This window comes from Acidicapsa dinghuensis, assembly GCF_025685685.1.
GTDB classification, from domain to species: Bacteria; Acidobacteriota; Terriglobia; order Terriglobales; family Acidobacteriaceae; genus Acidicapsa; species Acidicapsa dinghuensis.
Map to the genome: position 1 here is coordinate 173015 of NZ_JAGSYH010000006.1, position 176541 is coordinate 349555.

General features: G+C 56.5%; 148 protein-coding genes (1 of these 148 running past the window's edge). 102 read left to right on the forward strand and 46 right to left on the reverse strand.

Features of this window, described 5'->3' with window-relative positions:
* The 3 genes from OHL22_RS18905 to OHL22_RS18915 all read left to right on the forward strand — a co-directional run.
* Positions 1-679 carry the 3' portion of an ABC transporter permease gene (locus OHL22_RS18905; RefSeq protein ID WP_263340900.1) on the forward strand. 2021 nt of this gene lie to the left of the window's left edge, so only the last 679 of its 2700 coding nucleotides appear in the window; its start codon lies beyond the left edge, outside the window; its stop codon occupies positions 677-679.
* 56 nt (positions 680-735) lie between these two features.
* Positions 736-3378, forward strand: coding sequence for an ADOP family duplicated permease (locus tag OHL22_RS18910; RefSeq protein ID WP_263340926.1), 2643 nt, complete (start codon positions 736-738; stop codon positions 3376-3378).
* 125 nt (positions 3379-3503) lie between these two features.
* Positions 3504-5213 (forward strand): hypothetical protein, encoded by a 1710-nt coding sequence (locus OHL22_RS18915; RefSeq protein ID WP_263340929.1) that lies wholly within the window; start codon positions 3504-3506, stop codon positions 5211-5213.
* 409 nt (positions 5214-5622) lie between these two features.
* On the opposite strand, the gene OHL22_RS18920 is transcribed toward OHL22_RS18915, so the two are convergent.
* Entirely contained in the window at positions 5623-6372 is a 750-nt protein-coding gene (locus OHL22_RS18920) for an MIP/aquaporin family protein (RefSeq protein ID WP_263340931.1), read from the reverse strand.
* Positions 6373-6756: 384 nt separating this feature from the next.
* Between OHL22_RS18920 and OHL22_RS18925 the strand changes: the two genes are divergently transcribed.
* Positions 6757-7356, forward strand: a complete 600-nt coding sequence (locus OHL22_RS18925; protein WP_263340932.1) for an outer membrane protein — start codon at positions 6757-6759, stop codon at positions 7354-7356.
* An 85-nt stretch (positions 7357-7441) separates the two neighbouring features.
* Here the strand turns inward: OHL22_RS18925 and OHL22_RS18930 are convergent, their stop codons facing one another.
* Positions 7442-7996: an SRPBCC family protein gene (locus OHL22_RS18930; RefSeq protein WP_263340934.1), complete on the reverse strand. Its 555-nt coding sequence runs from the start codon at positions 7994-7996 to the stop codon at positions 7442-7444.
* Between the two features lie 192 nt (positions 7997-8188).
* Between OHL22_RS18930 and OHL22_RS18935 the strand changes: the two genes are divergently transcribed.
* The 11 genes from OHL22_RS18935 to murG all read left to right on the forward strand — a co-directional run bounded on the left by OHL22_RS18935 (position 8189) and on the right by murG (position 21237).
* Positions 8189-8674, forward strand: coding sequence for a DUF2127 domain-containing protein (locus OHL22_RS18935; RefSeq protein WP_263340936.1), 486 nt, complete (start codon positions 8189-8191; stop codon positions 8672-8674).
* 302 nt (positions 8675-8976) lie between these two features.
* Entirely contained in the window at positions 8977-9471 is a 495-nt protein-coding gene (locus OHL22_RS18940) for a division/cell wall cluster transcriptional repressor MraZ (protein ID WP_263340938.1), read from the forward strand.
* A 29-nt stretch (positions 9472-9500) separates the two neighbouring features.
* On the forward strand, positions 9501-10427 hold the full coding sequence (gene rsmH / locus OHL22_RS18945) for a 16S rRNA (cytosine(1402)-N(4))-methyltransferase RsmH (protein WP_263340940.1): 927 nt from the start codon (positions 9501-9503) through the stop codon (positions 10425-10427).
* Positions 10428-10441: 14 nt separating this feature from the next.
* Positions 10442-10954, forward strand: a complete 513-nt coding sequence (locus tag OHL22_RS18950) for a cell division protein FtsL (RefSeq protein ID WP_263340942.1) — start codon at positions 10442-10444, stop codon at positions 10952-10954.
* Positions 10955-11039: 85 nt separating this feature from the next.
* Positions 11040-13322 (forward strand): penicillin-binding protein, encoded by a 2283-nt coding sequence (locus OHL22_RS18955; protein WP_263340945.1) that lies wholly within the window; start codon positions 11040-11042, stop codon positions 13320-13322.
* Between the two features lie 97 nt (positions 13323-13419).
* Complete coding sequence (locus OHL22_RS18960; protein WP_263340947.1) at positions 13420-14955, forward strand: UDP-N-acetylmuramoyl-L-alanyl-D-glutamate--2,6-diaminopimelate ligase; 1536 nt, start codon at positions 13420-13422, stop codon at positions 14953-14955.
* Positions 14952-16361 (forward strand): UDP-N-acetylmuramoyl-tripeptide--D-alanyl-D-alanine ligase, encoded by a 1410-nt coding sequence (locus OHL22_RS18965; RefSeq protein ID WP_263340949.1) that lies wholly within the window; start codon positions 14952-14954, stop codon positions 16359-16361. Before OHL22_RS18960 ends, OHL22_RS18965 begins: the two co-directional genes overlap by 4 nt.
* 78 nt (positions 16362-16439) lie before the next feature.
* Entirely contained in the window at positions 16440-17576 is a 1137-nt protein-coding gene (gene mraY / locus OHL22_RS18970) for a phospho-N-acetylmuramoyl-pentapeptide-transferase (protein ID WP_263340951.1), read from the forward strand.
* A 69-nt stretch (positions 17577-17645) separates the two neighbouring features.
* Positions 17646-19019, forward strand: coding sequence for a UDP-N-acetylmuramoyl-L-alanine--D-glutamate ligase (murD, locus tag OHL22_RS18975; RefSeq protein ID WP_263340952.1), 1374 nt, complete (start codon positions 17646-17648; stop codon positions 19017-19019).
* A 3-nt stretch (positions 19020-19022) separates the two neighbouring features.
* A complete protein-coding gene (gene ftsW, locus OHL22_RS18980) occupies positions 19023-20117 on the forward strand; it encodes a putative lipid II flippase FtsW (RefSeq protein ID WP_263340955.1) in 1095 nt (364 codons plus the stop codon).
* 1 nt (position 20118) lies between these two features.
* On the forward strand, positions 20119-21237 hold the full coding sequence (murG, locus tag OHL22_RS18985; RefSeq protein ID WP_263340958.1) for an undecaprenyldiphospho-muramoylpentapeptide beta-N-acetylglucosaminyltransferase: 1119 nt from the start codon (positions 20119-20121) through the stop codon (positions 21235-21237).
* Positions 21238-21322: 85 nt separating this feature from the next.
* Here murG and OHL22_RS18990 read toward each other — a convergent pair whose 3' ends face one another.
* Together OHL22_RS18990 and OHL22_RS18995 are read right to left on the reverse strand one after the other, a co-directional pair.
* Complete coding sequence (locus tag OHL22_RS18990; protein WP_263340960.1) at positions 21323-21880, reverse strand: hypothetical protein; 558 nt, start codon at positions 21878-21880, stop codon at positions 21323-21325.
* Positions 21881-22153: 273 nt separating this feature from the next.
* The gene (locus OHL22_RS18995; RefSeq protein WP_263340962.1) at positions 22154-22540 is read right to left on the reverse strand and encodes a hypothetical protein; all 387 of its coding nucleotides are present in this window, start codon (positions 22538-22540) and stop codon (positions 22154-22156) included.
* 280 nt (positions 22541-22820) lie between these two features.
* Between OHL22_RS18995 and murC the strand changes: the two genes are divergently transcribed.
* Positions 22821-24251 carry a UDP-N-acetylmuramate--L-alanine ligase gene (gene murC / locus OHL22_RS19000; protein ID WP_263341200.1) on the forward strand — a complete coding sequence of 477 codons (1431 nt, stop codon included), beginning with the start codon at positions 22821-22823 and terminating at the stop codon, positions 24249-24251.
* A 9-nt stretch (positions 24252-24260) separates the two neighbouring features.
* Here murC and OHL22_RS19005 read toward each other — a convergent pair whose 3' ends face one another.
* Positions 24261-25283 (reverse strand): cyanophycinase, encoded by a 1023-nt coding sequence (locus OHL22_RS19005; RefSeq protein ID WP_263340964.1) that lies wholly within the window; start codon positions 25281-25283, stop codon positions 24261-24263.
* A 145-nt stretch (positions 25284-25428) separates the two neighbouring features.
* Here OHL22_RS19005 and OHL22_RS19010 point away from each other — a divergent pair, with 145 nt between their 5' ends.
* The 5 genes from OHL22_RS19010 (at position 25429) to OHL22_RS19030 (ending at position 31737) form a co-directional block, all read left to right on the forward strand.
* Positions 25429-25941 (forward strand): hypothetical protein, encoded by a 513-nt coding sequence (locus OHL22_RS19010; RefSeq protein WP_263340967.1) that lies wholly within the window; start codon positions 25429-25431, stop codon positions 25939-25941.
* A 111-nt stretch (positions 25942-26052) separates the two neighbouring features.
* The gene (locus OHL22_RS19015) at positions 26053-27273 is read left to right on the forward strand and encodes a cell division protein FtsQ/DivIB (protein WP_263340970.1); all 1221 of its coding nucleotides are present in this window, start codon (positions 26053-26055) and stop codon (positions 27271-27273) included.
* A gap of 70 nt (positions 27274-27343) precedes the next feature.
* Positions 27344-28552 carry a cell division protein FtsA gene (gene ftsA / locus OHL22_RS19020; RefSeq protein ID WP_263340973.1) on the forward strand — a complete coding sequence of 403 codons (1209 nt, stop codon included), beginning with the start codon at positions 27344-27346 and terminating at the stop codon, positions 28550-28552.
* A 54-nt stretch (positions 28553-28606) separates the two neighbouring features.
* On the forward strand, positions 28607-30154 hold the full coding sequence (ftsZ, locus tag OHL22_RS19025; protein ID WP_263341201.1) for a cell division protein FtsZ: 1548 nt from the start codon (positions 28607-28609) through the stop codon (positions 30152-30154).
* A 338-nt stretch (positions 30155-30492) separates the two neighbouring features.
* The gene (locus OHL22_RS19030) at positions 30493-31737 is read left to right on the forward strand and encodes a penicillin-binding transpeptidase domain-containing protein (protein WP_263340976.1); all 1245 of its coding nucleotides are present in this window, start codon (positions 30493-30495) and stop codon (positions 31735-31737) included.
* Between the two features lie 14 nt (positions 31738-31751).
* Here OHL22_RS19030 and OHL22_RS19035 read toward each other — a convergent pair whose 3' ends face one another.
* Positions 31752-32735 carry a LysR family transcriptional regulator gene (locus tag OHL22_RS19035; RefSeq protein WP_263340979.1) on the reverse strand — a complete coding sequence of 328 codons (984 nt, stop codon included), beginning with the start codon at positions 32733-32735 and terminating at the stop codon, positions 31752-31754.
* Between the two features lie 110 nt (positions 32736-32845).
* Here OHL22_RS19035 and OHL22_RS19040 point away from each other — a divergent pair, with 110 nt between their 5' ends.
* The 6 genes from OHL22_RS19040 to OHL22_RS19065 all read left to right on the forward strand — a co-directional run bounded on the left by OHL22_RS19040 (position 32846) and on the right by OHL22_RS19065 (position 39461).
* The gene (locus OHL22_RS19040) at positions 32846-33313 is read left to right on the forward strand and encodes an SDR family oxidoreductase (protein ID WP_263340981.1); all 468 of its coding nucleotides are present in this window, start codon (positions 32846-32848) and stop codon (positions 33311-33313) included.
* A gap of 4 nt (positions 33314-33317) precedes the next feature.
* The gene (locus OHL22_RS19045; protein WP_263340983.1) at positions 33318-33698 is read left to right on the forward strand and encodes a Rossmann-fold NAD(P)-binding domain-containing protein; all 381 of its coding nucleotides are present in this window, start codon (positions 33318-33320) and stop codon (positions 33696-33698) included.
* Between the two features lie 106 nt (positions 33699-33804).
* Positions 33805-34761, forward strand: a complete 957-nt coding sequence (locus OHL22_RS19050) for a VTT domain-containing protein (protein ID WP_263340985.1) — start codon at positions 33805-33807, stop codon at positions 34759-34761.
* 130 nt (positions 34762-34891) lie between these two features.
* Positions 34892-36535, forward strand: coding sequence for a UbiD family decarboxylase (locus OHL22_RS19055; RefSeq protein WP_263340987.1), 1644 nt, complete (start codon positions 34892-34894; stop codon positions 36533-36535).
* A gap of 141 nt (positions 36536-36676) precedes the next feature.
* Positions 36677-37204: a redoxin family protein gene (locus OHL22_RS19060; RefSeq protein WP_263340991.1), complete on the forward strand. Its 528-nt coding sequence runs from the start codon at positions 36677-36679 to the stop codon at positions 37202-37204.
* Positions 37205-37238: 34 nt separating this feature from the next.
* Positions 37239-39461 (forward strand): tetratricopeptide repeat protein, encoded by a 2223-nt coding sequence (locus OHL22_RS19065; RefSeq protein WP_263340994.1) that lies wholly within the window; start codon positions 37239-37241, stop codon positions 39459-39461.
* Positions 39462-39528: 67 nt separating this feature from the next.
* Here OHL22_RS19065 and rph read toward each other — a convergent pair whose 3' ends face one another.
* Positions 39529-40284: a ribonuclease PH gene (rph, locus tag OHL22_RS19070; RefSeq protein WP_263340996.1), complete on the reverse strand. Its 756-nt coding sequence runs from the start codon at positions 40282-40284 to the stop codon at positions 39529-39531.
* A 566-nt stretch (positions 40285-40850) separates the two neighbouring features.
* On the opposite strand from rph, the gene OHL22_RS19075 reads away from it, so the two are divergent.
* The 9 genes from OHL22_RS19075 to OHL22_RS19115 all read left to right on the forward strand — a co-directional run bounded on the left by OHL22_RS19075 (position 40851) and on the right by OHL22_RS19115 (position 53378).
* Positions 40851-41858: an ATP-binding protein gene (locus tag OHL22_RS19075; protein WP_263340998.1), complete on the forward strand. Its 1008-nt coding sequence runs from the start codon at positions 40851-40853 to the stop codon at positions 41856-41858.
* A gap of 88 nt (positions 41859-41946) precedes the next feature.
* A complete protein-coding gene (locus OHL22_RS19080; protein ID WP_263341000.1) occupies positions 41947-43428 on the forward strand; it encodes a sigma-54-dependent transcriptional regulator in 1482 nt (493 codons plus the stop codon).
* Positions 43429-43597: 169 nt separating this feature from the next.
* Positions 43598-44119, forward strand: a complete 522-nt coding sequence (locus tag OHL22_RS19085; RefSeq protein ID WP_263341002.1) for a response regulator transcription factor family protein — start codon at positions 43598-43600, stop codon at positions 44117-44119.
* 114 nt (positions 44120-44233) lie between these two features.
* Complete coding sequence (locus tag OHL22_RS19090) at positions 44234-44590, forward strand: PadR family transcriptional regulator (protein ID WP_263341004.1); 357 nt, start codon at positions 44234-44236, stop codon at positions 44588-44590.
* On the forward strand, positions 44590-47283 hold the full coding sequence (locus OHL22_RS19095) for an ABC transporter permease (protein WP_263341006.1): 2694 nt from the start codon (positions 44590-44592) through the stop codon (positions 47281-47283). Before OHL22_RS19090 ends, OHL22_RS19095 begins: the two co-directional genes overlap by 1 nt.
* 13 nt (positions 47284-47296) lie before the next feature.
* A complete protein-coding gene (locus OHL22_RS19100; RefSeq protein ID WP_263341008.1) occupies positions 47297-49933 on the forward strand; it encodes an ABC transporter permease in 2637 nt (878 codons plus the stop codon).
* Between the two features lie 35 nt (positions 49934-49968).
* Positions 49969-50898 carry a formyltetrahydrofolate deformylase gene (gene purU, locus OHL22_RS19105; RefSeq protein ID WP_263341010.1) on the forward strand — a complete coding sequence of 310 codons (930 nt, stop codon included), beginning with the start codon at positions 49969-49971 and terminating at the stop codon, positions 50896-50898.
* Between the two features lie 140 nt (positions 50899-51038).
* Positions 51039-52085: an LLM class flavin-dependent oxidoreductase gene (locus OHL22_RS19110; protein ID WP_263341015.1), complete on the forward strand. Its 1047-nt coding sequence runs from the start codon at positions 51039-51041 to the stop codon at positions 52083-52085.
* Between the two features lie 513 nt (positions 52086-52598).
* Positions 52599-53378: an AAA family ATPase gene (locus OHL22_RS19115; RefSeq protein ID WP_263341018.1), complete on the forward strand. Its 780-nt coding sequence runs from the start codon at positions 52599-52601 to the stop codon at positions 53376-53378.
* A 33-nt stretch (positions 53379-53411) separates the two neighbouring features.
* On the opposite strand, the gene OHL22_RS19120 is transcribed toward OHL22_RS19115, so the two are convergent.
* Positions 53412-54362 carry a TrmH family RNA methyltransferase gene (locus OHL22_RS19120; protein ID WP_263341021.1) on the reverse strand — a complete coding sequence of 317 codons (951 nt, stop codon included), beginning with the start codon at positions 54360-54362 and terminating at the stop codon, positions 53412-53414.
* 94 nt (positions 54363-54456) lie between these two features.
* On the opposite strand from OHL22_RS19120, the gene OHL22_RS19125 reads away from it, so the two are divergent.
* The 8 genes from OHL22_RS19125 (at position 54457) to OHL22_RS19160 (ending at position 59262) form a co-directional block, all read left to right on the forward strand.
* Positions 54457-55293 (forward strand): SPFH domain-containing protein, encoded by an 837-nt coding sequence (locus tag OHL22_RS19125; RefSeq protein ID WP_263341024.1) that lies wholly within the window; start codon positions 54457-54459, stop codon positions 55291-55293.
* Complete coding sequence (locus OHL22_RS19130) at positions 55293-55844, forward strand: hypothetical protein (RefSeq protein WP_263341027.1); 552 nt, start codon at positions 55293-55295, stop codon at positions 55842-55844. Before OHL22_RS19125 ends, OHL22_RS19130 begins: the two co-directional genes overlap by 1 nt.
* A gap of 66 nt (positions 55845-55910) precedes the next feature.
* A complete protein-coding gene (locus OHL22_RS19135) occupies positions 55911-56969 on the forward strand; it encodes a phytoene/squalene synthase family protein (RefSeq protein WP_263341030.1) in 1059 nt (352 codons plus the stop codon).
* Positions 56970-57084: 115 nt separating this feature from the next.
* Positions 57085-57486, forward strand: coding sequence for an ArsR/SmtB family transcription factor (locus tag OHL22_RS19140; protein WP_263341033.1), 402 nt, complete (start codon positions 57085-57087; stop codon positions 57484-57486).
* Positions 57487-57525: 39 nt separating this feature from the next.
* Complete coding sequence (locus OHL22_RS19145) at positions 57526-57924, forward strand: VOC family protein (RefSeq protein ID WP_263341034.1); 399 nt, start codon at positions 57526-57528, stop codon at positions 57922-57924.
* Positions 57925-57955: 31 nt separating this feature from the next.
* Positions 57956-58513 carry an SRPBCC domain-containing protein gene (locus OHL22_RS19150; protein ID WP_263341037.1) on the forward strand — a complete coding sequence of 186 codons (558 nt, stop codon included), beginning with the start codon at positions 57956-57958 and terminating at the stop codon, positions 58511-58513.
* A gap of 32 nt (positions 58514-58545) precedes the next feature.
* Positions 58546-58755 carry a hypothetical protein gene (locus tag OHL22_RS19155; protein ID WP_263341040.1) on the forward strand — a complete coding sequence of 70 codons (210 nt, stop codon included), beginning with the start codon at positions 58546-58548 and terminating at the stop codon, positions 58753-58755.
* A gap of 84 nt (positions 58756-58839) precedes the next feature.
* Positions 58840-59262, forward strand: coding sequence for a DUF1801 domain-containing protein (locus OHL22_RS19160; RefSeq protein WP_263341041.1), 423 nt, complete (start codon positions 58840-58842; stop codon positions 59260-59262).
* Between the two features lie 17 nt (positions 59263-59279).
* Here OHL22_RS19160 and OHL22_RS19165 read toward each other — a convergent pair whose 3' ends face one another.
* Together OHL22_RS19165 and OHL22_RS19170 are read right to left on the reverse strand one after the other, a co-directional pair.
* Positions 59280-60569: a vWA domain-containing protein gene (locus OHL22_RS19165; RefSeq protein ID WP_263341044.1), complete on the reverse strand. Its 1290-nt coding sequence runs from the start codon at positions 60567-60569 to the stop codon at positions 59280-59282.
* A 19-nt stretch (positions 60570-60588) separates the two neighbouring features.
* A complete protein-coding gene (locus tag OHL22_RS19170; protein ID WP_263341047.1) occupies positions 60589-62163 on the reverse strand; it encodes a sigma 54-interacting transcriptional regulator in 1575 nt (524 codons plus the stop codon).
* 248 nt (positions 62164-62411) lie between these two features.
* On the opposite strand from OHL22_RS19170, the gene OHL22_RS19175 reads away from it, so the two are divergent.
* The gene (locus OHL22_RS19175; RefSeq protein ID WP_263341050.1) at positions 62412-65528 is read left to right on the forward strand and encodes a VWA domain-containing protein; all 3117 of its coding nucleotides are present in this window, start codon (positions 62412-62414) and stop codon (positions 65526-65528) included.
* Between the two features lie 9 nt (positions 65529-65537).
* Here the strand turns inward: OHL22_RS19175 and OHL22_RS19180 are convergent, their stop codons facing one another.
* Positions 65538-65849 (reverse strand): hypothetical protein, encoded by a 312-nt coding sequence (locus OHL22_RS19180; RefSeq protein ID WP_263341052.1) that lies wholly within the window; start codon positions 65847-65849, stop codon positions 65538-65540.
* A 539-nt stretch (positions 65850-66388) separates the two neighbouring features.
* Here OHL22_RS19180 and OHL22_RS19185 point away from each other — a divergent pair.
* Positions 66389-66949 carry an acyl-CoA thioesterase gene (locus OHL22_RS19185; protein ID WP_263341054.1) on the forward strand — a complete coding sequence of 187 codons (561 nt, stop codon included), beginning with the start codon at positions 66389-66391 and terminating at the stop codon, positions 66947-66949.
* A 42-nt stretch (positions 66950-66991) separates the two neighbouring features.
* Positions 66992-67831: an Mrp/NBP35 family ATP-binding protein gene (locus tag OHL22_RS19190; RefSeq protein ID WP_263341056.1), complete on the forward strand. Its 840-nt coding sequence runs from the start codon at positions 66992-66994 to the stop codon at positions 67829-67831.
* Positions 67832-67905: 74 nt separating this feature from the next.
* Here OHL22_RS19190 and OHL22_RS19195 read toward each other — a convergent pair whose 3' ends face one another.
* The 3 genes from OHL22_RS19195 to OHL22_RS19205 form a co-directional block, all read right to left on the reverse strand.
* A complete protein-coding gene (locus OHL22_RS19195) occupies positions 67906-68418 on the reverse strand; it encodes a nuclear transport factor 2 family protein (RefSeq protein ID WP_263341059.1) in 513 nt (170 codons plus the stop codon).
* Between the two features lie 163 nt (positions 68419-68581).
* Positions 68582-69556, reverse strand: coding sequence for a DUF1684 domain-containing protein (locus tag OHL22_RS19200; protein ID WP_263341061.1), 975 nt, complete (start codon positions 69554-69556; stop codon positions 68582-68584).
* Between the two features lie 168 nt (positions 69557-69724).
* Positions 69725-70030: an RcnB family protein gene (locus OHL22_RS19205; protein ID WP_263341064.1), complete on the reverse strand. Its 306-nt coding sequence runs from the start codon at positions 70028-70030 to the stop codon at positions 69725-69727.
* Positions 70031-70281: 251 nt separating this feature from the next.
* On the opposite strand from OHL22_RS19205, the gene hrcA reads away from it, so the two are divergent.
* The 3 genes from hrcA to dnaJ all read left to right on the forward strand — a co-directional run bounded on the left by hrcA (position 70282) and on the right by dnaJ (position 73429).
* Positions 70282-71412 (forward strand): heat-inducible transcriptional repressor HrcA, encoded by a 1131-nt coding sequence (gene hrcA / locus OHL22_RS19210; protein ID WP_263341065.1) that lies wholly within the window; start codon positions 70282-70284, stop codon positions 71410-71412.
* Positions 71413-71549: 137 nt separating this feature from the next.
* Positions 71550-72161, forward strand: a complete 612-nt coding sequence (gene grpE, locus OHL22_RS19215; protein ID WP_263341066.1) for a nucleotide exchange factor GrpE — start codon at positions 71550-71552, stop codon at positions 72159-72161.
* A gap of 140 nt (positions 72162-72301) precedes the next feature.
* Complete coding sequence (gene dnaJ, locus OHL22_RS19220) at positions 72302-73429, forward strand: molecular chaperone DnaJ (protein WP_396127118.1); 1128 nt, start codon at positions 72302-72304, stop codon at positions 73427-73429.
* A 98-nt stretch (positions 73430-73527) separates the two neighbouring features.
* On the opposite strand, the gene OHL22_RS19225 is transcribed toward dnaJ, so the two are convergent.
* The 4 genes from OHL22_RS19225 to OHL22_RS19240 all read right to left on the reverse strand — a co-directional run bounded on the left by OHL22_RS19225 (position 73528) and on the right by OHL22_RS19240 (position 81237).
* Positions 73528-77184 (reverse strand): TonB-dependent receptor, encoded by a 3657-nt coding sequence (locus tag OHL22_RS19225; protein WP_263341068.1) that lies wholly within the window; start codon positions 77182-77184, stop codon positions 73528-73530.
* Positions 77185-77561: 377 nt separating this feature from the next.
* On the reverse strand, positions 77562-78866 hold the full coding sequence (locus tag OHL22_RS19230) for an aminotransferase class V-fold PLP-dependent enzyme (protein ID WP_263341070.1): 1305 nt from the start codon (positions 78864-78866) through the stop codon (positions 77562-77564).
* Positions 78867-78973: 107 nt separating this feature from the next.
* Positions 78974-80389, reverse strand: a complete 1416-nt coding sequence (locus OHL22_RS19235) for a porin (RefSeq protein ID WP_263341072.1) — start codon at positions 80387-80389, stop codon at positions 78974-78976.
* Between the two features lie 191 nt (positions 80390-80580).
* On the reverse strand, positions 80581-81237 hold the full coding sequence (locus tag OHL22_RS19240) for a YceI family protein (RefSeq protein ID WP_263341074.1): 657 nt from the start codon (positions 81235-81237) through the stop codon (positions 80581-80583).
* Positions 81238-81388: 151 nt separating this feature from the next.
* On the opposite strand from OHL22_RS19240, the gene OHL22_RS19245 reads away from it, so the two are divergent.
* The 3 genes from OHL22_RS19245 to OHL22_RS19255 all read left to right on the forward strand — a co-directional run bounded on the left by OHL22_RS19245 (position 81389) and on the right by OHL22_RS19255 (position 85392).
* A complete protein-coding gene (locus tag OHL22_RS19245) occupies positions 81389-82321 on the forward strand; it encodes a winged helix-turn-helix domain-containing protein (protein WP_263341076.1) in 933 nt (310 codons plus the stop codon).
* Between the two features lie 136 nt (positions 82322-82457).
* A complete protein-coding gene (locus OHL22_RS19250; protein WP_263341078.1) occupies positions 82458-83528 on the forward strand; it encodes a YncE family protein in 1071 nt (356 codons plus the stop codon).
* Between the two features lie 205 nt (positions 83529-83733).
* Positions 83734-85392 carry an amidohydrolase family protein gene (locus OHL22_RS19255; protein ID WP_263341080.1) on the forward strand — a complete coding sequence of 553 codons (1659 nt, stop codon included), beginning with the start codon at positions 83734-83736 and terminating at the stop codon, positions 85390-85392.
* A gap of 28 nt (positions 85393-85420) precedes the next feature.
* Here the strand turns inward: OHL22_RS19255 and OHL22_RS19260 are convergent, their stop codons facing one another.
* Genes OHL22_RS19260 through OHL22_RS19270 form a run of 3 tightly spaced genes read right to left on the reverse strand, consistent with a single transcriptional unit; the run spans position 85421 to position 86903 of the window.
* Positions 85421-85678 (reverse strand): DUF2442 domain-containing protein, encoded by a 258-nt coding sequence (locus OHL22_RS19260; RefSeq protein WP_263341082.1) that lies wholly within the window; start codon positions 85676-85678, stop codon positions 85421-85423.
* Positions 85662-85904 carry a DUF4160 domain-containing protein gene (locus OHL22_RS19265; protein WP_317890911.1) on the reverse strand — a complete coding sequence of 81 codons (243 nt, stop codon included), beginning with the start codon at positions 85902-85904 and terminating at the stop codon, positions 85662-85664. Before OHL22_RS19265 ends, OHL22_RS19260 begins: the two co-directional genes overlap by 17 nt.
* Before the next feature lie 48 nt (positions 85905-85952).
* Positions 85953-86903 carry an ABC transporter ATP-binding protein gene (locus OHL22_RS19270; RefSeq protein ID WP_263341085.1) on the reverse strand — a complete coding sequence of 317 codons (951 nt, stop codon included), beginning with the start codon at positions 86901-86903 and terminating at the stop codon, positions 85953-85955.
* Between the two features lie 107 nt (positions 86904-87010).
* On the opposite strand from OHL22_RS19270, the gene argJ reads away from it, so the two are divergent.
* The 4 genes from argJ to OHL22_RS19290 all read left to right on the forward strand — a co-directional run bounded on the left by argJ (position 87011) and on the right by OHL22_RS19290 (position 92778).
* Positions 87011-88231: a bifunctional glutamate N-acetyltransferase/amino-acid acetyltransferase ArgJ gene (argJ, locus tag OHL22_RS19275; RefSeq protein ID WP_263341087.1), complete on the forward strand. Its 1221-nt coding sequence runs from the start codon at positions 87011-87013 to the stop codon at positions 88229-88231.
* 566 nt (positions 88232-88797) lie between these two features.
* Complete coding sequence (locus OHL22_RS19280; protein WP_263341089.1) at positions 88798-89871, forward strand: thiamine pyrophosphate-dependent dehydrogenase E1 component subunit alpha; 1074 nt, start codon at positions 88798-88800, stop codon at positions 89869-89871.
* Between the two features lie 59 nt (positions 89872-89930).
* Positions 89931-90920 carry an alpha-ketoacid dehydrogenase subunit beta gene (locus OHL22_RS19285; protein ID WP_263341091.1) on the forward strand — a complete coding sequence of 330 codons (990 nt, stop codon included), beginning with the start codon at positions 89931-89933 and terminating at the stop codon, positions 90918-90920.
* Between the two features lie 124 nt (positions 90921-91044).
* A complete protein-coding gene (locus tag OHL22_RS19290; RefSeq protein WP_263341093.1) occupies positions 91045-92778 on the forward strand; it encodes a capsule assembly Wzi family protein in 1734 nt (577 codons plus the stop codon).
* Between the two features lie 156 nt (positions 92779-92934).
* On the opposite strand, the gene OHL22_RS19295 is transcribed toward OHL22_RS19290, so the two are convergent.
* Entirely contained in the window at positions 92935-94071 is a 1137-nt protein-coding gene (locus OHL22_RS19295; RefSeq protein ID WP_263341095.1) for a Gfo/Idh/MocA family protein, read from the reverse strand.
* 263 nt (positions 94072-94334) lie between these two features.
* Here OHL22_RS19295 and ruvC point away from each other — a divergent pair, with 263 nt between their 5' ends.
* From ruvC to OHL22_RS19310, 3 genes are all read left to right on the forward strand, one after another.
* On the forward strand, positions 94335-94844 hold the full coding sequence (ruvC, locus tag OHL22_RS19300) for a crossover junction endodeoxyribonuclease RuvC (protein ID WP_263341097.1): 510 nt from the start codon (positions 94335-94337) through the stop codon (positions 94842-94844).
* A complete protein-coding gene (locus tag OHL22_RS19305; RefSeq protein ID WP_263341099.1) occupies positions 94841-95530 on the forward strand; it encodes a hypothetical protein in 690 nt (229 codons plus the stop codon). Before ruvC ends, OHL22_RS19305 begins: the two co-directional genes overlap by 4 nt.
* Before the next feature lie 512 nt (positions 95531-96042).
* Positions 96043-97551 (forward strand): DUF6600 domain-containing protein, encoded by a 1509-nt coding sequence (locus OHL22_RS19310; RefSeq protein ID WP_263341100.1) that lies wholly within the window; start codon positions 96043-96045, stop codon positions 97549-97551.
* 57 nt (positions 97552-97608) lie between these two features.
* Here the strand turns inward: OHL22_RS19310 and rsmA are convergent, their stop codons facing one another.
* On the reverse strand, positions 97609-98421 hold the full coding sequence (gene rsmA / locus OHL22_RS19315) for a 16S rRNA (adenine(1518)-N(6)/adenine(1519)-N(6))-dimethyltransferase RsmA (RefSeq protein WP_263341101.1): 813 nt from the start codon (positions 98419-98421) through the stop codon (positions 97609-97611).
* A gap of 155 nt (positions 98422-98576) precedes the next feature.
* Here rsmA and glgA point away from each other — a divergent pair, with 155 nt between their 5' ends.
* From glgA to secA, 5 genes are all read left to right on the forward strand, one after another.
* A complete protein-coding gene (glgA, locus tag OHL22_RS19320; RefSeq protein WP_263341102.1) occupies positions 98577-100040 on the forward strand; it encodes a glycogen synthase GlgA in 1464 nt (487 codons plus the stop codon).
* The gene (locus tag OHL22_RS19325; protein ID WP_263341103.1) at positions 100012-100794 is read left to right on the forward strand and encodes a DUF695 domain-containing protein; all 783 of its coding nucleotides are present in this window, start codon (positions 100012-100014) and stop codon (positions 100792-100794) included. The genes glgA and OHL22_RS19325 overlap by 29 nt, the downstream gene beginning before the upstream one ends.
* A gap of 97 nt (positions 100795-100891) precedes the next feature.
* Complete coding sequence (locus OHL22_RS19330) at positions 100892-101089, forward strand: hypothetical protein (protein WP_263341104.1); 198 nt, start codon at positions 100892-100894, stop codon at positions 101087-101089.
* A 129-nt stretch (positions 101090-101218) separates the two neighbouring features.
* Positions 101219-101629 carry a hypothetical protein gene (locus OHL22_RS19335; protein ID WP_263341106.1) on the forward strand — a complete coding sequence of 137 codons (411 nt, stop codon included), beginning with the start codon at positions 101219-101221 and terminating at the stop codon, positions 101627-101629.
* Between the two features lie 141 nt (positions 101630-101770).
* Positions 101771-104797 (forward strand): preprotein translocase subunit SecA, encoded by a 3027-nt coding sequence (gene secA, locus OHL22_RS19340; protein ID WP_263341203.1) that lies wholly within the window; start codon positions 101771-101773, stop codon positions 104795-104797.
* 151 nt (positions 104798-104948) lie between these two features.
* On the opposite strand, the gene OHL22_RS19345 is transcribed toward secA, so the two are convergent.
* Together OHL22_RS19345 and OHL22_RS19350 are read right to left on the reverse strand one after the other, a co-directional pair.
* The gene (locus tag OHL22_RS19345) at positions 104949-105422 is read right to left on the reverse strand and encodes an energy transducer TonB (protein WP_263341108.1); all 474 of its coding nucleotides are present in this window, start codon (positions 105420-105422) and stop codon (positions 104949-104951) included.
* An 18-nt stretch (positions 105423-105440) separates the two neighbouring features.
* Complete coding sequence (locus OHL22_RS19350; RefSeq protein WP_263341110.1) at positions 105441-106073, reverse strand: class IV adenylate cyclase; 633 nt, start codon at positions 106071-106073, stop codon at positions 105441-105443.
* A 148-nt stretch (positions 106074-106221) separates the two neighbouring features.
* Here OHL22_RS19350 and OHL22_RS19355 point away from each other — a divergent pair, with 148 nt between their 5' ends.
* Complete coding sequence (locus tag OHL22_RS19355) at positions 106222-107307, forward strand: L-threonylcarbamoyladenylate synthase (protein ID WP_263341112.1); 1086 nt, start codon at positions 106222-106224, stop codon at positions 107305-107307.
* Between the two features lie 11 nt (positions 107308-107318).
* Here the strand turns inward: OHL22_RS19355 and OHL22_RS19360 are convergent, their stop codons facing one another.
* Together OHL22_RS19360 and OHL22_RS19365 are read right to left on the reverse strand one after the other, a co-directional pair.
* On the reverse strand, positions 107319-107720 hold the full coding sequence (locus OHL22_RS19360) for an Hfq-like protein (protein ID WP_263341114.1): 402 nt from the start codon (positions 107718-107720) through the stop codon (positions 107319-107321).
* Between the two features lie 369 nt (positions 107721-108089).
* The gene (locus OHL22_RS19365) at positions 108090-109214 is read right to left on the reverse strand and encodes a DNA polymerase III subunit (protein WP_263341116.1); all 1125 of its coding nucleotides are present in this window, start codon (positions 109212-109214) and stop codon (positions 108090-108092) included.
* A gap of 99 nt (positions 109215-109313) precedes the next feature.
* On the opposite strand from OHL22_RS19365, the gene OHL22_RS19370 reads away from it, so the two are divergent.
* Positions 109314-110048, forward strand: a complete 735-nt coding sequence (locus tag OHL22_RS19370) for a carboxypeptidase-like regulatory domain-containing protein (RefSeq protein ID WP_263341118.1) — start codon at positions 109314-109316, stop codon at positions 110046-110048.
* A gap of 2 nt (positions 110049-110050) precedes the next feature.
* On the opposite strand, the gene OHL22_RS19375 is transcribed toward OHL22_RS19370, so the two are convergent.
* The 4 genes from OHL22_RS19375 to tmk form a co-directional block, all read right to left on the reverse strand.
* Positions 110051-111373, reverse strand: coding sequence for an FAD-binding protein (locus OHL22_RS19375; protein WP_263341120.1), 1323 nt, complete (start codon positions 111371-111373; stop codon positions 110051-110053).
* 282 nt (positions 111374-111655) lie between these two features.
* A complete protein-coding gene (locus OHL22_RS19380; RefSeq protein ID WP_263341122.1) occupies positions 111656-112219 on the reverse strand; it encodes a general stress protein in 564 nt (187 codons plus the stop codon).
* Positions 112220-112452: 233 nt separating this feature from the next.
* The gene (locus OHL22_RS19385) at positions 112453-113904 is read right to left on the reverse strand and encodes a cytochrome P450 (protein ID WP_263341123.1); all 1452 of its coding nucleotides are present in this window, start codon (positions 113902-113904) and stop codon (positions 112453-112455) included.
* Positions 113874-114578, reverse strand: a complete 705-nt coding sequence (tmk, locus tag OHL22_RS19390; protein ID WP_263341124.1) for a dTMP kinase — start codon at positions 114576-114578, stop codon at positions 113874-113876. Before tmk ends, OHL22_RS19385 begins: the two co-directional genes overlap by 31 nt.
* A 123-nt stretch (positions 114579-114701) precedes the next feature.
* Between tmk and OHL22_RS19395 the strand changes: the two genes are divergently transcribed.
* The 4 genes from OHL22_RS19395 to OHL22_RS19410 all read left to right on the forward strand — a co-directional run bounded on the left by OHL22_RS19395 (position 114702) and on the right by OHL22_RS19410 (position 119084).
* Entirely contained in the window at positions 114702-115634 is a 933-nt protein-coding gene (locus OHL22_RS19395) for a DUF3034 family protein (RefSeq protein ID WP_263341125.1), read from the forward strand.
* A gap of 324 nt (positions 115635-115958) precedes the next feature.
* Positions 115959-117434: a dihydrolipoyl dehydrogenase family protein gene (locus tag OHL22_RS19400; protein ID WP_263341126.1), complete on the forward strand. Its 1476-nt coding sequence runs from the start codon at positions 115959-115961 to the stop codon at positions 117432-117434.
* A gap of 2 nt (positions 117435-117436) precedes the next feature.
* Entirely contained in the window at positions 117437-118048 is a 612-nt protein-coding gene (locus OHL22_RS19405) for a protoglobin domain-containing protein (protein ID WP_263341128.1), read from the forward strand.
* Positions 118049-118100: 52 nt separating this feature from the next.
* Entirely contained in the window at positions 118101-119084 is a 984-nt protein-coding gene (locus OHL22_RS19410; RefSeq protein WP_263341130.1) for a zinc-dependent alcohol dehydrogenase family protein, read from the forward strand.
* Here the strand turns inward: OHL22_RS19410 and OHL22_RS19415 are convergent.
* Positions 119081-120181 (reverse strand): LacI family DNA-binding transcriptional regulator, encoded by a 1101-nt coding sequence (locus OHL22_RS19415; RefSeq protein WP_377819781.1) that lies wholly within the window; start codon positions 120179-120181, stop codon positions 119081-119083. The genes OHL22_RS19410 and OHL22_RS19415 overlap by 4 nt on opposite strands.
* A 147-nt stretch (positions 120182-120328) precedes the next feature.
* Here OHL22_RS19415 and OHL22_RS19420 point away from each other — a divergent pair, with 147 nt between their 5' ends.
* Positions 120329-121354: a vWA domain-containing protein gene (locus OHL22_RS19420; protein ID WP_263341132.1), complete on the forward strand. Its 1026-nt coding sequence runs from the start codon at positions 120329-120331 to the stop codon at positions 121352-121354.
* 29 nt (positions 121355-121383) lie between these two features.
* Here the strand turns inward: OHL22_RS19420 and OHL22_RS19425 are convergent, their stop codons facing one another.
* Positions 121384-124137, reverse strand: a complete 2754-nt coding sequence (locus tag OHL22_RS19425) for a glycoside hydrolase family 3 C-terminal domain-containing protein (protein ID WP_263341133.1) — start codon at positions 124135-124137, stop codon at positions 121384-121386.
* 347 nt (positions 124138-124484) lie between these two features.
* On the opposite strand from OHL22_RS19425, the gene OHL22_RS19430 reads away from it, so the two are divergent.
* Positions 124485-126440, forward strand: a complete 1956-nt coding sequence (locus OHL22_RS19430; protein ID WP_263341134.1) for an ArnT family glycosyltransferase — start codon at positions 124485-124487, stop codon at positions 126438-126440.
* A gap of 71 nt (positions 126441-126511) precedes the next feature.
* Here OHL22_RS19430 and OHL22_RS19435 read toward each other — a convergent pair whose 3' ends face one another.
* Complete coding sequence (locus OHL22_RS19435) at positions 126512-127717, reverse strand: DUF481 domain-containing protein (protein WP_263341137.1); 1206 nt, start codon at positions 127715-127717, stop codon at positions 126512-126514.
* A gap of 265 nt (positions 127718-127982) precedes the next feature.
* On the opposite strand from OHL22_RS19435, the gene OHL22_RS19440 reads away from it, so the two are divergent.
* The 8 genes from OHL22_RS19440 to OHL22_RS19475 all read left to right on the forward strand — a co-directional run bounded on the left by OHL22_RS19440 (position 127983) and on the right by OHL22_RS19475 (position 136221).
* Entirely contained in the window at positions 127983-129311 is a 1329-nt protein-coding gene (locus OHL22_RS19440; RefSeq protein WP_263341139.1) for a sugar porter family MFS transporter, read from the forward strand.
* A gap of 281 nt (positions 129312-129592) precedes the next feature.
* Positions 129593-131110, forward strand: a complete 1518-nt coding sequence (locus OHL22_RS19445) for a GGDEF domain-containing protein (RefSeq protein ID WP_263341140.1) — start codon at positions 129593-129595, stop codon at positions 131108-131110.
* A 164-nt stretch (positions 131111-131274) separates the two neighbouring features.
* Positions 131275-131889, forward strand: coding sequence for a hypothetical protein (locus tag OHL22_RS19450; protein WP_263341141.1), 615 nt, complete (start codon positions 131275-131277; stop codon positions 131887-131889).
* Positions 131890-132545: 656 nt separating this feature from the next.
* Complete coding sequence (rplM, locus tag OHL22_RS19455) at positions 132546-132980, forward strand: 50S ribosomal protein L13 (protein ID WP_263341142.1); 435 nt, start codon at positions 132546-132548, stop codon at positions 132978-132980.
* 105 nt (positions 132981-133085) lie between these two features.
* Positions 133086-133481: a 30S ribosomal protein S9 gene (gene rpsI, locus OHL22_RS19460; RefSeq protein ID WP_263341144.1), complete on the forward strand. Its 396-nt coding sequence runs from the start codon at positions 133086-133088 to the stop codon at positions 133479-133481.
* 155 nt (positions 133482-133636) lie between these two features.
* Positions 133637-134509: a 30S ribosomal protein S2 gene (gene rpsB, locus OHL22_RS19465; protein ID WP_263341145.1), complete on the forward strand. Its 873-nt coding sequence runs from the start codon at positions 133637-133639 to the stop codon at positions 134507-134509.
* A gap of 233 nt (positions 134510-134742) precedes the next feature.
* Positions 134743-135399 carry a translation elongation factor Ts gene (gene tsf, locus OHL22_RS19470; protein ID WP_263341146.1) on the forward strand — a complete coding sequence of 219 codons (657 nt, stop codon included), beginning with the start codon at positions 134743-134745 and terminating at the stop codon, positions 135397-135399.
* A gap of 336 nt (positions 135400-135735) precedes the next feature.
* Positions 135736-136221 carry a hypothetical protein gene (locus OHL22_RS19475; protein ID WP_263341147.1) on the forward strand — a complete coding sequence of 162 codons (486 nt, stop codon included), beginning with the start codon at positions 135736-135738 and terminating at the stop codon, positions 136219-136221.
* Between the two features lie 4 nt (positions 136222-136225).
* On the opposite strand, the gene OHL22_RS19480 is transcribed toward OHL22_RS19475, so the two are convergent.
* On the reverse strand, positions 136226-137722 hold the full coding sequence (locus tag OHL22_RS19480) for an oligosaccharide flippase family protein (protein ID WP_263341149.1): 1497 nt from the start codon (positions 137720-137722) through the stop codon (positions 136226-136228).
* 202 nt (positions 137723-137924) lie between these two features.
* Here OHL22_RS19480 and OHL22_RS19485 point away from each other — a divergent pair, with 202 nt between their 5' ends.
* A complete protein-coding gene (locus OHL22_RS19485) occupies positions 137925-138506 on the forward strand; it encodes a KdsC family phosphatase (protein ID WP_263341150.1) in 582 nt (193 codons plus the stop codon).
* 16 nt (positions 138507-138522) lie between these two features.
* Here OHL22_RS19485 and OHL22_RS19490 read toward each other — a convergent pair whose 3' ends face one another.
* The 3 genes from OHL22_RS19490 to OHL22_RS19500 are packed head-to-tail and all read right to left on the reverse strand — an operon-like array spanning position 138523 to position 141683.
* On the reverse strand, positions 138523-139905 hold the full coding sequence (locus OHL22_RS19490) for a lipopolysaccharide biosynthesis protein (RefSeq protein WP_263341151.1): 1383 nt from the start codon (positions 139903-139905) through the stop codon (positions 138523-138525).
* Complete coding sequence (locus tag OHL22_RS19495) at positions 139902-140897, reverse strand: alpha-1,2-fucosyltransferase (protein WP_263341152.1); 996 nt, start codon at positions 140895-140897, stop codon at positions 139902-139904. Before OHL22_RS19495 ends, OHL22_RS19490 begins: the two co-directional genes overlap by 4 nt.
* 9 nt (positions 140898-140906) lie before the next feature.
* Positions 140907-141683, reverse strand: coding sequence for a DUF268 domain-containing protein (locus tag OHL22_RS19500; RefSeq protein WP_263341153.1), 777 nt, complete (start codon positions 141681-141683; stop codon positions 140907-140909).
* 50 nt (positions 141684-141733) lie between these two features.
* Here OHL22_RS19500 and OHL22_RS19505 point away from each other — a divergent pair, with 50 nt between their 5' ends.
* The 14 genes from OHL22_RS19505 (at position 141734) to OHL22_RS19570 (ending at position 154958) form a co-directional block, all read left to right on the forward strand.
* On the forward strand, positions 141734-142798 hold the full coding sequence (locus OHL22_RS19505; RefSeq protein ID WP_263341154.1) for a glycosyltransferase family 2 protein: 1065 nt from the start codon (positions 141734-141736) through the stop codon (positions 142796-142798).
* Positions 142799-142815: 17 nt separating this feature from the next.
* Complete coding sequence (locus tag OHL22_RS19510) at positions 142816-145275, forward strand: ABC transporter permease (protein WP_263341155.1); 2460 nt, start codon at positions 142816-142818, stop codon at positions 145273-145275.
* A 245-nt stretch (positions 145276-145520) separates the two neighbouring features.
* The gene (locus tag OHL22_RS19515) at positions 145521-146093 is read left to right on the forward strand and encodes a dihydrofolate reductase family protein (RefSeq protein ID WP_263341156.1); all 573 of its coding nucleotides are present in this window, start codon (positions 145521-145523) and stop codon (positions 146091-146093) included.
* 157 nt (positions 146094-146250) lie between these two features.
* Entirely contained in the window at positions 146251-147051 is an 801-nt protein-coding gene (locus OHL22_RS19520; protein ID WP_263341158.1) for a hypothetical protein, read from the forward strand.
* Positions 147052-147362: 311 nt separating this feature from the next.
* Positions 147363-147653, forward strand: coding sequence for a ribbon-helix-helix protein, CopG family (locus OHL22_RS19525; RefSeq protein WP_263341159.1), 291 nt, complete (start codon positions 147363-147365; stop codon positions 147651-147653).
* On the forward strand, positions 147650-148048 hold the full coding sequence (locus OHL22_RS19530) for a putative toxin-antitoxin system toxin component, PIN family (RefSeq protein WP_263341161.1): 399 nt from the start codon (positions 147650-147652) through the stop codon (positions 148046-148048). Before OHL22_RS19525 ends, OHL22_RS19530 begins: the two co-directional genes overlap by 4 nt.
* 312 nt (positions 148049-148360) lie before the next feature.
* On the forward strand, positions 148361-148735 hold the full coding sequence (locus OHL22_RS19535; protein ID WP_263341163.1) for an ArsR/SmtB family transcription factor: 375 nt from the start codon (positions 148361-148363) through the stop codon (positions 148733-148735).
* A gap of 18 nt (positions 148736-148753) precedes the next feature.
* Positions 148754-149743 (forward strand): zinc-dependent alcohol dehydrogenase family protein, encoded by a 990-nt coding sequence (locus OHL22_RS19540; protein ID WP_263341165.1) that lies wholly within the window; start codon positions 148754-148756, stop codon positions 149741-149743.
* A gap of 126 nt (positions 149744-149869) precedes the next feature.
* Complete coding sequence (locus OHL22_RS19545) at positions 149870-150199, forward strand: PadR family transcriptional regulator (protein WP_263341167.1); 330 nt, start codon at positions 149870-149872, stop codon at positions 150197-150199.
* A gap of 1 nt (position 150200) precedes the next feature.
* Positions 150201-152858 carry an ADOP family duplicated permease gene (locus tag OHL22_RS19550; RefSeq protein WP_263341169.1) on the forward strand — a complete coding sequence of 886 codons (2658 nt, stop codon included), beginning with the start codon at positions 150201-150203 and terminating at the stop codon, positions 152856-152858.
* Positions 152859-153243: 385 nt separating this feature from the next.
* Complete coding sequence (locus OHL22_RS19555; protein ID WP_263341171.1) at positions 153244-153573, forward strand: ArsR/SmtB family transcription factor; 330 nt, start codon at positions 153244-153246, stop codon at positions 153571-153573.
* A 1-nt stretch (position 153574) separates the two neighbouring features.
* Positions 153575-154054: an SRPBCC family protein gene (locus OHL22_RS19560; protein WP_263341173.1), complete on the forward strand. Its 480-nt coding sequence runs from the start codon at positions 153575-153577 to the stop codon at positions 154052-154054.
* An 11-nt stretch (positions 154055-154065) separates the two neighbouring features.
* The gene (locus tag OHL22_RS19565; RefSeq protein WP_263341174.1) at positions 154066-154374 is read left to right on the forward strand and encodes a carboxymuconolactone decarboxylase family protein; all 309 of its coding nucleotides are present in this window, start codon (positions 154066-154068) and stop codon (positions 154372-154374) included.
* Between the two features lie 2 nt (positions 154375-154376).
* A complete protein-coding gene (locus OHL22_RS19570) occupies positions 154377-154958 on the forward strand; it encodes a carboxymuconolactone decarboxylase family protein (RefSeq protein WP_263341175.1) in 582 nt (193 codons plus the stop codon).
* A gap of 98 nt (positions 154959-155056) precedes the next feature.
* Here the strand turns inward: OHL22_RS19570 and OHL22_RS19575 are convergent, their stop codons facing one another.
* The 5 genes from OHL22_RS19575 to OHL22_RS19595 all read right to left on the reverse strand — a co-directional run bounded on the left by OHL22_RS19575 (position 155057) and on the right by OHL22_RS19595 (position 161835).
* The gene (locus OHL22_RS19575; protein ID WP_263341177.1) at positions 155057-157561 is read right to left on the reverse strand and encodes an ABC transporter permease; all 2505 of its coding nucleotides are present in this window, start codon (positions 157559-157561) and stop codon (positions 155057-155059) included.
* 456 nt (positions 157562-158017) lie between these two features.
* On the reverse strand, positions 158018-158353 hold the full coding sequence (locus tag OHL22_RS19580) for a hypothetical protein (protein ID WP_263341179.1): 336 nt from the start codon (positions 158351-158353) through the stop codon (positions 158018-158020).
* Positions 158354-158603: 250 nt separating this feature from the next.
* Entirely contained in the window at positions 158604-159497 is an 894-nt protein-coding gene (locus tag OHL22_RS19585; protein WP_263341181.1) for an ETX/MTX2 family pore-forming toxin, read from the reverse strand.
* A 111-nt stretch (positions 159498-159608) separates the two neighbouring features.
* The gene (locus OHL22_RS19590) at positions 159609-159944 is read right to left on the reverse strand and encodes a hypothetical protein (protein ID WP_263341183.1); all 336 of its coding nucleotides are present in this window, start codon (positions 159942-159944) and stop codon (positions 159609-159611) included.
* Between the two features lie 163 nt (positions 159945-160107).
* Entirely contained in the window at positions 160108-161835 is a 1728-nt protein-coding gene (locus OHL22_RS19595) for a hypothetical protein (protein ID WP_263341185.1), read from the reverse strand.
* 264 nt (positions 161836-162099) lie between these two features.
* On the opposite strand from OHL22_RS19595, the gene OHL22_RS19600 reads away from it, so the two are divergent.
* From OHL22_RS19600 to OHL22_RS19610, 3 genes are all read left to right on the forward strand, one after another.
* Positions 162100-164331, forward strand: a complete 2232-nt coding sequence (locus tag OHL22_RS19600; RefSeq protein ID WP_263341187.1) for an MMPL family transporter — start codon at positions 162100-162102, stop codon at positions 164329-164331.
* 897 nt (positions 164332-165228) lie between these two features.
* Entirely contained in the window at positions 165229-166308 is a 1080-nt protein-coding gene (locus OHL22_RS19605; protein WP_263341189.1) for a hypothetical protein, read from the forward strand.
* Between the two features lie 616 nt (positions 166309-166924).
* The gene (locus tag OHL22_RS19610; RefSeq protein WP_263341190.1) at positions 166925-168184 is read left to right on the forward strand and encodes a hypothetical protein; all 1260 of its coding nucleotides are present in this window, start codon (positions 166925-166927) and stop codon (positions 168182-168184) included.
* A 480-nt stretch (positions 168185-168664) separates the two neighbouring features.
* On the opposite strand, the gene OHL22_RS19615 is transcribed toward OHL22_RS19610, so the two are convergent.
* Positions 168665-169315: an FkbM family methyltransferase gene (locus OHL22_RS19615; protein ID WP_263341192.1), complete on the reverse strand. Its 651-nt coding sequence runs from the start codon at positions 169313-169315 to the stop codon at positions 168665-168667.
* An 831-nt stretch (positions 169316-170146) separates the two neighbouring features.
* Between OHL22_RS19615 and OHL22_RS19620 the strand changes: the two genes are divergently transcribed.
* Complete coding sequence (locus OHL22_RS19620; protein WP_263341193.1) at positions 170147-171235, forward strand: carboxypeptidase-like regulatory domain-containing protein; 1089 nt, start codon at positions 170147-170149, stop codon at positions 171233-171235.
* A 169-nt stretch (positions 171236-171404) separates the two neighbouring features.
* Here the strand turns inward: OHL22_RS19620 and OHL22_RS19625 are convergent, their stop codons facing one another.
* Positions 171405-174131 carry an ABC transporter permease gene (locus tag OHL22_RS19625; protein ID WP_263341194.1) on the reverse strand — a complete coding sequence of 909 codons (2727 nt, stop codon included), beginning with the start codon at positions 174129-174131 and terminating at the stop codon, positions 171405-171407.
* 9 nt (positions 174132-174140) lie between these two features.
* Positions 174141-174506 carry a PadR family transcriptional regulator gene (locus OHL22_RS19630; RefSeq protein ID WP_263341195.1) on the reverse strand — a complete coding sequence of 122 codons (366 nt, stop codon included), beginning with the start codon at positions 174504-174506 and terminating at the stop codon, positions 174141-174143.
* A 363-nt stretch (positions 174507-174869) separates the two neighbouring features.
* Between OHL22_RS19630 and OHL22_RS19635 the strand changes: the two genes are divergently transcribed.
* Positions 174870-175754: an RHS repeat protein gene (locus OHL22_RS19635; RefSeq protein ID WP_263341204.1), complete on the forward strand. Its 885-nt coding sequence runs from the start codon at positions 174870-174872 to the stop codon at positions 175752-175754.
* Positions 175755-175801: 47 nt separating this feature from the next.
* Positions 175802-176218: a hypothetical protein gene (locus OHL22_RS19640; protein WP_263341196.1), complete on the forward strand. Its 417-nt coding sequence runs from the start codon at positions 175802-175804 to the stop codon at positions 176216-176218.
* The last annotated feature ends 323 nt before the right edge of the window (positions 176219-176541 follow it).

Consider the following 176541-nt stretch of genomic DNA (forward strand, 5'->3'; position numbering starts at 1 on the left):
AGGCGATGTGGTGTATCGCGATCTCCGCGAGAAAATATTGCCGCAGGCCTATGTGCCACTCCATCGCGCCGCTAATCTTCGAGCGGACACGCCGATCTCAGCGCAAACTTTGTCAGCCGCGACATTACAACCGATGCAGGGGGTGACTATCGTTGTGCGAACGGCAAGCGATGACTCGATCCTCTTGTCGGAAACACTACGGAAAGCTATGACGAGGATCGATCCCGAGTTTCGCGTAAGCACGATCCAAACCCAGACCGAGTTGGTGAATGCGCAAACCATTCGCGAGCGTCTATTAGCATCGCTGGCGCTCTTTTTTGCCAGTCTGGCTTTGTTGCTGGCTGCTATCGGATTGTACGGAGTGTTGAACTACGCGGTGTTGCAACGGGAGCGTGAGATTGGCGTGCGAATTGCGCTGGGCGCGCGGCTGGGGCATGTTGTGCGGATAGTGACGGCACAAGTCCTGGTGATGGTGGTGGCAGGAGGAATCGCGGGCTGGGCGCTCGGATTGATGCTCGTGCGATACGTGCAGTCTCTGCTGTATCAGGTCAAGGGCAATGATCCGGCGATGCTGGCTGTTCCTGCCTTGGTGCTCCTGATGGCTGTGGTGCTTTCTGCGATGCCTGCGGTGATTAGGGCAGCGCGCATCGATCCGGCGACGATGCTGCGGGCTGAATAATAAAACATAAGCCGGAAGTTGTCTCTTTGTTTTATCCCGTGGATGGGAGCGTGAATATGTCATGGTGGTCACGAGTTGCGAATGTCTTTCGCGGCGATCGCTTGAATCGCGAGATTGCCGAAGAGTTCGAATTGCATGTCGAAGAAGCTATAGCTACAGGGCGCGATGAAAGCGAAGCGCGGCGCGCATTGGGCACACATGTGCGGCACCGCGAAGAAGGCCATCAGACGCGAGTGATTGGCTGGCTTGATTCGTTGCGTGCGGATGTGATCTTCGGCTGGCGGCAGTTGAAGCGCAACAGAGTGACATCGGCTGCCGCGATTCTCTCGCTGGCGCTTGCGATTGGCGCCTGTACATCTGCCTTCCGGCTGATGGATGCACTGTTGTGGCGGCCATTGCCTGTGGCCCATGCAGATCGGTTATACGATATCTGGCGTGAAACTGCGATCAATGGTGCTCCTTACAGATACGATTCGTGGGCTTATCCCTCGTATCAGCTGATGCGGGATGCGGTGAAAGATCATGCGCAACTCCTTGCGGTGTCTCCCGCGGAGCGCACCGATCTTACTTACGGTTCAGATGACGACATGGAGAAGGCGCATGTGCAGTACGTCTCCGGCTCAATGTTTGGGGCATTCGGCCTGCGGCCTGCTCTTGGACGGCTATTGGACGAAAACGACGATCGCGTACCGAAAGCAAGCCCCTATGCCGTGCTTTCCTATGACTATTGGCAGCGCCGGTTTGGCCGCGATCCGAAAGTGATTGGTCGCAGTCTGCGTATAGGTTCCGATCTCTATCAGATCGTGGGAGTAGTGGATCTCCCATTTACCGGTACCGATCCGGGAACTCTTACAGATGTTTTTCTGCCAATAATGATGAATCCATTGGTAACGCGGAAAGACGCAGCCTGGATGAGAACACTAGCAATTGTGCATCCGGGCGTGGCGCTCGGTCCTTTGACGGCAAAGATGAGCGCGATTAGCCTCGCCTTTGAAACGGAACGAGCAAAAAGTTTCAAGGATCTGCCGAACAGCATTATGACGGCCATTCTCAGCGAGAAACTGACGATGATACCTGCCGGCGCTGGGGTTTCGGAGTTGCAAGACCAGTATCGCCGCGCGCTCGGTGTGATTGGTGTTCTGGTAGCTCTGGTGCTGCTGATTGCATGCGCCAACGTGGCGAATCTAATGACGGCACAAGCTGCGACTCGCGCGCAGGAGATGGCATTACGTGTCTCGATCGGCGCGGGCCGCTTGCGGCTTGTGCGGATGGTGCTCACCGAGAGTGTGATGATGGCAGTGCTCGCTTCACTGCTGGCAGCGGCGTTTGCCTGGTGGTCGGCTCCGCTTGTTGTCAGTATGATTAATCCGCCAGATGACCCGGCACGCCTGATGCTGCCTGGAGACTGGCGCGTTCTCGGATTCGGGCTCTTGCTGGTCGTTGTAGTTGTTCTGCTCTTTGGCTTGGCTCCTGCGTTGCGAGCTTCGGCAGTCAAGCCCGTGAACGCGCTCAAAGGTGGCGAGGACCCGCATGGCAGGCGCAGAGGCATGTACGTCATGATCGGCGCGCAGGTGGCCTTCTGCTTTGTCGTCGTCTTCATTGCCGGGTTATTTGTGACGACGTTCCAAAGGCTGGCGCACAAGCCGCTTGGTTTCGAGCCGGAAAATCTATTGTTGCTCGATACTGTCGCGCAGCGGGAGCAGCCAGCGTCAGTCTGGGATCAGGCGGTCGAAGGCCTGCGTGGAGTTTCAGGCGTCGAAGATGCCGCTCTATGCGCCGCACCACTACTGGGAGGCAATTCGTGGAATAACTTCATCTCCATCAATGGCGCACCTCCTGGGCCGATCGTCTCGCATTTTCTGGAGGTTTCTCCGGACTGGATTCGTACAATGCGTATGCCATTGATCGATGGAAGGGACTTTCGCAATGGAGATACGACACCGGGCGCAGCGATCGTGAATGAAACCTTCGCAAAGACGTTTTTTCACGGCGAAAACCCGGTAGGCAAAACCTTCGCGAGAGAATCACGGACTGTGCACTATCAGATTGTGGGGATGGTCCGCGATGCACCATATCGCAGCCTGCGAGAGCCAACGTTACCGGTAGCCTTTATCCCGAGGCATGAAATCGATGCATCGGGAGTCGTGCAGGGCTCAACGGAAGGTACATTCGTTGTGCGTACGGAGGGCGCAGCGCCAACGGCACTAGCGTCTCTGCTGAGACAGAGAATCCATCAGGAGCATCCAGAACTACGGGTAAGCAATATCCGCACGCAGATGGAACTGGTGCGCGATCAGACGATCCGCGAACGGCTGCTTGCGATGCTGGCGGTGTTCTTTGCCGGAGTAGCTCTGCTGCTGGCAGGTATCGGTCTGTATGGTGTGTTGCATTACTCTGTGCTGCAGCGCCAGCGTGAATTTGGCATTCGCATCGCTCTCGGAGCAAGGATTGCCAATATCGCCCGGCTGGTTACGTCTGAGGTCTTCGCCATGGTGATTGCTGGTGGAGCAGTGGGCTTGGTGCTCGGACTCCTGGCCGCGAAGTACATCCAGTCGCTGCTTTATGGAGTGAAGGGGAACGATCCGGCGACGTTGATTATGCCTGTTCTAGTGCTATTAGCGGCAGCCGCATTCTCAGCACTTCCGGCCGTTCTGCGCGCGGCGCGAGTTGATCCAGCAAAAATGCTGCGTGCGGAGTGATCGTGTTGAACATCTTCTTAAAAAATCATAAGGATCGCATTCTGTAACCTTGGATTCACAGGCCGTTGTTAGCATCCTTTGCGCGACAAAGTTCCCCGCTTGCGTTCGCATAAAGGAGACGATCCATGACAGCAGTGAAGTGGAACCGGCAAATTCGCCAGTTCTGGTTGAACGGAAGCGTTCTTACATTAGCCGTGGCATCGCTGGCAGGCAGCACCGCGGTGCAGGCTCAGCAGCGTCACGATGATGATTCTCATTTCCGTCTTTACCCAAACAATCTCGTGGTGAGCCGCAGTGTGTATGACAACAAGGCTTCCAATGTAACGGTGGGCGAAATTTTGCCGCCCAACTGCGCCAACACGCAAGGGGGATGTTCGGCCAGTACAGGCGCCACAAACAACGGGCTGTATCCGTATGTCTTCAACAATGACTCGTATGACGGCAGCTTCGGGATTACCTCCCGGTTGTATCTCGACCAGATCACTCCGGAAGGCTGGTCAATCAGTACGCTCGAGCTTCCAAACAGCCTGCAGCATGGCGTTACCTCGTCCAGCGATCAGCTTGTGACCAGCTTCAGCTCGAAGTCCGAAGGCGCGCTGAATCTCTCCACAAGCGGCAAGTACCTGACCTTCATCGATTACGTCGCTCCGGTAAATACGATTGACGCTTCGAATTCGAATACGCCGCTGGCGGTCGATCCCACAAATCCCGTAGGCGAAGCCTATTATCGCGCCGTAGCAACTCTGGATGCGAAGGGCCACTTACACTTCACTGAGACAAACGCCTACAGCGGCAACAATGGACGCGCTGCCATCCTGAACGATAAGGATGGTCTCGATCTGGTTTACACCGCTGGCAATGCAGGCAACGGCAGCAATCCTCAGCCGGAGGGTGTGGTGCTTGGAGCAGGCGCGCAGTTGATTCCAGCGCTGAAGGCTCCGGAGGATGCGCAGGATCCCGGCCTGCCGACTCCGGTGGCCAGCTTTAACGTTACTCAGCTTAGCGATAAGAAGGACAAGATCGGTAAGGACGACAACTTCCGCGGCATGACCATTTTCAACAATGTGCTGTATTACACCAAGGGCAGCGGCAGCAACGGCGTTAACACGGTCTACTTCGTGGATACAACCGGCACTGCCTGCCCGAAGGGAACTGGCGTTCCAGTAGCCGGAGCGGCGCTGCCAACCTCGTCCATCGTTTACGATCCTTCGACCGTAACGACAGACGGGCTCTCCAGCAATATGTGTATCCTTAATGGATTTCCAACCCTGTTGGCCAAGAGCACGACAGGTCTGAATTATCCATTTGGCATTTGGTTTGCCGATGCCAACACCCTCTATGTGGCAGACGAAGGCGACGGCTACAACGGCGGAACAGATCTGTACACGCATGCGAGCGGGTCCACCGGTGGGTTACAGAAGTGGGTCTTCAATGCTTCAACTGGAAGCTGGAGCCTGGCTTATACGCTTACCAATGGGCTCAACATCGGAACACCTTACACGGTAAAGGGATATCCGACGGGAACCAACAGCGGTGCAGGTGGAAGTGGGCTGCCATGGGCGCCAGCAACCGACGGTTTGCGCAATATCACCGGCCGGGTCAACTGGGATGGAACGGTAACCATCTGGGCGATCACTTCCACTGTAAGCGGAAGCGGTGATCAAGGTGCCGATCCAAACAAACTGGTGGCCATCACCGACAAACTGAGCAACACCACCTCAGCACAGACGGCGAAGGAGAAGTTCGTTACCGTGCGGTCAGCTGGCTGGGGTGAGGTCCTGCGCGGCGTTTCCTTTACGCCGACTGAAGAGGCTCATGAAGGCCACGGCTGGTAAAAACCTGCCGGTTTCCAAAGATGAATCACGAATGCGGATGGCTCAACCATCCGCATTTTTTTCGAGATCTCTATTCTGGGAGCGAATCGTTTGATTCCTGTGACGGAACATCTCTGTGCGGAAAAAGGAACGGAGACTTCGTCAACAAATGAGCAAAGATGTGATGGGCAATTGTTATGGACTGCTCAATTTCGTGTTCTATATCGTGTGAGCAAGCACCATCGAGCTGGATGCGCGGCCAGCGGGCTGTGCGAATCGCCAGAATCAGACTGCTGGCTACGAGCAATATCGGCCTATTTGCGAGAGATCCACTTCGCGCCTGCAGCCGGCAGTCGTCATAGCAACATTATAGGCGAATAAAAAGCGAAATATCCTCAGCGACAGGTTTCGCACATATCCCATTTGCACATCATGCGGAGAAATGAGCCCACCGCAGTAGCAAACCGCAGAGCACGGCGCCAGTGAAATCCCCTACGATCGGTATCCATGAGTATCGCCAGTTCGATGGCCCCTTGCCTGCGATGGGCAGCAGGAAGTGAATGAGCCTGGGACCGAAGTCGCGCGCGGGGTTGATGGCGTACCCAGTGGTGGAACCAAGCGAAAGACCGATGCCCCAGACCAGGCTGCCCACGAGCCACGGTCCTATTCCAGCAGCCGGACCGGTCGGGGAGACGCCGTGGGAACCGATTGCACTGGCCACCAGCACCAAAACAAAGGTGCCAGTCGCCTCTCCGAGAAGGTTGGAGGGCAGGTGCGGGATAGCCGGGCTAGTGCAAAAGACACCCAGCTTGGCTCCATGGCTCTCGGTAATTTCCCAGTGCGGATAAAAGAACAGCCAAACGAGCGTCGCCCCCGTCATAGCTCCCAGAATCTGGGCCGACCAGTAGACAGGAATCTGCGAGAAGTCGCCGCTGAAAATCGCGCCTGCCAGCGTAATGGCCGGGTTAAGGTGTGCGCCTGCACTCCCGAAAGCCTGAGCGGTGAGCACGCCACAGAGCACGGCGATCGCCCACCCGGTCGTGACCACCATCCAGCCCGCGTTTTCGGCATAGGTCTTGCGCAGGCTTACGCTGGCATTAACGCCGTTGCCCAGCAGAAGAAGGATAAAGGTGCCCATAAACTCGCCGAGCCAGATGGAGTGTGGTGCTGCCAGTTGCATGCCATGTCCTTGTCACGCGCAGAATCGGCCTCACCCTTCGGACACTACTCGGACCGCAGGTCAGCCGCTTGCGGCGATGCTGATTTAATCGACTCCAGAATTCTCTACATTTGGGCTCGATTGCGAAAGAGCCCAGTCAATAAACGATACCTGTCCATGCTCGCTTTCATCATGCTCCCGGCTGCGTCTATTGGCACAGACGTCAATTTCGCCAACAACCGTTCCGGATCGTCCGGTAAGCCCGTTCCGGCCAGTTACAATGCTGAAAGCAGCGCAAACAAGCACCAGCGCCATTTGAAGACGCGATCGACGAGATCGAAACGATAGACATGCTCCGTTTTGGCCGAGAGGCTTTTGCCGGGCAGTCGCGAGGTTCACGACCGAATGAAGAAATTTGCTCTACTTGCACTCCTGCTGACTGTATTCACAATCGCAGGCCGCGCCCAGGAAAGCCGTCAGGATGTCAGCATCAGCGGATCCGGTATGCTGGAGCCGTATGTCAACAGCTCTACCGATGTGAAGGTAGCTGCTAAACGTGGCCTCGGTGGCTTAATTAGCTACCGTTTCCAACTCACGCCGCGCGGAGCCGTAGAAGCCAACTATGCGTTTACGCAGAATTCTCTGCACTATGTAGCCCCAACCTATAACTACCAGGTCAATGCCCGGACACAGGAAGTTTCTGTCGCGTATGTTTTTAGCTTCAACTTCCGTAATTGGAACCCCTTTGTTGAAGCTGGCGGCGGCGGACTTTTCTGGGGCAACATCCGCAATCTGGCCACGACAACCCTCGATGTGAAGTCGCAGACAACGATTGGGGCTGTCTATGGTGGCGGTATTGCCTATGAGATTAGCCCGAGTTTCGATATTCGCGCGGAATATCGTGGCTTCGTCACAAAAGTTCCGGATTTTGGCTACAGCCCGCTTGCGACCAATCGCTATTACAACATCAACAATCCGGTAGTCGGCGTAGCCTATCACTTCTAATCGCGTAGTTGTTTGACCGATACGCCAAAGGGCCCTCCTCGAAGGAAGGCCCTTTTACTTTGTGGATATGCCTGGCAATGGCGAATCAACGCCGGCGCACCGACTGGGCGGCAGCTATCGGCAAAATCTCTTCAAGCCGCTTCCTCCGATGTGCAAACAGAGTTGCAAGCTGTGGTCGTATATACGAGTTGTGGGCAAACTCGCCTAAAGGTCCCATTGGCGGCTCATACTCCACGTCGTCGGTTACCAGCGTTCCATCGATGCTTTCTCTGACTTCCCTTGTGATCCCGTGGCGATGATGCCAGTACGCGAACGGTCCCGAGAGTTGCTCATCGCAGAAATGGCTCATCCATATAAACTCGGTGATGCGCGCCAGCCAGCGGGAGCGTAGAAACAGGCCTCGCATGAGGCGAAAGCTGAGAACGATCTCCGATCCCACTCCGGCTGCGGGGCTTTGAAAGCGCAATGCTGGGTCGGTGGCGACTGGCCGCGTCGGAGGGGCGATCAGACGTGAGCTCTCGACGCGAGCGCGCTGCCAGGCAGGCAGCAGGTGTGGCAGATTCGCAGGATTGGCAAAGAAAGCGAAGACCAGTTCCACCGGAAAGGGAACCCATTGCTCTGAGCTGAAAGTATGTCGCACTTTGCCTGTCGCTCCGTGTATCGCTTGTTCTAGCGTACCCGGCCAGAGCCGTGCCACATGCTGAATTCGCAGAAACCAGCCCGGTTAAATTAACGTAGACAAAAGCAAATCCTGAATTTCAGCCAATCGCCGCGGTGACTTGGCAGGCGGAGTTCCAGGAGTCGATGCAAGTGTTGTAGGAGCAAATTTCTGGTGCCTCGGTCCGGAGTCCGCAAAAAACGCAATCGCTGGCTTGAGTTGATTGCTACATACAAGCTGTTGCAGTCAATTTTGCTGATTGCCGTGGCAGTGGGTGCTCTGAAGCTGGTGCATAAAGACGTGGCTGACGTGCTGGGCAACCTGGCGACAGCGATGCGGATGAATACGGATGGCCGGGTTCTCAGTTTCCTCCTCGAAAAAGCGTCGCTTCTGACGGACCATCGATTGCGGCAGATTTCTTTCTTTCTTTTCTTTTATGCAGGCTTGGGTTTTCTCGAAGGTCTTGGGCTCATGCTGGAGAAGGTCTGGGCCGAATATCTAACGGCAATTCTCACTGCATCGTTCCTTCCGCTTGAGATTTTCGAGTTGATGCACAGAGTCACCTCGATCCGCGTGGCCCTTCTCTTCGTAAACCTGGCCGTACTGGCCTACCTCGTCGCTCACCTGATTGATCGGAAGCGGACAGTTCGGCGCTGGTAGAGCAGAAAATCTGACCCAACACAGTAAACACTACATCTTGTGGTGCTTTTCTTTTCTGGCCATCGTGTAGCGTCCCGGTTGGGGATTCCGGTAAAACTGTTGCGGACGAGGGGCAAATTTTAGAAATCGGCAGGGGTTAAAAGGGGAAAGTTAGGCTACTCTGGTGGAAATTTTTGGAGTGCCATGGAATATTCTCTCCAAAACTCGGGTACTATGAATCGTGATCTCCGATGTTGGGGTAATTCCCAAACGGATATACGAAGTTTTGCAGGCCGGGTACAAGGCCAGATCCGAGAGAAGCAATGTTTCGCGGTTCGCAGGAAGCAAAAGTCGATGAAAAAGGCAGACTGAAGCTTCCTGCGGACTTCATGAAGGTGATTGCGGACAAGCAGTACGGTCCGGTGTTTTTTATTACTTCCCGCGACGGGCGCAAGGCTGAAATCTGGCCGATGCAGGAGTGGGAGATCGAGGAAGCAAAGAAGGCGGAGCTGCCCGAAGACGATCCAGCCAAGATTGCCTGGATGCAGATCGTGAATTACTTCGGCAGCGTGGTCGAGATCGACAAGCAGGACCGCCTGATGCTCTCGAAGAAGGTGCGGGAGAAGTTTCAGTTAGTGAATGTGGAAGTGGTCGTCATCGGTTCACAGCGGTTTTTGACAGTGCAAACCGAGTCGGAAGCAGATCAGGATCTGGCAAGCCTGGTGGGACCGGGTGAAGGCAGCGGCAAGCTAATGACGATTGCGGAAGCAAGATCAATTCTGGCGCAACGGGAAGCCAGCAAACAGCAGGGCTCCTGAAGCGCAGGCAAGCCCCCAAGGGGGAGAACATGACGCAGAGTAATCCACGCCATGTTCCAGTTCTTTCTCAGGATGTGATCCGATACCTCGATGTACGCGAGGGTGGTACTTACCTCGATTGCACCATCGGACTTGCAGGTCACTCGAGCCTGATCGCTCGTAAGCTCGGGCCGGAAGGGCATCTGATCGGTTTCGATCGTGATCCCAAGGCGCTGGAGCTTGCCGAGCAGCGATTGAACGCGCTCAGGGAAGAGTTGGGCAGCGGGATGCCGAGGGTGACGCTGATTGGCGAAGCTTTCAGTCAGGCGGCAGAACATGTAGAGCCGGAAAGTCTCGATGGATTGCTAGCAGATTTCGGCGTGAGCAGCATGCAGCTCGATGAGCCAGAGCGAGGATTCAGTTTTCAGGCAGACGGACCCCTGGATATGCGCCAGGACACGCGCAAGGGACCAACTGCCGCACAAGTGGTGAATGAGATGGACGAGAGAGATCTTGCCAATCTCATTTACGAATACGGAGAAGAGAGGAGGTCGCGGAGAATCGCCAGAGCCATTGTCAGGGCGCGGCCGCTAACGACTACGGGACAGTTAGCCCGTATCGTTAGCGGCAGCGCCCCGATGATGAAATCCGAGCGAATCCATCCAGCGACAAGAACCTTTCAGGCGCTTCGTATTCACGTTAACCGCGAACTAGATGAGATACGCGATCTGCTGGAAGCCGCACCCCTCCTGCTTAAGAGAGGGGCGCTTAAGCCTTCTGGACGTCTCGTAGTCATCAGCTTTCATTCGCTAGAAGACCGCATCGCTAAAGATGTATTCCGCGAAAAAGCGGCAGAGGGCATCCTGAACATCATCACACGCAAGCCAGTAACGGCCGATGAAGAGGAAACGGGTCGCAATCCGAGAGCACGCAGTGCCAAGCTCAGAGCGGCAGAGAGAACTGACAAGAAGATTTAAGGAAGAGAGAGATCATGGCAGCGCAGGCAGCAACATATTTCGAAAGTGGACGCAGCTCAAGCCGTCGTATTGAAGAGCGCAACGCGCGGCTCTTTGCAGAGCAGCAGCGTCTGCGCCGTGGTCCCACGCTCGAGGTCTTCTTTCCCAAGCGCATCGATAACTCACGTCTCGTGAAGGCTCCGGACACGGTACGCGTCCGTGAGATGCGTATCTTTGCCGCAGCTGTCACGATGCTGTTCTCCCTGGTCATGTTTTATGGATGGCAGCATTTCAGCTCGATCGAAATCGGCTACAACGTGGAAGCAAAGAAACAACAGGTTGAACTTCTGCGTGAGCAGAACCGCCAGTTGAAACTTACCGAAGCCGAGCTTTCGCAACCTAATCGTATTGACAGCATGGCGCGGCAGATGGGTTTAACCGAGGTGCAGCCACAGCAGGTGGTGCATACAGCAGATCAGGTGACCACCAGCGCTCCAGCCCTTGCACAGATGAATCCCGCAGCAGGCAAACTTGCACCAACCCCCTAGCTGCGGGTCTTGCCATCCAGCACGCGTCTAGCGCGCAGGAACCGGCGATAGCAGCAATCGAAAGACCCAATCTGGAGTGCACGGCGTGAACCAGACAGCTCCATTTCAACTTCGCGCCAACCGCCCTCGCGGTTCTAACGCGGCGTCGTTGTTGCCGCTGCGCTTCTGGCTAATCTGTCTGGCTATGCTCATCTGGGTCTCGCTGATCGCAGTCAAGCTTTTCTGGTTGCAGATCATGCGGCATCAGGAGTTCGTCGAAAAAGCCCAAAAGCAGCAGCAGCATACTTTTGAAGTAGCGCCGCGCCGCGGCGTTCTCTACGACCGCAACCTGCGTGAACTGGCCATGACGGTCCAGGCGGATTCAATTTTTGCCGTTCCTTCTGAAATCGATGACAAGACAGCAACCGTTCATCAACTTGCGCAGATCGTGCATGCCAATCCAGAAGATAGCTGGACCACCGAGGCGCAGATCAACGAACGCGTTGATGCCTCGCGCGGCTTTGCCTGGATCGCTCGACGCGTGAAGCCGGAAGTCGCAGCCAAGGTGAAGGCGCTCAATCTGAAGGGCATTTATTTCCAGAAAGAATTCGAACGCTTCTACCCGGATAATCAGATCGCCGCACAAGTGCTTGGCTATGTAGGAGTAGACGATAACGGTCTCGGTGGCATGGAGCAGAAGTTCGATGCGCCGCTCCACGGCAAGCCGGGCCGCATGTATGCCGCCGTAGACGCACGCCGCCGCGTGATGGGCTCCACTGAGCGCGAGCCTGAGCCGGGAGCAAATCTCGAACTCACGATCGACGAAAATATCCAGTTCATAGCAGAGAAGGCTCTCGACGCCGCGATGCAGCGGACCAAGGCTGACAATGGCACAGTCGTGATTCAGGATGTGCACACCGGGCAGATTCTTGCACTTGCAATCCGGCCCACCTTCAACCCCAACGACTTTCGTCACGCAACACCTGCGCTGCTGCGCGATCATGCCGTGAGCGATGTCTACGAGCCGGGTTCAACATTCAAGCTGGTGACGTACGCTTCGGCCATCGATCAGCACATTGTGAAACCCGATGACATGATCGATTGCCAGGGCGGCGCCATCACATTTAACGGCCGCACCATTCACGACGATCAACACGATCATCTTGGCGTTATCACAGTGGAGCAGGCGCTGGAACACTCCAGCGACGTGGCAGCGGTAAAGCTGGCTCTACGCATGGGCAGGGACAATTTCTATAACTACATTCGCGATTTCGGGTTTGGTGCGCGTTCCGGACTGGAGTTGCCAGGCGAAACACGCGGGTTGCTGCGGCGCCCAGACCGTTGGGGTGCCACATCCATCGGATCTATCGCCATCGGTCAGGAGATTGGTGTAACACCGATTCAGCTTGTTTCGATGGTGTCGACAATCGCCAATGGCGGCGTATATCTGCCGCCGCACATTCTCATGGCCGAGCAGGGCAAGGATGGTAAGGTCGTTGGCCAGCCAACAACCCAGCTTGCTGCTGAACCTCTTCATGGTGGCGAGGAGCTGCCAGATCCATTACCTCCAGGAGCGCATCGCGTCATCAGCACGATGTCCGCCGCGGAGATGCGCAAGATGATGGAAGCGGTGGTACTCTACGGCACGGGCAAGAGTGCGCAGCTCAATGGCTATTCTTCAGGCGGCAAAACCGGTACCGCGCAAAAGATCGATCCGGCGACACATACCTATTCGAAGACCATGCACATTGCGTCGTTTGCGGGTATCGCTCCCGTGAACTCGCCAGTGATCGCTGTCGCCGTCGTTCTCGATAATCCTAAGGGCGGCGGCGTTTCCTACTATGGTGGCGCCGCATCGGCTCCTGTCTTTACGCAGGTAGCACAGGAAACGCTGGAGTATCTCGGTATTCCGCACGATATCGATCTACGCCCACTCTCAGCGTCGAAGAATCTCACGGCAAAGGATGTGGAGCCGGCTCAGGAAGAGACCGGCGATGCAAGTGAGCTGGTCGCCGCCATGAACGATCTGCCCGCCGACGATCCGTTGCGCGAGTCCATCAGCAATGCAAAGGCCAGCGCAAAGGCCGCGAAGGCGCAGAAGCAGGCAGATGCAAAGAGCGACACATTGCATCAGCCAACAGTAGCTGAAGCACAGAGCAGCGCAACGACGGCTCAGCCGCAGGTGGTGGCTGTTTCTCTGCCGGTGGGAACCGATGGCGTCAAAGTCCCATCTCTAGTCGGGTTGCCAATCCGCCAGGTAGTGCAGCAGGCAGCGCTGGCAGGACTGAATTTGCAGGTGACGGGCCGCGGCCTGGTCCGCTCACAAGAGCCCGCCGCAGGCTCAGTTGTCGCGCCCGGTTCACAGCTCACCGTGCACTGCGCGCGTTGATTTCTCCAGCTTCTGACAATGCAATCTGTCGATTGCGTAGGATGATTGCGCAGAATGTTCGCGCCCGCCGAGCCGTCAGAATAGAATCGAATGCGGCATGCAATGGCAAGAGCTTATTCGCGACGTAAAATCTCTGGAGCAGCGCAACTCCAGCGCGCAAGCGGACATAATCAGCATCGAGTACGATTCGCGCAGGGTCAGTGCTGACTCAGTTTTTGTCGCGATGCGCGGCGGCGCCACCGATGGCAATCGTTACATTGCGACTGCGGTAGCACAGCGCACTGCAGGCATCGTTACCGATTCGCAAGAGAGCTTTAGGCAGCTTGCCGTGACGAATCCGGCGCTGCCCCTGTTGCTCGTAGAGCATGGCCGCACAGCACTGGCGCAGCTATCCGCCGCATTCTTCAATCATCCAGAGCGCAAACTACGATCCACCGGCGTTACAGGCACCAACGGCAAGACAACGACCGCATTTTTGACGGAATCGCTGTTGAATCACGCCGGCAGGATAGCACTGCTGGTTGGAACCATCGAGAACCATATCGCGGGTGAAGTGCGCGAAGCGATCCACACTACACCTGAGTCGCGCGATCTGTTCGCGCTGATAGCCGAGGGTGTTGATCGTGGCGCAACCGAACTAGTGATGGAAGTATCGAGCCACGCACTCGATCAAGGGCGAGTCGCGGAAATCGGCTATGACGTGGCTATCTTCACCAATCTCACTCGCGACCATCTCGATTATCACCAGACGATGGAGGCCTACTTCGCCGCCAAGCGTCTACTCTTTGATGGCTCGCGCTACAAGGCCCCGCGTGTTGCTGTACTAAACGCTGATGACCAATACAGCAACGAGTTGGCCGCCGTCGCGAGCGCGGCTGGAGCTACCGTCGTCACCTACGGCATGAGTACGCATGCAAACTGGCGAGCCGAAGGACTGGAGCTTACGCCAAGTGGGGCTGAGTTTCAGTTGATTGCTCCAGCAGGCGAAGCTCAGATCAAGTCGCATCTTGCCGGAGAAGTGAACGTGCTTAATCTGCTTGGCGCTCTCGCTGCTGCCCATTCACGTGGTGTTGACTTCGCAGCTCTTGTGAAGACTGCCCCGTTGCTGCGTCCGGTGCCGGGACGTTTTCAGCCGGTGAATGCGGGTCAGCCCTTCACCGTGATCGTAGACTACGCGCATACAGACGATGCCCTGCGCAATCTCACGAGGCTAGCGCGACAACTGCTGGCAGCCCCATCGTCGCAACCCGCCACGAATCGTCGCGTGATTACGCTCTTCGGCTGCGGTGGCGACCGCGACCGCACCAAGCGTCCAAAAATGGGACAAGCGGCTGGCGAAGGTAGCGATCTGGTCATCGTCACCAGCGATAATCCGCGGTCCGAAGAGCCTGACGCCATCATCGTGGAGATTCTTCCGGGACTGATCGCGACCGGTACGGATTATCTGGTCGAGCCAGATCGTGCAGCAGCCATCGCGCTGGCTCTTTCCCATGCTCATACCGGCGATGTCGTTCTGATCGCAGGCAAAGGACACGAGACACAGCAGGTACTTCGCAATGAAGTAATCTTTTTCTCCGATGCAAAGGTTGCTCTTTCCGCATTGCAAGCAATGGGCTATGGTGGAGAGCAATGATACTTACATTGGCAGAGGCGGCCCTGGGCGCGGGCGCTAGGCTTGAGGCTCCCGCAAGCGCACAGGGTGTAGGCGCTCTTGTCGCGTCCGGATACTCCATTGATTCGCGCACCGTTGCTGCTGGAGAGCTTTTCTTCGCCGTGCGCGGAGAGCGGCTCGATGGACATGACTTTGTCGTCGCTGCTCTGGAGCACGGCGCAATTGGCGCTGTGGTCTCGGTGCATCGCGTAGTAAGCCTGCCGAACGCAGCTCTGGCGGCCCCACTGCTTATCGTGGAAGATCCACTGATCGCATTGCAGACGCTTGCCGCGCACGTTCGCCGCCAGTGGGGCAAGCGTGTGGTGGGCGTTACGGGCAGCGCGGGCAAGACCTCGACCAAGGAAGCTGTAGCTGCAGTTCTGGCTGCGGAGTTTCCAGTGCTTAAATCGCTTGGCAATCTCAACAACGGATTTGGCCTGCCGCTGCAATTGCTGCGTCTTGAGCCGGAGCACGAATACGCCGTCATTGAGATGGGTATGAACCACTCAGGCGAGATAGCCCAACTATGTCGCATCGCCGCTCCGGACTGGGGCGTTGTTACAAACGTCGGCATGGCGCATGTCGAAAATTTCCCCGACGGTCAGGCCGGTATCGCGCGTGCCAAATATGAGCTGATTGAGTCGCTGCCGCCGAATGGGGTGGCTTTCCTGAATTGTGATGACCGTTACGTGAGCCAGTTCGGCCGTGATTTTCCGGGCAAAACAGTCTACTTCGGAGCCGGTCCGTGCTCTGATCCGCTGATCGCTGCGGTTCGCGAAGGCGATCAGCTCGAAATCGATCTTGTTTCAGAAGGCCGCGAAGCCACGCTGAAGCTGTCTTTGCTGGGGCGGCACAATGCCGTCAATGCGGCGGCAGCCATCGCCGTGGGGCAAGAGGCCGGCGTTCCACTCGATGCTGCGATTCATGCGCTGGAGCAGCTTACGCCCGGCGACAAACGCGGGCAGATCCTTCACCTACACGGCGCAACCATCATCAACGACGCCTACAACTCGAACCCCGAAGCTCTGAAAGCGATGATTCTCACTCTCACGGCGCGGCCTGCCACGCGGCGCATCCTTGTAGCTGGCGAGATGCTGGAGCTCGGCGATTTTGCTGCGGAGCTGCATGCCGACTGCGGGCGGGCTGCCGCTGAGGCTCGCGTTGATGTGATCGTTGGTGTGCGTGGCCATGCCGCCGATCTGGTTCGCGGAGTGACCGAGGCTGCAGTGCCTGGCGTGGCAACGATTTTCCTGCACGATGCGGACGCGGCAGGCGAGTGGCTCAAAGAAAATCTGCGTACCGGGGATGTAGTGCTGGTAAAGGGTTCGCGAGGTGTTCGTCTGGAGCGGGCGATCGATGCCCTCATGTCGCATGACGACGCTAATTAGTCATCATCTGGCGCCGTTCGCATACAGCGTCGCGCCTGTAAAATCGGGTAGGACCCCCAACTGGTTTCCGGAGGCCACTTGCTTTACTGGCTGCTCTATCAAAAACTCTTCCCATATTTTCATCCCTTTCGAATCTTCCGGTTCATTACGTTCCGCACGGCGTTCGCGTCGCTCACTGCATTGCTGATCGGCCTGGGGATCGGGCCATTCGTTATCGAGAAACTGCGGCAGTTTCAGATCAGCCAATACGTTCGCGAAGACGGTCCCGAATCACACAAGAAGAAGACCGGTACGCCCACGATGGGCGGCGTGCTCATCGCGATCGCCGTATTGCTGCCGACACTGCTCTGGTCTGATCTCACAAACCCATTCGTATGGGTAGTGGTGCTTTCCACTTCGGCCTTTGGCGCGATTGGATTTGCCGACGATTACATCAAGGTCGTCAAACGCCGCAATCTTGGCCTGACGGCGCGTGCCAAACTGGCGTGGCAAGGTCTTGCGGCGGTTGGCGTTGCCTCTGCATTAGCGGTGCTGGAACAGTTCCGCATGTTTTCCACGCAGCTCACCGTGCCGTTTGTGAAGCAGTTCCGGCCCGATCTGCAATGGCACTGGTGGCCTGCAACGCTGCCGCATCTGCATTTTCTCGTCTTTGTGCCATTTGTTATCTGGGTAGTGTTGGTGCTGGTCGGTTCGTCCAACGCGGTCAATCTGACCGACGGTCTCGATGGCCTCGCCATCGGCTGCACCATCATCGCTGCTGGCGCGCTCACAGTGCTGACCTACGTCAGCGGCCACATTGTCTTTTCCAACTATCTCGAACTGCAGCGCATGCCGCTGGTCTCGGAAGTCACCATCTTCTGTGGAGCGATGGTGGGCGCGTCGATCGGATTTCTCTGGTACAACGCCCATCCTGCGGAAGTCTTCATGGGCGATGTGGGCTCGCTGGCCATCGGCGGAGCAATCGCAACGGTCGCCATAATTATCCGGCAAGAACTACTACTGCCTTTCATCGGCGGTATTTTCCTCATCGAGGCGGTTTCCGTCATGCTGCAGGTCGGCAGTTACAAGCTGCGGAAAAAGCGTATCTTCAAGATGGCTCCACTGCATCACCATTTCGAGCTGCTGGGCTGGCGGGAGTCCAAAGTCATCGCGCGGTTCTGGATAGCTGCGCTGGTGTTTGCACTGTTTGCACTCACTACGTTGAAACTGCGTTAAACAGGCAAGCCGCGGCGCCTCCGAGTGACACAATGAATCTTGGCGTACAGGCAGAATTTTGGAGCGGGAATGGAGTTGAAAGGAAAGAAAGTACTGGTCGTCGGACTGGGTAAATCCGGTCTCTCAGCGGCTCTGTTTCTACGCCGTCAGGGAGCGCAGGTGACTGTCTCGGATATGCGCAGCGCCGCCGCTCTCGCGAAAGAGATTCCCGCATTGCTCGAGCACGGCATCATGGTGGAGTCCGGCGGTCATGGATTGCTCACCTTCCGCCGTCAGGATCTGATCGTAGTCAGTCCCGGAGTACCGCTCGATACGCCGGAGATTGTGCAGGTCAAAGCCTTCGGGCTTCCTGTAATCGGCGAGCTCGAACTGGCCTCGCAATATCTCAGGGGCAAAGTGCTCGCCATCACTGGTTCCAATGGCAAAACCACAACGACTGCGCTCACGGGCGAACTGCTGATTGCAGCGGGCCTTAAGACGCTGGTAGGCGGCAACATCGGCGTGCCGGTCGTGGACCTCATCGACAAGAGCGCAGACGATAGCTGGTCGGTTCTCGAAGTTTCCAGCTTCCAGTTGGAGAGCACGCAGCTTTTTCATCCGCAGATTGCGGTGATTCTCAATATCACTCCAGACCATCTCGATCGCCACGGCAGTTTTGAAAACTACGCAATGGCCAAGGAGCGCATCTTCAGCGCTCAGACAAAAGAAGATTGCCTCGTTTTGAATGCCGACAATGCCCGCGCCGCATCATCAGCTGCCCGTACAGTCGCACATGTCTACTGGTTCTCCATGGAAGAGCCGGTTGCGCAGGGGGCATGGGTTCAGAATGGTTGGATTTGCTTCCGTTCTGCACCAGACGCTGTCTCCGAACAAATCATCGCGATGAATCGGATTCCGTTGAAAGGCGCGCACAACGTGGAGAATGTGCTCGCCGCTGTCTGCGCTGCGCGTCTCGCTGGAGCCGATGCGGTATCCGTTGCAAACGCCATAGCAAGCTTCCAGGCCGTTGAACATCGGCTGGAGTTTGTTGCAGTCGATAATGGCGTCGAGTATTACAACGACTCAAAGGCCACCAATGTGGATGCAGCGGCGAAGGCCATCGCAGCCTTCCCCGGCTGCATTCACCTGATCCTGGGCGGCAAGGATAAGAATTCCAACTACGCTGATCTTTCCGATCTGCTGCGTCGCCGGGTCAAGACTGTTTACACCATCGGTTCCGCCGCGCAGAAGATCGAGTCACAGATTCGCGGTATGGTGCCGATAGTCTCCTGCGAGACGCTTGATCGGGCTGTTGCCGCGGGGCGCGCGGCCGCGCATCCCGGCGACGTCGTATTGTTGTCTCCCGCCTGCTCCAGTTTCGATCAGTTTGAAAACTACGAGCATCGCGGTCGGGTCTTCAAGGAACTGGTGCTTGAACACGTAGGGGCGAAGGGAGTGCGATAGCGTATGGCGAAGCGTGTCGGTGTCGATAAGTGGCTCTTTTTTACGACGCTGTCGCTCGTCACGCTCGGCTTGGCTTCGGTGTTTTCCGCATCTGCGGTAATGGCAGAAGCACGCTTCGGCTCGCCCTATACGTTCCTTGGCCGCCAGGCACTGTGGGCGCTTCTCGGTGTCATCGCCATGGTCGTGCTCATGCGTGTCGACTACCGGCATTACAACTCAAAGCGGTTCATTTATACCGCGATGGGCATTACCTTTCTTCTGCTGGTAGGGGTCTTTGCCGTTCACGGATCGCACGCCACGCATCGCTGGATTCGCTTCGGCCCTTTCTTCACCTTCCAGCCATCTGAAATCGCCAAGCCTGTGCTCGCAATGTACCTGGCTTGGTTTCTGCACACGCGGCTCAATGCCATGCGCGACTGGAAGCATACGCTGCTCCCTGCGGCGGGTCCGGCATTCGTATTCCTCGCGCTCATCGTCAAAGAACCCGATCTTGGTACAGCGCTGGTCATCTTCGGCATGCTGGTGATGGTATTGCTGCTCGCAGGCATGGAGTGGCGCTATGTTCTCGGCATCTTCGCCGCGGTAACTCCGGTCGTGGTCGCGCTTCTCATCTTCGTGCCATGGCGTCTCGCGCGCATGAAAGTGTTTCTGCATCCCGAAGCAGATCCACAGGGCGCAGGCTTTCACATCAATCAATCCCTCATCGCCGTGGGTACAGGCGGCTGGACGGGCCGCGGCTACATGGAAGGCGTGCAGAAGCTTTTTTATCTTCCCGAGCCACACACTGACTTCATCTTTGCCAATATCTCTGAAGAGTTGGGTTTCATCGGTGCAATGTTCCTGATCCTGCTCTTCGTCGTACTCGGTATTCGCGGATTGCGGACTGTATTTCTGCTCCGCGATCCCTTCGCGCGGCTGCTGGCCTTCGGTATTACCATCACCATCCTCATTCAGGCCTTCTTCAATATGAGCGTCGTAGTCGCTCTCTTGCCGACTAAGGGCATCACTCTACCCTTCGTCTCTGATGGAGGAACCTCGCTCTGCATCATGCTGGCGTGCATCGGCATTCTGCTCAACCTGACACGCGAGATAGAGTAGCTTGCCGGACCGTATTCCATTGCAAAGCTCCACAGCAAGAATCGTGATCGCCGGCGGTGGCACCGGTGGGCACATTATTCCCGCGCTCGCAGTGGCTCGTGAGCTAGTCGCAAAATATCAGGCCGAAATTCTCTTCATCGGCACAGCGCGGGGATTGGAATCCCGGCTCGTCCCGCAGGCCGGATTCAAGCTGGAGCTGATCGAGATCGGTCCGCTCAATCGTGTTTCGCTCGCAACCCGCCTTAGAACGGTAGCGCAGCTTCCCATGAGCGTCCTCGCCTGCATGCGCATCCTGCGTGCGTTTCGCGCTGATGCCGTTCTCGGTGTTGGCGGCTATGCCTCTGGCCCTGCCATGGCAGCTGCCCTGCTTAAACGCATACCGGCGATGGCTTTCGAACCGAATGCGGTTCCCGGCATGGTTAATCGGATGGTCGGCAGATACGTACAGGCCGCAGCGGTTAATTTCCCGCCCGCCGCAAAATGGTTTCGCAATGCCGAGGTGACGGGAATTCCAGTGCGCCCTGAGTTCTTCGCTATCAGTGCGCCACCGGCAAACGCTGCACCCCATTTGCTGATCTTCGGTGGATCGCAGGGAGCAAAAATCTTCAACACTATCCTGCCACCGCTCGCACCGGCACTGCTCGAAGCCGTGCCCGGACTTACGTTGCTGCATCAGGCAGGGGCAAACAGCGCCGACGCCACGCGAGCGGCTTATCAAGGCTCAGGAGCCGATCCGTCACGCTGGCAAGTTGAGCCGTTTCTGGATGATATGGCCGCGCAATTTGTCGCGGCGCACCTGATTCTTGCGCGAAGTGGCGCATCCACCGTTGCTGAGCTGGCTGCCGCCGGCAAACCCTCTCTTCTCGTCCCTTTCGCCGCTGCTGCTGACGATCATCAACGCCGTAATGCAGAAGTGATGGTCGAGGCCGGAGCCGCCATCATGATTCAGGAGCACGAACTCAATCAGCCTGCGCGAATCGTCGACGCTGTTCGCAACCTGTTAAGCGATCCGGCTACATTGCACCGTATGTCAGCCCAGGCGCGCACGCTGGCGCACCCATCCGCAGCCGCCCGCATCGCCAAGATTCTGATAGGGTTGCCCCGGCGATTCCGCCGCTAACTTTTTCTCCCCGATCCCTTAAAAATTTCAACACAAAACAAAAGGGACGAGCCAAAGCTCGTCCCTCTCGCAACCACTATCGCGATTATCTGTGGCCACCACCGCCATGGCCGCCACCACCGCCATGGAATCCGCCGCCGCCACCACCATGGAAGCCTCCGCCTCCACTGAAGCCGCCACGAACCGCGCCACCGCCACGGTATGCGCCGCCTACGCTACCACGATAGGCGCCACCGTAGCCCGGCCGTGCACCGACGTACCCACGACCACCATAGACGCCGCGTCCACCGTAATACCCGGCTCTACCGCCGTAGAATCCACGTCCACCGTAGCCATAACCGCGGCCATACCATCCACCACGGCCATACCATCCATGGCCCCAACCCCAGCCATACCAAGGACCTACGCCGATAAACAGACCGTCGTTGAACCAGCTGGGACCGTAATAGCCGTAAGGAGCGCAGGAATACGGGTAGTAGTTATAGTAGCCATACGCGCAGTCCGGAGGATCATAAGCGTAAGGAACAGGGGCAACCACAGGGCCGATCCCGACGCCTACAAAAACGCGGGCTTGCGCCTGGGTTGAAAACGAAAGAGCCACGGCCAAGGCAGCGGCAATAAAAGCGAAGCGAAGATATCGCATGTTAAACCTCCTTAGGCCCTCCGGCCTCATCCAACCAGTTTCCGGTTGGTGATGGCTCTTTCCCGGTAAGCCTTGTGCCGCCGTTGCGGCACCGTCATTCTATTCAACGCAGCTTCACGCGAGAAGTTGCGATATTTCTTATTGGTTGGCGGATATCGCACTGAAGTTGCGCGATTCTTTTACCGGCACTGTAAGTGCCGTAAATACAACATGGCCTCCTTCCAGGTTTAGAAGGAGGCCATGTTGTGAGAACGAAGCAACTAAAGCCGGTCGTTAGCGCCGGTAAAAACCGCGACCCGCGCCGCGGTCAAATCCACGAACAGGGTGGTCGAAGCGGGCAACGCCATATCCGCCACGGAAAGTCCAGCGTCCCGGAATCCAGACACCGGCATTGTAGTAGCCAGCTGTCCAGAAGTAGCCGTCACCTGGGCAAGGCGGAATGTAAGTATCCGCTACTACCGGAGCGCCGACCGTCACCCCGACCCCAAATCCAGGCCGTACAAACTCACCGGGGTGCTGGTATACCCGCTCCCGGTAAACCGGAGCCACGACCGGACGATGAAAATCGCGAACCTGTGCTTGGGCGCCGGCCGCGCCCGCGGCAAACAAACCAGTCATCAAAGCAGTTCCGAACATCCAGTTCCGCATCGTATTCCGCATAACAACCTGCCTTTCGTTCCCGGACTTAAAAAGCCTCACAACCGGAAACCGTCGAGCCGTGAGAGGGAAGCTTGTCTACTGCTGCAGCCCTTCGACTCACCTTTCATGTACTGTGCAAACACGGCATTTTGCAGGAGTTGCGAGACTTTCGTGTTATCCGCGAAAAATAAAAATGCGCAACTTCCACGTAGCTGCGGGGTTGCGCGATGGCTGTCGTGAACGCTTTCCGATGTCCGCACTAAGCTTCCACATGCCTGAGTGTTAACCTTTGCTTTACAGGATGTTCATTCAGAAGCAGCACGTTCACTTCATCGGAATCGGTGGTATCGGAATGAGCGGTATCGCCGAGATTCTCCTTACGCTCGGCATGCGCGTCTCAGGCTCCGATCTGCGTCGCAGCTCCATCACCGACCGCCTCTCCGTCATGGGCGCAACTATCTACGAGGGACATAAGACAGGCAACCTGGGCGATGCTTCCGTTGTGGTGACCAGCTCTGCCGTGAACCCCCAGAATCCCGAAGTGAAAGAAGCACGCGAGCGCAAGATTCCTGTCATCCAGCGTGCGGAAATGCTCGCCGAGCTGATGCGCCTGAAATACGGCATCGCCATCGCCGGCATGCACGGCAAAACCACCACCACATCGCTGGTCGCGTGTGTTCTCGCCGCTGGTGGGCTCGATCCAACCGTCGTTGTCGGAGGTCGAGTCGATGCCCTCGGCTCGAATGCGCGCCTTGGCAGCTCGCAATACCTGGTGGCCGAAGCCGACGAAAGCGACCGTTCATTCCTCAAGTTGTCACCGATCCTCGCAGTCGTCACCAACCTCGACCGCGAACACATGGATTGCTACCGCGACATGGAAGACGTCGAGTCAGCGTTCCTCGCCTTCATGGATAAGGTGCCGTTTTACGGCGCTGTTATTGCGTGTATAGATAATCCGCAGTTGGCCAGCATTCTGTCGCGCGTCAAGCGGCGAATCTTCACCTATGGCGTCGCCGCCGATGCCGATTACCGGCTCGAAATTCTCGACGGCGAAACCAGCACATCCGAGGGGCCGGCGTGTGCGGCCAGCGGTTTCCGGCGTTTTCGCGTATTGACCGCCAAGGGCATTCTTGGGCCATTCGAATTGCGTGTACCCGGCCGTCACAACATTCTCAATGCCACGGCGGCAGTCGCCATCGCCTGCCAGCTTGAAGTGCCAACAGCAAAAATCGCCGAGGGCTTCGCGAGCTTCAACGGCGTCGATCGCCGTTTTCAGCTACGCGGACGCGCCAATGGCATCAGCGTGGTCGATGATTACGGCCATCATCCCACCGAGATTACAGCTACTCTCGCCGCTGCTCGCGAATGCGGCTACGGCAAAATCCATGTCATCTTCCAGCCGCACCGCTACACGCGGACTCGTGATCTGCTGCACGAGTTCGGCGGCGCTTTCGTCCGGGCCGATTCTGTCACGGTGCTGCCGATCTATGCAGCCAGCGAGGAGCCCATTCCAGGCGTGACCGCCGAGCTGCTCGCTGCCGGCATTCAGGGAACGGAAGCCGCGTATGTAGAGGATTTTGCCGCAGCCGAGAGCCGGGCACTTGCGCTCGCAAAATCAGGCGATCTTATCCTGACACTCGGCGCTGGCAGCGTCAGCCAGCTTGGGCCGCAGTTGCTCATCGCGTTGGAGAGCCGTCCATCAGAGCCAGCCGCGCAGCCCACTCCCGCTTGAACCTCAGCTTTATGGGCGAAGCTCGCCTGCTTCAATCCCGATGCTCCGAGCAGTATTCGCCTCGGCGCAGCACCAATTCGAGAAATCGAAAGAGCCGCCCGTAGGGACTGTCTGCAGATCAAAGCTTGCGCGATTCAGTGGCTTGCCAGTTTCTATCTTCGGCGCCGGCGGGAGCGGCGAAAGAAAGGCTGCAGTGCCTTTACCGACGACCATCGCCTTCCCGGTCGGCTCAAGAAGCACTGCGGTCTGCTCATCCACGCCTACGCCACGAATCTGCGGATCGTCGGCACCTTGTATCAGTGCCATAAAGACCAGCAGCCGCCCCATCCGCTTACGCCTCACAAAATGCGTATCCGTGATGACATGCTTGAGAATCGGAATGTCCAGAAATTCGTGAGCCAGCGTAATCCTCAGCCCCATCGGATTCATCATCGCCGTTGCGCTGTCCAGATTCGGATCACCCGGCTTATCTCCCTCCGCTGAATAAACCCATTCCCCCATCACCGCGAGCCCAGCGCTCGTCCCACCTAACGGAACGCCTCGCTTAATTGCCGCATTCAGCTGTTCCTGCACAGGCGTTCCGGTCCAGTAGCGAATGTAATTCGCCTGATCACCGCCTGCGATAAAGATGGCCTCTGCATGAGCAATCGTCTCCGCGACAAGCGGATCTTGCGCCGCAGCCCGGCTCGGCAAAATCAACGTAGCCACCGAATTAAGCGGGCATAGCTTTTGCACATAGGGGTTGTAATCGTCATCACCCGAAGCACGCAGAATCAGGAAATCGCCACCATCGGCACGTGTGCAGAGCCAGCGAAAGGCCTCATCCAGATCGGTCCCACCGCCCATCAGCGCAAAACCCGCCATTGGCCTGGGCGCAACATCTGTCGCTGCTCCGGTTCTAAAGTATTGATAAGGATGTTCGCTACGAGTCTGCGCGTTCCCGGACAGCGGCAAAGCCGCGCCAAGGCAACCCACTGCGATCCCACCGAAGAAGATAGGCTTCATCGTCAGCTTCATTAATTTGAGCAGCATTGCTCCAGCTTAACGCCTTGAAAATTGAATCCCTCTTTGCTGAAGAGTTTCCCCCTGCTTCCAAAGGTTATTGTTGCGCTGACCCGCGGTTCAGTCTCGGTTATGATGACCGGGCGGCAGAGGAATAGGAGCCGATATACGTCGTATGAGAAATGTCGCCATTTTCATCCTTGCCGCTCTGGCTTTCACTGCCGTCGCCGCGCCTCAGCAGGACTCATCCATCCTGCGCCAGGCCGGCCATTGCCTGGTGGAAGGTCGGGATGCGAAAAAGTTGCTGCATCACGACCGCAAGGAACTGAACCTCGGCTACTACATCGACACCACGGCTTATCCCGGCGAGCGCACGCTCTATGTCATTGATTACGAAGATCCAAATCCTTCCAAATCCCAGATGAAGGGGTTGGCCTTCGTCTTTTTTCTCGGTGACCGCGACAATCGCACCGTCTTTCGTCTGGAAAACAACGCCACCTTTGTTCGCCGCAGACGTGGTAACGGCATCGATTTCGTCGAGCCTCCGCTCGGAGGCGTATGGACCGAGGAGCATCTGGAGGCCGCCATCGAACACATCAATGAACAAGGCGTAACCGCCTTCCGCGTCAAGGACCTCAAGGAGAAATTCCCTGACGTCCGTTGCGAGTCTTACTCCGACGCCCGCTGAGTCGAACCCATCCAGCCGTAACCCGTCGGGTTCCCCGCTCCGATTGCCGCCGGAATCCGCACATGCCACCGCTATAGTGAGAGTTGGCGATTCTCACGACCTTGCTCAGGCGTGACCTCGAAGAGCTATCCAACTCGAACCACCCTCTGGGACGACCAGGACCCGGCAGACGGGGCTGCGCCGCAGCCTATCCCGAACCGGACGGCGTGGCGTGCTCCCTCCGCTGTCCTTTCCGGAGAGCGGGCAAGCCGTCGTGTCGTCAACACCATGCCTCCTGTCGCCGATCTCGATGATGGCGGTCCCATTCCGCGGCGGAGCCGGTTTGCTTCGGCGCGGACCCCATGGTGGCGCCCCCGAAGCACCTTTGGCCGTATCCTGCTCGGCACCGGCACTCTGCTGGTGCTCGGCGCACTGATCACCACCGGAGTCATTACCCGCCACTTCCTGATGCACAATGCGCATTTCCGCATTCAAAGCACAGCCAGCATCGAGTCCAGCGGACTCGGCGAGGTAAATCGCTCCGATGTCCTCCCGGTCTTCGGCGAAGACATCGGCCGCAACGTCTTCTTTGTGCCGCTGGCCGAGCGGCGTAAGGAGCTCGAAACAATCCCCTGGGTACGCCAGGCCACCGTCATGCGCTTCCTGCCCAACCGGCTCAGCGTCAGCGTAGTCGAGCGCACCCCGGTTGCCTTTGTTCGCGAAGGCTCGCGCGTTCAGCTAGCCGATGCCGATGGCGTCATCCTCGATATGCCGCCGGCCATGATGGCGCGCCATCACTACTCATTTCCTGTGCTGACCGGCATCAACGCGCACGATTCGCTGGCAGCGCGCAGCGCACGGATGGCCCTGTACCTCAAGTTCATCTCCGAGCTTGACGAAGGCGGTCAACATCAGAGTGCACAGATATCCGAAATCGATCTCTCCGATCCGGAAGATCTGCGGGCCACCATGCCTGAACAGGGCGCGGATATTCTCGCTCACTTTGGCCAGGATCATTTCGCGCAGCGCCTCGCTGTCTACAAATCGCATATCGCCGGATGGAGGCAGCAATATCCTCGTCTGACGGGTGTCGATCTGCGCTATGACAACGAAATACCGTTGGAAATGGCGCCGGCAAATCCTGCTGAGCAGGCACAGGCAGCCGCGTCCCAGACGAATCCGACTGGCAACTCTCCGACAGCAACAAAACCGGCGACAAAGAAAGCAGCGCCCGTGTCGCACAAAGCTGAGGAAGCAAAACGCCGCGCCGCGCGATTGCGTGCCGAGCGGGCAAAAGCTGCTAAAGCTAGGGCAGCACACGCGCATACAGCAACAGTGAATCAAGGGCAATAGCAACACCACCATGTACAGGGGTTCTAGGGAGCAGAATACGCACTGAATCGGTGAACGGGAACGAACGACGATGAGCCAGAAGCAGGAAAACCTGATCGTGGTGCTCGATGTAGGCTCGGCTTACACTCGTGTGCTTGCCGCTGACTTAAACGAAGGCGCGCTGCGCTATCGCACGCACGCAGTCGTAGAGTCGGCGGGTATGCGCAAGGGACTCATCGCGGAGCTTGGACCGGCAGCACGTGCAGTAAAAGCAGCTTTCGACCGCGCCGAGCAATCTGTTCGCGTCAACATCGATGAGTGTACAGTCGGCGTCGGCGGCGCCAACATTATGGGCGTCAACACCACGGCTGGCCTCAACTTCGGCACACGTATGCGCGAGATCAGCAAAGACGATGTCTCCATCGCCGTCGAGCGCGCACGCGGCGTAACACTGCCGCACGACCGCGAAATTTTGCACCTGCTTACGCGCCAGTTTGTGCTCGATGACCAACCCGGCATTCACGATCCGGTCGGTATGGTCGGTAGTCGACTCGAAGTCGATCTCCACATGTCGACCTGTTCGGCCAGCGTGCAGCAAAGCATCGTCACCTGCGCCAACCGCGCTGGTCTCGAAGTCAGCGACACAGTCTTCGAAGCGCTTGCATCGGCAGAGGCCACGCTCACGGCCGATGAGCGCGAGTTGGGTGTCTGCGTCCTCGATATCGGCGCGCATTCGACAGAGCTGATCGTCTACTTTGAAGGCGCAGTCGCGCATACCGGCAGCATCCCCTTCGGTGGACAGCACTTCACCAACGATCTCGCGGTAGTGCTGCAGATACCTGTCGCTCAAGCCGAACAGTTAAAGCTGCGTTACGGCCATGCAGTCGTGACAGCCGTGCCGCAGTTGGATGAGATCGAGATTCGCACCCCGCATCCAACCATGATTCGTCATCGCATGGTAGCTGAGATTCTGGAACCGCGGGCTCGTGAGCTCTTCGACATGGTGCGCCGCAGCCTTCGCGACGGCGGCGTGCTGGGAGCGCTCGGTGAAGGTTGCGTTCTCACTGGCGGTGGAGCAACATTGCCGGGCTTGCTCGATGTAACCGAAAGCATTCTGCATTGCCCTGCGCGCATCGGTCAGCCGGTACAGCTCTCGCGTATGCCAGGTGAGTTGACACATCCTTCTTACTCCACACTCGTTGGCATGCTGCTCTACGCGCACAGAAAACGCGTGACACGTACCGCAGAGAACAACAGTTTGCGCGCCAAACTACGCGCTATTTTCGCAGCAAGTTTGTAGTATCGAATTTGAAATGCCAGGCCAGGCCTGGGGAGGCAACATACGATGGAGCAGATGGGAACGCCGCAGCCCAACAATCATCCCGTAACCTTGCACACGCCGACATCCGACGCGATGCGTATCCAGTTCCATGATGAAATTCCGCACGGCGCGCGTATCAAGGTCATCGGCGTCGGTGGCGGCGGAGGCAACGCTGTCAACCGAATGATCTCCGCCAGGCTCGAAGGCGTCGAGTTCATCACCGCAAACACAGATGTGCAGGCACTGCGTCTCTCTCAGGCTCCTATTAAACTGCAACTCGGCGTGCGGTTGACCTCGGGTCTCGGAGCCGGAGCAAACCCTGACGTAGGCCGTCGTGCAGCACTCGAAGATTCCGACAAGATCATTGAAGCTCTTGAGGGCGCAGACATGGTGTTCGTCACTGCGGGCCTGGGCGGCGGCACAGGCACGGGTGCGGCGCCGGTGATTGCCTCGCTGGCCAGCGAAATGGGCATTCTGACAGTTGCCGTGGTGACGCGGCCTTTCGCTTTTGAAGGCAAGCGCCGTCTGCAGCAGGCCGAGCGCGGCATGGCCGAACTCCTCGAATCCGTTGACACCATGATTGTCATCCCCAACGAAAAGCTGCTCGCGGTCGCGAAGGACGCAGGCTTCTTCGAGTCCTTCCGTGTCGCCGACGACGTGCTGCGCCAAGGCGTTCAGGGGATCTCCGACATCATCACCATCCCCGGCATCATCAACAGGGATTTCGCTGACGTGAAAACCACCATGGCAGGCATGGGCCACGCCGTTATGGGCACTGCGATCCGCTCCGGCGAAAATCGCGCCGTTGAAGCAGCACAGGCCGCGATGGCCTCTCCACTGTTGGAAGAAGGAGCGATCGACGGAGCACGCGGCATTCTCATCAACATCACTGGTTCAAGCACGCTCAAGCTCTCTGAAGTCAATGCGGCTTCCTCGCTCATCCAGACATCAGCCCACGAAGACGCCAACATCATCTTTGGTGCGGTGCTCGACGAGAGCATGGGCGACGACGTGAAGATCACCGTCATCGCTACCGGCTTCCGCGACCAGATGCCCGAGCGTCGCGCTCGCATGCTCGATGTGGCTGGAACCCCAATCGTTTCCGTACCCGTAGTCGCTCCCGACTCATGGATGAAGGAGCCCGCTGTCGCACCTTTGCGCTTCATGAGTGAAGTCGAGGAAGAAGAGGCGCAGCCGGCCACCCTGCAGGCCTGGCGGCCAAGTGGGCCGATTGCCGCTTCCGAACCAGAACCGGTGGGCGTAATGGCTGCCGCCGCAGTTGCCGTTGCTCCAGCCATTGAAACGGTCGCGGAGACTCCATCACCAGTATCTGTAAGCGAACCGTCCCCGTTGCATGAGTTCGCTGGACGTTTCTCGGAAACCGCTGAGGTGGTCGCCGCTCCGTCGCGGCCGAGATTTGCGGAACTCTCCGAAGCGCCCACCTATACTCCTCTGCCTCGCGACTACGCCACGGAAATGCCTCCGGCTGGTTCTGACCGCAGCGCATTTTTCCGTGAGCCCGCCCAGACAGAAGAGCCGGATCTGGATATTCCGGCGTTTTTGCGACGGGGGCAGTTTTAAGCAGTTCTTTGGAATTGGGGCCGCAAGTTTCATATCAGCAACCCGGCCTCAATTTTCCATAAAAGTGATTGTTTTTCTACTCTGCGATCTGTACATTGCATGTAAGCTCATCGCAGAAGAAAAGCGGTTTACCGCTCTCCGTTCTCTGGAAGTGCTTTGGCGGCCGGAGAGAGCGGTTATTTAATTTTGTTAACCTAAATTGGGTGTGCCAGTCGTCTCCGCGTGCCGATAAAGGCTGTGGGGAGAATGAGCAAGTTGGATTGGTTGCTGTTTCTGCGACGGAGAAAAGACCTTAAAAGCTCCCGTCGACGTGATTCCACATCGAGGACGCTTCTCTGATGGGCAAATTTGTATCCACTGCTGTTGTGTTTGCCTTGGCATCCTTGGTGGCGTGTGCAAACTCCGCTTTCGCCGCCAACACCGCTCATTCCGTTAGGCACAAAAAGACCAGCGTTCAGGAAGTACATCACCCTGTTCGGCATACTGCACATCCAGGCTCCAAATCAGTTGCAACCGCCTCCCATCATGCCGTCGTCCATGGACGGGTACGTCGGGCAAGTGTCGTATCGCGCCGCCATCGCTATTACGAACGCTTTACCGCCGATTCCTTCGTGACATCTCAGGGGGATGGCGACGTCACCACAGGTGAAGATCCGACCATTCGCGCAGCATTGATCGACGCGCTCGGCAATATGAATGGCACGGCCTTGGTTATTAACCCATCTACTGGCCGCATCCTGGCCATGGTCAACCAGAAGCTCGCGCTTTCGCCCGGAGCCGAGCCCTGCTCGACTATCAAGCTTTCAGTCGCCATGGCAGCCCTCTCCGAGGGTCTTGTCACCCGCGATACTCCTGTAAACCTCGGCGGCTTCCGCATGAACCTGACGGAAGCTCTAGCTCACTCAAACAATCTTTATTTTGAAGAGCTTGGCCGCGAACTGGGCTTTGAGCGTGTCCGCCATTACGCCACCCAGTTCGGCCTCGGGGAATTAGCCGGCTATGACATCCCCGGCGAGCAGCTCGGAACCTACCCGGCAGAAGAGATCCCAGCCTCCGAAGGCGGCGTAGGCCGCATGTGCAGTTTCGGCCAGGGCGTATCGATGACGCCGCTTCAACTCGGCGCTTTCGTCGCTGCCATTGCCAACGGAGGTACCCTCTACTACCTCCAGCACCCAACCACTCCTGAAGAAATCGCGAGCTTCCAACCGCGTATCAAGCGCACCCTCAACATTTCCCGCTATATTCCCGATCTTGAAGACGGCATGGCCGGAGCCGTTGAGTACGGCACCGCCCGTTCACTGCGAGTGAACTTCCACGAGTTTCCCGTCTTCGGTAAGACCGGAACCTGCTCGAATAACGGAACCCGCTTCGGCTGGTTCGGCTCCTTCTCCGATTCTCCGCAGGGCAGTCTGGTAACGGTCTTCTTCCTTGAAGGCGGGCGGCCGGTCTTCGGACCTCGCGCAGCAGAGTTGACCGGCATCTTCTACAAAAGCCTTTGGGATCGCAACTACTTCGGCGACAAACCGGTGACTGCGAGCAACGCTTCGGCTTTATCCCCTATTGGTGAGGGATCAGCTCACTGATCCAACAGCATTCGCTAAGTCAATTTGACGGCTCTTCGGTTTTGAACCGGGTGCCGTTTGGCTAGTATGGGGCTTGAACCAGTTTCTCCCAGCCATGCTTTCTGGCCGTAAGTCTCGCGGAAAAACTGCAAGAATGCCTGTACCTTCGGTGAAGCGCTTAGCCGCGGCGGATAGAGCGCGTACAACTCAACCGGATCAGGTTCCCACTCCGGCAAAACGCGCACCAGACGGCCCTCCTCGGTTTCTCGCGCTGCCATGGATTGCGACAACAGTGCAATTCCGACTCCCGCTTCGGCCAGCAGGTGATTGACTGTCGGATCCGGAACAGAAACCTTAGCTGACACTCTGACCTCACATAATTCACCGCTTCGCCGCAATCGCAAAATCGTGTATCCAGCCGGTAGCCCAAACTGGCTGCAACTTGTCGTCACGCAACTATGCTGCGCAAGATCGCCAGGGGTTTGCGGCATCGAACATCGTTCGAGGTAATCCGGGCTGGCATATGCTCCTAGCCGGATGCGCATCAGCGGTTTCACCAGCATTCCTGAGTCTTCCAGCGGCCCCGCTTTCACAAGCATGTCGAGATCTTCCTGATCAGGATTCTCCGCACCGTGAAGCAGATGCAGATCCACCTGCAGATCAGGGTGCGCAGCTAGGAACTCTCCCAACATCGGTCCGATGACTGACCGGGCAAAGGCTACTGGTGCGCCAATGCTCAGTCTTCCGCGCGGCGTTGCCAGCAGCGCTCCGACCGCCTGTTCCGCCTCTTCCGCCTGATCCATAATCCGCTGGCAATGGCTTCGGTAGAGCTCACCAGCCTCCGTCAGCGCCACGCTGCGGGTCGTGCGATCGATCAGCCGGACACCGAGCCTGTCTTCCAATCGGCGTATCGCCCGGCTCACACTCGATTTTGGAACTCCCAGCTTTCGAGCAGCCTGCGTAAAGCTCTGCGTCCGCGACACCTGCACGAAGAACTGTAGCTCATTCAGATCGTTCACTACTGTTCCCCCATAGAAACAGTGTATTGCAAACAGCGATGATTGTTGCTGCATCCAAAACCTGTCGCGTCGAGAAGCATGGACAATACCGGCGCAGAGAGAGGCAAACAATGTTTCTGATCGTAGGAGCAACAGGCAACGTAGGCAGCCAGGTAGCTGATGGGCTTTTGGCACGTGGGGAACAGGTTCGGGTTTTCACCCGCGACCAGAGCAAGCTAGCGGATGTAGCGAAGCGCTGGGGAGATCCGGTCGAGGTGGTGCAAGGGGATCTGACCCAGCCGGAAAGCTTCGAGGCAGCGGTCAAGGGCGTCAGGGCGGTCTTTCTAATGAACGCGGCACTCGACGCCGAATCCTTCCGCATGGTTCTGGAAGGCGCAAAGCGGCAGGGCGTGCGCCGCATCATCTTTTTGTCATCTGTACTGGCAGCCAGGCCCGATCTGCAGATTGGCCTGATGCACAAGGTCAAGGAAGATGCAATCCGCGACGCCGGATTCGAATTCACATCCGTCCGCGCCACCGGTTTCATGTCCAATGTGCGTGTGGACGAGTTCCATTCGCGCGGAAGGCGTCGTTTATAACGCCATGGGTACAGGAAAATCGGCACTCATTGCCCCGGAAGATATTGCTGCCGTGGCCGTTGCTGCATTGGTTTCACCCAATCCGTTAGGCCCAATCCTCGAAGTGACAGGCGGCGAGCTGCTTACCGTTCCGGAAGAAGTAGAAATCCTGTCCAAAGCGCTTGGGCGCACCCTGCGCGTTATAGACGTGACGACCGAGCAAGCCGCAGATGGATTGGTGGCGAATGGCTTGCCGCGTCCGGTAGCAAACGCTGTTGCAGCGTCGTTCCAGGCGATCCGCGAGGGCCGGGTGACCGAGCTAACCACCACGGTCCGGGACATAACCGGCAAAGAGCCAATCCGGTTCGCCGAATGGATAGTCGGGCGCGCGAATACCACCGCGTAGCCAAAGAACAGATGCGCATCGGAACGGCAACTCTGGCATCCTATGAATACGGGCAGCATTTGCGAGGGTGGTGCATGTTGTCCGTAGTTCGAGTCCAGGTCCGGTCATGTCCCTTCCGACAGCAATTCTCATCACTTACGGCTATCTACTAATCTTCGGTTGGGTTTTCCTGGAGCAGATCGGGCTACCCCTCCCTGCAACGCCAGTTCTATTGGCCGCCGGCGCGCTTTCCGCTACCGAACACATCAGCTTCGCTCTAGCGCTAGCAGCCGGATCGCTGGCCTGCGTGGTCGCGGATGTGAGCTGGTTCTTCTTCGGCCGCCGCTGGGGACACATCGTTCTTCGGATCATCTGCCGCTTCTCGCTGGAATCCAGCACCTGCGTCCGTAAAACCCACGACTCGTTCGGCCGGCGGGGCGCTTATACCCTCTTGTTCGCCAAGTTCATTCCCGGACTCTCGGTCGTCGCTCCTCCGGTTGCGGGGCAGACCGGAATGAGCCTGCGCCGCTTCCTCACCTTCGATCTCGCAGGATCGATCATCTGGACCGGTACGCTCCTGCTGGCAGGGCGGCTCTTCGGCGACCTGATCGAGAAGAACCCGCACCTGCTTGATACCATGGGGCATTTCAGCGGCCTGCTTCTGCTGCTCGGAGTCCTCGGATTCCTGGCCTATCGCATCTATCGCCAGCAGGCCTATCTACGTAAGTTCCGCACTGCCCGTCTTGAGCCAGTGGAGCTGAAGCGGATGTTGGACGAAGGCCTGCCAGTTTATATCGTCGATCTGCGTCACCCCCTTGAGCTGGTGCCCGATCCCTTCACGCTCCCTGGTGCACTTCACGTCTCGCCTGATGCCCTGGCCAGGCGTAGCGGTGAGATTCCGCACGACCGCGACGTCGTACTCTACTGCACTTGTCCCAGCGAAGCCACGGCTGCCAAAACAGCCATGACGCTGCACAAACTCGGCATCGATCGCGTGCGTCCATTGCGCGGGGGCTTCGACGAGTGGAAACGCCTGGGCTACCCCATGGACGAAGTGCATCCTGCCAGCCTCGCCGAGATTTAATCTTCCTTCTGGTTCAAATCAGTCCTGAATCGCCTGCCAGCTACGCGGCCACTCGCAATGTGGCGCATGCTTGAGCAAAGATTATTAAACTAACTCTTGGCGTGGAGTAATGTTGCGCCAGGAGCCGCACTTGGCCTATCAAGACCTTCGCGAATGGATTGCAGCACTCGATAAAGCAGGCGAGCTGAAACGCATCAAGGAGCCGGTCTCGCCCCGGCTCGAAATCGCCGAAATCACCGACCGCGCCTGCAAGCTCGGCAAGACCAGCGGCCAAGGCTCCAAGTCCGACCACAAAGGCAAGATGTCCTCCGACGGCGGCCCGGCTTTGCTGTTTGAGAACATTGTCGGCCACCCCGGCCACAAGGTTCTAATGAACCAGTTCGGCTCCACACGCCGCATGGCCAAGTCCCTCGGCGTCGAGCGCCTCGACGAGATAGCCGAGCGCATCCAGAGCCTGCTGCACATGAAAGCCCCCGAAGGCTTCCTCGACAAGCTCAAGATGCTTCCCCAGCTAGGCGATCTGGCAAAGGTGTTTCCGAAGACTGTTTCTGCCAAAGATGCACCCTGCAAGCAGGTCATTCTCCGCGAAAACTTCAATCTTCTCGACTTCCCAGTGCTTACCTGTTGGCCGCACGACGGCGGCCCATTCATCACCCTGCCCTGCGTCCACACACGCGACCCCAAAACAGGCAAGCGCAACATCGGCATGTACCGAATGCAAATCTACGATGGGCAGACCACCGGCATGCACTGGCAGCGTCAAAAAGTGGCAGCCGAGCACTACCGCGAAGCCTTGCGCGCCGCAGCCCAAACGAACGCCGACTCCGATCCACTTGCCGCCCGCGTAGCAGCCATGGCCGAAACCTCCGGCGGAGCCTATGCAGTTCCCGATGGCCCAGTAGGCGGCCTGCCACAGGTAAAATTCGGCGAGCTAAAAGGATCACGCATGGAAGTAGCCGTTTCAATCGGTTCCGACCCTGCAACAACCTTCTCCGCCATCGTCCCTGCGCCACCCGACATTGAGGAGTACCTCATTGCTGGCTTCCTGCGCGGCAAGCCCGTCGAGATCGTCAAATGCGAAACCGTCGATCTCGAAGTCCCCGCCCAATCGGAAATCGTTCTCGAAGGCTACGTCGAGCTGGGCGAGCTACGCACTGAAGGTCCCTTCGGCGATCACACCGGCTTCTACACCATGCAGGATGAATACCCCGTCTTCCACATCACCTGCATCACGCATCGCAAAGATCCCATCTATGCCGCTACCATCGTCGGCAAGCCGCCCATGGAAGACGCATGGATGGGCAAAGCCGTCGAGCGCATCTTCCTGCCCATGATGCGCATGACCATCCCCGAGATCGTCGACATCAACCTGCCACCCGAAGGCGTTTTCCACAACCTGATGCTCGTGTCGATCAAGAAGAGCTACCCCGGCCAGGCACGTAAAGTCATGTCAGCCATCTGGTCGCTCGGCCAGGCCATGTTCACAAAGTGCATCATCGTGGTCGATGAGGACTGCGATGTGCAGGACATCGGCGAAGTCGTCCTGCGCGTCACCAACAACATCGATCCCGAGCGCGACATCCAGTTCACCCTCGGCCCCATCGATTCGCTCGACCACGCCAGCCGCCTACCCAACTACGGCTCCAAGATGGGCATCGACGCCACTCGCAAATGGCGCGCCGAAGGCTTCAACCGCCCCTGGCCGGCCATGCTCGAAATGGACCGCGAAACCAAGTCCAAAGTCGACGCCATCTGGAGCAAGCTCGGTATCTGAATCCGAGACTCAGCAAAGCCTGAGATGAAAGCAGCACGTCGCATTTGATACGCTTCCAGCAAGCCAGATTCGCACTGGAAACGTATGCGGCTTCGCTCCTATCTTCTCGGGCTTTGTTGTGCGCTGTCAGCGAGCGCACTCATGGCTTCGGTGCAGCCAGTTGCATTTGATCTCGACGGAAAACCCGTAAACGATCTCGCCGCTCCCGGCGCCCACGTAGTAGTGCTAGTCTTCGCCGCCATCGACTGCCCCATCTCCAACCGCTACATCCCCACAATCGAACATCTCCGCACCGAGTGGAAATCCAAAGGTGTGCGCGTCTGGTGGGTCTTCCCCAACCCCAACGACACAGCCAGCACGGTAAAAAAGCATGACGAAGAATTCTCCATGGCAACCCCCGTCCTGCTCGATACCCACCAGAACCTCGTTCATCTAGCTCATGCCGGAGTAACCCCCGAAGCCGCAGTCTTCTCCGTCCACAACGGCCAACTCCACGAGATCTACCATGGCCGCATCGATAACCGTTATCGCGCCTTCGGAGTCGAGCGCCCACAGCCCACCACGCACGAGCTCGCAGACGCCATCGAAGCCGCGCTGACAGAACACGCAGCACCCAAGCCCGAGGCCAACCCCGTCGGCTGCGCCATCGTCCCGCTCGGCGAGAAGTGAATCACAATTCATGAGCGCCGGCAGCGATCAACCCATGATTCGTTCCTTGCTGTCTCTACTCTTGTTCGCTGTCATACCCACCGCAGCCCTCGCAAAGCCTCCAAAAAACACAACGGCAACTGAAACAAAAAACCTCACCTGGTCCCACGACATCGCCCCCATCCTCTATGGCCACTGCACCACCTGCCATCATCCCGGAGGCGCAGGCCCCTTCAGCCTGCTAACCTACGCCGACGCAAAGCGCCGCGCATCTCAAATTGTCGAAGTAACGCAATCGCACTTCATGCCTCCCTGGCTTCCTGAGCCGGGCTACGGCGACTTCGCAGACAATCGCCGACTAAGCAACGGCGATGTGGCAAAGCTAAAGCAGTGGTTCCAGGCTGGCATGCCGCAGGGCGATCTGAGCGAGGCTCCTACCGCGCCCGCCTACGATGCAAAATGGCAGCTCGGCAAGCCTGACCTCGTGCTCAAGCAGGGCGAGCCCTTCACGCTTCCCGCCGGAGGCACCGATGTCTTCCGCAACTTTGTCTTCCCTTATCCACTGAAAACCAGCCACTACATCCGCGCCATGGAGATTCGCCCCGGCGCACCACAAGTCGTGCACCACGCCAACATCCTCATCGACCGCATGGAGAGCTTCCGCGAGCAGCATCCCGACGAGTGGCGCGCCGGGGTTCCTGGCATGGAGATTCTTCTCGACTCCGGCAATACCTTCGACCCCGACAGCCACTTCCTCTTCTGGAAGCCCGACACGCCAGCGATCATCGAGCCGCAGGGCATGCCATGGCGCCTCGATCCCGGCAACGACCTCATCCTTAATACGCACCTCAAGCCATCCGGCAAGTCCGAAACCATCGACAGCGAGATCGGCCTTTACTTCACCGATATCCCGCCGGACAAGCAGCCCATGCTCCTGCAACTCGACGCCGACGACAAGCTCGACATTCCCGCAGGCGACAACCACTTCGTCGTAGAAGATTCCCTGCGGCTGCCCGTCGACGTCGAAGTGCTCGGCATCTATCCGCACGCGCATTACCTCGGCAAGGATATGCAAGGATGGGCCATCCTGCCCGACGGCCGCAAAGAGTGGCTCATCTGGATTCGTGACTGGGACATCGACCGCCAGTCCGTCTATCGCTACAAACAACCGCTCGAGTTGCCGCGCGGCACCGTGCTCCACATGAAGTACCTCTACGACAACTCGGCATCCAATCCGCGCAATCCCCACGACCCTCCCATTCGTGTCCGCGAAGGCAACCGCTCTGAAGACGAGATGGCGCACATGTGGCTGCAGGTCCTTCTCGTGCACACCAAGCCCGGCGATCCCGACCCGCGTCTGCAACTCGAAGAAGCATGGATGCGCGATAGGCTCACTCGCACGCCCAATGACCGCGTCAGCCTCTACAACCTCGGCGCAGCACTCGCCGGACAGGGCAAATACAAAGAGGCTGCGGCGATTTATGAGCAAGACAGCAAGCTTCATCCCAATGACGCTCGCGTGCTCACCGCATTTGGAGCAGCACTCGACGGAGAAGGGAATTGGCAGCAGGCCCGCGCGCTCCTGCAACAAGCCGCAAGCGCAACCGAAGCAAGCCGCGCCCAGCACTGCGACGCGGCCTTCGATCTCGCCGATCTCGATGCCCGTCGCAGTCAGGCAAACGCCGAGCAGGAATTCCGCGAAGAGCTAGCCAGTTGCCCCGATGACGCCGAAGGCCACGCAAGCCTCGGCTCATTGCTGCTAGCCGGTGGACAAACACAAGAAGCAGAAAGCGAACTGCAACGCAGCCTCGCCATCAACGCTAACAATCTCGACGCGCAGCTTGCTCTGGCCGATGCGCAACTCAGCGCTGGTGATGCCACACACGCCATGCGACTGCTGCAGACCGCCATCCAGGCCCATCCAAGCTCCGCCGACGCCCACACGCAGCTAGCTCGCGCCTACGGCATCTCTGGTGATCTCAACAATGCGGAAACCGAACTCAACCGCGCCGCAGTCCTCAAGCCCGATGACGCCTCTATCCACTCCGCGCTAAGCCAAGTCATGGCGCAAAACGGCAACCTCGACGGCGCAATCACCGAGCAGCAACAGGCTCTGAAACTTTTCGCACAAGACGCCGACGGCTGGAACAACCTCGGCGTCCTCGAAGCCCGCAAAGGCGACTCAGCTTCAGCCCGCAAAGACTTCGAACGAGCTCTCGCCATCCAACCCGACCACGCACAGGCTCGAGCGAACCTCGCCCATCTCGCAGCGCAGTAGCTTTTGTTTTTGCAGTCGCTTTTCTTGTCAGCATCCCCGAAGGGGATCTGCTTTTAACCCGTGCATCCTACGCCAGAATCGCCCGCTGCGCAGCAAAGATCGTCTTCAGCCCACCCTCCGCCAGATCGAGCAGTTGCGCAAGCTGCGCCCGCGAATACGTACCCCGCTCCGCCGTAGCCTGTGTCTCCACCAGCCCGCCGTCAGCAGCCATCACCACATTCATATCCACCTCAGCCTGCGAATCCTCTTCATAGCAGAGATCGAGAAGTGAAGTACCGCCGACGATACCGACCGAAGTAGCTGCCACAAGCTGCCGCAGCGGAGATTTCACCAGCGCTCCAGCCTTCACCAGCGCGTTCAGCGCCAGCGCCAGCGCCACACACGCGCCGCTGATCGCCGCTGTGCGCGTGCCGCCGTCCGCTTGAATCACATCGCAGTCCAGAATCACCGTACGCTCGCCCAGCGCCTGCATATCCACCACCGAGCGCAGGCTGCGCCCGATCAATCGCTGAATCTCATGCGTCCTTCCGCCGATCTTGCCTCGCTCGCTCTCCCGCGGAGTGCGCGTCACCGTCGAGCGTGGCAGCATCGCATACTCAGCCGTTACCCATCCACGCCCTGAGTTACGCAGCCATGACGGCACGCCGTTTTCGATCGTTGCATTGCACAGCACTCGCGTATGTCCCAGCGAGATCAACACCGATCCTTCAGCAGTTCGAACAAAACCCGGCGTAAGCGTAAGCGGTCGCAGTTGATCCACCGCTCTGCTGTCCGAGCGGTAAAAACCCGCCTCTGCGGCGGTCTCTTTTGCATGATTGGTCATAGTCCGATTGTATGAGGTCGAGAACATCAAAAAGAAACTTCCACCAATTACGGCACTCGCAAACCACCTTTGGAATCTGTCCCAAATGCAAATCATCAGACCCAAAACGGGAAAATATCGATCTCATTGATAAGAAATGAGATAAATGTTTGTCGCCCGTATCAGCATTCCTCAATCGGGAACGCCCGCTTTCCCGCCAGATTTCCCATCTTTGGCCCAAACACCGCCTTTCCTTTCCTTATCAGGAACTTAGAGAGCCTGTCCTGCTTTGGCACACCGAGTGCTTATTAGAGGGTCAACACGGCACTCCCGAAGAGGCCGCTTCCTTGAGGGAGCGGGAAACACTCTCAAAGGCCAAAGCACCCGAATCGGGAAGGCCACGAAGAACAAAAGAAGATCAAGCAGCCAGCGAATGCGGCATTTCCTTAGAGAACGCTCATTCGCGAAGCGCAAAAAATGCAGTACTTGAAGTCCTCCATACCTCCGATCCTTGGACCCTGCGTTGGCCGGCCACTATTCCGCCGGCAACAACCCCGTGCATACGCACGAGAAGAGCAGGGAAGAAGATGCCGCAACTGGACAGGGAAGAAGGACCGGCGATTCGTAATGAGCAGGCATTCGTTCAGCCTGCCTCGGCAAGCATCGCCAACAGCCTCGCGGGCCTCGTGCATGACGCCCGCAACATAGTCGCGGCAATGGATCTCTACTGCGATCTGCTCGCAGAGCCTGAAGTCCTCTCCAATCAGTGGCGTCACTACGCCGCAGACCTTCGCCTGGTAAGCGGCGCGGGCCGCCGCCTGCTGGACAAGCTGGCAGCCACCGCCGCTCAAACCTCGTATCTCCCTGGAACCACCGCAGCCGCCGATGCACAGCGCATCCCCGAAGCAGCCCGCTCAAAGTCATCTCACCCCAGCAACCGCCCTGCGCCAACACCCTTCTGGCCCGATGGCTTCCACCCCAATTTTCCCGCCATCGATCACGAATCCACAAAAATTGAGCGTGTTTGCGATGAACTGCGCAGAATCCTCCCGCTGCTTTCCGCCATTGCCGGTCCAGGCGTTTCCATCGAGATCGCCGACAGCACCCAGGACTGGCCCTTGCCGCTCGACAGCGAAGACCTCACGCGCATCATGGTTAACCTCGTCCGCAACGCCTCCGAGGCCATGAGCGGCTCAGGCCACATCCGCATCGCAGTCGAAGAAACTGCCGGCTTCGTCGTCCTCTCCATCGCCGACGACGGCCCCGGCATTCCCCGCGAGCTGATGGAGCGTATCTTTCAAGCTGGCTTCAGCACCCGCGAGTCGCAATCCTTCATCGCAGCTGCGGACAGCACCTCTGAACCACCGCCGTCCACAGCCTGGCCTGTCAAGCATCGCGGCCTCGGTCTCTCCATCGTCCGCTCCATCGTTTCCGCCGCCCGAGGCACCGTCTGGGCTGCAAACGGCACAGCCCCGCAATCAGCATCAGTTTCAGCCGATCCAACGGACACCCATGCTGGTGGCGCAGTGATCTTTCTCGAATTCCCTTTACCGAATAAAACCCCAGAGCACTCCCCACTCCACCCCGCGAATTAGGCAAATTCATCAAAGAACTCATTAATTTTTCAACTTCTTCCACCGGAAACCATCCAGTCAACCCCAAACCATAGAGAAGGCGGATACAATGCTCGATACAGTTCTCCAACAACCAGCCATGGACTTTGTCCCGCAATCAACGGAACACTTGCAGGGCCAGGAAGCACCCAGGCAAAGGGCGCGGGTCCACCTGCTCGTCGTCGACACCGATGCGGCCGTTCGTTCGGCCTGCGCAGAGATCGCTTCTTCACTCGGTTATGCTGTGCAATCCACAGCCGACCTCAACCAGGCACGCAGCCTTATTCGCGGCCACGCGGCAGATGTTCTTCTTGTCAATCTGCCCTACGGCGGCTATCAGGCGCTCGAGCTTGTCTCCGAAGTGAAATTGCTCTATCCCGGAACGGCGGTCATCGCCATGACCGCGTCCAGCTCGGTCAACGCAGCCGTCGAAGCTATGCGCCGCGGAGCCGCCGACTATCTCACCAAACCCTTCGCCGTCGACGAGCTCTCTGCCGTGCTGGAGCGCGCAGCCTCCACGCTCTCCATCGACGCCGAAAGCCGGCAGCTCCGCGAGCGCCTGCGTCTCAGCCAGGGCCTCGGTTCCATGATCGGCCGCTCAGCTGAGATGGAAAAGCTGTATCGCATCCTCTCCAAGGTCGCGCAGAGCACCCATCCCGTCCTCGTCCTTGGCGAAAGCGGCACTGGCAAGGAGCTCGTGGCCCGGACCATTCACGCCTACGGCCCCAACGCCTTCAAGCCCTTCCTTCCCGTCGATTGCGGATCGCTTGTTCCCACGCTCATCGAAAGCGAGCTCTTCGGCTATGTCAAGGGAGCCTTCACCGGTGCAAATAAATCCAAGGACGGTCTCTTCGTCACCGCCGAGGGCGGCACCGTGTTTCTCGATGAGGTCGGCGAGCTCACCCTCGACCTACAGGCCAAGCTCCTGCGCGCATTGCAGGAAAAAGAAGTCCGTCCCGTAGGCGCAACGCATCGCGTCCCCATCAAGGCTCGCATCGTCGCCGCCACCAACCGCGACCTCGCTGCCATGGTTGAAAAAGGCAGCTTCCGCAAAGACCTCTTCTATCGCCTCAACGTCGTCAACCTGCGCCTTCCTCCTCTGCGCGAGCGTCGCGAAGACATTCCGCTGCTGACCGCGCACTTTCTCGACCGCATCTCCAAAGGCAAGGCGCGCAAATACACCCTCAGCGACGATGCCCTGCGCACCATGATCAAGTACGACTGGCCTGGCAATGTGCGCGAGCTTGAGAACTGCATCGAGCGCGCCTGCGCCTTGTCATCAGGTCCAGTGCTTGAGCTGGGCGATATGCCCACGCAACTCCAGCAGCAGGGTCTTGAAGCCCATCGCGTTGCTGCCGCCGAGCCTCAGCAGGCCGAGCATCCAGCCGACGTAATACCGCTCGCAGAGATGGAAAAGCAAGCTATCCTCGGAGCCATCCGCAAGCTCAACGGCGATAAGCTCATGGCCGCGCGCCTACTTGGCATCGGCAAAACCACCCTCTATCGCAAGCTCAAGGAATACGGCATCCAGGACCCTATGCTCGACGAATAGCGGATAGCCATAGCCTCAGCGCGACGTTACTTTTCCACGAACATCGGACATGGCTCCGTTTCCATGACGCCGTGCGCCATCACCGGCCACGCGCAACAGCCAGCCGTGTTTACGGGACTCGCTCGATCCTTGCAACCGCCCAGATCCTGTGCCCCTAGGGAGGGCAGGAATGAAGATACTCATCATCACAGGAATGGAGGGTGCGGAGAACTGTGCCGCAGCCCTGAGCCGCTTACTCACCACCGAGTGCGACGTCGCGCAAGGCCGCCGCTCCGCCATCACCATGCTCAACCGCGGTGAATACGCCGCCGTTATCCTCGACGAAGCACTGATCGACTCCGACCCCCAGGGAGCCGACCTCATCTGGGAGCGCACCGGCCTCGCCATCCCTATGCAGATCAACTTCGCCCTCACCGGCGTGCAGCGTCTCGCGCGCGAAATCCGAATGGCCCTCAGCCGCGCAGAACGCGAGCGCGCCATCGCTCGTGCCGCAGCCGCAGCCGCCATAGAAAACGAGCTCAAAACCACCGTTGCGGGCCTGCTCCTGCACTCGCAACTCGCACTCGCCGACCTGCAGGTCTCATCGCCCGCAGCCGAAAAACTCCGCCTAGTAGCCGATCTGGCAGGCAGTCTCCGCGAACAACTCACTCCCGCAATGCAGTCGCACCCGCAAACCGCATTACACGCCTGACCAGCGAAACCCAGTGCATGTTTTTGTTTTTCACACTTCACACCCACACTCGTTTCCTCCCCTTGACATTCGACAAGAGTCAGGCGTACGCTCTTGTCGAATATCGAGAGGAATATGCCGCGAGCCGAATCAAACCAGTCTTCCGATCTTCTACAAGGCACCCTGGATCTGCTGGTCCTGCAGACGCTGGCGCTTGAACCCATGCACGGCTGGGGCGTGGCCCAGCGCATTCAACAGCATTCCGGTGAAGTCCTACAAGTCGGTCAGGGATCGCTCTACCCCGCGCTCCATCGCCTCGAATACAAAGGCTGGATCAAGGCCGACTGGCAAAGCTCCGAAAACAACCGCCGCGCCAAGTTCTACTCGCTTACTGCTGCCGGCCGCCGACGCCTCGCCACCGAGCTCAAAGAGTGGGATCGTCTTTCCTCAGCCATCGCGCTCGTCCTCAAGGCAGGGGAGGCCAAAGTCTGATGCTGCGTCTCCTCGATCGTTTCCGCGCCGCCTGGCGCAACTCCCGCTCCGGCCTCGACGACGAGCTGCGCTTCCACATGCAACAGTCCATCGAGCAGAAGATCGCCTCAGGCATGAGCCCGGCAGAAGCTCGCCGTAGCGCTCTCATCGAATTTGGCGGCATCGAAGCCGCACGTGAAACCACATATCGCCTCCGCCCCGGCTGGCTCCTCGAATGCTTCGCCGACGACTTGCGTTACGCACTCCGCGGATTCCGCCGCGCTCCCGGCTTCGCCATCACCACAATCGCAATCCTCACCCTTGGCATCGGAGCCACCACCGCTGTCTTCAGTGTTGTTGACCCAATCCTTTTCCGTCCGCTTCCCTACAGCCATGGCGATCGCCTCGTCTCGCTCGGTATTTCGCAGTCGCTCGAGCGCCAGGAGTTTGCACTCGGCGGCTTCTTCTTCGATTGGCAAGCTGCGCAGCGTCCCTTCGTCAGCCTTACCTACGATCGCGCCTATGATCGCAACCCCAACGAGTGCGGCCTCACCGAAGCCACCCCCATCCAACTGCACTGTGATCCCGTGCCGCAGAGCTTTCTGCCCACGCTAGGCGTCAATCCCATTCTCGGCCGCAACTTCCTGCCGGAAGAGGACCTGCCGCGCGGCCCGCACGTCGCCATCCTCTCCTATGCGCTTTGGAACAGTCGCTTTCATCGCGATCCCAACATACTTCAGCGCACCATCGATCTCGACGAAACCCCCACGCGCATCGTCGGTGTTCTGCCCGCCAACTTCGAAATGCCGCGTCTCCAGCCCTTCGATCTCCTCGTGCCCGCGCAGCTGGATCCCGCAGCGCAGCACACCGTCAACAGCGGCATTGGAGTGCCCATGTGGCTCACCGCCCGCCTGCGCCCCGGTGTCAGCATCGAGCAGGCCCGCGCCGAAATGCAGCCGCTATTCCTGCATACACAGCAATGGATCCCAGCTCCGATCCGCAGCGATTTTCATCTGGTCGTCCGCCCCCTTCGCGACCGCCAGATGCAGGATTCGTATCGCGCCGCATGGATCCTCCTCGTCGCTGTTCTCTTCGTGTTGCTGATCGCCGGAGCCAACGCTGCCAGTCTTTTTTCTGCGCGCGGTGCCGCCCGTCAGAGAGAGCTGGCCGTTCGCGCCGCGCTCGGAGCAAGCCGTCGCCGCATCCTTATGCAGTCGCTCACTGAAGCACTGTTGCTCGTCTTGGCTGCAGCCCTCGCCGGATGCGCGCTCGCCTTCGCCCTCCTACGCATCTTCCTCTATATCGCGCCCACCAGCATTCCGTTTTTAGCTCAGGCGCGCATCGATCTCCGTGTAGCCACCGTTGCGATCCTCACCGCTCTACTCTGTGCATCGTTCTTTGCAGTTGTATCTACGCTTGAGCCGCCGCGCCTGGCCGCTCTCACCGCGCACAAGTCGGCTGGCTCGTCGCGTCTGCGCATTCGTCACATACTCGTCGTTGCGCAAATCGCGGTAAGCCTCGTTCTCGCTTCAGGCGCGGTACTGCTCGTCAAGAGCTTCCGCAATCTCGAAGCGCAGAAGCTGGGCATGACCACGCACGGGGTCATTTCGGTTCAGGTCGATCTCAACTGGTACCGCTATCGCACCAGCCAGGCCTATCGCGATTTCTATTTACGCGCGGAGGCCGCATTGCGTAGCCTGCCCGGCATTACCAACGTGGCCCTCACCGATTCGCTGCCGCCCGATGACAATAGCTGGCATCAGGGCACACGTTACGACGCGATGCATGTTATGGGTCAGCCACCGTCGCGACAAACTTCCCAAGATGCAGTAATTGTCCGGAACGTTACGCCTGACTACTTCCTCATCCTGCAGATTCCTATCATTGCAGGCAACAATTTCACCGACACCGAGAGCAACGCCAACGCCAGGCACTTCATCCTTAATGCGCTGCTCGCCAAACGTCTCTTTCCCAACGGCAATGCGGTCGGGCAGCGCATTCAGTTTGTCACTGATAATCCCAAGGCCGCGCCAGAGCCAGATCCCACCATCGATATCATCGATGGAGTTGCTGCCGACGTGAAAAACGCGGGCCTCAGTGGGCAGGAGAGTCCCGAATACTACAACCTGCGCGGACGTGGAGATACCGGCAGCCCCGACAATGGGAGCTCATGGAACGGCCACTTTCTCTTCGTTCTTTCCTCGCAGGTTCCAGCATCCTCAATCGCAGCCGCTATCGAAACCCGCATCGCCGCCATCGACCCCATGACCCCCGTGACAATTCAGCCACTCGATGAGATGGTCTATCGCCTCGCCGACCGTCCTCGCTTTGAGGCGTCTCTGCTCAGCTTCTTTGCGCTTATGGGCATCATCATGGCCATCGTCGGTCTTTACGGCCTCACGGCATATCTCACCACACAGCGCACGCAGGAGATAGGCATTCGCATGGCTCTCGGTGCAGGCCGCGTCCGCATCCTGCGCCTCATCACATGGCAAGGTGCGCGGCTCATTCTTCTCGGCGTAGGTATCGGCACCTGTGCTTCGTTATCTCTAACGCACATGCTGCGCAGCCTGCTCTTCGAGGTCGCGCCACGCGATCCGGAAACCTTGATAGCGGTTACACTCCTGCTCGTCTGTGTAGCATTTCTTGCGATGGTGATTCCAGTTCGTGCAGCGATACTGGTGGAGCCGGTAACCGCGCTTCGTTGCGAGTAGGAGAGTATCGATAATGTACGGCTTGAGAGCGCGTCTTCGAGCACTATTCCATGGAAAGTCCGAGCTGGACGAAGAACTGCAGTTTCATCTCGAGCAGGCTGTGCAAGCCATGCGCGAAGCCGGCATGGACGAAGCGGAGGCGCGGCGTAAGGCCATGATAGAGTTTGGCGGTGTAGAACGGACGCGCGAAGAGACCTATCGCCAGTGGCCCGGCTGGATCTTAGACAACTGCATGCAGGATCTTCGCTATGCCCTTCGCGGTTTTCGTCGTAGTCCCGTCTTTGCCGTTACAGCGATTGCCACACTGACACTCGGCATCGGCGCCACAACCGCTGTACTCAGCGTGATCGATCCAATTCTGTTTCGCAGCCTGCCCTATGCTCATGCAGATCAGCTCGTTTCGGTCGGGCTGACAGCGCCCATTATTCCTGATGAGTTCATGCTGGGTGGTTCTTATTACGTCTGGCGTGACAATCAGAGACCGTTTACAAGTTTCACATCAGAAACAGGCGTAGACGAGTGCGATCTGACGGAGCACAACCCCGCGCGGTTGAACTGCGCTCACGTCGAAGGAAATTTTCTATCTGTGCTGGGCATCGTTCCATCCTTGGGACGCAACTTTCTGCCGGAAGAAGACAAGCCAAACGGGCCAAAGGTTGCTCTCATTTCGTATCGATTGTGGCGCAGCCGTTATGCCTCTAATCCCGCAGTCATCGATAAGCTGATCGACATCGACGGAACGGCAACGCGCATCGTAGGTGTTCTGCCGCAGGGTTTTGAAATGCCGGCGCTCGAACCCGCCGATATTCTTTTGCCACAAGTATTGAACGAGGCAGAGCAGCGAAAGGCTGACCCGGGAAGGGTGATGTATGCCTACGCGCGGCTAAAGCCCGGCATCACGATGGAACAGGCTGCTCAATCGTTGCAGCCACTGTTTCAATATTCGCTGAAGCTCGTTCCTCCAGCTTTTCAAAAAGAGGTTCATCTTCGTGTGCGCTCAGTGCGCGACCGGCAGATGCAGCATGTGCGATTAACCGCATGGATATTGTTTGGTGCAGTGTTGGCCGTGTTCATGATTGCCTGTGCCAACGTGGCTGGACTGATGCTTGCCCGCGCCGCCGCACGAGAGCGGGAACTCGCCGTGCGTTCGGCCCTTGGCGCAAGCCGGGGACAGCTGGTGCAGCAGACAATGATTGAGGCTGCGCTCCTGTCGTTGATTGCAGCCATTGCTGGCTGGGCGCTAGCGGCAATACTGCTTCACCTCTTTGTCGCGATCTCGCCGGCAGCGATGCCATTTCTCGATAAAGCCCACTTGGACATTCGTATAGCGGCGGCCACGTTAATACTGACCGCATGTTGTGCGATAGGGCTAGGTGTTCTCGCTAGCCTTCATCGCCCTCGTGCACTGTCGCTAATGATGCGCGGTTCTCCCTTCGGAGCTCAGGCACTGCTGCGTCGCATGATGATGGTTGCACAGATTGCGATAAGCATGGTCTTGCTCACTGCTTCTGCGCTGTTGGTCCGCAGCTTCTGGAATCTGCAGAACCAGAATCTCGGCTTGACCCCAACAGGAGTAGTCACGGCCAGCATCGAGCTCGGCCAGCAGGGTTACAACACTGGACAAAAGCAGATGCAGTTCTTTCTTCAGGCAGAGACCGCACTGCGCCGTCTGCCCGGAGTAACCGCAGTCGGCATGAGCGATACGCTTCCACCCGCTGGAGGGCATCACGAGTCGATCCTGCACGTCATGGCTGTCCAGGGCAAACCATCGGCTGGCATCTCTGAGGGAACAGGCGGCATGGTCGCATGGCGTTGGGTCACACCCGACTACTTCAAGGTGCTCTCGATTCCTTTTGTAGCCGGACGCAACTTCACTGAGGCCGAGCGGACAGGTACAGAGCACGAGATGATTGTGAGTCAGCTCTTGGCGGATCTTCTCTTTCCTGGCTCAGACTCTGTACAGAAAGCCCTTGGGCAGCAAGTACGGCCCAGTCCCAACGAACCCTGGTACACAATCGTCGGTGTGGTCGGCAACGTACGGAACTCAGGATTGGCCAACGCCGATGAGCCGGAATATTATCGCTTGAGTCGCAGCGCACCCGATGACTGGCGGCGTTCCGGCGTTTTGATTCTCGCTACATCTACTCCACCACACGCTCTTGTGCCATGGGTACGCTCTGAGATCGCGCGTATCGATCCTGTGACTCCAGTAGAGATCGAAGCGTTGAGTGAACGTGTAGGCAAACTGGCGGATAGACCGCGTTTTGAAGCGGCGCTGTTGAGCTTCTTTGCTCTCGCCGGATTAGGCATGGCTCTGATTGGTTTGTACGGATTAGTCGCATACATTGCCGAGCGGCGGACATCTGAGATCGGAGTGCGCATGGCCCTCGGCGCAGATCGAGGTGACGTGCTGAGACTGATAGCGTGGGAAGGGATGCGATTAGTTGTCTTAGGCGGTGCGCTGGGGCTCGCAGCGTCGCTTGCTTCTGCGATACTGTTGCGGCATCTGCTCTTCCAGGTAGGTCCATACGATCCGGCTGTCTTTATTGGTGTGTCGGTGCTCCTGTGTCTTGTAGCGTTCGCGGCAATCCTCGCTCCAGCGCGGAAGGCAATGCGGGTAGAGCCCGTCGTGGCGTTGCGCTGCGAGTAGCAGCGAGCTGAAGCAGTTCCGGTAAGCTGGATGCGATGCCTGATACCGATCGCAAACCTGAATTGACATCGAAAGCGAAGACTGAACCCGAAACGGCCGTTCTGCTCATCGACTGCCCAGATCGCAAAGGCCTTGTTGCTCGCGTCTCAGGCCTGCTCTACGGGCAAGGCGCCAACATCCTCCATGCCGATCAGCACCAGGACCACGAACTAGGCCTCTTCTTCATGCGTGTCGAGTGGTCTCCCGACAGCAGCGCCAATGCAGTATCTTCCACAGCTAATAACGACGTCATCTTCGCCTTCAAGCAATCCTTCCAGTCACTCGCGTCCGAACTGCAAATGCGTTGGCAACTCCATCGCTTCAGCCACAAGCCACGCGTCGCCATCTTCTGCTCGCAATATCTGCATTGCCTGGCCGATTTGCTCCACCGTCACAGCTCTGGAGAGTTGCCATGCGAGATCGCCATCATCGTCTCCAACCATCGTGAAGCCGAGCTCCTCGCCGCCTTCTACGGTATCCGCTTCGAACACATCCCCGTCACCCCAACGACTCGCGTAGACGCCGAACAGCAGCAGCGTGATTTGCTCGCCTCGCTCCAAATCGAGCTCGTCATCCTCGCCCGCTACATGCAGATTCTCACCGAGGATTTTGTCGCACGCTACCCGGCAGCCATCATCAATGTGCACCACTCATTCCTGCCCGCATTCATCGGCGCACGTCCCTATCATGCAGCCCACACCCGCGGCGTCAAGCTCATCGGAGCCACCAGTCATTACGTCACCACCGCGCTGGACGATGGCCCCATCATTGAGCAGGACGTAGCCCGCATTTCTCACCGCGACCAGGTTCCCGATCTAATCGCCCGTGGACGCGACCTGGAGCGCATCGTGCTCTCCCGCGCCGTTCGCTGGCATCTTGAACACCGCATCCTCTGCTACGGCAACAAAACAGTAGTCTTCGACTAACTAGGAGAGCGGGCATCACAAACGTGCGGATCTACGGTTTTCCGTCCACCGTTCATCTGTCCACTGTTTGCTCCACCTGAATCATTTTCCGGTCGTCGGCATCGAATTAGTTGTTGTAACAAGTATTTTGAGGATTCATCATGCAAATCGGTATCGACAGCTTCGCCGCCTCCATCCAAAACCCCGAAACCGGCGCGACAATCGCACCCACCGAGCGCTTGCGCAACCTCATCGAAGAGATCGAGTTAGCCGATCAGGTCGGCCTCGATATCTTCGGCGTCGGCGAGCATCACCGCGAAGAATTCCTCGATTCCGCGCCAACCATGATCTTGGCGGCCGCTGCGTCACGGACCAAGAACATTCGTCTTTCCAGCGCCGTCACAGTGCTCAGCGCCGCAGACCCTGTGCGCGTCTTCCAGGAGTTCGCAACGCTGGATCTCATCTCTAACGGCCGTGCCGAGATGGTCGTTGGCCGCGGCTCGTTCGTTGAGGCCTATCCACTCTTCGGTCTTAAGCTCGAAGACTACGAATCACTCTTCGTGGAAAAACTCGACTTGCTACTCAAGATCCGCGACAACCTCAAAATCGACTGGAGCGGCAAGCATCGTCCTGCACTGCACGACCAAGCCGTTTATCCTCGCCCTGTGCAGCAGGAGTTGCCGATCTGGATCGGCGTCGGTGGTACGCCGCAATCTTTTGCTCGCGCCGGCTATCTGGGCATGCCGTTGATGGTGGCGATTATCGGCGGACAGCAGCATCGCTTCCGTCCGCTGATTGACTTGTACCGTGAGGCAGGTGAGCGCTCCGGTTATGGGCCGGAAAAGCTCAAGGTTGGTCTGCACATGTTCGGCTTTGTCGGCGAAAGCACGCAGCAGGCAGCCGATGATTTCTATCCCGGCTACGCGACGATGATGAGTCAGATCGGCAAAGAGCGCGGCTGGCCCCCGATTACCCGTGCACAGTACGATGCTACTCGCTCGCCACATGGGGCTTTCCTTATCGGAGATCCGGAGGCTGTAGTTGAAAAGGTGCTCTATACCAATGAAGCGCTGGGAGGTGTTACCCGTCTGGATTTCCAGATGACTTCGGCGCATCTCGACCACAGCAAAATGCTCAAGGCCATCGAACTGCTGGGAACCAAGGTCGCACCAGCGGTACGCAAGGAACTGGCGACGGCATCGGTCTGAAATTGCTCCACGTGGAGCAATTTCAGGCTTTCGTTCTGTGCTGCAAATTGCTCCTCGTAGAACACTTTTGGCTGAACTGCGAAGGCTTTGGCGAGGTTTGTTGGAAGTCGCGTCTTTTCAGGCACTTCCAATTGCGTAAAATTTTGCCATTTTGTGCCTTGTTACAGCGAATGGGAATCGCGGCATTGTTCCACACGGAACGCAGTGGAGCAAATTTTCGTGTGACGCCAATCCGGGGCCGAGATAGGTGAAACCAAAGTATCAAAGGCAGGCATTGTGCTTAGTGGTTTCTCGGGCCTATCTCTTGAGACATTGGCCGTCTGTCGAGAGAATCAACCATTATTATGCGATCCCAATTTCGTAGAATGACTCGAACCATGAGCGGTTCAGCAGCCATACTGCGAGATCCAGGAAGTGACTAGCTCATTTTGCTGCCGCGAATGATTTGGAATGCACCGATAACTGAGGCCAAAGTTTCCCTGTCATGAGAAACTTTCGGGCAGGGACACGTCTTTGCTTAAGAAAATCTCATTGCTACGGGATCGGGTCGTTGATTGGAATCGTTACCCATTCACCGTACCAGCGATTCGTAACCTTACTGAAGTGAATCTTCACTCCCGTGTCTGTCTCTTTACCGGCGAAAACGGCACTGGCAAGTCGACCCTCATTGAGGCGATTGCCGCGCACTATGGTTTTGGCCGCGAAGGCGGAACTCGAAATTTCTGGAATAACAGTACGAGCAGCAATCACGTGATCGATCCGCTCGTCACAGCCTTAAGACTATCGTTCGACAAGCGTACTGGCGCTGGATTTTTTCTGAGGGCCGAGAGTTTCTTTAACACTGCTACCTGGATTGATGAAGACTCTGAGTCTGGCGGTCTCGGAACGCCGATTGTGTCATATTACGGCGGTAAGAGTTTGCATACGAGGTCGCACGGGGAGACGTTCTTTACTATCCTTGACCTAAAAATGAGGCGAAATGGCCTCTTTCTTCTGGACGAACCTGAAGCGGCTCTCTCTCCCCAAAGGCAGTTAGCCTTCCTAGTCCTTATAAGCGACACGATTAAGCGATGCTCGGATGCGCAATTCATCATCTCGAGTCATTCGCCTATTTTGCTGGGCTTTCCAGAAGCTCAAATCATTTCCTTTGATCGCGGTCGCGTTGAGGAGATTCCTTACGAACAAACAGATCCTTATCGCATCGTTCAGCGCTTTGTGAATGACCGCGAACAATGCATTCACGAGTTGCTTGCCGATCAGGAGCCTCAAAGAGAGCTGTTCGACGATCTTTGAGACTCCCAAGTTCACCGATTTTTGGTGACGAAATTAGTTCATTCGCAGTTGCACGGAAAGCTCAAAGAGCAACACGCCCGTGGCTACTGCGGCATTGATCGAGTCGGCACGTCCACACATCGGAATGCGAGTCAAAAAGTTAGATGCGCCCATGAGTACTTCAGAAAGTCTGTGCCGTTCGCTGCCGACCAACAGGACCGCTGGCCATCGGCTCCGAAGTGTTTTGTAGTCGAGCAGTCCGTGCGGAGAGGAACCGATCATCGAGACATGATGGGAGCGCGCCCAGTTCACCAACTCACGGCTTGTGCATTGTATTAGCCTCTGTGCGAATAGGGAACCCATCGTCGCGCGGACGCATCCTGGGTCCCAAGGGTCGATGCTTGGACCAAGCAGAAAAATTCCTTCGACTCCAGCTGCTTCTGCAGTGCGAATAATCGTTCCCAAATTGCCTGGCTGATCTACCGATTCGACAGCAAGCCAGAGTGCCTCCTGTCTGATCGGAGTGATATCAATAGAACTCCAGTGTTGTCTCAGAACCGCTCCAACGCCCTGTGGTTCAGCAGCGAGCGTGAGATCGCGATAGAGGGTTGGAGCAAGACGAATGCCTGGCGTACCTGCGCGCCTTAGTTTGCGCACCAGCTTTTGCCCGAAACGGTTGGAAAAGATGGAAGGATCGACGAAGAGTTGTTCGATTGGTGCGCTTTCTTCTACAGCGCGAGCCAAATGCCTTATACCTTCGATTAGATAGTTGCCTGTACGTTGTCGACCTTGGAAGGTTTGCAAGGAGCGAAGCCTGAGGTACTGGCGATCGCGGAGATCTGTTACTAGAGGGTATTCCTTTTCATGCATTTCCTCTTTGGTGGATAGGTCCACCGGCCATGTGTGTTTTCTTGCTAGTCGATTTTGACAAATGTCTTTAAGCAGCGCAAGAACATGATTCAAGATCCAAAAGATATACACTTCCTCAAAATGTACGAGTGCCATAGACTTGCACACTATCTGAATTCGGCATCGAGCTTGGCACACGCGCTGCGGCAAGGTATCCTTGCTGACGAAATCACACGTTTGAGGAGACTGCATGGCAATCACTCGCCAGGTTATTACTTCACTGCAAAACGGCACGGATTTGTTGGGTACCAGGAATCTCGCTGTCATCCTCGTGGATGAAAGCATCGTCTCCGGGTCGCTGCTTACTGTTGAAAGCAATCACTTCTGCGTGCTCAAGTCGCGCGGCGCAGTATTAAACGTGTATGAAACCGGGCAATATGCGCTTTCTACCCCCGACAAGCCGCTGCTCGGCTCAATTGCCCAGGGATTTTTCGGTGGTAATTCCCCTTGGGTCTTTGAGGTGATCTATATCAACCGATCCAAGTTGCTGGTGCGCAGCGAAGGCGTAGCCACCAGCGAAGAGATGGCTGAGATGGCCTATCAGGTTGATTACTACATTCATGTCGATACCCCGCAGGCGGCGCTTGATCTGATCACGCACATGCCATTCAACGGTGCGTTCATCGACGTGCGCCAGGTTGCGGAGTATGCGGGGCCGGCCATCGAGCAGTCCATCAATCAGATTGTCCAGGTTACAAAGATGGAGGACATCAACGAGCACATCAATGATGTGCGGGAGCTCGTTAAGAATCATCTGACCGACTTTTTGAAGGCTTATGGAATCACGCTCAACGATCTGAAGATTCTGATCATGCCCAAGGACGAGCGCATGCGCGAATTGATTTCGCTGCAGGCCATCGGCCTTACGCCAATCGAGGCAGTGCGCTACTATCTCGCGCTCAAGATGGCTGACAAGGGGTTGATTTCAGCGCCCAATGCAGCGGCTGGTGTTCCGTTCACTATCGGAGGCGGGACGACCGGAGTTTATTCTTTGGGCGACGACGTCAAACTGAGTGGTGAAAAATAGTGGCGGGCGAGGGATTTTACGACGCAGGCGCATTGCGGCAGATTGCGACCAATCTGTTTTATGGCTGGGGCTATAACTTCTACCGTGCCGAGAACCAGTTGCGCGCCGACGATCAGTTGGTACGCAGCCAGGCCGCAGCTCTGCTTGGCAATGCAATGGCAAGTGTGGAATCAGCGGAAAGTAACTACAGGCGCGAGTTTCTGCCGCCGCCTTCGCGCTCCAAACCATTTCCCGATGCTGTCGCGGTTGCTTCCGCGCAGAGCTTGGAGCGTCTCGGGCGATCGATCGGTGCGATCAAAGCAGCGTTGACGCACCAACCTGTACCGGAAAACGATCGCATGACGCAACGGTATCGAGAAGAGGCACCAACGCTGCAGCGGCTGATCGCAATTGATGAGCGTCTGGCGGGGCAGTGCGAACTGCTGCGCACGATGGTCAACCAAAAAGATGCCGATACATTGCTAACTCGTATGAAAGATCTTGAAGCAGGCATGGAAGCGATTCGGAGCACACTGCAAGATCGCGAAGCCGTTCTACTCGGCCGCTTATAGCACGGTTGGATTAGCAGGCCCCATCAAATGCGCTGTTTACAATAGCTTGTGGCTACCGCTCACCACATGACGTCAGCGCCTGACCGGTCTGAGCTTTTGGGACCGCTCTTAAAGGGCGTCTCACGCTCGTTTTATCTGACGATTCGCATTTTGCCGGTTGGCATGCGGGCTCCGGTTGGTCTGGCTTATCTTCTGGCACGCTCCGCCGACACCATTGCAGACACTTCTTTGATTTCTCCACAGAAGCGCATGCAGTTATTGCTTTCTTTACGCGAGCAGGTGAATGGTGTACCAGATGAAATTGCTTTACGCGCGATTCGAGAGGAAGTAGCCACGCAGCAGAGTGACTCCAAGGAGAAAGCGCTGCTGGAGTCATTAAGCTCTGCACTCACTCTGCTTAATGATCTCAATGCAGCCGATCGGGAATCTGTGCGAACGATCGTGAATACTCTCACGGAAGGCATGGAGTTCGATCTGAGGAATTTTCCGGATGAGTCCGCAGGACGGGTTGTCGCTCTTCAAGAATTAGCGGAGTTGGATCGTTACACATATCTGGTTGCCGGCTGCGTCGGCGAATTCTGGACCATCATGACGGCCCGGCATGTAGTCCGCGCGCTGAGGGATTCTGCGGAAAAGATGATCGATCGCGGTATCCGGTTCGGAAAGGCGCTGCAATATACAAACGTGTTGCGAGATTGCGGTAAAGATCTGCGCATCGGGCGTTGCTACTTACCGGAGACAATGCTTTCGTCTCACGGCCTGACGGTAAACGATCTACTTTCGCCCGGTGGTTCGCAATTGGCGCGACCGGTGCTATTGGAATTGATCAGAGAAGCGATGGAGCACTACAGACATGCCATCGACTACATCACTGCTTTGTCGCCGTGGTCGATACGTCTGCGTCTGGCATGTCTTTGGCCAGTGGCCATTGGACTGAACACCCTGGTGTTGCTCGCAGGCAATAATCGCTGGCTGGAGCCGGGGCACGCTTCCAAAATAAGAAGGAAAGACGTGTATCGCATCATGGCTGCATCGCTTCCTGTAGTGGCGTCCAATTCTGCGGTACGTACGTGGCTTGGGCGCTCCGTGCGGGCGCTTGAGTCCGCCATGGTTTCCAACCGCTAGTTATTACCGTTTCTCATTCAGGGCGAAATCTCAACGGCATGTAGATGATCACTATCGCTCAAATAGTTTAATTTATGCCTTGACGTGTATATGCGTTTACAGGTATATAAGAAGCGTGGAATCTATATTTGAAATTATCGCGGAGCCAAACCGTCGCGCGATCCTGAGTCTGCTGCTCTCGTCGGAGCAGTCAGTGGGTGAGATTGAGCGTCAGCTACGGATGCCGCAGACGACAGTGTCGAAGCATCTGCGTGTGCTGCGCGAGGCGGGGTTTGTGGATGCTACGGTGGATGCGCAGCGCCGCTTGTACCGGCTAAGGCCTGAGCCGTTGCAGGAACTAGATGACTGGATCGCTCCATTTCGCCGATTCTGGTCTGCGCATGTCGATGCTCTGGAACGCCATTTGGACCGTATGGATGCCATGGAAGCGATCGTACAAACGAAGCGTGCAACACCGGCTCACGTAACATCTGCGAAACGAACAAAACGATCTCTACTGCAAAAAAAGAAGAAGTAATGCGGGAGCGCCCGCAAATCTCACACTGAGGGGAAACCGATGAAGATCAAGTTGCTCACGATATACGTCAACGATCAGGAAAAAGCTCTGCACTTCTATACCGAAGTTCTTGGCTTTGTGAAGAAGGCCGACTACAGTAATGGACCGTATCGATGGCTCACGGTGGCCTCGGCAGAGGAGCCGGAGGGAACGGAGCTGCAACTGGCGCTCATCAACAATCCAGCAGCAGCTACTTTTCAGCAAGCTTTGTTCCAGCAAAACCAGCCCGCGGTGATGTTCTTCAGCGATAATCTGCAGGCAGATTTTGAGCGCATGAAAGCTGCTGGCGCTGAGTTCACCATGGCGCCGACCGACGTACAGTATGCCTGGAATGCCACAGTCAATGACACTTGCGGGAATCTTATTCAGTTAACACAGTTGAAACGCTGGCAGGGTTGAGACTGGCAACTGCTATCTGGAGGGAGAAAAGGTGAGCGATCACGAGCGGTATGTGCCTGGTCCGGCCAATGGAGCGCGTGTATTGAAGGACGGTGAGAAGTGGACGCTCGTTCTTGTGAGAGACCTGCGTCATTCGCCTGAGAAGGTGTGGACGGCATTGACCGATCCGGCGCATCTGCGTGAGTGGGCTCCCTTTGATGCGGATACGCACCTTGATCGGGAAGGTGCGGTGAATCTCACGTGGACTGGCACATCGCGAGTGACGGCTGCGCGTGTGACGCGAGTTGAGGCTCCGGCGGTGCTGGAGTTTCACGATATTCGATGGGAACTGGAGCCGCTTGGCCGTGGCACGCGCCTCACGCTGTGGCATAGCATTGACCACCGCTACGTTGTGTGGGGAGCCGCGGGTTGGCACATCTGTTTCGATGTTTTGGATCGTCTGCTTACGGATGATCCGTTAGGCCGCATTGTTGGCGCGGACGCGATGAAGTATGAGGGCTGGCAGCAATTAACTCGACAATATGCAGATCAGTTCGGAGCTACGTTGCCTGGTGATTCCTCTCGCGCAGCGCAAGGCAACAAACAATGACTCAGCAGTAAGACGCATTGGAGAGAGAAAGCATGAAGAGCTCTACAGTCCGATGGATTCTTCGCTGGATCCACATCATCTTTGCTATTCCGATCGTGGGTTACATTTACAGTCCGTTCGACATGGTACATTTCTACGCTGTGCCTACTCGATATTTCTTTGTGCCAGTAATTGTGCTTTCAGGGCTTTGGATGTGGAAGGGATATCTGGTGGTGAGGCTGTTTTCAAAGAAGCCCGCTTAATTGATTGCGCTAAGCCGATCAGAGCCGCAGACGGATGCATCTTGATCGGAGACAACGGTCATACAGATCGAGAGGGAGTTTGACATGAAAGAGACTGCTTCATCGGTATCAGCCTCGGTGCTCATTGATGAGCGAATCAAAGAGCTGGGTGACTGGCGAGGAAAGATGTTTGCGCGAGTGCGTTCGATCATTCATGAGGCCGACCCTGAAATCGTCGAAGAATGGAAGTGGATGGGCACTCCTGTTTTCTCGCACAGCGGGATTGTCTGCACGGGTGAAACGTATAAGAGCGTCGTCAAGCTCACGTTTGCCAAAGGTGCTTCGCTGCCCGATCCATCGAGGCTTTTCAACTCAAGCCTCGATGGAAACGCGAGGCGCGCTATCGATATTCACGAGGGCGAGAGGATTGACGAGAAGGCGCTGAAGGCTTTGATCCGCGCAGCGGTGGCGCTCAATCTTGAAAGCAAATCCAAGGCGAAGCGAACGAGTGCCAAAGCCGGCAAATAGAAAAGTTGCCGGCGTTGTTAGTGGACGGTCTTCATCTTGCGGTTGAGGAAGTCCATCATCAGGTAATTGCCCAGGGTTTGTGGTGTAGTGAAGTAGGCTTTGCCGCGGCACATAGCGCTGACTCGCTGCACAAACTGCACGAGGCCGGGATCGCTCGCGAGCATGAATGTGTTGATGAGGATGCCGGAGCGGCGGCAACGTGCGACTTCTTCGAGTGTTTCCGAGAGTACAAGCGGATCGAGGCCGAACGCGTTCTTGTAGATGCGTCCGTCGGGAAGAGTGAGCGCCGAGGGTTTGCCGTCGGTGATCATCACTATCTGGCGCATCTCTTTGCGCTGGCGGTTGAGAATGCTGCGCGCCATGCGCAGGCCTTCGCGGGTGTTGGTGTAATGCGGGCCGACTTTGACGCGTGCTAACTGCGAGACTGGAACTTCTTCAGCAGAGTCGTGAAAAAGAACGAGGTTCAAAGTGTCGCCGGGATACTGTGTGCGGATGAGGTGCGACAACGCCATGGCTACACGTTTGGCTGGTGTGAAGCGGTCTTCGCCGTACAGGATCATGGAGTGCGAGCAGTCGAGCATGACAACTGTGGCGCAGCTGGATTGATAGTCCGACTGCTGCACATGCAGATGCGGGTAGTCGACCTCGATGGGCCATACGCCGTGATGCTCGGAGGGTTCACCGGCACGCTCTTCATCCACCCACTTCTCGGCCTGCGCAGTGATGGCTGCAGCCAGTGTTGCATTTGCATCGAGATTAAGCGTGTCGCCGAATTCATAGGGGCGAATCGATCCGTTCGTTTCCACACCAGTGGCCTGATGTCGGGTGTCGTGACGGCCCGCGCTTGACCGGCCGAGTGAGCCGAGCAGATCGCGTAGAGTCTTGTAACCCAGAAAATCGAGCGACTTGTCGGTGACTTCAAATCGCGCTTGCCCTTGTCCTTCGCCATCGCTGACGGAGCCTGGCGTGTTCGACATACGCGCCGAATCCTGCGGTGCATCGATGCGAATGTAGTCCTGCTGCTCCATGCGGTGCATGAGCTGTTCTATGAGCTGATCGAGTTCGCCATCGGCATTCATCTGATCGATGCGGTCGCGCAGGTCCTGCTCGAAGTCGCCCATCTCCAGCGCCTGGCGCATGGCCTCGCGGAGATTCTCGAGTGTGTGCTCGTTCATCTCGGAGAACTGCATCCATGGGTTTTGAAAGCCCGAGTCGAGCATGTAGTCGGAGAGCTGCTGCATGAGATCTTCGAGGCTGATCTCGTCGGCCAACTCGCCGTTGTACTTGGTGTACCGGATTCGCTTCATCGGGATCTCCTGACAGGCGTTAATTAAAGCTGCCGCGGCGTCCGGAGCGGCGCTTCTGCCAATCCTCGTACTCTGGTTCGTCGTCGCTTGTGGCCTGACGCTGCTCGCGGCGTTGCGCGCGGTCGGGAGCAGTAAATCCGCGCTCTTCGCTGCGGCTCAGCTTCTTGTGCGCGTAGAGGCCTTCGAGCAGAAATTCAGCAGCAGCTACGATTTGCGCGGCGTACTCATTACCCTTGATGCGAACCGCGGATAGCTTATCCATCAGGCCCTGAATCTCGCGCAACTTTTCAAGGATGGCCGCTGAAGAGTCGGAATCGTCGATCTGCAATGCTCCGCCGATGTGGAACCATTGCTCAATCTGCTGCGTGTTTACCTCTGAAAAATATTTGTCGTAGACACGCGCAATGGCACTGCGGATGATTTCGCGAACGATGGTATCGGCGCCGCGTAACTCGCCTTCGTATTCGAGCTCGATCTTACCTGTGATACCGGGCAGTGCCGCGTAAAGATCGGTGATGCGTGGCACGATGAGCCGTTCACCATGAACGAGAGCACGGCGCTCTGCGTTGGAGATTACGAGTTCCAAAGTAGAAATGGGTAATCTCTGGCTCACGCCGGAACGCTTGTCTACGCGGCGGTCTTCACGAGCTAGAAAAGCGACCTGCTCTATGATCTCGCGCAGGAAGGGCTGCACATCCAGAGAGCCGGTGCTGCCCGGCACGCTGCCCCAGCCGCGATCGGTCCAGGCTTCCTGCTGTGTGATGGCGATGCCTTCTTCGACTGTCGCCGCGTAGTGCGTGCGGATTTCTGAGCCAATGCGGTCTTTGAGCGGCGTTACGATCTTGCCGCGCGCCGTGTAGTCTTCTGGGTTGGCGCTGAAGACGAGTGCCACGTCGAGAGCGAGGCGCACCGGATAGCCTTTGATCTGAATGTCGCCTTCCTGCAGGATGTTGAAGAGTGCGACCTGGATCTTGCCGGCGAGATCGGGAAGCTCATTGACCGCAAAGATGCCGCGATTGGCACGAGGCAATAGGCCATAGTGCATGGTCAAGTCGCTGGCAAGATCATGACCGCCACGCGCGGCTTTGATAGGGTCGAGATCGCCGATGAGATCGGCTACGGTTACATCGGGCGTGGCGAGCTTTTCAACGTAGCGATCATCGGGTGTCATCCACGCGATTGGTGTTGCTTCTTCCTGCTCGGCGATCAATCTACGGCAACGGCTGCAGAGCGGCGCGTAAGGGTTATCGCGGATCTCGCAACCGGCCACGTATGGCGTCAACGGATCGAGCAGTGTCGTGAGCGAACGCAGGATACGGCTCTTTGCCTGTCCGCGGAGGCCGAGCAGGATGAAATTCTGACGCGAAAGAATGGCGTTGGCTACTTGCGGGACGACAGTATCCTCGTACCCGACGAGCCCTTCGAAGATCGTTTCCTTGTCGCGCAGGCGGGTAATCAGGTTTTCGCGCAACTCGTCCTTTACGCTGCGATGCGCTAGCCTTGCCTCGGAATAGCGTTTGCTGGCGCGCAGCTCGCCCAATGTTTTCGGCAACGAATCGGAAGTACGGGATGAATGCGGGACGGTCTGGCTCATCTGGCCTCCGTTAGGAATGTTCTTAGAGTAGACGAAATGGGTCCCAGCGGGGTGAGGGCGGGACGAGCCTTGCCATTTGGTGAAAAACCACGCACTGCTTCTAGCAGATGCTCGCCAGTTGCAAACGCTACAAAGTTTCTCGGCTAAAACATCCCTGAAAAATCGTTTTTCCCCGATGGTAAAAGAGTTTGTCTCCCCTCAATGCGTGGATGTAGAGTGGCTGTGCGTTGAAAACGATGATCTTTTCTATGAGAAATAAGCTGGCGGTGCTGGGTTTGCTCGCGTTGACTGCGTCAGCGGCTTGTGCGGAAAAGAGATTGACGGTGCAGCAGCTCCAGGAGACGCTGCGTGCCGCACAACTGGCCCATCGCCCGGATGCTGAGGTTACACGCGACCTCGCTGCAATAGCGATGACTGAACGTATCAGTCCGGCCACGCTGACGACGCTCATTGCAGACAGTACGGGGGAAAAATCAACGGAAGCCCTGCGAGTTCTGGCGGATGGTTCTACCTTTCTTCCGCTTCCTGCCAGCGAGATTCCCACGCGGCCAACTCCTGATTTTTCTGCGCAGAAGGTGATCATGGGCCGCGTTGTGAACTATGTCGTCCATACGATTCCGCTCTTGCCGAATTTGATGGCGACACGCACTACAGAGCACTTCGCCGATATTCCGGACGCAAGGGCTCAGCAGGGTGAGGCCGTTTCCGGAGGTTTTTACAAGCTTGGCGCGATGCACACTACGATCGCATACCGCGATGGACGGGAAACTGACGATCCAACGGCGCAAGCCGAGGGCAGGCGTAAACCTTACGTTACGACGGGTCTTACGTCGTGGGGTGAATTCGGGTCTATCCTCAGCGTCGTGCTTCTGGATGCGGCGAAGGGTAAGCTGGGCTGGGACGGCTGGGTGACATGGAACGGCAAAAGTGCGGCCGTCTTTCGGTTCTCGGTGGACAGGGCAGCATCGCACTATACCTTGCAGTACCACAAGAGTGATCCCGGAGAACTGGTGAACAGCCACTATGCGTCGGATACCGGAGGAAGATCGGAGGGCGTTTCCACCGGTATCGTGAGCGATAACAACCCATTGGTAGTGCGTGAGACCGCCGGTTATCACGGCTCCTTTACGGTTGATCCTGAAACCGGCGTCATTCTGGAGATCAAGCTGCAGGCGGATCCCACGCCAGAAGACATGCTGCGGCGTGCCGATATCGCAGTGCAATACGGTTCGGTGGTGATTGGCGAGAAGACGTATTTCTGCCCTATTCACAGCATTGCTGTTTCGGCGGCGCTGGAGCCTCGCCAGACCAGCCCAATTTCTCCGATTGAAACAGTCAAAGAGTTGCAGCTCAACGATGTTACTTTCACCAGCTATCGACGTTTTGGTTCAGAGACCACTCTGGTTCTGAATGATGCAGATCAAGACAAGGCAGATCAAGGCAAACCCGACACGAGTACCGCGGCAACCGTCACAGAGCCAGCATCTGCGGAATCAGCATCTGAGAGCGCTTCTTCCACCTCAGCGCCGCCTTTGCCGAATTCGAGTGTAGCTGCTTCACCTGCACCGAGACCTGCGTCGGCCCAGCCTGTTGAAGCTCAAGAGATGTCGGTTAGCACTGCCGATTCGCTACCCTTGTCCTTTACTTCGGACACAACGCAGGCAGGCGCTACTACTCCATCTACAGACAGCGGTTTTAAGCTCCAGGTTACGACGCGGCTCGTCAACATAGGCCTGATCGCCACAGACAAACATGGAAAACCAGTTACTGACCTGAAACCAGATCAGATCGAGCTCTACGATAACGGACGCCCGCAGCAGATTGCGACCTTCGGTCATCTTCAAGACGATTCCTCAAAGCCGACGGCGTCTGCGACTCCACCAACTGACACATTTACCAACACCGGCTCCGCTTCTCCTTCGCTTGCGAATTCATCCGATCTGCTGATTCTCATGATTGATGAAAGCCATCTGCCTTTCCTCGACATCAACCGTGCACGCAGTGAAATGCTGCAGTTCCTCAAGATGGCGCACCCGAATACAAGACTCGCGATCTATTCCGTTAACGAGCATGGCTTTCGTGTCTTGCAGGATGTGACAACCGATCACGAATTCGCTGAGACTGCGCTGGCGAAATGGATGCCCTCTGCGGCGGGTCTTTCGCAAGCTGCAGAGATGGATCAGCGGAATCGTCAGCAGTTCGACACTGTCCGCAATCCGGAAGACCTGAATATGGTCAATGGCAATCACATCGATGTGCCGGATGCCATGCATTCTGCAGATCCGCAATTGCGGCAGCTTGGAGATAATCCTCTCGGACTGTCGCTGATTTCGATGATTGCGCTTGCGCAGCACTTCGGCTCGATGCAGGGACACAAGACATTGGTTTGGATCTCTGGAGACAGCGCACTGTACGATTGGCGCGACCAACAGCCAAACATAGAACGCACGGTAAGCACACTTGATGCAGCGATACAGCACGCACGGGACGCGCTGAACGAGGCGCACATCTCACTCTATGCAGTAGATGCTTCGATTTTGGACACGGGTGGCGCCGCTGTCGATCCTTCTCTTGCTAATGCTCAGGTGCAATTGAATCCTGTGGCTTCGGCAAATTCAGCGCCCGGCGGTAGTAACAATCGCGGAGTGACACCTGGAGGCCGAGTCGCGGAGCAGATGCAGGTGAATACACACGATATCCAGCCTTCGGTGCGGCTCCTGGCTGAGTCAACTGGAGGGCGGGCGATCAACAAAGGCAGCGATCTTGAGAAGACTCTCGACAGCATCATGCAGGAGAGCGTAGCGCTGTATGAGATAAGCTTCAGGCCTGATATGCCTGCTGATAATAAGTTCCACACGCTGCAGCTCAAAGTGAAAGGAAGGAAAGACGTCCGCCTGCGTTACCGCACCGGATACATGTACGGCGAAGAGGCCACGACGGCGAAAGAGCGTTTTCAGGAGGCGGTGTGGAGGCCGCAAGACTTAAACGGCATTCAGCTTTCGGCTGAGCCGGTAAAAGCTGCGGATGCGCCGGGCGGCAAACCAACGATCCGGCTGCGTATTGCGTTATCCGGATTAGGTTTGAAGCAGGAGCAACAAGGTGCAGACGTGGCTCGCTGGACCGACAAGCTCTATATCTTCTTGGCGCAGCGTGATGACGGCGTGCGCAAGGCGCAGGTTTCGGGAGACACGCTGCAGCTTGCGCTTAAGCAAGCCACTTACGACAGCGGTATGCCCGCCGGCATTCCTTATCAGCGCGAAGTGGATTCGCTGTCGAAGCTTGGCTCGATCCGGGTGGTCGTCATTGACGCCAACACAGGCCGGATTGGATCGGTCACAATGCCGTCGTCCGCACTGCAGCCTTAAGTGGAAGCGCTAACGGTCCAGTTCGTCGAGCATGGCCTGCATCTCGCTCTGCGCGTGCGTATTGCCGGTTTTCTTTGCGCTGGCGATGCCTTCCCTGAGCCGGGCTATCGCTTCGGGAGTGCGCTCGGCCTTGGCAAGCGTCTGCGCCGCCATGAAGTAGCCGGCGGTGTACTCGGGGTGGTCGGTGAGCAGGGTATTGAACTCGGCAACCGAGGTTTCAATCTCGCCGCGATTTGAGTATTCGAGCGCGAGTCCGTAGCGGGCAAAAGCGTTGCCCGGCTCCATCTCAAGAATTTCTTTCAGTGCTGCAACTTTGTCCATATCCCTCAACGTAATTGCAAAGATAAGCTTTCAAGAATAAACAGGCTCTACGCTCTCTATTGCAGCTGACCTGCAGTAGAAGGAGATCGCCTCATTTTCGTAATCAAACACTTCGAGCCCGATGTTTTCTAATTGCCTATCGGAAACATCAGCGATATCGAGACCACAAAGATACCTGTAACCAAACTCACTGACCTTGAGTTGTACGACATTCTCGAACCTGATCGAAATACGGTAGTTGTCGCTTGACTTCTGCGATTCCAAGACCAATGTCAACGAGTAAGTAGGGAAATCGAATGACGACTCATCCTCTGCATGGATAAATGAACATACCTTCGTGAACTCCAATAAGGACTCGCGGCCGGTTAAGTCACGCAGCTTTGCAATTCCACTTACAACGGCAGGCAACATGTTGTACCAAATAGCAAGAATTTGCGTAATCGAGCGCGACCGCCGAAACTGGAATCAGCCCTCCCGGCAATCGCACTGCTCTCAGTGTAGATGGTTCGCGGGCGGCATACGGAAGAGGCAAGAGAAGCATGATCGAATCTCAGACCAAGACAGCGGTGCAGGTCACGCCGCACTCTCGCACAGTCTCTGAGTCGCAATCGGAGATGACGGAGATCATTCTGCCCAACGATACGAACACGCTGGGTAATCTGCTTGGCGGCCGCCTGATGCACTTTATCGACTTGGTGGGAGCGATGGCAGCGTATCGCCACGCGCGCACGCATGTCGTCACCGCTGCCATGGACCACATCGATTTCATTCAGCCCGTGCACGTCGGCGATCTGCTCATTCTCAAGTCAAGCGTCAACCGCGCGTTTTCCAAATCGCTTGAAGTCGGTGTCAAGGTCTGGGCTGAGAGCTTTCAGCAGGGTACGCACCGGCATGTGGCCAGCGCTTATTTAGTTTTCGTCGCAATTGATGCCAATGGCTACCCGGTGCGCGTTCCCGAGCTTATGCCTGAGACAGCGGATGAACTACGCCGTTACGAGGGCGCACTGCGACGCCGCGAAAATCGCGAGCGCGAATCGGAGCGGCGCAAACACGAGAAGCTCGCGCCTCCGGTCGAGGGAAGCGTTCGGCCTGGCAGGTAGCCACGAAACCACATCAACACTTTTACAAGAGAAAGAATCGTCATGGCTCACGGACCTACACACGGAATTCCCCAGGCGCCGCTTCCACTTCCTGGCGTCAGCAAAATCATTGCAATCGGCTCAGGCAAAGGCGGAGTCGGTAAAACCACCGTTTCGGTCAATCTCGCTATTGCGCTTGCCCGCGCGGGACAGAAGGTTGGTCTGATCGACGCCGACATCTACGGCCCCAACATTCCGCTGATGATGGGCTCAAGCGCGCAACCCCGAGTGGGACCGCAGAACCAGATCATCCCCAACTTTACGCATGGCGTGAAGACCATCTCCATCGGTTACATCTCGCCCGGTGACAAGCCGATGGTTATGCGTGGGCCGATGCTGCACCAGATCATCCGGCAATTTCTGCAGCAGGTGGAGTGGGGCGAACTCGACTATCTGCTGGTCGATCTGCCGCCTGGCACAGGCGACGTGGTCATTTCGCTGGTGCAGACGGTTCCGCTCACGGGCGCGGTTGTTGTTTCCACGCCCAGCGACGTGGCGCTGCAGGATGGGCGCAAGGCGCTGGAGATGTTCTCGTCGGTTAATGTCGAAGTGCTTGGCATGGTTGAGAACATGAGCCACTTCACCTGCCCGCATTGTCATCACGAGATCGACATCTTTGCCAAGGGTGGCGCGGAACGTACTGCGCTGCAGTTTAATGTGCCGTTTCTCGGCTCGGTGGAGCTGGCTTCGTCGATTCGCGAAGGCGGCGACCGCGGCATGCCGATCGCTCTCGCCGGGCCGGAATCACCATTGGCTGCGGAGTTTTACGAGATCGCGCGCAAGCTGCAGGAGAACGCCGAAGAGGCAGCGGAACGCGGCGGCGATGTGATCGAGATCAGCTAGGGAATCGGGCACACGCGCCGAGCAACACGTGCCGGGTTTCCTTGCTGCTTAAACAAGGGCCATCTCGCGATGGCTTATTTCCCTGCCTCGGTATGCTGCGAATACAGCGCACGCCAGCGGCCATCCCGATACACAAACACGTCACAGGACATGACCGGTTTCGGGACGGCGGGCTTGTCCAGCGAGAATGTCAGGATCGCAGTGTCTCCCGTGATCTTGACATTGATCAACTGCGGATGGGCAGTGCGCCACTTCTCGATGGCGGCTGCCCGTTCCGGCGAATTAACGTTCCTACGTGCGTTGGCAATGATAGCGGCCTTGTCATGTGTGCTGCCGTCTGAACTGATCGAGCGATACTCAGGCAGCAGCAACGCATCGATAAACGCCGTATCGCCAGACTCCTCAGCCTTGTCCCATCTTTTATCATCCGCAATTACCGCTGCCTCGGTGTGAGGTTCAACCGTATTCGATCCCTCGGCTCGAACGACTTTAGCGTTCGCTGTCCACAGCCAGAAGAGCATTACTGCCGCGGACAGGATCGAAACAGGTATCGATAACTTTGGCAGAGTTCGTTCAAGTCTTGGCATAGCAGATATCTACCTCACGATGGGTATATTGTAAATTTTGATTTAATTCGCGATGAATCGTTTGCCGACGACATGGCATTAGGGTGCTACGATACTTCGGTCTGCAACTGCGAATTTCCGATACACAGGGCTCAGCTCACCAGCGAAAAGTCTGGAGTCTCTTCTAATGCGTATAACGCTCTTCGCCCGCGGGAATCGCAATCGCCAGCCGGTTTATATATGGCGGTAGCGGGCAGGTTGCATACGGCGTGTAAGCGCACGGCGGGTTCTGCAGGCGGTTAAAGTCCAGCACAATTGTTCCCGGCTTATCAAGGCCGTTGGAGGGGAACTCGGCGTACAGGAAGCGCGAGGCCTGATATGTCGTGGTGTGGCTCGTTGCGTCGCGAAGGATGAAGAACAACTCCTTCGAGTTTGGCGACTCGAGCACCGGCTCAACCTGGACTGTTTTGCCGTTCAGCGTGAACTCGGCCAGCCCGGGTGCTTGCAGATTCAGTACAGTGCCGATGACCGTTGGAATCTGCTCGGTATGTGGTGGGTTGAACGGAAGCCACTTCGCCGTGATGCGGTATTTGGCTTCAATTGGATACCAGTGCAATCCGCGGAAGTTGGTGCGCGTAGGCGAATCCGAATCCTTGATGCGCAGCGCAAACCGTTCGCCGCGATGCAGCACTACCAGGTGCAGATTGTTCGTAGCCAGCGACGATGGCCTGCCGTCGTCGGATGCGAGCGGGGACTCATGCGCGGGAGCACCGTCCAGCGTGAGCTCTTTCGGAAATCCTCCGGTTGGAGGCAGCAGTTTGAGCTGGCTTCCATCCACTTGAATGATTCCCAAATGTTCCGGCGCGTGACCCTTGAGCCGGATCGTGTTATCGGCAGCGCCTCCGAGTGAATTTGCTCCCGGCTTCAGCCACTCCAGACCAACCAGCGTCAGCCATCCATCGGGAGCGGAAAGATTCTTAGCTCGATCGACACGCCATTGCTGATCGGCGCGCAGATCAGCCGAGTCAGTTGCGGAAGCAGCGTGCGCGATGATCGTTCCACAACACACCAGACCCGTCAGTAAACCCGAAAAGAGGCGTTTTACCAAATTGCGCCCTTGTAAAGGCGCCGGGAGTGTTGTGGAATCGATAGGCGTCATGAGACCTATCGTAAATCCTGTTCACCGTCCTAAGAGCTGTGACGAAGAGATGTTGACTATGGGTTATGGGGTCATCGGAGGAGCTTTTGAGTCCTGAGTGCGAAAAGCCGCTGGAACAGGAAGTTCCAGCGGCTCGACTGACTCTCAAACGTCAGCCCAGGGCGTCCTCTAGTGAACAGTTGAAGCGACGACGGTTGACACGATTACTCCTGTGGCGACTGCGGCGAGCACATAGTTGCCATCCACCAGCCGCCATTCATAACCGCGACGTGGGGGTGATAGATGGTACTGCCGGTAGTCGATTTTGTCCCCACGGTTCCAGTCTTCCTTCTTGATGTGTTCGCCTTTTCTCCATTCATCATGCCGCACGTACTGATGATTGTCGTGATGGTCCTGAGCGAACGCAAAAGAGGTTCCGGTACTCAGCGTTACCGCCAACAGGGAAAGACCTACTGCCTTTCGAAAGTTGCCCATACATTCTCCTCATCTTCTGGTTGGGATCTTCCAGTAAAACGTTAGGGTTGGATTCAAGGTGGCGGCGCAATGTTGTTTCACGATGCTTGCGTCGGTGTTAACAAATGCACATCTCTGGAGAGCGAAACTCCGAACTGACAGACGGAGGCCAAGAACGGAAAGACCCGCATTCTTGACACTCAAATTTCTCGTTTTACAATGAATATGGGTAGCTAGACGTTGCAATTGTAGATAAGCGCAATGAAAACAGCATGTTACCGGCAGGTATCGGAATGCAGGAGTACCGCGTCAGCCCGCGCGAGCGGCTGGTGCTCAGCACCATCATCGATCTCTACGTCGCGACCGGGGAGCCGGTTTCGTCGCAGGCCGTCGCGCGCCTTTTCGAGAATCGAGAGGGTTTGAGTTCCGCGACAGTTCGTAATGTGATGGCGGCTCTTGGTGAGGCCGGTCTGCTTGATCAGCCGCATACCTCGGCTGGCCGCGTGCCCACTCCGCTGGCCTTTCGCTATCACGTCGCGCAGTTGCAGCAATCTGCACACAGCGGCAGCCCGGCTGCGGCAAACCTGAGCGACGAGCGGCGAGAGCAGATCGAGGACAGCTTCTCGGGCATCACCTCGCCATTGCAATATCTGGAGCGCACCTCGCACGTCCTTGCTGCCCTTTCCAGTGGTCTTGGAATCGCCGCAGCGACGTCTCCAATCCAGCAGTTTCTGGAGCACATTCATTTTTCCCGGCTATCGGCAGGGCGGGTGCTGGCAGTGCTGGTCACACGAGCCGGCGCGGTGCAGGATCGTTTGCTGGCGCTTGACCGCGACCTGAGCTACGACGACCTCGAACTTGCTGCTCGCTATCTCAACGAAAACTTCCGCGGCTGGCCGATGGAGCGGATTCGCACAGAAGTGACGCGCAGGATTGAAGCAGAGCGTGCGGAATACCAGCAGCGATTGCGCGCTCTTGAAGATCTCTGCCGTCAAGGTGCGCTGGCTTCTGATCCGGCTACGCCAACCATTTATGTGGAGGGGATGGCCAATCTGCTCGCTGGAGAGCTGGATCGCGAGCGCCTGCGCCAGATGCTGATCGCACTCGAAGCTAAGCAGCAGCTTGTAGAGCTGCTCAACGCCTATGTCGATGCCCGTCAACACGATGTGCGCGTAATTGTCGGTCTGGAGGGGCAGTCCATACCCTCCATGCCCGAGTTGGTTCTAATTGGCGCCCCGGCCCGAATCGGCGCGGAAAACATGGGTACGGTTGCGGTTATCGCCCCTACACGCATGCAGTACCGTGAGATGATGCAGGCCGTCAGCTACATCGCCCGGCTTTCGGATCGCGTCTTCTCCGAACGTCTTGCGGCAGACCGGATCACCGACGTGCCCCCTCAGTAAGTATCAGTTTTGTAAAAAGCTTCCTCAGTCCTCGTCTTTGCGCGCTCAAAAGGCGACAGAGGCCTCAGACTGAATACAACATGGCGCAATTATTTGACATGATCCGCAACCGAGCGGAACGCATCAGATGGAGTAGCATGGCAAAGCACAAAGAAGAATCAACGATTGACCAAACCGCAGAGCCCAATGAGCTTACGGTTGTCGATTACCCCGAAGAAGCAAAAGAGGCAGCCGAAGCACAAAAGGCAGAGGCCGCACAGAATGGTGACGCCGCCGCGACCGTCAGCGCTGATGAATTTGCCGCGTTGAAAACGGAGCGCGACAACCTGCTTGATCGCCTGGCGCGCCTGCAGGCTGAGTTTGACAACGCCCGCAAGCGTCAGGAGCGCGAAAAGCAGGAGTTCCGCGACTACGCCACTGGCAACGTCGTCGAGCAGTTTTTGCCCGTTCTCGATAATTTTTCGCTCGCGCTCAAGGCTGAGGGCTCAGCCGAGCAACTTCGCACCGGCGTCGAGCTCATCGTGAAGCAGATGGACGAGGTGCTCCGAGGTCTCCAGGTGCAGGCCATTCCGACGGTCGGGCAAGAGTTCGATCCCCGCGTTCACGAGGCGCTTGGATCGGTGGAACGGAATGACCTTCCGGATCACTCTGTAGCCGAGGAGATTCGCAGAGGCTACAAGATCCGCGAGCGCCTGCTCCGCCCGGCGATGGTGCGTGTTGTCTCCAATCCGCAGCAAACCGAGGCGTAGGACCGAACCTGTGGACAGCAGGCAGGAACGCGAACGGCAAAATTCACGTAAGAACGAAAGCAGGCGCTTGATTCCTGGCGACCTGCTTCAGCATTCGCCCTTTACCGGGACCGCAGGAATCAGCGAGTGACCGACATACAATGGCAACCAGGAACACTGTGAGCAAAGCAGATTACTACGAGGTACTAGGGGTATCCCGCAGCGTCACTGAGGTAGAGCTGAAAACCGCCTACCGCAAGCTGGCTATGAAATACCACCCCGACCGTAACCCCGGCGACAAGGAAGCAGAAGAGCGATTCAAAGAGGCCAGTGAGGCTTACGGCGTGTTGTCGGATGCCGACAAGCGCGCCGCCTACGATCGTTTCGGTCACGCCTCCACGAGCGCAGGCTTCGGTCAGGGGCCGTTCGCGGGTGCTGCCGATCTTGGCGACATCTTTGGCGACCTCTTTGGAGAGATGTTCGGAGGTGGTGGCCAGCGACGGGGCTCCCGCGTTCAGCGCGGCGAAGACCTGCGCTACGACATCACCATCGAGTTTGAAGACGCCGTCTTCGGCAAGGAAACCGAGATCAAGGTTCGCCGCCGCGAAAGCTGCGAAACCTGCCATGGTACCGGCACCACCTCGGGTCGTGGTCCCTCGGTCTGCTCACAATGCCAAGGGCGCGGCCAAATTCGCTATCAGCAGGGCTTCTTCTCAGTGGCCCGTACCTGCAGCGCTTGCAATGGCTCGGGCACGGTCATCACTGATCCCTGCTCCGTTTGCCGCGGCGAGACGCGCGTGCTGCGCGATTTTCCGATGAAGGTGAAGATTCCCGCCGGCGTCGAAGATGGCACACGCATTCGCTACTCCGGCGAAGGAGAAGCTGGACGCTTCGGCGGACCGCACGGCGACCTCTACGTTGTCCTGGGCGTGCGTGGGCACGATTTCTTCGAGCGCGACGGCTACGACCTGCATTGTGTCGTGCCAATCTCATTCCCGCAGGCCGCTCTTGGCGCGGAGATTCCAATTCCGGCGCTCGAAGGTGAAGTCACTCTGCGTGTTCCCGAAGGCACGCAGACTGGAAAAGAGTTTCGCATTCGCAATCAGGGTGTACCGCATTTGAACGAAAGCGGCCGCGGCGACCTGATCGTGCAGGTGATGGTGCAGACACCTAAGAAGCTCTCCCGCACGCAGCGTGAGCTCGTGCGCCAACTCGCGGACAGCATGGAGATCGAGAACAAACCTGCCTCGCGCAACATGATCAGCAAGATGAAGGATCTCTTCACTTAGAGCAGAGCCTGGTCCCAGCTGCATATTCCAGCCTTGAAAACAAAAAAGCCCTGGCAACCACGGTTGCCAGGGCTTTTGCATTGAATGATCCTGACTTACTACCAGGTGATCTTTGCCGAGACCTGCATTTGACGCGGCAGGTTGCTTTGTCCTGATGGGCCTCGTGTAATTTCTCCGAAGGAAGTGTCATTTGTGCTGCCGTCGGGGGATTCCGACCACAGCGGGTGGTTGAGCACGTTGAATGCTTCAAGGCGAACCTGCAGGTGGAAGTTCTCCCACAGTGCGAAGTTCTTCGACAGGTTGGCGTCGAACTGGTGATAGCGCGGGATACGAATACCTGTGTATACGTTCTGCGGCGTTTCGCCGTAGGTGGGTACCTGCTGGAAGTCGGCGCCGTTCGGGCAGCTGCCATCATAGTCGTACGCCAGGTTTTTCAAGACGTATGTCCCATTCACCTCCGTATACTGCTGGGCGCATGCCGCTGCCAGCCGGATATATCCGTTGTCTGTTTGGATGTGTGGCTTGACGTACGCGCTGTGCAGATACACTTCGTTGGGATTTGTCGGCAGAATCCACGGTGCGCCGGTCTGGTAGATGTATAGGCTTCCCAGTTCCCATCCGCCGATAACGCCATCGACAACTCGATTTGCATTTGGCAGGAAGCTGCGGCCTCTGCCTACCGGAAGGAGATAGACGCCCGAGAGCGTGACGCGGTGGGTGTAATCGTTGGCGTCGATCGAGCGGTAAGGGATGCGGTAGGTTGAATCAGCCCATCCACCCGCATCCATGAGCTTCGACCAGGTCCACGTTCCGTGCACGGTGAGAGAGTTGCTCCACTTGTGCATAGCGGTGACCTGCAGCGAGTTATACCAGGTGCGGTAGTAGTTGGTCTGATACTCGGTGATGTCGCCAAACTCAGGAAACGGCCGGGTAAAGTTGAGAGCGTTCAGGGTCGCGTCATTGTAGTAACTCGATCCGTTGAATGCGCTGATCCCAACAAAGGGATTGGTGAGGTTGTTGTTGCTGCAGGTCTCGATTCTGCCGCCGAACTGCGGGTTGCAGGGAATCATGGCCTGATAGTTTTCACGATTGACATTGTCACTGCTGTCGCCGTTGTAGAGACGCGATCCAACATATTGGATGTTGAGCACATCGTTGCGGAAGAACTGATGCTCAAGGCCAACCGAGTAATTCCAGAAGCTGGGAAGCTGATACGTGGGGTTGAGGTACCACGGTCCTTGGCCAAGGTCTTCGAGCAATCCCAGCGTTGAGCCGGTAGGCTGAATCACCGCGCTGTAAGGATTGTCGATTTGATTGGCAAGGTTTGGATAAGTTGTTGCGGGACGCGAAGGATCGTCAGACTGATAGTTGGTGGTTGAGCTGAAACCAAGGGTATTTGGTGCGTTCTCGGGGGTGCGGAAGGACTCGCCGAAGCCGCCACGGAAAACGGTGCGGTCATCCCAGGCCCAGGCAAAACCTACGCGCGGCTGAATGTTATGCCAGCCGGTTTTGTACGTTCCGCGAGGATTTCCATTTGCGCCCAGAAAGGTTACGCCGCCAAGGATCTGGCTGTATCCAGGTACTGAAACAGAAGAGTTGATGGGATTGACTGCAGTTGTACTGAAGGCATAGTCGCCCTGGTTATGCCGCTCTGTTTCGGCTGGCATAATATCCCAGCGAACGCCGAGGTTTAGGGTGAGTTTCGGCGTGATCTTCCAGTCATCTTGCACGAAAGGTGCCCAGTAGTGGCCGGACCAGAAGGTCTTCACGTTGATGGCATCGCTGCCCGAGGTCGGATTACCCAGAAGGAACGATGCAATCGAGTTACCGCTGGCTTGATCCCACGATCCGCAATCGCCACAGTTGGTCTGCGTCCAGGTACGGTCAATCCAGAAGTTGTTACCGCCGCCTACGACATCATTCACGGATTGCATGAAGCGACCGTCGAGCCCAAAATGCAGCGTGTGCTTGTTCTTAATCCATGTAGCAGAGGGAAAGAGCGATAGCGAGTTACTGATCGTCTGTCCGTTGCTGTTGGTGCCCATGCTGGCAAATTCGCTGATATCGAGGTAGGGAAATTCGGAAGCTGCCGCAGGCCCCATGGCAGCGGTCTGTGCAGCCGTCCAGCCAAGCTGCGTCGGATCGAATGGAGGTCCATTGTAGCTGTAGTCGGCGCGTACTGAGACGTTGGCGCGGAAGTCGAAAAGCAGGTTAGGCGAGAAGGTGTGTGTCTCCTGTAACGTGAACGTGTTGCTTCGTTCACCGTGGGGCAACTGGCCTTCTTGTTCCGGGCCGGTGAAGCCGTCGTAGCTGCGGTGCTCGATGCGCTCCCAGTATCCGTAGTGGATGCTGAAACGGTCTTTGGACGACCAGTTCTGATCCCACTTGCCGAGCACGTTGCGGTAGTGATCCGTGTCATTGCCGGGAGCCGTATAGTTGCTTGCGAAGGGATTGGAACCGTTCGCGGTCGCTGTATTCGGCGCAGGGTATAGCTTCATGATGGCCTGAGCCATCGGGTTAATGCGATTCGCTGGAATGACGTTGGCTGGAGTGTTGGGATTAACGGGATCATTGGGTCCGAACTGCTGGCGCACCCAGGATCCATCGGGTTGCTGGACAATGCTCTCGGGGTCTTTGATTTCAATCGGAGCATAGGCGGAACCAGTCCAGTAAACGAGATTGCTGAAGTCACCGTTGATCCACTGCGGACTGGGAACCGCTTCTGTGATGACGTTGGGCTCGATCTCGTTGAAGTTCTCATACTGCATCGTGAAGAAGGATTTGTCGCGGCCGTTGTAGAGCTTTGGAATCCGGACCGGACCATCCAACTCGGCTCCATACTGATCCCATTTCATTTCCGGAGTCGCATACGGAGTGATGTCTGTTCCGGGCGTCGCATTGGCGATGTCCCACTTGTCCTGCCACGTATTCGCATCGAGCCAGGTACGGCGAGCGTACTCGTATACGTCGCCATGCAACTGATTCGTACCGGATTTCAGCGTTACGTCCTCGACGCCGCCAGCCAGCAGACCGTACTGTGCATCGTAAGGATTGGTGATGATTTTGAATTCCTGCACCGAGTCGACCGGGGGCACATAGGAAATCTTGGCTTGGCCGGTGTTGTTGATGGTCGAAGCTGTATTGGAGACACCGTCAAGCATGAGCGCTGTGTTGCCTGCGCCGCCGCCATTGACGGAAAGATTGGCCTGGGTATCGTCAAATGGTCTCTGGTATTGAGGGCTTCCGGTCCAGATGGCTCCTGCGTTGAGAATGGCCAGCATTCCTGGGTCGCGGCCATTCAGTGGAAGTTCCGTGACACGGGTGTTTTCAACCACCTCGCCGTTGTCGGCTTTGCCGAAATCAAGCAAGGTATCGGCATTCACCGTAACGGTCTCGGACGCTGTACCAACCTTGAGTGCAAAATTGACCGTCGAGGTCTGCCCCACCTGCAGAACAATACCGGTGTGTAGCCCAGTGTCGAAGCCTTTGGCCTCGGCTGAGACGCTATAGTTGCCAGGAATCAGATAGGGAATTGTGTAGTTGCCGGAATCGGTAGTTGTGGTTTTCGTATCTACGTTCGTATCTAAATTGTGAGCGGTAATCTGAGCTTTAGAGACCACAGCACCGGATGAGTCCGTCACGCGACCTGTGAATTCCTGTGCGGTTAGCGTGCTTGCTGGGCCAAATATGCACAGCAGCATGATCAAGAAGGCGAACTTGCTCCTCCTCGCTTGAGCGAGAGCAATTTTCTGCATCTACGGCTTCCTCCTGTAAATTCTGCGAGCCTTTTCTGTAACTGTTTTCTTTCAGAAATTCGAATCGTCATCTCGCCCTTTCGCCTTTTGTTATGCGATTGAATTTATTGGATGTAAACGTATTCGAAGACGCCCACAACAATACCGGGAGAAGTTAAAAATTGTCAATGTTCAAATGAAATTTTGAGAAAACGAGGAAACGTATTCTCTCCATTATGCATATAACCTGCACTGGTGGAATAACATGCGCGACGAACGGAAAACCTGCCGGTCCCGCCCAGAAGACGTCATCGCAGGAGCTTGCTGCGAATCAAACCGCGCTCACTGGCGGAATCAATAGGGGGCTGCTTCTTTTCACACGAGCGGAAGCTATCTCTTCAGGCTTTGGCTGACGAGGCGAGCTCACTGACGGCAGCTACAAATCGGTCCAGATCTGGGATTGTCGTGTAGACATGAGGCGTTACGCGTACACAGCTGATGTTTTCCCAGACGATGCCCACGGTGTGGATCTTGTATTTGTTGAAGAGCGCCGACGACAGATCGCCCGGCGTCATTCCCTTCACGCTGACGCCGCAGATGGCGCATGAATACTTGGGATTTAGCGACGTGTGCAGTTCGACTCCAGGAATCTCTCGTACCCGGGTCGCCCAGTAGTCCTTCAGATAGCGGATGCGTTCTTCCTTCCGCTTGCTGCCGATAGCTTCGTGGAAGTTGATCGCTTCGCCAATGCCTTGCTCTAGTGGAAAGCTGCGCGTGCCCAGCGTCTCGAATTTGCGTATATCTGTGCTGTGCGGAACGGAGTTGCAGGTCAGCGGCCACAGCTTTTCGATCTTGTCTTCCTTCACCCACATCATGCCCGTGCCGATAGGTGCCGAAAGAAACTTGTGCAGGCTGGTTCCGAAGTAGTCGGCGTGCAGATCAGGCACTTGGAAATCGATCAGCCCGAACGAGTGCGCGCCATCCGCAATGACTTCGATACCGTGCGCGTGCGCCATGTCAGCAATCTTCGCCACCGGCATCGTTTGCCCAACCCAGTTCACCATGTGCGTTACGTGAATGATTTTTGTCTTTGGCGTGATCGCCTGCTCATATCCGCGCACGATCACGTCATCGTCTTCTATTGGAAAGTCGAAGCTGATTTGCTTATAGACAATGCCATCCCGCTCGGCGCGCTGCTTATAAGCCTGAATCATATTGGGATAATCCTGCTTGGTGCCGATCACCTCGTCGCCAGCCTTGAGCGGCAATCCATAGATGACGGTATTCAACGACTCCGTTGCATTGCGATTGATCGCGATCTCTGCCGGCTTTGCACCGGCCAACTGGGCAAGCTTCTGCCGCAGCGGCTCGCGGCCCTGGTCCAGAATCTGCCACATATAATACGATGGCCCCTCATTGCTGAGCTGGTTGTAGCGCTCGACAGCCTCCTGCACAACGATCGGAGCCGGCGACACACCTCCGTTGTTCAGATTCATCAGGTTCGGATTGACCGAATATGCCCGCTGAATTGGCGCCCAGAAGTCCTCGTTCTGCGCAGCCTCAAGCGCATTCAGGTGGCTTACCGAGCGCGTTGCCGCAGCAAAATCGGCAGCATGAGCCTGCTGAAAGAGTGAGGTCAACGAAAAGGCTCCAGTAAGAGCCGCAGACTGCTTCAGGAAGATGCGCCGGCTGTTCGGAATCATACCCAGCAATTTAGGCGTTCAGCCGCCTGTACGCAACGAAAAATTGCTGCTATCGAAAGCGGGCGTAATCGTGGACTTACGCAAGAGCGCGCGAAAGGCGACTTTGCCTAAAAATGAAAGATCAGATCACTCGCCGCCGTGAACTGAAACTGTGCGCGGCCGTCATCATAAGCGGCCCGATCCCAGGCGCGGTCAAATCGTATCTCGGGTCGAAGCTGCACTGTTGTGCCCCAGGCGTGATTCCACATCAACGTTAGTTCGGAATATCGCGTTGCTGTTCCAGTGCGCTGCCCTTTCTTGTCGTCTAGAAAATCCGCGCGGGCAGCGAGAAAGTCGTGAGCTGTAAGCTCTTTCTGCAATGAACTTTCCACCGCATATTCGGGCGCGGTGCAGCGAAGCTCGCTTCCATAACAATAGGCAGGATTCGTACCCTGCTCGGGCTTTATCGGCGTGGTGTCTACCGGATCGGCAGCCGGCACATCGCGCTCATACATATACCAGGCTTCGCTTGCCAGATGTACAGTCTTAGAGAAGCGGTGATACCAGGTAGCGTCGTATTGCTGTTCGTTGTTGAAAGCATATTTGGCGTCATTGATTCCATTGGCGCACAGATACAGATTGTCGTTGACTGAGGCTGTTGTGTAATCGACGCAGACAGTGAGCGATGGCTTTGCGTCGGGTGTCCAAAGGGCAACATCATGACCGCCTGCGACGCCTGCCTGAACTAGCCACTGATCGTTGAGCTTGGTTGTCAGCAGAATGCCGGTGTCGGTAAAGGGGTCGATCGAGTAGAGCAGCGAGTGGCTGAATACATAATTGTTTGGGGCAAGTTGAGCCTCAATGCCGGGAACAGAGATGTAGCGGCCAATGCGAAGATCCGATCCGCCTTTGCCTAAATGTGGAAGGTAGAGATCCAGATACTCAAGCGCTGGATCAAATCCATACTGGCGGTGCAGATCGATCCATTGATGACTGAAATATCCCTTAGCCGTGGTGAAGCGGTAGTCCGTTCCGTACAGACCCGTGATGTGAAAACCCCAATCGATGTGATCCTGTTGCACTGTATCTGGAAGCCGCTCGATGTATAAGACAACCTGGTTCATTTCAAGCCGGTTTGAGTAGACATCATTCGCCTCGGGAATGTTGGATTGCGAAGAGGTGCTTCCATTGACCGTCGGCTCAAACCATCCGTACCACTTGGTGCGAGGCAGGTTGCCGTTGGGGTGCAGGGCTGTCATCAGTGGATAACTGGCAGTGTCCGGCTCGCCGATGACAGGTGAGCCGCCATAAGACCAATCGGATGCGGGAAAGGGCGGCGAATCGAGCGGTGATGGTAATCCACGGCGTGCCGGTGCAGATGTGGCCGGCCCTGTAGCCGGAGCGGGAAACCAGTCATCGTGATAAAAACGGCTGAGCCGGGAAAAGAAACCTTCAGTATGTTGCGGCTGAGGCGCATCGATGGAAGCTGGCTGTGAAGATGTTGCGTCAGGAACCGGCTGTTGCGATTGAGCCGGAGAATTCATAAGAACGAAGGCACACACGACAAGAACCAATAAGCCCAGAGAACGTAAAGCGGATATAACGTGCATCTCCAGAAAAAAGAAGTCAACCGAGTATAGATGGTTGACCTCTGGTGGAGATAGGGCAGAGCAGGAATGTGCGCTGATTTAACGTGTAGGCATAGATCGGCTTCAGCAGAACCCGCGTTGCCTGTCTAGTGCTTTGCCACCATCTCATCTGCTTCCACATCAATCTCAATCGCCACATCCGGCTTCATTGGTGATGTTCCAAGCTCCATCAGGTTGTCGCGCACCATGCCGAAATCTCCGCGCTTCGTTTCCGCGGTTGCGTGAAAGGAGATCCGTTCCGGTTTGCCTGCAGGGGTATCCGGGAATGCGCCCTTGAATGAGAAAACAATCGGCACTGTCTTCGTTATTCCGCGAATCGTCAGCTCACCGTCCATTACCCATCGTCCTTGCATGTCGTGGTGAATGCCTCGTCCGCGATAAGTCATTGCGGGATAATGCTTCGTGTCGAAAAAATCTGCCCCGCGTAGATCCTCGTCACGTTCAGAGTTCTGAGTGTTAATCGTCGCCGTGTCGATGGAGATATCCACAGCACATTCGGCCGGATCGCGTCCCACGATGATCGTGCCGGTTGTCTTGTCAAACCGTCCGCGTACCACGCCGACGATGTGGTGCCAGGCGCTGAAGTAAACAAAACTATGATCCGGATCGATCTTGTAAGTGCCGGAGGAGGGCAGTTCCGGGTGCCTTGCCGCTTGCGCGATACCGGCAAACAACAAAAGGGATGCTCCGAAGGCCAGGGACGTGAAGCGAATCAAACAAATGCGGCGTGAAAAAGCGGGCATGGTCTAAACCTCAACTGGATATGCGCGATGGTCCGCGGCAGCTGCTACGCTATCCATCAAAGGAGTAGAAAGTCCTGAATCCGGTCTGAAACACTCTGAAAAAGCTCTGAAAGATGCTTCGGAAAGCTCGATAGAAAGCCAGATAGATCGAATGGACCCTGTCAATACAGCAAATCTCCGGATCGGCGAGTGGACTGTAGACCCAGCCGCTAACCAGATCCGCTGCAACGGCAACATCGTTCGCCTCGAAGAACGGCCGATGCGGCTGCTGCTTGCTCTCGCCGACCATGCAGGCGAAGTTGTCAGCATCGACGATCTGCTTGAAACCGCCTGGGCAGGTGTCGCCGTCTCCTCCGATTCCGTCTATCAGGCCATAGCATCCCTGCGGCGTGCGCTCGGCGACGACCCCAAACAGCCCGCTTACATTGCGACCGTTCCCCGCCTCGGCTACCGCTTGGTTGCCCGTGTCGAACGGTTAGCCGCGTCCGATCAGGATGGTCAACCGACATTCACGGCACCTGAAACCTCAAGCGGAGCCAGACAACCGCAAACTTCGCGCCGGTTTGATCTCCAGTGGATTCTCGTAGCTGCCATTACCGCCGCTCTCATGACCGCATTTTTCGTCTACGGCCGTCCGACTTCGATCCCACAAACCGCTTCAGCCGCAATCACGCCAGCGCCGCCTGAGCGATCCATTGCAGTTCTTCCATTGCTCGATCTCACGCCAGGTATGCAGCAGGAAGAGTTCGCCGACGGCATGACCGAGGAGCTGATCGACAAGCTCAGCAATATCGCCGGTCTGCGCGTTCCCGCTGCCACCGCATCCTTTTATTTCAAGGGCAAACAGCTTCCGCTTCCTGAAATTGCCCGCGCGCTCAACGTTACCTATATCCTCGACGGCAGCGTTCGCAAAGATGGCACATGGGTACGCATCGCCGCGCGTCTCGTCCGAGCCGACACCGGCTATGTCATTTGGACCGATACTTACGATCGCCCTTTCAAAGAACGCATCATGATCCAGGACGATATCGCCAGCGAAGTTGCTAAAGCATTGCAGGGAACAATCAGTCGCGACGCGCGTTGAACGCAGATTTTGGCCCAACCTTAAGCGTGGCTTAAGGAATCGGAGTGTATGCTCCTTGCGGAGAATAAACAAGACCACTTAGTCACTTGAATTGACAGGTTTTGCGGTTTCCAGATCACTTCCAGGAGCGGAATCTATGCTGTCGAAGTCGTTGGTTCTCATCGCGTTCGCTGCTGCTCTTCCGGTCGTAGTTCCTGCTCACGCGCAGGAGAGCGGCCCATACAAAGTCCTCAAAATCCAGCTCACCGGCGGCGAAGGCGGCTTCGATTACGTCACTGCTGATCCGGACGGACGCAATCTCTATGTGGCGCGCTCAGGCCCCTCCGGCCACATTGGTGTCTTCAATCTCGACACGTTGGCGCAGGTTGGTGATATTCCCGGAACCAGCGGTCACGGTGGCGCGGTCGATACAGCAACCGGCCATGGGTTCGCCACGTCAAAACCCGTCACCATGTTTGACGCTAAGACCTTCGCTGTCATCAAGAAGATCGACGTACAAGGCAATCCTGACGGCTATCTGAACGATACCTACAACCACCACTTTTATGTTCTCAGCCATCAGGCGCCCAACATTACCGTGCTCGACGACAAGGACGGCTCCATCCTCGGAACCATCGACATTGGCGGTGCCCCCGAGCAGGCAGTCACCGACGGCCACGGCAAAATCTACGTCGACATCGAAGACAAAGCCGCTATCGCCGTCATCGACGCCAGCACCATGAAGATGACCGGAAAATATGACGTCTCCAGCAAAGGCTCCGGTTGCGCTGGCCTCGCTCTTGACGCAAAGAATAATATCCTCTTCGCCGCCTGCCGCGAGAACAAAAACATGGTTATCCTTTCCGCCACGGACGGTCATATCATCACCGATCTGCCCATTGGCAATGGCTGCGATGGAGCTACCTTCAATCCCGAGACAATGGAAGCCTTCAGTTCACAAGGCGATGGCACGCTCACCGTCATCAAAGAGGAATCGCCGACCAGCTTCAGTGTGGAGCAGACCATTCCGACGCCCGCTCGCGCCAAGGTGCTTACGCTCGATACCAAGACCGGTCACATCTTTACCATCACCGCTGAATATGGCCCCGTCCCCGCTGCACCGCCAGCCAATGCGCCCCAACCGCCACCCGGTGCGCCAGCGTGGATGCGTGGCCCGCGTGCACCCATGATTCCAGGCTCGTTCCAGATTCTTGAAATTGGCAAATAGCTGCCGAGGGCTGCGGTTCTCACCCACAGCCCAATTTTTTGTCCAGATAATTCCTGCACGAAAACATCCCCAACTCCGCTTGCACCGGGTTAGTCTAAGCAGGAAGTTTCCGCACTTAATTCCCAATCAGCAAGATCGAATTCCAGGCGTGCCAGTGCATGTCCCGGCTGGCCCCCATTTCAAAAAGAGGAGTGGACAAGTTAGGATGAAAACTACCCGTCGCGGTGCTATTGCGTGTTTCGTTGGAACTCTATGCGTTGTTGCGGGCCCCGTTCTGGTCGCACAAAAAGCCGTCAAGCCTGAACTGGTTGCCGCTCCCGACCGTAAGCCCGGCGAAGGAATGGGCCCGTACGACCGTCTGGTCATCCGCGGCGTAACCGTCATCGATGGCACAGGAGGCGTACCGATCGGCCCCGTTGATGTTGTCGTCGAACACGACCGCATCACAGATGTGCAGATCGTCGGCGCCGACAAGGTTCCCATCGATCCCAAGCATCGCCCCGCCAAAGGTACCTATGAGATCGACGGCACCGGCATGTACCTCATGCCCGGCTTCGTCGATACCCACGTCCACTATGGCGACGCGAAGAAAGCTCCCGAAGCCGAGTACGTTAACAAGCTCTGGCTGGCCCACGGAGTCACTACAGTTCGCGGCGTTCCCGCCGGTCCGCTCGACTGGTCTCTCCACGAGCGCGAGCGTTCCAATAAAGACGAAACCGTCGCCCCACATATCTTCGTCTATCAGCCCGCGTTTTCTGGCGACGGTTGGAAGCCGCAATCCGTTCTAACTCCCGAACTTGCTCGTCAGTGGGTCGATTATCTGGCGGATAAAGGTGCAGATGGCGTCAAGATCTTCGGCGAAGATCCCGAGATCGCCGCCGCTCTGTTCGACGAAGCCAAGAAGAAGCATCTCGGCACCATCGCCCATCTCGGCCAGAACTTCGAGTCACGCCTGAACGCACGCGAGGCAGTCGACCTCGGCCTCGGCACCGTCACGCACAACTACGGCCTCTTCGAGTCGCTCCTCGACAACTCCACCGTTCAGGACTATCCCACGGGTCAGAACTACGGCGATGAACAGATGCGCTTCGCCCAGGTCGCTCGCAACTGGAACAAGATCTATCCGCCAGGCTCGAAGCAGTGGAACGACTTCCTCGAAGACCTTAAGGCGCACGACACGGTGATGAATCCGACGATGGTCATCTACTCGGCCAATCGCGACCTCATGCGCGCCTACACCGCCGAGTGGCACAACAAATACACACTGCCCTCGCTCATGGACTATTACCAACCCAACCGCACCAACCATGGCTCCTATTTCTACTACTGGACCACCGAAGATGAAGTCGCTTTCCGCAACTTCTATCGTGTATGGGAAGAGATGATTAAGGACTATAACCAGATGGGCGGCCATGTCACTGTCGGCACTGATGCGGGGTTTATCTTCCAGACCTACGGCTTCGCGTACGTTGAGGAACTTGAACTGCTGCGCGAAGCAGGTCTAACCCCGCTCGAAGTCATCCGTTCCGCCACGCTTTACGGCGCAGAAGAGCTTTCAAAGCCCAAAGGCATCGATCCTGACTTCGGCATCATCCGCGCGGGCAAGCGTGCAGATTTAGTGCTCGTCGATCAGAACCCGCTCGCCAACCTCAAAGTCCTCTACGGCACCGGCTGGATGAAGCTCAACGACCAGACCGGTAAAGTGGAGCGTGTCGGCGGTATCAAGTATGTGGTGAAAGACGGTATTGTGTACGAGCCTAGCAAGCTCTTAGCCGACGTAGCCGCTATGGTGCAGAAGCAGAAAGGTGAGAGGAAAGGCCAGATGGTAAGCCGTCAAGGTGTGGAGGTCCCTGCGGTGGAATAAACGTTGGTTATTTGAAATTTACTGAGATTCAGGCTGCTGCGTCTTTGTGAGGATGAGATTGATCTCCGAGCCCTCGCAGCAGCCCATCAATCGAAATATCTTCATCGAGTGCTTCCCAGTGAAGGCCGCGACGGCTGACACGGAACTCCTCGCGCTGTTCGGCAGATGCAGACAATAGGCGCGGAAACCAGGCTAACGGCACACCAAGAACACGGCCATCGGCCAGCGTTACCCACATGCTGTCCGCATCAAAGTGAACACCGGTTGCCTCAGCCGAAGTGCTCATGCCATGCCCTTTCTATGCGCTCGCGATTGGCTTCGACGATACTGTGGAGCAGACGAAGCGCCCGCGCGTCGTAGCCATCATTGTATGCGACTCTCACTTCCGGACGAAGCCAGAATTTTGCCTCACAGCGATCTTTCTCGACGTGAATGTGTACTGGCTCTCGTGGCGATCCTTCGTTTGAATAGAAGAAAAATCGAAATCCGCGCTCGCGAAAGACTTCAGGTATGAACTGAGACTATCGTATTATCTGGTTGCGATCCTTGATGAAGAACCACTACCAGCTATGCAGCCAAACATCATCCATCCCAATCCGGACCTCAGTCTGAAACAACTCACTCAGCACCGGCCCGGTCAATAACTCCGCCCTCGGACCATCCGCGATAATCCGCCCCTGCTTCATCAGCAGCACGCGATCGATCTCCGGCGGAATATCCGCCAGATGATGTGTCACCAGAATCAATCCCACGCCATCGCGCATCAGCGTCCGCATCGACTCGCGCAGGTTCCGCTGCGCTGCCAGATCCAGCGCATTTGAGGGCTCGTCCAGCAGCAATTGCCGTGGCCTGTGTACCAGTGCTCGAGCAATCTGAATCCGTCGTTTCTCTCCAGCCGACATCTCACCGATCCGCTGCCCAGCTAGCTTCGTCGCATGAATCCGCGCCAGCGCCTCATCGGCCCGCTCACGCATCTCGTCCGTCACATGCAGATTCGGCCACAGCGTCGAGGCCGAAAAGAATCCGGCAAGCACGGCGTCACGGCCCGTCGTCTTCGCGGCAGTGCTGCCCGCCGAATCCGGCGCGCGGTTCGACACTGCTCCGGCGAGCGAATCAGAAACAATGCCGAAGCGCTTCCGCAGTTCCGTCAGATCCCATCGATTGCGCCCAAAGATCGAGATATGCGGAGCAGGCTGTGTAGGCTGGCTCAAATCTCCCGACGGCGGAATTAGCGGATACAGCTCGCAGTTCATCGTCCGGATCAGCGTCGATTTGCCGCACCCATTCGGTCCCAGAATTGCCACATGCTCGCCGGCACGAATGCTGAGATTCAAGTCCTGCAGAACCACGCGGTCGCCCAACGCGACGTATACGTTGCGTATTTCGAGGAAGTGATCTTCGCTGCTGGAAGAGGAAGCAGAAGTACCAGAGGGAAAAGGGAACTGATTCGGAGTCACACTCATATCTTTTGTTAGAGTAAACGGGTTGACCATTGGATCCAGAGTCTCCATTCCGACTTGCGGCAGCCCTCGTTACTGCTGAAAGCACATCTCCGCCCGACGTGAAAAACTAAGACGTCTGGCATGAAAAACTAGAGTTGATTGGTACTTCAACAACCATGAGTGATATTTCACAATTCCTGATTCCAGCGGGCTTCCGCTTCGCAGCCACAACAGCGGGTCTCAAGCCCAGCGGTCGTCCAGATTTTGCCATGATTGTCGCCGATGAAGCAGCCAGTGCGGCTGCGATGTACACGGCCAACCGTATTACTGCGGCTCCGCTTACAGTGGATAAAGCAAACATGGCTGCAACCGGCGGCCGCGTGCGCGTCGTCGCCATCAACGCGGGCAATGCCAACTGCGCCGCAGGACAGGCTGGCCTCGACGCCGCATACGCCACCTGCAACGCAGCCGCTATCGAGTTCGGCTGCACCCCTGATGAGGTTTTTCCGTCCTCTACCGGCATCATCGGCGTTCCGCTGCCAGCCGAAAAACTCATTTCCGCTCTTCCACGCATTAAGGCCGCGCTGGGCGCAGAGTCCGATCACTTCCAGCAGGTAGCACAGGCCATTCTCACTACGGACCTTGTCGAAAAAACGGCCTTCGCTCGCCTCAGCATTGAGGGTAAGGAAGTGCGTATCGCAGCCGTAGGTAAAGGCTCCGGCATGATTCACCCGCGTCTCGTTACGGCAGTTCCGCACGCGACGATGCTGGTCTATATTCTCACCGATGCGGAGATCGAGCCTGCAGTTCTTCAAAGCATGCTCGACTCAGCCGTCAACGTCGGTTTCAACCGCATCTCTGTTGATGGAGATACTTCGACCAACGATACAGTGCTGCTCCTCGCCTCCGGCGCAAGCGGCGTCAAGATTGATGCTGACCATCGCGAATTCGCGGCCGCGCTCAAGCTGGTGGCCACTTCCCTCGCGCGCCAGATCGTAGCCGACGGGGAAGGTGTCAAGCATGTTGTCGAGCTTCAGATTCAAGGCGCAACCAGCGACGCCGACGCACTCAAGGTTGCGAAATACATCGCGCATTCGCCGCTGGTAAAGACAGCCTGGGCAGGCTCCGATCCCAACTGGGGACGCCTGATGGCCGCCATCGGCAACTCCGGCGCGGAAATCGACCCGGAGCGCATCGACATCTGGTTCGGCGATCTGCGTATTTGCCGCGACGGAGGCCGCGCCGTGGAGCTTGATCAGGCCGCAGCTCACGCGTATCTGCTGCAGTCTGAGTTCTCCATTCGCATCGAATTGAATCAAGGCGACGGTTCCTGCATCTTCTGGACCACAGACCTTACGGCGGAATACGTTCGCATCAACGCCGACTACTCCACGTAGCCGGGCAGTGCGCATCAGGTCGTATTTGATTCGGAAAAAAGCAGGCAGTCTCATGGGAGGGAGATGAGACTGCCATCGACAGGAGCATGCGGAAAATGGAGGAGCAATGGTAGCGTGAGATCTGAAATTCCCGCGGCCAGATGGTTTCCTCTGACCGCAAGCGTGTTACGTTGCGTTCTTTAAGAATCGGATGAATCGGTATGACAGGGGCCCGTATAAAGCCGGTTGGTGTATGAAGCAAAACAGAGTTAGAAGAGGTTTCCAACCGGATGCTTATGTATTCGGCAGCCATCCGCCAAATGACGAGATAAGCTTCGCACTCAAAGTAAAAATCTGCGGCTTTTGACGTGACTTTAGTTTTCCCCAGGCTACATCTCACTTCGGCATGCACGGCGTGGCCGGATAGCTTATGCTTTGCTCAAACGACGATTTGCAATAGAAACATCACTCCACTGCGCGCAGGAGCACGGAAGACGCCTGCTGAGACGGCTAGATAGGTTTGTCCGGCCATTGGGAGTAGCGAAAAGCATCATACAATCGAGATTGTTTGAAGGGTTGAGGGGATTATGGCAACCAAGGCAAAGGAGCCTGCCGAGGCTCAGGCGGCGAACAGCGGATCGGAAGGCGGCGGCCTCATCAGCAACGACAAGCTGCGTCAAATGTATGCCACCATGCTCAAATGCCGCACTTTGGAAGAGCGCGCCCGCGTGCTCTTCAAACAGGGCAAGTTCACCGGCAATTACTACGCAGCTGTCGGCCAGGAGGCAACAGTCGTGGCCACTGCCGTCGATCTGCGCGCCGAAGACACCATCGGTCCCTCGCATCGCGATTTCATCACTGGTTTCGTCAAGGGCGCGCCGCTGGACAAGATGTTCTGCCATCTCTTCGCACGCGCCAACTCACCCGACAAAGGCCGCAGTTCCCCAGCGCATTTCGGCTACGCTCCACTCAACATCATCACTCCGTCCTCGACCATCGCGGCGCAGCTCAACATCGCCACCGGCGTTGCTCTGGCCAACAAAATGAAGAAGAACGACAACATCGCCGTGGCCTACTTCGGCGATGGATCGACCTCGCTCGGCTTCTGGCACGAGGCGCTGAACTTCGCGGGAGTGCATGATCTTCCCATCATTTTCGTCTGCCAGAACAATCTCTGGGCGGAGTCGGTCAACCTCAAGTTCCAAACTAGAGTGGAAGACCTCAGCGTCAAGGCGCATTCCTACGGGTTCCCCGGCATCACGGTCGACGGCAACGACGTCGTGGCCGTTTATCGCGTTGCTCAGGAAGCCATCAATCGCGCCCGCCGCGGCCATGGTCCTACTCTGATTGAGTGCAAGACCTATCGCTGGTATGGCCACTCGGAGATTGATCCGGCCAAATATCGCGATCCGGAAGAAGTGGAACACTGGAAGGCCAAGGACCCCATTGCGAACATGGAAAAGTATCTGACGGCCAAGAAGCTTTTCACGCCTGAGTGGAAGCAGGAGATACTCGACAGTTTCAATAGCGAGCTCGACGCCGCAATAGAAACAGCCGACAAGTCCGCGCCACCCGAGGGAGTCGAAGCGCTCGATCACGTCTATTCCTTCGAAGTGCGCGATCGCTGGCTCAACCCAAAGACTTATTCTCCGTCTTATTGACCTGCCGCCTCTTGTTATTGCATGTAACGCTCTTGATTTGAATTCAGACAGGGAATGTCATGGCACTTGTAACCTACATCGGTGCAATCACCGAAGCGCTCCAGGAAGAGATGCGGCGCGATGAGCGTGTTTTCATCATCGGCGAAGATGTCGGCGTCGAAGGCGGCGTCTTCAGAGCCACCAAGGGACTCTACGAAGAGTTCGGCGCCGCTCGCGTCATCGATTCGCCTTTAGCCGAGGGCATCATCGTTTCTTCAGCAATTGGCGCGGCTCTTGGTGGCTTGCGCCCTGTGCCTGAGATTCAGTTTTCTGACTTCATCACGCCCGCCATGGACGCTCTCACGCAGCAGGCTGCCAAGCTGCGCTATCGCTCCGGCGGCTCGCAGACCTGCCCTCTCACTCTGCGCGTCTGCTACGGTGGCGGCGTAGGCGGTGGTCTGTATCACTCGCAGACCAACACCACCTGGTTCGCGCATGAGCCTGGTCTCATCGTGGTAGCGCCCGGCACGGTCGCCGATGCGAAAAGCATGCTCAAAGCCGCTATCCGTCAGGACGATCCTGTCGTCTACTTCGAACACAAAAAACTCTATCGCTCTATCAAGGAAGAGTTGCCCGACGAGGGCGATTTCGTCACCGATCTCTTCCATGCTGCAGTGCGCCGCCCCGGCAAAGACATGACACTCGTCACCTACGGCTGGACACTGCAACTCTCCCTGCAGGTCGCAGAAAAGATCCACGCTGAAACCGGTGCGGAGATCGAGGTCATCGACCTGCGCATTCTCAATCCTCTCGATCACGACACGTATCTGGAATCGCTCTCAAAAACAGGCCGCCTGTTAATCGTCCATGAAGATCACAAGACCCTCGGCATCGGCGCTGAGATTGCCGCAACGGCAGCTGAACAGGCATTCGACTGCCTGGCCGCGCCTATCGTACGCGTCACCGCGCCCGATGTGCCTTCGATTCCATTCTCCTCATCGCTTGAGAAGTTCTATCTTCCATCAGTGGACAAGATCGTTGATTCAGCTACCAAACTGCTGAATTATTAATCGGTTACGAATGAGTTCACTAATGCTCACTCAGGGCTAAAGCGTGCCTGTTTCGTTGACCCTCCTCTACTTTCTTCAGTAAAGTTAGTTTATGAGTCGAGCCGCACGCCTTAGGCGCGCCCCCTTGTTTCGCTCTTTGGTCGTATCAGCATTTGCTTCCATAGCTTTTCAGGGATATTCCCTTGCAGCGCCTCCTGCGGAGGGAGCTGCGCAGGCCGCTTCACCCGTGGCTCCGTGCCAGTCGGCAGCCCTGGGTTCGCCATACATCCCGATGGATAGCTGGATGTATGTGTCGCTCTCCCGTCTTTACTCCCTGGGCTATCTTGACCTTTCTTTTCAGGGCATGCGTCCGTGGACCAGATCCAATGTGATCCACATGCTTGAGGAGACTGACGCGCAACTGGAAGATGCGCCCGACAGTGATGCAACAAATGAAGCGCGCGAATTATATGAGGCGCTCTGGAACGAATTGAATGTCGATGCGCAGGGCCCATGTTTCCAGCATCGCGGCCAGTTCCGTGTCGAGTCGGCTTACGAAACGGCGCGCGGCATCAGTGGTACTCCGTTGCACGACAGCTATCACCTTGGCGAGACCATCACCAACGATTACGGTCGCCCGGTTGAGAATGGATTCAACAACTATGGCGGCACGAGCGGCTATGCAACTGCGGGCATCTTCACGCTCTACGCGCGCGCCGAGTTTCAGTATGCTCCGTCGGCTGCAGGCTACTCGCAGTCGCTCTTCGATGAGCTTTCGGCAATCGATACTATCCCCGTTGCAACCAATCCCATTCAGGAAACAATACCTCTCGGACCAATAGGAACAGCAACGAATGGCCGCTTGGTCGAGGGCTATCTCTCGGCGCATCTCTGGGGTCATGATGTCTCCTTCGGTAAGAATGACCAATGGCTTGGCCCCGCTTATGGCGGAGCGTACGCCTATTCCACCAATGCGGAAAATATCTATTCGTTTGAAATCAACCGTACCGAGCCGTTACATGTTCCGGGGCTCTCCCGGATTACAGGCCCCTTCCGTTATGAATTCCTGGTTGGCTCGCTGAAGGGACATACTTTGTGGAATGATCCCTGGGTTCACGCAGAGAAGATCAGCTTCAAACCAACCCGCAATCTTGAAATCGGTTTTGAAAGAACTGTCATCTGGGGCGGTAAAGGGCACGTTCCCATCACTATCCACTCCTTCCTCAAGAGCTTCTTCAGCTTCCAGAACGTAAGTAGCGCCGAGAAAACATCGCGCTATGACCCAGGTGCTCGCTTCGGTGCATTCGATATCAGCTACCGCTTGCCTTACCTGCGCAACTGGCTCACCTTCTACACCGATTCAGAAGCGCACGACGACGTATCGCCTATCTCGGCGCCGCGCCGCGCAGACTTTCGCACCGGGCTCTATCTTTCGCATGTCCCCGGCGTGCCTAAACTCGATCTCAGAGTCGAAGCTGCGATGGACGATCAATCAACCTCCCGTAGCAATGGAGGCCAGTTTACGTATTTCGAGGGAGAACAACCGCAAGGCTACACCAACGCAGGCCAGATCTTCGGCGACTGGATGGGCCGCGAGGCCAAGGGCGGACAGGCCTGGCTTACATGGCATCTGAGTGGCAACGAATGGATCCAGGTAAACTGGCGCGGTCAGAAGGCGGCGAAAGACTTCATTCCCGGTGGAACCACCATCAATGACTTCGGCGTGCAGGTCGTTAAGCGTCTGGGCGACGAGTTCGAAGTCAAGGGCAACTACACGCACGAGGGTTATCTGATACCGACCTATCTCACAGGCAAACACTCGGTGAATAACACCACCATTCAGCTCACCTGGTATCCGCTCAATAAAACAAGCTACTAGTATTCCGAGTCTCTAATTCGCAGCAAATGTTTGTCGTCCTGAACGAAGCGGGGTTCCCGCGGACAGGTCTTCGTCCGTGGGGTGGAGAAGTGAAGAATCTGCTTTTCCTACGATTTGCGCAGATTCACGGCGGCTCGGGATAGAGCAGATGCGCCTCTATCCCGTGTACCCCTTGTTCATCGTGATTCCCGCCGAGCGATAGATTTCCCTGATGTACGTCATATCGCGCAACCCTTCTTCGCCTGGGGAAGTGGATTCTTTATTCTGCAAAATACATTCCGAGAAGTGATTCGCCTCACGCGTGAAGTGAATCGCGCCCGTATCCGTGCTTGGTTCATCGAGTATCTGCGGCTTCTCACCTGGCTTGAAGATGCCCGCCGTCAGGTGCAGCCCGTCGTAGTTGAATGCCGGCTTCATCTCGACCCATCCATGAGAGCCAACCACGTGATAATACCCATCCATCATGCCACCGTAGGTCGTGTTGCAACTCGCCAGAACTCCCGATGGGAATTTCATCACCCAGTTCAGATTCTCCTCCACGGTCTTGAACCGCGGATCGTCAGGGTCGCTGTACGCATATGCTGAAAACTCCACAGGCTCCTCGCCAGTCAGGTAACGGGTAGCGTTCAAGCTGTAGATGCCAACATCCATCAGCGGACCGCCGCCAGCCATTGCCTTGTCCAATCGCCATTCGCCAGCCTTGCAATTGAACCCATAAGTGCTCTGAATCGACTGAATCCTGCCGATGGAGCTATCGCGTATCAATTGCACAGCGCGCAGATTGCTTGGCTCGTAATGCAGACGATACGCAATCATCAGCTTCACATTCGCTTCCTTGCACGCCGCAATCATTGCTTCGCATTCGGATACGCTCACGGCCATCGGTTTTTCGCACAACACGTTCTTGCCTATCTTCGCCGAACGAATCGTGTACTCCGCGTGCATTGAGTTCGGCAGTCCGATATAAACCGCCTGCACCTCCTTGTTATGCTTCAACTCATCCATGTTCTCGTAGTTGTAAATAGACGATTTAGGAATGCCATATTGCTCGGCGTACATCTCCGCCTTTGCAGGATGCCCGCTCACCAGGGCAGTAATCTTTGAATTGCTGCTGTTCTGCACCCCGGCCATAAACAGCTTCGAGATGCGCCCGAGCCCAATTGCTGCGTACCCAATCTTGCCCTCCGATGATGCGGAGGCTTGTGCATGCAAACGAGGCAGAAAACTTCCAGAGAGTTGTGCGGCAACACCAAGCGCGCTGAGCCGGGAAAATTCGCGGCGAGACAGGTTCATGATGCAATGCTCCTGTAAATCGATTTTTCAGGGACTTATGAGGTCTGGCAGGAAGTGCGCTTCGAGTATAAGCTCTCTATCGCAGGTGAGGGAAGCAACAGGTGAATCTCTGGTTCAGCGAAGCGATAAAAGTCAGCAGGGATGAGGATCTGTCTGTTAAAGGCAGGTTGCATCGTCGGCCATCAAAGCCATCTCACTCTCAGACAAGCTTCATCGTGTGAAATTACCTGTCTATTGCAGGCCGTGCGTTACACTCTGGGGTGATGCGGGTTTTAGGAATCGACTGCGGAACGGAGATTACGGGCTATGGCATCGTGGATGCAGACGAAACGAGCCGTATTCCGCAGCTTATTTGCATAGGCTTTGGAGCCATTCGTCTCCCAAAGCATAAAACCCTGCCCGAGCGCCTGCTGCAGGTCCGCGAAGAACTGCATGCCGCGCTGGAAGCCTGGCATCCCGACGTCGTTGCGATCGAAGAGGTCTTCTATTCGGTCAATGCTAAGTCTGCTCTCAAGCTTGGGCAGGTGCGCGGCGTGGCGCTGCTTGCAGTCGCTGAAATGGGTTTGCCCGTTGCCGAGTATGCTCCGCTCAAAATCAAGTCTTCCGTCGTTGGCTATGGCCTTGCAGCAAAGGAGCAGGTGCAGTTCATGGTTGCTCGCCTGCTCGGCCTCGCCGATCCGCCGCAGCCTGCCGATGCCGCCGATGCCCTCGCCATCTCCATCTGCCATATCCACACAGCGCAGACATTGTCGATTCAGGAGCGGGGAAGATGAAATCAGTTCTCCGGGCTCTTTCTGGCAAGTTTCAAAAGTTCACGACAATCGCATGTATATCGTTAGTTTTTTCCGCCGGACATGTATCCGCGCAACAGCAGCCTGAGTTCCAGGTAGATTTCACTGATGCGGGCCTCGTGCCTTCGCATTGGAGTCTGCGTGTATCCCCGGATGGAAGCGGCCACTTCGACTCCGACGGGGGCAACGTCACCGCACAACAGACCGGCCACATGACCGTCAGCGAACTCCACCGGAATATCCAGCTCAGCTCATCGCTCGCCAACCAGATATTTTCTGTTGCGCATTCCCGTCATTTCTTCAATGTCCCCTGCGAAAGCCATATGAAGGTGGCATTTCAGGGCACCAAGCGCTTCACTTACACCGGCCCTGACGGTAGCGGAAGCTGTACATTTAACTATTCCAAAGACAAGCAGATTCAGGAGCTTGGCAGCACTCTCATGGGGGTTGAATATACCATCCTGACCGGCGGCAGACTGGAGATGCTGCTTCTCCACGACAGGCTGGGTCTTGACCAGGAGTTGGAGAGTTTTGCCGACGCTCTGCATAACGGCAATGCTGCTGATCCTGAGGTCATTCGCGATACGCTCATGCGCATTGCCGATGACGACCAGGTGATGGATCGTGCCCGAAAGCGCGCACACGCGCTTCTTGCCGAGCCTCGCTAGCCGAATAAGTTAGCCGGATCACGATAGTCCAACTTCGCGACAGATTTCTGTCACCCTTCTGTAAGTTGCCTGTAATGTATGCAATGTGGTGATTTGCATGCAACCGAAATAAGTAGATTTTCTGCGTCTTTTGTGTAAATTATGGGTCTATAGCTGCAGGAAAGTCGGCCGCCGCCTTCGGTATACGAAAGCGGTGGTGCAGCATCCAGTGAGTTAGTCGTATATCGGGCTGCATTTGCAGTCAAAATCGGCATATCATGAGACAGCCTCAGGTTATGCCGGTAGGTTGCTTTCCGAATTGAGACCCGGCCTCAGGCAAGTGTGCTGAGACAGGGCCTGTATGAAGGTTGCAGGCGGTCAGGGCTGAAGTAGGAAAGGGGGCTCTCATGCGATGTATTCAACACATTGAAGATCCGGGGTTTAGAAAGAGAACGTTCCGTTCCATTTCTCGTTGGACTTGTGCAAGCGCGCTTGCTGCTGTGGCTGGCGTATTTTTGATGTCGTCTTCTACGATGTCTCTTGCAGGTTCGCTCTCTGACGACGCACCTTCCAAACCACAGGTGAATCCCGACGCCCGTGCCGTCCGATTGAGCAGCGTCGATGGCAAAGTCAGGGTAGTGCAGGACGGTCAGGTGGTTGCCGATCCAGCCTATGCAAACATGCCGATCTTTGAAGGGTCGCAGATTTCAACCGCCGATGATGGCAATGCCGAGATCCAGTTCGAAGACGGCAGTGTTGTTCGTCTGTCACCGAACTCATCCATCACATTGCCCGTTCTGCAGAAGCAGGGAAGCGGAACCCGCTCTGAGATTACCGTCAATGGCGGTCTCTGCTACTTTGAACTGCAGCCCTCCAACGACACCAACGGCATACTTGTGCGGCTCGGTCCTGCCTCATTCTCTCCAAGCAGCTTTTCCGTGATTCGCGTAACGCTCGATCAACCTCCGGGCAACATCGCTGTCTTCTCCGGCAATGTTCATGTCGAACAGGGCAACGCCGTGCAGGTCGAAGTACATGGCGGCGAAAGCCTTGCTCTCAATGCTTCGGATCCATCCAACTATAAGCTCGACGAGACAATCGCCTCCGATTCCTGGGATAGCTGGAATGCCGATCGCGATCAGGCGCTGAATGCGCAGGCCAGCGAGAAAACGGCCGCCTCCAGCAAGTACGGCAACTCCGCCGCGGGCTTCAGCGATCTCGACGCCAACGGCAACTGGTATGACGTTCCCGGCCAGGGATACGTCTGGTCTCCGTATGACGCGCAGGCCACCGGCTCAGCTTGGGATCCCTATGGTTACGGCAACTGGGTCAACTATCCCGGTTATGGGTATCTCTTCGTCTCCGGGTACGACTGGGGTTATGCGCCCTTTGCCTGTGGCGCGTGGAATTTCTACGACGGCCTCGGCTGGGGATGGTATCCCGGCGCCGCTTGCAATCCGTGGTGGGGCAACTACGGCTATGGACCGTATGGCGGCTGGGGCTACAACGTTGGGCGTCCCCCGCACGGCTATCTGCCGCCGCGCCGTCCGGGGCGTGGTCCGGGTACTCCGCATCCAGTCGGCGGTGGCATGCATCCTGTAGTGGCTGGCAGAAGCAACGTGATTCACGTGGATCATCGCCCTGCCGGTGACGGAGAACTCTCTCTCAACGGCGGAACACATCCGGTAACAATTGACGGCCATACCATTGAGCCAATGCATCCGATTGTGCCGCGACAGGCGTATAGCAGCACTGCTGCTGGCTTTGCGAATCGTCCCGAAGGTCCCGGTGGCATGCATCCCGGCACGACCTATGGGTACGGCGCAGGCGGATCAAACACCTTCCGCCCATCAGCTCCTGGTTACGTTCCCCGTGCTCCGAGCTACGCTCCGCCACGCAGCTCCAGCTTTTCACCTAGTTCTGGCAGCCACTTCAGCGCTCCGGCTCCGGCGCCGCATTTCTCTGCTCCCTCAGGTGGCGGAATGTCCGGTGGCGGCGGAGGTGGACATCCATCCGGCGGCGGTGGTGGATCGCATCATTGATCTCTCTGTAACCACAAACCTCAAAGCGGCGTCATCTCATTGCGGATGACGCCGTTTCTATCTGGGGCTTTCAGCACTGATTTCGCGGAACAGGCTTGCCAGTGTCTCCAATCGAAGCTCCTCCGCACGCGCCATCGCCTTAATCCCCGCTCGCTCCATTGTCGCGGCAGCGTCGCCCGTCGCATATCCAGCAGCGCGCAGATTATTCGCAAGAGTCTTTCGCTTTTGCGCGAATACCTGCTTCAGGAAGCCAATAAATGAGCCTTTGTCCACTTCCAGCTCAACGAAGCGCGGTGCAAAACGCCATCGAAAGACGGTTGAGTGCACCTGAGGCGGCGGCACGAATGCTCCAGGCGGCAGAGTAAACAGTGGCTCGGTCGAGCCATACAGTTGCATCGTTACCGTCAGCAGCCCATAATCACGGCTTCCCGGTTCTGCCGTTACCCGATCCGCCACCTCGCGCTGCACCATGAGCACCGCAGCTTCCAACGCTTCAGCATGCTCGGCCAGATGCAGCAGAATCGGCGAAGTGATGTAGTACGGCAGATTGCCGACAACCACCAGCCGCTGTCCGGCTTTCTGAGCAAGCGCCGAGAAGTCGAACTCCAGTACATCCTGATGCACGACTTCGACGCGTCCTTCCGCGATCTGCCCGCGAAATCTCTCCTGCAACTCCACAACGAGCCGAGGATCGAACTCCAGCGCCACCAGCTTGGTCGCGCTGGCCGCTAAACCCTCCGTAATCGCTCCGGCTCCCGGCCCAATCTCGACAACCGTCCTGCCTTCCAACGGGCTAGCCGCGCGAATGATCTGTTGTACCGCGGCCTGATCTCGCAAGAAGTTTTGTCCCAGTCTCGATTTAGCCGTCATGAAAGGTCTTTCCGTGCAGGAATTGCAACTGTAAGCCGTAGTAGACTTGGCGGGTTAGCTGTTTTTTGAGCCTCTTCGGCAAGCTGTTTCCCATCCAATGATTGTCCCGCAACGCTGTGCTCTCAGGCCGGCACATAGCAAAGGAGAGTTTCCGAATGCATATTGTATTTGCTGCCTCAGAGTGCGTGCCGTTTGCCAAGACCGGCGGCCTCGCCGATGTCGTCGGCGCGCTGCCGCCTGAGCTCGTCAAGCTCGGCCATCAGGTCACCGTTTATCTGCCGCTCTATAAGGTTGTCCGTCCGCATCTGCCAGAGGAACTTACCTTCGCCATCCGCTCCATCACCATTCCATTCACGTACTACAACCGCTTCGCCGGAATCGTCGATGGCGGCATCCGCGATGGCGTGCAGTTCTACTTTGTCGATTGCCCGGAGCTCTTCGACCGCGACGGCATCTATGGCCCCAAAACCTCCGCCGGCGACTTCGGTGACAATGCCGAGCGCTTCGGCCTCTTCAACCGCGTCGTCCTCGAAGCTACCAAGCAGCTTGGCGTGCCCGACATCTTTCATGTTCACGACTGGCAGACTGCGCTGCTGGCTGTTTATCTGCACACCATCTACTTCTTCGATCCCGCGCTGCGCAAGGCTGGAATTGTTCTCTCTATCCACAACGCCGGCTACCAGGGCTGGTTCCCGCCCAACACCGTGCCGCAATTGCTCTTTCCATGGGATATCTTCACCGTCGAAAAAGTCGAGCAGAACGACACTTTCAATTTTCTAAAGGGCGGCATCGTTTACTCCGACTACATGACGACCGTCAGCCCTACCTACGCCCGCGAGATTCAGACACCGGAATTCGGTTCCGGCCTCGAAGGACTGCTCAGCCGCCGCCATTGGGATCTGCGCGGCATCCTTAACGGCGTCGACTACTCCCAGTGGGACCCCTCGCGCGATCCCAATCTTGCGGCCCACTACACGCCTGCGAAGCTCGACGGCAAAGTCGAGTGTCGCCGCGACCTGCTCCACGCCTTTGGCCTTGAGGCAGTTGCGGATGCCACGCCCGTCATCGGCATCGTCTCCCGTTTCGCCACGCAAAAGGGCCTCGACTTCGTCGCCCAGATCGCCGACCGCATGATGGAGCGCGATCTTGCCATGGTCGTCCTCGGTTCCGGTGAGCTCTATTATGAAAATCTCTTCCGCAACCTCGCTGCCCGTTATCCCCACAAGATCTCTGTCCAGATCAAATACGACGACGCCCTCGCGCACAAGATCGAAGCCGGCTCCGACATGTTCCTCATGCCCTCGCGCTACGAGCCCTCAGGCCTGAACCAGATGTATTCGCTCAAGTACGGCACTGTCCCGATCGCACGCGCCACCGGCGGCCTCGAAGATACCGTCGAGGAGTGGAATGCTGAAACAGGCACCGGCACTGGCTTCAAGTTCTACGGCTACAATCCCTCGGATCTGCTCACCGCCATCGACCGCGCCCTCGCAGCCTTCCAGGACAAGATTGGCTGGAAAAAGCTGATGCTGAACGGCATGGCCAAGGACTATTCCTGGCAACATCCCGCCCGCGAATATATCGAAGTCTATGAAGAAGTACTGCGGCGTCGAGGATGAGGAAATAGTGGCTGATCAATGGAACTTCTATTTTTGCACTGTCAACGACTTGCTGGCGTCGATCTTCCTGAACCTCGGGCTCAGAGACCAGGTGCCAATAGCGGCAAAACCTTGGCTTCTATGGGTTTGGGTTTATTTTCTATCGCCGAGAGAAGATGGGCTGTCGAGCTCTGAAGAGAGTCCGGTTCTATCGAAGATCGAAGATTTACTGTCTCCTGAGCTCACCGAGGCTTGTGGTGCAATCTTGAGTGGCAGGATTACCACTGCGGGGCGCCGCGAGTTCTACTTCTACGGCGAAAGCAGCAATCGTTTTGAATCTACTGTTCGCAAGTGCCTCGCTGTGTTTCCGGAATATAAATTCGACCTGCAAGCTGATCCAGATCCTGAGTGGAAGCAGTACTTGGACGTTCTTTACCCCAACCTTCGACAGTTTGAATCCATGGCGAATCGAGATGTCCTTGACGCGCTTGAACGCAACGGCGACCGCCACGAGTTAGAAAGGGAAGTTGATTATTTCCTGTATTTTTCTAGCGATACTGGGCGATCCCTGTTCTGCGATGCAGCGGAAAAGTTAGGCTATCGTGTTGAACTACTAGGTAAATCAGAAGGAGAAAGACCGTTCGGGGTGCAACTTCACCGTTTCCAATCGGTCGATCAAAACACAATTGATTCCATCGTGTTCGAATTGATGACCTTAGGGGAGAAGTATGGCGGCGACTACGACGGATGGGGGACCGAAGCCACAGCCGAATAGATGCAGTATCGCCACACAGTTCACGAATATGTGGAAGTTTACGAAGATCTCCTCCTCCGCAGAGCGTAATTGACGATGAACCTGGGCAGGGAGTTCCATGACGATGGACGAAAAAGTGGCAAGTTTCTCCGAATCTCAGGACACCGACGGAAGTGGCGTACACCGAAAGCACTTGCAAACGATTCTGGAATTGCGTCTGATTGGCAAAGAGTTGGCGGATGGTGTCGACCCCGATGAGTATGTTCGCCGGCTTCGCGAGGGCTGGGACGACCAAGACGATCAACTCGAACGATAGCGGCGCGGCGAAGTCTAGACTGGCAATCCGGGCCGCTCCACGCGCGGTTGGGGCGGTGGGTGGGGAGCTAGACCTGATTTGTGGGAGTCAATAGAAGACTCATGACCATTTCCGGTTCATAATAGACATATGAAGCGATTTGACCGCGCCGTGTACGCAATGTTTCTGCTGGTTCTGCTGGCAGACCTGGCGCGCGCTCACGCTTCGGTTCCGGTGGCTGGCGATCCGGCCGGCAGCCTGATTCTCACGACGGTTCAGCAGCTTCGCGCCGGCACGTCTGGAAATGCGGTTCTGGCTATACGGCGATCCGACGGCTCGCTTGCCCCTGTCGTGCACTTACGCAGCTCCGAACAGGCCTTATCTGCCTGGACGCATTACCTTTCCGGCCGCGCCAATCCGGCAACCTCGCCGCACCTGGTGTTGCTTTCAGCGGCGAAGCTCGGCGTAGCTGCCGATTCCGTCACATTTTTTATTCCCCAGCGGCAAACATCCGCCGCGTCTTCTGCGGTCTTCGACCACACCTGCAGCCCCGCTCCCTAGTCGTTCTGGCCAAACCCCGCGAGCTTTCCGCTTGACGTTTCGCTCCGGGGCAATGAATGAAGGATGGCCGGCAGCACCCGCCCGGCCGCGCGTGACGACAAGCAGGCAAGAGCCCGCACCTACCGAGATGGAGAAACCACCGTGTTCTCGAAGATCCTAACTAAGATTTTTGGCACCAACAACGAGCGCGAAGTAAAACGCATGTTGCCGAGGGTCCGCGAAATCAACGCCCTTGAGCCGCAGATCCAGGTCATGACCGACGAGCAGCTTCGCGCCAAGACTGTCGAGTTTCGCGCCCGTATCGCCGAGCGCCTCAACGGCATCACCGATGAAGAGGAGATCAAGACTGCCGAAAAAGCAGTTCTCGATGAGATCCTCCCCGAAGCCTTTGCCGTTGTTCGTGAAGCCGGCAAGCGCATCCTGAAGATGCGTCATTTTGATGTGCAGCTCATCGGCGGCATGGTTCTTCATCAGGGCAAGATCGCCGAAATGCGCACCGGTGAAGGCAAGACCCTCGTCGCCACTCTTTCCTGCTATCTCAATGCGCTCGCAGGCAAAGGCGTACACGTCGTCACGGTCAATGACTACCTTGCCAAGCGCGACGCCGAGTGGATGGGCAAAATCTATGGCTTCCTCGGCATGTCCGTCGGTGTCATCGTGCATGATCTCTCGGACGACCAGCGCCGCGAAGCCTACGGCGCCGACATCACCTACGGCACCAACAACGAGTTCGGCTTCGACTACCTGCGCGACAACATGAAGTTTGAACTGAAGGATTGCGTCCAGCGCGGTCACTATTACTCCATCGTCGACGAAGTCGACTCCATCCTCATCGACGAATCGCGCACGCCGCTCATCATCTCCGGCCCCACCGATCAGACCACCGACAAATACGATCGCGTCAAGAAGATCATCCCCAAGCTGGAACTGGGTGAGGAAGTCGAGTCTCACGACCACAAGCGCCAAAAGGAGCTGGGTATTCAGCTCGGCGAGGGCGAGAAGTATTTCTCCGGCGACTACGTTGTGGATGAAAAGCACCGCACCATCGGCGTCACCGACGAAGGCTGGTTCAAGATAGAAGAGTTGCTCGGCATCGACAACATCGCCGACACAGAAAACTGGGACCTCAAGCATTACGTCGAAACCGCCATCAAGGCTCATGCGCTCTACAAGCGGGACGTTGACTATGTAGTGAAAGATGGCGAGGTCATCATTGTCGACACCTTCACCGGTCGCCTCATGCCGGGGCGCCGCTGGTCCGACGGCCTGCATCAGTCCATCGAAGCGAAGGAAAACGTCACTGTTCGCAAAGAGGACCAGACGCTCGCTACCATCACCTTCCAGAACTACTTCCGCCTGTACCAGAAGCTTTCCGGCATGACCGGCACCGCCGAAACGGAAGCCGCTGAGTTCAACAGCATCTACAAGCTCGATATCACCGTCATCCCCACCAACAAGCCGATGCTTCGTGCGGACAACTCCGACATCGTCTACCGTACTGTCAAGGAAAAGTACAAGGCTGTTGCGGAAGACATCGCCGCGATCCACGAGACCGGCCAACCCATCCTCGTCGGCACTACGTCCATCGAGAAGAGCGAACTGCTCTCGAACACCCTGCAGCGCAAGGGCGTAAAGCACGTCGTCCTCAACGCCAAATTCCATGAGCGTGAAGCCGAAATCGTCGCCCAGGCCGGCCGTCTCAACATGGTTACCATCGCGACCAACATGGCAGGTCGTGGCACCGACATCATCCTCGGCGGCAACCCTGAATTCATGTCTCGCCAGGAGCTGGTGAAGAAGGGCGTTGCCCGCGCCATTAGCGTCGCCGAGGGCGCCATCAACCCAACTGCTCCGGCTGGATTCATGCGCTTCTACTACCAGGGACAGGAGTTCGAGGTTCCCGAAAGCGAGTGGGAGGCCGTGAGCGCCGTCCACAACGCCACGGTTGCGACCGAACACGAACAGGTCATCGACGCCGGCGGTCTCTTCATCCTCGGCACCGAGCGCCATGAATCACGCCGCATCGATAACCAGCTTCGTGGCCGCGCAGGCCGTCAGGGCGATCCCGGTGCATCGCGCTTTTATCTCTCGCTCGAAGACGACCTGATGCGCATCTTCGCCAAGGCGTGGGTCTCAACCCTGCTCGAACGCCTCGGCATGGAAGAGGGCGTGCCGATCGAGTCGAAGATGATCTCCAAGCGCATCGAAGGTGCGCAGAAGGCCGTCGAAGCGCAGAACTTTGAAAGCCGCAAACACCTGCTCGAATACGACGACGTTATGAACAAGCAGCGCGAAGCCGTCTATGGACTGCGCAAGTCGCTGCTCATGGCGAAGGAGCAGAAGGAAATCATCGTCGAAGACTATCTGGGCAACATTCTCAGCAACGTCCTAGACGAGTACACCCCCGAGGACCAGAATCCCGAGAAATGGAACCTCAAGGGCCTCAAGGATGCGCTCATCGGTCAGTTTGGCTTCGATATCGACAGGCAGGAGATCAAGCCGCTGGAAATTACTCGTCACGAGCTCGGCGAAACCATCTACGAACGGCTCAAGGCTGAGTATGAGGTCAAGGAAGAGATTCTCGGCGTCGATGCGATGCGTTATCACGAGCGCATGGTGATGCTCTCCGTGCTCGACGGCCTCTGGAAAGATCATCTTCTCTCCATGGATCACCTCAAGGAAGGCATCGGCATGCGCGGCTACGCGCAGTTGGACCCCCTCGTTGAATACAAGAGAGAGTCCTTTGAGATGTTCGAGACGATGATGAATCGCTTCCAGGAAGACACCGCGCGTTTCCTTTTCCGCATGCAGATTGTCGGTCCTGATGGCCAGCCAGTCACCGAAGCTCCAAAGCTCAATCGCACTGTGCCTGCAGCTCCTCCGGTCGCCAGCGCTGCGCATGCTCCTTCGCAACTACCGCCACCACCCGCCCAGCCGCGGGAAATTGCAGTGCAAACACGCTCCGCCGCTACCACGATCGATGCTCTCGAAAAGGAGTTCGAACGCAAAAAGCAGCGTGAGCTGGCGGCGGCAAGAATGGCCGGCAGCTCCAGTGCGAGTGAACCAGCGCAGCGCGTCGTTGGGAATAAGGTGGGCCGTAACGATCCCTGCCCCTGCGGTTCAGGCAAGAAGTTCAAAAAGTGCCACGGCGCCGAGGCAACGGTGTAACGCCGCATCGGTGTAACGGCTTTGCTCGACTCAAAAAAAGCGGGCGGGAAGATGACCTTCCCGCCCGTTTCTGCTTCGCCGCAGAGGGAAAACCGATTTTCGCAAGATCCGGGAAAAGGAAACCTGGTGGATGTCTTTGCTTTTTCTACGGCTAATCGGTTGTTTTGAAATCAATCGCGACTTCGACGGTGCTCTCTTCACTCCCGGGAACAAACTTCCATTTGTGAACCGCATCCTCGGCGGCTCCTGAGAGCATGTGATTACCGCTCAATGTCTTGGTTGCCGACACGCTGCCGTCCGGCGCAACCGTGGCCTCGATCCGCACCACGCCGCCAATGTGCATGCGTCTCGCCAGCTCGGGGTAAACGGGGGAAACTCGCTGTTTGACCGCGCGGTCTTCGGCATGAAGCAGCGCGGCGCATGAAACGATACCTGCGACAACCGCAACCTGGAGCAGCCGCATTGCTGCGCGACTCACCCCGGAGAGAGATTGCCGTTTGTCCTGAATCATTGGAATCACCTGAGGCGAAGCGTCGCCTGTGAGACCTATCGGCGAACATGCCGCCAACATTAGCTTGATTCCATGAAGAATTTTTAAGGATGCAGCGGTCCGCTTCGTGTGCACCCCGCGTCTCGTCTTGACTTAGATGAGCGCCTCGGCGCCTGTAACCGCCGCAAACGTAAGACTCTCAGCAGTGCTGCCTGTCTCCAGACGCCACGCCTCAAAGAGCCGCCCGTAACTCATCGTCGTGCGATCCCGCTGCGCCACGTCTAATAAACCGGCCACGCGCTCAATCCACTCCGGTGAGCCTTCGAGTTCGGCGTAGAGGCCAATCGGCGTCTCGTCGACCACACAGTGCCCCACGCCATCGGACCACTCCGCACGCCATTTTTCATAGCGAAAGGCGGGCGCCAAGCCGATTGCTTTGAAGACGTCAGCCAGCGCTTCGCCGTCGGCTATCTCTGTTTCTGTCTCCACGCGATGCTTGTGCACATCTTCGCCAATGCCTGAGTCGGGCACGCGTTTGTGCGTCAGCACCCAGCGTCCGTTGTACTGGCGAATCCGCACCAGCTCACGCTTCTGCCGCAGTTGCCGGTCTGGCGTGTCATACAAGACATTTGCCTCGAAACTGCGCGGTGTTTCCAGATGAAAACCAATCGAGGCCAGCTTTCGTTCCAGCCCGGGGCCATCCGTCACGCGAAACTTGATCTCCGTCTCAATCGCCTTCATGGCCCAAGTGTAAAACACCACACATTGTCGGCGACAACCCGGCATTAAAGCAGTTCTCCTTCAGATATGCGGCGAGCAATTGCTGTTTTCGCGGTTTTCCCCCAAGAAAAACCGCATATCGTTGAATTAACAGGTGCACGATTGAAGGAGAACTGCCTTAGCCATTCCGCGCGCGTTCTTGGATAATGGAACGATGCAAACCCAGCGGCTGCGCGTTGATCCTGACCATCTTGATCTTCCCGAGTCGATCAAAGCGCTCAACTGTGCGGCCGGTATTCTTCGCAATGGCGGCACCGTTGCTCTTCCCACGGAGACCGTATACGGTCTTGGCGCCAATGCACTCAATGACAACGCCGTTGCTAGGATATTTTCCGCGAAGCAACGCCCCTCCTGGGATCCCCTCATAGTCCATATCTCCAGCAAGGCGATGCTCGACACAGTCACATTGCCTAGATCGCAAACTGCACAGGCCCTTATCGACACCTTCTGGCCAGGCCCGCTGACGCTCCTGGTTCCACGCACCGCGGCCGTTCCCGATGCCGTGACCGCGGGCCGCCCGCTCGTAGGCGTTCGCATGCCTGCGCATTCTGTCGCTCGTGAGCTCATCCGCCGCGCCGGTGTTCCCATCGCCGCGCCAAGCGCCAACAGGTTCGGACACGTCAGCCCGACAACCGCCGATCACGTGCTTGCCGATCTCGATGGCCGCATCGACGCTGTCATCGACGCCGGGCCCACAAAGGTTGGTCTTGAGTCCACCGTACTCGATACCACAACGCTGCCGATGCTCATTTACCGGCCAGGAGCCGTTACGCTCGCGCAGATACGCGCCGTGGTGGGCCAGGCCGAGCTTTATCGAGAAAGCAAGCTCACCAGCCGCCACACTCCTGAAGCTCTCCCATCTCCCGGTGTAGGTCTCCGCCACTATGCCCCGCGCGCAAGACTCATTCTCGTGGAGCTCAGCGGCTGCGAGGAGCGATGGAATACGCGATGCGCCAGGGCTCTGCTCGCATATAGCAGCAGCTTTCCCGGCCAGCGTATCGGCGTTCTGATGCCAGACGCTTCGGGCCTTACGTTGGTCCCACCCGCTGAGTTAGAGATTTTTCCCTGGGGAAACTGGGAGCAGCTGGACACCTTGGCTCAAAGACTCTTCGCCGGTCTTCGCGCCCTCGACGCCGCGGGTTGTGATGTCATCCTCTGTCCGCTTCCGCCCGCCAGCGGCGTAGGCCTCGCCTTGCGCGACCGCCTGCACAAGGCAGCCGTTAGTACGGATGCGGAATAGCGCGCGTCCTGCTACTCCGACGGAGCCATACCCACTTCGCCGGCCTTATACAGATATTTGATTGCCGACTTGAAAATCAGCGTGCGCGACCGTCCGCGTACCTTGATGGAGTGCCGGTCATACCACTCGACTACACCCTGTATGCGCGAGCCATCCTCAAGCACAAACACCATCTGCGTCTGCTGTTGAATCTGCTTCTGTAAATAAAACTGCTCTGCCTGCCGGTTTGGCCCTGGATCTTCCATAGGAGATGCGGCGAAGTGACGAACGGTCATTGATCTGCCTCGCCGCGGAGCATTGCGAATCGATCGCGTGGGCTTCGTTTCAGCCGCTTCCGCTGGTGGATCCAACACACCTGTAACCGCGTCCGAAGCCAATCTCATGTTCTTATCGCTCAGATCTCGCTCTTTCATATCTCTATTCCTCACATGCAATAAAACCACCACGCAAGAGCCGTATCCCGCCTTCTGTTGGTGAATAAAAGGCCGCCGGACTGAGCTTCCAGTTCGTGAGGCACGCAGAAGAAGACGATGAAACAAGGCGAACCGATACAGGGCGGAACGCTAGACCTCTCTCGCAAGCGTCCGCTTCAGAAATCGCGTGGAACGGAATGACTTAATTCTAAAGATGCCGGAGGTGAGTAGCTGGTTGCATTCGCATCAGATCACGTTCCATTGGTAACGCAACTGCGCTATTCAGACTGTGCTCTTTCGGCCCTTCTTCCCATTGACTCGATTTCCTCATGCCACCCCGGCATAGCAAGCGTCCCGTCGGTTTGTCTCTCAACCCCGTTCCATCGCCAACGCCATCGCATCCAGCGAAACATTACGCAACAGATTGCGCCGCATACCCCGTTCCACTTCATTTAGCGCGTAAGCTGCATTTTCAATCCACTCTAGCGCCTGCCGCAGCTCATGATTCTGACGAATTCCTGACGCAAGCTGTGCAAGTTCCGTAGTTATATCTACGTTGCGCACCAGCTGCGGAGTTCCCGAAACGATCATCAGCAGATCTTCGAGCAACCGATTCGCTGCGTGCAGCAGATTCAGAGTCTTCTCCTGGCCATCGGCGCCCCCTCGATATGTCTCCGTCGTGCGAAACAGCGACGAATAATCCGGCTCGCGCAGCGCTGAGCGAATCATCATCAGCGCATCCTGCCGGCTTGCTACATACGCCTCCACATCGAACCCCAGCGCGCGTCCCACAGCGCCCTCGGATAATCGAGCTACCAGCGTCCTTCGGTTGCCCTTCAAATCCGGCCTTCGTTCAGCCAGCAACTGCTCAAGCTCCTCCGTCGGCACCGCACCTAGCTGGTACAGCATCGCACGCGAACGAATCGTCGGCAGCATCTCCGCCGGATTCTCCGAAAGCAGAATCAGCGTGCACCGCCGCGGCGGCTCTTCCAGCACCTTCAGCAGGCTGTTCGCGGCTTCTTTCATGAATGCCGACGAAGTAAACAGGAAAATCGCTCGTTTCGCATCCACCGGCGGCCGGTAATACGCGTTATGAATCACCTGCCGCACCTGGCCGATCTTGATCAGGTTCTGCGGTGGATCGGGCGGCACAATCAGCACATCCGGATGCGGCTGGATAAAGATGCGCGTCTCTTTCTTATCCACCTCGCGTAATCCCTCGCGCGCCTCCACTGCCTCGGCTACCTTTGCATCGAGTACTTCCGCCTCGCCAATGCGCTCGCAGTTGCGGCAAACGCCGCAGTAATCCGGCAACCCGTCGCGCTCCACGGGAGCAAGGCAGTTCACTAGCCTGGCAAACTTCAGCGCCAGTGTGTACTTGCCCGCGCCTTTCGGCCCGGCTAGGATCACAGCCTGGGGTACGCGCTCATGCAACACGCTCTCGCGCAGCCGGTCCGCCGTCGCCCGATTCCCCAGAAAATCCCGGAAGCTCATGCTTCGAGGCTAGCAGGTTGTTCTTTTACGCCGCAGTTGATCCGTGACGGCCACTGTGGAAATTGCTACACTCGCTCCAGACTTTCCGAGGGCCCCTGCATGAGCCAGAAAAAACTGCTGGCAAGCCTGACCGTCTCCAACCCATGCACGGAATCGTGGGATGCCATGCAGGGCGACGCACGATCACGTCATTGCGCCCATTGTGACAAGGATGTGCATAACCTCGCCACGATGAGTCCAAAGGCCATTGAAGACCTCGTGATTCAAACGGGCGGCAAATTCTGCGGACGCGTTACTCGCCGCTTCGATGAGTCACTTGTCACACTGGAAGGTATCCATCCCAAAACTGAGAAGACCGCAAAGTTGGCGGGATTCGCAGCGTCACTCTTAATCGCTGTTGGTTCCACCACTGCGTTGGCGAAAACAGCCGAAGAGGGAAATCAAACAAATCAGGCGATTCTCACCGGTACCGTTCTTGCACCGAATGGATCTGTGCCAGTTGGCAAAGCACAGGTTATGCTTACTACCAATTCGGGCGTCGTCGTAACCACGACCGCGGACGAAAACGGGGCATTTCGTCTGTCTGCGAATCCGGGAACATACACCATTGCCATTCGTCAGAATTTAGTCGTAGGGCGCAGAATTCTCGCTGTGACGTTGCACGAAGGATTGCAGATCCTACAGCCAACACGAACGCATGTTGGAGAGATGGTTGGGTCGAATGGTGAGACTTACGCTCTCATGGGAATCATGGACGCCAAGATAGGCTTCAGTTTTCGTGGAGCAATCCGCCACCCCGTGAGCTACCTCAAGTACCTAGCCCGCAAGATTTAGTCTTACGCCCCAATCACATTCCGATTCACAAACTCATTCCGGAATTTCCCCTGCGGATCATGCTTCTCAGCAAGCTCGCGAAACGCCGCCATCTTCGGATACCGCGCCGCCAGTTCTGCATGCGGCACAGTGAACAGCTTCGCCCAGTGCGGACGTGCTCCAAATGGAGCCAGCTTCGCCTCGATCTTCGGCAATAGCCCCATCACCTCCGGGGTCTGCATCTTCCATGTAAAGTGAATCGCCATCGACTTGCGCTCATACGCCATGCTCATCCACAGATCGTCGGCGGCAATCGCGCGTAGTTCAGTAATGAAGAGATGCGGCGTAATCTCATTCTTCAGCGACTCCACCGCGCGAATCGCCTCATAACCCCTCGCGCGCGGCACAAAATATTCCGTCTGCAACTCTGCACCATTCGAAGGTGTGAAGTTCATCTTAAAGTGCGGCATCCGCTCATACCACGGCCCCGGAACTCCCATCTGTTCCGTGCAGTTCTCCGCTGAGTTCGCCTCAATCGGATGCATGTTGCGATCCGCAGGTTTCGCACCATAAAAGTCCGGCAATATCGCAGCCTTCTCGCCATCCTTCACACGGCTCTTCACCCAAACCTGCGCAATGCGGTTGTTCTGCCAGTCGGTGAACATGCTCACGCTGTAACCGGCACTAAAGACCGCTTCAAGATGGTGCTCCAACTGATCCATCGACAGATTGCGGTACACCACCTGCGCCATGTCGAATCGCGGCTGCACCGCCAGCGTCACTTTCGTGACGATGCCCATCATGCCCAGCCCAACGACAGCCGCTTTCAGGTGCTCATCGTCAAGCCCAAGATGCACCACGTTTCCATCGGCGGTCACAATCTCCAGCCCACGCACTGCGGTTGAGAGATTGCCGTTCTTTACGCCCGACCCGTGCGTAGCCGTCGCAATCGCCCCAGCAATCGTGATGTGCGGAAGGGAAGCGAGATTGTGCAGCGCAAATCCCTTCGCATCCAGCCACGGAGCCACCGTGCCATAACGCACGCCGGCACCCACCGTAAGAGTCTTTGCCGCTGCATCCACTTCCATTGAATCCAGATGCACCAGCGAGATCTGGTTCGCCATGCTGTCGGCAATGGTATTGAACGAGTGCCGCGAGCCAAGCGCACGGAGGCTCTTGCACTCCTTCACCACTTTCTGCACTTCCTCAACGCTGTGCGGAGCATACAGATGATCGGCATGATAACGCAGGTTGCCGGACCAGTTGGTCTGATGCGGCGCAGGTTCATCCGCACGCGCAAAGCGAGACAGCAGCGCCGTCGTTACCACTGCACCTGATTTCTTCAAGAAATCCCTCTTGTCCATCATCCTAAAGCCACCGTCTCCTCAAGCATTTCGCATGGAAACATCGCCAAAGCGCTCACCGAGTGTAGCGATTGCGGCGGACATCGAGCAAGAGAAGATGCTGGGTGCGCAGATTTCAGCGCCTGCGTGAGGGCTGAAGAATGGACATAGCAGAGGAAAGTAGCTCCGAAGCGAGAAAGGCGGCTGCTCTATCGAACAGCCGCCTTCAGGATACAAGCCAATGCACCCTGACCAAGATCATCTGGAAATAAGAGCGAGACGAATCTAAAGCGATTGCAACTCCCGTTGCTGCGTGCTGACGTAAGGTTCTTTCTCCATGGATTGCCATCGCACAGGGGCCTCACTCAACACCGCAACCTCGTCGCCGTGGGACGCTATTAATATCATCTCTGCCCGGCGCGCTTCGGCCTGACTTGCGCAGCGCAGGCTTAGGAATACATCGCCCTCTTTCAGGCGACCCTCATAGTGCTGTGCATCGGACTCCGACATTCCCATGCTTGCCAGCGCGTCCGTGATGCTACTCGCATCATTGAGTTCAAGCAGCTTCATCATGCGGCCCGCCGCAATTACAGGTCCCGCATCAGGTATCACCACGGAACCGATTCCATCCAGCGAACCCAGCGTGCCGCCGATCATGCTGCTTGTTATTGCGTCATACCGGTGTCGCATACTCGCATTCGTTGCCGCTTGGCGTGTCGAATACGCGTCCATCATCAACAGCGATACTTCGTCGCATGTGTATCCTGCCGAAATCAGCCGATTCAGGGCAATTTCGGCGCCGGTGGCAGTTGCGTACAGGCCAATAACCTCCAACCCGGTCTTCCCCATAGATCCTCCACTCTTGCTCACTTTTAAGCGTATCCAGCGAGCAGTCTGCTTTCAATAAAGTGGATGCTGCATTAAATCAACGGGTTGGTCTGCCGTAGTGTAAGCAGTTGCGCAGAATTCGCCAGTCGTAGTCGGCGCAATAGATCTGAGCAATTGAATGCAGGGTCAGTTTAGGCATCGTTTTTCGCGTGCACAATTTTCGATGCACTCGCAACTCAAAGATCAACAAGAGATTATTTCTGCCTCATGTGCGGAATCACTCGAATTCCATGCTTCGGCCGGAGCGTAATCTTCGGCTGCAGCGCGATCTTCTGCTCTTTCACAACATCAAGCTGCCATCGCTGCGCCAGCGTTGCCAGCACCAGCACACCTTCCATCCATGCGAACGATTCACCGATGCACTGCCTGCCCCCGCCCCCAAAAGGGAAGTAAGCAAACCGCGGCCGCTGCGCCTTCGCCTCCGGCGTAAACCGCTCCGTACGAAACTCCAGCGGCTCGTCGTAAAACCGCTGATCCCGATGCACAATGTACTGGCTGAAGAAGAGAAACGTCCCCTTGGGAAAGTGATACGGTCCAATCTCCACATCGCATATTGCCTGTCGTCCCATGGCCCATGCCGGCGGATACAGCCGCATCGCCTCGGCAAACACCATCTCCGTATACGTCAGCTTCGCAACGTCGTCCAGCGTCGGCAGCCGGCCGCCCAGCACACGCCGCAGCTCCGCAATGAGCTCTGCTTCCACTTCAGGATTTTGCCCCAGCAGCAACCACGTCCACGCCAGCGCATTCGCTACCGTCTCGTAGCCCGCGAGAAAAATCGTCATCACTTCATCGCGCAGTTCCAGGTCAGATAAGCCACCACTACGTGCTTCTTCATCACGTGCCGCGATCAGCATCGACAGCAGATCGGTTCGCGCCGATTCCGCTTCGCGTCCCACTCGCACCATCTCCTCTCGTTTGCGGGCGATCATGCGGTCTACTACAGAATCGAGCCGATCTTTCGACCTCTGAAATCTCTTGAGCACTGGAATCGGCACACGCCACCGCAGCAGATCCTCCGCGCGAGGCATCGCAATCAGGTCGTTGTAAATATCCATCACCGCATTGGCTTCGTCGTTGATCGCGTGAATCTCCTCTGTCACTTCGGTGTCGAAGAGCGTGCGGGCGGTAATACGCAGCGCCAGCCGCATCATTTCGGCAGCAACATCCATCTGCTTGCCAGGCTTCCATTCATCCGCCATTGCCGCTGCATATTCCACGATGGTCGAGGCATATGCCTGAATGCGTTGCCGATGAAACGCCGGTGCCGCAATTCGTCGATGGCGCTTGTGTACCTCGCCGTCCGCGGTAATCAGCCCATCGCCCAGCAGAATCTTCATGCGCTTCTGCGTGCGCTCTTTAATGAAGCACTGCGCCTTGTCGACCAGCACTTCACGAATGTCCGATGGATCGTTGAGCAGCACAATGTGATGCCACAGCAGCCGGTAATGCGCCGCGCGTCCATAGCGCTGCAGATACTCGAAGAGCAGTATCGGGTTTGTGCGATCGAAAAAGCTGCGCCCGGTATACAGCGGCAGATTCAATCGCAATCCAGGCGGAAAGCGATATTTCCCTTTGTGAATGATTGGGTCGGAAGCTACGGCAGCTTCTCCATTTACGCGGACGTTTTGTGCTGTGACTGCCATGCTTCGAGCCGAGCCGATACTGCAGTTATAACCCGCTCATGCACCGCCTCGATATCGAGATCGCCATCAACTACAATCACACGCAAGGGCTCCCGCACAGCAATCTCCTCATACTTTGCATGCACCCGCTCAAAGAAAGCGTCCTGTTCGCGCTCGAACCGGCTCTCATCCGTACCCGTCTTGGCGGTGTGTTTGTCATTGCGCCGTCGTGCCCGCTTGAGCGATGCCGCAAGATCGGGTAACAGCAGCAGCGTGAGATCCGGTATCAAATCACCGCAGATCAGCCGGTGCAACTCCAGCACCAGATCCGATCCCAGCTCACGCCCACCGCCCTGATACGCCTCCGTTGAATCGGTAAACCGGTCACAGACCACAACCTTGCCTGCTTCAAGCGCCGGTTCAATCACTTCACGGATCGCCTGTGCGCGGTCGGCAAACATCATCGCGAGCTCTGCCCGCGGCGCAAGACCCACCGATTTCGAATCCAGCAGCAGCTTGCGAATGCGATCACCCGTCTCGGTCCCGCCGGGCTGCCGGGTCACCACGAACTCCACGCCTCGCTGCTCCAGCCACGCACTCAGCTTGCGGATCTGCGTCGTCTTTCCCGATCCATCCAGCCCCTCAAACGTGACAAACAACCCGCGTTTCTGCCCAGCCAAACCGTCCACAGCCATTGCTGGAGTCTACCATCCGGTCCTTATCTTCAAGCTCAGACCAGAAGCGTGAAACGTTACAGCAATTTGACAAACTATCCCTCAGTCAAGGCAAAATCCTTGGGTTCGTCAGGAGTATCTGTAGTGAACAAACAACCCTCCCCCATCCTTTTCTCAGCGATGTTCGTTTTCGCATCTGCTTTCACAGTCCACAACGCACGGGCTCAAAACCTCACCCTGGAAGGTCAGACCGGCGGCTTCATCACGCCCACCGCCTATGTCGTCCAGTCCAATAAGGGACAAGTCTTCTCTCATCCCGCCGTCGGTTTCCACTACGTACACGCTGGCAGCGTCATCGGCGACATCATGACTGGCAGCGTCACCGAGGGCATCGCCAACCGTGTCGAGTTCGGTTACACCCGCAGCGCTCACACCAACGGAGATAACCCCTATTTCAGCAGCCTCTGGGAATACCCCGGCATGAACGTCTTCCACGGTAAAGCCGTCGTGCTCAAGGAAGACGCCTTCGGCAGTAACTGGACGCCCGGCGTCGCCGCTGGCTTCGTCGTCCGCACCGGAGACCACTTCGTTTCAGGCTCCATTGCAGACACCAGTTACACCAACGGCGATATCTACGTTGCCGTCACCAAGACGGCTCTGAATATCCGTCCGCCACTGCTCGTCAACATCGGCTGGAAGGCGACCAACGCCTCCATTTACGGTATCGGCGGCCAGGCCACACGCTTCGGAGGCCGCTTCTTCGGCGGCGTCGGCATCCCGCTGCCCGGCCCATGGCATACCGCCATTGTTCCCGCCGCTGGATTCACGCAGGAGCCTTACCACGTCAAGAATCTCGCCGCAGTCGTTCCCGGCGGAGGAAACATCCCCACCACGCTGGACTACGCAGTCCGCATCACCCAGCGTGAGAACCCGCGCTTCTCCTTCGATATTGGCGCGGGCCAGGTAGCAGGCCAGATCGGCTACACCGAATTGCCCACACCGGCGGGTCTTGCGATCGTGCCGGTCAATCTAGAAGCCCGCGATGTCTTCGGCATTGGACTCAGCTACAAGTTCTAGTGCGGATCGGCAGGCATCATATGTAGTGCTCGCGCAAACATGTGTTCGCGAGATGCACGTCATGCCTGTCTTCGACTGTTGCATCTTCCGGATCAAAAGCTCACCATCACGCGATGGACCATAGATCAAGTCATCGATCGAGCATAGTACAACCTGTATCCTGACATAGCGGCCTATGCGCCTGTCCCAACGTAATCCGTCAAGTTGAAACTTTTCCCCAGGTTGCAACATCCTACTCGACGGTCTTCGCAATCATTAGATCCGAAAACCTCACGCAAATGCGCCCTGCAGGGCCCTTGTCCTCAATCCGATATGGAGAACTCAATGTCAGCATCCGCTAGCAATACCGCTTCGTCCTCTCACACTATTGAAGACTATGATCTCGTCGTTCTCGGCTGCGGCGAAGGCACCAAATACCTGGCCTGGACGCTCGCGCGTCAGGGCAAACGCGTCGCTGTTATTGAGCGCAAGTGGATCGGCGGAGCCTGCCCCAACATGGCCTGTCTGCCGAGCAAGAACATCATCCACAGCGCCAAAGTCGCCTCATATTTCCGCCGTGGTAATGAATTCGGCATGCATCTGGAGGCAGAGGACGATGTAGTCGGCGCGGAATTGCGAGTCGACATGCGCACGGTTCAGGGTCGTAAACGCCGCATGGTCGAGGGACTGGTGCAGATGCACCTCGACAACTTCAGCTCGAGTGGAGCGGAACTCATCATGGGGACAGGCACCTTCATCGCCCCACGCACCATTCGCGTCGATCTAAACGAGGGCGGAACGCGGATCTTGCGCGGCACAGATGTGGTGATCGGAACTGGCACGCGCGCATCGATTCCTGACGTAGAAGGTTTGGCAGCAGCGCGTCCACTCACGCACATCGAGGCTCTCGATCTCGACGAGCTTCCAGAACACCTCATCATTCTTGGCGCCGGATACATTGGTCTGGAACTGGCCCAAGCCATGCGGCGGCTTGGCAGTGAAGTCACCCTTATCGAACGATTCGCGCGGCTACTGCCTTCCGTTGATGAAGACGTCTCCGCCGGAATCGCAGAGCTTTTTTCGGAAGAAAAGATCGCCGTCCTGACCGACGCCTACCCACTCAGCGTAAGCGGAGAATCCGGCAAGTCGGTCACGGTCGAAGTCTGCGCATATGAACGGGAGAAAGGCGTCGATCACATATTCAAGCTTGAAGGAACTCATATCCTGGTTGCTGCCGGACGCGCACCAAACACCAACGGTCTTGGCCTTGACTTAGCAGGCGTGGAACTATCCGGCGGCTATGTCCGCGTCAACGAGCGGCTTGAAACCACTGCGCCGCACACCTGGGCCATCGGCGATGTTGCTGGCAGTCCCAAGTTCACCCACATCAGCTTTGACGACTTTCGCATAGTCCGCGACAACATCGCTGGAGGCAATCGCGTCACGACTGGACGCCAGGTTCCATCGTGTCTCTTCACCGATCCCGAGCTTGCCTCCATCGGTCTAACCGAATCAGAAGCGAAGCGAAACGGTATTCCGTATCGTCTGGCAAAGATTCCGATGGCCGCCGATCTTCGTACCCGCACGCTCTCCGAAACGCGGGGCTTTCTCAAGGCGCTCGTCGAAGCTGACGGCGACCGCATTCTCGGCTTCACCGGCTTCGGTGTCGGTGCCGGAGAAATCATGGCAGCGGTACAAGTAGCCATGCTCGGCAATCTTCCATACACCGCCCTGCGCGACGCCATAATCACCCACCCCACGCTTTGCGAAGGCCTGGTCGCGCTCTTTTCCAAAGTTCCGCCCATCGGCAAAAATGGATAAGCATGGAGAACGGAGAGCACGACATTCACGGATATGACTACGGCAAAGCCGGCGTTCCGTCGTCGCCAGTAACACTTGAAGAGCTGCAACACTTCAAGATCAGCGCAGGCTTCACCGACGATACGGAGCGGTATCTGCGTATGGCGGGCGTAGTGCTCGCTCCGCAGGCTCCTGCCATCGTGCAGAAGTGGCGCAGCGGCATCATCGCCGGCATCCCACATCTTGCGCGCCACTCACGTGCAGTCAATGGCGATCCACGGCCCGGTTATCTTGCGGCCACTAACCTCCGCTTCGTGCAGTGGATTGAAGACACCTGCCTCCGTACATACGATCAGTCGTGGCTCAATTACCAGCATGAGATAGCCCTTCGCCACACCAGCCTCAAAAAGAATCAGACCGACGGAGTCGAATCCACTCCATTCGTTCCGCTTCATGACGCTGTCGCCTTCGTCGCCGTCATGAACCAGACCATCCGTCCTTATCTGGCCACACAGGGGCACAGCGAGGCCGAAGTCGAAGCGATGCATGCAGCCTGGTGCGCCTCGCTGCAACTGCAGGTGGCCCTCTGGCTGCGCAGCTACGCAACGCTAGCCAATCCCACCCCGGAGTTGTGAAGACCCGGAAGTAGTGAAGACACGCCGCATCCACCATCCAATGGAGCATCCGATGCAAACACGAGCCTGGATCATCGAAGAGTCAAACGGTCCATTCCGAGAAACCGAAATAGCTCTCCCCACTCCCACAGCAGATCAGGTTCTGGTCCGCATCGAGGCCAGCGGTGTCAATCCGCTCGATACTAAGATCCGCGCAGGCAACGCCGGCCACGCACAGCAACCACTGCCCGCAGTTCTAGGTCTCGATATGGCGGGCACCGTCGTTGAAACAGGCTCCGCCGTTACTGCCTTCAAACCCGGCGATGAAGTCTTCGGCATGGTTGGCGGCGTCGGCGGTCATCAGGGCACCCTTGCAGAGCACATCCTCGCCGACGCAGCTCTTCTCGCCCACAAACCCAGGTCGCTTTCCATGCGTGAAGCAGCCGCACTGCCATTAGTCACCATCACCGCGTGGGAAGGCCTCGTCGATCGCGCCAGGGTCGGCTCCGGCCAATCTGTTCTCATCCATGCTGGAGCAGGCGGGGTCGGCCATGTCGGCGTCCAGATCGCACGCGCATTCGGTGCAAAGGTCTTCGCTACCGTCTCTGCGAACAAGAAACATGTCGTGGAATCGTACGGCGCTACGCCGATCGATTACCGCGCGCTGACAGTCGAGCAGTATATCGCCGAACACACCGCAGGTGATGGCTTCGACATCGTCTACGACACCGTCGGCGGCTCAACGCTCGACGCATCATTCCTCGCCGTCAGGCGTTACACCGGCCATGCGCTCAGCTGCCTCGGCTGGGGAACTCATGCGCTCGCTCCACTCTCTTTTCGAGGCGCAACGTACTCCGGCGTCTTCACGCTTATGCCGCTATTGACTGGATTTGGCCGCGCTCATCACGGAGAGATACTCGCCAGATGCGCAAGCATGGCCGATGCTGGCAGGCTTCACCCCTTGCTCAATCAGCAGCGTTTCACCACTGCAGATATTGCTGCCGCACATGCCGCCGTGGAAGCAGGCTCGCTGGGAAAAGTTGTCGTAGAGATTTAGTCGCGCAGGGAAGTCTTGGATTTTGAGGCAGACTTTTCAGCCGCCGGAGCAGCGGTCGATCCCCGTACCACCAGGCTTGTCGAAACCAGAAACTCACGCTGAATCATGCTTTCAGCCGACGATGACTTTTCTGCCTGTAAACGCAGTGCGTCGAATGCGGCCTTTGCCAGCTCATGGCGAGACAGCCGGATCGTCGTCAGCGGCGGTAGCGTGAACTCGGCAAAGTCGATATCGTCGAGCCCGATTACCGACAAGTCCTCAGGCACGCGCAGATTCGCCATATACGCCGCGCGCAGTACGCCAATCGCCGTCATATCGTTCGAGCAGATCAGCGCCGTTGGCCGTGACGGCAAAGCCATCAGCTTTTCAAAACCCGTCACGCCGCCCTTCAGCGTGTGATCGCATTCGATGATCCAGTTCTTGTGCACGCGCAGATCCACCTCATGCATCGTCTGCTCAAACGCCTCGCGCCGCGTCAGTGCCGAATGCAGCACATGCGGACCGGCAAGAAATCCAATGCGCGTATGCCCCAGTTCCACCAGGTGCCGCACCGCTTCGTGAATACCCGCCGAGTAATCCAGCAGAATTGTGCTCACCGAAGGGTCGTCGAGGTGAAACTCCGCCAGCACAATCGGCATGTTGTGAATCGCCAGCTGATCCAGCACCGGTTCCTCACCGCCAAACGTCAGCACCGCCACGCCCTCAACCTTGCGCTCCAGCATGCGGCGCACACAGTTGGTCAAAAGCTGCGCATCGTTGTTCGTCGAGCTCACCAGAATCTCGTATCCATGCGCCACCGCGATCTCTTCAAAGCTCGCGATCAACTCAGGAAAGAAGGGATTGGTAATGTTTTCAACAATGATGCCAAGAATGCGGCTACGCCCTGAAACCAGGCTCCGCGCATGCGTGTTGGGAAAGTAATTGAGCTGCTCAATCGCCTGCCACACCCGCTGCGCCAGCTTCTCACTTACGGCAGGCGAGGCATTGATCGTCCGCGAAACCGTCGCAATGGAAACCTTGGCAAGTGCCGCTACGGTTCGAATATCTGGTTTACTGGCAACTGTGGTCCGGCTTCCTTTACGCTTCACAGCATTCATGGTACTTGGTTTTATAGGCCTCGCCAATAAGAAGGATGAATAACCGTACTGTTATTGGCTTTGGTGACAGGATCAGGCCTGTAAACCACCCTTCCGGCGCGGATGACTCCGCCCGGCGTCAACAGTCAAAGCTATCGGAGGATGTACTTGGAGGAGATCCGCGGCAACGCGCTTGTATTGCTTCGCACAGTGCTGGTTTTCATTGCCGCAGCCGTGTTGCGCGCCCCGATATGGGCGCAAGCCGCTCCCGCGTCGCTGCCGCTGATTGGTGCGTCCAGCAACCTCGTACTAACGCCGGTACTGGTGCGATCGGCATCAGGAGATATGGTGTCTGGGCTGAGCGCAGGCGATTTTCGAGTTACTGACAACGGACAGCCACAAAAGATACAAGCCGACCATGTCGATATGGATCGCGTGGCATTGGTTGTCGTAATGCAGGTAGGCAGCCGCGTTCCCATGCAGCTTCAGAGCTATCAAACGCTGACTGGGCTTGTCAGTGCGATGTTTGGCTCCTCTATTCCTCATGTAGCTCTCGTGACCTTCGACAGCCATATAGAAGAAACCTGGAATTTCCCGGATCGTTTCGATGGTCTTAAATATGCTTTCCGAAATCCGGGAAGCGGCGATGCTGGTGCTGCCGTTATAGACGCACTCAACGGTGCTGCTGGCCTTTTGAAAGCGCAGCCGATAGGTTTGCGACGCGTCATTCTTCTGCTAAGTCAACCACAGGATGAGCATAGCTTGATCACTCCTGCAGCTGTGGCGCGGCAGCTTGGTGAGAATAATATCACCGTCTACAGCATGGCATTTAAGCCGCGTACATCAAACAGGATTCACAAGCAGAAACGGCCAAAGAAAGAGAAGATGAGCCCGGCATCTGACGAAGCAACTTATGCCAAGGCTGAGTTCGATCGCATCGTATCGAGATTGCAGACAGACACCTCAGCGGAGTCTGCCGATCTTACCGGCGGAGAACACATCTGGCTCGATGATGCAGACCTACTGCAAAACGTGTTAGCGACACTGCGAACCGATTTTGCCAACACCTATCTGCTCAGCTTTTATCCGGACTCCAGCCAGCCGGGCTTCCACTCAATCCATGTGCAGCTAAAAAAGAAACTGTCCGAAAACACACTGGTAGCACGGCAGGCCTATTGGCGTGACAGCAATTGATTCAAGGCCATTTGAGGCTACAATCGCGTTCAATGCGGTAACGGTTGCGTTCCGCTGATCGTAAAACTCGCCTCCGACTTAGTCTCCGTCTCCAGCGGCTGCGTGCTCGCCAGCGTCAGCTCATATTTGCCCGGCAGAATGCTGCGCTCGCCTTTCTCATCCACGCTCGAAAGCTGCCGCGGCTCGATCTTCAGCTCCACGTCGCGCGTTTCGCCGGCCTGCAGATGCACCCGCTCAAAACCCACCAGCGAGTGGGTCGGCCCTCCTGCTTGCGGAGTCTTCAGATACGCCTCTACTACTTCATCCCCGGCAATCTGGCTCACATTCTTTACCGTCACTTTCGCCACCAGCGGCGCCGCCGCAGCCTCAGTCGCCTCCAGCTTGCTTGACGACAAAGTCACCGGCCCATAAGTGAACTTCGCATAACTCAACCCGAACCCAAATCCCCACTCGGGCTTGCCCGTGTAGTAGCGATAGGTGCGGTTCTTCATGCTGTATTCGGTAAATGGAGGCAGATCGTCTACCGAGTGATAAAACGTCACCGGCAGCCGTCCAGCCGGATTGTTTTCTCCCGCCAGCGTCTTCGCAATCGCCGTCCCGCCTTCAACACCCGGATACCATGCCTCGATGATCGCCCCCGCATGATCCTTCGCCCACGGCAGAGAAACCGCAGAGCCACTCATCAGCACCACCACCAGCGGCTTGCCGGTTGCAGCCACGGCTTCGAGCAAGTCTTGTTGTGCTTTCGGCAGCACAATCTTCGTCCGGTCGCCGCCTGCAAAGCCGTCAATCTTGATCGGCATCTCCTCGCCCTCAAGCTGCGGAGAAAGCCCCACAAACGCCACCGTCACATCCGAAGCCTTCGCTGCGGCCACAGCCTCATCTAACTGTGCCTGCGCCGGAGCTTCCCACTTCAGATAAATCCCTCCTCCCGCCTGATCGCCCGAATGACTGTACTCCAGCCGGAACTCATGCGCATTCGTGTCCGTAAAATCCACCGAAACCGTAGCCGGCTGGCCGCCATTCATAATCGGCGGAGCCGTCGGCGAAGCTCCCTTGGCAAAATGAAAATTCCCCATCGCCGCCGCATCGATGTGATGCCGTAATTCGCCTTCGCCTACCACCTTGCCATCCAGCGTCAGCCGGTAGCTGTCCTTTGGCGACCACGGAAAAGCGTCCGCGGGTTCAATTGAAAACGTGTAATGCCCCGGCGCCGGAACCGTCAGCGTCCCTTTCCACCGCACCGAGTAGTCATGCGTGCGGAGTTCCGGCACCGGCAGCGAGTCGCCCCACTCTGCCTGAATGTCATGATCCGCACGAGCCGCAACCGGTCGCCCCGTCCAATCTGTCGTTGCAAAGAACTCCGTCTTCAGCCCCTCGCTAAACGCCGTACGCGGCACTGGCACCTTCGCGCCCTCAGCCAGTGTCGAGCCCTGCGCATAGTGAATGCGCGAGGCAGGGAACTCGGCCTCAATCCCATCCGCCGGTTCCACCGGATGATGCGGGACACCGTTGTAGTTGCCCTCAAGCGAAAAGATCAGGTCTGCCGTCGGTCCCACTACTGCAATGTTCGCCGGAGCTTTTGACTTTCCAGAAGCAAGCGGCAGCGTACCATCGTTCTTCAGCAGCACCATCGCCTCTTCCGCAGCCTTCAGCGATACCGCCCGGTTCGCTGCTGAGTCATTCGCGCTGAATGGAATCTTGTCCAGCGCGCTCGATCCCGGCGGATCGAACAAGCCAAGTTCAAACCGTGCCGTATACAGCCGCTCCGCAGCTTTCGTCAGCAGATCCTCCGACACCAGGTGCTGCCGCACCGCATCCGCCAGCGTGTTAAATCCGGGAGCCCAGATTGAGCACGATAAATCCGTTCCCGCCTCCAGCGAAATCACCGACGCATGCGTGATATCCGGAGCGTTCTTGTGCCCATTCGTCACATCCTGAATCGCTCCGCAATCGGAAACCACAAATCCCTTGAATCCCCACGCCCCGCGCAGATGATCCACCAGCAGGTTCTTGTTCGCGCATGCTGACCATGTATCGATCGCGTTGTAAGCACACATCACCGATTTCACATGACCATCCACCACCGTCGCGCGAAACGCCGGCAGATAGGTCTCCTCCAGATCGCGCGGACTCGGATGAACGTCGAACGTATGCCGCTCCGACTCCGGTCCTGAATGCACCGCAAAATGCTTGCTCGTAGCAACGGCCTTCGGATGATCCGGATCGTCTCCCTGCACGCCGGTGATGAACCCAACCGCAAGCTTTCCCGTCAGGAACGGGTCTTCACCGTACGTCTCCTGCCCGCGTCCCCAGCGCGGATCGCGAAAGATATTGATATTTGGCGACCAGAACGTCAGCCCATAAAAGATGCGATGATTCCCCTCCCGCTGCGCCTCGTTGTACTTCGCCCGAGCCTCGGTTGAGATGATGTCGCCCATCGCATGCACCATCTTCGGGTCCCACGTCGCCGCCATGCCGATCGCCTGCGGAAACACCGTCGCATACCCTGCGCGCGCCACGCCATGCAGCGCTTCATTCCAGGTCTGATAATCGGGCACGCCCAGCCGCGGAATCGCTGTCGCCCAGTCCTCAAGCTGCTGCGCCTTCTCATCCAGTGTCATCCGCGACACCAGATCATGCGCACGCGCTTCTGGCGTCAACTGCGTGTTCAGATAATCCGGCTGCTGCGCCAGCAGCCCAGCGCTGTATCCAAACGCAAGAGCTATCACAGGCACAAAACGGCGGCAAAAACGAAACGCATCGATCATAGTTTTCCGCATGGGTTCTCGATCTCCCAGTCAGGCAATCGCGAGAGGAATGCTTTCTCATGTCGGAATCTGCGCGCCACACTGGCATCGCCCGATCCCGTCATAACACCCCTCAAAAAGATCGCCTGGACATTCCCGAAGACTCTACATCGCCCAACCATCATTTGGCTAGATATATCGCTTTACTTGGGGCATTTTTCTTTTCCTGCGCTCAACACAGCTCTCCGATTCCTCCTGGGCTGCCAGGCGCGTCCAGCCGCGGTCTTCACGGAAACCGGAAACACCCCTGTGCTATCCTCAGCGCAAAACGCGCGGCGAACGCCCATAGAAATCACCGCTCTTCAGCATCGGAGACACCTTTGCTTGCCATCCTGCCAGTCCTGGTTCTCATCGCAGTAGCCGCTGGCTTCTATCGCAGAAGCTTCGGTCTCCGAGACTCATTCCTCTACGCAACCATCCCGCTCGGCCTGTTCATGGTCTTCATGACCGAATCGCTAAGCGCCTTCCGAGCCATCGACCGTCTCACGTTCTCGATCTGCTGGTTCATCAGCTTTCTCGCGGCGTTGTTCTGGAGCAGCCGTCAGCACTCCACCGAACCCATGCTCAAACGCCTGCACGCATCATGGCGCACTCTCAACCGAGTCGAGCAGGTCATGGTCTGCGCCGTCGCTCTTGTCGCCGCACTCATCGCACTCACCGCTATCCTCAGCGCCCCAAATACCTGGGACGCCATGGAATATCACATGCCCCGCGTCGTCGAGTGGATCGGCAATCGCAGCGTCCGCCCCTACCCCACCATCGACCGCCAGCAGATCGCCATGCCGCCCTTCTCGGAGTACTGGATTCTGCACCTCCAGCTGCTCAGCGCATCCGATCGCTTCGCCAATCTCGTTCAGTGGTTCTCATACATCGGCAGCGCAATCGCAGCGTCACTCATCGCGCGTGAACTTGGAGGCAGCCGCCGCGCTCAGGTTCTCGCCTTCGTCATCGCCGCAACCATTGAGACCGGCATCCTCGCGGCCTCCGGCACCAAGAACGACTACGCGCTCTCGTATTGGATCGCAGTCCTCGTCTTCCTCATGTTGCGCTGGCGTCATAGCCAAAGCCGTCTTCTTGCCTTCGCCATGGCATGCGCGCTCGCACTCGCAGTCTTCTCCAAAGGCACTGCCTACCTATTCATTCCGCCATTAGTCGTCGCCTGTTTCTTCGTCTGGAATGCACAGGCGCGCAAGCGATTTCTCTTTGCAGTCCCACTCCTGATAGTCGTCTTCGCCGCAGTCAACGGCCCGCTCTGGGCTCGCAACTATGCCTTCAGTGGCTCGGTACTCGGTCCACCTTATTTCGATGGAGCAGGCCCCAACGAACATCGCCTGTACGCCAACGGCCACATCACGCCTGCCCGTTCGCTCGCCAACATTCTTCGCAATGTCGCGTTGAATCTCTCTGTGCCCAGCGAAAAAATCAACGCCGTTACCACCAAAGTCTTCTCCCGCGCCATGCTCACTCTCGGCGTCGACCCCAACGATCCCGAGCAGCTCATCTTCTCGCAGAGCGGCTCGCTGCCACCCTTCGATTTGCAATGGCGACCAGCTAGCGAAACACAATCAGCCAACCAGGGGCACTTCGCGCTCATGTTGCTCGCAACGATACTGTTTCTTTGGCGCTTTCGCAGCTTCGATAAATCGCTCGCTATTTTTGCCGCAGGCATCCTATGCAGCTTCCTGCTCTTCGCCATTATGATCCGCTGGTCCCCGTGGAACGCCCGCTGGCAATTACCCGACTTCATCCTCGGTGCGGCCTTCGCTGCCATCGTCTTCGCACGCGCGTTGCCGCGATCCACTGGAGTCATCGCGGCTCTACTTCTCTTGCTGGCGATCCCGTTGTCCATGCTCAACAACGCTCGCCCGCTCGTCGGATACAAATACAGTGTCCTTCGCAACCCCCGCAACGAAACTTACTTCTTCGACCATCACCGCGAAGTTGCTGACAACTTCATCCAGGCCTCAATCGCCGCGCGCAACAATAGTTGCCGATCCGTCGGCATCGATGCCACGCAGCTCCGTTTCGAATATCCCGTCATGGCCATCATGAATGAAGACCACCAACCTCGCCGCTTCAGCTACATGGCCGTGCAGAACTCCACCACTGCCTTCGCCGATCCCACCGCGCCCCCCGTGTGCCTCGTCGTCTGTCTCGGTTGCATACACGCGCCCGACGAAGCAAAGCCATACGTGCCGCAGTACAACAGTGTTCAGACCTTCGGCGACATTGTCGTCTTCAGCGATCCCAAATCAGCCGCAGCCACTCATCCATAGCAACTACTGACTCAAAAACAAACGGCGCGGTCTCGATAGAGATCGCGCCGTCTTCGCCCAAGCCACCGAAGCTATTTCCGCGTAAACGTGAACCCAAGTCCCGTAGTCAGAATGAAGTCGTTATCCTTCGTACCCGCCGGCGGGTCGGTGACGTACACATCACTGACCGTCGTCTGCCAGCTCAGGAACGACTTGATCTTGGTCGTTATTCCAGAGTTGAGCGTGAACCGGTACTGGCTCGTATCCTGCAAATCCGGGAAAATGTACGCCTGCTCCGTAAAGATACTGTTCGCACCGACCTTTGCGTTGTACGTCTCGCCAAAGTCAAGCGCGGCGAAGCTATTCGTTACAGGCGGAACTGCAGGAGTAATCGGAGTTGTCGAGTCGTTTTCAGGAACAGTGCTGTAGTTTTCATGTGTCCACACCAGGCCGCCCAGCACATCCATCTGCTGCTTCGGCCTCTTAAACGCATGCCATCCGAAACCACCACCCACCACAGACCGCAGATCCAGATACTGCAGCTGGTCTTCAAAGAAGTCGGTGGTGCCAAAGACAAATGTCTTGGGATTGACATTGTGGTCGTAGCGAAGACCGGCGCCGATGTTGTCAGCGGTAGTGCTGGTGTCGCTGATGCCGTTCGTTACGACCGTTGTGTGGGCGTAGATGTCATTGAAGTAAATCGACGTCTTATCCGTTGGTGTAGGCCGTTGCGCCGTAATGCCGGTGCCCAGCGTTGTCGTGTTGCTGTTGCCGCGCGCCAGTGCAAAGCTCACATTGGCTGTGGTCGTCCAGCCATGCAGTATGCCTGGATGCTGCGATTGTTCCCACGCAGTCTGTGCCGCAGGCGTGCGCACTGTTGTCAGGCCTGCCTTCGCGACGGTTTCCGGGCCTTCTTTGGTTACAACGGTAAATCCGTCGGTCGTACGATTGATCTCCGTAATCTCGACCTTTCGCGTAACGGTCTTCTTGCCTTCTTTCGAGTTAAGCGAAAGCACGACAGGTTTTTCGGTTTTAACGCTAACCACCTGATCGAACGCGATGGCAATGTCGCCGGCGTAATCGGTATGCAGCGTAAGCTTGCCGCCATCCACTTGCGTAACGGAGCCGGTTAGGTGATCGCCGTTCTTCAGAACAACAGTGTCGGCGAGGGCCGCCGTAGCGAGCGCAGTGATGCCCAGAAGCAGAAATGCGTTAGAAAAAAAGGCGCGCGTACGAAGGTGGGAAAAAGACCGAAGACGCAGGGGAGCAACATAGGAGAGGCTGAATGCAGCTTTCACGGATGTTGGATCCTTTCGGGGGCTGATGAAGCATTGAAGCTGATCGGACCGGACAGAACCTAGTCCTCCAAGTTCCGCGTTTGCAAGCATTCTAACGGCATCGGTTCCGGAACTCTGCCCCGAATTGAAGACATACGCAGAGTGGTATCGTTTCCATTACAATCATTCGGCGGGCATTGCAGCCCCAGACACGCAGCCATCCTGGTGCTTTCTCAAAGCTGTATGATGGCCGTTGTCTCCGAACCAATCCTGAACGGGGCTGAGAATGAAACCCAATTTTTACCTGATGAAGGCCACGGTAAGCGGCGCCCTCGGCGGCCTGCTCTTTGGCTTCGATACCGCTGTCATTGCCGGCGCCATCGACTCGGTGACTCGCTTGTACGGCCTCACCGACACCACCAAGGGCGTCACCGTCTTCAGCGCTGTTCTCGGCACCGTCATCGGAGCGCTTTTCGCCGGTGTCATCGGAGAAAAATTAGGAGGCCGCGAAACCCTCCGCATCACCGCCGTCCTCTACGTCATCTCCGCCATTGGCTGCTGCTTCGCATGGGACTGGCACTCGCTGCTCCTCTTCCGCTTCATTGGTGGCCTCGGCATCGGGGCATCGTCTGTCCTCGGCCCCGTCTATATCACTGAGCTTGCCCCGGCCAAGTGGCGCGGACGCATGGTCGGCACCTTCCAGATCAACGTCGTCATTGGCATTCTGCTCGCCTACGCTTCCAATTTCGCCGTCCGCGAAATGCACCTCGGCGCATGGGAGTGGCGCACCCAGCTCGGCGTCGCCGCCATCCCTGCCGTTCTCTTCCTGATCATGCTCTTCGGCATTCCTCGCAGCCCCCGCTGGTCCGTCTCCAAATCCCGCATCGACGAAGCCCTCGCCGTCCTCAAGCTCATGGGCGACCCCAACCCCGAAGGCGAATTGGCCGATATTCAACTCGCCCTCAAAGAGAGCCACGCCGTCGCCAACGAGCCCGTCTTCCGCTGGAAATACCGCTATCCGCTCTTCCTCGCCATCACCATTGGAGCCTTCAACCAGCTCGCCGGCATCAACGCTATTCTCTATTACCTCAACAGCATCTTTTCCTCTGCGGGCTTCAGCCAGCTCTCAGGCGACCTGCAATCCATCGCCATCGGCGCGACAAACCTCATCTTCACCCTGGTCGGCATGACCCTCATCGACCGCCTTGGCCGCAAGACCCTCCTGCTCATCGGCGCAGCCGGTGATGCCGTCTGCCTCGCCGGAGTCGCCTACGTCTTCCTCACTAATTCTCACCACTCCGCGCTGCTGCCGCTGCTCATCGTCTACATTGCCTTCTTCGCCGTCTCTCAAGGCGCGGTCATCTGGGTCTACATCGGCGAAGTCTTCCCCAATGTCGTCCGCAACAAGGGCCAGAGCGTCGGCAACAGCTCTCACTGGATCATGAACGCCGCCATCGCCTTGGTCTTCCCGATCCTGGCGGCAAAATCCGGGGGCGTGCCGTTCGTCTTCTTCGCCATCATGACTGTCATCCAGTTCATCGTCGTCCTTCTTGTCTACCCCGAAACCAAGGGCCAGACCCTCGAATCGCTCCAGCGGCGTCTCGTACGCGGCTGACACACCGGGAAACTCACTCAAACGGCTGACGTTTTCTAAAGACGTCAGCCGTTTCGTGTTTCACAATCCAAGACAAACCGCTCAATCGTTTGCGCAAAGCCTCCAGATTGCCCCATCCCCTGTGCAGTTCTTTCCCTGAAAAGGCGAATCGTTTTACTTCCCAAGACAAAACGCTTTACTAAAATTTTCTATTTAACTTCCTAGAAAACCTTTTCTTTTCAATAGTTTACAGTTTGCACGAAATTTGCTTATGATTTGCCCTTCGATGGAGGGCATTTCATATGAACAAGCTGCAGACCTCTCCCGACTCCCAGGACCCAGACTCAACGGAACCATCCATCCTCAGCACCGCCGTCAGCTTTCTCTTCCCCGACAACTTCTGGAACTACTCCAGCATTCTCTTTCTTTGCTTTCTCGCCTGCTGGGGAGGCATCGCATTAGGTCAGACACCCGCCGAAGCCGACATCCTCTGGCCTGCCAACGGATTGCTTCTCGGTTTTCTTCTCCAACTACCCCGCCGCTACTGGTTCAGCTACCTGGTCAGCAGCGTACTGGCGAACATCGCCGCTCACGGATTCTTTCCCTTTTCCCTGCGCATGTCGCTGATCTTCTCGATCGCCAACACGGTGGAGATTCTCTTCGCAGCATATTTCCTCGCGAGAGAAAATAGCGAGCGCCTCGACCTCACTACCGTCTCGGATCTCAGGCGTTTCGCTGTCTTCGGAGTCATCCTCGCCCCTCTCGCGTCTACACTGACGGTCGCCACCCTCGATATCCTCTTTTCTTACCCAAGAGACCTGCGCGCTCTCTCCAATTGGTGCTTTGGCGAAATGCTCGGCATAGCGATCATGACCCCGCTCGTTCTCGCCATGGATAAGCACGAGATAGCCATCCTTTTCCACAAGGGCAAAAGAGGAGAAACCGTCGCCATCCTGGCCTCGTTTACCGCGCTCTCCGTGGCTATCTTCGCGCAGAGTGGTTTCCCAATCGTCTTCGTCCTGCTTCCAGCGCTGCTTCTCGCTATCTTTCGCCTCGGCTGCTCAGGCTCTGCCATTGGAGTGTCCCTCATGGCTGTTCCGGCGGCTTACTTCACCTCCAGACAGAGTGGTCCATTCGCGCCGGTTCATCCATCGCAGCTCAACTACAGCATCTTTTACCTGCAAAGCTTCATCGGCATATCGCTCATCATGGTCTACGCCGTCTCAGCCGCCTTGGCTGACCGTGACCGCATTCATCAGGAGCTCACCGAAGCCTACCGCGAAGCCGATGCCATCGCCGCCCTCGATCACCTGACCAATCTGGCCAACCGACGTTCCTTCGACGAACATCTTGCACGCGAGTGGAAGCGCGCCACACGTGAAAGAGTAAGCCTGTCTGTCGTCCTCATTGATGTCGATCACTTCAAGCTCTACAACGACCGTTATGGTCATCTCGCCGGTGACGATTGCCTTAGAGAAGTCGGCACAATCCTCGCTGCAGCTCCCTTGCGCAATACCGATCTTGCCGCCCGCTTCGGAGGCGAAGAATTTGCTATTCTCCTGCCGCGTGCCGACTCCGAAGGAGCCGTATTGATTGCCGAACGCATCCGTCTCGCCATCTCCGATAAGCACATCCCACACATCTCGCATCCCGCTGGCATCGTCACCGTCAGCGCGGGAGTGGCGACCATACGTCCTACAGCGGATGTGGACCCGTCTTTGCTAATCCATCACGCGGACGAAGCCCTTTATTACGCCAAGAAAAACGGTCGCAATCAGGTGCAGTCCCGAAATTCGCTACCACTCGGTCTGTCCTTTTGATGGGCTCGAAAAAGAGGAATGCACCGGTACAATCGATTGCCCGGCTCCAGCCCCAGGAGTATCGTGAAAGCGTCTGTGGAAGGCGAAATATTTCCTGCAAGTTCCTTCCGCTCATCCGTTCTGGTCAAGAGCCACTCCGTAAGTGAGCAGTCCAGGAGGTCGTCATGAAGCGGTTCACGTGGTTAATCGCAATCACTTTCTCCGCATCCCTCGCATCCAACCCCGTCGCGGCGCAATCCACATCTGCTGCGCAACAGCCGGACAAGCTGGCGCCGCAACCAATGAACCTCACTGTTTGGAACACCCCATCTGATCAGGCCTCCGGTTGCCCTGTCTCCATGCACGCCAGCCAGATCGGCGGTGGCACGACCGTTACGGTCGACAATGACGGCCATCGCCATTCCATCTCTCGCGGACTCCATCTCTCACTTACCGACCCCCTACACTCGGCAAATATTGTTAGCGCAAACCTCACCGTTCACGGGCTCAACGGCAAACCCCACACCGTTCAGAGCGGCTCCGTCTTCCAGTTCAACGGCGCGGGAAAAAGCAATCCTTGGGAGATAACTCGCAATCTGACCGTCCAGTTCGGTCCGACTACATCCGCTCTGAGCAACGATCACAGCGCTGAAACCGAACTCTCCACCGCCGGCTTCGCCTCCGTCACCTGGATTCGCCTTGACTCACTAACTCTTTCCGACGGCACCATCTGGGTTCCAAACTCCGCCGTCGCCTGCCGCGCCGTCCCGGACCCATTCATGCTGGTCAACGCAAAGTAGCAGGGAACCGAGAGGCGCACATTTGAAATGAAGCATGCGACTGCTGTAGCGCTACAGCAAATCTCAGACTTGATTGCCAGAATTCGGATGCGCGAGGGGTTACAGGAGAAACGTCCCGGCGTTTTCTACCGTAAGTCCAAAGCTTTCCTACACTTCCACGAAGACCCCATGGGAATCTTTGCAGATCTGCGCACAGGCGAGGAGTTTGAAAGAGTTCCCGTAAACACGGAAAAAGAACATTCTGAGTTGCTATCGCAAATCGATCGAATTCTTGCCTCCGCGACGCGATCGTTGAAGCGCTGATTTCATTGACTCCCCATAAAAATTCGGTTATTCTGAAGTCCTTGTGCGGTGTTGCGTTTGCCGGTCTGTGCGTCATTCCCTCCGGATCGTATTGAAGCTGGAATAGAAGTATAGGCACAACGCAAGCCCACCTCCTGGATTCCGGTTCTGTCGGTCGTATTTTGCCGGTCCAGCGATGGTCAAGAAGCCCCTATAGGGCTCTCACGCGAACAAGTGTTGTTTGGTCGTGGGCATTCAATTTCGCCTGAGCCGTTTGGCATGGGCAAATTGCGCAGGTTTTGAGAAGTTTCCCCGGACGGTTCCGGCCGTTCCGTGGGGTCTGCAGTTTGAAGGGTTTTGAAAGCGGGAGCGAGATGTCGACTTATATTCCGAGCGCCAAAGAGATCGAGCGCAAGTGGTACGTGGTGGATGCGACGGGCAAGACCCTCGGACGCCTGGCCACCCAGGCCGCCAACATTCTGAGCGGCAAGAACAACCCCAAGTATGTGCCCTATATTGATACGGGCGATCACGTCATCGTGATCAACGCTGAGAAGGTTCGCCTCACCGGCCTCAAGTCGCAGGCTAAGGTCTATCGCCGCTACACCGGTTTCCCCGGCGGTCTGCGCGAAGAGTCCTTCACCCGCCTGCTTGAGCGCCGTCCCGACAAGATCATCGAAGAGGCTGTCAAGGGCATGCTGCCCAAGAACAAGATGGGCCGCCAGATGGGCACCAAGCTCAAGGTTTACCGCGGAGACAAGCATCCGCACCAGGCGCAGATGCCGGAAGTTTTGGAAATTCAGGCGTAATAGAGCCGCTAGCCGCTAGCTTCTAGCCGCTGGCTTAAGACAAATTTTGAAGGGCGCAGGCTTTTAGCTAGAGGCTAGGAGCTGGAAGCTAGGAGCTAATAAGGAATGGCAGAGCAGGTTCAGTACTACGGAACGGGACGCCGCAAGTCGGCGATCGCCCGCGTCTTTCTGCGCCCCGGTACGGGCGAGTTCAAGGTCAACGGCAAGGGCTATGAAGAGTATTTCGTGACCGCCGAGCAGCGCGCGGCCGCCAAACGCTCCCTCGCTCTTACCGAGACCCTCTCGACCTTCGACGTTATCACCACCGTCAGCGGTGGCGGCGTCTCGGCCCAGGCCGACGCAGTCAAGATGGGCGCGGCCCGCGCTCTCGTCATCTTCAACCCCGAGCTGCGCAAGCTGCTCAAGAGCGAAAACCTTCTGACCCGCGACGCTCGTCAGAAGGAGCGCAAGAAGTACGGACAGCGCGGCGCACGTGCCCGCTTCCAGTTCAGCAAGCGCTAGTACCTTCCGAGCGTGGGGTGGGAGTCTTTTCACACTCGCACTTCACACTCACACTAGCCGCTTAGGAATCAAATCTCCTGCCACTCCAACTGGGGTGGCGGGCATCAATCCGGACCAGGCGAACGCCAGCCCGGATGCAACGCAAAGGAGCCCCATTGGCCACCATCACCATGAAGGAGCTGCTCGAAGCTGGAGTTCACTTCGGGCATCAAACCAAGCGCTGGAATCCTCGCATGAAAGAGTACATCTTCGGCGAGCGCAATGGCATTTACATCATCGACCTGCAGAAGACGCTCAAGATGTTCAAGGACGCGTCCAAGTACGTCACCGATCTCTGCGCCTCAGGCAAGACCATCCTTTTCGTTGGCACCAAGCGCCAGGCTCAGGATGCAGTCGCCGAAGAAGCCAACCGCGCAGGCATGCCGTATATCAACCAGCGCTGGCTGGGCGGTCTGCTCACCAACTGGGTCACGGTGCAGAAATCGGTCAAGCGCCTCCAGGAACTCGATGACATGGCCACCGATGGCCGCTACGAACTGTTGACCAAGAAGGAAGTTATCCGCCTCGAGCGCGAGCGCAAGCACCTTCAGGCTAACCTCGCCGGCATCAAGACCATGAAGCGTCTTCCCGATGCGATCTTCGTCATCGACTCCAACAACGAAGCCATCGCCGTCAAGGAAGCCCGCAAGCTCGGCATTCCGGTCGTAGCTGTCGTTGACACCAACTGTGACCCGACCGTTGTCGACTATGTGATCCCCGGCAACGACGATGCCCTCCGCGCCATCCGCCTCTTCACATCGAAGATCGCTGACTCGGCAGTCGAAGGTGTCAACCTCGTCGGCGACAAACAGTTTGAAGCAGAGCCAGAAGCAGAGCCGGAAGTTCAGCTCTCCACCATCGACGTCGGCAGCGAAGAAGGCGCCGAAGAGGTAGATCTCGAAGCGGCTCTTGGCGGCGGCATTCGCAAGGCTCCTGGCGTTGTCTCGGCACTCGACGAAGAACGCGAGACGGCTGAAACGGCACTGTAATCTTCGGCGCGCAATGTGCGCGCACAATAGAAGAAGCGTGGCCGGTCACATCAGACGCGCCACGCTTTTCTTGTGTGCGGTCAAAGCGGACGAGGGTTGACAGTTGGCAGGCCGGGTTAGGTAGGCCAATGCTTTAGCCTTGACTTCTTGGCGGAAAACGAATCGGGGCTTCAGCCCCTAAGGCGAACTTTGTGGTCGCCTCGTACAATGGAACAAGACACAACGGAGTGGAGATGACAACGGTGAGTGCAAAAATTGACGCGAGTCTGGTAAAAGAGCTGCGCGAGAAGTCCGGCGCGCCTATGGGCGACTGCCTCAAGGCCCTGCAGGAGTCAAACGGCGATATTGAAGCGGCTTTCGTCGTGCTGCGCAAGCGCGGCATGGCTTCGGCCCAGAAGAAGGCCTCGCGTTCCACTAACGAGGGCGCGGTGGGCACCTACATTCACGCCGGCGGCAAAATCGGCGTCCTGCTCGAGCTCAACTGCGAGTCCGACTTCGTCGCCCGCACCGATGACTTCCAGGACCTCCTGAAGGACATCGCCATGCACATCGCCGCCAGCGATCCCCGCTACGTCCGTCCCGAAGACGTGACCCCCGAGGATCTCGAGCGCGAGAAGGAAATCTACAAGGCCCAGGCTCTCGCCTCCGGTAAGCCGGCCAACATCGTCGAGAAGATCGCCGAGGGCAAGATGGCCAAGTTCTATGAAGAGGTCTGCCTCCTCGATCAGCCCTTCATCAAGGAGCAGTCCATCTCCATCAAGGAGCTGATCGCCCAGAAGGTAGGCAAGCTCGGTGAAAACATCACCGTCCGCCGCTTCGCCCGCTTCAAGGTAGGCGACCCCAACTGGACCGTAGCCTCCACCAAGGTCGTTGAATCCGCAGCCGAATAATTACGGCAGCAAATAAAGCAAGGTTGAGGGCGCACCCAGAGGGAGTTATCTCTGGGTGCATTTTCGTTTTTGGGCTACTATACGTCGAGTATGCCTAAAGAACGGAAATCGCCGCAGGAGAAGAAGGCCCTCGAATACACGAAGGATCACTTTACGTTTGGATTCAATTCTTCGCGTGCCTTTCCGAGGGTCTGGAAGCAGAAGAAAACGCACATTAATCGCGAATATCGCCGTAAGAGCGGCGTACTCATAGCGCAGGCCAAGCCCGGAGTCGATTTAGAAAATGCAAAAACCGTTGCAGGCGAAATTACCACCGCTCATCTAAAGAACTCCGTCTTGCGTAAACAGCTCCATAAGGCAGGTACCGTCTCTGTTGGCGAGAAGATAAAGCTGAAGCTTACTCGGCGTAAGGAGACTGTTGGCCGACGCGCAAATAGTCATAAGCATTACGATCAGGAAGCCGCTCACGCAGTCCGCGTATTAACTGCACTTGAAGGTGAGAGATTAGCGGGTGTGATCCGGCAAGCAAGCCTGCTCTGCCAACCGGGAAATCATGAGGAGAGGTTTCGTCTAAGCCGGTCGAATGCTGATTTGAACCGCGCTCTCACGTTTCTGGTGAATGCTTGTTGGGGCAGCGCTCGCGAACGCGATGCTTTGCGACGCAATCAGCAGATCTGCGAAGCATTTGAAAGTTTGGTCGACAAAGCAAACCGTCTACTTAACCAGCCCAAACTCGATGCCCGACAGAAGATCGACGAGCAGAAGTTGTTCAAAAATAAATTAAGAGGATTGCGAAAGGATCGCGATGCACCGGCATCCTAAGCATTTAGGAATCAGCTCCTCGCATAGGCGTAACGGGCCATCCCGGCAGGCGTGACAGCTTACCTCGAAACGTGCTTCTCTCCTCACCCGTCAACCCCACAAACCACGCTATGCCCAGGCTCGCGGCAGCCCCCAAAATCATCCACGGAATCCCCACCGGAAGCATCTCAAACTTCTTCCACATCGGAATCAGCAGAACCGCTGGCACAACGCACAGCAACGGACGAAAAATCCCCTGCATTAGAAATTTCCAGCGTGACATTGAAATCGACGGCTGCGTCAATCGCATGCTGAGTGCCACATGCAGGCCCACGCTGACAAACGCTCCTGTGAAAGTTCCAATCGCAACTCCAGCCGCTCCAATTCTCTGCACCAGCCAGATGCTGACCGTCACATTGACCAATGCTTCCGATACAGCAGCAATCGTCGCCAGATGTTGCTTTCCGACAGCAACAACTACCAGAGAGTAGGGATTCCCAAGCTGCCGGATCGCGTTACCAACCACCAGAAGCTGCAGGAACAACGCGCTGTGCATTGCGTAGTCCGAACCCACCCATAATTTCAGCAACGGATAGGCACCAAAGACCAGCAGCGTGCCAACCAGGCCAAGTAGCAACCCGCAATAACGTGTTGCCCGTATTGTCAAATTTCCAATTTGTTTTGCAGTCCATCCCGCCTGTAGTGAAGAGATGGCTGGCACAATTGGACCAAACATTCCACCAATGACTACTAGCATGAAATTTGTGGCGCTTGTTGCAATGCCGTAATAGCCGGTGTTTTTGTAGTCGTAATGCCCGACGATCAGGATATCCAGCCCGCTGACAAAGAGCGTCGCCACCATCCATACCGACAGCACTCCGCTGTATCGAGCCAGCTGCATTGCCATTTTGCGCTCTGCCTGCAATAGATGGAAGTCGACTCGGTCACTGGCATATTTCTTCCATCCCCAGAACTGCGCAAGTGCTGTCAGCACGTTAAATGCGCCTAGCGTCAGCGCCAGTTGTACCAGCGATCCATGCATAAGGATAAGTACGACCAAAGATGCGGAAGAGAGCCCCCTGCTGAGTAACGCCAACACAGTGGGAAACCCATACTGTTGCAGCCCCGTAAAGACCGCCAGAAATGCGCCGAAGGGTAATGCGAATACCGTTGACAGTCCCACCGCGAGAATACCGACGCGAACTTCTCCAATCAGCGATGCCGGCATCTGATGAAAGATCAGCGGCACTTGCCATGCCACCACCGCGATCGTGATCGCGCCAAGGGTCGCACTCATGCACAAAATCGCAAACGAACTACTCAACACTCGATTGCTTGAAATACGATCCCCGGCTGCATCGTATTCGGCGACAAACTTGCCGATCGCCGTCTGTAAGCCAAGTTCTAGTAGATTGATGTAGCTGCTGCATTGCAGTATCAGCACCCATGCGCTGTATTCCGATGGCGGCATGCGGTGCACAAGCAGCGGTGGCAGCACCAAAGCGACCAGCATCGAGAGCATCACTCTCGCCAAATTGGAAGCTGATCCCTTTAGAACCTTACGAGTGTGAGACACATGACACCTTATACCGAGGTTAACAGTGCATCGGAGAAGATCTGGATATAGAAGTTCAGACGAGAAATCCGCGCGGGACAAAAACACTACTTATCCCATACGCGGAATCTCCCGGCATTCGCGCGTTTCGGTGCAATATGATCCAGGTATGTCCGACATCGCTCTTGCCTCCCTCGCAACTCCTGACGTCCTAGCCCGTGCCCGCAAGATCAAGCTCTTCCTCATGGACATCGACGGCACTCTAACGGATGGCGGTGTCTGCCTCATCTCCTCTACAGCTTCCGATGGTACTGAGCCTGTCGTCACAGAAATGAAGGTCTTCAACGCCCAGGACGGTCAGGGTCTCTCACTCGCTCACACCATGGGTATTCAAACTGGCTTCATCACCGGCCGAAAATCTCCCGCTGTAGCCCAGCGCGCCAAAGAGCTTCGCGTCCCTTACGTATATCTGGGCCAGGCCAAGAAAACCCAGGCCTTCGAAGAATGCATGCGCCTCGCCGGAGTAACGGAAGAAGAAGTAGCCTATCTCGGCGATGACCTCCCCGACATTCCACTCGCCCAGCGCTCCGGCCTCGCCGTCTGCGTCGCCGACGGAGCACCCGAGCTCGCCGCCATCTGTCACTTCGTCACCCGCCGCGGTGGCGGCAAAGGCGCAGCCCGTGAAGTAGTCGAGCTCATTCTCAAAGCTCAGGGCCGCTGGGAAGAAGCCGTCCCTTATGCCTTGGCCTGAATAGCTACAATCTAACTCAGATTGCTCGCAGCTGCGTGGTTTCAACGTTTATGTCGGATTTGAAAAATCCAAGTAGCCCAACGTACCCGTGAGCAACGATGTAGCAGAAGCTGGATATCAGATTGAACATCACCGCTTCATGTGTCGTGCGAACGCCCACAATAAACAGAAATGAGATCTGAGCTGCCAGAAGGAGTCCGATCTCCACAGCCGTGCCGCTCCAAAACACCCACTTGCGTGATCTGTTCATAATCCAGATCAATCCTGCCAGATGAGAGATGCAAGCCGACATAACCACCCAGCCGATTTCGCCGGTGAGGCTCATGTACTTATTGCCTAGCAACCATAAAAAGGGCATTGGAAAGCGGAAAGCGATAAGAACCAATGGAATACAAATAACTACTGTGGCCGCAATAAAGCCAAGGTAGGCCGGTAGCACTTGAGCTTTTTCGCGACGAGCCATGTACGGTTCTATCACCATGATGTTAAATGTCATCAGCATCGTAAAAATCTGTCCCAGTCGTCCAAGCGCAGCTACCTCGGCAATGTTCGTCGTGCCACCAAAGATGCTTACTAGAAACAACGAGATCTGTGCTTGAAACGCAGAAAATGCAATCGCCGGTATAGCCGGTAATATGTAACGCAGTACTTCCCGATTTGTTTCTCTGTCATTTGTGTTAGGCCATTCCATAAACGGCGCAGCTTCGCGCTTGAGCACAACGCCATTGACAGTGATGATCAACGCACTCAATCCCGCCGCTACGAAGGAGCCTAGTAGTCCAAACGTGTATAGCACCAGATAGGACAGCACTCTCAAGAGCGCGGTGATCGTTTGTGGGACGTAATATTCCTTTAATCGGCGAAATAAAAAGAGTGGCGCTGAAAAACACGAAACTCGCCCGCTCGAATGGAGGGTAAGGAGTACTGAAGAAGCCAATCCAATTTGTAGCCACCAATTCCACTGGTGCTTGTGCATTACGTACAGAAATCCGGCGCAGGTAAACGGAGCGAAAACCCAAAAGGAAAGGTCCCTCCAATACTTCGCAGCACGTACATAACGTCCCACTAATGCTTTGTCTTCGCGCTTCTCGCCAACCAGCGGAACAATCGTGCTCGTAAAGCCCAGATCCATAAGGCTCATCAGTGTTAGCTGGAAGCCATAAGCAAGGCTGAATTGTGCATAGGCTTCGATGCTCAACCAGCGCAGTAGCATGAATCCCGTTAGCACCTGCACGCCTAATTGCGCTCCATGCCCTAAAAAAAAGCTGCTTAGAAGGTGAATTACACGTCGTTTGCGTGAACTGCTATTTGAAGTTTTAGGTCGGGAATTCGCAACAGCATCATCCACGGCTGCACTTCGATCTTTTCTCCGCCAGCCGCTAGTGATTCGTCCCGTCATAGGCCAGAAGCCTGTTCTCGTACTCGAACAGGAACAGAGATCTCCGAGACTTCGGAATGATCGAGAAGTATCCAATCTGGTGGAAATAGATCAGGATGGTAGCTGGATGAGGTCAGGTGCCAGTACTTCGGGGCTACGACAATCTTGTCATGGCGTCTATTGAGCCAAGCTCCCCACCAGGAAAACGTGCTGTTCGCAATAACATGATGACGGCACATAGACATCAGGCGCAGATCCTCGTGCGCAGTAGCATCGGAATTGTGATCTACAAATTCAATATTGTTATCGTCAGATAGATGTTTTCTAGCGAACTTCATATCGTCCGAAAAAACAAAGAAGGTGGGACTATTCAACTGGCTTCGGAAAAAATTCATCGATCGATGATAGTAGCTCAGAGGTAGGGCGATATTTCCCTCTGCGGCCAATGTGTAATCCCCTCTCCGAATGTGAAGAGAGATTGGCCAATTGGCCCGCTGAATCCGGTCTGATATTTCGGCATTCTTCCCAGTCATGGGTACCCGAAACTCAAATTCAGATCTCAATTCCTTCTCCACTTGCATTGCGTAGTGATAAGACTGCCAATAGCCTGCCAGATAAGCGATTTTTGTGCCCTTTTCGATGCGAAGCTCAGGCTGAAAATCGTACCGGTGGGAAAATTCTTCTTTAACTACCTGAACTCCAAGTGCCCTTTTGAGGATTTCGTTAATACGCGAGGTTCTCTCTGATAACATCAGCCGATCTAGCCAGTTAAGTGTTCGGCTATGAGATTGAATAGAGAAATTGGACAGCAGAAATGGTCGTGCATAGCCATGCGAAACCGAACCCCTTAAATCAACTGCGACATGCAGAGATGCGTTCTCACGTTTTGCGAAATAACGGCCAGCAGCGTACTGGAACAACTGGTTGCCAAGACCGCTAATTTGTCTCAAGATAATTTGCATTTTGTTCTGTCTGATTTGATGCCGATTCTGCCCCGGTCTTCGCACCGTCATGCAATTTGCTCAGTCATTGTCAGGCTTAGTGAATTCGAATAAACCGCAGGCGTAATCACTCTCTGGTATGGCTAGTGGGTTGGCGTCGCTGTGTAGTAGGCCGTCATCTCCAATGAAAGAAAAGGAAACCAGCTTCAGGCCAGTAAAATTTTGTAGCACTGTTAGTGGTGCAAAAATTCGATGTGCATTGAACTCCACCCGCTCTCGCCCGATAGGAACAGAGAAATATAATCGCCCCCCGGGAGATAAGACCCTTTGGAGTGTCTTCATGAACCGAAAGCAAGCTTGAGGGTCGATAGGATCACCATATCTTCCCAAGCCAAAATGTTCGGCTACGTGCAGGCTGGACATCGAGTCGATACTGTCATTGTCAACATGATTTAACTCAGTAGCGTCATCCTGAACAAAAGTAAGGCCTGGAATATCGCATTCCAAGGATCTGATATCGATCACAGTTACAGATCGAAATGTGAGCAGGTGCGCAATAAATCCATCGATCCTCGAACCAATATCAACGTGTTTCTTCGGATTTCGCTCAAAGATTTTTTGGGCAGCCCAAAGATCTTGGCGAAAGTAATGATCCTGGACAATCCCAGCGCTGGCGTCGCGATCCGTCAGAATGGGGAAGAGACTTGCTACGCTGATACGAAACCCCCGCGGAGGGTTCATTTTTCCATACTGAACGATATCCCTGATATATCCGGGAAGCCTTATGAAAGCTCGCATGAATACACCCGGACGAAATCCGCTGATATAGGCCTGCTTGTGACGAAGAGAAAATTTCATATAGAGGAGACAGCGCCGCTGAAACACGTTGTATCGGAAACGGTCAAGGCTTGTCGGCGCTCCTGGCATTTGTTTTCAGAAGGCCACATGGCATCGCAAAGCTGATTATAATCGTCTTGTTGGGTCAGTTTAGATCTAGAGACTACGATTTTGTGGCCGACGGTGTGACAACAGAAAACAGATCCATCGGCATTATTATCCCCACGTGCAATCGGTCCTCTGCGCTTGTTTCCTGCCTTCAACATCTTGAAAGACAATCGTGCTCAGATTTTGAAGTTGTTGTCGTTGATGATGGTTCCACGGATGACACCCTCGAACGGCTCGATGAATATCGCAAAAATTCACCTTTGCAACTTCGTGTGATTCGTCAGGAGAACTCAGGTCCAGCGCGTGCTAGAAATCAGGCAATCGCTCAGCTTCGTTCACCAATTTGTCTGATGATCGGCGATGATATCTTCGCTTCTCCCGAATTCGTCCACTCACATCTAATCGCGCATGAGAAGAAACCTCAAAAGCAGCTCGCCGTTGTTGGGCTTACGCGCTGGAGTGATTCAGGCCAGACGGTCACTCCTTTCATGCGCTGGCTTGAGGACAGTGGCGTGCAATTTTCCTATAAAGATCTGCTGGAGGGCGCAAAACCCGATTGGAAACATTTCTACACAAGCAATCTTTCGGTGAAAACCGAGTTGTTGCGAGAGTTTCCTTTCAATGAATCATTTCGTAAAGCCGCAGCCGAAGATATTGAGTTGGGCTATCGCATTCATCGGTCATGCGGATTGGAAGTTGAGTTTCAACCAGAAGCTCTTGCTCATCATCTGCATCCAACGGATTTTAGACAGGCTTGCAGGCGCAACATCACCGTAGGAGCGTCCATGCGGCTCTTTGATGAGTTGTGGCCGGATGCTTGGCCTGCTAATCGATCTTTGTTTTCTCCTGCGAGACGTTTGGTGCGCGACCTCTTTGTAAAAAATCCGAGACTGCTTCAGATCTTAACGACGCTGGCGGAAACCGCGACGTCGCTCCACTGCCCCAATCCGCTGATGCGCAACGCACTCATTTGCTATTACAGGTTGGGATATGTTGGAGGCAGTGAAGTAGCCGCGCAAAGCATATAGACCAGTCAGGAGCATCCGTGGCCTTTCAAAGCACCGAAGTATTCCAAGCCCTCCGCATCTTCCGCCGCAATCCCGGCTTCTCCGCCGTTACCGTAGCCGTCCTCGCCCTCGGCATCGGCGCGGCCACGGCTATCTTCACTGTTTTCAGCGCGCTCATGCTCCGTCCGCTCGCGTTGCCGCACCCAGAACAGCTCGTCGAGCTATCCGGCATCTACCGCAATCACGCACGCATCGTCATCAGCTACCCCATGTACCAGCAGCTCACTCAGAGCCAGCAGGTCTTCTCTTCACTCACCGGCTGGAGCGCCGGCAACACCGATAACGTCGACATCAACGGCAAGCTCATGCTCGCCGATGTCCGCGTCGTCACCGGCAACTACTACACAACGCTCGGTGAACATCCCTACCTCGGCCGCCTCATCTCCGCATCCGACCAGCAGGGAACTCAAGGCCTCCCCGTCGCCGTCATCAGCTACGAGTTCTGGCATCGCCGCTTCGCCGCCAGCACCAGCGCCATCGGCAAGAGCATTCACATCGAAGGCAAGCTCTTCACCATCGTCGGCGTAGCCCATCCTTTTTCCTCCGGCGTCTCCATCGGCAACGTGCCTGACATCGTAGTTCCAGCCGGCTCCAGCGCGTCCTATGATCTCTCCAGCCGCGGCCTCCTCTGGATCAATGCCACCGGACGCCTTCGCCCAGGCGTCACACTCGCCCAGGCCCGCATCCAGATCGAATCCTTCTGGCCGCGTCTCGTCGAAGCCACCGTCCCCACCCAAATCGTCGGCCCGCGCCGTCAGGCATTTCTCTCCATGGGCCTGCGTCTCGACCCTGCCTCCAACGGCATCAACGTCGATCTCCGCGAAACCATGCAGCGCCCCTTGCGCCTTCTTCTTGGCATGGTCGGCCTCATCCTGCTTGTCGTCTGCATCAACCTCGCCAGTCTCACCCTCGCCCGAGCCAGTGCACGCCGCCATGAGGTCTGCACCCGCATCGCTCTCGGAGCCACGCCATGGCAAGCCGTTCGCCAATCCGTCTATGAGAGCCTTATCCTCGCCGCCACCGGCGCAGTCATCGGTCTGGCTCTCGCGTATGAAGGCAGCCATCTGCTCGTGGCACTCATGATCCGTGGCGCACAATCCAGCGTATTGCTCGACCTCCATCCCGACTGGCGCATCCTCGCCTTCTGCGCTCTCGCCGCCCTCGCCACCGGAGCCATCATCGGCCTCGTTCCCGCCTGGCGTCTCTCTCGCGAACACCCCGCCGAAGTTCTCCACGCTGGTCGTGGCACCCTCGGCACCGGAGCAGGCTGGCTTGGCAAGCTGCTCATCATCTCTCAGATCGCCATTTCGCTAGTTCTGCTGCAAGGCGCGGGCCTCTTCCTCCGCAGCCTCTCCGCTCTCGAACACTTCCAGCCCGGCTTCGCGCGCAACAACCTCACTGAGCTGGAGCTTGCGCCGCAACCCGAATCAGCCAAATCCCCAGAACCCCCAAGCTATCGCCGCGAACTAGCCGAAGCCATCACCAGCCACGCAGAAGTTTCCTCGGCAGCCTTCTCCTCGCTGCCCATCCCCGCCAATGGACGAGGCTGGAAAGAAGCCGTTCTCGATGCCAATGACGCCAGCGCCAAAGGCGGTGTGCAGGCCACCTTGGACGACATTTCGCCCAACTATTTCCAGACCCTCCAGATTCCCCTCGTCGCAGGCCGCGACTTCACATTGCAAGACGACGCCAAACATCCGCGCGTCGTCATCCTCGATGAGCAAATCGCGCAACAACTCTTTCCCAACACCGATCCCATCGGAAAGTTCGTCCGTTTCGGCGTGCAACCCGACCTGCAGCATCTTCAGGTAGTCGGGGTAGCCCAAAACGCCCGCCTCATCGACATCCGCGATGCCAATTCTCCCGTGATCTTTGAGTCCGCTCTTCAAACCGGAGTAGATGCAGGCGGCGCGCAGCTTCTCCTCCGAGGCAGTGAAACCGCAGCCACGCAAAAGGCCATCGAAGACACCGTTCAGTCCTTCGGTCGCGAATACGTATCAAGCATCCGCACCTTCGAGCAACGCAATGAAGATTCACTCATCCTCGAGCAGATGACCGCAAAGCTCTCCAGCTTTTTCGCTGCCATAGCCCTGCTTGTCGCGGCTGCAGGACTCTTCGGCCTTATGTCCTACGCCGTCACTCTCCGCACCCGCGAAATCGGCGTGCGCATGGCCCTCGGCTCATCCCGCACTGGCATCCTTCGCCTCATCCTCCGCCAGTCGCTGCTGCTCACCCTCTTCGGCATCGCACTCGGCATCCCCTGCGCACTCTTTGCAGGCCGTTTCATCGCGCATATGCTCTTCGGTCTCTCCGCATCCGACCCCATCACGCTCATCCTCGCTTCGCTTACCCTCATCGCTGCAGGCCTGCTCGCCGGCTATCTGCCCGCGCGCCGCGGCACCCACATCGACCCCATCACCGCCCTCCGCCAGGAATAACGGCTGCTCTTACTTTTCTGGTTTTGCACCTGCCTTTCTGTTTTTGCTTTTGTCCTTGTTTTTGCAGTTGCCCTTGCCTTTCTGTCTGTCATCCCCGAAGGGGATCTGCTTCTCCATGACAGAGCCGGATGCAGGGTTAGCCCTTGCAGACCGAAATAGTGAACGCCTCTAGCGAAGGATCGTCGCGAGCCATCAGGTAAACTTGCCCCGAACGCAAACCAGACATCCCGCGCGGAGGTCATCCCATGGCGAAACTCATCTACATGATGAACATCTCATTCGATGGCTACACCCAGGATGAGCATGGCGACTTCACCTTCACAGCTCCCATCGATCCCGCGGTCCACACCTTCATCTTCCAGCACGCCTCGTCTTTCCGCACCCTCCTCTATGGGCGCAAAGTCTACGAAACCATGCTCTACTGGGAAACCGCGCACACCCTTCCCGATCAGACACCGCTAGAGATCGGCTTCGCCCGCAAGTGGCAGGCAGCAGAAAAGATCGTCTACTCGAAGACCCTGACAGAGCCGCACAGCGCTAATACCACAATCACGCAATCCTTCGAACCCGAAGCCATCCGCAATCTCAAAGCAAATCGCAATCACGACATTGCCATTGCCGGCCCGGAACTAGCCGCGCAAGCGATACACGCAGGCCTCGTCGACGAGCTCCAGATGCGCATCTGTCCAGCGATCATCGGCGGCGGAACACGCTTCTTCCCAACCGGCGTGCGACTTGATCTGCAACTGATTGAAGATCGCCAGTTCCGCAATGGCGAAATCTTCCTGCGGTATGCGGTAAACAACCAATCGAAATGAATAGGTGGAATGTCGCGCGTCAGGCGTGGTAGTAAGAGGTTGTCCCGAGAGTTCGCCACCCAGAAGAACTAATGAATGTAAGGTAAGGTCGGTTATCGCAAAGTGATCTAGGGACCTATCATGGTCTAGCGATTCCAGTGATCAGATTGGAGCGAGAGTGCGAGTCTTTGCAACATGTGTGCAATGCTGGCAGAAAAAGGGAGCGCCCACCAGCGAGTCCTTCACGGTTCATTATTACGACGATCGAGTAGCCTACGTTACTTGTTCGCAGGGTCATCGAAGCGCTTTATTGATTCAGTCGCCGAAGTTCGAAGTGCTACTCGAATCGGGCGCAGGCGCCTTGATTGATGGCTATACCATGGAAGCAGCCGCTAGCTTCTCAGCAGCCCTGGAACGTTTTTTTGAATTCTGCGTTCAAGTTTTTTGTGAGACACGCAAGCTTTCTCAAGATATCTACGACTTGATGTTCAAAGAAATGGCCCGCCAATCAGAGAGGCAGATAGGTGCATTTCTCGTCCTTCATGCGCTTGAACTCGGAATACCTTACAAATTAAATCAAGATATTCCGACGTTTAGAAACGGAGTAATCCATAAGGGGCAGATTCCGACTCCGGAGAGTGCAAAGGATTTTTGTAGAAAGGTCTACAAGGAAATATTGACTGTCTCAAAGACTTTGCTCGAAAAATTTCCTGACGCGTACAACGAAGTGATTCGCCGTGATCTTTCCAGCCGCTCAAGCAAACTTCCGGAGGACATGCCACGCGCGACATCCACTGGAACGGTGTTCTTTATGGCTCGGGAAGAAGATTTCGATGACGCGCTAATGAATTTCGCAAGAGGTCGGCAGGCCATGGAACTCGCCCCATCACTTATAAAGATGTTTTCTAATCTCATCGCGAGTAAGGGATCGCCACAGCCGTCTGCGGTTCCAAACGCTACGCCTGAAGACAAACACTAACTACGAGTCTGATATGAGCCGGCAGCCAGCGCGCAAACATGGAGATCGTAAGAAATTAGATTTCGATACCTATACATCCTGCCGGTTGCCGGGTGCTCCGGTCTCGCTTCTGAGACTTGGGAGACCACAAATCTCGGCCCCTCATATTCCTGATCCTCTACAGTTACCCGCTAATCAGCGCTCACTGCTCCCGCCGCGCATTAACCGGATCAACCAGCAACTGAAGCACGATGATCCGCCAATCATCGTCAGTCCGCGTGGGGTAATCCCCATACATTGTAATGGAATCCATTACAATGTAATATTCAAATATGGCCACTGCTACCGCAAGGAAATCAAAGGTCTACACGATCAGCTTGCCTCCTGAACTCGCACAAAAGGCTGAGGCGCTGGCTAAACGGGACAGCCGCACCATGAGCGAGCTATTCCGCGAAGCCTTCCGCGCCTACTCTGCCCAACAGGCACGAACGACGCTGGATGAGCTGGGTGAGTATGCATCAGGCCGAAACCCCAGAGGCTACACCGAGACTGATGTTCCCCGGCTCATTAAAGAAGTGCGTGCTGAGAAGCCTCGCCGTCGCACGGTACGGTCCAACGGGTGATCGTTGTCATCGACACAAACGTCTGGATTTCCGCACTTCAGTTTGCGAAACGTCGTGGCACGCCGACTTTGGCGCTCGAAAGAGCGATGAGCGAAGACATCATCGCCACCTGCGATGAGATTGATGCGGAGATCGTGCGCGTCCTGACGGAGAAGTTTGCTTGGGAACAACACCGGGCAACCTCAGCGCTGCAGGCGATCCTGGCGCGTGGCATCCGTGTAAAGATTCGAGGCGCGGTAAAGGAATGCCGTGATCCCGGTGACGATATGTTTCTGGAGTGTGCAGCTCTTGCAAAAGCAGAGTTACTGGTTGCAGGCGACAAGGATTTGCTGACTCTTGGTACGTACAAGGGAACGCGTATCGTCACGCCCTCGGAGTATCTCAAAGCAAGATAAATATCCGGGCCATTGCTGAGAGCTCTATTGCGCATGATCGCCAAGTACAAATTGACATCCGATTTGGCCATATAGCTGTGCTCGATGAGCGCTCACGCTTTCCGATCCTCAGGCCGCCAAGTCCCTCCGTTAACACACGGATCATTTGGTATGTCGCAACTCACCAATCTTTAAACCGGTGTCAAATAAATTTATTGTTCGAATATATACGAACTATGGTATCTTCGGAATAATCCATTGTTCGGCAATATACGAACAATGTTCAAGACGAAGCAATAGGAGAGGAGCAGAGAGGCAACGTAACGAACCGCTATGGCTAAACTTCAACCTGAACCGAAGACTTCAGAATTGCATCTCACCGCTGTTCTCTACGCTCTGAGTGATGAAACGCGATTGCAAATCGTGCAAAGCCTCACTTGGACCAGCGAAATTGCATGCGGTTATTTCGACATTGATATGCCGAAGTCAAGTCTCTCGCATCATTTCAGAGTCTTGAGGAGCGCCGGCGTGATTGCTACACGCAAAGATGGAACAGCGCTTTTAAATCGGTTGCGCCGCGAAGATCTGGATGAGAAGTTTCCAGGACTGCTCGACTCCGTTCTGGCTTCGATGAGTAGAAGAAAGCCGAATCTGAGAGCTAAAAAGTCCAGCCGAACTCCTGCCAGAAAAAGTACTCGCGTCAATTAGAAGACCAGAGGAGAACTCATGCCACGTATCGTTCGTTTTCATCAATACGGTGATCCAAGTGTGCTGAAAATCGAAACGCTCGATGTCCCGCCACCCGCTGCAGATGAAGTCCAGATCGAAGTAAAGAGCATAGGCCTCAATCGCGCCGAAGTGATGTTTCGTACTCACACGTATTTGCAGGAGGCGCAATTTCCAAGCCGTCTCGGCTACGAAGCTGCTGGCATTGTCAAAGCCACGGGAGCATCGGTTACCGCTTTCACGGAAGGCGACATCGTAAGCCTGATTCCACCACGCGACATCGCTCGCTGGGGTACGTATGGAGAGCTGGCCAATGTGCCTGCCCGTAACCTGGTGAAACATCCGGCGAACATCTCCTTCGAAGAGGCGGCGGCATCCTGGATGCAGTATGTCACCGCGTGGGGTGCTCTCGTGGAGCAGGCCAGGCTCACAAAAGGGGATTTTGTCATTGTGACAGCGGCATCAAGCAGCGTCGGCATTGCTGCCTTTCAAATTGCAAAAATTGTAGGCGCAACAGTCATCGCAACCACCAGGGGCAAGGCCAAGCGGAAAGCGCTCCTCGAGAACGGAGCTGATCATGTCGTCGTGACAGACGACGAGGATCTTGTGGCACGCGTCATGGAAATAACCAATGGCGTCGGTGCCCGAGTCGTTTTTGATCCAGTCGGAGGCCCATCATTCATCCCACTCACCGAAAGCATGGCCCGCGGGGGGATCTTATTGGAGTATGGCGCGCTCAGCACAGATCCCACGCCTTTTCCTCTCTTTGCGGTGTTGGGAAAGAGTTTGACCCTGAAAGGTTATCTCTACGGAGAAATTGTGAACGATGACGCTGCATTGGAACGTGCGAAAGCCTTTATCACACAGGGTCTTGCATCAGGTCAGCTCAAGCCGCTCATCGCACGCACATTCACACTCGACCAAATCCAGGAAGCAACGCGTTTCCTCGAATCCAACGCTCAAATAGGCAAGGTAGTCGTCAACGTCTGATCATCCCTCTGGGAATCCTGATGTTTGTTCTGGCGTTGCAAGATCGCTCTGTACGCCTTTAATTTGATGAGCGTCAGATATTTTGTTGACGTCAATACTCAGATATCTATATAAAGATATCTGAGTATGGCTAGAAACGACGCCCTGCAAGGTTCACTTGATTTGCTCGTGCTCAAGATATTGTCGCGGCGACCGCGGCAGCATGGGTACGCCATCATGGCTGCCATCGCCAATACATCCGGTGACGTGCTGCGCGCGGAGGAGGGCTCGCTCTATCCGGCTTTGCATCGGATGGAGGAAGCAGGCTGGATTCGCGCCGAGTGGATCAAGAAAGACACCGGCCGCCGCACCCGCATCTACGAGCTGACCTCTGCAGGCAAAAAGCAACTGGGTGTGGAAGAGTCGCGCTGGCAGTCTCTCAGTCTGGCAATCAATCGGGTTCTCCGGGAGGTATGACATGTCTTTGTGGTCGCGTATCTCGAATGCCGTTCATGGCTCGCGCTTGAATCGCGAGATCGAGGAAGAGTTACAGTCACACATCGAAGAAGCCGTCGCCTCAGGACGTGACCCCAGGGAAGCGCGCCGCGCATTCGGCTCCGCACTGCGTGCCCGCGAGGCCAGCCACAGCGTTCGCGTCACAGGATGGCTTGAGTCGCTTCTCGCCGATCTACGTTTCGGCTGGCGGCAGCTCTGCCGCAACAAGGTCGCGTCCGCCGCCGCTGTGCTTTCCCTTGCCCTCGGCATCGGCTCCTGTGTCGGCGCTTTCCGTCTCATCGATGCCTTGCTCTGGCGCCCTTTGCCTATCGCCAACTCCAGTAATCTCTACGTCCTCTCCCGTCAGATGACTGGCTTGTACGGCAAGCCTACCGAGGACAGCTATTGGGCCACGCCGGACTTCAACCTCATGCGCGATGCCGTCAAAGAACAAGCTGACCTCATCGCCATCAGCGACGCCGATCGCACCGACATCACCTTCTCCACGGATGACGACATGGAAAAGGCCCACGTCGCCTATGTCTCTGGCAACATGTTCCCCGTCTTCGGCCTTGAGCCCGCGATCGGCCGTCTGCTCGCCCCCGCCGATGATCGCAGCGCAGCTGCCAGCCCTTATGCCGTCCTCTCTTGGGAATATTGGAACCACCGCTTTGGTCGCGATCCCCGCGTCCTTGGCCGCCCGCTCCACATCGGTGACCAGACCTTCCAAATCATCGGTATCGGACCCCGCGATTTCACCGGAACCGAAACAGGTACTGTCTCCGATATCTTTCTGCCCTTGGGCATGAACGACCTGTCCACGCGAGCCGGCGTCAGCTGGCACCACACGTTCCTGATGCTGAAACCCGGTATCAACCCCTCCACCGCACTCGATCCGCTCCGCCAGCACCTCTCCGCTATCAGCCACGCCTTCGAAGCCAACTGCGCCACATGCTTCCGCGGCGTGCCACAAGCAACCATCGACCGCCTTCTCAATAAGAAGCTTGTCTTCCATCCCGCAGGCGCAGGCATCTCCGATCTCCAGAAGGACTATCGTCGATTGCTCGGCGTCCTCGGTCTCCTGGTCGCTCTCGTCCTGCTCATCGCCTGTGTCAACGTCTCCAACATGATGACCTCGCAGGCTGCCGCCCGCTCCCATGAGATGGCTCTCCGCATCTCGATCGGCGCCGGCCGTCGTCGTCTCGTCCAGCTCATCCTATGCCAGAGCGCGCTGTTAGCCTTCCTCGCTTCCGTCGTTGGCGCGTTCTTTGCCGCGTGGTCAGCGCCCTTTGTCCTCAGCCTCGTCAATCCGCCGGACAATCCAGCACGCCTCGCCCTTCCTGCCGACTGGCGCGTGCTGGGCTTCGGCTTCGGGCTTATGATCCTCGTTGTTCTATTGCTTGGTTTGCTTCCCGCACTCCGTGCCTCTGCCGTCCGTCCCATCGCCGTCCTCAAAGGTGGGGCAGATCCACACTCGCGGCGCCGTCTCATGCGTGGGTCCATCGCTCTTCAGGTTGCGTTTTGTGTCCTCGTCCTCTTTCTGTCTTCGCTCTTCGTTGCAGCCTTCCAGCGGCTGCAAAACCGCCCGCTCGGCTTCTCCACCGACCGTCTGCTCCTGCTAGAAACCGTTGCCGGCAAGGGCCAGCTCCCCGTCGTCTGGAATCAAACTGCTGAGGTGCTCCGCGCCGTCCCCGGCGTCGACTCGGTCGCCATCTCGGGCTGGCCCCTTCTTGGGCGCATTCAGATCAACAACGACATCTCCATCAACGGCGCGCCTCCCAGTCCGACTCCCGCTTGGTTCCTCAACGTTTCCCCAGGCTGGCTCTCGACCATGAAGATCCCCCTCGTCTCCGGCCGCGACTTTTCCCAGGAAGACACCTCGCTAAAAGCCGCCATCGTCAACGAAACCTTCGCCAGGATCTTCTTCCCTGGTCAGGACCCCATCGGCCGCACCTTCGCACGCGGCGTCAATCAACCCCTCAACAAGATCGTCGGCGTCACCGCTGATACCCCTTACCACGACCTGCGCGAGCCCAGCCGTCCCGTCTTCTATGTCCCTCTCGACGAAATCGACGCCGACTCCGCCACCGGCCCGGTCCGCTTCGCCACCTTCGTCATTCACACCGATTCCCAGAACCCTCTCGCCCTCACTGCGACCCTCCGCCAGCTCATCGCGCAGCGCCACAACGGTCTTCGCGTCTCGAATGTCACCACCGAACTTGATTTGGTCCGCGATCAGACAGTTCGCGAACGCCTGCTCGCCACACTCGCTGCCTTCTTTGCCGCCGTCGCGCTGCTTCTCGCGGGCATCGGGCTCTACGCTGTCCTCAACTACTCCGTCCTCCAGCGCAGCCGTGAGATCGGAATCCGCATAGCGATTGGCGCATCTCGCGCCGGCATCGTGCGACTGGTGACCTTCGATGCCTTCCTGATGATCGCGCTCGGAGGTTGCGCGGGCATCGCACTCGGATTCGGCGCAGCACGCTATATCGCGTCATTCTTCTATCAGGTCAAAGCAACCGACGCGGAAATGCTGGCGCTGCCGGCATGCGCAATTCTAGTTACCGCACTCATTGCCACACTCCCCGCCGTGCTTCGTGCGCTAAGCACAGACCCCACCGAGATCCTGCGCGCAGAATAAGTAGCCGAGTCCTGGCTATTGCGAAATGGCAACAGGTGCTCGTTTTTGCATGGTCACTGAAGGTCTTTACAGCGATCTCTTATAGCCAGTCGAGATCGGATCGCTAAACACAAGCCGACTTTCCGGTAGAAATCATCGTCAATAATCTTTGAGCAGCTTTGCGTTCGCCCAATTCCATTGCAACGTGCGTGTGGATTTGGATCACCCGTACTTCGTCAAAATAGTCTCTTGACAATCGATTACTATGGTAAGTATAAACTTACCGGAAGGCGGGGCTTACCACTCCGGCAGGTATTCTGTTCGGGCCGGTGTGATTCCGCGAGCGCGGCTTGATTTAGCCGCGCGCTCAAGAGCTGCTTCCGGATGCTTGCGGAGAATAGATGGGATGCCAATAGCAACGCGAGTTGACAGGGTCTTTGATGCACTCGGTGATCCTACTCGTCGGGCTGTCTTTCGGAGACTGCGCAAGGGCAATCGTTCTGTGCGTGAGATTGCCGAAGGCATGAACGTAAGCCGTCCGGCCGTTTCGCAGCACTTGAAGGTGCTGAAAGGCGCGGGATTGATTGCGGTACGAATCGATGGCGCGCGACACCTTTACGGCGTCGATCCAAGTGCAATCGAGGTATTACGAAACTGGCTGGATGGATTCTGGGACGGAACGCTGACTGCATTCAAAGCGGCAGCGGAGGAAGAACAGAAGAAGATGGAGAGGTGAGATGGCAGATCAGGAGTTTGATCCGAACAGCGTCCGGAAGTCGATCGATGTGAATGCGGCTCAGGATGTAGCCTGGAAAGTTTTTACAGGCAAAATGGGGGCGTGGTGGCCACTGGCTTACTACAAGATCGGCAAAGCGAACGCAATCGATGCAATCATCGAGCCGGAGGTCGGGGGTCGCTGGTATGAGCTCGGCGACGATGGAAGCACGTGTCAATGGGGCAGCGTGCTCGTCTGGGAACCGTATTCGCGCCTCGTTGTCTCTTGGGATATCAATGCGGATTGGCAGTATGACGCAGGGCTGAAGACTGAAGTCGAGCTGCGCTTCATCGCTCTTGGCAATGATCGGACCCACGTAGAGTTGGAGCACCGGAAACTCGATCGCTATGGCTCCCGTCGCGATGAGATGCGCCGAATCTACGACACCGAAGGCGATTGGGGCAAATTCCTCGAGGCGTTCGCTCGCGTTGCCGAAGCTTAAAGGAGAGACCTATGTCGAATATCACAGAGGCTCGAAAGGCTTTAGTGGCGCGCATTTTGGAGGGAGCCGGTCAGGCATCGCGCGCCGATCGACAGGCTGCCTTCCATTTAAGCAGTACTGCCGGACCACCTGCCGCTCTGGCCGAAAAGGTCGCGCATGATCCGGCGGGCATTTCGGACGAGGACATCGCCGTCGTAAGAGCGTCGGGCATCAGTGAAGATCAGGTATTCGAGATTGTAGTCTGCGCTGCAATCGGACAAGCCAGTCGCCAGTACGACGCGGCCCTTGCGGCCCTGGAAACGGTCATCGGCAAGGAGTAAGAATGCGGCTTCAAATCCTCGACACCGGCCATGGTTTCGGAACAAAGGCGCTTTTTTCGTTCATTCAATTGGTCTCGCGTCAACCGGTGCTTGATGTGGTCAAACTGGTCAGCTATCGGCCGGATTTTTATGGCAAACCGATGTCGAAGGTGACCCAGGAGGTGATGCGCGGACCCTCATCCTGGTCTGTCGCAGAGCGTGAGTTGATGGCTGCATTTATTGCAAAAACAAATCGATGCGAGTTCTGTACCAAGGCACATTCTGCCGTTGCGCAGCGGGCTTTTGGCGACAGGAGGTCGGTTTCCAATGCGCTCTCTGGCCTCGACACCGCGAACGTTTCCGAGCCATTGCGATCAACGCTGCACATGCTGGGCAAGCTAACGCGTGAACACACACTTAATGCAAATGACGTGAGCGCCGTACTAGCTGCGGGCGCGTCGCGCCAACAGATTGAGGATGCACTTGCAATCTGTTTCGTCTTTAACGTAATCGGCCGCTTGGCCGATGCCTTTGAATTTGCTGTACCTGGTCCCGAAGCATTTGAGGCCGGCGCAAAATACATACTTACGCGTGGCTATCGTTAAGAGCTTTTCCGCATATCTCATCGGATTGGTGACGACAAACGGGCTTTTCGGAGCCATCCCTGGCAGCTCACCAACGAGAAAACAAATCGCAATGCGGCTCACTGCTCCCGCAGCGCCTTCGCCGGATCGAGAATCGAAGCCCGCCGCGCAGGCAGCCAGCATGCAAACGCGGAGATAGCCAGAAATCCCACCGTCATCCCCGCAAACGTCGTGGCATCCGTAGGCTTAACACCGCCGACAAGAAGCGCAGAGATCACGCGCCCAAGCAGCAGGGAACCGATAAGCCCAATCGCAATGCCAACAACGCTCAGCCGCATGCCTTGTGCCACGACGAGCCGCAGAATATCGCCGCGCTCCGCTCCCATCGCCATCCGCACGCCAATCTCCGCGGTGCGCTGCCGCACTGAAGTCGAGATCACGCCGTAAAGGCCAACCCCGGCTAGCACCGCAGCAATCACCGCAAATACCGAGATCAGCACCAGCGAAAACCGCGTCCCCGCCTGCGATTCGTAAACAACCGAATCTGCCGTCTCCATCTTCGTAATCAGCAGATGCGGATCGAGCGCCTTGATCGTCGCCCGCACTTGGTTCTCATACGCAGCCGGGTCATTTCCAGTGCGTAGTGCCCACGACTGGATTACGCCCGAACCGAGAAATGCATCAGGGAAGTAAATTTGCTCGCGGCCCACTTCCGAGAGTGAATTAATGCGCTGATGGGCCACCACGCCGATGATCTGCACCCGCTCAGCCTGCGGCGTTCGAATGCGAATCAGGATGTGCTGACCGATAGCCGATTGTCCCGGAAACGCTTTGGCGGCGAGAGCTTCATCGACAATCACCGCATCGCGGCCCGGCTGCCCTGGGGTGCTGGGTGTGTTGTCTTCATCCGTAAACGTTCTTCCCGCCAGCAAAGACGTGTGCATGGTTTCGAAGTAACCGGGAAGCACAATCTGAAAGTCCGTCGCTTGAAAGCGGTTCGGATCGCGTGCCGCATCCTCCGTGCCCCAGCGTATCGGGCTGAACTCACCCGTCAAAGGAAACGGAAACGATCCACTCACACTCTGAACTCCGGAAATTGACCGCAGCTTTTCCTCAATCACTCGCAGAAATGCCGCACGCTCCTCTGCTGTCTTTCGGTTGAGGCGAATGCCCTGAATCTGAAAGGTCAAAAGATTGTGAGCATCAAACCCCGGATCGATGTGCTGCAGCTTCAGAAAGCTGCGAAACATCAGCCCCGAACCAATCAGCAGCACAAACGACAGCGCGACCTCCGCAACCACCACCGCGTTGCGCAGAAAAGCTCCACTGCTCATACCCGAGGTCCGGCTAACCCCGCGCAGCACGTTCATGAGCGCAGGCCGCGAAGCCTGCAACGCCGGCACCACACCAAAGATCGATGCGGAGATCAGACCGGCCAACGCGCTGAAGACAACCACTGTCCCATCGATGCGCACATCGCTCAGGCGCGGCAGATTCGCCGGAGCCAGATGCTGCAGTTCGCGGATTCCAGCCCAGGCCAGCGCCAGGCCCACAATCGTGCCCATGGCTGATAGCAGAACTGCTTCCGCAAGTATGGGAGAGACAAGCCGCCACCGGTTTGCTCCAAGCGCCGCTCGCACCGAAAACTCCTGTTGCCGCAGCGACGCCCGCACCAGCAGCAGATTGCCCACATTCGCGCAGGCAATCAACAGCAGGAAGATCACCGAGCCCATCAAAGTCAGAATCGCAGGCCGCACCTCGGCTACCAGATGCTGCCGCATCGGTGCCAGGTCAATGTAATAGCCTGCCGTTCCATTAATAGGGAAAGTCTGTCTTGCCTGCGCGGCTATGCCGTCCGCCGCGCCCTGCGCCTGCTGCAGTGTAGCCCCGCTCTTGAGTCGTCCCACCGGAAAAATCGAGAAGTTGTTGCGAGCCGCGGCGTCATAATCGAGACGGTTCGCAATATAAATCTCCGGCGCCGGATCAACATTCGCATCCGGCGGAAAGTACAGGCGAAACCCCGGTGCCAGCACGCCAACCATCAGAGGCCCCGGTTGGCCGGGAATCGTCATGGCCCGTCCCAGCACCGCCGCATTCCCGCCATAGCGCCGCTGAAAGTATTCATAGCTCAGGATCGCAATGCCCGGCAGACGCGCCGGCACGGCCGTCGTGTCGTTCGCCGGCGGCTTCGGCTGCGGAGCCCCATCCTGCGCAACAAAGTCCCGTCCCAGCACAATTCTGCTGCCCAATACATCGAAGAAATTGGTCGTCACAATGCCATAACTGATCTCTTCCGGATTTCCATCTTCCCGCGGAACAATCATGCGCCCGGTAAAGACTCCAGCCATATCGGAAAAGGAAGCCTTTGTCCCCTCGCGTAGATCAATGAAGTCCGCATTCGAAAACGGCAGATCGCGCACATTCCGCCTGCGCAGTTCCATGCCACCAATGACGAGTTGTCCCGGGTCTTGATAAGGAAGCGGCCGCAACAGCACCGCATTGGTCACACTGAAGATCGCGCCACTCGCGCCAATGCCCAGCGCAATCGTCGCCACAGCCGTCAAAGTATAACCAGGCCGCTTGAAAAGAATGCGTCCCGCAATGACCATATCTTTCCACGTCATAACGACCTCATAGTTGAACCTGAAGCAAGTATGGCGAGTCAGAAGCCGAATTTGCCAGCAATAAACGAATGGAACATCTCTAGGCGCGTGATTTCATCCCCGCCGGTGCCGCATGGCCCAGCTTAACTCTAAAGCACGTATGGATATTAGAAACTCTTTACAAGCCGAAAACTCAGCATGGTGCGCTGGACGGCGACCGAGAGCCTCAAGGCTCGGATGGTTTTGGAATGAAGCACGCATGCAGGCACGCGCACCGGAGGGTGTACGTGCTCCTGCATGACGGCGTATCCGAAGACGAAAAACCCATAGCGCTTTCGGATTGTTTCTAGAGATCGTCCGAAGAGGTTTCGCGCATGGGAAAAGCCGAGGTGCTTTTTGCTCCGTGTTGGTTTTTGCCGCTGAACTCAATCCGTGACGGAGACAACGTGAAGGCGACAGGGATGCCTCGATGCACACTCACCCTTCGACTTTAAGAAAGTCCAGGGTGTTGAACAATGTGGTGCCACCACATTTGTAGTAGGCAACGCTGGCATTGTCCTTTTCGTACACAAAGGCTTTATCTGATTCAATGTCCTTGCCCATTAATACGGCCAGGTGAAGGTAAAGGGTTGCGCCGTCTGGAACCCCATAGTCCCCTGGATCTGCGACCGCGGTTTGAAATGTTAGAAGGTCACCCTTGGCGTCCGTGAGAATCTGCTTGTGATCATCGGTGACGTATTTGAATTGAATTCTCGCGACGTATCCGGTGGTATCGGCGTAAACGCTAAACTTCCCAACTGTCTCATTTGCCACAGCAGACCTCCAATGTCGTGTGTGTCTATGGCCTCCAGGCCGGTGATTTGACTTGAAGCGCAGCAATACGTCCAGCAAACGCTCCAGGCACTTGGAAGAACGGTAGAAACCAATATCCTGCGAAGATTGCTCTGCGAGCGCCCATCCTTTCCGCGTAGTTTGCGGAAAGGATGGGAACCACAAATGCCCGCATCCCCTACGTCAAATCCGTGCGCGGCACGAACCAATGCATCCGCCCGGCACAGAGCCCCTATTTCACTGGTTCAGAACTAACCACATTCGCGGCGGCGAGAGAAGAAGCAAGGTCCGCTTGAGTCGCCTTGGAAGGCCCGGCCCCTGGTTTTCCCGTATAGCTGTCTGTGACATCGATTGTGTAAACCATGAAGTTCCGCGACTGCTCAGCCGTCATTACGCCTGCAAGCCCGATTGCTCCACGAGTCGGGTCAGACGGGTCGCGCCCATACTGAGAGGAACTGTCGCCGGCAGTTTTATACTGATTGATCCAATCGCAGATATCCCCGGCATTGGCGGTGTGATTCGACTTCCCGTTCACATCGGCCTTGAAGTTGGCCGCGGACGTTCCGGCCAAATAGATGTTCGCCGTGAATGGTATTACCAGCTTGTCCTTATTGCAGGTAAGAACTTGCTGATACACCTTCCCGTTCGGAACTGCCAGTTTCGTCGAGCGGCTTACCGTTTGGGTCTCAGTGACCTGTCTTGAAGAAGTATCTGTCCATGAGTAGCTGTACTCGGTGTTAAATGAGACCTCGACGGTTGTTTCGTTAGCACCCGTAGCCGGGACGCCAAGAGTTGTTTTGTTCGTGATCTTAAGACCGGCAGACACCTTGAGACCGTTCGTCGTCGAGTGCGTCAATGACGATTGGTTGGTGTACTGATAAGTCAGGGTTGTGGTTACATCGCTTTGCAGGCCATTTCGATTGTCAACAATGTTGCTGTCTGCGGAGAACAATCGCGTTGAGAACGTCTTCTGGCTTTCTTTGAAGATAAGCTCGGTAGCAAGGCTATCCGTTAACTTACCGTACAGTCCGCCATTGTTTCCGGGGCCGTTAGTGAACCATTGTCCATTTGCAGGGTCAAGGTCCGTGTTGAGCTTGCTTTGCCATGCATCGAAAATAAAAGACATGAGCGTTCTTGCATCCAGATACTGAACTGCCACTTTCAACCTCCTGTTTTAGGCATGACTCACCTCGTGACGTGAGACCACGTCACGGCTACAGGGGCGCCTTAGGTGCGCTTATCCTTCGACTTTGACGAAGTCTAGGTTGTTGATAAAGGTGGTGCCACCGCATTTGTAGTAGGCAACGCTGGTATTGCCCTTTGAGTACACAAAAGCTTTCTCTGCTTCCATGTCCTTGCCGGCTACTACGGTTAGGTAGAGGTAAAGGATGGACTGGTCAGGGACTCCGTAGTCACCCGGATCTACGGTCTGGGTTTGGAATGATAAGAAGTCACCCCTGGAGTTCGTGAGTATCTTCTTGCCGTCATCGTCAATGTACTTGAATTGAATTCTCGCCACATACCCGGTGGTATCGGCGTAAACGCTGAACTTCCCCACATGCTTCATTGGCATATACGACCTCCGTGTCCTGTGTGATTTAGAGCGACCTCATAATACAGACCAGGGTATGGAAGTCAAGGAAATTTTTGGTCAACGTCGATTTATGAGTTTTTATCCACTTATGACCGTAAAAAGTGAAGTTCAACGCGAAGTACGAGACTCGTGTCGATCGTGACTATCTACGGTCAGAAGGATCTGGATTCGCGGTGATGCCGCTGAAATAGGCCACATCTTCTCCGGGCCGGACATACATCGATTCTCCGACTGAGCCTGCGCGAAGCTGGGCGTTGACACTGCTCGCAAGAGATAGGATTAGTCTTCCAAGCTCTTGCAGTGTCACGACACCGAACATCTCTCGAACCTCATCCACCGCGAAGGCTTCCAGTTCTCTCTGCAGGGCATCGCCCGTCAATGTTGCCCCGTCGTCGCCGAATTCGAGCTGCCCTTTGCGCGCAGCAAGAAGCCCGCTGGAGATTCTCGATTTCAGTTCCGGCGTTGCGAGGGACGTTCCCGGTACTTTTGCTTCCACGTCCGGGATCTTCACCTGAAGCAGCATCAATGCGTCCAGCAAACGCTCCAGGTATTTAGAAGAACGGTAGAAACCTACACCCTGTGAAGGTTCCCCGCGATAGTGCTCCAGGTCTTTCAGCAGATCGCCAAGCTGCTCGTTAAACGATTGCAGGCACTGGGATGCAGACAGTTTTGCCAGTTCCTTAGCCGTATGCTCCTTGATATAGGTGATACGCTCCGCTCCGCCTAGCTGCTTAGCGGCGGTGAGCACAGTCTGGATGGCCTTGACCACATGTAAGAAAGGACCTTCGCTAAGATAGGCCTCGTTAGCGAAGAACACCGCATCCGTGGCCAGCGTCTTCCGGCGGGCGAGCAACCCGTTCAGTTTTTCCGTATCTTTGGCGGGATCGAGCTGAGCGGCATGAACCTCGATCTGGCGGGCTTCTTTGAGCCTCTGCACATACAGATAGTTGCTTGTGCGCATGTGCATATCGGGGTAGCGGTGCTCAAATTCCGCAGCCGCCTCGAGCATGCGCTTCTGTCCTTCAAGCAAATTTCCTTCGCCGATGCGATCCATCCGTTCTTTCACCCAGCCGGCGATTGAGGCGGCTGCCTCGCGACGCGCTTTAAATTCCGGCGCGTTGGCCAATGTCTTCAAATCCCCGTCAAGCAACTCCCGGGCGGTCTCGAGAACCGTGAAGAGAGAAATCTGAACCAGAGCGTCGGCTTCTTCAAACTGTTTCAGGGCTGCCTCGGCCAGCACACTCTTTCCCATCGCGCGGATTTTGTCTGTAACTGTTTGCGTGTAATTGTCGTAAGCCTCCCACGACATGAAGCGCCGCTGTTTCATTAGCGCGCCCACATCCTGTCCAGCCTCGGCCATTTTGAGCATCGCCTTCGCAACAGGGCTTGTGAGATCGGGAGAAAGCTGCTGCGGTGGAGCGCTGGCGTACAGGTTCGTATCGAACAGTGTGCCAGGCTGGACACCGAAATCGGCCATAATGGCATCGTTAAACATTTCGACAATTTCGAAATCGCAAACCACCTCACCCGTCGCCGGATTCTTCCCGTGCGTTTTGACAGTGATGTCGTAGTCCGACTCGAGATTTGTGCTGCCTACCGAATCCCAATCGAAGCCGTAAATCGACCGCAGCTCGTTCATCGTTCCGTCGACAACTTTTTTGCGAAACGCCCAAAGCTGCCACATGGTTTCGGGATCGGACTTATATTTCTTCTTCAGTTCGAACCAATTATTCCCGAACTCCGCGAATCTCTTGCGGCACTCCTCATCTGTCATATGTAGCGCCGGTGCATCGACACTGGCTGCAGTAATAAGTCTCGGCGCGGACTTAGTAGTTCGTTTGGATAATCCCGTCATGTGGGCTTCGCGCATTCGGGTAACCTCCCCTTCTACAATCGTTTTCTCCGCAGGTTCTGCGTGGCCCTATGCTTTTCCAGCGTGACGTGTACGTACTCGACGCCATCTTGGATTCGTCTCGGGCAATATACCCCTCGCCTGCCCTGAATACAAGCGTCTGCAAATGAGCCTCTTGACCTTCTACAGCCACCCATAGGCCTGATCTGGTAATGCTCATGTATGGGGACGAGCGTGGACAGACCATCTTTGGGTGCAAGTCGGCGAAGGTTCTGGCTTGCCATGGCGGGGTTCGCCCTCGTTCTGGTGCTTGCGCCTTTTTCCAGGAATGCAGAAAGCCGTCTGGAAACCACCGTTCATATTCGCGGAAGTGAGGCAGAGGCCGTTGACCGCGAGCTTGTGGAGCGTTTCCAGTCACCCTACGCGCATCGCGTGGTGCTGGTGATTCAAGGATTGCCAGACCCCGATTCTGAGGCTGGCTCCCAGGCCCTCACCGACATTACTCAAGGATTGCGATCTGAGCCTCAGGTGGCAGGCGTACTCTCGCGTCTCGATTGGCCTGACGATCTTTTCCTTGGAAAAGGCGGCGGCACGTTCGTCATCATCGGCCTCAAACCGCCGGGCAATGAGGCTGCCAACAGCGACAGCAATGAGTGGATTGAGGCGGTCATTCCAAAACTGCGAGCAAAGGCGAGCCTGCTCACCGCCACGCTTCGCCCGCAATTCCCAAATCTAAAGATGGAGTTGACCGGTGAAGCACCACTGAACTCCGACCTGCGCAACGTCAGCTCGGATGATGTGAAAAGGGCTGAAATACGCGCACTGCCCATCACTCTGTTTCTCTTGGTGTTAGCCTTCGGCAGCGTGGTAGCGGCAACACTGCCCATGGGCATCGGAATTCTGGCAATCGCAACGACCCTCGGCGCCGCGGCCCTCCTCGCGCTCCATCTTCACCTCTCAATCCTGGTGCAAAACGTAGCCACCATGCTCAGCCTTGGGCTTGGTATTGATTACGCGCTTCTCATGACCAGCCGCTATCGTGAAGCGCTGACCGAGGGTCTCGATGCAGGTACCGCTGCTGACCTTGCAGCCTCCCAGGCAGGGCGCACTTTGCTCATTTCCGCTTCGACGGTGGCCATTGGATTCGCAGTGTTGTTAACAGTTCCCGTCAGTGAATTGCAATCCATCGGAATAGCCGGACTCCTGGTTGCCGCAACAAGCGTATTGCTGTGCACCTGCATCATGCCATTCGTTCTGGGGCTTCTTGGATCTCGCGTCAACGCTGGAAATTTGCTGTCTCTTCTTCATCGCGGCAAACAGACATCGGAAAAGGTGCGGCCTGCGCCAGATCGGTGGCGGCGATGGAGCATGGCCGTAACAGCTCACCCCAGACTCGCGCTGCTGCTCGCCGGTGCGCCGCTGCTGATCCTCACACTCCAGGCTCGACACATGCGTTCTGGTCTTCCTCCAGACGACGGCTTACCTCGTGCTGCGGAATCAGTTCAGGGACTGCGCGCGCTGGAGAAAATGCAGCGCAACGGCATCGTCGAATCGATTCGCGTCGTGTTGCAATTGCCGGCAGGCGTCACTCCGCAGTCAGACACTGGATGGGGCGCTATCTCCAGGCTGACCACCTATCTGAAGAACGATCCCCGAGCCGCGCAGGTGCTCTCGTTGCCCACTTTGACCGGAATGTCTGAATCAGGAACATCCGTCGACTTCATGGACGAAGAAATGCGCAAAAGCTTCCTCAGCGTAGATAGCAGAGAAACCCTGTTGGAAGTGCTGCCCCGATCCGGTGTAAGCCCCACGCAGGAGATGCAGTGGGTTCGCGAATTGCGCGCAGAAAACACGCAATCCATCACCGGCATATCCGGAGTTAAATTGCAGATCGGCGGCGTGCCCGCGCTCGACGAAGACTACGATCAGGTCGTCAAGGACCACCTCCCCAAGGTGATTGGCTGGGTGGTGGTTGGAAGCCTGATCGCTCTCCTCCTTGGATTTCGCTCTCTGATCGCAGCCATAAAGGCAGTAGCCCTCAACCTCTTATCCGTCGGGGCGTCTTTCGGAGCACTGGTCCTGGTCTTTCAGGACGGATACGGGAGCAGGATTTTTGGTCTCGCAAACGGTCTGGGCTCTATCTACCCGACCATTCCGATCCTTTCCTTCGCGATCGTCTTCGGCTTGAGTATGGATTACGAAGTCTTCCTCGTAGCACGCGTGCTTGAGGAGCGGCGCAGTGGCGTGCCCGAACGCGAAGCCGTCGTTTGTGGCCTCGCCTGCACCGCGCGACTCATCACCAGCGCGGCGGCAATCATGATTGCCGTCTTTGCAGCATTCACCATGGGAAACTTCGTAATCATCAAGATGCTGGGCTTCACTCTCGCAGTTGCAGTCTTCCTGGATGCAACCATAGTGCGCATGGTCATCGGCCCGGCACTGTTGCAGCTCGCAGGTGACTGGAACTGGTGGCCACTCGGACTGGCAGGCTCCTCAAAGATTCAGGAACCATAAAGTGCGCACTGAGCTTTTAGAGGCTCCCACTTTCCTGAGAAATAAAGCTGCCTATTCAGAAAAGTATGCGTCATCAAATAACGGCACTAAACAGCTAGTGCATCGTCACGAGTAGTCCCCATACCACCAGAGTGCCGCATGATCCGATCACAATCCAAGGAGCCGCAGGGTCGTTTCTTTGTTTTATTGCGAAGATAATTCCAAGCAGGCATAACGGACATCCAAGCCAGGCAAATTGAAGGGAATGATCCAGCGTAAGAGAACCATATGTTGTCAAGTTCTCAAAGAGAACTGCCAGAAGTACGCTAGCGGTCAGCAGAGACATCGATATCAGATGTCTACGTGAATTTACCTTTTGACGAGCCATCTGTATCCACGCGGGGAGACCACACGCAAGAGTCACTGTGGTAAGAAAAATATCAAGCGGCAGATCAACCTTCATTGGATTAATCCTTCTACTACTTAGGCACATGTACCTCTTGAGGGGTGAACGGGTGACAGATCTGAATCCAACCACTGAGGTGCCCCGCGTCTCGGCGGTGGCCCAGATCTAAACTCAAACCACCGAGGGTGCCCCGGGTCTCGCTTCTGAGACCTGGGTTTCAGCGATGCCTCGTTCTCTGCGCATGGCGGTCCACCAGGATTCTATTCCTACCGTGCCACAATCTCCGGTTCGGTACTGCCGGTGCCGGGTTCCCCACTCATTCGGCGCTGGTTGCCGAATGAATGGGAAACAACCTAGCTAGAACCCCCGCCCTGGATAATTGTTTGAAGGTATTTAGTGACTCTTATCGTTGCAAAAGGGAATGACACGAAGAGATATTGAATGAGAGTTTGCTATTGACTTTTATTTAAGACATAGGGCAATGTAGATGCCGATCTTCCAAGGAATCGAAGATGGAAAGCTACCTCTGGCGGACCAGCCGTTGGTTGCCGCTGATTTGCGTATATCTGGTATTGGCTTACAGCCAACCTGGCCAAGGGCAAACCGGGTCGACGTCTCAGCAACAACCGTCGCAAACTGCAATCCATTCCACAGCTCCTGATGCGATGGGAACCTATCCAGACAACCTTGTTCGCTACGACAATTTTTTTAAATATGTCGTAGCGGAAGACGACCTGATACGGCAAGAGACACAGGAAGGCAAGCAGCCTGTCCGTGCCAGGACGGATTACAGCTCGGCTATCAACATCAGCAGGGAGGATGAACAAGCCATGCTTGCCATTATCCTCGATGCCCAGAACCGACGTGTCGAGAACAAGAAGCAGTATGAAGAGGCTCGTAACAAATTCGATATTGCCCGGCAACTTGGCATGTCTCAGGATTCGAGTACGCCTGAGCCGCATTACGCAGGATGGGTGGATTCAGATTGGACCATTTTGCAACAAGCATGGATCCAATTAAAGAACACTTTAGGAGAAGATGCCTTTCATAAGCTAGACACCTATGTCGATCACCAGTTCGTGTTGGGGCGATCCGTGACTGGAGACTCGGCCCAGGCAGGTGGGCAGACTCCATTTCCAGTGAATGTAAGTTACGAGATGTTTATTCATCATGTAGCCGGGGAAGACGCCCGTGTTAAGCGGGAGATTGCAGAGGGTAAAGAGCAGGTCTTCCGGGAAGATTACAGCCGGGCTGCTCACTTCCCAGAAGAAGAAGAACAGCCGGTGCTGGAAATCCTCTTCGAAACGGACCGCGAGCTCGTGGAGAATTCCCGGCAATACAATGAGGCCGGTCACGAATTTTTCCGGAAGTATGGCTGGGTGGGAGCCTCTCATGTGCCAATGCCTCCCGAGCTGCAAGAGTTAGCAGAGAAACACGACAGGATCATCGAGGAAGCCAAGGCCAAACTGAAGCAGGAGCTTGGGGACGAATACTTCCATAACCTCGATGCCTGGATCAAGCGCCGATACGGGGCCGGAAAGATTATTGGGGGACACTCATCCGCTAGCGACCCCGTAGCCCACACCAAGTGACAGCTCAGATTTAATCCAGCCGATATACCGAGGTTCTGCCATGACAATGGTGTCCCGTGCGCTTCTTATCGTTGTCGTCGTTCTTTTCGGAATCTTGCCAAGAGTCGCGACTGCCCAAATCTATGTCCTTTCCAGCATTGACGTGCTTTCGGGCGGTTCCGCGGTTGAAGGGGAGTGCGAAACTATGGGCCGGGTGGCCCACCCTAAGATTCAAACCTCTCCTTTCCCCATAAAAGAGGGCGCCCCGTCCAAGCTTCGCTTGGGCGGAATCACAATCCCTCGGGCGACTGGTGGGCCCTGCTCAAATGACACTAGGCACGTGTGCTTTATGATCATCGCCTCGTGAGGCGATGATAGTCCCAGAAATTTTCTGGCGCTCCATGATTATGCAAATGGTCTCTTGTAACAAGGCTAACTTTTGGGATGAGCTTTTAAGTCCCGACTTACGAAAATGTCGGGTCGCGCTGTTTACAAAGATTTTGGTAATAATATAGGTGACTGAGTAAGCACTTAACTGGTGGCGTCATTCCCGATAGCTGGCGTAATCTGCAGTTCGAAAAGGACAAAAGGACCGGGGCTACCACCTCAGAATTACAAGCCCCGCAACGAGATTGACATGGTACAGTTACCCTCGATGCCAGACGTCGGCACGAACCCTCCCGCAAAGAGTTCGGTACCCCTGATGGCCCTCGCCGGCCTGATCTCTGCAGTGCTCGTATCGCCAATCTGGATCGTGTACCTACTGGTCGGACCTCTTTGGGGGCTCGCACTCGTTGTCTACTTCTTTGTTTATGAGAAGAACCGCAACCTGATCGGGCTGCTTCTTTTCCTCTTCGTCAGTGGAAGCGCCTTCGTGGCGTCCGTAGGGACCGCATCGCTGCTCGCGGGCGGGGGCTCCTTGTATGGAATGGGTGCAGCCTACATCGCTCTTCCCAGCCTGCCGTTCCTCTTCACTGCAGGTTCCGTCGGCGCCGTGATAGTTCTCGCTACCGGAGTCTTCGTATTTGGCTGCCGGGGACTCAAATTGAAAACGGTCGCCAATATTCTGTTGGGGTCATTGGGGGGAGGGTTACTCGCCGTGGTCGCCGGCTTCGCCGGCGAGAAGATGCCGTTTGAGGCCAGGTCCGGGGTCATTGATTTCGGGTATTCACTCGTTTTTCTCCTCTGGCAGCCTGGAGTCGCCGGCATCCTCGGCCTCACGCTGAACGCCGACCGGAAGTCGGTCCAGTCTCCGGGCGCGGTTCCGCAGCACGGAGTTTCCGGAGCGCGGCGAATCGCCATCGGGATTGCTGCCGGCTTGTGCCTTTTGTGTGTGGTCGGGCGTCAGGCCCAAATCGGATTCGAGCGTCGTCAATTCCAGTCCCAGCGAACCTCCGAGTACCAGCAATATGTAGCAGCAACACCTCGGGCGACGGACATATCCGTCGTGGAGTCCGCGCAACCGGAACAGCTCTTTCTCCCTGGGGAAATCTCCGGCCTGATTTTCTGCCCGGCATCGTTGAAAACTACCCCACGGATCTTCCGCCAGCGAGCGCATGGATTCCTGTATGAGGCGCGTTACGATTATGCGCACAGCAATGTTGAGACAACCCCCTGCAACTCGTGGCTGGCCATCGTCGATGTCATGGATGTCCCCGACGCCGCGTGGAGCAGCTTCGAGGCACAGTATCCGGTCGACGTCTATGACCCGGACTGGCTTTTCCAGCCAACCGTGAAATTCTCCCAGAACGTCTTCATGAGTGAGCGGGAGTGCTATAGCTGGCCGAGCGGCCACCTCGCCATCGAGCTGTGCTATGAGGCGCTCCCTCCGAACGAAGACCTGCTGCAGCAATTCCTCCAAAAATACCCCAGCTCGGCCGTACACCATGCCTCTTAAGGCGTCAGCTGCTTTCATGGCTCCTTGGATTCTTCTATTCTGGCGGGTGCCCTTCGATAAGGTCGAAGGCATTGTCAAGGCGGGTGGCCCCGGTCCCCAAAAAGGAAAATGCGGGTGCCCCCGGTCTCGTTTTTGAGACCGGGGAACCACAAAAGCTCGAACCTCTACAAACCACATTCGTGCGCAGCACGAACCCTAAATACGTCTACAATGCCAATGGACAGGGGCGGGTGGCCCAGATCTCATGTTTTCTCTACCACCGAGGGTGCCCCAGGTCTCGATTTTGAGACCTGGGATTCAGCGATGCCTTGTTCTCTGCGCATGGCTGGCCACCAGGACTCTATCTCTACCGTGTAAGAGTCTCCGGTTCGGTAGTGCCGGTAGGCGGGTGGCCCAGATCTCATGTTTTCTCTATCACGGAAGGTGTCCCAGGTCTCGTTGGCGCAAATTGCTTGCACGAAATTAGTAGGCTTCCTGTATTCACCGGGAAGCTGTGATCAGATGGCCGTCGTCGATCACGGAGAACCCAAAGGACCGCAGTTTGTCCAGCATTTCGTTTATGCTGAATTCAATATTTCGTTCCGCCTCAATCACCATGCACGAAATCTGACTGGCGACATCCTTTGTAAGCGAGAAGATAAGAGGGTATTCGCAGCCCTCGCAGTCGATCTTCATCAGGATCCGTCCATGAACGCCGTTTTCTTGTATCAAATCGGCAAGCGGTTTGATCGCGATAGGAATCGACTTCGCTCCCGCTTCAGCGCCTTTGTACATGCTATGTCCGGCAATGTTCCTTTCAGCAAGGTACAAATTCATGGATCCGCAGGTTGCGCCGACCCCTATTTGCATAGGGTGAACGTCCTGCAATTTATTCATGGCGATCAGTTCTGAGAGCCTGCGAAAGTTGTCCGGGTGAGGCTCGATCGCGAGAATCTTTGCGTCGGGCCACAGTTGCTTCGCGCGAAGAGAAAAGATGCCTATGTTAGCGCCCACATCGATGACGGCATCATAGGGAGCTAAAGATGTGACTTTGTTGAGTTCATAACACTGTTCAACCACTACTTCATCGAAAACGAATAGCGTCCAGAATTCCTCTACGGGGAGAACAGTGCCATCCTTCAGGCGCAGCATCAACGTCCGATGGGAAGACCACGGGCTGAGTTTCCGGAACAGAATGTAATAGAACTCTGCAGGGGAAGAGACAACGGATCGAATTCTCTCTCGACTAACGGGAGAAAATATTTGCTTGAATGCGAAGCGAAGACGAAAAGGGAGCATCAGGGTCTCCAAACTCAAAGTGGGTTACACAACCGTCGCCACCACGATTTGCCAATTGCATGCGGTCGGGAACCGCAATTCTATATCTTGGCGGTTAACCAAAAATGCAGCAGGTAATCTGAAAATCGAAGGTCTTCTTCCGGGAAGAATAATAAACGAATCGTCCGATACTCGTCTGTTACAAAGTGGTAATTGCCGGGTGGCCCAGATCTCATGTTGTCTCTACCACAGAGGGCACCCTCGGCGGTGGGATTTCAGGTATGGGCCACCCGCCCAGTAGACCTCTATACGAAAAACTCTTGATGCTGAGAGAGAATCAAAATTTTGTAGCCATATTGTGTTTGTTACCCCCACGCCATCTAACACCGTCGTTCCGGAGTCCGCTTCACAGGCGCAACGATTTACAGCGAATCTGGCAGCCTTTGAAATAAATGGAACTCCAACGATACTTATTGTTGATAGGTCTAAAAAAACTCAAAGCAGCGTGGATCGGAGTGTTAAGTGCGAAAGATGAGTCGTCACTGGTTAACCAATTGCGGTAGCAGTCAATGTGGTGAAGCATGGGGTCGAAAGTATATTGCCAACCCGTCAGTGCCACACTCGACAGTGAATCATGTTTTAATCTTTATTCTCATGGCCGCTGTATTTTGCCCAGTCATTGGACGGTCGCAGCAAGCAGAGGGCATGGGAAGAGTTATTGGCCATGTGTATTGCGCCGATACGAATGCGCCGGCAAGACTTGCGTCGGTATCTTTAGAGACGGTAGAGGAATTGCAGCGAGCGATCTCGACGGAAAGCACACACAAACCATCTGAACGAAGCGGAGGAACCGTAAAAGCCGTCATAGCCGGTTTGGATGGCTCCTTCACCTTTGATCAAGTGCACCCAGGAACCTATTACGTCGTTTCTGAGTATCCCGGATACTTGTCCGTTGGCGCTTACCTCACAGAAGACGAGCTTGCCCATCCAACAGACAGCGTCAGGAAAAAACTGGACGAATCGGCATATAAAGTCAAAGTTGAAGCCTCCCAGACATCGCGTATTGAGGTTCAGCTTCAGCGTGGTGCGTCCCTCAGCGGCACTGTGCTCTTCGACGATGGCAGCCCGGCAGTGGGGCTCCCCGTTGAATTGCTTCATCGACAGAAAGACGGTGGTTGGGCAGCCGATTCCCACGGATTGACCCAGCGAATGCTATTCGGACTTAAAACCGATGACCGGGGACATTTCCGTATCACTGGATTGGAGTCCGGAGAAGTGATCGTGAAATGTACAGTAAGGCTGGCGACGATGGAAATCGAATCGAGAAGCTTCCTGGGACCGCCGCTAAGTGTAAAAGTTTCAGGAGAGCAAACAGTTAACGTATTTACAGGAGGAGTCTTTCGGTCAAAAACTGCGACCCCAATTAAACTGGTGAGAGGAACGGATAGTCTCGACGGAGACCTGGCCATCCCGATCGCAAAGCTGCACAAGGTGTCGGGCGTCGTAGTCGCGGCAACAGACGAGCATCCATTGAATGGTGGAACCGTAACTCTGTCCTACTCCGATGACCAAAGTAGTGCATATTCAGCCGCGATACAGCCGGACGGAAGTTTTCAGTTCTTGGCTGTTCCGGAGGATGAATTTATTCTCTCCACCTCCGGAGCCGGAGATGGAGAATACGGCTCAAGAGGGCAATGGATTATGACTCAGCCCTATGCCAGCGCAGGCACAGGCGTCACTGTACATTCAGACGTGAGCGACTTAGTGATTCGCGCGAAGCCTGTGGGAAAGTAGGATGAGCAATCGCGGGTGCCCCTGGTCCCTCGCCTCTGGGGACCGGGGTTGACCACACGAAACCTATACGAGCCATCTCTCCGATACCGCGAGAAACCCGCGCCATCCCCGCAAACGCAGTCACATCGGTCACCATTACTTCGCCCGCCAGCAGTGCCGTCAGCACGCCTCATTCATCGCGAAGCGCAACCACCGGCTCAACCGTGGAAGCCCGTCGCGCCGGTAAATACCCTGCCGCCATGCCAGCCAGCAGCAGAAAAGCCACCGCCGCCATCAGGCTCAATGGATCGGTTCCACTCAGCCCATAAAGCATATTGCGCACCAGCCTGATTCCCGACACCGTGATTGGCAAGCCGATAACAATTCCCGCAATAACCATTAGCCCCATCTCGCGCAGCACATGCCAAGCCACTTCGGAGCGGCTGGCGCCAAGAGCCATGCGTATCCCGATCTCGCCCGTGCGGCGGCCTACCAGGTACGACATAAGCCCATAGAGCCCGATGCAGGAAAGAAACACCGCCATCAATCCAAAAAACGCAGAGAGCTCGGCGATGATGGTCTGGTTGGTGAAAGTGTCTGCCACTTCCGCATCAAGCGTTCTGATATTGGAGATCGGTAACATGCGATCGACTGCATGAATGCTCTGCTGCACCTCGTTGGAGATGGAGCTGAAGTCTCCTGAGTAGCGGACCTCCAAGTCGCCGAAGCTCCAATCCTGCTGTGTGTAAGGCAGGTAATCGATGTAGTTCGCCGACCCCGTCAGACCATGAAGCTTCACATCTTTCGCCACGCCGATAACCGTTAGCGGGTGAGCCGCATCGTTGCTATCCGAGCCGAGGTCATAAGTGTGTCCAATGGGTGAGCCGGCCGGAAAGAGGGTGCGCGCCACATGCTCGCTGATGATGGCAACACGCTGCGAGGTGGCAGTGTCTTGAGCGGTGAACGAACGCCCTGCAATGATCGGTATCTGCATCGTGGCAAAGTATCCGTTGCCGATGACATTGTGATTCACGTTCGTGTTGTGATCCACAGGCATACCCGGAACGTGAATGCTACTGTCCCAGCTTCCTTCGGCAAACGTAAAAGCGGAAAAGCTGGCTGCTGTGACTCCTGGAAGCGCGCTGACGCGGTCCTCAATCTGCTTGAAAAGTGCCTTGAGACGGGGATCGTTTTGCTTGTAGCCGGTGATATCGGAATCGATATCCAGGCGGAGCACATTTGCTTTGTTGAAGCCTGTGTCGACGTCGTTCAGGTTTACGAGCGTACGCAGGAATAGGCACGCGGTCACCGTCAGCACCAAAGAAAGCGCCACCTGCGAGACGACAAGTATCTTTGCTATCGGCGACCGGCCAGCGGCAGTTGAAGCTCCACGGCCACTCTTGAGGTTCTCCACCAGTTGAACTCGCGTCGCGCGCAGCGCAGGCAGTGTTCCAAACAGCAGCGCAGTGCCTACTGTGACCGCAAAGGTGAAAGCAAGCAGGCGCAGATTGAGTGAGACATCAAGCGGAACAGTGTCGGAGCCCTGCGAGATCATGCGCAGCAGCACTCGATCGGCGGCAGCGGCAAAAGCGATACCCAGCGCACCGCCAGTCAGTGCCAGCAACAGGCTTTCCGTAAGAAGCTGGCGGATAATCCGCGACCTCGGCGCGCCAAGCGCCTGGCGCACTGCCAATTCGCGCGCACGGGCCGTGGAGCGGGCTAAGAGTAGATTGGCGATATTCGCACAGGCAATCAGCAGCACAAGCCCGACGATGACCATGAGCACCATCAAAGGTTTGGAGTAGTCGCCGCGCAGATCGGAGATACCTTTGGCCATGCTTTTGATAGAGACATGCGCTCGAGAAAGACGAGTGAGATTCCATTGCGACAGATTGGCGTCCGGAAAGCCACGCAGAATCTGCGGAAACAGCAGATTGACGTTTGCTGTAGCTTGCTCCGTTGTGACGCCGGGTTTCAGCCGGCCCAGGATGTAGAGTCCTTCCGTAAAATTTTTGTCGTAGCCGCCCCAGCCAGGAGGAATAGCGGCTGACATGGACAAAGGCGCCCATGCATCCGGCGCTACGCCAACCTGAGTGCCGAAGAACTCCTGTGGTGCAACGCCCACAATGTCATATACGACATTGCCAAGTTTCACCTTGTGACTGAGCACCGATGGATCGTCTCCAAACGTCCGCTTCCAGAAGTTGTCACTGATGACCACCACCGGATGATCATCTTTGCTTGAGTCGTCTGTTTCGTTGAGCACACGGCCCAACTGCGCGCTCACGCCGAGGGTCGAAAAGTACGTCCCCGAAACAGTCTGAACGTGGATCAGTTGCGGCTCCTGTCTGTCATCGATAAAGCCGTGAACATCGTTCATCATGCTGTACATTGCCGCCGTTTCAGAGAAGACCGCATTCTTGCGCTGAAACTGTCGATAAAAGGGGTAGGAATATAGTTCTGTATTTGCGAAAGCATCGGTGATTCCGCCGGGATCTTCGACGCCGAGCTTGACCAGCCCTTGCGGGTCTTTGACCGGCAGCGAGCGCAGCATGATGGCATCAAGAAAACTGAATATCGCGGTATTGGCGCCGATGCCGAGTGCCAAAGATGTCAGCGCGACCATCGTGATCGCACGTGTGCGCAGCATGGAGCGTAACCCATAGCCTGCGTCCTGCAGAAATGTCTCCAGCCAATTCCAACCCCATGCCATATGGCTTCTCTCCTTGATGCGGTCTACATTGCCGAATCGCCGCTGTGCCGACCAATGCGCCTCTTTGGGTGTTAGCCCCGAGGCAATCTGTTGCTCATGGCGTAGATCCAGGTGAAGACGCATCTCTTCATCCAGTTCACGCCGGAACCGTCCGCGGTGCAGCAGCATCGAAACTCGTCGGCTGAATTCTCCCGTGAGGCTCATGCTTTTTCCTCAGGCAGTTTGAATGACGCGGGAAATTGCGCCCATGACGCGTTCGAACTGCGACACCTCAATGCCGAGTTGCTTCTCTCCATCGCGTGTCAGGGTGTAGTAGCGGGCCCGGCGATTACCCACCGTCACGCCCCACTCCGCCGTAACCCAACCTTTGATCAACATCCGCTGAAGTGCCGGGTAAAGAGAGCCCTCTTCCACCTGCAGCACATCGTCGGAGCAATTCTGTATCGACTCGGCAATTTCATAACCATGCAGCCGTCCCCGGACCGCAAGCGTTTTGAGAATGAGCAGGTAAAGCGTGCCCGGTGGTATTTCATTGCGATCGCTGTCGCTATCGCTCTTCTGGCGGATAAGCGCGGCCATGAGCCATCTCCAAACGTTCTGGCATAGTTTATCTATGCCAGTGTGCCTACGCCTTTCAACTTTGTCAATCAGGCGGTATGGATTGCTCCACAACCGCTCCGGCGTACCAGACTCGCATTCACTGAAACCATGGCGGGTGCCCCCGGTCTCGCTTTTGAGACCGGGGAACCACGAAAGCTCATACCTCCACAAACGGCATTTATGCGCGGCACGAACTCTAAATATGTCTACAATGCCAATGGACAGCGTGACTCGAAGTGGAGCGGCTCAACCAATACGCAGATACAGGGGCAGTACTACTGGGGATCGAGCCCGGTGGCGTTTTATAAGAATGGCCAAACATACTTCCAGACCCAGGACTGGATGGGAACGGAGCGGATTCTTACGTCTTACAGTGGAGCATCTGCAGGCCAGTACTCCAACCTGCCTTTTGGGGATGGGCAGACTACGATGAGCGGCTCCGATCTCGATCCGTATCACTTCGCGATGCTGGATTACGATTCGGAAACAACTACGGATCATGCGCAGTACCGGCAGTACAATCCGACGCAGGGGCGTTGGATGCGGCCTGATCCGTATGCAGGCAGCTACGATTTTTCCAATCCGCAGAGTTTTAACCGATACGCGTATGTGCTCAACAACCCGCTGGCGTACGTTGACGCAACCGGCCTAGACTGCGCATATTTTGACGAAGACGATGACGGCGCACCGTCCGATATTGAACCCGGTGACTGCCCGACCGACATCAACGGAATTCCTACTGACAACGGCTATTACATCGATGCCTCAGGGGCAACAAACGCGTGGTTAGACAATAATGGGAACTTGATGGGATATTCAATTGGCGACCAATCTTACACCGCAGACGGCAATCCTGACTACGTGCAGTATAGTTTGGAAATGTCGGATAGCACAAAGAATTTTCTTGCCACAATCAATACAATGTATCAGTCTAACTTGTTTGATGTCGGCAACTTGCCGAACCTCAATGTTATTGAGCCCAGGAGCGCCCCAAATAAACCGCAACAATTACAACCACAACAGTTACAACCACAACAGTTGTACCCGCAAAACAAACAGAGGCAAGGCTTTTCTTCGACGTCTTGTTTCTATTTGGATTGGGGAATGTCCTACATCGGCGGCCTGTCTGCATTTACTGCGATTCAACCCGAAGCATCCGTGGTTTCTGTGCCTCTCGGTTTTGCTGCGCTTGGCGGTTGGGGAATCGGAAAGGTCGGTGGGTGCTAATAGGTTTCGTGAAAAGAGTGAAGTTGCTGAACGAAGGAGAAGACAGAATGATCGAGCTTAACTCGCGGCGGGCTTCCGACGGATTTCCCTTTCAATCATCGTTTTTTGCAAATCCACCATTTCGCTCGTACTTTTTTGTTTGGGACACACTCTTGCTTTGTGCGACCCTAGCAATTCTTGGCTTTGTGGTAATCAAATACTGGTCAAGTCTACAGGCGGTTAGCATTTTCTGGCTTGGCCTCGCTGGTTTCTGCATGATTACCCTTTGGGTCATGGCTTTACGCTGTTATCGCCGGATTCACGTCATCTTAAGAAATGATGAGGTCAGTACAGTCAGCGAGGACTCTTTCCTTGGAGTTGCCATATCGTCTGCTGCAGGGATGATTCAGTGGGGTTTGTTTTTTGCGTACATGATGACAGCTGGAGTCCTTATGCAGTTAGCGGTGATTCTCTCAGGTCGTTGACGAAGGTTACCGGGTGGCGGGTGGCCCCGGTCCCCAAAAAGGAAAATGCGGGTGCCCCCGGTCTCGTTTTTGAGACCGGGGAACCACAAAAGCTCACACCTCCACAAACCACATTCGTGCGCAGTACAAAAACCGAGTATGTATGCAATGCCAATGGACAGCGTGACTCGATGTGGAATGGGGCTACCAAGACGCCGGGTGTCTGTAGAAGCTCAAGAGGTTGTTCCATCGGCGAGCGGTATCTCGGAGCGGCTGATGGGCGGGTTGTAGTTGAGGCTACCATGAGGTCTTTCGTGGTTGTAGTAGTGAGTCCATGGCTGCAG

Excerpts from the sequence above, each read along its gene's own strand:
- OHL22_RS19330 (WP_263341104.1), top strand. The coding sequence starts at position 100,892 with ATGACGATGGACGAAAAAGTGGCAAGTTTCTCCGAATCTCAGGACACC.
- OHL22_RS19635 (WP_263341204.1), top strand. The coding sequence starts at position 174,870 with ATGGGAACGGAGCGGATTCTTACGTCTTACAGTGGAGCATCTGCAGGC.
- OHL22_RS19555 (WP_263341171.1), top strand. The coding sequence starts at position 153,244 with ATGCCAATAGCAACGCGAGTTGACAGGGTCTTTGATGCACTCGGTGAT.
- OHL22_RS19185 (WP_263341054.1), top strand. The coding sequence starts at position 66,389 with ATGATCGAATCTCAGACCAAGACAGCGGTGCAGGTCACGCCGCACTCT.
- ftsZ (WP_263341201.1), top strand. The coding sequence starts at position 28,607 with ATGGGAACGCCGCAGCCCAACAATCATCCCGTAACCTTGCACACGCCG.
- OHL22_RS19120 (WP_263341021.1), bottom strand. The coding sequence starts at position 54,362 with ATGGCACTCGTACATTTTGAGGAAGTGTATATCTTTTGGATCTTGAAT.
- tsf (WP_263341146.1), top strand. The coding sequence starts at position 134,743 with ATGACAACGGTGAGTGCAAAAATTGACGCGAGTCTGGTAAAAGAGCTG.
- OHL22_RS19410 (WP_263341130.1), top strand. The coding sequence starts at position 118,101 with ATGCAAACACGAGCCTGGATCATCGAAGAGTCAAACGGTCCATTCCGA.
- OHL22_RS19190 (WP_263341056.1), top strand. The coding sequence starts at position 66,992 with ATGGCTCACGGACCTACACACGGAATTCCCCAGGCGCCGCTTCCACTT.
- OHL22_RS19350 (WP_263341110.1), bottom strand. The coding sequence starts at position 106,073 with ATGCCGGGTTGTCGCCGACAATGTGTGGTGTTTTACACTTGGGCCATG.
- OHL22_RS19135 (WP_263341030.1), top strand. The coding sequence starts at position 55,911 with ATGACGTCAGCGCCTGACCGGTCTGAGCTTTTGGGACCGCTCTTAAAG.
- OHL22_RS19380 (WP_263341122.1), bottom strand. The coding sequence starts at position 112,219 with ATGGGGAAGACCGGGTTGGAGGTTATTGGCCTGTACGCAACTGCCACC.
- OHL22_RS19630 (WP_263341195.1), bottom strand. The coding sequence starts at position 174,506 with ATGGCCGCGCTTATCCGCCAGAAGAGCGATAGCGACAGCGATCGCAAT.
- OHL22_RS19090 (WP_263341004.1), top strand. The coding sequence starts at position 44,234 with ATGCCGCGAGCCGAATCAAACCAGTCTTCCGATCTTCTACAAGGCACC.
- OHL22_RS19075 (WP_263340998.1), top strand. The coding sequence starts at position 40,851 with ATGCCGCAACTGGACAGGGAAGAAGGACCGGCGATTCGTAATGAGCAG.
- dnaJ (WP_396127118.1), top strand. The coding sequence starts at position 72,302 with ATGGCAACCAGGAACACTGTGAGCAAAGCAGATTACTACGAGGTACTA.
- OHL22_RS19445 (WP_263341140.1), top strand. The coding sequence starts at position 129,593 with ATGAACAAGCTGCAGACCTCTCCCGACTCCCAGGACCCAGACTCAACG.
- OHL22_RS19415 (WP_377819781.1), bottom strand. The coding sequence starts at position 120,181 with ATGAATGCTGTGAAGCGTAAAGGAAGCCGGACCACAGTTGCCAGTAAA.
- OHL22_RS19045 (WP_263340983.1), top strand. The coding sequence starts at position 33,318 with ATGGGTACAGGAAAATCGGCACTCATTGCCCCGGAAGATATTGCTGCC.
- OHL22_RS19160 (WP_263341041.1), top strand. The coding sequence starts at position 58,840 with ATGAAAGAGACTGCTTCATCGGTATCAGCCTCGGTGCTCATTGATGAG.
- OHL22_RS19535 (WP_263341163.1), top strand. The coding sequence starts at position 148,361 with ATGGCTAAACTTCAACCTGAACCGAAGACTTCAGAATTGCATCTCACC.
- OHL22_RS19195 (WP_263341059.1), bottom strand. The coding sequence starts at position 68,418 with ATGCCAAGACTTGAACGAACTCTGCCAAAGTTATCGATACCTGTTTCG.
- ftsW (WP_263340955.1), top strand. The coding sequence starts at position 19,023 with ATGGCGAAGCGTGTCGGTGTCGATAAGTGGCTCTTTTTTACGACGCTG.
- OHL22_RS19230 (WP_263341070.1), bottom strand. The coding sequence starts at position 78,866 with ATGATTCCGAACAGCCGGCGCATCTTCCTGAAGCAGTCTGCGGCTCTT.
- OHL22_RS19585 (WP_263341181.1), bottom strand. The coding sequence starts at position 159,497 with ATGTCTTTTATTTTCGATGCATGGCAAAGCAAGCTCAACACGGACCTT.
- OHL22_RS19400 (WP_263341126.1), top strand. The coding sequence starts at position 115,959 with ATGTCAGCATCCGCTAGCAATACCGCTTCGTCCTCTCACACTATTGAA.
- OHL22_RS19425 (WP_263341133.1), bottom strand. The coding sequence starts at position 124,137 with ATGCGGAAAACTATGATCGATGCGTTTCGTTTTTGCCGCCGTTTTGTG.
- OHL22_RS19575 (WP_263341177.1), bottom strand. The coding sequence starts at position 157,561 with ATGACGTGGAAAGATATGGTCATTGCGGGACGCATTCTTTTCAAGCGG.
- OHL22_RS19155 (WP_263341040.1), top strand. The coding sequence starts at position 58,546 with ATGAAGAGCTCTACAGTCCGATGGATTCTTCGCTGGATCCACATCATC.
- OHL22_RS19600 (WP_263341187.1), top strand. The coding sequence starts at position 162,100 with ATGGCGGGGTTCGCCCTCGTTCTGGTGCTTGCGCCTTTTTCCAGGAAT.
- rpsI (WP_263341144.1), top strand. The coding sequence starts at position 133,086 with ATGGCAGAGCAGGTTCAGTACTACGGAACGGGACGCCGCAAGTCGGCG.
- OHL22_RS19085 (WP_263341002.1), top strand. The coding sequence starts at position 43,598 with ATGAAGATACTCATCATCACAGGAATGGAGGGTGCGGAGAACTGTGCC.
- OHL22_RS19305 (WP_263341099.1), top strand. The coding sequence starts at position 94,841 with ATGAAATCAGTTCTCCGGGCTCTTTCTGGCAAGTTTCAAAAGTTCACG.
- OHL22_RS19610 (WP_263341190.1), top strand. The coding sequence starts at position 166,925 with ATGGTACAGTTACCCTCGATGCCAGACGTCGGCACGAACCCTCCCGCA.
- OHL22_RS18965 (WP_263340949.1), top strand. The coding sequence starts at position 14,952 with ATGATACTTACATTGGCAGAGGCGGCCCTGGGCGCGGGCGCTAGGCTT.
- OHL22_RS19295 (WP_263341095.1), bottom strand. The coding sequence starts at position 94,071 with ATGAACCTGTCTCGCCGCGAATTTTCCCGGCTCAGCGCGCTTGGTGTT.
- OHL22_RS19065 (WP_263340994.1), top strand. The coding sequence starts at position 37,239 with ATGATTCGTTCCTTGCTGTCTCTACTCTTGTTCGCTGTCATACCCACC.
- OHL22_RS19170 (WP_263341047.1), bottom strand. The coding sequence starts at position 62,163 with ATGAGCCAGACCGTCCCGCATTCATCCCGTACTTCCGATTCGTTGCCG.
- OHL22_RS19625 (WP_263341194.1), bottom strand. The coding sequence starts at position 174,131 with ATGAGCCTCACGGGAGAATTCAGCCGACGAGTTTCGATGCTGCTGCAC.
- OHL22_RS19525 (WP_263341159.1), top strand. The coding sequence starts at position 147,363 with ATGGCCACTGCTACCGCAAGGAAATCAAAGGTCTACACGATCAGCTTG.
- OHL22_RS19500 (WP_263341153.1), bottom strand. The coding sequence starts at position 141,683 with ATGAAATTTTCTCTTCGTCACAAGCAGGCCTATATCAGCGGATTTCGT.
- murC (WP_263341200.1), top strand. The coding sequence starts at position 22,821 with ATGTTCATTCAGAAGCAGCACGTTCACTTCATCGGAATCGGTGGTATC.
- OHL22_RS19100 (WP_263341008.1), top strand. The coding sequence starts at position 47,297 with ATGTACGGCTTGAGAGCGCGTCTTCGAGCACTATTCCATGGAAAGTCC.
- OHL22_RS19515 (WP_263341156.1), top strand. The coding sequence starts at position 145,521 with ATGGCGAAACTCATCTACATGATGAACATCTCATTCGATGGCTACACC.
- OHL22_RS19240 (WP_263341074.1), bottom strand. The coding sequence starts at position 81,237 with ATGCCCGCTTTTTCACGCCGCATTTGTTTGATTCGCTTCACGTCCCTG.
- murD (WP_263340952.1), top strand. The coding sequence starts at position 17,646 with ATGGAGTTGAAAGGAAAGAAAGTACTGGTCGTCGGACTGGGTAAATCC.
- OHL22_RS19640 (WP_263341196.1), top strand. The coding sequence starts at position 175,802 with ATGATCGAGCTTAACTCGCGGCGGGCTTCCGACGGATTTCCCTTTCAA.
- purU (WP_263341010.1), top strand. The coding sequence starts at position 49,969 with ATGCCTGATACCGATCGCAAACCTGAATTGACATCGAAAGCGAAGACT.
- OHL22_RS19355 (WP_263341112.1), top strand. The coding sequence starts at position 106,222 with ATGCAAACCCAGCGGCTGCGCGTTGATCCTGACCATCTTGATCTTCCC.
- OHL22_RS18990 (WP_263340960.1), bottom strand. The coding sequence starts at position 21,880 with ATGCGATATCTTCGCTTCGCTTTTATTGCCGCTGCCTTGGCCGTGGCT.
- OHL22_RS19360 (WP_263341114.1), bottom strand. The coding sequence starts at position 107,720 with ATGAAAGAGCGAGATCTGAGCGATAAGAACATGAGATTGGCTTCGGAC.
- OHL22_RS18910 (WP_263340926.1), top strand. The coding sequence starts at position 736 with ATGTCATGGTGGTCACGAGTTGCGAATGTCTTTCGCGGCGATCGCTTG.
- OHL22_RS19385 (WP_263341123.1), bottom strand. The coding sequence starts at position 113,904 with ATGGCAGTCACAGCACAAAACGTCCGCGTAAATGGAGAAGCTGCCGTA.
- OHL22_RS19005 (WP_263340964.1), bottom strand. The coding sequence starts at position 25,283 with ATGCTGCTCAAATTAATGAAGCTGACGATGAAGCCTATCTTCTTCGGT.
- OHL22_RS19310 (WP_263341100.1), top strand. The coding sequence starts at position 96,043 with ATGTCTCTTGCAGGTTCGCTCTCTGACGACGCACCTTCCAAACCACAG.
- OHL22_RS19495 (WP_263341152.1), bottom strand. The coding sequence starts at position 140,897 with ATGACGGTGCGAAGACCGGGGCAGAATCGGCATCAAATCAGACAGAAC.
- OHL22_RS19080 (WP_263341000.1), top strand. The coding sequence starts at position 41,947 with ATGCTCGATACAGTTCTCCAACAACCAGCCATGGACTTTGTCCCGCAA.
- OHL22_RS19180 (WP_263341052.1), bottom strand. The coding sequence starts at position 65,849 with ATGGACAAAGTTGCAGCACTGAAAGAAATTCTTGAGATGGAGCCGGGC.
- ruvC (WP_263341097.1), top strand. The coding sequence starts at position 94,335 with ATGCGGGTTTTAGGAATCGACTGCGGAACGGAGATTACGGGCTATGGC.
- OHL22_RS19605 (WP_263341189.1), top strand. The coding sequence starts at position 165,229 with ATGGAAAGCTACCTCTGGCGGACCAGCCGTTGGTTGCCGCTGATTTGC.
- rsmA (WP_263341101.1), bottom strand. The coding sequence starts at position 98,421 with ATGACGGCTAAATCGAGACTGGGACAAAACTTCTTGCGAGATCAGGCC.
- OHL22_RS18995 (WP_263340962.1), bottom strand. The coding sequence starts at position 22,540 with ATGCGGAATACGATGCGGAACTGGATGTTCGGAACTGCTTTGATGACT.
- OHL22_RS19540 (WP_263341165.1), top strand. The coding sequence starts at position 148,754 with ATGCCACGTATCGTTCGTTTTCATCAATACGGTGATCCAAGTGTGCTG.
- OHL22_RS19060 (WP_263340991.1), top strand. The coding sequence starts at position 36,677 with ATGGCTTCGGTGCAGCCAGTTGCATTTGATCTCGACGGAAAACCCGTA.
- OHL22_RS18915 (WP_263340929.1), top strand. The coding sequence starts at position 3,504 with ATGACAGCAGTGAAGTGGAACCGGCAAATTCGCCAGTTCTGGTTGAAC.
- rph (WP_263340996.1), bottom strand. The coding sequence starts at position 40,284 with ATGACCAATCATGCAAAAGAGACCGCCGCAGAGGCGGGTTTTTACCGC.
- OHL22_RS19545 (WP_263341167.1), top strand. The coding sequence starts at position 149,870 with ATGGCTAGAAACGACGCCCTGCAAGGTTCACTTGATTTGCTCGTGCTC.
- OHL22_RS19595 (WP_263341185.1), bottom strand. The coding sequence starts at position 161,835 with ATGCGCGAAGCCCACATGACGGGATTATCCAAACGAACTACTAAGTCC.
- OHL22_RS19490 (WP_263341151.1), bottom strand. The coding sequence starts at position 139,905 with ATGACGGGACGAATCACTAGCGGCTGGCGGAGAAAAGATCGAAGTGCA.
- OHL22_RS19370 (WP_263341118.1), top strand. The coding sequence starts at position 109,314 with ATGAGCCAGAAAAAACTGCTGGCAAGCCTGACCGTCTCCAACCCATGC.
- OHL22_RS19365 (WP_263341116.1), bottom strand. The coding sequence starts at position 109,214 with ATGAGCTTCCGGGATTTTCTGGGGAATCGGGCGACGGCGGACCGGCTG.
- OHL22_RS18960 (WP_263340947.1), top strand. The coding sequence starts at position 13,420 with ATGCAATGGCAAGAGCTTATTCGCGACGTAAAATCTCTGGAGCAGCGC.
- OHL22_RS19325 (WP_263341103.1), top strand. The coding sequence starts at position 100,012 with ATGAAGAAGTACTGCGGCGTCGAGGATGAGGAAATAGTGGCTGATCAA.
- OHL22_RS19590 (WP_263341183.1), bottom strand. The coding sequence starts at position 159,944 with ATGCCAATGAAGCATGTGGGGAAGTTCAGCGTTTACGCCGATACCACC.
- OHL22_RS19480 (WP_263341149.1), bottom strand. The coding sequence starts at position 137,722 with ATGCTCTCGATGCTGGTCGCTTTGGTGCTGCCACCGCTGCTTGTGCAC.
- OHL22_RS19270 (WP_263341085.1), bottom strand. The coding sequence starts at position 86,903 with ATGGAGACTCTGGATCCAATGGTCAACCCGTTTACTCTAACAAAAGAT.
- glgA (WP_263341102.1), top strand. The coding sequence starts at position 98,577 with ATGCATATTGTATTTGCTGCCTCAGAGTGCGTGCCGTTTGCCAAGACC.
- OHL22_RS19030 (WP_263340976.1), top strand. The coding sequence starts at position 30,493 with ATGGGCAAATTTGTATCCACTGCTGTTGTGTTTGCCTTGGCATCCTTG.
- OHL22_RS19250 (WP_263341078.1), top strand. The coding sequence starts at position 82,458 with ATGCTGTCGAAGTCGTTGGTTCTCATCGCGTTCGCTGCTGCTCTTCCG.
- OHL22_RS19255 (WP_263341080.1), top strand. The coding sequence starts at position 83,734 with ATGAAAACTACCCGTCGCGGTGCTATTGCGTGTTTCGTTGGAACTCTA.
- OHL22_RS19560 (WP_263341173.1), top strand. The coding sequence starts at position 153,575 with ATGGCAGATCAGGAGTTTGATCCGAACAGCGTCCGGAAGTCGATCGAT.
- tmk (WP_263341124.1), bottom strand. The coding sequence starts at position 114,578 with ATGGCTGTGGACGGTTTGGCTGGGCAGAAACGCGGGTTGTTTGTCACG.
- OHL22_RS19040 (WP_263340981.1), top strand. The coding sequence starts at position 32,846 with ATGTTTCTGATCGTAGGAGCAACAGGCAACGTAGGCAGCCAGGTAGCT.
- OHL22_RS19550 (WP_263341169.1), top strand. The coding sequence starts at position 150,201 with ATGTCTTTGTGGTCGCGTATCTCGAATGCCGTTCATGGCTCGCGCTTG.
- OHL22_RS19570 (WP_263341175.1), top strand. The coding sequence starts at position 154,377 with ATGCGGCTTCAAATCCTCGACACCGGCCATGGTTTCGGAACAAAGGCG.
- OHL22_RS19225 (WP_263341068.1), bottom strand. The coding sequence starts at position 77,184 with ATGCAGAAAATTGCTCTCGCTCAAGCGAGGAGGAGCAAGTTCGCCTTC.
- hrcA (WP_263341065.1), top strand. The coding sequence starts at position 70,282 with ATGTTACCGGCAGGTATCGGAATGCAGGAGTACCGCGTCAGCCCGCGC.
- OHL22_RS19010 (WP_263340967.1), top strand. The coding sequence starts at position 25,429 with ATGAGAAATGTCGCCATTTTCATCCTTGCCGCTCTGGCTTTCACTGCC.
- rplM (WP_263341142.1), top strand. The coding sequence starts at position 132,546 with ATGTCGACTTATATTCCGAGCGCCAAAGAGATCGAGCGCAAGTGGTAC.
- OHL22_RS18950 (WP_263340942.1), top strand. The coding sequence starts at position 10,442 with ATGGCAGCGCAGGCAGCAACATATTTCGAAAGTGGACGCAGCTCAAGC.
- OHL22_RS19280 (WP_263341089.1), top strand. The coding sequence starts at position 88,798 with ATGGCAACCAAGGCAAAGGAGCCTGCCGAGGCTCAGGCGGCGAACAGC.
- OHL22_RS19125 (WP_263341024.1), top strand. The coding sequence starts at position 54,457 with ATGGCAATCACTCGCCAGGTTATTACTTCACTGCAAAACGGCACGGAT.
- OHL22_RS18920 (WP_263340931.1), bottom strand. The coding sequence starts at position 6,372 with ATGCAACTGGCAGCACCACACTCCATCTGGCTCGGCGAGTTTATGGGC.
- OHL22_RS18940 (WP_263340938.1), top strand. The coding sequence starts at position 8,977 with ATGTTTCGCGGTTCGCAGGAAGCAAAAGTCGATGAAAAAGGCAGACTG.
- OHL22_RS19245 (WP_263341076.1), top strand. The coding sequence starts at position 81,389 with ATGGACCCTGTCAATACAGCAAATCTCCGGATCGGCGAGTGGACTGTA.
- OHL22_RS19175 (WP_263341050.1), top strand. The coding sequence starts at position 62,412 with ATGAGAAATAAGCTGGCGGTGCTGGGTTTGCTCGCGTTGACTGCGTCA.
- OHL22_RS19620 (WP_263341193.1), top strand. The coding sequence starts at position 170,147 with ATGGGAAGAGTTATTGGCCATGTGTATTGCGCCGATACGAATGCGCCG.
- OHL22_RS19615 (WP_263341192.1), bottom strand. The coding sequence starts at position 169,315 with ATGCTGCGCCTGAAGGATGGCACTGTTCTCCCCGTAGAGGAATTCTGG.
- OHL22_RS19095 (WP_263341006.1), top strand. The coding sequence starts at position 44,590 with ATGCTGCGTCTCCTCGATCGTTTCCGCGCCGCCTGGCGCAACTCCCGC.
- OHL22_RS19485 (WP_263341150.1), top strand. The coding sequence starts at position 137,925 with ATGTCCGACATCGCTCTTGCCTCCCTCGCAACTCCTGACGTCCTAGCC.
- OHL22_RS19335 (WP_263341106.1), top strand. The coding sequence starts at position 101,219 with ATGAAGCGATTTGACCGCGCCGTGTACGCAATGTTTCTGCTGGTTCTG.
- OHL22_RS19565 (WP_263341174.1), top strand. The coding sequence starts at position 154,066 with ATGTCGAATATCACAGAGGCTCGAAAGGCTTTAGTGGCGCGCATTTTG.
- OHL22_RS19260 (WP_263341082.1), bottom strand. The coding sequence starts at position 85,678 with ATGAGCACTTCGGCTGAGGCAACCGGTGTTCACTTTGATGCGGACAGC.
- OHL22_RS19165 (WP_263341044.1), bottom strand. The coding sequence starts at position 60,569 with ATGAAGCGAATCCGGTACACCAAGTACAACGGCGAGTTGGCCGACGAG.
- OHL22_RS19450 (WP_263341141.1), top strand. The coding sequence starts at position 131,275 with ATGAAGCGGTTCACGTGGTTAATCGCAATCACTTTCTCCGCATCCCTC.
- OHL22_RS19285 (WP_263341091.1), top strand. The coding sequence starts at position 89,931 with ATGGCACTTGTAACCTACATCGGTGCAATCACCGAAGCGCTCCAGGAA.
- OHL22_RS19110 (WP_263341015.1), top strand. The coding sequence starts at position 51,039 with ATGCAAATCGGTATCGACAGCTTCGCCGCCTCCATCCAAAACCCCGAA.
- rsmH (WP_263340940.1), top strand. The coding sequence starts at position 9,501 with ATGACGCAGAGTAATCCACGCCATGTTCCAGTTCTTTCTCAGGATGTG.
- OHL22_RS19405 (WP_263341128.1), top strand. The coding sequence starts at position 117,437 with ATGGAGAACGGAGAGCACGACATTCACGGATATGACTACGGCAAAGCC.
- OHL22_RS18925 (WP_263340932.1), top strand. The coding sequence starts at position 6,757 with ATGAAGAAATTTGCTCTACTTGCACTCCTGCTGACTGTATTCACAATC.
- OHL22_RS19050 (WP_263340985.1), top strand. The coding sequence starts at position 33,805 with ATGTCCCTTCCGACAGCAATTCTCATCACTTACGGCTATCTACTAATC.
- grpE (WP_263341066.1), top strand. The coding sequence starts at position 71,550 with ATGGCAAAGCACAAAGAAGAATCAACGATTGACCAAACCGCAGAGCCC.
- OHL22_RS19205 (WP_263341064.1), bottom strand. The coding sequence starts at position 70,030 with ATGGGCAACTTTCGAAAGGCAGTAGGTCTTTCCCTGTTGGCGGTAACG.
- ftsA (WP_263340973.1), top strand. The coding sequence starts at position 27,344 with ATGAGCCAGAAGCAGGAAAACCTGATCGTGGTGCTCGATGTAGGCTCG.
- OHL22_RS19235 (WP_263341072.1), bottom strand. The coding sequence starts at position 80,389 with ATGAATTCTCCGGCTCAATCGCAACAGCCGGTTCCTGACGCAACATCT.
- OHL22_RS19200 (WP_263341061.1), bottom strand. The coding sequence starts at position 69,556 with ATGACGCCTATCGATTCCACAACACTCCCGGCGCCTTTACAAGGGCGC.
- OHL22_RS19145 (WP_263341034.1), top strand. The coding sequence starts at position 57,526 with ATGAAGATCAAGTTGCTCACGATATACGTCAACGATCAGGAAAAAGCT.
- argJ (WP_263341087.1), top strand. The coding sequence starts at position 87,011 with ATGAGTGATATTTCACAATTCCTGATTCCAGCGGGCTTCCGCTTCGCA.
- OHL22_RS19440 (WP_263341139.1), top strand. The coding sequence starts at position 127,983 with ATGAAACCCAATTTTTACCTGATGAAGGCCACGGTAAGCGGCGCCCTC.